General features: G+C 66.8%; 145 protein-coding genes, 4 tRNA genes and 1 pseudogene (1 of these 150 only partly in view). 94 read left to right on the top strand and 56 right to left on the bottom strand.

The annotated features are described in order from the left end of the window. The 4 genes in view from prfA to IWX75_RS05540 are tightly spaced (at most 57 nt apart) and all read left to right on the top strand, a layout consistent with a single transcriptional unit that may run on beyond the window. Window positions 1–242, top strand: partial view of a peptide chain release factor 1 gene (gene prfA, locus IWX75_RS05525; RefSeq protein ID WP_196821221.1) — the end only. Its footprint begins 838 nt before the window's first position; the window shows 242 of its 1080 coding nt (coding positions 839–1080); its start codon lies off the left edge, out of view; its stop codon occupies window positions 240–242. Next, window positions 235–1128: a peptide chain release factor N(5)-glutamine methyltransferase gene (prmC, locus tag IWX75_RS05530; RefSeq protein ID WP_196821222.1), complete on the top strand. Its 894-nt coding sequence runs from the start codon at window positions 235–237 to the stop codon at window positions 1126–1128. The genes prfA and prmC overlap by 8 nt, the downstream gene beginning before the upstream one ends. Before the next feature lie 34 nt (window positions 1129–1162). Then, window positions 1163–2065, top strand: a complete 903-nt coding sequence (locus tag IWX75_RS05535) for a glycosyltransferase (protein ID WP_196821223.1) — start codon at window positions 1163–1165, stop codon at window positions 2063–2065. A 57-nt stretch (window positions 2066–2122) separates the two neighbouring features. Continuing rightward, the gene (locus IWX75_RS05540) at window positions 2123–2902 is read left to right on the top strand and encodes an L-threonylcarbamoyladenylate synthase (RefSeq protein WP_196821224.1); all 780 of its coding nucleotides are present in this window, start codon (window positions 2123–2125) and stop codon (window positions 2900–2902) included. Here IWX75_RS05540 and IWX75_RS05545 read toward each other — a convergent pair. Together IWX75_RS05545 and IWX75_RS05550 are read right to left on the bottom strand one after the other, a co-directional pair. Continuing rightward, complete coding sequence (locus IWX75_RS05545; protein ID WP_196821225.1) at window positions 2847–3821, bottom strand: NAD-dependent epimerase/dehydratase family protein; 975 nt, start codon at window positions 3819–3821, stop codon at window positions 2847–2849. The two genes, IWX75_RS05540 and IWX75_RS05545, sit on opposite strands and share 56 nt — an antisense overlap. After that, entirely contained in the window at window positions 3818–4855 is a 1038-nt protein-coding gene (locus IWX75_RS05550) for a glycosyltransferase (protein ID WP_196821226.1), read from the bottom strand. Before IWX75_RS05550 ends, IWX75_RS05545 begins: the two co-directional genes overlap by 4 nt. A 96-nt stretch (window positions 4856–4951) precedes the next feature. Here IWX75_RS05550 and IWX75_RS05555 point away from each other — a divergent pair, with 96 nt between their 5' ends. From IWX75_RS05555 to IWX75_RS05615, 13 genes are all read left to right on the top strand, one after another. After that, window positions 4952–6844 carry a polysaccharide biosynthesis protein gene (locus tag IWX75_RS05555; protein ID WP_196821227.1) on the top strand — a complete coding sequence of 631 codons (1893 nt, stop codon included), beginning with the start codon at window positions 4952–4954 and terminating at the stop codon, window positions 6842–6844. Continuing rightward, complete coding sequence (locus IWX75_RS05560; RefSeq protein ID WP_196821228.1) at window positions 6841–7872, top strand: MraY family glycosyltransferase; 1032 nt, start codon at window positions 6841–6843, stop codon at window positions 7870–7872. The genes IWX75_RS05555 and IWX75_RS05560 overlap by 4 nt, the downstream gene beginning before the upstream one ends. 87 nt (window positions 7873–7959) lie before the next feature. Beyond that, window positions 7960–8427 carry a hypothetical protein gene (locus tag IWX75_RS05565; RefSeq protein WP_196821229.1) on the top strand — a complete coding sequence of 156 codons (468 nt, stop codon included), beginning with the start codon at window positions 7960–7962 and terminating at the stop codon, window positions 8425–8427. Then, on the top strand, window positions 8427–8735 hold the full coding sequence (locus tag IWX75_RS05570; RefSeq protein ID WP_334684130.1) for a hypothetical protein: 309 nt from the start codon (window positions 8427–8429) through the stop codon (window positions 8733–8735). Before IWX75_RS05565 ends, IWX75_RS05570 begins: the two co-directional genes overlap by 1 nt. An 85-nt stretch (window positions 8736–8820) precedes the next feature. After that, the gene (gene atpB, locus IWX75_RS05575; RefSeq protein WP_196821230.1) at window positions 8821–9642 is read left to right on the top strand and encodes a F0F1 ATP synthase subunit A; all 822 of its coding nucleotides are present in this window, start codon (window positions 8821–8823) and stop codon (window positions 9640–9642) included. Window positions 9643–9726: 84 nt separating this feature from the next. Further along, entirely contained in the window at window positions 9727–9942 is a 216-nt protein-coding gene (locus tag IWX75_RS05580) for an ATP synthase F0 subunit C (RefSeq protein WP_019481292.1), read from the top strand. Window positions 9943–9994: 52 nt separating this feature from the next. After that, the gene (locus tag IWX75_RS05585; RefSeq protein ID WP_196821231.1) at window positions 9995–10549 is read left to right on the top strand and encodes a F0F1 ATP synthase subunit B; all 555 of its coding nucleotides are present in this window, start codon (window positions 9995–9997) and stop codon (window positions 10547–10549) included. After that, entirely contained in the window at window positions 10549–11364 is an 816-nt protein-coding gene (locus tag IWX75_RS05590; protein ID WP_196821232.1) for a F0F1 ATP synthase subunit delta, read from the top strand. The genes IWX75_RS05585 and IWX75_RS05590 overlap by 1 nt, the downstream gene beginning before the upstream one ends. A gap of 95 nt (window positions 11365–11459) precedes the next feature. Next, window positions 11460–13094, top strand: a complete 1635-nt coding sequence (atpA, locus tag IWX75_RS05595) for a F0F1 ATP synthase subunit alpha (RefSeq protein WP_196821233.1) — start codon at window positions 11460–11462, stop codon at window positions 13092–13094. Between the two features lie 92 nt (window positions 13095–13186). Continuing rightward, entirely contained in the window at window positions 13187–14080 is an 894-nt protein-coding gene (locus tag IWX75_RS05600) for a F0F1 ATP synthase subunit gamma (RefSeq protein WP_196821234.1), read from the top strand. An 82-nt stretch (window positions 14081–14162) separates the two neighbouring features. Further along, window positions 14163–15626 carry a F0F1 ATP synthase subunit beta gene (atpD, locus tag IWX75_RS05605; RefSeq protein WP_196821235.1) on the top strand — a complete coding sequence of 488 codons (1464 nt, stop codon included), beginning with the start codon at window positions 14163–14165 and terminating at the stop codon, window positions 15624–15626. A gap of 5 nt (window positions 15627–15631) precedes the next feature. Continuing rightward, window positions 15632–15925 (top strand): F0F1 ATP synthase subunit epsilon, encoded by a 294-nt coding sequence (locus IWX75_RS05610; protein WP_026532824.1) that lies wholly within the window; start codon window positions 15632–15634, stop codon window positions 15923–15925. Between the two features lie 11 nt (window positions 15926–15936). Then, the gene (locus IWX75_RS05615; protein ID WP_196821236.1) at window positions 15937–16368 is read left to right on the top strand and encodes a DUF2550 domain-containing protein; all 432 of its coding nucleotides are present in this window, start codon (window positions 15937–15939) and stop codon (window positions 16366–16368) included. A gap of 35 nt (window positions 16369–16403) precedes the next feature. Here the strand turns inward: IWX75_RS05615 and IWX75_RS05620 are convergent, their stop codons facing one another. After that, on the bottom strand, window positions 16404–17642 hold the full coding sequence (locus IWX75_RS05620) for an N-acetylglucosamine-6-phosphate deacetylase (RefSeq protein WP_196821237.1): 1239 nt from the start codon (window positions 17640–17642) through the stop codon (window positions 16404–16406). Window positions 17643–17686: 44 nt separating this feature from the next. After that, window positions 17687–18382, bottom strand: coding sequence for an endonuclease NucS (gene nucS / locus IWX75_RS05625; protein WP_196821238.1), 696 nt, complete (start codon window positions 18380–18382; stop codon window positions 17687–17689). Between the two features lie 54 nt (window positions 18383–18436). Here nucS and IWX75_RS05630 point away from each other — a divergent pair, with 54 nt between their 5' ends. Then, window positions 18437–18760 (top strand): hypothetical protein, encoded by a 324-nt coding sequence (locus IWX75_RS05630; RefSeq protein WP_196821239.1) that lies wholly within the window; start codon window positions 18437–18439, stop codon window positions 18758–18760. Between the two features lie 44 nt (window positions 18761–18804). After that, complete coding sequence (locus IWX75_RS05635; protein ID WP_196821240.1) at window positions 18805–19596, top strand: alpha/beta hydrolase; 792 nt, start codon at window positions 18805–18807, stop codon at window positions 19594–19596. Window positions 19597–19626: 30 nt separating this feature from the next. Here IWX75_RS05635 and IWX75_RS05640 read toward each other — a convergent pair whose 3' ends face one another. Then, on the bottom strand, window positions 19627–20964 hold the full coding sequence (locus tag IWX75_RS05640) for an AI-2E family transporter (protein ID WP_442858949.1): 1338 nt from the start codon (window positions 20962–20964) through the stop codon (window positions 19627–19629). Window positions 20965–21125: 161 nt separating this feature from the next. Here IWX75_RS05640 and IWX75_RS05645 point away from each other — a divergent pair, with 161 nt between their 5' ends. From IWX75_RS05645 to IWX75_RS05675, 7 genes are all read left to right on the top strand, one after another. After that, complete coding sequence (locus IWX75_RS05645; protein ID WP_334684131.1) at window positions 21126–22085, top strand: tetratricopeptide repeat protein; 960 nt, start codon at window positions 21126–21128, stop codon at window positions 22083–22085. A 100-nt stretch (window positions 22086–22185) separates the two neighbouring features. Next, entirely contained in the window at window positions 22186–22992 is an 807-nt protein-coding gene (locus IWX75_RS05650) for an ABC transporter ATP-binding protein (protein ID WP_196821241.1), read from the top strand. Further along, a complete protein-coding gene (locus IWX75_RS05655; protein ID WP_196821242.1) occupies window positions 22974–24545 on the top strand; it encodes a transporter in 1572 nt (523 codons plus the stop codon). The genes IWX75_RS05650 and IWX75_RS05655 overlap by 19 nt, the downstream gene beginning before the upstream one ends. An 88-nt stretch (window positions 24546–24633) precedes the next feature. Beyond that, on the top strand, window positions 24634–24936 hold the full coding sequence (locus tag IWX75_RS05660; RefSeq protein WP_026532815.1) for a DUF3039 domain-containing protein: 303 nt from the start codon (window positions 24634–24636) through the stop codon (window positions 24934–24936). 32 nt (window positions 24937–24968) lie between these two features. Continuing rightward, window positions 24969–26480 (top strand): MFS transporter, encoded by a 1512-nt coding sequence (locus IWX75_RS05665; RefSeq protein ID WP_196821243.1) that lies wholly within the window; start codon window positions 24969–24971, stop codon window positions 26478–26480. Continuing rightward, a complete protein-coding gene (locus IWX75_RS05670) occupies window positions 26477–28273 on the top strand; it encodes a DEAD/DEAH box helicase (protein ID WP_196821244.1) in 1797 nt (598 codons plus the stop codon). Before IWX75_RS05665 ends, IWX75_RS05670 begins: the two co-directional genes overlap by 4 nt. Before the next feature lie 101 nt (window positions 28274–28374). Then, window positions 28375–29145: a MerR family transcriptional regulator gene (locus IWX75_RS05675; protein WP_196821245.1), complete on the top strand. Its 771-nt coding sequence runs from the start codon at window positions 28375–28377 to the stop codon at window positions 29143–29145. Window positions 29146–29205: 60 nt separating this feature from the next. Here IWX75_RS05675 and IWX75_RS05680 read toward each other — a convergent pair whose 3' ends face one another. The 4 genes from IWX75_RS05680 to IWX75_RS05695 form a co-directional block, all read right to left on the bottom strand. Beyond that, window positions 29206–30015, bottom strand: coding sequence for a hydrolase (locus tag IWX75_RS05680; RefSeq protein WP_196821246.1), 810 nt, complete (start codon window positions 30013–30015; stop codon window positions 29206–29208). A 113-nt stretch (window positions 30016–30128) separates the two neighbouring features. Beyond that, a complete protein-coding gene (locus tag IWX75_RS05685) occupies window positions 30129–30947 on the bottom strand; it encodes an SDR family oxidoreductase (protein WP_196821247.1) in 819 nt (272 codons plus the stop codon). 44 nt (window positions 30948–30991) lie between these two features. Beyond that, on the bottom strand, window positions 30992–31615 hold the full coding sequence (locus IWX75_RS05690) for an isochorismatase family protein (RefSeq protein WP_196821248.1): 624 nt from the start codon (window positions 31613–31615) through the stop codon (window positions 30992–30994). Then, window positions 31612–32946 (bottom strand): nicotinate phosphoribosyltransferase, encoded by a 1335-nt coding sequence (locus tag IWX75_RS05695; RefSeq protein WP_196821249.1) that lies wholly within the window; start codon window positions 32944–32946, stop codon window positions 31612–31614. The genes IWX75_RS05690 and IWX75_RS05695 overlap by 4 nt, the downstream gene beginning before the upstream one ends. Before the next feature lie 60 nt (window positions 32947–33006). Here IWX75_RS05695 and clpS point away from each other — a divergent pair, with 60 nt between their 5' ends. The 8 genes from clpS (at window position 33007) to IWX75_RS05735 (ending at window position 38875) form a co-directional block, all read left to right on the top strand. Continuing rightward, window positions 33007–33315, top strand: a complete 309-nt coding sequence (gene clpS / locus IWX75_RS05700; protein WP_196821250.1) for an ATP-dependent Clp protease adapter ClpS — start codon at window positions 33007–33009, stop codon at window positions 33313–33315. A gap of 3 nt (window positions 33316–33318) precedes the next feature. Further along, window positions 33319–33885, top strand: a complete 567-nt coding sequence (locus IWX75_RS05705) for a DUF2017 domain-containing protein (RefSeq protein ID WP_196821251.1) — start codon at window positions 33319–33321, stop codon at window positions 33883–33885. 74 nt (window positions 33886–33959) lie between these two features. Further along, window positions 33960–34880 carry a glutamate racemase gene (murI, locus tag IWX75_RS05710; RefSeq protein ID WP_196821252.1) on the top strand — a complete coding sequence of 307 codons (921 nt, stop codon included), beginning with the start codon at window positions 33960–33962 and terminating at the stop codon, window positions 34878–34880. Continuing rightward, on the top strand, window positions 34877–35674 hold the full coding sequence (locus tag IWX75_RS05715) for an MBL fold metallo-hydrolase (protein WP_196821253.1): 798 nt from the start codon (window positions 34877–34879) through the stop codon (window positions 35672–35674). Before murI ends, IWX75_RS05715 begins: the two co-directional genes overlap by 4 nt. 25 nt (window positions 35675–35699) lie before the next feature. After that, entirely contained in the window at window positions 35700–36497 is a 798-nt protein-coding gene (gene rph, locus IWX75_RS05720) for a ribonuclease PH (protein ID WP_334684133.1), read from the top strand. Then, on the top strand, window positions 36490–37131 hold the full coding sequence (gene rdgB / locus IWX75_RS05725; protein ID WP_196821254.1) for an RdgB/HAM1 family non-canonical purine NTP pyrophosphatase: 642 nt from the start codon (window positions 36490–36492) through the stop codon (window positions 37129–37131). The genes rph and rdgB overlap by 8 nt, the downstream gene beginning before the upstream one ends. A gap of 54 nt (window positions 37132–37185) precedes the next feature. Further along, on the top strand, window positions 37186–37857 hold the full coding sequence (locus tag IWX75_RS05730) for a DedA family protein (RefSeq protein WP_196821255.1): 672 nt from the start codon (window positions 37186–37188) through the stop codon (window positions 37855–37857). A gap of 28 nt (window positions 37858–37885) precedes the next feature. Then, on the top strand, window positions 37886–38875 hold the full coding sequence (locus IWX75_RS05735; RefSeq protein ID WP_196821256.1) for an exonuclease domain-containing protein: 990 nt from the start codon (window positions 37886–37888) through the stop codon (window positions 38873–38875). Window positions 38876–38924: 49 nt separating this feature from the next. On the opposite strand, the gene IWX75_RS05740 is transcribed toward IWX75_RS05735, so the two are convergent. Further along, window positions 38925–40001, bottom strand: coding sequence for an ADP-ribosylglycohydrolase family protein (locus tag IWX75_RS05740; protein WP_196821257.1), 1077 nt, complete (start codon window positions 39999–40001; stop codon window positions 38925–38927). Window positions 40002–40151: 150 nt separating this feature from the next. On the opposite strand from IWX75_RS05740, the gene IWX75_RS05745 reads away from it, so the two are divergent. The 5 genes from IWX75_RS05745 to IWX75_RS05765 all read left to right on the top strand — a co-directional run bounded on the left by IWX75_RS05745 (window position 40152) and on the right by IWX75_RS05765 (window position 48409). Next, window positions 40152–41222, top strand: coding sequence for an aquaporin (locus IWX75_RS05745; RefSeq protein WP_196821258.1), 1071 nt, complete (start codon window positions 40152–40154; stop codon window positions 41220–41222). A gap of 51 nt (window positions 41223–41273) precedes the next feature. Next, complete coding sequence (locus IWX75_RS05750) at window positions 41274–42437, top strand: exonuclease SbcCD subunit D (RefSeq protein ID WP_196821259.1); 1164 nt, start codon at window positions 41274–41276, stop codon at window positions 42435–42437. A 16-nt stretch (window positions 42438–42453) separates the two neighbouring features. Continuing rightward, window positions 42454–45603, top strand: coding sequence for an AAA family ATPase (locus IWX75_RS05755; protein WP_196821260.1), 3150 nt, complete (start codon window positions 42454–42456; stop codon window positions 45601–45603). A 73-nt stretch (window positions 45604–45676) separates the two neighbouring features. Next, a complete protein-coding gene (locus tag IWX75_RS05760) occupies window positions 45677–46993 on the top strand; it encodes an MFS transporter (RefSeq protein ID WP_196821261.1) in 1317 nt (438 codons plus the stop codon). An 87-nt stretch (window positions 46994–47080) separates the two neighbouring features. Then, a complete protein-coding gene (locus tag IWX75_RS05765; protein WP_196821262.1) occupies window positions 47081–48409 on the top strand; it encodes an MFS transporter in 1329 nt (442 codons plus the stop codon). 77 nt (window positions 48410–48486) lie between these two features. On the opposite strand, the gene IWX75_RS05770 is transcribed toward IWX75_RS05765, so the two are convergent. After that, the gene (locus tag IWX75_RS05770) at window positions 48487–49512 is read right to left on the bottom strand and encodes a serine/threonine-protein kinase (protein ID WP_196821263.1); all 1026 of its coding nucleotides are present in this window, start codon (window positions 49510–49512) and stop codon (window positions 48487–48489) included. 151 nt (window positions 49513–49663) lie between these two features. Beyond that, window positions 49664–50470 (bottom strand): alpha/beta fold hydrolase, encoded by an 807-nt coding sequence (locus IWX75_RS05775; protein WP_196821264.1) that lies wholly within the window; start codon window positions 50468–50470, stop codon window positions 49664–49666. Window positions 50471–50940: 470 nt separating this feature from the next. Between IWX75_RS05775 and IWX75_RS05780 the strand changes: the two genes are divergently transcribed. From IWX75_RS05780 to IWX75_RS05805, 6 genes are read left to right on the top strand one after another with little or no spacing between them, the layout of a single operon-like run. Continuing rightward, window positions 50941–51696: an NUDIX hydrolase gene (locus IWX75_RS05780; protein WP_196821265.1), complete on the top strand. Its 756-nt coding sequence runs from the start codon at window positions 50941–50943 to the stop codon at window positions 51694–51696. Continuing rightward, a complete protein-coding gene (gene nadA / locus IWX75_RS05785; protein WP_196821266.1) occupies window positions 51693–52982 on the top strand; it encodes a quinolinate synthase NadA in 1290 nt (429 codons plus the stop codon). Before IWX75_RS05780 ends, nadA begins: the two co-directional genes overlap by 4 nt. Further along, complete coding sequence (nadB, locus tag IWX75_RS05790) at window positions 52979–54589, top strand: L-aspartate oxidase (RefSeq protein WP_196821267.1); 1611 nt, start codon at window positions 52979–52981, stop codon at window positions 54587–54589. The genes nadA and nadB overlap by 4 nt, the downstream gene beginning before the upstream one ends. Beyond that, window positions 54586–55506 (top strand): carboxylating nicotinate-nucleotide diphosphorylase, encoded by a 921-nt coding sequence (gene nadC, locus IWX75_RS05795; protein WP_196821268.1) that lies wholly within the window; start codon window positions 54586–54588, stop codon window positions 55504–55506. The genes nadB and nadC overlap by 4 nt, the downstream gene beginning before the upstream one ends. Continuing rightward, window positions 55503–56681 carry a cysteine desulfurase family protein gene (locus tag IWX75_RS05800; RefSeq protein WP_196821269.1) on the top strand — a complete coding sequence of 393 codons (1179 nt, stop codon included), beginning with the start codon at window positions 55503–55505 and terminating at the stop codon, window positions 56679–56681. The genes nadC and IWX75_RS05800 overlap by 4 nt, the downstream gene beginning before the upstream one ends. Window positions 56682–56685: 4 nt before the next feature. Then, window positions 56686–57453 carry a hypothetical protein gene (locus tag IWX75_RS05805; RefSeq protein ID WP_196821270.1) on the top strand — a complete coding sequence of 256 codons (768 nt, stop codon included), beginning with the start codon at window positions 56686–56688 and terminating at the stop codon, window positions 57451–57453. Here IWX75_RS05805 and IWX75_RS05810 read toward each other — a convergent pair. From IWX75_RS05810 to bcp, 8 genes are all read right to left on the bottom strand, one after another. Continuing rightward, entirely contained in the window at window positions 57441–58361 is a 921-nt protein-coding gene (locus IWX75_RS05810) for an oxidoreductase (protein ID WP_196821271.1), read from the bottom strand. The genes IWX75_RS05805 and IWX75_RS05810 overlap by 13 nt on opposite strands. Before the next feature lie 64 nt (window positions 58362–58425). Then, on the bottom strand, window positions 58426–58884 hold the full coding sequence (locus tag IWX75_RS05815) for a MarR family winged helix-turn-helix transcriptional regulator (protein ID WP_196821272.1): 459 nt from the start codon (window positions 58882–58884) through the stop codon (window positions 58426–58428). Between the two features lie 147 nt (window positions 58885–59031). Then, window positions 59032–62220: an efflux RND transporter permease subunit gene (locus tag IWX75_RS05820; protein ID WP_196821273.1), complete on the bottom strand. Its 3189-nt coding sequence runs from the start codon at window positions 62218–62220 to the stop codon at window positions 59032–59034. A 51-nt stretch (window positions 62221–62271) separates the two neighbouring features. Beyond that, entirely contained in the window at window positions 62272–63768 is a 1497-nt protein-coding gene (locus IWX75_RS05825; RefSeq protein ID WP_196821274.1) for a malate:quinone oxidoreductase, read from the bottom strand. A 101-nt stretch (window positions 63769–63869) separates the two neighbouring features. After that, complete coding sequence (locus IWX75_RS05830; protein WP_334684134.1) at window positions 63870–65582, bottom strand: ABC transporter substrate-binding protein; 1713 nt, start codon at window positions 65580–65582, stop codon at window positions 63870–63872. Window positions 65583–65792: 210 nt separating this feature from the next. Further along, the gene (locus IWX75_RS05835) at window positions 65793–66521 is read right to left on the bottom strand and encodes a fasciclin domain-containing protein (protein WP_196821275.1); all 729 of its coding nucleotides are present in this window, start codon (window positions 66519–66521) and stop codon (window positions 65793–65795) included. A gap of 225 nt (window positions 66522–66746) precedes the next feature. Continuing rightward, window positions 66747–66828 (bottom strand) — tRNA-Leu (locus IWX75_RS05840). A gap of 65 nt (window positions 66829–66893) precedes the next feature. Beyond that, the gene (bcp, locus tag IWX75_RS05845; RefSeq protein ID WP_196821276.1) at window positions 66894–67364 is read right to left on the bottom strand and encodes a thioredoxin-dependent thiol peroxidase; all 471 of its coding nucleotides are present in this window, start codon (window positions 67362–67364) and stop codon (window positions 66894–66896) included. A gap of 141 nt (window positions 67365–67505) precedes the next feature. Here bcp and IWX75_RS05850 point away from each other — a divergent pair, with 141 nt between their 5' ends. Next, entirely contained in the window at window positions 67506–68021 is a 516-nt protein-coding gene (locus IWX75_RS05850; protein ID WP_196821277.1) for a MarR family winged helix-turn-helix transcriptional regulator, read from the top strand. A 172-nt stretch (window positions 68022–68193) separates the two neighbouring features. After that, window positions 68194–68985 carry a sigma-70 family RNA polymerase sigma factor gene (locus tag IWX75_RS05855; protein ID WP_196821278.1) on the top strand — a complete coding sequence of 264 codons (792 nt, stop codon included), beginning with the start codon at window positions 68194–68196 and terminating at the stop codon, window positions 68983–68985. 16 nt (window positions 68986–69001) lie between these two features. Here the strand turns inward: IWX75_RS05855 and IWX75_RS05860 are convergent, their stop codons facing one another. Both IWX75_RS05860 and IWX75_RS05865 read right to left on the bottom strand, forming a co-directional pair. Beyond that, window positions 69002–69967 (bottom strand): glycosyltransferase family 9 protein, encoded by a 966-nt coding sequence (locus IWX75_RS05860; protein ID WP_196821279.1) that lies wholly within the window; start codon window positions 69965–69967, stop codon window positions 69002–69004. Between the two features lie 49 nt (window positions 69968–70016). Then, window positions 70017–71522, bottom strand: a complete 1506-nt coding sequence (locus tag IWX75_RS05865; protein WP_196821280.1) for a protein adenylyltransferase SelO — start codon at window positions 71520–71522, stop codon at window positions 70017–70019. 172 nt (window positions 71523–71694) lie between these two features. On the opposite strand from IWX75_RS05865, the gene IWX75_RS05870 reads away from it, so the two are divergent. Genes IWX75_RS05870 through IWX75_RS05900 form a run of 7 tightly spaced genes read left to right on the top strand, consistent with a single transcriptional unit; the run spans window position 71695 to window position 78421 of the window. Continuing rightward, window positions 71695–72243: a D-glycero-alpha-D-manno-heptose-1,7-bisphosphate 7-phosphatase gene (locus IWX75_RS05870; RefSeq protein ID WP_196821281.1), complete on the top strand. Its 549-nt coding sequence runs from the start codon at window positions 71695–71697 to the stop codon at window positions 72241–72243. Beyond that, the gene (locus IWX75_RS05875; RefSeq protein ID WP_334684136.1) at window positions 72240–73340 is read left to right on the top strand and encodes a glycosyltransferase family 9 protein; all 1101 of its coding nucleotides are present in this window, start codon (window positions 72240–72242) and stop codon (window positions 73338–73340) included. Before IWX75_RS05870 ends, IWX75_RS05875 begins: the two co-directional genes overlap by 4 nt. Next, window positions 73337–74338 carry a glycosyltransferase gene (locus IWX75_RS05880; RefSeq protein WP_196821282.1) on the top strand — a complete coding sequence of 334 codons (1002 nt, stop codon included), beginning with the start codon at window positions 73337–73339 and terminating at the stop codon, window positions 74336–74338. The genes IWX75_RS05875 and IWX75_RS05880 overlap by 4 nt, the downstream gene beginning before the upstream one ends. Further along, complete coding sequence (locus IWX75_RS05885) at window positions 74335–75627, top strand: glycosyltransferase (RefSeq protein WP_196821283.1); 1293 nt, start codon at window positions 74335–74337, stop codon at window positions 75625–75627. Before IWX75_RS05880 ends, IWX75_RS05885 begins: the two co-directional genes overlap by 4 nt. Window positions 75628–75656: 29 nt before the next feature. After that, complete coding sequence (locus IWX75_RS05890) at window positions 75657–76283, top strand: D-sedoheptulose-7-phosphate isomerase (protein WP_442858951.1); 627 nt, start codon at window positions 75657–75659, stop codon at window positions 76281–76283. Beyond that, on the top strand, window positions 76280–77647 hold the full coding sequence (rfaE2, locus tag IWX75_RS05895; protein ID WP_196821284.1) for a D-glycero-beta-D-manno-heptose 1-phosphate adenylyltransferase: 1368 nt from the start codon (window positions 76280–76282) through the stop codon (window positions 77645–77647). The genes IWX75_RS05890 and rfaE2 (IWX75_RS05895) overlap by 4 nt, the downstream gene beginning before the upstream one ends. Before the next feature lie 48 nt (window positions 77648–77695). After that, on the top strand, window positions 77696–78421 hold the full coding sequence (locus IWX75_RS05900; RefSeq protein ID WP_196821285.1) for an SDR family oxidoreductase: 726 nt from the start codon (window positions 77696–77698) through the stop codon (window positions 78419–78421). Here IWX75_RS05900 and IWX75_RS05905 read toward each other — a convergent pair. After that, a complete protein-coding gene (locus IWX75_RS05905; RefSeq protein WP_196821286.1) occupies window positions 78387–79544 on the bottom strand; it encodes a glycosyltransferase family 9 protein in 1158 nt (385 codons plus the stop codon). The two genes, IWX75_RS05900 and IWX75_RS05905, sit on opposite strands and share 35 nt — an antisense overlap. Before the next feature lie 237 nt (window positions 79545–79781). Here IWX75_RS05905 and IWX75_RS05910 point away from each other — a divergent pair, with 237 nt between their 5' ends. From IWX75_RS05910 to IWX75_RS05925, 4 genes are read left to right on the top strand one after another with little or no spacing between them, the layout of a single operon-like run. Beyond that, entirely contained in the window at window positions 79782–81203 is a 1422-nt protein-coding gene (locus IWX75_RS05910) for an aldehyde dehydrogenase family protein (RefSeq protein WP_196821287.1), read from the top strand. Continuing rightward, window positions 81203–82702, top strand: a complete 1500-nt coding sequence (rfaE2, locus tag IWX75_RS05915; protein WP_196821288.1) for a D-glycero-beta-D-manno-heptose 1-phosphate adenylyltransferase — start codon at window positions 81203–81205, stop codon at window positions 82700–82702. Before IWX75_RS05910 ends, rfaE2 (IWX75_RS05915) begins: the two co-directional genes overlap by 1 nt. Next, a complete protein-coding gene (locus tag IWX75_RS05920; RefSeq protein ID WP_196821289.1) occupies window positions 82699–83565 on the top strand; it encodes a glycosyltransferase in 867 nt (288 codons plus the stop codon). Before rfaE2 (IWX75_RS05915) ends, IWX75_RS05920 begins: the two co-directional genes overlap by 4 nt. A 35-nt stretch (window positions 83566–83600) precedes the next feature. Further along, a complete protein-coding gene (locus tag IWX75_RS05925; RefSeq protein ID WP_196821290.1) occupies window positions 83601–83789 on the top strand; it encodes a DUF2795 domain-containing protein in 189 nt (62 codons plus the stop codon). A 68-nt stretch (window positions 83790–83857) separates the two neighbouring features. Here the strand turns inward: IWX75_RS05925 and IWX75_RS05930 are convergent, their stop codons facing one another. The 3 genes from IWX75_RS05930 to IWX75_RS05940 are packed head-to-tail and all read right to left on the bottom strand — an operon-like array spanning window position 83858 to window position 85402. Further along, complete coding sequence (locus IWX75_RS05930; protein WP_196821291.1) at window positions 83858–84274, bottom strand: VOC family protein; 417 nt, start codon at window positions 84272–84274, stop codon at window positions 83858–83860. A gap of 60 nt (window positions 84275–84334) precedes the next feature. Further along, a complete protein-coding gene (locus tag IWX75_RS05935; protein WP_196821292.1) occupies window positions 84335–84721 on the bottom strand; it encodes a cupin domain-containing protein in 387 nt (128 codons plus the stop codon). 6 nt (window positions 84722–84727) lie between these two features. Further along, window positions 84728–85402 carry a hypothetical protein gene (locus IWX75_RS05940; RefSeq protein ID WP_196821396.1) on the bottom strand — a complete coding sequence of 225 codons (675 nt, stop codon included), beginning with the start codon at window positions 85400–85402 and terminating at the stop codon, window positions 84728–84730. Window positions 85403–85545: 143 nt separating this feature from the next. Here IWX75_RS05940 and IWX75_RS05945 point away from each other — a divergent pair, with 143 nt between their 5' ends. Beyond that, window positions 85546–86514: a TIGR03885 family FMN-dependent LLM class oxidoreductase gene (locus tag IWX75_RS05945; protein WP_196821293.1), complete on the top strand. Its 969-nt coding sequence runs from the start codon at window positions 85546–85548 to the stop codon at window positions 86512–86514. 349 nt (window positions 86515–86863) lie between these two features. Next, window positions 86864–89035 carry a hypothetical protein gene (locus IWX75_RS05950; RefSeq protein WP_196821294.1) on the top strand — a complete coding sequence of 724 codons (2172 nt, stop codon included), beginning with the start codon at window positions 86864–86866 and terminating at the stop codon, window positions 89033–89035. A gap of 120 nt (window positions 89036–89155) precedes the next feature. On the opposite strand, the gene IWX75_RS05955 is transcribed toward IWX75_RS05950, so the two are convergent. From IWX75_RS05955 to IWX75_RS05995, 10 genes are all read right to left on the bottom strand, one after another. Then, on the bottom strand, window positions 89156–90334 hold the full coding sequence (locus IWX75_RS05955) for a glycosyl hydrolase family 18 protein (RefSeq protein WP_196821295.1): 1179 nt from the start codon (window positions 90332–90334) through the stop codon (window positions 89156–89158). Between the two features lie 45 nt (window positions 90335–90379). Then, window positions 90380–91210, bottom strand: a complete 831-nt coding sequence (locus IWX75_RS05960; RefSeq protein ID WP_196821296.1) for a polysaccharide deacetylase family protein — start codon at window positions 91208–91210, stop codon at window positions 90380–90382. After that, window positions 91207–91713, bottom strand: a complete 507-nt coding sequence (locus IWX75_RS05965) for a hypothetical protein (protein WP_196821297.1) — start codon at window positions 91711–91713, stop codon at window positions 91207–91209. The genes IWX75_RS05960 and IWX75_RS05965 overlap by 4 nt, the downstream gene beginning before the upstream one ends. Before the next feature lie 26 nt (window positions 91714–91739). Beyond that, window positions 91740–94511: a galactose oxidase-like domain-containing protein gene (locus tag IWX75_RS05970; protein WP_196821298.1), complete on the bottom strand. Its 2772-nt coding sequence runs from the start codon at window positions 94509–94511 to the stop codon at window positions 91740–91742. Then, a complete protein-coding gene (locus IWX75_RS05975) occupies window positions 94508–96007 on the bottom strand; it encodes an ArnT family glycosyltransferase (protein ID WP_196821299.1) in 1500 nt (499 codons plus the stop codon). Before IWX75_RS05975 ends, IWX75_RS05970 begins: the two co-directional genes overlap by 4 nt. Then, window positions 96004–96171, bottom strand: a complete 168-nt coding sequence (locus tag IWX75_RS05980; protein WP_196821300.1) for a hypothetical protein — start codon at window positions 96169–96171, stop codon at window positions 96004–96006. Before IWX75_RS05980 ends, IWX75_RS05975 begins: the two co-directional genes overlap by 4 nt. Beyond that, complete coding sequence (locus IWX75_RS05985) at window positions 96171–97289, bottom strand: glycosyltransferase (RefSeq protein ID WP_196821301.1); 1119 nt, start codon at window positions 97287–97289, stop codon at window positions 96171–96173. The genes IWX75_RS05980 and IWX75_RS05985 overlap by 1 nt, the downstream gene beginning before the upstream one ends. Continuing rightward, window positions 97280–97414, bottom strand: a complete 135-nt coding sequence (locus IWX75_RS17645; RefSeq protein ID WP_334684137.1) for a hypothetical protein — start codon at window positions 97412–97414, stop codon at window positions 97280–97282. Before IWX75_RS17645 ends, IWX75_RS05985 begins: the two co-directional genes overlap by 10 nt. Window positions 97415–98189: 775 nt before the next feature. Next, window positions 98190–98262 (bottom strand) — tRNA-Lys (locus tag IWX75_RS05990). A 93-nt stretch (window positions 98263–98355) separates the two neighbouring features. Continuing rightward, entirely contained in the window at window positions 98356–99549 is a 1194-nt protein-coding gene (locus IWX75_RS05995) for a PQQ-dependent sugar dehydrogenase (protein WP_196821302.1), read from the bottom strand. Window positions 99550–99665: 116 nt separating this feature from the next. On the opposite strand from IWX75_RS05995, the gene IWX75_RS06000 reads away from it, so the two are divergent. After that, window positions 99666–100640 carry a 2-hydroxyacid dehydrogenase gene (locus IWX75_RS06000; protein WP_196821303.1) on the top strand — a complete coding sequence of 325 codons (975 nt, stop codon included), beginning with the start codon at window positions 99666–99668 and terminating at the stop codon, window positions 100638–100640. A gap of 122 nt (window positions 100641–100762) precedes the next feature. Here IWX75_RS06000 and IWX75_RS06005 read toward each other — a convergent pair whose 3' ends face one another. Further along, on the bottom strand, window positions 100763–101236 hold the full coding sequence (locus IWX75_RS06005) for a hypothetical protein (protein ID WP_196821304.1): 474 nt from the start codon (window positions 101234–101236) through the stop codon (window positions 100763–100765). A gap of 186 nt (window positions 101237–101422) precedes the next feature. On the opposite strand from IWX75_RS06005, the gene ilvD reads away from it, so the two are divergent. From ilvD to metG, 7 genes are all read left to right on the top strand, one after another. Then, window positions 101423–103126 carry a dihydroxy-acid dehydratase gene (gene ilvD, locus IWX75_RS06010; RefSeq protein ID WP_196821305.1) on the top strand — a complete coding sequence of 568 codons (1704 nt, stop codon included), beginning with the start codon at window positions 101423–101425 and terminating at the stop codon, window positions 103124–103126. A 297-nt stretch (window positions 103127–103423) separates the two neighbouring features. Next, the gene (locus tag IWX75_RS06015) at window positions 103424–105319 is read left to right on the top strand and encodes an acetolactate synthase large subunit (protein WP_196821306.1); all 1896 of its coding nucleotides are present in this window, start codon (window positions 103424–103426) and stop codon (window positions 105317–105319) included. A gap of 2 nt (window positions 105320–105321) precedes the next feature. Continuing rightward, the gene (gene ilvN, locus IWX75_RS06020; RefSeq protein ID WP_196821307.1) at window positions 105322–105834 is read left to right on the top strand and encodes an acetolactate synthase small subunit; all 513 of its coding nucleotides are present in this window, start codon (window positions 105322–105324) and stop codon (window positions 105832–105834) included. A gap of 76 nt (window positions 105835–105910) precedes the next feature. Next, window positions 105911–106936 (top strand): ketol-acid reductoisomerase, encoded by a 1026-nt coding sequence (ilvC, locus tag IWX75_RS06025; RefSeq protein WP_196821308.1) that lies wholly within the window; start codon window positions 105911–105913, stop codon window positions 106934–106936. Window positions 106937–107032: 96 nt separating this feature from the next. Further along, window positions 107033–108625 carry a phosphoglycerate dehydrogenase gene (gene serA, locus IWX75_RS06030; RefSeq protein WP_196821309.1) on the top strand — a complete coding sequence of 531 codons (1593 nt, stop codon included), beginning with the start codon at window positions 107033–107035 and terminating at the stop codon, window positions 108623–108625. A 16-nt stretch (window positions 108626–108641) separates the two neighbouring features. After that, window positions 108642–109574 carry an acetamidase/formamidase family protein gene (locus tag IWX75_RS06035; RefSeq protein WP_196821310.1) on the top strand — a complete coding sequence of 311 codons (933 nt, stop codon included), beginning with the start codon at window positions 108642–108644 and terminating at the stop codon, window positions 109572–109574. Window positions 109575–109626: 52 nt separating this feature from the next. Further along, window positions 109627–111201 (top strand): methionine--tRNA ligase, encoded by a 1575-nt coding sequence (gene metG, locus IWX75_RS06040; RefSeq protein WP_196821311.1) that lies wholly within the window; start codon window positions 109627–109629, stop codon window positions 111199–111201. Window positions 111202–111242: 41 nt separating this feature from the next. Here metG and IWX75_RS06045 read toward each other — a convergent pair whose 3' ends face one another. Further along, complete coding sequence (locus IWX75_RS06045) at window positions 111243–111785, bottom strand: hypothetical protein (protein WP_196821312.1); 543 nt, start codon at window positions 111783–111785, stop codon at window positions 111243–111245. A gap of 142 nt (window positions 111786–111927) precedes the next feature. On the opposite strand from IWX75_RS06045, the gene IWX75_RS06050 reads away from it, so the two are divergent. Beyond that, window positions 111928–113001 (top strand): 3-isopropylmalate dehydrogenase, encoded by a 1074-nt coding sequence (locus IWX75_RS06050; RefSeq protein WP_196821313.1) that lies wholly within the window; start codon window positions 111928–111930, stop codon window positions 112999–113001. A gap of 42 nt (window positions 113002–113043) precedes the next feature. Then, window positions 113044–114150, top strand: a complete 1107-nt coding sequence (locus tag IWX75_RS06055) for a branched-chain amino acid aminotransferase (RefSeq protein WP_196821314.1) — start codon at window positions 113044–113046, stop codon at window positions 114148–114150. Between the two features lie 167 nt (window positions 114151–114317). Here IWX75_RS06055 and IWX75_RS06060 read toward each other — a convergent pair whose 3' ends face one another. The 3 genes from IWX75_RS06060 to IWX75_RS06070 are packed head-to-tail and all read right to left on the bottom strand — an operon-like array spanning window position 114318 to window position 118733. Beyond that, the gene (locus IWX75_RS06060) at window positions 114318–115868 is read right to left on the bottom strand and encodes a putative bifunctional diguanylate cyclase/phosphodiesterase (RefSeq protein WP_196821315.1); all 1551 of its coding nucleotides are present in this window, start codon (window positions 115866–115868) and stop codon (window positions 114318–114320) included. Then, window positions 115858–116394: a DUF7793 family protein gene (locus tag IWX75_RS06065; protein WP_196821316.1), complete on the bottom strand. Its 537-nt coding sequence runs from the start codon at window positions 116392–116394 to the stop codon at window positions 115858–115860. The genes IWX75_RS06060 and IWX75_RS06065 overlap by 11 nt, the downstream gene beginning before the upstream one ends. After that, window positions 116391–118733, bottom strand: a complete 2343-nt coding sequence (locus IWX75_RS06070; protein ID WP_196821317.1) for a glycosyltransferase family 2 protein — start codon at window positions 118731–118733, stop codon at window positions 116391–116393. The genes IWX75_RS06065 and IWX75_RS06070 overlap by 4 nt, the downstream gene beginning before the upstream one ends. A 369-nt stretch (window positions 118734–119102) precedes the next feature. On the opposite strand from IWX75_RS06070, the gene IWX75_RS06075 reads away from it, so the two are divergent. Next, a complete protein-coding gene (locus tag IWX75_RS06075) occupies window positions 119103–120581 on the top strand; it encodes a chitinase (RefSeq protein WP_334684138.1) in 1479 nt (492 codons plus the stop codon). 158 nt (window positions 120582–120739) lie between these two features. Here the strand turns inward: IWX75_RS06075 and IWX75_RS06080 are convergent, their stop codons facing one another. Then, on the bottom strand, window positions 120740–121468 hold the full coding sequence (locus IWX75_RS06080) for a hypothetical protein (protein WP_196821319.1): 729 nt from the start codon (window positions 121466–121468) through the stop codon (window positions 120740–120742). 539 nt (window positions 121469–122007) lie between these two features. Here IWX75_RS06080 and IWX75_RS06085 point away from each other — a divergent pair. The 8 genes from IWX75_RS06085 (at window position 122008) to IWX75_RS06120 (ending at window position 129616) form a co-directional block, all read left to right on the top strand. Then, a complete protein-coding gene (locus tag IWX75_RS06085) occupies window positions 122008–122172 on the top strand; it encodes a hypothetical protein (RefSeq protein ID WP_196821320.1) in 165 nt (54 codons plus the stop codon). 419 nt (window positions 122173–122591) lie between these two features. Continuing rightward, complete coding sequence (locus IWX75_RS06090) at window positions 122592–123365, top strand: fumarylacetoacetate hydrolase family protein (RefSeq protein WP_196821321.1); 774 nt, start codon at window positions 122592–122594, stop codon at window positions 123363–123365. A gap of 56 nt (window positions 123366–123421) precedes the next feature. Next, window positions 123422–124933, top strand: coding sequence for a glutamate--tRNA ligase (gene gltX, locus IWX75_RS06095; protein WP_196821322.1), 1512 nt, complete (start codon window positions 123422–123424; stop codon window positions 124931–124933). 17 nt (window positions 124934–124950) lie between these two features. Next, complete coding sequence (locus IWX75_RS06100; RefSeq protein WP_196821323.1) at window positions 124951–125676, top strand: HAD family hydrolase; 726 nt, start codon at window positions 124951–124953, stop codon at window positions 125674–125676. A 69-nt stretch (window positions 125677–125745) separates the two neighbouring features. Next, window positions 125746–125817, top strand: a tRNA-Gln gene (locus tag IWX75_RS06105). A 72-nt stretch (window positions 125818–125889) separates the two neighbouring features. Continuing rightward, window positions 125890–125965: transfer RNA gene (locus IWX75_RS06110), tRNA-Glu, on the top strand. A gap of 136 nt (window positions 125966–126101) precedes the next feature. Beyond that, on the top strand, window positions 126102–128000 hold the full coding sequence (locus IWX75_RS06115) for a dynamin family protein (protein WP_196821324.1): 1899 nt from the start codon (window positions 126102–126104) through the stop codon (window positions 127998–128000). Further along, complete coding sequence (locus IWX75_RS06120; RefSeq protein ID WP_196821325.1) at window positions 127997–129616, top strand: GTPase; 1620 nt, start codon at window positions 127997–127999, stop codon at window positions 129614–129616. The genes IWX75_RS06115 and IWX75_RS06120 overlap by 4 nt, the downstream gene beginning before the upstream one ends. 49 nt (window positions 129617–129665) lie before the next feature. Here IWX75_RS06120 and IWX75_RS06125 read toward each other — a convergent pair whose 3' ends face one another. Further along, a complete protein-coding gene (locus tag IWX75_RS06125) occupies window positions 129666–130313 on the bottom strand; it encodes an MBL fold metallo-hydrolase (protein WP_196821326.1) in 648 nt (215 codons plus the stop codon). A 72-nt stretch (window positions 130314–130385) separates the two neighbouring features. Then, a complete protein-coding gene (locus tag IWX75_RS06130) occupies window positions 130386–131000 on the bottom strand; it encodes a cation transporter (protein WP_196821327.1) in 615 nt (204 codons plus the stop codon). Between the two features lie 355 nt (window positions 131001–131355). Between IWX75_RS06130 and IWX75_RS06135 the strand changes: the two genes are divergently transcribed. Both IWX75_RS06135 and IWX75_RS06140 read left to right on the top strand, forming a co-directional pair. Next, window positions 131356–132054 (top strand): phosphoribosyltransferase, encoded by a 699-nt coding sequence (locus IWX75_RS06135; RefSeq protein WP_196821328.1) that lies wholly within the window; start codon window positions 131356–131358, stop codon window positions 132052–132054. Between the two features lie 250 nt (window positions 132055–132304). Next, window positions 132305–133993 (top strand): alpha-amylase family protein, encoded by a 1689-nt coding sequence (locus IWX75_RS06140; RefSeq protein WP_196821329.1) that lies wholly within the window; start codon window positions 132305–132307, stop codon window positions 133991–133993. A 203-nt stretch (window positions 133994–134196) separates the two neighbouring features. Here the strand turns inward: IWX75_RS06140 and IWX75_RS17650 are convergent, their stop codons facing one another. The 3 genes from IWX75_RS17650 to IWX75_RS06150 form a co-directional block, all read right to left on the bottom strand. Further along, complete coding sequence (locus IWX75_RS17650) at window positions 134197–134325, bottom strand: hypothetical protein (RefSeq protein WP_334684139.1); 129 nt, start codon at window positions 134323–134325, stop codon at window positions 134197–134199. A 329-nt stretch (window positions 134326–134654) separates the two neighbouring features. After that, on the bottom strand, window positions 134655–135203 hold the full coding sequence (locus IWX75_RS06145; RefSeq protein ID WP_334684140.1) for a DUF1697 domain-containing protein: 549 nt from the start codon (window positions 135201–135203) through the stop codon (window positions 134655–134657). Window position 135204: 1 nt separating this feature from the next. Beyond that, window positions 135205–135936 carry an IclR family transcriptional regulator gene (locus tag IWX75_RS06150; RefSeq protein ID WP_196821330.1) on the bottom strand — a complete coding sequence of 244 codons (732 nt, stop codon included), beginning with the start codon at window positions 135934–135936 and terminating at the stop codon, window positions 135205–135207. A gap of 120 nt (window positions 135937–136056) precedes the next feature. On the opposite strand from IWX75_RS06150, the gene leuC reads away from it, so the two are divergent. The 6 genes from leuC (at window position 136057) to IWX75_RS06180 (ending at window position 142739) form a co-directional block, all read left to right on the top strand. Then, entirely contained in the window at window positions 136057–137526 is a 1470-nt protein-coding gene (gene leuC, locus IWX75_RS06155) for a 3-isopropylmalate dehydratase large subunit (RefSeq protein ID WP_196821331.1), read from the top strand. 9 nt (window positions 137527–137535) lie between these two features. Continuing rightward, the gene (gene leuD / locus IWX75_RS06160; RefSeq protein ID WP_196821332.1) at window positions 137536–138141 is read left to right on the top strand and encodes a 3-isopropylmalate dehydratase small subunit; all 606 of its coding nucleotides are present in this window, start codon (window positions 137536–137538) and stop codon (window positions 138139–138141) included. Window positions 138142–138337: 196 nt separating this feature from the next. Beyond that, on the top strand, window positions 138338–139687 hold the full coding sequence (murA, locus tag IWX75_RS06165) for a UDP-N-acetylglucosamine 1-carboxyvinyltransferase (protein ID WP_196821333.1): 1350 nt from the start codon (window positions 138338–138340) through the stop codon (window positions 139685–139687). A gap of 15 nt (window positions 139688–139702) precedes the next feature. Further along, window positions 139703–140461, top strand: a complete 759-nt coding sequence (locus IWX75_RS06170; RefSeq protein WP_196821334.1) for a lysophospholipid acyltransferase family protein — start codon at window positions 139703–139705, stop codon at window positions 140459–140461. A gap of 80 nt (window positions 140462–140541) precedes the next feature. Further along, window positions 140542–141591 (top strand): NAD(P)H-dependent glycerol-3-phosphate dehydrogenase, encoded by a 1050-nt coding sequence (locus tag IWX75_RS06175; RefSeq protein WP_196821398.1) that lies wholly within the window; start codon window positions 140542–140544, stop codon window positions 141589–141591. Beyond that, window positions 141588–142739, top strand: coding sequence for a D-alanine--D-alanine ligase family protein (locus tag IWX75_RS06180; RefSeq protein WP_196821335.1), 1152 nt, complete (start codon window positions 141588–141590; stop codon window positions 142737–142739). The genes IWX75_RS06175 and IWX75_RS06180 overlap by 4 nt, the downstream gene beginning before the upstream one ends. Before the next feature lie 97 nt (window positions 142740–142836). Here IWX75_RS06180 and IWX75_RS06185 read toward each other — a convergent pair whose 3' ends face one another. The 3 genes from IWX75_RS06185 to IWX75_RS06195 form a co-directional block, all read right to left on the bottom strand. After that, entirely contained in the window at window positions 142837–143946 is a 1110-nt protein-coding gene (locus IWX75_RS06185) for a YeiH family protein (RefSeq protein WP_196821336.1), read from the bottom strand. Window positions 143947–144034: 88 nt separating this feature from the next. Further along, window positions 144035–145432 carry an 8-oxoguanine deaminase gene (locus IWX75_RS06190; RefSeq protein WP_196821337.1) on the bottom strand — a complete coding sequence of 466 codons (1398 nt, stop codon included), beginning with the start codon at window positions 145430–145432 and terminating at the stop codon, window positions 144035–144037. Window positions 145433–145764: 332 nt separating this feature from the next. Further along, entirely contained in the window at window positions 145765–149277 is a 3513-nt protein-coding gene (locus tag IWX75_RS06195; protein ID WP_196821338.1) for a bifunctional proline dehydrogenase/L-glutamate gamma-semialdehyde dehydrogenase, read from the bottom strand. A gap of 146 nt (window positions 149278–149423) precedes the next feature. Between IWX75_RS06195 and IWX75_RS06200 the strand changes: the two genes are divergently transcribed. Together IWX75_RS06200 and ribA are read left to right on the top strand one after the other, a co-directional pair. Next, window positions 149424–150326, top strand: a complete 903-nt coding sequence (locus IWX75_RS06200; protein ID WP_196821339.1) for a LysR family transcriptional regulator — start codon at window positions 149424–149426, stop codon at window positions 150324–150326. 111 nt (window positions 150327–150437) lie between these two features. Continuing rightward, the gene (gene ribA / locus IWX75_RS06205) at window positions 150438–151838 is read left to right on the top strand and encodes a GTP cyclohydrolase II (protein WP_196821340.1); all 1401 of its coding nucleotides are present in this window, start codon (window positions 150438–150440) and stop codon (window positions 151836–151838) included. Window positions 151839–151933: 95 nt separating this feature from the next. On the opposite strand, the gene IWX75_RS06210 is transcribed toward ribA, so the two are convergent. Both IWX75_RS06210 and IWX75_RS06215 read right to left on the bottom strand, forming a co-directional pair. Continuing rightward, entirely contained in the window at window positions 151934–152164 is a 231-nt protein-coding gene (locus IWX75_RS06210; protein WP_196821341.1) for a DUF3072 domain-containing protein, read from the bottom strand. Between the two features lie 133 nt (window positions 152165–152297). Next, window positions 152298–153341: a glycosyltransferase gene (locus tag IWX75_RS06215; protein WP_196821342.1), complete on the bottom strand. Its 1044-nt coding sequence runs from the start codon at window positions 153339–153341 to the stop codon at window positions 152298–152300. Window positions 153342–153497: 156 nt separating this feature from the next. Here IWX75_RS06215 and IWX75_RS17655 point away from each other — a divergent pair, with 156 nt between their 5' ends. After that, window positions 153498–154202 (top strand): DUF6318 family protein, encoded by a 705-nt coding sequence (locus IWX75_RS17655; RefSeq protein WP_334684141.1) that lies wholly within the window; start codon window positions 153498–153500, stop codon window positions 154200–154202. A gap of 2 nt (window positions 154203–154204) precedes the next feature. After that, window positions 154205–155185, top strand: coding sequence for a PKD domain-containing protein (locus IWX75_RS06225; RefSeq protein ID WP_196821344.1), 981 nt, complete (start codon window positions 154205–154207; stop codon window positions 155183–155185). 87 nt (window positions 155186–155272) lie between these two features. On the opposite strand, the gene IWX75_RS17660 is transcribed toward IWX75_RS06225, so the two are convergent. Then, the gene (locus tag IWX75_RS17660; RefSeq protein ID WP_334684142.1) at window positions 155273–156871 is read right to left on the bottom strand and encodes a DUF222 domain-containing protein; all 1599 of its coding nucleotides are present in this window, start codon (window positions 156869–156871) and stop codon (window positions 155273–155275) included. Window positions 156872–157074: 203 nt separating this feature from the next. Beyond that, entirely contained in the window at window positions 157075–157800 is a 726-nt protein-coding gene (locus IWX75_RS06235; protein ID WP_196821345.1) for a LysE family translocator, read from the bottom strand. 206 nt (window positions 157801–158006) lie between these two features. Between IWX75_RS06235 and IWX75_RS06240 the strand changes: the two genes are divergently transcribed. Then, the gene (locus tag IWX75_RS06240) at window positions 158007–158936 is read left to right on the top strand and encodes a LysR family transcriptional regulator (protein WP_196821346.1); all 930 of its coding nucleotides are present in this window, start codon (window positions 158007–158009) and stop codon (window positions 158934–158936) included. 15 nt (window positions 158937–158951) lie between these two features. Here the strand turns inward: IWX75_RS06240 and IWX75_RS06245 are convergent, their stop codons facing one another. Beyond that, window positions 158952–159800, bottom strand: coding sequence for an SMP-30/gluconolactonase/LRE family protein (locus tag IWX75_RS06245; RefSeq protein WP_196821347.1), 849 nt, complete (start codon window positions 159798–159800; stop codon window positions 158952–158954). Between the two features lie 18 nt (window positions 159801–159818). Further along, window positions 159819–160307 carry a DUF3515 family protein gene (locus IWX75_RS06250; RefSeq protein ID WP_196821348.1) on the bottom strand — a complete coding sequence of 163 codons (489 nt, stop codon included), beginning with the start codon at window positions 160305–160307 and terminating at the stop codon, window positions 159819–159821. A gap of 128 nt (window positions 160308–160435) precedes the next feature. Here IWX75_RS06250 and IWX75_RS06255 point away from each other — a divergent pair, with 128 nt between their 5' ends. Together IWX75_RS06255 and IWX75_RS06260 are read left to right on the top strand one after the other, a co-directional pair. Then, window positions 160436–161134: a hypothetical protein gene (locus tag IWX75_RS06255; protein ID WP_196821349.1), complete on the top strand. Its 699-nt coding sequence runs from the start codon at window positions 160436–160438 to the stop codon at window positions 161132–161134. 123 nt (window positions 161135–161257) lie between these two features. After that, a pseudogene (locus tag IWX75_RS06260) lies at window positions 161258–161809 on the top strand (IS1380 family transposase); the annotation flags it as partial.

A 161809-nucleotide genomic window follows, 5' to 3' on the forward strand; every position in this document is an offset into this window, starting at 1 on the left:
CGAAGCAGGAGGAAATCGACGCCGTCAACTCGGACATCCGGAAATCGCAGATCCGTACCATGGACCGCTCCGAGCGCATCCGCACCTACAACTTCCCCGAGAACCGCATCGCCGATCACCGCACCGGCTACAAGGCGTACAACCTGGACGCCGTCATGAACGGCGAGCTCGAACCGGTGGTGCAGGCCGCCATCGAGATGGACGAGCAGGCCCGGCTCGACGCCATCGGGGCGGATGAGTAGCCTGCCCGGGGCTCCCGACACCCTCGAACAGGCACTGCAGGACGCCGTCCGGTGCCTCACGGCGGCAGGGGTACCGAGCCCGCGCGTCGACGCCGAACTGCTCGCCGCCCACCTGCTGAAGGTCAGCCCCGGGCGTCTGAGGGCCCTGGTGCTCACCGGTTCCGCGGCGCCCGACGGTCTCGGGGACCTCGTGGAGGAGCGGGCGCGCCGCACCCCGCTGCAGCACCTCACCGGCATCGCGTACTTCCGACACGTCGAACTCGCCGTGGGACCGGGAGTCTTCATCCCCCGCCCCGAGACCGAATCCGTGGCGCAACTGGTGATCGACCATGCGCTGACACTCGACGCGCCGAAGATCGTGGACCTCGGCACCGGTTCCGGGGCCATTGCGGCGTCCGTCGCCGACGAGGTTCCCGGCGCTGATGTCTATGCCGTCGAACTGAGTGACCTCGCGGTGGCGTGGGCGGAGGGCAACCTCCGCCCACACGGGGTCACGCTGGTGCAGGGCGACCTCGCCGACGCCCTTGCGGAGCACGATGCGACCTTCGACGTCGTGGTGTCGAATCCGCCCTACATTCCCTCCGCTGCGGTGCCCAACGAGCCCGAGGTAGCCCTTCACGATCCCGAGATGGCCTTGTACGGCGGGGGAGGGGACGGCATGGAACTGCCCGCTGCCGCCGCAGCATCAGCCGGACGCCTCCTGAAGCCGGGCGGTTACTTCGTGATGGAGCACGCAGAGGTACAGGCCGGCGCGGTGGCGTCGCTCCTCGGGCGCGCCGGCTGTTGGCTCTCCATCACCACCCACCGCGACCTCACCGGGCGCGACCGGGCCACGAGTGCGGTCCTCACAAGCCCCGCACCGTCAGAAGCGAGAAGGACTCCATGACTTTCCACCCCACCTGCCCGAGCGGAATCCGGCGATGACGGGAGCGCAGGCGAAGGTCGCCGTTGCCGCCGTCACGTTCGACCGTCCCGGTGAGCTCGCCCTGCTGCTCGAGGGCCTTGCCGCGCAGACCGCGCCCATCCATTCGATCGCCCTCGTGGACTCCGGAACCGTACCGGCGACGGACGTCGTCGCCTCCGGCGGGAGCAATATCAACTACCTGCGGTCGGAGGCGAACCTCGGCGGAGCCGGCGGGTTCGCCTTCGCCATCCTCGCGGCCATCGCCAGCGGCGCCGAGTGGGTCTGGATGATGGACGACGACGGCCATCCCGAGGACGAGCATTGCCTCGCGGAGCTGCTGAAGGCCGCGGATGAGCACGAGCTGGACGTCGTCAGTCCCCTGGTGGCGGCCACGGGAGACCCTGGCCGGTTGTCCTTCAACTTCCGTCTCAAGGGGCTCATCACCAATGAGCGGGCACGGCTCGAGCCCCTGGGGTACCTGCCCAACATGGTGCACTTCTTCAACGGCGCCTTGATCCGTACCAGCGTCTTCTCCACGGTGGGCCTGCCGGACATGAAATTCTTCATCCGGGGCGACGAGGTCGATTTTCTCTCCCGGGTGAGAAAGGCCGGCATGAAGTACGGCACGGTCACAACGGTCGCCGTGCGGCATCCGGCGTCCTGGAGCGAAATGAAGCCGATCTTCAGGGGCTTCCTCACGCCGGTCGTTCCGGAGGGCGAGTACAAGCGGTTCTGCTACTTCCGCAACCGGGGCTACCTCACGCGGAAGTACCGCAACCTGAGGTGGTTCAGCGCGGACATCGTCGGATTCCCCTACCATTTCCTCACCACCGGCAACCTCCGCGGGCTGGCCGCGTGGTTCAGCGCATACTCGAAGGGCTTCCGGGGAACCGGCTTCGGCCCTCCGCCCGGCGCCTGAAGGACATAGGAAGCTCCCGATGTGCGCCAGTGTTCCAGCGGATGGAAGAATGATCCAGTGACCACCAGCTACGACTGCTCCGATCCCGACCAGCGCAGCGAAGGCATCGCTGCCGCGCAACGCGCGCTCGCAGCTCGACAGTGCGTTGTCATCCCCACCGACACGGTCTACGGGATCGCTGCCGACGCCTTCTCACCGCAGGCCGTGGCAACACTGCTCGCGTCGAAGGGGCGCGGCCGCAACATGCCGCCCCCCGTCCTCATTCCGAGGGTCCAGACCATGGACGGTCTCGCCATCGACGTCCATCCCGACGCACGGCGTCTGGCCGCGGCGTTCTGGCCGGGAGCACTGACCATCATCTGCCACGCCCAGCCGTCCCTCACCTGGGACCTCGGCGAAACCCTCGGCACCGTGGCGTTGCGCATGCCCGACGACCGCGTGGCCCTCGACCTGCTCGCCATGACCGGTCCGCTGGCGGTGTCTTCGGCGAACCGGACCGGTCAGCCGGCCGCGAGCACTGCCGCCGAGGCGATGGCCCAGCTGGCGGAGTCAGCAGCGGTCTACCTCGACGGCGGAACGCGCTCGGCCGGGTCGTCGGTCGGCTCGACCATCGTCGACGCGACGTCGGAGGTCCTCCGCGTGGTCCGGCAGGGATCGATCCCGCTGGACCGGCTGAGGCGGACCGTTCCCAACCTCCTGGGCATCGATGAAGCGCCGGCGGAGGATTCGCCTGAGGATGGATCGTCCGAAGGAAAGTTCCCCGACGGTGGGTCCACGGCAGTTACCGTCTCCGACCCCGAGGCACCTGTCCGGCTGCAGCCCCAAGAACGGCCCTGATCCGGGGTTCCGGCACCAGGGACTGCCGCTCCGCCCAGCCGGGCGCCTGGGCCTGGCCGAACCACATGAGTTCGGCTCGCCGCACCGCACCCGACAGGCGCCCGCCGGTAAGGGCCGACGCCGCGTAGCCGCAGCGCAGTGCCGCACGGCACAGCCAGCGCGGGAGCTCCCTGGGCCTGCCGCCGGCAGCCTCGAGGACCGTCCGCACGGTCAGTCCCTCCCAGGGTTGAAGGACGAGGAACGGCAGCCTCGACGGGAAATCACCGACCGCGACCACCAGGTCGGCCAGCGCGCCGACCGACACCACGGGCGTGGGAGCTTCGCCGGGAGCAGCAACCGAGGCCAGCGGGGAGCGTGCAAGACGCGCCAGTGCCACCGTTGTCGGGCGGGTGGGACCCTGCACCGAAGTGGCCCGCACGACGGTGATCTCCAGACCCCGGTCGCCGGTACCTGCTCGTGCGTCCGACCGCGACCGCAACCGCAGGACCTGTTCACCGAGTGCCTTGCTGCGGGAGTACGCGGAGAACGGGCTCGTGGCCCCGGTTTCATCGAGTACCGGCCTGCTGCCCTGCACTGCGGCACTGCTGAGATGGAGGAACCGGTGCACACCCACCCGCTCGGCGGCCTCCGCGAGGACCGCCGGCAGCAGCGAATTCGCTCCGCGCAGCTCCGGGGTGTCAGCAGCGCCCGGTGCTGCGAGCCCTGCCGCGTTGACCACGACGCGGCACGGCCGGAGGGCTGCCTCGAGGTCTGCGAGGCAGGGGTGGCTCCGGGCCTCCTCCGCCAGGTGATCGGCGTCGAGCAGGTCCGTGGCCAGCCGCGGTGCGGGAAGGGGAACGACGTCGATCCCGGCCCTCCGGAGGGCCGAAACCACCGCTGAACCGACGAAGCCGGAAGCCCCGACGACACCCCAGCTCACGGTGCGCCCGGAGCGTTGTCGATGCCGTTCGTCCCGGGAATCCTCTGCACCCCGGAACGGCCGAGGCCCGGGATGTCGCCGGCAGGGACCAGCGGCGGCATGGGCAGCCAGTCCTCGTCGGCGAGGATCTCCCGCGCCTCCCGCCAACCGCGCCACACAGCGCTCAACCCGGAGAAGGTGTGTTCTACCGCCAGGAGGCGGAACACTTCCTTGGCCGCGGTCAGGGCGGTGCCGAGGGCGAAGCCCGTCCGGTTCCAGCGGCCCTGGTGCTGCAGATACCTCGCCAGGTGCCCGCGGTTCCGCATCGCGCAGAACCTGCCGAGGTCGCTCGAGTCGTTGAGGTGCCTCAACCCGAGGTCGATCTGCTTCTGCGGGCGCGCCTTCCGCAGGACGAACTCGTCGACATAGGCAACGGCATACCGCTGCGAGATCAACCAGCCGTAGGTGGTGTCGTCGCCGTTGAGGAAGAACCGGGGATCCGGCAGGCCAACGTCGCGCACCACATCGGAATGCACCAGCATGCCCTCGAAGCATCCGACGTTCGTGTGGAACACGCGGGAGTCCGCGAAGACATTCCCGCGCACGGGAAGGTGGACGCCGAGGAACTCATTGAGGTGGTGCTGCCAGAAGAAGGGTTTGCCAGACGGGTCCCACCGGCGCCCGTGAAGGCACCGGTAGCGCTCCATCCAGGGCTTCAGTGCCGCCAGCGCGTCGGGAAGGGCCACGACGTCGTCGTCCATCAGCCACAACCAGTCGGCACCCTCGGACAGTGCACGCTGGATTCCTGCCGAGAAACCGCCTGCTCCACCGATGTTCACCGGCAGCCGATGGTGGAGGAGGGGGAACGGCAGCGAAAGCGCTGCACCGGCCACCACGTCGGCTGTCGAGTCGGTGCTGGCGTTGTCGATCACGACGACGCCGGCCGGCGCCGGGTCGAGCAGGGCCACCGAATCGAGGAGGCCGCGGAGATAGTCGGACCGGTTGAAGGTGGTGATGACGAGAAACAGGCGGCCGCCCGCTGCTGGGTCCTGCAACGTGATCCTTCCGCGCCGCGATGCCGCCCAAAACTGCCTGAGCCAAGCTACTGCGGTTAGTATTCTCGGGTAGGACGAGTCTAGTTGTTAGGAACCATGAGACAAACCGGCGGTCGACCCGATCCCCAGAAACCGGCAGCCGCGCCCGGAGCTTCTCAGGCGAGGAGCATTCCGGAGGAGACTCCCAAAGGGGAGAAACCGGCGCTCTGGCTCTGGTCCCAGTACCTGCTCGACGCCGTCGCCTGGGTGGTTGCGATCGTCCTGGCACTGATCCTGCGCTACGAACTCCTGGTGAACGCGATCAACATCGAGGGCGTGGCCGTCTTCTGCGGCATCGCGGTCCTTGCGCAGCTCGTCGTGGGCCTGAGCTTCGCCCTGTACCGGGGGAGATACAGCTTCGGCAGCTTCCACGAGGCGCGGCTCCTCGTCATTGTCACTGTGCTCGTCTCCGTGATCCTCGTGCTGGTGAGCGTGGCCTTCTTCACGGTGATCGAGGTGCCCCGAAGCATCGGCATCATCGCGTTCCCGTTCGCCTGCATGTTCCTCGCCGCCACGCGGTACCTGAAGCGGATGTACGTCGAGAGCAAGGCGCGGCCGGGTGAGGACGCACAGCGCACGCTGATCTACGGAGCGGGGTTCCTCGGCAATTCCCTGGTGGCCCGGATGATGCAGGATCCAGGGTCGCCCTACGTACCGGTGGGCCTGATCGACGACGATCCGGCCAAGAAGCACCTGCGGCTCTCCTCGGTTCCTGTACTCGGCCGGCTCGAGGAACTGCCGGCGATCGCCGCGCGGACGCGGGCGTCCATCCTCGTTCTCGCCTTCTCCGAGGTCGAGGCCTCCCAGGTGCGGAAAGTCTCCGACCTCGTGGCGGGCCTCGGCATCAAGGTCCTGGTGCTGCCGCCCCTGCGGGACATGCTGGGGACAGGGAAGGGACTGTCGGATTTCCGCGAGGTTGCCGTGGAGGACCTCATCGGCCGGCGGCCCGTCGACATCCACGCCGACGAGGTGGCCGGCTACATCACCGGGAAGCGGGTCCTCGTCACGGGGGCGGGAGGCTCCATCGGTTCCGAACTGTGCCGCCAGCTCGCCGCCTTCAACCCTGCGGAACTGATCATGCTGGACCGGGATGAGACCGGCCTCCAGTCGACGCAGATCTCCCTGACGGGCAGGGGCCTGCTGACCGGCCGCGACACCGTTCTTGCCGACATCCGTGATTCCGATGCGCTCCTGGACATCTTCGAGGACCGCCGTCCGGAAGTGGTCTTCCATGCTGCCGCTCTGAAGCACGTCTCGCTGCTCGAGCAGTATCCGGAAGAGGCATGGAAAACCAACGTGCAGGGCACGCTCAACGTCCTGCGGGCCTCCGCCGCTGCGGGCGTGACCAACTTCGTCAACATCTCGACCGACAAGGCAGCCGATCCCACCAGCGTGCTCGGCCATTCCAAGAGGGTCGCGGAGAAGTTGACCTCCTGGCACGCGCAGCAGTCGGGGCAGAAATACGTCTCGGTCCGGTTCGGCAACGTTATCGGGAGCCGCGGCTCCATGCTGCCGCTGTTCACCGAGCAGATCCGGAGCGGCGGGCCCATCACCGTGACGGATCCCGAGGTCACGCGTTTCTTCATGACCATCCCCGAAGCCTGCCAGCTCGTTGTCCAGGCCGGCGCCATCGGCCGTGGGGGAGAAGTGCTGATCCTCGATATGGGTGAGGCCGTGCGGATCCTCGACGTCGCCCAGCGGATGATCGCGATGTCGGGCAAGGACATCGACATCGTGTTCACCGGCCTGCGTCCCGGGGAGAAGATGCATGAGGACCTGATCGGGGTGGGCGAGGACGATTCGCGGCCGCTCCACCCCAAGATCTCCCATACCTCGGTCGCTGTTCTCGATCCTGGGCAGCTCGACCTCCAGGAGTGGAAGACCCGTGGAGGATTCGCGGCACGGCAGCGCAGCCTTCCTCCTGCCGGCAGGGACAAGGCCATCCAATGACCCTTCTGCTGATCTCCGTTGCCTCCGTCGCGTTCCTGGTGAGCGTGCTTCTGCCCTTCGCCGTCAAGCCGCTGCTCGCGCGTTGGGGAGTGCTCGACGTACCGAACGACCGATCCTCCCACTCCTCGGTGGTGATCCGGGGGATGGGCGTGAGCGTGGCCGGCGGGATCCTGGTGGCGCTTGCGCTGTCCCTGGCCACCGGCCTGGTCGCCGTGGACCGTTCCCTGGTGCTGATCGTCCTGCTCATGGTGGCGGCGGCATCGCTTTTGGGTTGGCTCGAGGATTTCCGGGGCCTGCCCATCCGCGTGCGGGCGGGTTGCCAGCTCGTCATCGGCGCCCTGGGCACAGCCGCACTGGCCTACACGATCGACCAGAGCTACTGGTGGGTGCCCTTCGGTGCCCTCGCTGTCGCCGCCTACATCAACGTGGCCAACTTCATGGACGGCATCAACGGCATCTCGGGGATGCACGGGGTGCTCGTCGGCGTTTTCTACGCGATCGGGGGGGCGCTCAGCGACCAGTCGTGGCTGATCGTCGCCGGGCTGGTCCTGGCTGCGGCCTTCGCCGGATTCCTGCCCTGGAACCTCGGTCGGGGGTTCGTGTTCCTCGGGGATGTCGGCAGCTACCTGCTGGGGGCCTCGGTTGCCGCGATTGCTGTCACGGGTCTCCTCGCCGGCGTCTACATCGAGTACCTGCTCTCACCTGTCCTCATCTATCTCGCCGACACCTTCACGACGTTCCTCCGGCGGGCCCAGCGCGGAGAGCGGCTGTATGTGTCGCACCGCCAGCACGTTTACCAGAGGCTCACCGATACCGGCCTGAACCATCTGCAGGTGGCTCTGCTGGTCACGGCGTTCTCGGCGGTCACCGGGGCTGCGGGCTTCATCGTGGCCACGGCCGACGCGCCGGTTGCGGTGTCCGGATCACTGCTCGCGGCCGGGGTCGTCGCCCTGTATCTGTACTCGCCGCGGATCCTCCGCGCGAGGGCCGCCCGTCGGCAGGCAGCGGCCACGACCGACCTGGATTGAGCGACTCGTTCCTCTACCTGCTGTAGAATCTAGATGCGCTCCGCAACGGGGCAGCATAGCCCGAGCGATATCGACAGAGCGGATGCAGTGAGCACACCCGATCCAGCCGCGGACTCCGGCATCCGGGGAACCGGTGTCACCGTCTCCGGGCCGACCGCGTCTCCCTGGCTCGGAATCCTCGCCCGCTGCACGCTGTCCACCACCGTCGTCATCGGCGTCCTCGCCGTCGTCGCCGGCGTCCTCGAGGGCCCGGAGGGAGCGCTGAGCGCACTGCTCGGCTTCGCCCTCGTGGTCCTTTTCTTCGGGATCAGCCTCTGCATCGGCCATTTTGCGGGAAAATCGAACCCGTCCGGGGCACTCGGCCTGTTCGCGGTGACCTACGCCATCAAGGTGGTGGGTTTCGCCGCCGTCCTGTTCTTCCTCGGGACACCGGACTGGCTCGCCCGCACGTGGTTCTTCACCGGTGCGGTGGTCACCGTGGTGGTCTGGCAGGTAGTCGAGGTCTTCGCTTTCTCCCGCACCCGGCACCAGCTGTACGAGGACGAGGCGCCCTGATGGCTGAGCAGAATCCACCCCGGGACACCCCGTCCGACGACGACGGCGGCAGGTACGCCAAGGGGGGCTACAACGAGGGCATCGCCGTCTTCAGCTACATCATTGGCGGGATCGTGGTCTGGAGTTTGATAGGCTGGGGACTGGATAATCTCCTGCAAACACGCTGGTTGGTGCTTGCAGGAGCGTTTCTGGGTGCGGCCGGAGGTTTCTATCTCTCCCACATGCACGATCTCACCAGGTCCCGCTCAACATCGTCCCGGAATCCTCCGCAGGATAACCCCGGCGGCCATGATGGAGAGCCCGAGTGAGTCCCCACAACTTGAAAAGTCGGACGCGTCACGCTGTGGCCGATCGAAAACTGCCCAACGATGGACACTGCAGAGAGGAAACGCGTTGATCGCGCTTGCGCTCCCGGCCGCAACAACTGATGAGGGCTTCGTGCCCCCGACTATTGACGACACCCACTACCGGGACATCTTCCCCTGGGGCGGTGAATACGGCATCTGGTTCGAGGGCGGTTTCGGCAAGCAGATGCTGATGATCATCTTCTCGGTGATCCTGATCGCCACCTTCTTCCTGATGGCCTCACGCCGCAACGCGCTGGTGCCGGGCAAGATGCAGTTCCTCGGGGAGTCGGCCTACGGATTCGTCCGCAACTCCATCGGCAAGGACATCATCGGCGGACGGGATTTCCTGAAGTACGTCCCGTGGCTGTTCACCGCGTTCTTCTTCGTCCTGGTGAACAACATCTTCGGTGCCATCCCGTTCCTGCAGCTGCCCAGTTTCTCGCATCCGGGCAGCGCCTATGCCATCGCCGCGATCTTCTACCTGCTCTGGGTGGGCATCGGCATCAAGAAGCACGGCCTGAAGTACTTCAAGCTCGCCGTCGTGCCGTCGGGCGTGCCCTGGTACATCCTGCCGATCGTCGTACCGATCGAAATCATCTCGAACTTCATCGTCCGGCCGGTCACCCACTCCCTCCGACTCTTCGCGACCATGCTCGCGGGTCACCTCATCGTCACTCTTGCCGGAACGGCAATCGAGTACATGGTCTCCACGGGCAACATCCTCCTGCAGGGAACCAGCGTCCTGGTGCTCGGCGGTGCCATCGCCATGTACATGCTCGAGGCATTGATCATGGTCCTCCAGGCCTACGTGTTCACACTGCTGGCCGCCATCTACATCGAAGGCGCACTCCACGCCGACGCGCATTAGTTCTCCAGATTCTCAACAGTCTTCCCCGTCGGGGATGATCCCAAACAACCTGCCGCATCAAGGCGGCATCTTGAAAGGAACACAATGGAAGTACAGGGTAGCCTCAACCTCGTTGGATACGGTCTCTCCGCAATCGGCGGTGGTATCGGTGTGGGTCTCGTATTCGCCGCGTACATCAACGGCGTAGCACGTCAGCCTGAGGCACAGCGCGTCCTCCAGCCCATCGCCTTCCTCGGCCTGGCTCTGACCGAAGCCCTCGCCATCCTCGGCCTCGTCTTCGCGTTCGTTATCGGCGCTTAGCTGCACGGTTGAAGTTTCGTCCGAAGACCAGTTGAAGAAAGACGGGTGAAAAATGCTTAACGCAGCGATTATGGCGGCGGAAGAGGGCTCAAGCCCTCTGATCCCGAACCTCTGGGAACTGCTCGTGACAGTGGCGGGCTTCGCAGTGCTGATGTTCATCGTCATCAAGTACGTCATGCCGGCGTTCGAGAAGACGTTTGCCGCGCGCACCGAGGCCATTGAAGGCGGGATCGCCAAAGCTGAAGCAGCACAGGTCGAAGCCAACGCGGCTCTTGAGGAATACAAGCAGCAGCTTGTGGAATCCCGCACCGAGGCCAACCGCATCCGTGAGGAAGCCCGCGCCGAAGGTGCACAGATCCTCGCCGAGCTGAAGGAAAAGGCTGCAGCGGAGTCCGCACGGATCACCGAGCAGGCACACGTCCAGATCGAAGCCGAGCGTCAGGCAGCAGTTGTCTCGCTCCGTGCAGAGGTCGGAACGCTCGCCACGGACCTTGCAAGCCGCATCGTCGGAGAGTCACTGGCCGACGACGCCCGCTCGGGACGCGTCATCGACCGCTTCCTTGCCGATCTCGAGACCTCCTCGCAGAGCGCAGGTGCAGCTAAGTAATGGCCGGTGTATCAAGCCACTCCCTGGCGAGTGTTCGTGAAGACCTGGAGTCCCGCCTGCCGGGGGCAAAGCTGTCCCTGGCGGAGGATCTCTTCGGAGTTCTCGCAATGCTCGACAGCAACGCCGGGCTTCGCCGGGCGTTGACGGATCCGTCACGCTCAGGCAAGGACAAAGCGGTGCTGGTCGACCAGCTCATCGCCAACCGGGTATCCCCGGACGCGGTGGGCGTCGTCAAGAGCCTCGTATCCGAGCGCTGGGCAAGTGCCCGCGACATCGGCGACGCCCTCGAGACGCTCGCCGCCACGGTAGTCATTTCCGTCGCTGAACGCGGCGGGACCGGTGTGGAGGGCTTGGAGCGGCTCGAAACCGAGCTGCACTCGTTCATGGCGGTCGTTGGATCCAACCATGAACTGCAGCGGGCACTGTCCGAAGCGCAGGCGAGCACCGAATCGAAGGTGAGTCTCGCGCTCAAGCTGGTGCCGCACGCTGGAGAAGCAGGCAGGCTGCTGATCTCCCAGGCGGTATCGGCGCCGCGAGGGCTGAAGCCAGCCGCGCTCGTCGGACGTTTCCTCGAACTGGTGGCAGCCCGCCAACAGCGGTGGATTGCCAATGTCAGCGTTTCCCGTCCGCTGACAGAGAGCCAGCACACGAAGCTTATTGCGGGATTGAACGCGATGTACGGCCGGGAACTCAAGGTCAACGTCGACGTCAATCCGTTACTGATCGGTGGTGTGAGGGTGAGCGTGGGCGACGAAATGGTCGACTCCACGGTCGTCACGCGTCTGTCCGAACTCCGCCGCAAGATGGCGGGATAGCGCTTCGCGCTTATCCAAGCTCGACCAAGATTGAATTACATCCAGGTCGCCACGAACCTCACGGCGATCGCAACACAGGAGAGCAGGGACTGCAGATGGCCGAATTGACCATCAACGCCGACGACGTCCGTAATGCGTTGAATGACTTCGCGGCGTCCTACGAGCCCGGAAATGCGGAGCGTGTCGAAGTTGGCCGCGTAACCACCGCCAGTGACGGCATTGCCAGGGTTGAGGGTCTGCCTTCGGTCATGGCGAACGAACTGCTTCGGTTCGAAGACGGAACGCTGGGCCTCGCCCAGAACCTCGACACACGCGAGATCGGTGTCGTCGTCCTCGGCGACTACACCGGAATCGAAGAAGGCCAGGAAGTCCACCGCACCGGAGAGATTCTTTCCGTGCCGGTCGGAGACGCCTTCCTCGGCCGTGTCGTCGATCCGCTCGGCCAGCCCATCGACGACCTCGGTCCGATCAAGGCCGAAGGACGTCGTGCCCTGGAGACCCAGGCGCCGGGCGTGACCGAGCGCAAATCGGTGCATGAGCCGATGCAGACCGGGCTCAAGGCGATCGACGCCATGATCCCGATCGGCCGCGGCCAGCGCCAGCTCCTGATCGGTGACCGCCAGACGGGCAAGACTGCCATCGCCGTCGACACGATCATCAACCAGAAGGACAACTGGGCTTCCGGGGACGTCAACAAGCAGGTCCGCTGCATCTATGTCGCGATCGGGCAGAAGGCGTCCACCATCGCTGCTGTCCGCCAGACCCTCGAGGACAAGGGCGCGCTGGAATACACCACGATCGTCGCCTCGCCGGCCTCGGACCCCGCAGGTTTCAAGTACCTTGCGCCCTATGCCGGTTCGGCCATCGGGCAGCACTGGATGTACGGCGGCAAGCACGTCCTGATCGTGTTCGACGACCTCTCCAAGCAGGCCGAGGCCTACCGTGCAGTGTCACTGCTGCTGCGACGCCCGCCGGGACGCGAAGCCTACCCTGGTGACGTCTTCTATTTGCACTCCCGTCTGCTGGAGCGTTGTGCGAAGCTGTCCGACGAACTCGGCGCCGGATCGATGACGGGTCTACCGCTCATCGAGACCAAGGCGAACGATGTCTCGGCATACATCCCCACCAACGTCATCTCGATCACCGACGGCCAGATCTTCCTGCAGTCGGACCTGTTCAATGCCAACCAGCGCCCAGCGGTGGATGTGGGCGTGTCGGTGTCCCGCGTGGGCGGTGCCGCGCAGGTCAAGTCGATGAAGAAGGTATCGGGCACGTTGAAGCTCGACCTCGCGCAGTACCGTGACATGCAGGCCTTCTCGATGTTCGCCTCCGACCTCGACGCAGCGTCACGGCAGCAGCTGACCCGCGGTGCACGGCTCATGGAACTGCTGAAGCAGGGCCAGTACTCGCCGATGCCGGTGGAGCAGCAGGTCGTCTCGATCTGGGCCGGTACCGGCGGTTACCTCGACGATATTCCGATCGAGGACATCCGCCGCTTCGAGACCGAATTCCTCGAGCACCTGGGCCACCGGTCCTCCGTGCTGACCACGCTCGCCCAGACGGGCAAGATGGAGGATTCCACGGCCGAAGAGCTGAAGTCGGAGATCACCAGCTTCAAGCAGGGGTTCTTCGGCAGGGGAGCGGACGGGCCTGGAGCAGGCCACGAAGAGCACGACGCCCTCCCCGCCGACTCGGTGGACCAGGAAAAGATCGTTCGGCACAAGCGCTAGGTAGCTGATCGTCGGACACGCGCCCAGCGTGTGTCCGGCATCCGCCCTCGCCGTAGCCGTTTCCCACGGGGGAAGCGGAGGAAAGGACAAGTATGGGAGCCCAGATTCGGGTCTACCGCCAGAAGATCGCTTCGACGACGTCAACGCGGAAGATCTTCAAGGCGATGGAGCTGATCGCGACTTCTCGCATCGGCAAGGCCCGTGCGCGGGTGGCGTCGTCGTTGCCCTATGCCAATGCGATCACCCGCGCGGTGTCGGCTGTGGCGTCACAGACGGAGTTCGACCACCCGCTCACCACCGAGCCGGCCGAGGTCCGCAGGGCGGCAGTGCTCGTTCTGACGTCGGACCGCGGCCTCGCCGGATCCTACTCGGCGAGTGCGCTCAAGCAGGCCGAGGGCCTGTTCGAGAAGCTGAAGAGCGAGGGCAAGGAAACCAAGGCCTACCTCGTCGGCCGGAAGGCCCAGGCATACTTCGACTTCCGCCGCCGCCCCTATGAGCAGGTGTGGACCGGGGACACCGATGCCCCCGAGTTCGAAACGGCTCGGGAAATCGGCAAGGCACTTCTCGACGACTTCGCCACGGACTATGAGGACGGCGGCGTGGAGGAAATCCACGTGGTCTACACCAAGTTCAAATCGATGGTCGTCCAGGAGCCGTCGGTGATCCGGCTGCTGCCCCTCGAGGTTGTCGACGAGCAGGATTCCGGCGATTCAGACCTCCTGCCGCTCTACGAGTACGAGCCGGAACCGGAGCGGGTTCTCGACGCCCTGTTGCCGCGGTACATCGAGTCCCGCCTGTTCGCTGCCCTGCTGCAGTCCTCGGCAAGTGAGCTCGCCGCTCGCCAGCGGGCGATGAAGTCGGCCGGCGACAATGCAACCGAACTCATCAAGAAGTACACGCGGTTGCGCAACACCGCACGGCAGGCGGAGATCACGCAGGAGCTTTCGGAGATCGTCGCCGGAGCCGATGCGCTCAACGCCTCCTGACCGGATTTCCTGCAAGGCCCTCGAGGGCTTCGCGCAAAGATAAACTTAGTTCCACGCCATCTACGTAAATGAAGTGAGAGAGATGACTGCCCAGACTGTTGAACACGGTACGGACTCAGTTGCCCCCGGCGCTACCGGCCGTATTGCACGCGTCATTGGCCCGGTTGTCGACGTCGAGTTTCCGGCTGACGCAATCCCCGCAATGTACAACGCGCTCACCACTGAGGTCACCCTCAACGGTGTAACGCGACTGATCACCTTCGAGACGTCCCAGCACCTCGGGGACAACCTCGTGCGCGCCATCTCGCTGCAGGCCACCGACGGGCTCGTCCGCGGAACTGTTGTCCAGGACACCGGATCGGCGATCTCCGTCCCCGTGGGCGACGTGGTCAAGGGCCACATCTTCAACGTTCTGGGCAAGCCGCTCGACGTCGAGGAATCAACGCTCGAGATCACCGAGCGCTGGCCCATCCACCGCAAGGCGCCGAGCTTCGCGTCCCTCGAGGGCTCCACCGAGATGCTCGAGACCGGCATCAAGGTCATCGACCTCCTCACCCCCTACATCAAGGGTGGAAAGATCGGCCTGTTCGGCGGCGCCGGTGTCGGCAAGACCGTTCTGATCCAGGAGATGATCACCCGTGTTGCCCGTAACTTCGGCGGCACCTCCGTGTTCGCCGGAGTAGGCGAGCGGACGCGTGAAGGAAACGACCTCTGGGTCGAGATGGAAGAGGCGGGCGTCCTGAAGGACACCGCCCTGGTGTTCGGCCAGATGGACGAGCCGCCGGGAACGCGCCTCCGCGTGGCGCTTTCGGCGCTGACCATGGCGGAGTACTTCCGCGATGTGCAGAACCAGGACGTGCTGCTCTTCATCGACAACATCTTCCGCTTCACCCAGGCCGGTTCGGAGGTGTCGACCCTGCTGGGCCGCATGCCTTCCGCCGTGGGCTACCAGCCCAACCTGGCCGACGAGATGGGCCTGCTGCAGGAGCGCATCACCTCGACGAAGGGTCACTCGATCACTTCGATGCAGGCTATCTATGTCCCGGCTGATGACTACACCGACCCGGCTCCGGCCACGACGTTCGCACACCTGGACGCCACGACCGAGCTTTCCCGCGAGATCGCTTCGCGTGGACTGTACCCGGCCGTTGACCCACTGACGTCGACGTCGCGCATCCTCGATCCCCAGTACATCGGTTTCGACCACTACAACACGGCCGTGCGCGTCAAGCAGATCCTGCAGAAGAACAAGGAACTGCAGGACATCATCGCCATTCTCGGCATCGATGAGCTGGGCGAGGAGGACAAGGTCGTGGTTGCCCGTGCGCGGCGCATCCAGCAGTTCCTCTCGCAGAACACCTACACCGCGAAGCAGTTCACGGGTGTCGAGGGTTCGACCGTGAGCATCAAGGACACCATCGAGGGCTTCTCGGCCATCTGCAACGGCGATCTGGACCACATCGCCGAGCAGGCGTTCTTCAACATCGGCGGGCTCGACGACGTCGAGCGTCAGTGGGCCGACATCCAGAAGCAGACCGGAAAGTAAGCACCATGGCTGCCAACGCAGAGCTAGAGGTAGAGATCGTCGCGGCGGACCACTTCGTGTGGTCCGGCGCGGCCACCATGGTCAAGGGGCGCACGAGCGACGGCGAGATCGGCATCCTGCCGGGCCACTCGCCCGTACTGGCGATCCTTGAGGAGGGTGAGCTCGTCATCCAGCCGGTGAGCGGGGACCGCCTGGTGGTCGGAGTCGACGGAGGATTCTTCTCCGTCGACAGCAATCGTGTGGTGATCGTTGCCGACAACGCCAGGATCGGCGGTTCGGTGACTGCGGAAGCACGCTGACGTCTCCTCCGATGGACGGTCCGGGCCTGATGTTCGTCATCCTCGCAGCCGTCTTCGGGTTGGTCGTGCTGGCCATCGGAGCCTTCCTTCTGCGCCGGTACCAGCTCGGCCGTCGGCTCGGAACCTTCGACGCCTCCATCCGCCTCCCTCCCAAGGGCTGGCGGATGGGGGTTTGTCGCTATACGGACCTGCACCTCGAGTGGCTGAGTCTGCTCTCGTTGAGCCCCCTGCCGCGTTACCGCTACCTCCGCAGCTCCATCGAGCTCCAGGGGTGGCGCCAGCCGACGGAGGCCGAAACGGTGCGCATCCAGCCGCGGGCCGTGATCGTCACCCTGAAGTACGAGGACCAGGAGTTCGAGCTGGCCATGAAATACGAATCCTATTCAGGCCTCTCCTCATGGATCGAGGCCGGGCCGGTCATCGGCATCGGCACGTGGCGCTGACCGTCCCCACTTCCTGACCGGTTCCGGCGGCCGGGTCAGTTCGTGTTGGGTGCGGCCAGCCAGACGCCGGCCCGCAGGACACCGAGCACCTCGAACTCCTCCGACACCACGAGGGCATCGGCGCGGAGACCGGGACGTAGCGAACCCACCTCGTCCGATAGCCCCAGCACAGCGGCCGGCACTGATGTCGCCGACCGTACCGCATCCACCAGCTCCACCCCGGCGTCCACCGCGCAGCGGACCACGTCGATCAGCGTTCCATTGCCTCCGGCCAGCGCACCGGTTTCCGAAAGCACAGCAGCGCCGTCCTCGATGTGGATCTCGGTGCGGCCGAGGCGGAAATTTCCCGACGTCCGGCCGGCTCCGGCGGTCGAATCGCTCACCAGGCACACGTTCTCCGGTCCGGCCATGCGGAAGGCCATCCGGACGGTGTCGGGGTGCAGGTGCACGTTGTCGGCAATGATCTCGACCGCCAACTCACCAGTGCGCGCCCGTTCAAGGAGGAGGGGCACCGGCCCGGGGGAGCGGTGGTGCATCGACGGCATGGCGTTGAACAGGTGGGTGGCCGTCGGCCGGCCCTGGAAGCCGTCGAAGCCCGTCGAGTCGAGTTCCTCGATGATCAGGTCGAGGGCCGCTGCGGTCTGCTCCGCGGTGGCGTTCGTGTGGCCGATCGAGGGAATCACACCGTGGGTCACCAGTTCATAGACCAGCAACTCGGAGCCCTCGAGCTCGGGTGCATAGGTCATCGAGAGCAGGTGGCCCCCGGCAGCATCGATCAGCCGGTCGACGTCTTCCTGGTCGGGTAGGCGGAGGTAGGAAGTGTCGTGCGCCCCGCACCGCTGGGGTGAAAGGAACGGGCCCTCGGAGTGGATACCGGCGATCAGGCCCTCCTCGGCAAGCCGGGACAGGAGGGTGAAGGCCTGCACGAGGTCGGAGAGCGGAACCGTGCACGTACTCGCGAGCGTCGTCGTCGTGCCTCTTCGATGGAGGAAATCCACTGCAGCCCGGGTCTGGTCCTCATTGCCGGAGGTGAAGTCTCCGCCGCCTCCGCCGTGGCAGTGGAGGTCCACCAACCCCGGAAGAATCAGGGCGCCGGGCGGCAGTGAGGAGATCCTCGGCCCTGCCGGGAGTCCTGCGTTCTGGTCCGTCCGGTCCGCGGCGCCTGCGCTGGTGATGCGTTCACCTTCCCACGCGAGAACGGCGTCCTCGATGACTTCGGTCTCGGTGACCATCCGGCCCGTGATGAAACTGCCTGTGCCCTGGTGGTTGGCCATTTCCCGATTGTATGCGGGAAGGCGCTTCGATGTCGGGTGGCCGCTCAGAAAAGCCGGGAATCGACGTCGTCCACGCCGCGCATCGCATCGTAGTCCAGGGTGAGGCAGTCGATGCCGCGGTCGGCGGCGAGGACGCGCGCCTGGGGCTTGATCTGCTGTGCGGCAAAGACGCCCCGCACGGGGGAGAGGAGCGGGTCCCGATTGAGGAGTTCGAGGTACCGGGTCAGCTGCTCGACTCCGTCGATATCTCCGCGGCGCTTGAGCTCGACGGCGACGGTGGCACCCGCGGCGTCGCGGGCCAGGATGTCCACCGGGCCGATCGCCGTTCCATACTCGCGGCGGATCAGCGAGTACCCCGGACCCAGCAGGGTGATCTGTTCGGCAAGCAGGCGCTGCAGGTCGGCCTCGACGCCGTCCTTGACCAGCCCGGGGTCCACGCCGAGGTCATGGGAGGACTCGTGCAGCTGTTCACGGATGGAGATGACCAGTCGATCGTCGCTCTTGCCGTGCTGAACCGTCCACACTTCGGTGATGCCTTCGGCGGCGTCGGCCTCGTCTGGGGCCGTGACGCGCAGCGTGGCCGGTGGGCTCATCCAGTTCAGCGGCTTGTAGGAGCCGCCATCGGAGTGCACGAGGACCGAGCCGTCGGCCTTCACCAGGAGGAGCCGCGTGGCGAGGGGCAGGTGGGCGCGGAGGCGCCCGATGTAGTCAACGGAGCATCGGGCTATTACTAAACGCACACCTCGAACCTTACCCGTTTCTGTGCACCGGCTTTGTTCGGGCAGACTTGAACCGTGCCCCGTTCCAACCGACCCAGCCGTCCCGGTGGCGGCGCGCGGAGCAAGTGGGCTCCGCCGCCCGAACTGGACCTCGAACGTGCGCGGTCGGGCTTCCCGACGCACGAAAGCGCTCCCGACGGAGAGTGGTCGGTGCGGCGGATCACGGAGCGCAGCGCGGCGAAGGAGTACAAATGCCCCGGCTGCCACTCAGTGATCCCCTCCGGTCTGGCGCACCTCGTGGTGTGGCGCGAGGACTCGCTGCTGGGTGCCGAGACGGCGCTGGCAGACAGGCGCCATTGGCATGTCCAGTGCTGGCGGACGCGCAGCTACCGGTACTGAGCCAACGGGCGCTGGGCATACCCCGCCGCCTTTAGACTGGGGAAATGGTCAGCATCTCACCCGAATACACTTTCACCACCAGCAGCGAACCGGTGGAGATCCGGGCCGCGACGGTGCTTCCCGCGGATCGGCGCAACATCGAGCTCACCACCGCCGACGGCCTGACACTGGTGGGCGAGTTCGCCTCACCCGAAGGCCGGGCGCCGGCTGCCACCCTGGTCACGCTCCACCCGCTGCCCACCCACGGCGGTTTCATGGATTCCCACGTCTACCGCAAGGCGTCCTTCCGGCTGCCCGCGCTGGCCGGGATCGCAGTGCTCCGCTTCAACACGCGCGGAACCTCCTCGCCCCGGGGCTCCAGCGGGGGAACGTTCGACGGCGGCGAGGCGGAGCGCCACGACCTCGAGGCCGCGGTGCGGTGGGCCGTCGACGAGGGCCTCACGAACATCTGGCTGGTCGGCTGGTCCTTCGGAACCGAGCTGTGCCTGAAGTACGGAGCGCTGGACCCGGTAGCCGAGCTCATCGAGGGAGCCATCCTGCTCTCGCCGCCGCTGCACCGCGCGGACGACGACGACCTCGCCGCCTGGGCTGCGGCGGGCCTGCCGCTGAAGGTCCTCGTTCCCGAGCACGACGACTACCTGAAGCCGCCGGAAGCCCTCGAGCGCTTCGCGGGGGTTCCGCAGGCGGACGTCGTTCCCGTGGAGGGCGCGAAGCACCTCTGGGTGGGGGAGAAGTACGCGGCGCGCGCGCTCAACGAGATCGCCGACGTCGTGCTGCCCACTCCGGTGTCACCCCTGCCCACGGTGTGGGAGGGCCCAGCGGCCACAGCGCCGTAGGCGGGAACGCCGCGGGTCAGGGGCAGTGTCCTACTGGCTGTCCTGACGGGCGATGAAGACTTCCTTGAGCAGCAGCATGACAGCCGCCGCGGTGGGAATGGCGATCAGCGCACCGAGGACCCCGAGCAGGCTTCCGCCGGCAATGACGGCGATCACGGCGACCGAGCCCGGTACCGCCACGGCGCGCTGCATGATGCGCGGCGAGATGAAGTACGCCTCGAACTGCAGGTACGCGAGGTACGGAATCGCGAAGAGGAGCGCCGTGTTCCAACCCACGGTGAGCGCAACGAGCGTCACCACCGCGGCCGCGATCAGCGCGCCGACCAGGGGGATGAAGGCGAGCAGCACGACGACGAAGGCGAGCAGCACCGTGAACGGGACGCCCGCGATGCTCATGAAGATGAAGGCGAACATGCCGTTCAGCAGGGCAACGCAGGCCTGGCCGATCACGTAGAGGCCCACGCTGCGCGTGATCTCCTCGGCCAGGATCTCCACGCGCGCCCGCCGGGAACGGGGTGCCAGCCGGTAGGCCCACTTCTTCATGGAGGGAAGCGATGAGAGGAAGTACAGGGTCAGGACCAGCACCACGAGCGTGCCGAACAGGCTGTTGACGATCACTGTTCCCACGCCCAGCACTCCACCGAAGATCCCGCCCACGGCTTCACTGTTGGCGAAGAACCTGTTGATCTCTGCAGAGACGCGGTCGCGTACCTGGAACTGCGCGTCGATGGTGGTGAAGAACTCCGAGTTGAGGAAGTCATTGGCGTACCCTGGTGCCCGATCACCGATCTGCGATGTCTGCGAGACGATGGTGGGAATCAGGGTGGCGAAGAAGCCGCCCACAATTCCGGCGAGCACCAGCAGTGCCATTGCAATGCCTGCCGGGCGGGGCACGCCCTTGGTATTGAGCCAGCGCACGATCGGTTCGAGCCCCAGCGCGATGAACAGCGCGGCGCCGATCCACAGGAGCAATTGGGTCACGTTGGTGATGATGAAGAAGGCGAGCAGTGCGAGGCCCACACCGACACTCATCATGAACCCGAAATGGATGGGGTGCTGGCGCATCGACCTCGGGTAGGCTCCGCCGAACTTCAGGCGTTCATCACCCAGCTGCACCGACGGATCGACAGCCACGGGATCGGGCTCGCGCTCCGGCGGGAACTCGAAGCGCGGACGCGGCTGCGCTCCCGGCAGCGGTCTCCGGAGACGGGCCCCCCAGATGCGGAGGAACGGGGTCCCGGTCTGCGCCGGCGTCGGAGCCGGATCGGCGGCAGGTACGGCAGGGTCGGACGTGCGGGCGTCAGGTACCGGGTCGCCCGACGGCCTCGGCAGCGGCTCGCTGACCGGGACGTCCTGATGATCTGTCACGCTGGGCTCTGCTTTCGCTGTGGCGGCGGCTCTACCGCAGGGGGGACAACAGACGAAACACTAACAGCCGGAGGTGCCCGGCAGGCCACACTTCGTTACCATGGGGTGTGCGTTTCAAAGTTGCGGCGCCGATCGTTACAGGGGTAAAGGAAGGCAGATCAGTGTCCACACCAGCACAGCGGGGCGGCATGCCGCCGTCGTCGATGAACCTGCGGGGAGCCGTTGATCTCTCGGCCCTCAAGGCACGGGCCGACGCCGCAGCGCGGCCCGCCCCGACCACCCCCGCCCCGGCAACGGCAAGCCCCTACATCGTGGCGGTGACGGAGCAGACCTTCCCGCAGCTGATCCAGCTCTCGGCGCAGGTTCCCGTGATCGTGGACCTCCGCGCCTCCTGGAGCGAGCAGTCGGTGCAGGTGAGCGCCGTGCTGGAGGCAGTGGTACTGGAACTCGATGGCCGGGTGCTCCTGGCCCACGCCGACATCGAGGCGCAGCCGCAGATCGCCCAGGCTTTCCAGGCCACGGCTGCGCCCACCGTGGTGGCAGTGGTGAAGGGCCAGCCCGTTCCGCTGTTCGAGGGAACGATGCCCGAACCACAGGTCCGCGCGCTGCTGGACGAGCTCCTGAGGGTAGCGGAAGCGAACGGGGTCACCGGAACACTCAACGACGCCGCCGAGCCCCCGGCGGGGACGGAGCCGGCGGAACCGGCACTGCCTCCCCTCCACCAGGAAGCTTTCGACGCCATCGAGGCGGGCGACTATGCCGCCGCCGCCGACGCCTATCGGAAGGCCCTGGCCGAGCAGCCCGCCGACGTCGAGGCCAAAGCCGGCCTCGCGCAGGTCGAGCTGATGCAGCGGCTGGAGAACGCGGATGCCGCAGCACTCCGGCAGGCCGGTGCGGACCAGCCCGACGACGTCGCGGCGCAACTCGCCGTCGCTGACCTGGACATCACGGGCGGCCACGTGGAGGACGCCTTCAACCGCGTCGTGGCGATCATCGCCCGCAGCGGTGGCGAGGACAGGGAAACCGCCCGGAAACGCCTCCTGGAGCTGTTCGACGTCGTCGGTAGTTCTGACCCGCGCGTGACCAAAGCGCGCAGCGCCCTTGCGCGCGCCCTGTTCTAGGCGCGGCCCGTCCTTTCGAAGGCCTTCAGTCCTTTAGTCCTCCAACCCGTTAGTCCTTTGGGATGACGAAGGCGCGGGTCCCGGTTGTTAGCGTTGAGGCATGAGTTTCCAGCTGCCCCAGCCCTCAGCGCCGCCTCCGGCACGTCAGCCGGAAGCCGTGGCACTTTCCATCCGCGGGCTGGCCAAACGGTTCGGGTCGAAGATCGCCGTCAATGGAATCAACCTCGACGTTCCGACCGGCTCCTTCTACGGTCTGGTCGGGCCGAACGGCGCAGGAAAAACGACCACCCTCTCCATGGCGACCGGGCTCCTGCGGCCCGACTTCGGGCAGGCACTGGTGCACGGCGTCGATGTGTGGAAACAACCGCTCCAGGCAAAGAAGCTTCTGGGGATCCTGCCGGATGGTGTGCGGCTGTTCGACCAGCTCACCGGCGAGCAACTCGTCACCTATGCAGGGCTCCTGAGGGGCATGGACAGGGACGTGGTCAGCGGCCGGGTGCAGGACCTCCTGCGCGCGCTCGATCTCGCCGGCGACGCCGGAACCCTGGTGGTCGACTATTCAGCCGGGATGACCAAGAAAATCGCCCTGGCCTCAGCGCTGATCCACGCACCGAGGCTGCTGGTGCTGGACGAGCCCTTCGAGTCCGTGGATCCGGTTTCGGCGGCCAATATCCGTGACATCCTCAAGAGTTACGTGGATTCCGGCGGATCGGTGATCGTCTCGAGCCACGTCATGGATCTTGTCCAGCGCATGTGTGATCACGTGGCGGTGATCGCCGCGGGAACCGTGCTCGCAGCAGGAACAGTGGATGAGGTCCGGGGGAACGGAAGCCTAGAGGACCGCTTCGTCGAGCTGGTCGGGGGACGCAGCACCGCGGAAGGTCTTTCATGGTTGCGGAACTCGTAAGGCTGAAACTCACCCTCCTCCGCAACTCACTCAGGCGCAGCACCGGCCAGTTGATCGGCCTGATCCTCGGCGGTCTGTACGGCCTGGGAATCCTGGGATTCCTCGTCGTCGGCCTTGTCCTGCTGGGTGCGGCCGACCCCGAGTTCATCCGCTCGGTGCTCGTGATCGGCGGGTCGGCAGCAGTGTTGGGTTGGGTCGTCATCCCTGTCGCTGCGGCAGGCATCGACATGACCCTGGATCCGGCCCGCTTCGTGACGTACGCGGTGCCCATGAGGCAACTCCTGGCCGGCCTCACGCTCGGCGGCCTGATCGGGGTTCCCGGCGCCGTCACCCTGGTGGCGGCCCTTGCCCAGGCCCTCAGCTGGATCCGGTATCCCGCTGCGGCGATAGCGGCGCTCGGATGCGGGCTTCTCGCTGTGGTCCTGTGCGTCGTTGCCTCCCGGCTTGTCACGACGGCGATCTCCTCGCTTGCGGGCACCCGGAAATTCCGGGATGTCAGCGGGATAGTGACGATCATCCCGCTGGTTCTCCTCGGACCCATCATCGGAGGCATCACCGCGGGATTCCAGGGATCGCCGGGATTTGCCGCGGTCCTCGCCGACATCCTCGCCTGGACGCCCCTGGGCGCACTGTGGGCGGTTCCGGCCGACGTCGCCCTCGGCCACCCGGTGCAGGCACTGCTTCATCTCGGAATAGGAGTGGCAAGCATCGGAGTGTTCGCGTGGCTTTGGTCAGTCACGCTGGCACGGGCACTGGTCACCCCGGCCTACCACGCCGTGACGAAGAAAGGTGCCGGCCACCTCGGATGGTTCGGCCGGCTGCCCGGTACGCCGGCCGGCGCGGTAGCGGCGCGTGCCCTGACCTACTGGATGCGGGACCCGCGCTACTCGGCTTCGCTGCTGACCGTTCCCCTGATAGCGGTGGTCCTCTATTTCGCCGGTTCCCAGGCGGACAGTTTCACGGCATTCAGCTTCGTCGGACCCATCACCGCTTTCCTGCTGGCGTGGTCCATCTCGGCGGATGTCGCCTATGACAACACGGCGTTCTGGCTGCACCTTTCGACCGGCGTCAGCGGGCGGGCGGACCGTGCCGGCCGGGCCGCGGGGCTCCTGATCTTCAGCATTCCACTTGCCCTGGCCTTCACCGTCGTGCCGGTTCTGCTGACGGGGAACCCGCAGGACCTTCCCGCAATGCTGGGCCTGTCCGCCGGTCTGTTACTGACGGGTACCGGGCTTTCCTGCGTGGTGTCAGCGCGCTACACCTACAACGTGCCGCTTCCCGGGGAAAGCCCCTTCAAGACTCCTCCCGGCACCAGCTTCGCGATGTTCGGCATCCAGTTCGTCGGATGGCTCGTGCTGCTCGTTCTCGCGCTGCCGGAGATCATCCTGACGGTCCTCTATTTCGTCACAGGTGATCCGCTGTTCGGTTGGCTGACGCTACTGGTCGGAATGATCCTTGGTGCCGGAGCACTCGTTGTCGGGGTCCGCACCGGGGGCCGCTGGTATGACTCGAGGGGCCCGGAACTCTTGTCGGCGGTATCCGTCAACAAGTAGGGAGCAGCCGGAACGTGCGATGGCAACGAGGCGAAGTCCCGCGATCCGCTGAGGCCCTGCGGCGAACGGCGGACGATAGACTGGCGACATGAGTATGCCCTCAGATCCCTTTGACAATGATCCGCTGGACAACCCTGGAACGGGAGGTTCAACGGCCACGATCGAGCGCGAAGAAGTGCGTGAAGAGGTTGAGCCCGGTGACCGCGAGCGGTTTGCGCACTACGTGCGCAAGGAAAAAATCATGGAGTCTGCCTTCACCGGAGAGCCTGTCATCGCCCTGTGCGGAAAAGTGTGGACCCCCGGGCGCGATCCCGAGAAGTTCCCTGTCTGTCCCGAGTGCAAGGATATCTACAACGGATTGCGTCCCGGCAAGGACGACCCGAAGAAGTAGGGCCGGTTCCGACACATGTCCTCCCAGCCGCAATGAGTAAGACTTCCAGATCCACCCAGTCCGCCGGGGCCATGTCTCCGGAGCTGCGGCCGCTGACTGTCGGTATTCTTGCCATCATCACCTGTGCCGCCTTCGAGGCGATGGCCGTGGTCACCGCCATGCCGTCCGTCGCGAGCGAGCTCCAGGGCGAAGCGAGTTACGGGCTCGCCTTCTCGATGTACCTGACGGCGTCCTTGCTCGGAACGGTCCTGGCGGGGTCCTGGTGCGACCGGCGGGGTCCGCGCCCGGCGCTCGGTGTGGGAATGTTCCTCATGATTCTCGGCCTCCTCGCGGCCGGCGCCGCACCGGCTTTCTGGCTCGTGACGGTGGGGCGGGCGATCTCCGGTCTGGGCGGCGGCTTCATGATCGTTTCGCTCTATGTGGTGATCGCCCGCGCGTATCCCCAGCACGTCCAGCCCGTCGTGTTCGGCTGGCTGTCCGCCGCCTGGGTGGTGCCCGCACTGGTCGGCCCCCTTGTTGCCGGCGTCGTTGCCGAGAACCTCGGCTGGCGCTGGGTGTTCCTCGGCGTCGCGCCCATCGTGTTGGCGGCGGTGCTAATCGTCTGGCCGAAAACGGCGGAGCTCGACCCGACCGGAGGAGACGGCGCCGGAACGGGTGAGCCGGGCACCAGGAACTCCGGCACCGATAACGCCGGCTCGAGCGCCGGAGGCTCCGGACGGCAGCGCGCCCTCCGGGGCATCGGTCTCGCCGGGGGAGTCTTCGCCGCACAGTGGGCCCTCAGCCGGCTCGCCGCAGACGGCATCGGCAGCGCCTTCACGGTGACTGCATACCTCCTGCTCGCCGGAGCCGGCCTACTCACCGTTTTCCTGACCCTGCCCGGGCTACTGCCTCCGGGGACCCTGAAACTCGCGAAGGGCCTCCCGAGCATCATCGCCACGCGCGGGTTCGTGAACGTGGCATTCTTCGGTGCCGAAGCCTTCATTCCGCTCATGCTCGTCTCCGCGCGCGGCTTCGATGCGGCCACGGCAGGCCTTGCCCTCAGCGCCGGAGCCCTGGGCTGGACCGGCGGGTCCTTCCTGCAGGTCCGGGTCCGTTTCCGGCGCGAGTGGCTGCTCGTGGCCGGATCGACGGTCCTGTCACTTTCGCTCGGAGGGTTCGCGCTGGCGTCGTCGGTGGAGGCGCCTCTCTGGCTTCTGGCAATGGTCTGGGCCTTCTCCGGATTCGCGATGGGAATGACGCTCTCGAGCACCTCGGTGCTGGTGTTGAAACTCTCCTCCGCCCGTGAGCAGGGCCGGAACTCGGCATCCCTCCAGATCTCGGATCAGCTCGGGGGAGTGGTGGGAACAGCCGGAGCGGGCGCCCTCTTCGCACTCCTGCGGGACCCTGCCGAGCCGGGGCAGGTCTCGGTCTTTGTTGCGATCTGGCTGGCTCTGTGTGTGTTCGCCGCAGCAGGTATAGTTTCGGGTCTGAGAGGGGCACAGGCCAATGACGCCGACGCTTCCCAGGATCCTCGAAAAGCAATGGAAGGTACTGTCCCGGCGTGAGTAGTGACACCCTGTTCGGTGCCGGCGCAGCCCTGCCCCCCGCCTATCCGGAGCGGGCCGCCTGGGGCACCGCACCCAAGCTGCGGCAGTGGCAGAGCGAAGCACTCGAAAAATACTTCGCCGGATCATCCCGTGATTTCCTGGCCGTAGCCACCCCCGGCGCCGGAAAGACGACTTTCGCCCTTCGCGTGGCCACCGAGTTGGTGGAGCGGGGAATCGTGAACCGGATCACCGTCGTGGCGCCCACGGACCACCTCAAGCGGCAGTGGGCCGACGCCGCGGCGAGGGTGGGGCTCGCGATCGACCCGAACTTCAAGAATGCCGACGGGCGGCACGGCGGCAGCTTCATCGGGGTCGCGGTGACGTATGCGCAGGTTGCGAGCAAACCGATGCTCCACCGCGCCAAGACCGAGGGCGCGAAGACGCTCGTCATTCTCGACGAGATCCACCACGGCGGTGACGCGCTGTCCTGGGGTGACGGCATCCGCGAGGCCTTCGAACCCGCCGTCCGGCGTCTTGCCCTGACGGGAACCCCCTTCCGTTCCGACACCGCAGCGATCCCCTTCGTCGACTACGTGGAGGACGGCGACGGCATTCGCCGGTCACGGTCCGACTACACCTACGGCTATGGCGAAGCGCTGCGCGACCACGTGGTGCGTCCCGTGATGTTCATGGCCTATTCGGGTCAGATGCGCTGGCGCACCAGTGCGGGCGAGGAAATGGCGGCGTCGCTCGGTGAGGCTGCAGTCACCAAGGACATCACCGCTCAGGCCTGGCGGACCGCGCTCAACCCGTCCGGCGAATGGATTCCCGCGGTCCTCGCCGCAGCGGACAGGCGCCTCACCGAGGTGCGGCGCACTGTGCACGACGCCGGTGGGCTGGTGATCGCGACAGACCACGACGACGCCCGCGCCTATGCAGGGCAGCTCAAGAAGATCACCGGCGAGTCCGCCACGGTGATCCTCTCCGACGATGCCAAAGCCTCCTCGAAGATCGAGGAATTCTCCGCCGGCGATCAGCGGTGGATGGTGGCGGTCCGGATGGTGTCCGAGGGTGTGGACGTCCCCCGACTGGCCGTGGGCGTGTACGCGACGTCCACCGCCACCCCGCTGTTCTTCGCGCAGGCGGTCGGGCGTTACGTGCGGGCCCGGCGCCGGGGCGAGACGGCGTCGATCTTCCTGCCTTCGGTGCCCAACCTCATGGCGCTGGCGAACCAGCTCGAACTCGAGCGCGACCACGCCCTGGACCGCCCTGAGACGGGAGAAGAGGACGCCTTCGCGCTGGAGGACAGCCTGATGGAGGCGGCGAACCGCGAGGAGAAGGCGTCGGATTCACTGACCAAGCAGAAGTTCGAGGCACTTGAATCCCAGGCGTCCTTCGACCGCGTGCTGTTCGACGGCGGCGAGTTCGGAACCGGCGGCGAGATGGGGAGCGAGGATGAGCAGGACTTCCTCGGCATCCCCGGACTGCTCGACGCCGACCAGGTGGGACACCTGCTGCGTCAGCGCCAGCAGGAGCAGCAATCCCGACGTCGTGGGCGCGCGGACGAACCTGCGGCGCCGGCCGGGCTGCCCGCGGAGGGGCAGGTGGTGGATCACCGGCAGTTGACCGAGCTCCGCGGACAGCTGGCCAAGAACGTGTCGGCGTGGTCGGCCCGGACCGGCACACCGCACGGCATGGTGCACACCGAACTGCGTAAGGCCTGCGGCGGGCCGGCCGTGGCGCAGGCCAACGAGGAGCAACTCCAGCGCCGCCTGAAGAAACTGCAGGACTGGTTCATCGGGCGCAAGTAGGGCCCTCCCGGCCGGCCTGCCCAGGGGCTTGACCTTGCCGTTCCGTCAACCTTTAGAGTCGACTCCGGAAGCAGGATCCAGTCGGCTCAGGAGGGTAATCGGTGACTACGGATTGGTCCATCCAGGAGATCGCGAGGATGGTCGGCACCACGAGCCGCACTCTCCGCCACTATGACGAGCTCGGCCTGTTGAATCCCACGCGGATGGGCACCAATGGCTACCGCTACTACGACCAGGGGTCGCTGGTGCGGCTGCAGCGCATCCTGCTCCTGCGAGAGCTCGGGCTCGGTCTGCAGGTCATCGGAACCGTCCTCGATCAGGAGGCGGATCCGGGGACGGCGCTCGAAACCCACCTGGAGTGGGTACGGCAGGAGCAGCAGCGGTTGGCGCGCCAGGCGGCGTCGATCGAGAGAACCCTGAAGGCGGTGAAGGACGGCGAGGAAATCATGGCGGAGCACATGTTCGACGGGTTCGATTCCACACAGTACAGGGACGAAGTCGAGGAGCGATGGGGAAAGGCCGCGTACGCGGCCGGCGATGCCTGGTGGCGGGGAAAGAGCGGTGAGCAGAAGCGCGCCTTCCAGAAGCACGCGAGGGACCTGTCCGAGGCATGGACGACGGCGGCAGAACAGGGTATTGCCCCGGGAAGCGAGCATGCGCAGGCTCTGGCGCAGCGTCACGTCGAGTGGCTCGCCGTTGTTCCCGGGACGCCGATCGGGAAGGGCAAGGGCGACAGCTACCTTCTGGGTCTGGGCGACCTGTATGTGGCCGACCCAAGGTTCGGCGCCAACTACGGCGGACGGTCAGGAGCAATACTTGTTCGCGACGCCCTCAGGATCTACGTCGGGAACAATCCCTCAGCCGGGCGGTAGCAGCGTCGACCGCGGATGATCCTCCCGGTCCGCCATGGCATCCCGCACAGAAGCTTCATCCTAGGTGAGGTGATCGAAGTCGCCGCGAATCCAGGAGATGTAGCGGTCGGCGGAGTAGCGCACCACATTCCGGGCATCGGTGACGATGGCGCCGCCGAAGTTGTCGTACAGCCGGTCGAAGGTGAACACTTCGGTTGCTTGGGTGATTCGTTCCACCACTGCTGCCGACAGCGGAATCCGGTTGGGGTAGCTGCGCAGGAACGTCACCGACGCTCGATCCGGATTCGTCTGGATCGTGTCCCCTGCGAGCAATACTCCCTTCCCGTCGGCACCGGACGCCCAATGTGCGATCGCGCTGCCGGGGAAGTGGCCGCCGGGTTGGAAGAGCGTGAGCCCGGGCAGGATCTCGAGCGTCCCTGACCATGGACGGATCGCCGGGTCCGGTCGCGAGACCCAGTGCAGGTCCGGCGCGGCGACGAGCACGGGGACACCGCCGAGTTGCCTGCTCCATTCCACCTGCACCCCGAACATGTGGGGATGGCTCGCCACGATCCCGACTACCTCGCCGAGCTCGCGGACCCGCTGCACGGCGTGGTCGTCGAGGTAACCGGTCGGGTCCCAGAGGAGGTTCCCGGCATCGGTGCGCACCAGGTGGGCCTGCTGGCCGATACCGACTTTCGGCTCGACGGTGATCCCGAAGAGATCCGGTTCCAGCGCCGTCACACGGGTGCGGTGGCCAGCCTCGGTCAATTCGGAGAGGGTGGTCCACTGTTGTCCGGCGGCGGGCACGTATTGCCGCTCGTCGGCGCAGATGACGCAACCGTCGGCGTTCTCCTCGTGCTCGACAGCACAGGCTCGACAGATCCACATGGCGGTCGCCTTTCCTGCGGTGCTTTGGTGCGGGCCGTTACCGATCGCGTCTTCTCGATGGCTCAATGGCTCAATGGTAGGTGTCATCAGCCGCCCTCGTCCCGCTGGGCAGGCTACCAGCGGCGGAATCCGCCCTCGGTGTCCAGTACCTGACCGACCATCCACCTGCCCTCGTCGCTGACCAGCCAGGCGATGAGGCGGGCCGGATCATCGGGCTCTCCGAAACGGCCCGTGGGGAAATGGGCGAGCACTGATTCGAGCACCTCGGAGGTCCGGTCGGCCGTTCCCGTGTCGAGGTAGCCGGTGTTGACCGGACCCGGGTTCACCGTATTGAGGATGATGCCTCGGTTGATCAGGTCATCGGCGACGGAGGACGTGATACCTGCCAGGGCCGCCTTCGATGTTGCGTAGGCGATCTCTCCGCTCATCGGGCCCCGCGTCTGGCCGGAAGTGAGCCACACGACGCGCCCACCGCGGCGTCCGTCATGCTGGTGGGCGAACTGCCGGGTGGCCAGCAACGTCGAGCGGGTATTGACCTGCCAGTGAGCATCGAGTTTCTCGGCAGTCATCTCGGCCAGTGGTCCGTCACCGCCGCTGCGGGCATGATTGCAGACCAGTACATCCAGATGCCCCAGGGCGGACCTCGCCGAATCGATGAGCTGACGCGGGGCTTCCTCCTCGGTGAAATCGAACTCCGCGTGCTCGAGCCGGGCGCCTGCCGGAAGTCTGGTAGCCAGGGAGTCCATCACCTCGCCAATGGAATCCGCACCCCAGGGCTGCTCGGCGTCGGAGGGTGCGTGGTGTTGCAGGAACAGACTCGCACCCATGATGGCGAGCCTTTCGGCGATGGCGAAGCCTATTCCTTTCCGGCGGCTCACCCCGGTGATGACGGCAACACGGCCGGCCAGCGGCGGATTCGACTCCAAGGACATGAGCTCATCCTAGGAGACGACCGGAACGAGAAGGAGTTTGCTGCCTAACGCAACAGCTCCACGCCCGCAGCCTCCAGTTCGTCGAGGGTGTCGGCGGTGCGCTCGCCGTCCACGCCGCGCGTGAGCGCAGTGAGCAGCGAGACCGAATATCCGGCCTGCAGTGCGTCCAGCGCGGTGGCACGTATGCAGTGGTCCGTGGCCAGGCCGGCGAGCACCACTTCCTCCACTTCGTGCTCGCGGAGCCAGTCATCGAGAGTCAGGAGGGGCTCGTCCGTTTCAGGAAGGGCGCCCGCGAGCTTCCGCTCACCGCTCGGCACTTCGTCGTCGGGCGCCTTGACGCCCTCGAAACCGGAGTAGGCGGCCTCGTACTGCCCCTTCCGGAAGACGGCGTCGATGCCCTCGGTGTCCAGGTCCGGGTGGAACTCCGCGCCCTTGGTGCCCGCGACGCAGTGCACCGGCCAGGAGTCGATGTAATCCGGGGTGTCGGAGAAGTGCGGTCCCGGGTCGATGTGCCAGTCCTGGGTCGCGACCACATAGTCATAGGTGCCGGCGTGCGCGTCCATGTGGTCGCTGAGGTCGGCGGCCACTGCGGCTCCGCCGTCGACGGCGAGCGAACCGCCCTCGCAGAAGTCATTCTGGACATCGACAAGAATCAGGGCGCGTGTCATGGGATGTTCTCCTCGTACTCGGTGGGGATCACAGGTTCGCCGCGCTGCAGGCGCCGGATGGCTCCCGGCAGCTCAGCGAGTGATCGCTGGTGGCATTCGGCGGCGCGCCGGACGGCTTCAGGACCTGTCCAGCCGGGAAGGACCTCGCCGTTGCGGACGAGCTGGTGCAGGAGCGTGCGGTCGTCGCCGTCGTCGACGGGCGGCGTGCCGACGCCCAGCACCTCGGCGGTGGCCCTGCCGTTGCCGTCCAACCGGCGGAGCGCGTATTTCCGTCCGCCCACGGAGGCCTTGTTCTTTGCTGCCTTCGCCACTGAGACGAACCGGCCGTCGTCGTCCTGGCGGCTCACGAGCTTGTAGACCAGGCCGGCGGTCGGGGCGCCGGACCCGGTGACCAGCGACGTTCCCACCCCGTAGGAGTCGACCGGCGCCGAGGCCAGCAGGCCGATCGCGAACTCGTCGAGGTCGGAGGTCACCACGATCTTCGTGCTGGTGTTGCCGAGGTCGTCGAGCAGCTCCCGCACCCAACGGGCCTGCGCCACGAGGTCGCCGGAATCCAGGCGCACGGCTCCGAGCTCCGGACCAGCGACGTCGACGGCGGTGCGGACGCCCTGCTCGACGTCGTACGTGTCGACGAGCAGGGAGGTTCCCTTGCCCAGTGAGGCGACCTGCGCCTCGAAGGCCTCCCGCTCACTGTCATGGAGGAGGGTGAAGGAGTGGGCGGCGGTGCCCACCGTCGGAACGCCGTACCGGCGGCCCGCCTCGAGGTTGGACGTACTCGCGAAACCGCCGATCACGGCGGATCGCGCGGCGGCAACGGCCGCCTCCTCGTGCGTGCGGCGCGACCCCATCTCGATGCAGGGTCGTCCGGCGGCCGCCCCCGTCATCCTCGACGCCGCTGCCGCAATGGCGCTGTCGTGGTTCAGGATGGACAGCACGAGGGTTTCGAGGATGCAGGCTTCGGCAAAGGTCGATTCGACGATCAGGATGGGCGAGTGCGGAAAGTAGGCTTCCCCTTCCGCGTACCCGAAGATGTCGCCGCGGAAGGAGAAATCCGCGAGCCACTCGAGTGTCGGATCGTCCACGACGAAGTTCGACGAGAGGAAGTCGAGTTGCTCCGATCCGAACCGGAAGGCCGCCAGGGATTCGAGCAGCCGGCCGGTGCCTGCCACGACGCCGTACCGGCGGCCGTCCGGCAGGCGCCGCGCGAAGGCTTCGAAGACGGATTCGCGGTGTGCCGCTCCGGAATGGAGGGCAGCCTGCAGCATGGTGAGCTCGTACTGGTCGGTGAACAGGGCGGAATTCGTCGGGGCAATGGTCACCCTCAAAACCATAGCGGGCTCCGGTGAGAGTACTGGAACCGGTGGGCTTCCCGGCGTCCTAGACTGGAAACTATGACAGTTGGCTTTGCGACGGACACCGGCACGCGGGAAGAGGTGCAGTCGGAAGTAGGAACAGCCCTCGACCAGCCGTGGATCGTAGTGGTATGGAACGACCCGGTGAACCTCATGAGCTATGTGAGCTACGTCTTCCAGGACTACTTCGGGTACAGCGAAGCCAAGGCCCGCCGCCTGATGCTCGAAGTGCATGAGAAGGGCAGGTCCGCCGTCGCCTCGGGGAACCGTGAGACGGCCGAGCAGGACACCGTGGCGATGCATTCCTACGGACTGTGGGCCACCTTCGAAAAAGCCGGAAGCGAGTAGCGCGTGGCCAAGGCGTTCAAATCGACGCGACGCGGCATCTCCGGCTCCCTCGAGCCCGGCGAGGTGCGGCTGCTCGGGAACCTCTTCCAGGACATCATCTCCATGCTCGAACCGGAAACCGCGGCCAGTTCCGACCCGCTCGCGGCGATGGTGGGAATGGACACCGAGGCGGTGGCGCCGTCGGACTCCGCCGTGCGCCGCCTGCTGCCCGACGGCGTCCGCGCCAACGACGACGAAGCCCTGGAGTTCCGCCGGCTCACCGAGCGCTCCCTCCGGGAGCAGAAGATCAGTGCGCTCCGCAGCAGTGCGCTGCTCCTCGAAGGCAATCCCGTGCTGCTGAACCCCGGACAGGCCCGGTTCATGGCGCAGGCACTCAACGACGTCCGGCTGGTGCTCGCCGACCGCCTGGGCATCGAGACGGAGGACGACGCCGAGAAACTCCACGACGTGGGGGATTCCTCCGACGTCGAGGACGTGGAGTCCTACCTGGCCCTGGTCTACAATTTCGTGACCTGGCTCCAGGAATCGCTCGTCCAGGCGCTGCTGGTGACGGGCCGGCAGGAGCGCTGACGGTCCGGCTGTGACAAGAACCACTCCCGTCGGGTTCGTTCTTTGGGAGCGGCAGGTCCTATTGTCAATAGACTATGAGCCCAGACACTGCCGTCGGTGCACGATGGAAAAAAACCGGAGCGCCGATCGGCATCTTCGACTCCGGCGTCGGAGGACTCACCGTTGCACGGGCGGTCATCGACCAGCTCCCGCACGAGTCCATCATGTACGTCGGTGACACCGCGAACGGCCCCTACGGACCCCTCCCGATCGCTGCGGTGAGAGCGCATGCGCTGGCAGTCATGGACGACCTCGTCGATTCCGGTGTCAAGCTCCTCGTGATCGCCTGCAACTCCGCTTCCGCTGCCGTGCTGCGGGACGCCCGCGAACGCTACACGGCGCGCTACGGAATCCCAGTGATCGAAGTGATCCAGCCAGCGGTCCGCCGGGCGGTCGCGTCGACACGGAGTGGGCGGATCGGCGTCATCGGCACCTCGGCGACCGTCGGGTCGCGCGCCTACGACGACACGTTCGCCGCCGCACCGCACCTCACCGTCACCTCGGCTGCCTGCCCGGCGTTCGTCGACTTCGTCGAAGCCGGCGTCACGGCAGGGCCGGACCTGCTCCGCACCGCCGAGAAGTACCTCGCGCCGCTCCAGGCGGCCGACGTCGACACCCTCGTGCTCGGATGCACCCACTACCCGCTGCTCACGGCGGTCATCTCCTACGTGATGGGCGACGGCGTAACCCTCGTCTCGAGTGCCGAGGAGACGGCGAAGGACGTCTACCGTGCGCTGGTGTCCAACAGCCTCCTGGCCGATGACACCTCGGCCGCGGTCCACCGTTTCATCGCCACGGGGAATGCAGCTTCCTTCGAGGTGCTTGCCCGGCGGTTCCTCGGCCCCGAAGTCCTCAGCGTCCAGCACGTGGACCACCTGGCAGAGCAATACCCCACGGGCAGCATGGCCATCCTCACACCGGACATGATCGCTGCCGCCGGGAACGCGGACCGATGAAGCTCACCATCGTGGGTTGCAGCGGCTCGTTTCCCGGTCCGCAGTCGCCGGCGTCGTGCTACCTGCTCTCCGCGGAAGCCGACGGGCGTACCTGGCGGATACTGCTGGATCTCGGCAACGGTTCCCTCGGCGCGCTGCAGCGCTACATGGACCTGCGCGAGATCGACGCCGTGTTCCTCTCCCACCTGCATCCCGACCACTGCATGGATCTGTGCGGGCTGCACGTGGCGGTGCACTGGGACCCGTCCGGGTGGAACCGGCCGCGGATCCCGGTATGGGGTCCGGCCGCCACCGCCGACCGGATGGCCACCGCCTACGGCCTCGAACTGGACCCCGGCATGCACGAGGACTTCCAGTTCAGCTCCTGGGCCGCTCGTGCGCCCGTGCAGGTGGGACCGTTCACGATCACGCCGTTCCCGGTGCTGCACCCGGTCGAGGAGGCCTACGCCCTCCGGGTGGAGGTGACCGAAGCCAACGGGGACGGCACCGAGGAGCGAAGGGTGCTCACCTATTCCGGAGATACCGACGCCTGCGACGGGCTGATCGAGGCGGCGTCGGCGTCGGACATCTTCCTCTGCGAGGCCGCTTTCCACGAGGGGCGCGACGATGCCATCAGCGGCGTCCACCTGACCGGGCGGCGTGCAGGCCAGGTCGCGACGGCGGCGTCGGTCAAGCGGCTCCTGCTCACGCACCTGCCCGTGTGGAACGACGCGAACGTGACCGTGGGTGAGGCCCGGTCGAGCTACACGGGAAGCCTCGCCGTCGCCGTGGCCGGCGTCTCCTACACGGTGTGATCTGCCGCCGGTTTAGACTGGCACCATGAGCCCAGCCACCAGCCCCTCCTCCTCCGTGCCCTCGGCAGCCCTGCCCGCTGCACCGGAACTCCGCGCCGACGGCCGTACGCCGGACCAACTGAGGAACATCAGCATCACGCGCGGATGGTCGAAGCAGGCCGAGGGATCCGCGCTCATCGAATTCGGCAACACCCGGGTCCTGTGCACCGCCTCCCTGACCAGCGGCGTGCCCCGCTGGCTCAAGGGCGAGGGCCGGGGATGGGTCACCGCCGAGTACGCGATGCTTCCCCGCGCCACCAACACGCGGTCGGACCGGGAATCCGTGAAGGGGAAGATCGGCGGACGCACCCACGAGATCTCGCGGCTGATCGGCCGCTCGCTGCGCTCCATCATCGACACGAAGGCGCTCGGCGAGAACACCATCGTCCTCGACTGCGACGTGCTCCAGGCCGACGGCGGCACGCGCACCGCGGCGATCACCGGGGCCTACGTGGCGCTCGCCGATGCAATCCGGTACGCCAAGGACAAGAAGCTCATCCCCGCCTCGGCGTCACCCCTCACCGACACCGTCGCAGCCGTCAGCGTCGGCATCATCGACGGCGTCCCCATGCTCGATCTTCCCTACGTGGAGGACGTGCGCGCCGAGACGGACATGAATGTGGTGGTCACCGGCTCCGGCAAGTTCGTGGAGGTACAGGGCACCGCGGAGGGTGCCCCGTTCGACCGCGACGAACTCGACGCGCTCCTCGACCTCGCACTGCTGGGCACAGCCCAGTTGGCCGAGATCCAGCTCGACACCCTGAAGGACTCCGCGCTTGCCTGAGCCGGCTGCGCCCCGCCTGGTCCTCGCCACACGCAACCCGGGCAAGCTGCGCGAACTGCGCGAACTGCTGAGGGGACAGGTGGCCGGACTCGACGTCGACACCCAGGTAATCGACGCCGAAACGGCCGGCGCCCCCGACGTCGTCGAGAGCGGGGCGACGTTCGCGGCCAACGCTGCCCTGAAAGCCGAGCAGACGGCCCGGGCAACAGGCCTGATCGCCGTGGCCGATGATTCGGGGCTCGCCGTCGACGTCCTGAACGGAGCGCCCGGTATCTTCTCTGCGCGGTGGGCCGGGCGCCACGGTGACGACGCCGCGAACCTCTCGCTGCTGCTTGCCCAGCTGTCCGACATCCCCGCAGGCCAGCGCGGTGCGGCCTTCCGGTGCGCCGCAGCGCTCGCCGTGCCGGACGGCGTCCTGTCCGTCGAGGAAGGCGAACTCCGCGGGACGCTGCTCACCGCACCGCGGGGCTCCGGGGGTTTCGGCTACGATCCGGTGCTGGTGCCGTCCGGCATGGACCGTACCTGCGCCGAATTGAGCAGTGTCGAGAAGAACGCGATCAGCCACCGCGGCCTTGCTTTCCGTGCACTGATGCCCTCCCTGGTCCGGGCCCTGCAGGAGCAGGAACCCACCTGAGGGGAGCTCCCGGTTTGGGGGATGTCGGTGGGCATGAGGCAGACTTGAGAGGTTATGACTACACTTCTGCGCCCGGTACTGATGTCCTCCTCCGACGGATCCGCGTTGGGCGGTATCGCCGACTGGGCGGTCAACCTGATGGAGACCATCGGCGCACCCGGTGCCGGCCTGGCGATCGCCCTGGAGAACCTTTTTCCGCCGCTTCCCAGCGAAGTCATCCTCCCGCTGGCCGGTTTCACGGCGAGCCGGGGAAACTTCTCCCTCTTCGAAGCGATCTTCTGGACCACCCTCGGTTCGGTGGTGGGCGCCCTCGCGCTGTACGGGCTGGGAGCGGCGCTCGGACGACGACGGATGCGCGCGATCGTAGCCAAGGTACCCCTGATCGACGTCGAGGACATCGACAAGGTCGAGGCATGGTTCAACCGCCATGGCTACAGTGCCGTGTTCTTCGGACGCATGATCCCGCTCTTCCGAAGCCTGATCTCCATTCCGGCCGGCATCGAGCGGATGCCCCTGACCGTGTTCCTGGTCCTCACCACGGCGGGCAGCCTGATCTGGAATTCGATCTTCGTGCTCGCAGGGTTCTACCTTGGGGAGAACTGGCACATCGTCGAGGAGTATGCGAGCGTCTTCCAGCGGATCGTCATCATCGCCGTGGTGCTGGTAGCCGTCTACTTCGTGGTGACCAAGGTGCGCAAGTACCGCCGGAGCCCGAAGGCGAAGTAGGAGCCCCTGCAGCGGCTAAACTTGACGGGTGGGAATTGAGTTCACGGCCATCGACTTCGAGACGGCCAACGGGTTTCGGGGATCACCCTGCGCCGTCGGATTGACCAAGGTGCGGGCGGGCCGTGTGGTCGAGGAAGCCTCCTGGCTGATGAGGCCGCCCGCCGGCCACGACCACTTCGACCCGAGGAACATGGCCATCCACGGCATCACCGCCGATCAGGTGGCCCGGGAGCCGAGGTTCGGTGACCTTTTCGCCGAGATCGGCGGGTTCATCGGCAGTGACATCCTGGTGGCCCACAACGCAGCATTCGACCTCGGCGTCCTGCGCTCGGCCCTCGAGGTCTCCGAACTGGCAGGACCGGGATGGGACTACGCGTGCACGGTCCTACTGTCCCGCCGCAACTATTCCCTGGCGTCGTACTCCCTTCCGTTCGTCGCCGAAGCGGCGGGCGTTCCGCTTCTCAACCACCACGACGCAGTGGAGGACGCGCGGGCCTGCGCCGGAATCCTGATCGACATGGCGCGGCTGAACTCCGTGGACACGGTGGAGGCGCTCGTGGCATCCCACCAGTTGCCGATGTCCCGTGCCGAAGCCTATGAGCCGGGCGTCCACGAGATCTCGAAGGCCACCCGGACGGCGCTCGGGAAGGGGCCGTCGACGCCGTGGGCAGGCTGGCCCGAGGAGGGACCCAACCCAACCGCCAACGCCCAGGCGGACCCCACCCATCCGCTGTACGGGGAGACCGTCGTCTTCACGGGAACCCTCGGCCTTCCGCGGCCGCAGGCGAAGGAGAGGGCTGCCCGGCTCGGCGCGCAGCCTGCAAGTGCCGTCACGCGGAAAACCACCGTCCTGGTGGTCGGGGACGGTTTCGTTGCTGCCGACCTCCGGAACGGCCGCATCACCGGCAAGGCGCGTCGCGTGCTCGACCTGCACGAGCGCGGGCAGCGCATCGAGGTGCTCTCCGAAGCGGAGTTCCTCCAGATGACCGGCGGATCATGGCCGGCGACCAGCCCCTAGGGTAGCCGGTGCCACCCGACTGTTGCTGACGATGTGCCTTGCCGCAGGATCAGAGCCGGGACTTTTCTCCGGCAATGGCCCCGATCAGGGCGGACGCCGTTTCCCGAACCGCGCCGGCTCCCTCGACCCGGTCCAGTGCTTCGCTGGAGAACGCCTCGATACCGTAGAGTGCGCCGATCAGGTTCCCGGCCAGCGACCCCGTGGTGGCGGGGCTGCCTCCGTTGTCCACAGCGAGCTGCAGCGCAGCAAGGGCGTGCTGACGCGCGTCGGTGGGACCGGGAATGCTACCGGGGCCTTTCCCTGCAGCATTCCCGGGCACAGCGGCGAGCACCGCGTAGACAGCCAGGGCCAGCGCCCCGGTCGCCGTTCCGCTGGAACCGAGCTCGGCCGCGATGTCCGGGGGAGCCGGTGAATCTGCGGTAGCCAGGGCCACTGCACGCGTGAGTGCTGCGGCGAGGTCGCCGTTCCCGGCCTCGATCGCCTGCTCTGCTGCCCGGTCGACCGCGTCGGCAAGCGGGCTGGATTCGACAACGATCCGGTGGATCAGGGTGGCGAACACCACGGCGCCGGTCTTCGCCGCACTGTGGCCATGGGTGAGGGCCGCGGCGTCCCTCGTGAGCTTGTCCACCATGCCGAGGGGAATGCGGGGCACCAGCCCGAAAGGGGCGGAGCGGGACAATGCTCCGGCATCCTGCGCGGACGGGTTGACCGGGCGGTACCCGGTCCCCATCTCACCGGTTCGCAGGCCGGTGATCGAGGTGCTCCCCGGATTGCGGCGCGTGTGCAGCACGGTGTGGCGGTCGATCGGACGGGGAGGCGGCGACGGCGCGATCGGTGCGGGAACTTCGCCCTGGGTGGCGAGCCAACGGAGGTAGGCCAGCCAGAGGCACGCGGTCTCGTCGGCGGCGACCCCATCGTTGGCCCACTCCAGTGCGTCCACGAGGCCGTCCACCGTGTACAGCGTGAGCTGGGTGTCCTCAGCGAACGGAAGTCCAGCGGTCGACCCGGGGGAGAGGGGGCTCTCCGGCGTCGTCGGCGGTTGCTGTGCGTAGCCGAGGGCGTTGCCGAGGGCTCCCCCGAGGAGGCAGCCCAGAACCCGGTCTGGATATGTCGGTTGAATTGCCACCGGACCAGTCTAGGCGGACGGTTGCTGTGGGACCCGCCGCCGAGCCGGTGCACTGCGGTTTCAGGAACCGCCCGGTCTAGGATGGAACGCTGAACCGGTTCGGACCGTTGGTCTCCGAACCCAGCCCGCCAATCAAGGGAACTCTCCTTCATGTCGCACGAACTGCCGCACGCCCTGTCCGCCGAACCGCGCCGGGAAGGCGACGCCCCGGTTTCGTCCCGCACCTACGGGCTGGGAGCGAGGTCGGCGGCCGAGGGAGCCGGGTCCTTCCTCGTCGTCCTGGCGGGAATCGGCGTCACGACCCTGAACACCGACGCCGGCATTGCCCCCGTCCTTGCTTTCGGGTTCGGCCTGCTGGCGGCGATGATCGCGTTCGGACATGTGTCCGGCGGACATTTCATTCCGGCCGTCACCCTTGGTTCAGCCGTTGCCGGCAGGACGCCATGGCGCTCGGTGGTTCCCTACATCGTGGCTCAGGTCCTCGGAGCGGTGGCGGCAGCCGGCCTCCTGTGGCTGATCCTCAGCGCCAACGACCAGCTGCCCGCCTCGACGACGCTGTTCTCTGTCGGCGCGAACGGCTTCGACGACCATTCGGCCGTACAGTTCCCCCTTGCGAGTTCGTTCCTCGCTGAAGTGGTGGCCACGGCACTTCTCGTTGCGGTGTTCCTTGGCGCGACGGCGCGCCTCGCTAACAGGGCGGTGGCACCTTTCGCCGTCGGCCTGACCTATGCCGCCCTGCTGACGGTGCTGCTGCCGATCACCAACGGCTCGATGAACCCCGCTCGTTCGACGGCGGTAGCCATCTTCTCCGAGGGTTGGGCCCTCGAGCAGTTGTGGCTCTTCTGGGCGGCGCCGGTGGTCGGAGCGGTCCTCGCCGGCCTGATCTACCGGAGCGCGGACATGTCGTCCGAGGAGACCGCACCTCCCGCTGACGCCACTGTGGTGACCGCATCCGCGTCCCCGGCCGCCCCCAACGCCATGTCCTCGGCCGAGACCTCCACCGCGTCCCCGGCCGACACCTCGTCGTCGGGGTCGCGGTCGTTCTTCGACCAGGACGACGACGCCGCCGACAACGACACCGCACACGACACCGCCGGCACTGACACCGCACACAACGACGCCGCACGCAACGACAACGTCAACGTCGCCGGAGCTACCGTCAACGCGGCTGCCGCCCGGCGCGACGGCGATGACCCCTCGTTCGAGAAGGCCGGCAGGTAGGCCCGCGACGCGCCGTCCCTGATTGTCCGACCAGCGAGGTAGGTTCTGACCATGCGGTTACTCCACACTTCCGACTGGCACCTCGGCCGGTCGTTCCACGGCACCGGGACCCTCGCCGCGCAGCGCATCTTTCTCGACAACCTCGAGAAGACGGTGAGGGAATCGGACGTCGACGTCGTCCTCATTGCTGGCGACGTCTACGACCGCGCCCTCCCGGGGGTGGATGTCGTCGAACTCTTCGACGACGCGCTGGAGCGCCTGACCGCCGCCGGAGCGCAGGTCATCATCTCCAGTGGCAACCATGATTCCGCCACCCGGTTGGGGTTCGGAGGCAGGATCCTCGAACGCGGCGGCGTGCATCTGCGCACCCGTCTCGAGGATCTTGCCCGCCCGGTGCTGCTGCCCCTCGGTCCGGGAGCGGAGCTTGCTATCTATGGGGTGCCGTACCTGGAGCCACGGATCGTCGCAACCGCACTCGACGCCGAGCGGCCCACCCACGCAGCAGTCACGGAGGCGGCGCTTGACCTGATTGACGCCGATCTTCGACGGCGGCGGCGTTCGGGGACCGTCCACTCGCTGGTGATGGCGCACACCTTCGCGAGCGGCGGCACCAGTTCGGACAGTGAACGGGAACTGGCCCTCGGCGGACTGGGGGCGGTGCCGCTCAGCCTCTTCGAACGGTTCGACTACACGGCCCTGGGGCACCTCCACGGCCAGCAGCAACTGACCCCCACGGTGAGATACTCGGGCTCGCCTTTGCCCTATTCCTTCTCCGAAGCGAGGCAGACGAAGGGGGCCTGGCTCGTGGAATTCTCCGCAGCCGGCCTCGGAGGAATCACCCCCGTCCACTGGCCGGCACCCAAGCAGCTCGCCGTGCTGGAAGGACGCCTCGACCACCTCCTGAGTGATGAAAGCCTGGTCTGGGCCGAGGCCGCCTACTGCCAGGTGACGCTGACCGATCCCGAGCGCCCACCGCGGGCCATGGACCGGTTGCGCGAACGCTTTCCCGAGACTCTCGTCCTCGTCTTCGCCCCCGAGGGGAAGCCGGCCGAGGACACCCGGACGTACAGCCAGCGAATCGCGGACGCCAAGGATGACACCGGCATCTGTTGCGGTTTCCTCGAACACGTTCGGGGCCGGCAGGCGTCACCGGAAGAACGGGCACTCATCGACACCACCATCGACGCGGCCCTCAGCTCCGCGGCGGAACGCTGAGAGGCGGACACCTTCCATGAGGCTCCATTCCCTCTCCATCCAGGCCTTCGGGCCGTTCGCCGAGAAGCAGAGCGTCGATTTCGACGCGCTCGCCGCCCAGGGGCTGTTCCTGCTCAACGGACCTACGGGTGCGGGAAAATCGAGCGTGCTCGATGCCATCTGTTTCGCGCTGTACGGTTCACTCCCTGGTACCCGGAATGCGGCCAAGCGGTTGCGGAGTGATCATGCCCCGGTGGGCCTTTCCCCGGAGGTGGAGCTCGAATTCACGGTGGCCAACCGCCGGTTCCGGGTGGAACGTTCGCCGCAGTGGGACCGGCCCTCGAAACGGGGCGATGGGACAACCACCGAGCAGGCGCGAACCCTGCTGAGTGAACTGGTGGGGGAGGTCTGGGTCCAGAAGTCGAGCCGCAACGACGAGGCCGCCGGTGAGCTCCAGGCACTGCTCGGCATGGACAAGGAGCAGTTCACCCGGGTGGTGATGCTGCCGCAGGGGGAGTTCGCCGCATTCCTGCACTCCGATGCGAAATCGCGCGGGGCACTCCTGCAGCGGCTCTTCTCGACGGACCGGTTCGAGAACCTCGAGGTGCTGTTGACGGAGAAGGCACGGGCCGCTGCGTCGGCCCTCGCCGCCGCGGAAGCCGAGCAGCATCACACGCTGAGGCGGGCTGTCGACGAGGCAGCCCGCCACGGCGTCTCCCTCGAGCTGCCCGACGCTGTTTCTCCCGATTCTGTTTCTCGCGACTCTCCCGAATCCGCGGCTGAGGGGTCTGTCCGCCAGCCGGAGGTTGCTGCAGGAGAACGACCGGATGTCGCCGATGAGCCGGCCCTGCTGCAGGTGCAGCGGCTCCTCGAGCTGCTCGAGGTCCGGTGCCGGGAGGCCCACAGCGAGAAGCAGGCGCTGTCGCAGGCACTCGATGACGGCGCTGCCTGCCTTGCCCGTCTCCAGACGCGCCGGGCCGGCGCTGTCGCCCTTGACCGACTGCGGGAAGCGCAACGAAAGCACGACGGCGAGCGGAGCGAGGTTCTGGCACTCCGCCTGGCGCTGGAGCGGCACCAGGCTGTCCGGCTGCTCGAGGGTGAGCTACGGGCCGTGGAGGAAGCCGCCGAGGAACACGGCGCAGCGCAGGAAGCGAAAGCCGCGGCTCTGGCTGCACTGGAGGACAACGGGCCGGTGTGGGCATATCTCCGCAAGGGAGAACCAGAGAAGGTGCCCACGGATCTGCTGACCCCCGCTCGACTGGCAGCAGCGGGCATGGAAGCGTCCGCCGAAGCCGGCGTGCTGCGGGCAGCGCTGCCCGACGAGGACCGGCTCACGGCGATGCGCCGCGACCGCGAAAACGCTGCCGCCGACGTGGAGCGCCTCCGCGACAGGGAACGGGAAGCCGTCCGCCGGGCCGAGGAGCTGCAAAGCTCGAGGAAGCTCTCGGAGGAACGGGCACAGGCACTGGGGGAGGTTGCCCGCGGCACGGAGAACCGGAACAGGGAACTCGAGGCGGCCGCAGCCGTCGAGGAGGTCATTCGCGACCACGAAGCCGCCGAACAGCGGCGGGTTGCTGCGGAGGCGGCCTATGAGGCCGCGCTCCGGGAACACCTGGAGCTCAAGGAGTCCTGGCTCTCGAAGCTGCAGTTGCGCCTCGAGCAGTCGGCAGTCGAACTCGCCTCCCAACTGATCGACGGCGAAGGATGTGCGGTGTGCGGCAGCACCGAACATCCCCGGCCGGCCGAGTCCCACGGCACCGTGCGGGTGACCCACAGTGAGGAGCAGTTGGCGCGCGAGGCGCAGTCAGCAGCCGAGCAGCGGTTGGGCGAGGTACGGGTCGAGCGCGACGCCGCCGGCACGGAGACGACGCGCCTGGCGGCACAGGGAGGGACGGGCTCCATCGACGAGGCCCGCAGCGGGACGGAGCGTGCCCGAGACCGGCTCAGGGAGGCGCAGGAGGCTGCCCGGCAGTACGCACAGGTCTGCGCCGACGTCGTTCAGTTGCAGGACAAGGAGCAGCAGGTCGCCGCAGAGCTCGAGCTGGACCGTCAGGGTGCGGCTGATGCGGCGGCGCGCGTCTCCAGCCTGCAGGCACAGGGAACCGAGCTGTCCCAACGGCTCGAGGGCTTCCGGGGTGATTTCCCAAGCCTTCGGGACCGGGTAGACGCCGTCGCGGAAAGCTCCGCCCTGCTGGCCGGCGCGCAGGAATCCCTCGAATCAGCAGCGCGGACCGGACTGCGTCTGGAGAAGGTCGACCGGACGCTCGAGGGTGTTCTCGAAGCGTCGATCTTTTCCGGGAGGGACGAAGCGCGCGCCGCGCTTCTCCCGTTGCGGACAGTCGAAACCCACGGCGAAGCCATCCGTCGGTACGACGGCGCCGGACACCGCCTGGCGATCGAGGAGGAGGACGCCGCAGTCCGCTCCGCCCTGGCGGACGAGGAGAAAGGGCTCCCCGCACCCGTGCCGGACGAGCTGGACGCCGCGACCACGGCGCACGGGCTCCTCGTCGGGCAGGCCGGGGACGCTGCCGTAGCAGCCCAGCTGCTCGATCAGTCGGTCCTCCAGATCAGGACCTACCGCACGCTACTTCACCGGCAGGAAGAGGTGGCGGTGCCGCTGCGCGAAGAGCACCTCCTGATCTCTTCGGTGGCGGACTGCGCCCGGGGAGGAGGCGAGAACGCCTACAAGATGTCCCTGAGTACGTATGTCCTGGCGTCCCGGCTGGAACAGGTTGCGGAGGCCGCCACCGAGCGGCTGCTCGCCATGTCCGACGGCCGGTATGCGCTCGTCCACAGCGACGCTCGTGCGGGGAACAAGCGTTCGGGCCTCGGGCTGAACGTCATCGACGGGTGGACGGGCAATCGGAGGGACACCTCCACGCTTTCGGGCGGAGAGTCCTTCATGGCGTCGCTGGCCATGGCACTCGGCCTCGCCGACGTCGTCCAGCAGGAGGCGGGAGGTCTCGACATCGAGACCCTCTTCGTCGATGAGGGCTTCGGTTCGCTCGATGACCAGGCACTCGAGCAGGTCATGGATGCGCTCGAGGGGCTGCGCAGTGGAGGTCGGGTGGTGGGGCTGGTCAGCCACGTCGCCGAGCTGAAGCAGCGGGTTCCCGCGCAGTTGCAGGTCGTCAAGGGCCGTCAGGGCTCCACCCTGAAGTACGTGGAGCAACACCAGGGCGTGTAAAATCGGAAGCGTTACCGGGTTGGGCGCATCGGGAGGAGGGACGATGCGCGCCTGAACAGTACCCGGAAGAAGAATGTACAAGACTCCAGATACGCCGGAAACGGCACCCGTCACCTCAGCCAGGAAAAGCAGGCTCGGCCGCTTCGAAGTGCTGCCGAAGCTCGCGGGACGGTCTTTCCTCCCCATCGGCCTTTTCGCCCGGCTCCCGCTGGCGATGCTCACTGTCGGAGCCCTGACCCTTGCGACCTCCGCCAGCGGCTCCTATGCCGTGGGGGGCTTCGCCGCCGGGGCAGTAGGCATCGGGTCGGCCCTCGGGGCCCCGGTCCTCGGATTCCTTGCGGACCGTCTCGGACAGCGTCCGGTCCTGATCACTGCCGCGCTCCTCAACACCCTCGCGATCGCCCTTGTCGTCGCCTCAACCTATTCGGTGCCCGGGTTCTCCGGTGGCGCCCTGGTCCTGGTGCTGGTTTCCGCGTTCTCCATGGGATTCACCTGCCCGCAGATCGGACCGCTGGCCCGTGTCCGCTGGATGGCGTTGACCAGGGACAGGCCTGCATCCGATCTCGATACGGCGTTGTCCTACGAGAGCACGGCGGACGAACTCACCTTCGTGATGGGTCCGGCGCTCGTGGGCCTGTTGGCGAGCCTTATCGCTCCGTGGCTGCCGCTCACCCTGGCTGCGGTGCTGACCGTCGTTCTGGTGATCGCTTTCGCCGTCCATCCGACGTCCGCGCTCCTCGAGCCCGGTCGGCGTTCAGTCGGAGGAAGCAACGGAACCGGCCAGGTTCCTGCCGTGCGATGGAAACTCGTCGCGCTGCCGGTCGCGGGAATGGTGGCGATGGGGACGTTCTTCGGTTCCACCCAGGCCGCCCTCATCGCCTTTGCAGGCCAATTCGGGGCTTCCACCTCAGCCGGACTGCTGTACGCGGTGATGGGACTGAGTTCCGCAGCCGCCGCACTGTCGGTAGCGTACTGGCGGCAGTCCTTCTCCCACCACCGGAGATGGATCGCCTCTGCCGGCGGGATGGTCGCCCTGGCGGCTCTGCTGTTCCTTCCGCAGACCATCGCATCCATGCTGCTGGTCCTGTTCCTGCTCGGCATTCCGGTGGGTCCCACCATGGTGACCATCTTCAGCATCGGCTCCGTCGTTGCCCCGAAACACCTCATGGGCACGGTCATGACACTCCTCGCCAGCGGGATCGTCGCGGGCACGGCCCTCGGATCGTCCTTGGCCGGGCTTCTCGCCGACGGCGCGGACCCCACGCAGGCATTACTGGTGCCGCTGTGCGCAGCCTTCGCGCTCCTCGTTCTCGGGTTGGGAAGCACGAGAATCCTCCGTGCGGAGGAACGGCCAAGTGGCGGGCTGCCGTCCGCGGAGGCTGACGGATAGCGCAGGAAGGCCCGCCAGGGGGTATGATTTCGCTCACAGTAACCGAACGTTCTGTCGGTAAATCAGTTCCGTCCATCTGGAGTGACAATGACGTCTTCAACCGTCGCGCAGGGTACCGCGCACCGTACATCGCCGGAGGAGCGCCGCGTCCTCGCGGGCACCCTCGTGGGCACGACCATCGAATGGTATGACTTTTTCATCTTCGCGCAGCTGACCGCCACCGTGCTGTCGGCGCTGTTCCTGACGCCGCTGAGGGACTCGGACCCCGGACTTGCCCAGGTGCTCGCCTTCTCGCTGATCGGCATCAGTTTCCTGTTCCGGCCCCTCGGAGCCATCGTTGCAGGTCACCTCGGTGACCGCTTCGGCAGGAAGTCCGTCCTCGTCGCCACGCTGGTCCTGATGGGTGCAGCCACGGCGTTGATCGGCCTGCTGCCGACGTACGCGCAGATCGGAGCCTGGGCCCCGGTCCTGCTGATCCTCCTGCGGATCGTCCAGGGCTTCTCAGCCGGAGGCGAGTGGGGCGGAGCGGCCCTCATGTCGGTGGAGCACGCTCCACTGAGCAAGAGGGGCATCTTCGGTGCCTACCCGCAGATCGGCGTGCCGATCGGCATGATCCTTGCGACCGGAACCCTTCTCGCGCTCCGGACCGCTATCCCTGAGGACCAGTTCCTCGAGTGGGGATGGCGGGTGCCCTTCCTGCTGTCCGTGGTCCTGATCGTCGTGGGCTACCTGATCCGCCGAGCCGTCAGCGAAAGCCCTGTCTTCAAGGAACTCGCCGCACGCAAGGCTGAGAGCAAGGCGCCGTTGCGGGAGCTGTTCCGGAAGAACACGCGCGAAGTGCTTCTCGCTGCCGTCATCTTCATCGGTAACAACGCAGCAGGCTACCTGGTGATCGCGTTCTTCATCTCCTACGCGACGGGAACCCTGGAAATGCCGCTGGTTCCGGTCCTGCTGGCCACGACTCTCGCGTCCTTCGGCTGGCTGATCTTCACCATGGTGGGCGGATGGCTCTCTGATCGCATCGGACGGGTCCGAACGTTCCAGCTGGGCTACGCGCTGATCTTCGTCTGGATGCTGCCGCTCTTCATGCTCGTCGATACGGGTGACATCGTGCTGTACGGCGTCGGCCTGTTCGTCCTGACGATCGGCCTCGGACTGTCCTACGGGCCGATGTCGGCCATGTACGCCGAGATGTTCCCGGCAGCGGTCCGGTACTCCGGCATCTCCATCGGCTACGCACTCGGGGCGATCCTCGGCGGAGCGTTCGCCGCCACGGTGGCGCAGCTCCTGCTCAAGACCTACGAGTGGTCGGGCGCAGTCGCCATCTACATCATGGTTCTCTGCGCTATCTCATTCATCGGCGTGTCGATGGTCCGCGAGACCAAGGGCGCCCCGTTGGGTGTCTCGGAGCACTAGGACCGCCTTCGCCGGTTCCCGACGGTCGTTGCAGCACCCGGAGTCCTCGGGATGCTGCAACGGCCGTTCGGTTCCAGCTAGCCCAGGCTCGGCGCCTGGGAAGGCGGGGCCGGGATATGGACGTTTCCGGTAGTGACGCCTCCGGTGATCATGCCGCCCGTCGGGATTCCTCCGGTGGTTCCGGCATCGCCCGGCAGTCCCGACAATGGTGAATGGCGGACGATGGGAGCCGCTGCCGGCGCCGACTCCGCGGGCAGGCCGACGATCGAGAACCCGGAGCCGTCGTCGGAATGGGTCCGAAGCAGGAGCGCGACGTCGTGCGCGCTTGGCCGCTCGAGCGGATTCCGTGCCGTCATGAGCGTCAACAGCTCCACCCAGTCGGGCCCCAGCCACAGCGGAACCCCGGGATCGCGGAGCAGGCGTGCGAGGGCAGCCTCGACGATGGGGCCGGGAAAGGCCTTCTCACCCGTGAGGCACTCCAGGAGCACGAGTCCCAGCGAATAGATGTCACTGCTTCCGTCGACCGCGCCGCCCTGGGCCTGCTCCGGGCTCAGGTAGTTGGCGGTTCCGATCGTGGCCCCGGTGGCCGTCGCCATGGTGGCATCGACCATCCTTGCGATTCCGAAGTCGGTGAGCTTCGGGTACATGCGGGTGTCGTTGTCGCCGGAGTGGAACATCAGGATGTTCGCGGGCTTGACGTCCCGGTGCACTACTCCCTGTGCATGGATATAGGCGAGAGCATCGGCAAGATCGGCTCCCACCTGTGCCACTTCGGCCGCCTGTAGAGGCCCCTTCTTCAGTAGTTTGCGGAGATCCTCGCCGTCGATGAGCTCCATGACCAGAAAGCCGGAGGCGCGTCCGTCGGCGTCCTCGTACATGCCGGCGTCATGGAGGGTGACGAGCCCCGGATGGTTCAGCGTGGAGAGGAGCATGGTCTCGGTGTGCTGACGCCGGTAGTCGTCGTCGTCGGAGGTTGTGGGATTGAAGATCTTGATGGCGACGTCGCGGCACAGGTTCCGATCCACCGCCCGGTATACAGAGGCGGCGCCACCGACGCCCAGAAGGGTCGTGGTCTGGTACCGCTCGGCGAGGAGCACATCCATGGGTGTTCTCCTGGAAGCAGAATGTGGAAAGAGTGAGACCGCTGGATCAAAGGTAAGCCTACTGATCAGTTCCGATTATAGCGCGCTTCCGCCCGGCGCCTGCCCCTCGGCAGATCGACTTTACCAAAACTTAATGCCGCTTCGTGTCCTGTCAAGCCTCTTCTGCGAGGAATCGAACGGCGGCTGCCTTGAAACCGCGGGAAGTGATGGCGTTGGAATGGGTACGCCCCGGCAGCCATTCGAGCGTTGCGCGGGGAGCCAGTGCGGCAAGCTCCGGCGCTGACCGGGCGAATTCGTCCTGGTCCCCGGCCACCAGGAGGAGCGGGACCTTCGGCACGGCCTCGGTAGGCACGAATGGCTCACCCTTGACGGCTTCCACCATGGTGAGCAGTGCAAAGACGTTGTTGGAGGGGACGAGCCGGGCCATCCGCAGCAGATTGGCTGTCGAGGTGTCCGCGATCGGTGCCCCGTCGGCGATGAACTGCTGGGCGGCTTCCAGGTCGAACTCGGCCAGGGGATCCTCGACGCCGGGCCCACCCAGCACCATGCGGTGGACGAGCTCGGGCTGGGTGGCCCCGAACTCCCAGGCGAGACGGGCGCCGAGCGAGTACCCGATGATGTCCACCCCTGATGCCGACTTCCCGTCCGTCAGCGGCAGGACTCCCTGGTCCTGGAGAATCTGGAGCAGGTCCGCGCGCATCCGGCTGGGGGAGTACGCGTCGCGTTCCTCCGGCGCCGCACTTCCGCCGTGACCCGGCAGGTCGACGGTGATGACGCTCCTGCCGGCGTCGTTGAGGTACCGCACCCAGCCCGTGTCCTCCCAGTTGAGGCGCGAGGACGAGGCGAAGCCGTGCAGAAGGAGGACAGGGCGCAATTCGCTGCCGGCCGGAGCGGGGTGCAGTTCCACCGACAGCTGCGGGTCGGTGCCCTCCACCAGATGATCGCTGTGCCGTCCCATGGCCTGCCCCTCCCGTGCATCGTCCAACGGCCCGGCGGCCGCGGACTACTACACTACCCATTGCACGCGATCCGTCCATCGAGGGCTCGGGAATTCCCGGTTCTGGAGTCGCTCCGGACTCAGCAATGCGCTCAGGGATGGTCGATGGGGCGGAGGAGGAAAGAGACCGGCTCTCCAGAAGCCCTACCTCGGGTGGAGACGGCAGGAACGTGTGCTCCGTTGAACACATCCCCGCCGCCGGGCCAGCTTCGAACCGGCACCTGTGATCCTAGTCACCACTCCGAGGCGACGCAACCCCGCGGCGTACTACCGGATGACGAGTCCAGGATAGCTGCGTCGGCGACTCCGCGCCCGACGCCATCGAGCGGATCGCCGGCGGCATGTGCCACGGCATGGGCTATAGTCGAGGATGAGTAATAGTCACTCCGACCATAACTCACCGACGATGCTGATGCCGGGAGGGATCTGCCATGGCTTTCTCCTCGGCGAATGTCTCCGAACGGGAACTCCAGCCGCCGTCGCTCGCGATCTCCACCGTGATCTTCGCCCTGCGGCACGACCCGGACTCGGGCCGCCCCGAGCTCTGGCTGCCACTGGTCCGGCGCATCCGCCAGCCGCACCGCGGGAAATGGGCGCTTCCGGGCGGGCCCCTGGCCAGCCATGAGTCGCTCCAGGACGCCGCCGGGCGGAACCTCTCCGACACCACCGGGCTCGCTCCGCGCTACCTCGAGCAGCTGTATGCCTTCGGCGGCGTGGACCGGGCGGCGACGCAGCGCCTGGTGTCGATCGTGTACTGGGCCCTCGTGCAGCCCGACGAGGCCCACCATGCCCGTGAGTCCGAGAACGTCCGGTGGTTCCGTGCAGACTCCCTCGAGCCGTTGGCTTTCGACCACAACGAGATCGTCGACTACGCGCTGTGGCGGCTTCGGAACAAGATGGCCTACGGGTCCATCGCCTACCACTTCCTGGGTGACAGATTCACGCTCGCTCAGGTACGCGAGGTCTACGAGGCGGTGCTGGGCCTCGAGCTGGATCCGGCGAATTTCCGGCGCCATCTGCGCGCCGCTCCGGATATCGCACCAACCGAAGAATTCCAGCAGGGTGGCCGCCACCGGCCGCCGCGCCTCTACCGCTACCTCGGCCCGCAATCACCGGCCACCGCTGGAACAGCAGCGAACACCCCAGTCGGCACACCCGCTCCGGTCAATACAGGGAGAAACCCATGACCTCGGTCAACACCGCAATCCAGCTCGTCACACGCCGCGATGCCGAGCGTTCCGCAGGAACCGCACGCACCTGCTCCCCGGCGCTTGCATCAGCCCCCTGGGCGTTCGACGCCGCGCCGCTTCCCGAATACGGTCCCGGCGCATCGATGGCGGACAGCGCTCCCGCCGCGACCCCCCGCCAGGGCGAATTGCCCGCGGAATACCGTACGGCGTCGGAGGAGGAACTCGACGCGCGGATCCTCGCCGCCAAGGAGGACCTGGGCGACAGGGCGGTGATCCTCGGGCACTTCTACCAGCGCGACGAGGTGGTGAAGTACGCCGACTTCGTCGGGGACAGCTACCAACTCGCCCGCGCGGCAACCGAGCGCACGGCGGCTGAAGCCATCATCTTCTGCGGCGTCCATTTCATGGCCGAGACTGCGGATCTGCTGTCGCTGCCGGCGCAGTCCGTGATCCTTCCCAACCTCGCGGCGGGCTGCTCCATGGCCGACATGGCGGACATCGACTCCGTCACCGAGTGCTGGGAACAGCTTGCGGAACTGTTCGGAACGGAGCCCGACGCCGCCGGCCGCGTTCCGGTGATTCCCGTCACCTACATGAACTCGTCGGCGGCGCTGAAGGGTTTCTGCGGCAGGAACGGCGGCATCGTCTGCACCTCGTCCAACGCCGCGGCCGTCCTCGGCTGGGCCTTCGAGCGCGGGCAGCGCGTCCTGTTCTTCCCGGATCAGCACCTCGGGCGCAACACGGCCAAGGCCATGGGCGTGGCCCTCGAGCACATGCCGATGTGGAATCCGCGCAAGCCTCTGGGTGGTAGTGACGAGCAGACCCTGTTGGAATCGCAGGTGATCCTCTGGCATGGATTCTGTTCCGTCCACAAGCGCTTCACCGTCGAACAGATCGAACAGGCGCGGAACGAACACCCGGGAGTCCGCGTCATCGTGCACCCCGAATGCCCCATGGCCGTCGTCGATGCCGCCGACGAGGCAGGGTCGACCGACTACATCCGGAAAGCCATCGCTGCGGCCGCCCCTGGAAGCGTCTTCGCCGTCGGGACCGAGATCAACATGGTCAACCGGCTCGCGGCACAGCACCCCGAGCACACCATCTTCTGCCTTGATCCGGTGATCTGCCCCTGCTCGACGATGTACCGGATCCATCCCGGGTACCTTGCCTGGGTGCTCGAGGCGCTGGTGCGCGGCGAGGTGCTGAACCGCATCACCGTCCCCGACGACGTCGCGGGTCCGTCCCGGATCGCCCTGACACGCATGCTTGCGGTGCAGCCGTGAGACAGGCTGCGCAGGCGCAGCGCGTCGTGGTGGTGGGCGGTGGCGCCGCAGGACTGTACACGGCGCTCACCCTCCGCGCGCTGAACCCCCGCGTGCGCGTGACGCTGCTGACGAAAAGGAAGATCGAGGAGAGCAATACCTGGTACGCGCAGGGCGGTATCGCAGCCGTCCTCCCGGGCACTGCCGGCCCTGACAGCATCGGCGCGCACATTGCAGACACTCTTGCCGCCGGCGCGGGGCTCTGCGCCGAGGATGCCGTCACGCTGATGTGCGAGGAGGCTCCACGGCACATCACCCGGTTGGAGGAACTCGGAGTGCCGTTCGACGTCGACGGCGGGCGGCCCGCCGTCGGGCGCGAGGCCGCCCATTCCGCACCACGGATCCTGCGGATCGGCGGCGACGCCTCCGGCGCGGGACTCGCCTCCGGGCTCATTCCTGCCGTCCGGGCCGACGACGCTATCGACGTGACCGAACATGCGTTCGTCACCCGCATCCTGCGCACCTGGGACGGTTCCGGATGCCGCGCCGCCGGCGTCGAGTTCATCCCCGGCACCGGCACCGGTCCCGCGTCGGTCATCCAGGCCGACGCCGTCGTGTTGGCTACGGGCGGGGCCGGCCAGCTGTTCGAACACACGACGAACCCTTCAGTGGCCACGGCCGACGGCGTCGCACTCGCCTGGCGTGCGGGAGCGGTGGTGGCCGACGCCGAGTTCTTCCAGTTCCATCCCACGGCGTTGGATGTCCCGGGTCATCCGCTCATCTCCGAGGCTGTCCGCGGGGAAGGGGCCAGGCTCGTCGACGCGTCGGGGAAACGGTTTCTTCAGTACTTCTCCGACGCCGGCGACCTGGCGCCCCGCGACATCGTGTCCCGGAGCATCGCCCGCCATCTGGCAGCCACGGGGGAGGCGCGGGTGTTCCTCGACGCGACCGGGCTGGGCCGTGCCTTCCTCGAGCGCCGCTTCCCCACCCTGACTGCGCTCACCCGGGGACACGGGCTGGACTGGTCGGCGGAGCCGATTCCCGTGGTGCCGGCAGCTCATTACTGGATGGGCGGCGTGCAGACCGACACGTCGGGCCGCACTTCGTTGCCAGGGTTGTATGCGGTGGGGGAGGTTGCCTGCACCGGCGTCCACGGAGCCAACCGGCTCGCGTCGAACTCGCTGCTCGAAGGTCTGGTCTTCGGTGCGAGGGCCGCGGCGGACCTTTCGGCTCCGGCCTCCTGGCCGGTCTTCGCCTCGACGCCCCTCGATCTCGGCGGCTCCGGCGTGGAGCAGGTGTTCACCCGCTCGGAGCTGCAACGCCTGATGTCCGACCACGCCGGCGTGGTCCGGGACGGAGGCGGCCTGCGGATCGCTGCCAAGCAGCTCGCGCAGTTCGGGATTGCCGGCTCCTCCGTGGCGGACCGTGAGCAGGGTAACCTCCTCCTCGCCGCACGCCTGGTGGTGCACGCCGCGGCAGCGAGGACCGCATCAAGGGGCGCCCATTACCGCTCCGATGAACCGGACTCCGCTTCGAACCGACGTTCAGTGCCCGAAGGATCCGGGAAGCCGGTAGGGTCCGGCAACTCCATGGCCTTCTCGGACCCAGCAGCAGGAGTGGCCCCATGACCGAAGCCCGGTATCGTTTCGGACATCCCGTCGGTGGTGCGCCCGGACCCCTGCTGCAACCTCCTCCAGCCGCCGTGGTGGACCGCATCGTGGCCTCGGCCCTCGACGAGGATGCGCCGTGGGGTGACATCACCTGCCAGGTACTCGTGCCGGACGGGTTGTGTGCCAGCGGTTCGATCACCGCGCGTGAGGCGGGGATCTTCTGCGGTGCCTCGATTCTCGAGGCGGCGTTTCGCCTCACCGATCCATCGATCGAGGTGCGGATGGCAGTGCGCGACGGCGAATCCTTCGGCCCCGGAACCGTCCTCGCCACTCTCGACGGCCCGGCTGCGGCCATCCTTACCGCGGAGCGCTCCGCCCTGAACCTCATCCAGCGGCTCTGCGGCATCGCCACTTTGACCCGGGATTTCGTCGAGGCTGTGCAGGGCACCGACGCCCGGGTGGCCGATACCCGGAAGACCACCCCTGGACTCCGCGTCCTGGAGCGCTTCGCCGTTCGCTGCGGCGGCGGCTTCAACCACCGGTTCAGCCTCTCCGATGCCGTGATGGCCAAGGACAACCACCTTGCGTTGCTGTCGGCGGACGGACCCGCTGCCCTCACGGAGCGTCTACGCGAAGCACGTGCACGCCTGCCTCACACAGTGCATTTCGAGGTGGAGGTGGACCGCCTCGACCAGATCGCTCCCGTCCTCGCCGCAGGCGTGGACACCATCCTGCTCGACAACTTCTCCCTCCAGGACCTCATGGCGGGAGTGGCGCAGATCAACGGCCGTGCACTGGTGGAGGCCAGCGGCAACGTCCGCCTCGAGACGATCGCCGCCATCGCGCGAACGGGCGTGGACGTGATTTCCTCGGGCGCCCTGACCCACAGTGCGCGGGCCCTCGACCTCGGCCTCGACTTCACCCCGAACAGATGATCTACCTCGACGCCGCCGCGACCGCCCCTCCCCAGCGCGCAGCACTCGAGGCACTGTGGCCGCTGCTGACCTCGAACTTCGGGAACCCCTCGAGTCACCATGCACCGGGGGAAGCGGCAGCCATCGCGCTGGACGAAGCACGCCGCACCGTCGCACGGCTCCTTTCCTGCCGGCCGTCGGAAATCACCTTCACCTCGGGCGGCACCGAGTCGAACAACCTCGCCCTCAAGGGGATCGCGCTCGCGGCCCCCCGCGGCCGGCACATCGTCACGAGCCCCATCGAGCACGCAGCAGTGTCCGGCCCGCTCGAGTACCTCGCGCGCGTCCACGGCTTCCGGGTCTCCGTCGTCCCTGTCACGGCCGAGGGAATCGTGCCGCCCGCTGCGCTGAAGGAGGTGCTCACCCCGGACACCACGCTGTGCAGCATCATGTACGCGAACAACGAGGTGGGCACGGTCCAGCCCCTCGCCGAGCTGGCGGCGGTGTGCGCCGCCGCGGGTGTGTACTTCCATAGCGACGCCGTGCAGGCGGCTGGCTGGTTGCCGCTCGACGTCGGAGCCCTCGGAGTGGACGCCCTCAGCATTTCGGGGCATAAGCTGGGCGCGCCGAAAGGGATCGGAGCGCTCTTCTGCAGGGGAAGGATTCCCCTCGAACCCGTGCTGCACGGCGGCGGCCAGGAGCGCGGGCGCCGCTCTGGCACCGAGAACGTGGGCGGCGCCGCAGCACTGGCAGCCGCACTCGACCTGGCGCAGGCAGCCTTGCCCGACGCGGCCCGTGCGGCGACGGTCCACCGGGACGTGCTCATCTCCCACGTACTCGAGCACGCGCCGGACGCCCGGCTGACAGGGCACCATACCCAGCGCCTCCCGGGTCTCGCCTCGTTCTGCTTCCCGGGCGTCAGCGGTGAAGCGGTCCTCCTGGAGCTCGAGCGTCTCGGCGTCGTCGCATCGAGCGGTTCCGCGTGTGCCGCGGGGTCGGATGAGCCGTCCGCCGTGCTGCTGGCGCTGGGCATCGATCCAGGGACAGCCCAGAGCGCCCTCCGGTTGTCCTGGACCCGCGACACGCCCGGGGAGGACCTGAAGACGGCGGCGCGCGCCGTCGTCGCCGCCGTGCGCAAAATCCGGAACCTGCGGAGCGTTCCGCCCGCCGCCCCGGCGCCGGCCCATCTACACTGACGGCATGACTTCCGCGAAACCGCTCCGGTGCAGGGCTCTGGCAGTGTTCAGCGCCGCGGCCCTGCTGCTCACCGGCTGTTCGAACGGCGATGAAGGGTCCCCGGACGCCGGTCCGACCGCCGGGGCGCCATCCGCCGTCGCGACCTCCACCGCCCCGGAAGTGACAGTACCTCCCCGCGAGGCACGCGAGGGCTGGAAGGTCTTCACCGATCCGCTCAGGCTCCTCAGCTTCGAACTGCCGGCCGACTGGGTGGTCCAGCCGATCGAACCCGGTCCCGGCGTGTATGCGGCGGATTCGGTGCATTACGCGGTGCGTACGCCGGCCGGAACCACGGCGGCCGAACTCCATACGGGAATCCAGACCGAGGAGCCGCCCTGCCCCGCCTCCGACCTCACCCCCTACTACGTCCTCGGCAGCGAGCCGTTGAGTATCTCCGCGCCCCCCGACGCCGCAGACATCATCGAACCGCGTCTCGTGATGCGGATCATCCAGGGGTTCCGGTTCTTCAGCTCCTACGGCATCACTGATCAGGTGGGGGGCGCCGACGGCGTGGCCTGCGCGCTCACCAACACCGTGCTGGCGGACAATTCCCTCGGGCGCGTCAGCTTCGGGGACCTCGAGGTGCTCGTGCCGAAGGCTCCGGCGAACACCGGCCCGCAGAACGTCACCTTCGGCACCATCAGCGAGGCCCAAACCTACTTCGACTCACCGGAATTCGCGGTGACGCGGCAGGTCATCGCCTCGCTGCAGTTTGCGCCTCAGGCGGGCTGAGGCAGGTTCGCGTAGCTGACACCCGTGAGCTCGGCGCTCCGATTCCACAGCCGGGTGGCGGTGTCCCGATCCAGGACCCGGGACGACGGCGCCACGAGCGTCGCGTTACCACGGGTCTCACCCGGGCCGTCCGGTCCGTAGTAGTCGCCGCCCTGGACATCAGGTGCGGTGGCAGCGTAGAGCACGGGAATGGCGCCCGCGGCATCGGACTGGCTCAGAAGTTTGAAGAAGACGCCGAAGGCGTCGAGCGCCGTCGGCAGGTTCATCCCGGCTGTGAGGTTGGTGTTGGCAAGTCCTGGATGCGCGGCAACCGAGGCGAGGGGCCAGCCGGCCGCACGGGCGCGGCGGTCGAGTTCGATCATGAAGTACAGGTTCGCGACCTTGCTCTGCTGGTAGGCGGACCAGCGACGGTAGCGTTTCGTCGACTGGAGGTCTGCGAAGTTGATCCGGCCCCGCTTGTGCGCAAGGCTCGACACCGACACCACCCGCGGCGCCTCCGCCTCCTGAAGGTGCTCCAGCAGCAGGCCGGTCAGCGCGAAGTGCCCCAGGTGGTTGATCCCGAACTGCTGCTCGAACCCGTCCTCGGTGACTTTCCGCGGAGTGGCCATGACACCGGCGTTGTTGATGAGCACATCCAGCGGTTTCGTCCATTCGTCAGCGAACCGCCGTACGGAAGCCAGGCTCGAGAGATCGAGGAGCCGCAGTTCCACCGTGCTGCTGCCGCTGAGGGAGCGGATCCGCTTCTCGGCGTCGCGCCCCCGTCCCTCGTCCCGGCAAGCGAGTACCACGTGCGCTCCCTTGCGGGCCAGGGCCGTGGCCGCCTGGTGGCCGATGCCGCTGTTCGCTCCGGTGATGACGATCGTCCGGCCGGTCTGGTCGGGAATGGAATTTGCGGTGAAGGGGCTCATGCGGGAAGTGCCTTTCGGTTTCGGGGCGGATCTTCGGTGCGGTTCTTCGGGGTGAAACGAAGGATCAGTGCTGCTGCTCCACTGCCTGGGTGATTTTTCCCGTCAGTAAGCGCAACTGTTCGAGTTCCTCACTGCTGAGGACGGGGCCGAGCACCTCCTGGATGCGCTGCACGTGTGCGCTGCCGATGCTGTGCTGCAGGTCCCTGCCCTCGTCGGTCAGCGCTACCTCCACGCCCCGCTGGTCCGCTTCGGCAGCGCGCCGCGCCACCAGGCCCTTGGCCTCCAGGCGATCGATCATCCGGCTCAGGCTCGGCTGGCTGATGAGCAGGTGCCCGTTCAGTTCGTTGAGCCGCGTCCACCCGGAGGGGCACCGGGTGAGGTTGAACAGGACGTCGTACTCGCCGATCGCCAACTGCCGGAAGGCAGGGTCCTGCCTCAGTCGCCTCATCACGGTGACCTGCGCCCGGAACAGCGACTCCCAGGCTTCGGAGGTCAGCCGGACGGGTGGCGGGTCGGTAAGCATGGTCGGTCTCCTGCCGGGATGGGTCACTGCAGCGCAGTAGATGCAATTGCATCCACTCTACTTTCCAACTCCGGCGGCGCCGGCATTGTTCCGCCCTGCCTCCGGACATCGGAAAGCCCATTCATTCCAGGGAGTGCCGACCGAAGACTATTCCTCCCGGAGCTTCCGGAGCGCACGGTCCTCCCGGCGCCCCTCCACCAGCCGGTACAGCACGGGCACCAGGATCAGCGTGAGCGCGGTGGAGGAGACCAGGCCGCCGATCACGACGACGGCGAGTGGCTGGGAGATGAAGCCACCCTCACCCGTGAGCCCGAGCGCCAGGGGAGTCAGGGCGAACACGGTGGCCAGCGCGGTCATCAGGATGGGCCTCAGGCGCTGGCGGGCCCCCTGGATGATCGCCTCGCGCACCGGCATGCCCGGCTCACCATCGTGCGGCAGACGGTACTGGTTGATGAGGTCGATCAGGACGATCGCATTCGTGACCACGATCCCCACGAGCATGAGCATGCCGATCAGCGAGGGCAACCCGAGCGGAATGCCCGTGACCAGCAGGAGTGCGATGGCACCGGTGGCTGCGAAGGGGATGGAGACGAGCAGGATCAACGGTTGGACGAGGCTCTTGAACGTCGCCACCATGATCACGTACACGATCGCCACCGCGGCCCACAGGGCAAGGAACAGCTGGTCGAAGGACTCGGTCTGCTGCTCTGCGGCACCGCCGAGCGTGGCGGTGGCACCCGGGGGAAGCCCGATTCCCTCGAGCCGTTCGGTCACCGCTGCGGTGAGGGAGCCAAGGTCATCGCCCGACGGTGTGATGGAGATACGCGCGGTGCGCTCGCCGTTGGAACTCGTGACAGAGAGCGGCACCTGCACCTCCGCCACGCTCGCCACGTCGGTCAGCGGTACCGGACCTGCAGGCGTCGGGAGGGTGAGCCCCTGGAGCTGCGCCAGGCTGGTGATGGCCGTCCCCTCGCCGATCAGCACCGGGTAGTCGGTGGCATCGAGCCGGAGCGAACCCGCAGGGACGGGGCTGATGCTGCTGCCCAGCAGCCCGGCGATCTGCCCCTCACTCAGTCCGGCGTCCACAGCGGCCGCGCGGTCGACATCGATCTGCACCTGAGGCTGCGCGGCGGAGAGGTTGCTCGAGACCTCCCCTGCGCCGTCGATCCCCTGCATACCGGCCACCACGGCGTCGCTCGCTGCCTGGAGATCCTCCCCGGCCGGTGCCGTGATGTCGATGTCGATGGTGCTCGAGGTGCCGAAGCCGCCCTGCTGGCTCGATAGGGAGAACGTCCCGGCGTCGTCGAGTTCCCCGAGTTGCGCCCTCACGCTGTCCTGCAGCGCCTCCTGGTCCGCGTCCTCCTCGGTGATCACGGTGAAGGTGGCCACCGAGGCTCCCTGGGAGAACTGGGCGAAGGCACCCTGGGCGTTGCCCACCGTGAGCTGCACGTCCCGCACCTCGGGCGTACCGGCCAGGACCTCCTCGGTCCGGGCGGCGGCCGTCGTCGTCGTGTCGAGGCTCGATCCCGCCTCGAGGGTCTGCGTCACGCTGAAACTGTTCTGGCCGGTGCCGCCCAGCAGGTTGGTCGGGAGGAACGGGACCATCGCGGCTGTGGCCCCGAGGACGGCGAGGCCGGCCGTCAGCGTCCAGACCGGGTGCCGCTGCGTGCCGTGCAGCAGGGGGAGGTAGCCCCGCTGCAGCCAGGAGCGCTGCTCGCGGCGGTGGGCCTCCGCCACAGGGTCGACGGCGGCCTGCTGGCTTCCCGCCTCCGCTGCTGCCGTTCCGCCTGCCCTTCCAGCCCTGGCATGGCGTGCCCGGCCCCGACCGGGCGCCGATTGCTTCCTCGGCAGGAACCAGTAGGCAAGCACCGGAATGATCGTGAGTGACACGGCGAGGGAGGCCAGCAGCGCGATGCCGGTGGTCACGGCGAACGGCCGGAACAGCTCACCGGCCAGCCCTCCGACGAATGCGATGGGCGCGAACACCGCGACGGTGGTGAGGGTCGAGGCGGTGATGGCTCCCGCCACTTCGCGCACCGCCGTCAGGATCGCGGAGCGCTTCTCCTCGCCGTAGCCCAGGTGCCGCTTGATGTTCTCGATGACCACGATGGAGTCGTCCACCACGCGGCCGATGGCGATCGTGAGTGCACCCAGCGTCAGGATGTTGAGTGAGTACCCGGCCGCATACAGGCCGATGAAGGTGATGAGCAGGGACAGCGGAATGGAGATGGCCGTCACGAGCGTGGAGCGGACGGAGAGCAGGAAGACCAGGATGATCAGCACCGCGAAACCCAGCCCCAGGAGGCCCTCGGTGGTGAGGTCGTCGATGGAGCGTTCGATGAACGGAGCCTGGTCGAACACCACGGTGATGTCCGCGGCGTCGCCGAGCTCGGTCTCGAGGCTCGGGATCAGTTCGGTGACCTGCTGCGAGATTTCCACCGTGTCGCCGTCGGGCACCTTGGTGACGGTGAGGGCCAGGGTCTCGACGCCGTTGGTGCGCGTGACCGAGGTCGCTTCGTCGTCGGCGAGGGAAACGTCGGCAACGCCGCCGATGGTGACAGGCGTTCCCTGCGCCGTGCCCGAGGCCCCGGCATCGCCGGGAAGCACCGGAAGGGCGCGGAGGTCATCGAGTGAACCCACCGGGCTGCCCGCCTGGATGGTCAGCGACCGCTCGTCCTCCTCGAGGGTTCCGACGGGGAACAGGGCACCGTTGTTCTCGAGGGTGTCGGCGAGGTCCGCCACCGTGAGCCCGGCTGCCGCGAGCTGCCCGGCGCGGGGCAGGATCGATACGTGCTGGCTCGTACCGCCCGTGATCTCCGCCGTCCGCACCCCCTCGATCTTCTGCAGCCTCGGCACCGTCAACCGGGCGAGCTCACCGTTCAGCTCACTGAGCGTACGGTCCGAGGAGACGGCCATGAAGACGATCGGAAGGTCGCTGATGCTCCCGGCGAGGGCCTGGGGTTCGACGTCGTCGGGCAGCAGCGGCCGGACGGTGGAAATGGCGCGGTCCACCTGGGCCCGGGCCCGGTCGAGGTTGGTGCCGTAGACGAAGACGAGGCTCACGCTGGACACGCCGGTGCGCGAAGTGGCCGATGACGACTCGAGTCCCTCGACGCCGCTCAGGGCGCTCTCCAGGGGGCTGCTGACCTGCTTGTCGAGGTACTCGGGGGAGGCGCCGGGCACCGAGGAGATCACGGTGATCTGCGGGAACTCGAGCGAGGGGATGAGCTCCTGCTTGAGCGAGCCCAGGGTGATGACACCGAAGACCGACGCGAGGACGGTGATGAGGGCGATCAGCGCCCGGTTGCCCAGGGAGAGGTGCGCCAAGCGGAACATGGACCTGCCTTCGGTGCTGACGGGTGCCTGGCGAGCCGGGACAGCCGGAGGTTACGTGAGGTTCAGCACCGAGTCGGTCATAGTCTGGATTTCCGCGGCGAGGGGCTCGTTCTCGTTGAGCCGAATGCCGTAGCCGGGAATCATCTCCTTCAGCTTCGGTTCCCAGTCGGCGAGCTTCGCGGGGAAGCAGCGCCTGAGGAGTTCGACCATGATTGGTGCCGCGGTCGACGCGCCGGGGGAGGCGCCGAGGAGCGCCCCCACCGAGCCGTCGGCGGAGGTGATGACTTCGGTCCCGAACTGAAGAATTCCGCCCTTTTTCGGTGCTTTCTTGATGACCTGTACACGTTGGCCGGCCGAGATGAGTTCCCAGTTGCCGCCGTCGGCCGAGGGGACGAACTCCTTCAGCGCATCGTTCTTCGCGCCCCGGTTCTTCAGCACCTCGGAGATGAGGTACTTGGTCAGCGGCACGTTGTCCTTCGCCACAGCGAGCATCGGCACCAGGTTGGAGGACCGGATGGAGCCCGGCAGGTCGAAGAATGAGCCGCGCTTGAGGAATTTCGTCGAGAAGCCCGCATAGGGGCCGAACAGGAGTGAACGTTCGCCGTTGACGTAGCGGGTGTCGAGGTGCGGCACCGACATGGGCGGCGCGCCGACCGACGCTTGGCCGTACACCTTCGCATTGTGCTGGCCGACGAGTTCAGGGTCGGTGCAGCGCAGGAACTGGCCGGAGACGGGGAAGCCGGCGAAGCCCTTCCCTTCGGGAATGCCGGTCTTCTGCAGGAGGTGCAGCGCGCCGCCGCCTGCGCCGATGAACACGAATTTCGCGTTGACGGTGTGCGACTGCCCGGTGGCCCGGTTCTTGACCTTGACGTCCCACCGACCGTTGGTGGCCCGGGCCACGTCACCGACGTCGTGGTTGTAGTTGAGCGATACCCCGGTGCCTTCGAGGTAGGTGGTGAGGCCGCGGGTCAGCGATCCGAAGTCGACGTCCGTGCCGCCGAGGACACGGGATCCGGCCACCGGCTGGGAGGAGGGGCGGCCCTTCATGATCAGGGGCGTCCACTCGGCGAGGGTTGCGGGGTCCTCGCTGTGCTCCATGGTCCTGAACAGCGGCTGCTGGCTCAGCGCATCGTAGCGCTTGCGCAGGTAGGCGGCATTGGCGGAGCCCCAGACGAAGCTCATGTGGGGTACCGGGTTGATGAAGTCGCGGGGGCTGCCGAGGTGCCCATCCGACACCATGTGGGCCCAGAACTGGCGTGATACCTGGAACTGCTCGTTGATGGCGACGGCCTTCGCCGGATCCACCGAGCCGTCCTTGCCCGCGGGGGAGTAATTGAGTTCACAGAGCGCGGAGTGGCCGGTTCCGGCGTTGTTCCAGGGATCCGAACTCTCGAGACCCGCCCTGTCCAGGCGCTCGAAGAGAGAGATGTCCCAGTCCGGCTGCAACTGCTTCAGGAAAGCGCCCAGCGTGGCGCTCATGATGCCGCCGCCAATGAGTACGACGTCGGTGGTCTTTGCGGGGAATGCCGCCGGGCTGTTTGCGGTCAACGTAATCTCCAGTCGCTGTTGTCCTAGCGATAGAAGCGTAGCGTCTCGCAGCGGGCTTACTTAAATCCCGCCGTCGGGTTGCTTTCGGGAGCCCGACCGGTTCAGGGCGTGGTATCCGGCTGGACGTCAGCGAGATCGATGCGGTTGAAGACCTCGTTCATGACCGGGCTCACCGGGTAGCTGACCACGCGGGGCGCCATGGCCAGGGCGGAGATCGGGAATGCCAGCGGCACTGCGGGAACCCTCGCGGCAACCTGGCTGCTGATGTCCGCGTATGATTCGCGACGCTCGTCACCGTTGGGAAGGGTACGCGCACGGTTGATCTTGCTGAACAGCTGATTGTCCTCGAAGGCGAGTTCGTTCGAATAGCTTCCGAAGATCGCCCCCACGAAGTTGTCGGGATCCTGGTAGGTGCCGCTCCAGCCGAGGAGATGGAAGGCCCTTGCGTCCTCGTTCATGACCACGTCGACGTAGCCTTCGTTCCACTGAGTGGGCATCGGCTTGAGGTTCAGGCCCGCGGCGGTGAGCTGGCGGCTCAGTTCGGCGTAGGTCTTCTCGGGCGCAGGGAGGTAGGGGCGCGAAATGTCCAGCGGATAGTAGAAGGGCAATTCCGAGCCGTCGTACCCGGATTCCGCCAGCAGCTCCTTGGCCCTGTCCAGATTGTGGCCGTACGACTCGACGGTCTCCCCACTGATGCCGAGCTTCTCCGGGATGAAGAGGCGTGCCGGCTTGGTCCCCTCCAGGAAACGGCCGGAGATCAGCTCCGGCTTGTCGACGGCATAGGCAACGGCCTGTCGGAACTTGATGTCGTCGATTCCCGGGAAATTCTGGTTCATACCGAGGTAGAGAACCGAATACGGGTCCCTCTGCAGGAACTGCAGGCCGGCGCGGGCAACCTCTCCGGCGTTCTCCACGGTGACGAAGTCGTAGCCGTCGATCCTTCCGGCGATAAGCGCGCGCAGGCGCGCATCGGGGTGGGCGATCGTGGTGAAGATCACGTCCCTCACCTCACCCCGTTCTCCCCAGTACTCCTCGAAGAATGACAGCTCGACGCGGTCGTCCTCCCAGGAGGTGAACCGGAAGGGGCCGGTGCCCACCGGGTTCCGGCCGTACTCCGAGATCCGTGTTCCCTCGCGGGTGCCGGTGAGCTCATCGGCTGCGAGCTCCGTCAGTGCCTTCGGAGAGGACATGGCGAAACCAGGCGAGGCGAGGGCCGGGATGAACCCTGTCATCCGGCTCTTCAGGCTGATGAGGACCTCGAACTGGCCGAGCGGCTGGCACGCCGAGTAGAGCGATACCTCCGGCTCATCGGAGTAGGCCTTGAACACATCCTCGAACGGCAGGGCGGTACTGGCGGCGCGCGCCGAGCGGGGAGTGGTGTACCAGCGGTCGAAATTCGCGCAGACCGCCTCGGCATTGAACGGCTCGCCGTCATGGAAGATGACGTCGTCGCGCAGTTCGAAGGCATATGCCCGTCCTTCGTCCCGTTCCTCCCAGGAGGACGCGAGCAGGGGTGCCGGCTCCGAGGTCAGGGGGTCCACTCCCACGAGCCCCTGGAGCATCTGCTGCGTCACCCGGTAGGATTCCGTGTCGCTGACCATGGCCGGGTCCAGGCTTTCCGGATCGGCGGCCGTACCGAGCACGAACGTGGTATTTCCTGCCGTGGGGGTCGCGGCGGATGTCGGCGGAGCCGACGACGAGGTCGGGGCGGGGCTGGCGGAGGTGCAGGCGGCCATCCCGAGAACAGAGGCCATCGCAGTGAGTGTGAGGCAGGCGCGCTTCAGGGGCTTCAGCCCTGGGGCGTTGTTTTTCACAGGCAGGTTCTCCGCAAGGGCCGTCGGGCCGGGGTAGGCGATCGAAAGGCAAGTCTAGGGGATCGACCTGTACGGGGGCTGGGTCCGGAATGGCATCGAGTTGCCTGCAAGTGCGCGCGCAATAGAAAAGCGGGCCCTCGCACCGTCGGTGCGAAGGCCCGCTTCCAATCCCTGGACAACGTTAGAGGAGTCGGACCAGGGAGACCGTTACTACTGTGCTGCTGGGGGGGTGAGGACGGTGTCGATCAGGTAGACGGTGGCGTTGGCGGTCATGACGCCGCCGCAGATCACGCTTGCACCGTTGACCATGAGCTCGTCGCCGGAGCCGGTCACTTCGACGTCGCCGCCCTGGACGGTCGTCTGGGTGGTGCCCTCGAGGTCTGCGGGCAGGACCTGGCCGGGCACGACGTGGTAGGTCAGGATGCTGGAGAGCAGATCGGCATCGGTCTTCAGCGTTTCGAGGGTCTCGGCGGGCAGTGCGGCGAAGGCCTCGTCGACGGGTGCGAAGACGGTGAACTCGTCGCTGTTGAGCGTGTCGACGAGGTCGACGTCGGGGTTGAGCTGGCCCGAGACGGCCGCGGTGAGCTGCGTGAGGATGGGGTTGTTCGACGCAGCGGTTGCCACGGGGTCGAGGGCCATTCCTGCTACCGAGCCGGCGCCGTCGGGGACGGTCTCGGCGTAGCCGGCGCAGCCGGGGCCCACGAGGTTCGCTGCCGGGTCCATCGCGCCGTCGGTGGCCATGTCGGTGGATTCCTCGGTGGCCATTTCGGTGGCTTCGGGGGTCATCGACTCGGTGGCCTCGGCCGAGGCCTCCGTGGTCATGGCCTCCGTCTCGGTCCCGGTTGCTGCTTCCTCGCCGCCGCCACAGGCCGCAAGGCCGAACATTGACACTGCTGCGAGTGAGAGGATCGAAAGATTCCTGCGCTTGGTGAGTTCCATGAGATTTCTCCTCCATAGACGTGACCCGGCGGGAGCCTGGAGTCAGCTGACTGATTTGTGAAACACATCGTGTTGATGTCTCAGGAGGTACTTCGGACGTGCCGGAAAGGAGGATGGGTGGATGGGCGAAAAGTTTTTCTACACGCCGCAGAACTTCCTCGATGGGGTGTGGCACCGGTTAACGCCGAAGGCCCCGTCGGAAGTTTCCGACCGGGGCCTTTACCGTGCGCAAGAGGGGACTTGAACCCCTACGTCCGAAGACACTGGATCCTAAATCCAGCGCGTCTGCCAATTCCGCCACTCGCGCCGACGTCGTTCCGGGAGGAGGAATCCGTCCCCGCCGAAAACGTCAGGATCCAGTGTACGTGGAAATCAGTCCACACCGAGGTCGCGGCGGAGCTTCGCGACATGCCCGGTGGCCTTGACGTTGTACTGGGCCAGCGAGACGACGCCGTCTTCGTCGAGGACCACTGTCGAGCGGATCAATCCTTCGGAGGTCTTGCCGTAGTTGTTCTTCTCACCCCAGGCGCCCCAGGCGTCGGCCACGGCGTGATCCTCGTCGGAGAGCAGTGGAAACGTCAGGTGTTCCTGATCCACGAAGGCCTTGAGCTTGTCCTGCGGGTCCGGTGACACACCGAGAACCTTGTATCCCGCAGCGGCGAGACCGGCGAGGTTGTCCCGGAAGTCGCAGGCCTGGGTAGTGCAACCGGGAGTTGCCGCGGCAGGGTAGAAGTAGACGACGACCTTGCTGCCCCGTTCCTTCGCCAGCTCGACCAGATTGCCGTCGGCGTCGGCCAGTGCGAACTCGGGAGCACGATCCCCGGGTGACAATCGTTGTGTCATTAGCACTCCTTGGTATGTCGGTTGATGGGTCCGCTGATTCGGCAGGCTCAAAAATATCAGCCAGCTTAGCTATCATAGGGGGTGGAGGATCGGCGTCGCTGGGGAGCGCAGGTTCAAAAGCGAGAGGAAGTGCACGGTTATATGCCCGATCTGGAGCAATGGCCAACCGGCAGGCTGCTGACGACGGCGGCGCGCCTGGTCGAGCATGCCTGGAACGAGCGGCTGGTGGACATCGGAGTCACGCACGCCGGAGTGATTGCTCTCGGAGTGCTGGCCGCCCAGGGCGCCATGACCCAGGCGGCCCTCGCCCAGATCGTGCGGGTCCAGGCCCAGACCATGGGAAAGACCCTCTCGAGGCTTGAGGCCCGCGGTCACGTGACGCGCGTCCGCAATGACCTCGACCGTCGCTCCCATCTCGTCTCGGTCACGGCCGACGGGCTGCTGGTCCTGACAAAGGCCGATGATATCGAGCGCACCCTCGTCGCCGGCGGCGGCCTTGTGTCCGAGGAGTTGCGGCGACACCTGCAGAGCGTGATCCAGGAACTGGGAGCGCCCCGCTGGAACTGGACGGCGGCAGCCGCGCCCGGCGTCGTCGCGCTCGCGCAGGTTCCGCCTCCGCCCGGCGAGCCCGCGGAACCACTTCCGATTCTCGAGTAGCCTGCCCGGAGCTTTCGCTGGGAGAACCGCGCATTCCCGGCCGCTATACGGCATCCCTTGACGGAATAGAAGATTTGAAGCGGTGTTGAAGTAGAAAAACCATTGCGTAGTAAGTCGGCTTATGGTCTCGTGGGAAGCGTTAGTGAGTTGACGCCGACCCGGAGTGGACAGCATGCCAAAACCTCCAGCAGCCAGACCATTTCCGGATTCCACCGCCGGAGGAGGCCGCGCACCCACTCCCCTGAAGAATGCACTGCAGGATGACATCGCCGTGCGGCATATGGACCTCGCCGAATCCGTTGCTCGCTCCTTCTCGTCCTTCGGCCCCGATGCCTCGGATATCCGTCAGGTCGCCTATCTCGGTCTGATCAAGGCCGTCCAGCGGTTCAACCCCGCACGGGGTGTGCCCTTTGCCTCTTTCGCCATCCCGACCATCACCGGCGAAGTCAAGCGGTACCTTCGGGACTGCTGCTGGGTGGTCCGCCCGCCGCGCCACCTCCAGGACCTGCGGACCGAGATCGCCCGCACCTCTCCGGCCATGGCGCAGCGGCTCGGCCGCGAGCCGTCACCGAAAGAGCTTGCCGGAGAGCTGGGCTGGGATGAGGACGTCGTCCGGGAAGCGCTGGCCTGCCAGAGCAGCCTTCGGCCGGATTCCCTCGACGCGCCGTTCGACGGCCGAAGCTGGGCGGATACGCTCGAGACCCCGGAGAGCAGCACCGACCGCACCGACGAAATGCTGTCCCTGCGCTCGGCGGTCAACGAGCTGTCCAGCACCGAGAAGGAACTGCTCTACCGGCGCTACTTCAACGAAGAAACGCAGCAGCAGATCGGTGAGCAGCTCGGAATGTCACAGATGCAGGTTTCGCGGAAGCTGGCGCGCGTCCTGGTCACCCTGCAGAAGCGCCTCCTTGGTGAGCCCGCCGAACAGCGCGGGAGTTCTCCCGCGTCCGCGCGCATCGCCTGACCCCGCAGGAGGCGCATCAGTCGATACCGAGCCGGGCCGCGGCGGCCAGCACATCCTCTGCCGTCACAGCGAGGATCGCAGGGTCGGGGTCCTCCGAGAAGGTCTCACCGCGCCGCACTGATTCGTCGGTCAGGACAAGATGCGGTCCCGGGGGCGGGCCCCACTCCGCGGCGGGGGCCGGGCCGAACAGGACAACCGAAGGACGTGCGTACGCGGACGCGAGGTGGGCCGCCCCGGTGTCCGCCGAGATCACGAGGGAAGCGCCGGAGATCAATCCCGCGAAGGCATCCAGTGCGAGTTCCCCCGCCGCGACGGACTCCGCGGGAAGTCCTGCCGCATCCGCCACCGCCAGGGCGCGGGGGCGCTCCTTCGTGCTTCCCGTGAAGACCACTTCATGCCCGGCGCCGGCTAGCGCCCGTGCCACTTCTGCGAACCGCTCCACCGGCCACAGACGGCTTCCGTAGGCGGCTCCGACATGCAGGACGACGGCGCCCGGCGTGCGGCTGCCGCCGTCGGGAATGCGCAGGCGGCAGTCGAGGGGATCGGCGGGGATGCCGTGCCAGGAGACGAGGTCGGCCCACCGCTGGCGCTCGTGGATGCCGTGCCGCCACTCGGGGCCGTCCCAGCCGGGCGAGCGGTGCCCGATCCGCCTGGCCGGCCGGATTTCCTCGAGGCGCTGCCGGCTCTCGCCGCCGCTGCCGTGGAGATTCACGGCGACGTCCACGCGGTCTGCCTCGATGGGCAGCGGATCGTCGAGCCCGTGGGTGGGCAACAGGTCGTCGACACTGTCGGTCAGGGCGACGATCGGAGCGAGCCAGGACTGCGCCGCATAGTAGATCCGGTGTTCGGGGAAGGACCGTCGAAGGCCCCGCAGTGCCGGGAGCGCCACCAGGAGATCTCCCAGCTTCAAGGCACGCAGCGCGAGCAGCTCAGGGCGTCCATCGGGCCGAGGTGGTGCTGCGGGCAGGGCAAGCGGATCCATCCCTTCATCCTGCCAGAACTGCGGCCGACGACGGCGGGGGAGGGTTGCCTCAGGTTCCGCAGTAGGTTCGGTAGGTGCCGAAGTCCTCAGGTGCGGGAGCGGCGTAGCGCTGCAGGCCCGGGCGCTCGTCGTACGGCCTGGTCACTGCGTCCAGCAGCCTTTCGAGCGGATCGAGGTCGCCTTCGGTGCCCGCGGCGAGGGACTCCTCCACCAGATGGTTGCGCGGGATGTAGACGGGATTGACCCGATCCATCGCGTCGGCGTCCGGACCCAGGGCACGCCAGTGCTCCGCCCAGGCGTCGAACGCCGACGCCTCGGGGAAGAGGGTACGCACCGGGCCGGCATCGCCGCGGGCGGCGCCGCCGAGACCGCGGAAGAACGATGTGTAGTCGACGCCTTCCGCCTGAAGCAGGGTGAGCAGTTCGTCCACGAGAGGCGGGGCGACATCGTCGTCGAGGGTATCAGCCCGAGTGCGCAGACGAGGCAGGCCCAACTTCCCCCTCATACCGGCCGACCATGCGGCGCTGTACTGCCGGGGGAACGAGTCGAGCGGTTCCATGGCCAGCGGGATCGCCTGGTCCTGGTCCTCGTGGAAGAGGGGCAGGAGGGCCTCGGCGAGGCGGGCGAGGTTCCACTGGGCCACCACCGGCTGGTTCCCGTAGGCGTAGCGCCCGCCGGAGTCGATCGAGCTGTAGACAGTGGCCGGGTCGAAGGCCTCCAGGAAAGCGCACGGCCCGTAGTCGATGGTCTCCCCCGAGATCGTCATGTTGTCGGTGTTCATGACCCCGTGGATGAATCCGACGAGCATCCACTGGGCCACCAGCGACGCCTGGGCGGCGACCACCGATCCGAACAGTGCGAGGTACGGGTTCTCGGCCTGCGCGGCGTCGGGGTAGTGACGCGCGAGGGCATGGTCCGCGAGGCGGCGGAGGAGGGCGGTGTCGCCGGTGGCCCGGGCGTATTGGAAGCTGCCCACGCGCAGGTGGCTGCCCGCGACCCTGGTGAGCACCGCTCCCGGCAGCAGGGTATCCCGGCGCACCGACCGCCCGGTCGCCACCACCGCGAGGGAGCGCGTCGTGGGTATTCCAAGGGCCTGCATCGCCTCGCTGATGACATACTCCCGCAGCATGGGTCCCACCGCGGCCAGGCCATCGCCGGCGCGCGCGAACGGTGTGCGCCCGGAGCCCTTGAGATGGATATCGCGAAGGTGGCCGTCGGCGTCGGCGACTTCGCCCAGCAGGAGTGCCCGCCCGTCACCGAGGCGTGGGGAGAACCCGCCGAACTGATGACCCGCGTAGGCCTGGGCCACCGGAGTAGCCCCGCTGGGGACGAGGTTGCCGACCAGGAGGCGCTGGCCGTCCGGGCTCCGCAGCCATGCGGGGTCCAGACCCAACTCCACGGCGAGTGGCTCGTTGAGTACGAGCAGCCGGGGGTCGGGAGCTTCCTCGGCCTCCCACGGAAGGGCCAGCTCCGGAAGGTCCCGGGCGAAATGGCTGGAAAGGGGAACTGTCGGTGCCGATGCAACGCTCACGTTCTCCACGTTACCGCGGGACATCCCGACCGGCCACGGTCCGCCGCAGCCCTCCGGAACATCCACCGGTACTTGACATCCCGCCCGCCGGAGAAGGAAGGGAGCCGCGGGTTGAGGGAGGACGGAGAAGCAGAAGGGGGAGAAGAAGTTCGTTCCCAAGTGTTTAGCACTGCTTCTTCTCGGGAACAGAGCTTGTATGACGTTTCTCCTCATCGGATCCGCTGCGGCGCCCCAGGCGGTCCTCTTCGACCGCGACGGCACCATCGTGGTCGATGTGCCCTACAACGGCGATCCGGAGCTCGTGCGGGAAGTGGAGGGAGCGCGGCAGGTGCTCGACGCACTGCGGGAGGCCGGCGTTTCCGTCGGTGTGGTAACCAATCAGTCGGGCATCGCCCGCGGCCTTCTTACCCGTAGCCAGGTGGACGCCGTCAATGCCCGGGTGGAGGAGCTCCTCGGTCCGTTCGAGGTCTGGGAGGTGTGTCCGCACGGCGCCGGCGACGGGTGTGCCTGCCGGAAGCCGGAGCCGGGCATGGTCCTGAGTGCCTCCCGCAGGCTCGGCATCGACCCCTCGAACGTGGCGCTGATCGGTGATATCGGAGCCGACGTCGATGCCGCCGAGGCTGCCGGCGCCCGGGGGGTGCTCGTCCCCACCGGAGTGACCCGTCCTGAAGAAATCGAGGCAGCAGAGCTGGTCGCCCCTGACCTCGCGGGCGCCCTCGAGCTCCTGTGGGGGACAGCCCGGTGAGCGCGAAGGTGCTCGTGGCCCGGCTGGACAGCGCCGGAGACGTGCTGCTGGCAGGGCCCGCCGTGCGTGCCGTCGCGGCGGGCCGGAACGGTGCGCCGAACGACGTCGTGATGGTGTGCGGGCCGCAGGGTGCGCCGGCGGCGCGACTGCTTCCGGGAGTGACTGATGTCCTCACCTGGGAGGCCCCATGGATCGTCGACCCCGCACCGGCGGTGACTCCGGCACTGACCGGCACGCTGATGGACGCCGTGGTCGGGGCGGGGATCGAGGAAGCGGTGATCCTGACCTCGTTCCATCAGTCGCCGCTTCCGCTGGCACTGCTGCTGCGGCTTGCCGGGGTGGACCGCATCACCGGCGCGTCGGTCGACTACGCGGGAAGCCTCCTCGACGTGCGCCTCAAGCCCGGCGAGGATTTCCCCGAGGACCAGCCCGAGGCGGAGCGTGCGCTCGGTATCGCTGCTGCGGCGGGCTTTCCCCTGCCCGACGACGACGACGGCCGCCTCCGGGTGACGGAGCTTCCCGACGTTCGCCACCTGGTGGGGGAGGGACCCTATATCGCGGTCCATCCGGGAGCGGCCGTCCCCTCACGGGCGTGGCCGCCGCTCCACCATGCTGCCGCAGTGGAGCTTCTCACCGCAGCGGGTTTCCGCGTAGTGGTCACGGGTGGCCCGCGCGAGCGCGAGCTGACGGCCACAGTTGCAGGACCCGAAGGCATCGACCTGGGCGGCCGCACCGATCTTCCCTTTCTCGGAGCCGTGCTGCAGGGCGCAACCGTGGTGATCACCGGGAACACGGGGCCGGCGCACCTCGCCGCCGCCGTCGGAACGCCGGTGGTCTGCCTGTTCGCGCCCGTGGTGCCCGCGGTGCGCTGGGCGCCGTACCGGATTCCGGTCGAACTGCTCGGCGACCAGCACGCGGCCTGCGCCGGAAGCAGGGCGCGGATCTGCCCTGTGCAGGGGCATCCCTGCCTGTCCGGGGTGTCCCCCGAGGACGTGGTGGAAGCCGTCCTGAGGCTCAGCTCGGGTGTGCCGTCGCTGGGCTCACGCCGCAGTATCGGGCGCACCGACGGCAGGCGCCAGAGGAGGGGAACCCGATGAGGATACTGCTGTGGCACGTGCATGGCGGGTGGACCGACGCCTTCGTGCGGGGGGACCATACCTACGTCCTGCCCACCGGCGCCGAGGGCGGTCCCTGGGGACTCGGGCGGGCAGGCCGCGACTGGCCGCCCTCCGTCCTCGAGGTGGCGCACGAGGACCTGCGGGACCAGGAATTCGACGTCGTCGTCCTCCAGCGTGTCGAGGAGATCGCCGAGTGCACGCGGCTGCTCGGGCGGACGCCGGGCCGGGAACTCCCGGCAGTCTTCCTCGAGCACAACACCCCCAAGGGCGGCGTACCCGGCACGCAGCATCCGCTGCGGAGCCAGGCCGAGATCCCGATCGTGCACGTCACGCATTTCAACGACCTGTTCTGGGACAACGGGATAGCGCCGACCACGGTGATCGAGCACGGAATCGTGGACCCGGGCCACCGGTACACCGGGGAGCTGGAACAACTCGCGGTGGTCATCAACGAGCCCGTCCGCAGGGGCCGCGTCACCGGAACCGATCTCCTGGGACGCTTCACCGACCTTGCCCCGCTCGAGGTGTTCGGCATGGGCACCGCCGGCCTGGCCGAAGCCACAGGACTCGACCCGGTACGCGTCCGGATCGGCGGGGACCTTCCGACGGCGCAGCTCCATGCCCGGCTGGCCCGTTCCCGCGCCTATCTCCACCCGCTCCGGTGGACCTCCCTGGGGCTGGCGCTGCTCGAGGCGATGCATCTCGGCATGCCGGTCCTCGCGCTGGCCACCACCGAGGCGGCACGCGCCGTCCCTCCTGGTGCCGGCGCTGTGTCGACGGACGTCGAGGACCTCCGCCGCGCGGCGAGGGTGCTCATCGAGGATCCCGACGAGGCCCGGGCGCGGGGAGCAGTGGCGCGCGCAGCGGCCCTCGGACGCTACGGACTGAACCGATTCCTTGCCGACTGGGACAGCGTCCTTGAGCGGACAGCAGGGCGCTCCCGCGTCCTGGCAGTAACCGAGAGGAGAGCCCAGTGAAGATATCGATGGTGTCGGAGCATGCCAGTCCATTGGCAGCGCTCGGAGGAGTGGACGCCGGCGGCCAGAACGTGCACGTGGCGGAGCTCTCACTCGCGCTGTCGCGGCGCGGGCACGAGGTCACGGTGTACACCCGGCGTGATGATCCCTTCCTCCCCGACCGGGTGCGCACCGGGTCCCGGCTCGAGGTGGTCCATGTGACGGCCGGGCCGGCGTGCGCAGTTCCCAAGGACGGACTCCTGCCCTACATGGGTGCACTCGCCGAGGGCATCTTCGCCGACTGGGGCAACCAGCCGCCGGACATCGTGCACGGGCACTTCTGGATGTCCGGCCTGGCCGCGCTCGATGCCGCAGGCCGCTCGCGCGCCGCCGGCAGGCCTGTCGAGGTGGTCCAGACCTTCCACGCGCTGGGCACGGTCAAGCAACGGCACCAGGGAACCGACGACACCAGCCCCGCCGACCGCATCCTGCTCGAGGCGATGGTGGCGCGGAGTGCGCGCCGGGTGGTGGCCACCTGTTCCGACGAGGTCTTCGAACTCAAATCGATGGGGGTCGCCGGGAACCGGGTATCCATCGCACCCTGCGGCGTCGACCTGGAGCTCTTCACACCCACCGGTCCCGTCGAATCCAGGGGCAGGGCCCACCGCATCGTCAGCGTGGGGCGCCTGGTGCCGCGCAAGGGCATGGACCTGGTGATCCGTGCGCTGCGCGAGCTGAAGGACGCCGGGCACGACGACGTCGAACTCGTGATCGTGGGCGGTCCCGGCAGTTCCACGGGGCTGGAGGGTGATCCGGAAGCGCAGCGGCTGCGGTCCCTTGCCCGGACGCTGGGCGTCGAGGACCGGGTGGAGCTGCGCGGGCAGGTCCAGCGGGGCGAGATGCCTGCCCTCCTGCGCAGCGCCGACGCCGTGGTCTGCGCCCCCTGGTATGAACCGTTCGGCATCGTGCCGTTGGAGGCGATGGGCTGCGGAGTGCCGGTGGTCGCCGCTGCCGTGGGCGGGCTCGTGGACACGGTGGTGGACGGCCGCACCGGACTGCACGTTCCGCCGCAGGACCCCGCAGCCATCGCCGGTGCCGTCGCCGAGATCCTTACCGACCCCGAGTGGTCCGCAGGCCTGGGCCGGAACGGGTACCGCAGGGTGCGCGCACGGTATTCGTGGAGCAGGATCGCAGCCGACACCGAAAAGGCCTACCAGTCGGCCCTGCGCAGCGGCAGCGCAGCGTCGGCGGATTTCGATTCGCCGGGCGCCGCCCGGCACCTGGAGAGCACGGGAGGGAGGGCACTGTGAGCGCCGAAACGAGCAGCCTACTGACGCCCCTGCACGCTGGTGAGCCGCAGGCGGCCCCCTCGCAGGAGCCGGAGCCAGGGGAACTGGTCCGGAACCACCTCCGGGGGGTGATGCCTGCCCTTCAATCGCTGTTCGCCCAGTCCGACCACCTCGCGCAGTGGGGAGTTGAACTCGCCGACCGCCTGATGGCCGGCCAGCGCGTGCTCGCCGCCGGCAACGGTGGTTCGGCTGCCGAGGCGCAGCATCTGACGGCGGAGCTCGTGGGGCGCTTCGACGGTGAACGGGAACCCTTCTCAGCCATCTCGCTTCACGCGGAAACCTCTGCCGTCACCGCCATCGCGAACGACTACGGCTTCGACCAGATGTTCGCACGGCAGGTCCGGGCGCACGGGAGGCGCGGCGACATCCTGGTGCTGCTGAGCACGAGCGGCAAGAGCCCGAACCTCCTGCACGCGGCGGCGGCGGCGCGGGACGCCGGGATCACCACCTGGGCCCTGACGGGAACCGGTCCCAACCCGCTGACCGACTGCGTGGACGAGTATGTCGCCATCGAGGCGGGGTCGGCGAACGCCCAGGAGGGCCACCTGATGGCGCTGCACGGGATCTGCCGGGCGTTCGACGCCGAGGTGCTGGGCCGGCGGAGGGCGGGACGATGAAGATCCTCGTGGTGGGTGATGTCCTGCTGGACACCGACCTCTCGGGAGATGCAGGCAGGCTGTCGCCCGATGCGCCGGTTCCCGTGGTCGACGTCGACGTCGTGCAGCGCCGGGCCGGAGGAGCAGGGCTGGTGGCCCGGATGCTGCAGATCGACGGGCACGAGAGCGGGCTGGTCACGGTCTTCGGAAGCGACGACGCCGCCGGGCTGCTCCGCGCCGAACTCGACGGGATCACGGTGACGTCCGGGCCGTCGGGAGCTCCCACACCGGTCAAGACACGCGTCCGGGCGGCAGGCCACCCGGTGGTGCGCTTCGACGAGGGGTGCGCGAAACCTCCCGTACCGGAATGCACCGCCGACATGCTGGCAGCCCTCGAATCCGCCGAGGCGATCGTCGTGGCCGACTACGGCCGCGGGCTCACGGCGAATCCGGACCTACGGGCGGCGTTGGCGCGGCAGCTCGGACGGATCCCCGTGGTCTGGGATCCGCACCCGGCCGGGGCCGACCCCATTCCCGGAGTCACCGCCATCACCCCCAACCTCGGAGAGGCCCTGCGCTTCACCGGAGTGGAGGGGACCGGCACGCAGGCGGCCGCCACGGCCGCCGAGGTGCTGCTCGCGTGCTGGAAGAGCCGCGCCGTCGTGGTCACCCTGGGTGAGCAGGGCGCCCTTGTTGCGGCACGCGGCACCCTTCCCCAGGTCGTCCCGGCTCCGCGGGTCTCGGGAGCGGACCCCTGCGGCGCGGGGGACCGTTTCGCGTCGTCGCTCGCCGTGAACCTCGCTGCCGGCCTCGCCGTGGATGTGGCGGCACAGGCGGCAGCGGAGGCAGCGGCGTCGTTCCTTGCGGCAGGAGGTGTGTCCGCCCTGTTCGCACCGCCGGCGGATGAGCCCCGCGAACTGAACGTGCCGGGCCTTGACGCACTGAACGTCGCCCGGCGCACCCGGGAGTCCGGTGGCACCGTGGTGGCGACCGGCGGGTGCTTCGACCTGATCCACGCCGGTCACGCACGCACCCTCGCCGCGGCCCGGAGGCTCGGCGACTGCCTGATCGTGTGCCTCAACTCGGACTCCTCGGTCCGGCGGCTCAAGGGTGACTCCAGGCCCATCATGGGGGAGGAGGACCGCGCCGAACTGCTGGCGGCCCTCGAATGCGTTGACGCAGTGCTGGTCTTCGACGAGTCGACGCCCGAAGACGCGATTGCCCGGCTCCGACCCGATATCTGGGTCAAGGGCGGCGACTACGCGGCCGAGGACCTTCCGGAGGCGAAGCTCGTCAGCAGCTGGGGCGGGCGCACCGTCACCGTCCCCTATATCCCCGCCCGGTCGACCACCAAACTCGCCGCCGCGCTCGCCAAGGTGGGCTGAGCAGCTCCAACCGCCAGAGAATCCCAGCAACGCAATCGAAAGGAAGACATGACGCTCGAAACAGCAGGCCCCGCGTCCGGCAGTCCCTACAACCCTGGACGCGTCCTCGTGACCGGCGGAGGCTCCGGGCTCGGAGCCGCCGTCGTCCAGGCCGTGCTCGCGGCAGGGGGAACCCCCGTAGTGCTCGACCTCGACATCAGCCGGGTCACCGGCGTCAAGGCGTTCGCGGTGGACGTCGCGGACCGCGCCGCGGTCGAGGCCGCCGTCACCGAGGCCGCCGAGACGATGGACGGGCTCGACGCCGTGGTGACCGCCGCCGGGATCGACCGCTGCGGTGCGCTCGCCGACGTGCCTGCGGACCAGTGGGAGAAGGTGGTGGGCGTCAACCTGTTCGGCACCGTCTCGACTGCCCGTGCGGCGCTTCCTCACCTGGTGCGGACCCACGGGAGGGTTGTCACCATCGCGTCGACACTCGGCATCAAGGCGGTGGCCGACGCCACTGCCTACTGTGCGTCGAAGTTCGGGGTGATCGGGTTCTCGCATGCGCTGGCGGCGGAAACCACCGGCCGGATCGGCGTCACCACCATCATTCCCGGCGGCATGAAGACGCGGTTCTTCGACGACCGCGACGAGCAGTACAAGCCGCAGGACGACTCCCGGCTCAATGATCCCGAGCGTGTTGCCGAAGCCATCCTGTTTGCGCTCTCACAGCCCAAGGGGTGCGAGATCCGCCAGATGCTCATCGCCCACGAAGAAGAAGGCTCGTGGCCGTGAGTTCGCGGACGTCCTCGTAGACCTCCGCGGGGCGGACCGCGTGCACGAAGGAGTCATCGTGCACGCAGCGCTCGGCGGTCCAGCCCACCTGGGTGACGTTCACGCCGCAGACGGGGCAGGCCGTCACCCAGGAGAGATGCACCCGGTGCAGGGTGCGTCCCAGGGCGCCTGCGTTGATGACGTTCCCGATCCAGTAGATGCCCACGGTCGGGGTGCCGACCGCCTGCGCCAGGTGCCGCGGGCCGCTGTCGTTGCCGACCAGGACGGCGCACGCCTTCAGCACGCCGCCGAGTTCCCCCAGGGACAGCTTTCCGGCCAGTGAGGAGATGTCGGTGCCCGGCGCGCTCGCGAGGGCGAGCCGCACGATCTCGTCGGCGGCCGCGGCGTCGCCCTCGTCGCCCACCACCACGACGCGGCTTCCGTCCCCTGCGGCGAGCGCGGCGACAGCGGCGAAGGACGACGCCGGCCAGCGCCGTCGCGGGTCCGTTGCGCCCGGGTGGATGCCGACCAGGGGAGCGGTGGCGCCAAGGCGCTCCGCCGCTGCGGCCGTCTCCTCGGGGGTGACCTCGAGCCGGGGCTCGAGCGACTGCGGTACGGCGCCGGCCAGGCCCACCACCTCCAGGGCACGGAACACCTCGTGCTGGTAGTAGACGTAGGGAATGGTGCGCTCGAGGGCAGCGGCGTCGGCCGTGCGGCTCCCCACGGTGTGGCGCGCCTTCAACCCCAGAAGGAACGGATTGGAGTTCCTGCCCCCGCCGTGTAGCTGGACGGCGAGGTCGAACTCCTCCCGCACCATCCCCGTGAAGAACTCCTCCACGGCGGCGGCATCGGAAACACCCGGACGTACGCCTTCCGCATACGGGAGGATCTCGACCCGGCTGACGGGACCGGGACGGTCCTTCAGCAGCGCGGCGGCGAGCGGAGTGCCGAGGAGCGTGATGGCGGCCTCGGGGTAGGCGGCCTTGAGCGCCTCGACCGCGGGCAGGGCGAACATCAGGTCCCCCAGCCCGCCGCCCCGCAGAACGGCGATGCGGTGCACGTTCCGAAACCGCTCGAGGACGGGGCCCACCAGCCTCGACCGCTCGGCCGACCCCCCGAATTCCGCCCGGGTTTCCGAACCCATCGATACCTCCTGAAACTTGTTGCGAACCTGCTTCCTTCCTGACATCCTAAGCCTGCTGATGAAAATGATCAGCCATCGCCAAGGAGGTGCCCGCACAGGGACAGAAGTGGAAAAAAGGCACCGGCCGGTGTGTAAACGGGAGGAGTGCTGGGTACTTGAGGAACAGCCGGGCCTACCGTTGCCGCGGCGCCGGACCGATCGGCACGGAAGCAGCCGGCACGGAAGTTGAGGAGCATCATGTCTACCCACCCGGGTCTCACGCAGCAGGACCTTGTTGACGAGAACGTCGACGAGGAAACCATCACCATCCTCGATCCGCGCGACGGCAACGAGGTGGGGACGGTGCAATGCTCCGATCGGGAACAGGTGCTCAGCGCACTCTCCCAGGCCCGGACGGCCCAGCCCGGTTGGGCCGGAACCGATCCTGCGGTGCGGGGGAGCATGTTGCGGGAGGCGGCGAATGCCCTCCGCGGCGGTGCCCGCGCCCTGGCCGAGCTGAACAGCCGTGAGACCGGGCGCCCGATCGACGAGGCGCTCGCCGGCGTCGAGGCGGGCGTGTCGACACTCGAGCAGTACGCGGAGCTTGGTCCGCTCCACCGCGGCCTCAGCCTGCGCGGCTCGCTGCTCGCCTCGAATTTCACGGTGACCGAGCCCCGCGGGGTTGCCGCCCTGCTCACGCCCTGGAACGATCCTGTCGCCGTTGCAGCTGGGCTCCTCGGAGCCGCGCTGGTGACGGGGAACACGGTCGTCCACAAGCCGAGCGAGCGCTGCCCGCACCTCGGCATCCACCTGGGGGAACTCCTTGCCCCCTGTTTTCCGGAGGGCGTCTTCTCGACCCTCACCGGGGGAGCCGATGTGGGGCGGCTGATCACGTCGGAGACGGACGTCGACGTCCTCGCGCACGTTGGTTCGAGTGCCACCGGTGCCCGCATCGCCGAGGCCGCCGCGCTCACCGGGAGCCATGTGATCCGGGAGAACGGCGGCAACGATCCTCTGCTGGTCGACGCCGACGTGGACCCGGTCTGGGCCGCCGGACAGGCCGCGATCGGTGCCTTCAGCAACAGTGGACAGATCTGCACGGCGGTGGAGCGGATCTATGTGCACCGCGCCGTCGCCGAGCCGTTCCTCGACGCCCTGGCAGCCGAGGCCCGACGACGGAACACCAGTGGATCGGTTGCACCCCTCGTGGACCGCCGGCTCCGCGACGCAGTGCACGCACAGGTCACCGAGGCCGTTTCCTTAGGTGCGCGCTGCCTGGCGGGTGGTGTCGTTCCCGAGGGCGCGGGCGCCTCCTATCCCGCTACGGTGCTGTCCGGCTGCAGCGACGTCATGACCGTGATGACCGAGGAGACCTTCGGCCCCGTAGCGCCGGTGACGGTGGTGGACAGCTTCGAGGAGGGCCTTGTCCTTGCGGCATCGGGGCCCTACGGCCTGGCCGCCTCGGTGCTGACGGGCAGCATCGCCTCCGCGCAGCGGGCCATTGCGGCCCTCCCCGTCGGAACGGTCAAGGTCAACGCCGTCTTCGGTGGAGCACCGGGCGGCTCGGCGCAGCCGCGCGGCATCAGCGGGGCGGGCTTCGGGTACGGGCCGGAACTGCTCGACGAGTTCACCCTCGTCAAGGTCGTGCACATCGGCATTCCTGGAGCCGGGGGCGCCTGATGGAGGGGCTGAAGGACGTCCGCGGACTCGCCGGCTGGGTGCCGCAGCGGATCGCCGAGGCTGCCCCGGCGGTGACGGTGGTGGGCGACGTCATTCTGGACGGTTGGTGGACCGGGAGCATCGAACGCTTCTGTCGTGAGGCTCCCGCGCCCGTCGTGGACGTCCAGCGCCGCGAGTACGCTGCCGGCGGAGCAGCGAACACCGCAGTGAATCTCGCAGCGCTCGGTGCACGGGTACGGATCTGCGGGCTGACGGGGAACGACGACGCCGGCCGCCGGTTGCGCTCGATCCTCACCGACGCCGGCGTGGACGTGACCGGGCTCGTTGCGGATGACGGCGTACGTACCACCACCAAGTACCGCATCGTCGGCGGAGACCAGGTGATGCTGCGGCTCGACGACACCCCCGAGAGCATCCCGGAAGCAGCGGCACTCCGGGTTGCAGGCCGGGTGGCAGCGGCAATCGCCGGCAGCGACGCCGTCGTGGTGTGCGACTACGGCACCGGGGCGGTGCGCGGTCCGGTTCGCAAAGCTTTGCTGGAGGCCGACCCGCCGCCGCTGACCGTGGTCGATTCGCATGATCCCGCTGCCTGGTCCGAGCTTCGCCCCGATATCGTGACGCCGAACGCGGAGGAGGCCTCCCGCATACTCGACTGCCGGCTCGACGCGCGCAGCAACCGCGCCGAAGCAGTGCAGGCCCGGCGCGCCGAACTGCTCGCCGCCACCGGGGCATCCGCCGTGGTGGTCACCCTCGACCGTGACGGCACCGTCCTGTTCACCAAGGACTCCGAAGAACATCGGACGTGGGCGCGGCCGGCCGTGGAACGGCAGGCTTCCGGTGCCGGCGATACTTTCGTGGCCTGCCTCACCGCGGCACGGGCCGCCGGGCTGCCCCTGACGACCAGCCTCGATCTCGCCCAGGCGGCGGCCGACGTCGTCGTGCACCGGCCCGGGACCTCGGTGTGCTCGACAGAGGACCTCGCCGTGCACCTTGGCAGCTTCGCCGACACGGCCCTCGGCGCGGAGGACCTCGCCCGGCGCATCGCCCGTGATCGGGAGGCAGGCCTCCGCATCGTGCTGACGAACGGGTGTTTCGACGTCCTGCACCGCGGTCACACCCGTTACCTTAACCAGGCCAAACAGCTGGGTGACGTTCTGGTGGTGGCACTGAACGATGACGACAGCGTCCGCCGGCTGAAGGGCCCGGACCGGCCGATCAATGCGCTCGCCGACCGCGCCGGGGTGATCGCCGCCTTGAGCTGCGTGGACTACGTGACTGTCTTCGCGACCGACACTCCCATCCCGCTGATCGAAGCGCTGCGCCCGGACATCTATGCGAAGGGTGGCGATTACTCGGCGCAGATGCTCGAGGAGACCCCGGTGGTGGAGGCCTTCGGGGGATCCGTTCGCATTCTGGACTACGTCCCGGAGCGCTCGACGACGGCGGTGGTGCGGAAGATCAGGACCACAGCGGAACCGGCGGCCGAGGGCGCGCCATGACCCGCTGGTCCGGAGGGTGGGGGCGGGCTGCCGCGGAGGTGGATCCGGAGATCGACGTGCTCATTCCCTCGTTCGCCCGTCCCGCGGAACTCGCAGTGACGTTGGCGGGGCTCGCTGCGCAGGACGGCATCGATTTCCGGGTGGTCGTGAGCGACCAGACGGAGAACGAACCGGCCTACGACCATCCCGCGGTGCAGGCGATGGTCCGCGTGCTGCGGGCGCAGGGCGCTCCGGTGCTCCTTGAACGGCATTTTCCACGCCGCGGCCTGGCGGAGCACCGGAGCTTCCTGCTCGGGCTCTCGACCGCCCCCTTCGTCCTGTTCCTCGACAACGACGTATGGCTCGAGCCGGGTACCCTCCTGCGCCTTTGTTCGGCGCTGCGGACCGCGGGATGCGGCTTTGTCGGTTCCGCGGTGCAGGGGTTGTCCTACCTCGACGATGAACGCCCGAGTGAGCGGGTGCAGCTCGAGTTCTGGGAGGGCGGGGAAGTACTTCCCGAACGCATCCGGCCGGATGCCGAGGGCTTCCCGCGGTGGAAGCTCCACAATGCCGCTAACCTCGTGCACGCCGCGCAGGACTTTGACCTCGACCCCGGGTCCTGGGTGCTCTATAAGGTCGCGTGGATCGGCGGCTGCGTCCTGTTCGACCGCGAGGCACTGGTGAACTGCGGGGGATTCGACTTCTGGGAGGACCTGCCGGAAGCCCACGCCGGAGAAGATGTCGCGGCGCAGTGGCGTGTGATGGAGCGGTACGGCGGAGCAGGAATTCTTCCCTCCGGCGCCGTGCACCTCGAATCGCCCACCACGGTCACCGACCGTGCCATAGACGCCGCTTCAGTTGTCCACGGGCAACCGGAGCAGTGAATGCAAGGCAAACCCTCAAGTAAAGGACGGAACCCATGGCAAATCCGAGCCCCATCGATATCCAGAAGGCACTGGGCGGCATCGACTACCCGGTATCCAAGGAGAACCTCGTCAAGCACGCCGAAGGATCCGGAGCCGACGACTCCGTGATGGAAACCCTGAACAACCTTCCGGACCGCGAGTACGCTTCGCCCACCGACGTCAACAAGGAAGCCGCGAAGTAGACGGCAGTTGCCGAGGACGACGACGGGGAAGCCGGCCGCCGGCCGGTTTCCCCGGAGCGTGAGCGGGGTCAGGCTTTCGGCCCTGAGATGTTCACCATCCAGTGCACACCGAACCCATCCACGCACATGCCGAAGCTGTCCCCCCATGGCGCCTGCGCGAGCGGTTCCACCACAGTGCCGCTGTCGGACAGTTTTTCCCAGTAGCCCCGCAGCTCCTGTTCGTCCTCGCCACTGAGCGACAGTGAGTGGTTGGTGCCCACGGTCAGGTCCATGCTGTTGGGAGTGTCTGCTCCCATCAGCACCATCCCGTTGGGTGTGGTGAGCTCGGCGTGCATGAGCTTGTCCTGCTCCGCGGGGTCCTCGCTCGCGTGGAACTCACCGAAGGTGTTCGACACGAGGTTGCCGCCGAACACTGATTGGTAGAACGCCATTGCGGGAGCCGCGGTGTCCCGGAAGCTGAGGTAGGAATTGAGTCGGGTGGTCATGGGAACACTCCTTTTCTCTCGGATGCTCCGATTATGGGTCAGCAGGCTCCGCGCGGGAAGCTATCCGGCGTCGGTCTCCACGAACTGATAGTCGATCTCGTCGAATGAGTCGGCGGCCAGCACGTAGAAGAACCGCAGGATCCCGCTCCCGGCATTGCGGATCCCATGAACTGCATTTTCCGGAATGTGGACGCTGGACTTAGCAGCGACGTCGTGGTCGATCCCGTTCAGGACTACGACGCCCTGTCCCTCCAGGACGGAATAGGTTTCAGGGGGAGCATGTCGGTGAGGCGCCAGATGGCCGCCCACCGGAAGCCGGGCAATGCCTGTCACGAAGGACGAGGTGTCCGGCGTGTCGCCAAGGAGAGTCCGAAAGCTGATGCTCCCGCGCTGATCATGCCAATGCGCCTCCTCGACCTCTTTCTCGGTCCTGATGAAAGAGTCCACCCGGACTCAGGCCTGGGCCTTCGAGGGTCCCGCGCCCAGCATGCGTGCCACCTTCTCCTCGAGGGAAGCGATGGTGGCATCGGGAAGGACGATCAGCCCGTCGAGCTCGCGGCGTGCCCTCTTGTAGGCGGTCTGGCGTTCGGCCGGGGTCGCTGCTTCGTCGACGGCGACGGTCACGAGCTTCCTCGCGGTCGTCAGCCGCTGGCGTTCAGGCCCGCTGAAGGCGGTGTCCTTCAAACGGTGCGCTTCGGACTCCGCGACGCGGAATGCGACGTCGAAGTTGTTGACGGCGTTCCGGTACTCAGCGAGCCGGTCCCGTGACAGCTCGTTCTCGTCCATGGGCCGCAGCGCGTCGGCTTCACGCTTCGAGCGGAGGAAGGCGACGGTCAGGGGCTCCCGCACGTCGGTCATCATGGGGTAGTCGATGAGCTTGGCGGCGTCGAGTTCGTACTCCAGCCAGCGCTTGTTCACGGCGTCGTGCGCGGTCAGTAGGGCCTGGATCTCGCCGCTGTGAGCCTGCTCGACGGCGAGGCCCTGGTGCTGGAGCCGGTAGAGCTCGAGCTTGCGCTGGTGCCGCCGCTCGCTCGCCTTCGACCAGGAACTTCCCCAGGCTGCGAAGACACCGCTCAAGGGGAAGGCAAGCCACCAGTAACTGCCGAGGAAATCGAAGAGCGGTTCCACGAATCCATGGTAGTGCCGCCGGTGTGCCTTGCACCACAGCTGGCACCACCGGCGAGTAGCTCCGTGCTCCTGCTGACGGTCCGGGAGCCGATCCCGGAAAACGGTCCTCGACAGGCTTTTCACCGCAGTGTTAGACATTGACCATGCCTGTAATCGGTTTCCATGCCTCGCATGAACAAATCTCTCCCGTACAGCTCCTTCTGGACGTCCAGCATGCTGAATCGGCCGGCTTCCAGGCTGCCATGTGCTCGGACCACTTCGAGCCGTGGTCGCCCTCTCAGGGACATGCCGGGTATGCCTGGACCTGGCTCGGCGCGGCGCTTGCGACGACGGAGCTCCGGTTCGGCGTCGTCACTGCCCCGGGGCAGCGCTATCACCCGGCCATCACCGCTCAGGCGACAGCCACGCTGTCCGCCATGTTCCCGGAGCGGTTCTGGGCTGCTCTGGGCAGTGGCCAGAACATGAACGAGCGCATCACCGGCGACCCCTGGCCGGAGAAAGCGGTCCGCCAGCAACGCCTTGAAGAGTGTGTGGACGTCATCCGGCGCCTCCACGCGGGGGAGGAGGTGACCCACCGCGGGCTGGTGACCGTTGAGCGGGCCAGGCTATGGGACCTGCCGGAGGTTCCGCCTTCCCTGATCGCACCGGTGATGTCGGTGGAGACCGCGCGCCGCGCGGCAACCTGGGCGGACGGGCTGATCACCACCAACCAGGACGCCGACACGCTCCGGAAGCTTCTGGGTGCCTATCGCGATGAAGGGGGCCGCGGCAAGGCGGCGCTCCAGGTCCACCTCAGCTGGGCGGATTCCGACGACGACGCCGACGACATCGCCTACGGACAGTGGCGCACGAATTCCGTGGGGCCTCCGCTGACCTGGGACACAGCGACCGCGCAGGACTTCGTCGACCTGGCGGAGCGCAAGGAGATTTCCCGGGCGCAGGTGCGGAAGGCGGTCAATGTCTCGAGCGACCCTGCCCGGCATGCCCAGTGGCTGCACGAATACGGGGAGCTCGGTTTCGACGAGCTGTACCTTCACCATGTCGGCCAGGACCAGCGCGCTTTCATCGACACCTTCGGCAGGGAGGTTCTTCCTCAACTGCGCGGCGTGTGAGCTGCGGGCGACGTCGCTGGTCCTGTTCCGCTGGTCGTGAACAGCCGTGGACGGGCATCATTCCGGCTCGGCAAGGGAATCTCCTGGCGCATCCGGTAGCAGGGCGTGCTGCCGCGCCGTCACACCGTCCCCACCGTCGACGGCAGATAACTTCCGACGGCAGCATGGACGGCTGCGGTGCGGGAAGCAGCAGCGAAGGTTCCTATGGCCAGGGGCCGACACAAGACACGCGCCTTTCACATTTGCACCTTTGGTATCAGGCGTTCCTCGGTTATGCTTCCCGCGGGGACAGCATCGGCCTCCCCACTGATCACCCGTTGTTTTGCGGGAATGAGTCTCCAGGATGCGCATGCCAATCCAGCCCCGCCGCTCGACCCGAGGAGCTGTGGCCGCCGCGGTTGTGGCGCTCCTTGCCGGCTCCCTGACTACCGTGCCGGCCGCGGCCATGGAAGCCGCGGACGCGACGGCTCCACTGCTCGTTTCCGCCTCGCCAGATTCAACGGCTCCACCCCTGGTTTCCGTCTCGCCGGACGCAACGGCTCCACCGGAAGTTTCTGGTTCGCCGGAGGTGGGTTCGCCACCGGTCACAATTCCGCCGCCGGGTTCGGGTTCGCCGGAAGTAGGAGCTTCACCGGAGGTCACGGCTCCACCCCTCGTCAGCGATGCCGGCCAGGCCCAGTCCGCCGCTGCAGTTGCCGGAAGCCTTACCTCGTCGGTTCCCACCATTTCGGGAAGTCCGACAATGGATGCCACCCTCACGGCCAATGCCGGGTCCTGGGGGCCCGCGCCTCTCACCCTGACCTACCAGTGGATGCGCGGTGATTTTGTGATAGCCGGGGCCATCGGCAAGACCTACAGACTGACGGCCGACGACGTGACGGAGTTCGTTTGGGTGAAGGTCACCGGCTCCAAGAGCGGCTACCTGACGGCGGTGAGGGATTCCGACGGAAAGCGCGTCGTACCGGGCACGATCGGTTCGATGACGCCGTCGATCTCCGGGTCTGCAGCGACGGGGTCGGTCCTTACTGCCGTTCCTGGAGCGTGGACACCGGCACCCATTCCACTGGAGTACCAGTGGTACCGGTCAGGCGAGGCCGTTGCCGGGGCAACCGGCTCCACCTACACGCTGACCAGTGCTGACGCGGGTGGAACCATGACACTGAACGTGACCGGCACCAGGGCCGGATACGCCCCGGCGAATCGGTTCTCGTCAGCAACGCCGGCCGTATCCGGCGTCCCGGTCCGCACCGCAATCGAGGCGAAGTACGGGCAGTCGGGAGTTGCAGGCCTGCTCGGCGCGCCGGTGGGCGGTGAGACCGCCCTTCCGTGCGGTGCCCGCCAGGATTATGAGCGCGGCTCGATCTTCTGGTCCGCGGCCGGTGCGGTCGCCGTGAGGGGCGCCATGCACGCCACCTATGTTGGCGCACGGGCTACTGCCGGGCCGCTGGGCTACCCGACGGCCGACGAGGTAGGCGTTGCCGGCGGCTCGTACCAGCAGTTCCAGCACGGCGGGATCTTCTGGTCGCCGGCCACCGGCGGGCAGGTCAGTCCGCACGGGCCCCTCCGCGACACCTATTTCGCCTACGGGTTCCAGTCCGGTTTGATGGGCTTCCCTACTTCGGGTGAATTGGGCGGCCTGAAGGACGGCGGGAAGTACCAGACCTTCCAGAACGGCACGATCCTGTGGTCGCCGGACGGCGGGGCGCACCTGGTATTCGGTGGGATGCGCGAGACCTATGTCCGCAGCGGCTCCGAAAACGGCAGCCTGGGCTACCCCACCGCCAGGGAAACGGGCATCAACGGCGGCGCGTACCAGCAGTTCCAGCACGGCGGGATTTTCTGGTCGGCCGCCACCGGCGGTCAGGTCACCCTCAAGGGATCCATCCTGGATTCCTACAATTCCTACGGAGCGCAGACCGGGTTCCTGGGCTTCCCGACCTCCAACGAACTCAGCGGGCTGAAGGACGGCGGGAAGTACCAGACGTTCCAGAACGGCACCCTGATGTGGTCGCCTTCCAGCGGAGCGCACCTGGTCTTCGGCGGGATGCGAGCCACCTATGTCGGCAGCGGCTCCGAGAACGGGAGCCTCGGCTACCCCACAGCTCGGGAAACCGCGGTGAAGGGCGGTGCCTACCAGCAGTTCCAGCACGGCGGGATCTTCTGGTCAGCTGCGACCGGCGGGCAGGTCACCCTGAACGGGCCCATCCTGGACACCTACAGGGCCTATGGTTCCCAAGCCGGTTTCCTCGGGTATCCCATTTCAGGGGTGATCAGCGGCCTGAAGGACGGCGGCAAGTACCAGGCGTTCCAGAACGGCGCGATCCTCTGGTCACCGGCCAGCGGCGCCCGTCTGTCCTTCGGTGGGATCCGCGAAGCCTACGCCCGCGTCGGCCTCGAGAACGGGCGGCTGGGGTACCCGACATCCAACGAATACAGCATCGCCGGCGGGGTGCGGCAGGACTACCAGGGCGGCTACATCACCTGGACCGCATCGGAGGGCGGGGTAGCGACCTTCCGCTGATCCCCGTGCGAGAAAACCCGCCGCGCGGTGCGGCCGGGCTCTTCCAGCGGGCCCCCGAGGGTCCTTACGGCCGCCGCGCTGATCGAGCCGCGCTCGAGCGTAGGTGGGCTCAGTCCGGTATCAGGAGGGGGCAGGGGTCACCGTGATGCCCTCGACCGCCGCACCGGCCTCGGCATTGGCCAGGAGCCATGTGCGCGCCTCACCATGTCCCGAGAGTACGAAGCCGCCTTCGGGGACGGGTGTTCCGGTCGCAGACTCACCGACCTGGCGGTCGTTGATCTGGATCACCTTGCCGCCCGCCACGGTCACCTCGCAGCCGTACGGGTTGGTGGACGTGGTTGGTGCCTCGTCCGTGTAGGCCACCAGGGCATTGAGTTCGCGAGCGATGTCGATGCCCGCGAGCGGGAAGAAGGCCGAGCCGATCTTCACCACGGGGCGGGGAGGCTGAGTTGGCGAAGGCGGCGGGGTCGAGCGCATCGGCTGCTCGGGGATACCGTTGTCCAGGACGAGCCGGGCCACCTGCTTGGCAAAGGCCCATCCCCGGTCGGAGTCGGTCTTGTGCTGCCACAGGAACGTCCCTCGGATCGTCGGAAACTCCTTCTCGATCGCCCGCCAGGCGGTGAGGATCTGATCGATGGAGGAGTAGTTCTCCAGGTCCTCCATGCCAAAGCCCACGACGATCTTGCTCGCGTCCCCGCCGGCCACGTTCTGCACCCAGTCGCGCGTGGTCGCAATGATGTATTCCGGGTCGGCGAGCCCTGCGCCGTCGTAGAACTGCGGCCCTGCGTAGGCCATGAGGTCCCTCGACAGGGCCTCGCGGATCATCGCCTTGTCCTGGGCCTTCCAGGGGGCAGGCGGGGACGTGATACCGAAGTCCTGGCCGAACCGGCGCTTCAGTTCGGCGAACATCCACAGGTACTCGGCGGTGTTCGGCGTGGCCTCGGCCTCGAAGGTGTTGAAGTCGACCCCATCGATGACGGGGCTGGCCAGGGTGCCACCGAGCTCGGCGTTGATGCGCACGACGCTGTCCACGAAGCGTCGGCTCACGGACCGTGAGGAGAAGTCGATCCCCTGGCCCGCGCCCCCCGTGGAGAGCATGACACGCTGACCCCGGGCGCGGACGGTCCTGATGTCGGCGGCGATGTCGTTCGTGCCCCACCCGATGCCCCCGGCGCCACCGGACCGGCCGGCGGCAAACAGGTAGAGCACGTTGTACGACTGCGGGACCTGCGTGAGCCGGATGCCGGAGTTCCAGCGGGTCCAGTAGACGGCGACGACCTTGCTAGGCAGCTTGGCCACCAGAGCTTCCTCCTCGTCCCGGGTCGGACGGGCGCCGGGATCTCTTCAGCCGTACATCTCCAGCACGCCGCCCGTAGTATCCTCGCGCATCTCCGTGGTGGCGCACAGTCCTCTCTCGTTCATCACGTCAACGATGGGCTGGAGTGCGTCGACGGAGTTGAGCGTCGCCTGTCCCTGGCCGTCGTGCATCGTGATGATCGAGTCGGCCCGCATCCCTCGGACCGTGGCATCGATGATCTCCTGGGTGGTCGCGCCCTCGTAGTCGTGGGTGTCCACGATGTTGTCCTCCTCCTCGTGGTACCCCCAGGGCATCACGAGACGGAGGCCGAGCTCTTGTGCGACCTCGTCCACCTGCCTGTTGATCGCACCGTAGGGCGGGCGGTAGAGCGTCGGGCGAGGGGCGCCAGCAGCGATCAGGGCCCTGTTCGTCCGCTCCAGCTCACTACGCACCCACTCGGGGGTCCAGGTCTCCTTGGTGCCGTCGGGCAGTTCCCCCGTCGTCATATCGGGGTGGTCCCAGGAGTGGTTGCCGACGACATGGCCTTCGGCAAGAGCGCGGGTGACGGTGCGCTCGCGCCCCTTGATCCTCTGGCCGTTCCAGAAGAAGACGGCGTCGATGCCAAGTCCATCGAGCGCGTCGAGCACCCTCTCGGTGTTCTCGCGCGGGCCGTCATCGAAGGTGAAGGTGACGTGGCCACCCGAGCAGTCGTTGTCCAGCGGGCGCTCCGTAGTCGGAGCGCTCCGGGTTGTGGCCGTTGTGGCGGCAAATGCCGAGCCTGAGTGATCCCGGATGACCACCTGGATCGTCCCGGCGACGGCGACGGCGGCAGCCACCGAAACGGCTACAGCCGTCACCATGCGACGGGGCCGGGTCATGCTGCGTCGCCCTCCCCACAGGCCACGCCATCCTTGTTGCTGTCCAACTTCAGCGAGTCCTTGCTCCGCTCGACAGTGATGCCCTCCACGAAGATCGTGCGCATCTCCCCGCAGGTCCAGGTGACGTCCATACCGTGGGCAGCGTGGACGGCGTGGCTCGGCGGGACGACCGGCAGGCACTGGCCGGGGTCGCCATAGCCGACGACGCAGCCACCATTCCCCGTGCCTTTCAGCTTCTTGACGTCGACCTGCGGTGCCTTGCGCATCTTCACGCCGGCGGCCTGGCCGCGCTGACCGTCGTTCACGGCCTGAGCCTCGGGCTCGACCATGGCATGCGGCTCGGCGACGGGCTCGCTGATGACCCCTTCACTGCGGATGGGGGGCGCAGCTGTTGCCAGTGTGCCGCCGGTGGTGGTGGCCCATGCGGCGAAGAGGGCCACGACACCGACCATGGTTCCGGCCGCAGTCCTGCGTCTCGCAGTCATGTGGTGCTGCTTGGTCATCGTCCTCTTCCTCATCGTCTTCTTCCTCATCGGATGTTGATCCAGCGAGCCACCGAGGGGACCCCCTTGTCGTCCAGGACTGTGAGCATGTACGGCCCGGGCGGCAGGAGTGCCCGGTTGGCGGGGATAGTGGCGGTCTTGGCGGCCCCGCCCGATAGTGGCAGGTCCACCAGGCGGGCGTTGGTGTCCGTCTGGTGCGTGGCCGACCCCGGACTCGTGAGTGAGGCACTCATGACGTTGCCCGTGGTGCCCAGTGCGAACGCCTGCCCGTATGTCGTGTCGGTCGGGGCTGTCTCGATGGTCGGGCGGTCGCCCTTGAACAGATACGGCGGCTCGTAGACGCTCAGCCGGCTCTCGAAGGATCCGTCGAGCGGGTTGGACCCGATGGCGACGACGCGCCCGTCGGGCAGCAGCAGTGTCGCGGAGTGGTAGTTCCTCCCGATCGGATCGGCGGCCACCTCGGCCCAGGTGTTTCTGACCGGCGAGTAGATCGCCGCGCGCTTGACATCACCGGTCCGGTTGCCCGTGGCCCCGTGACTTGCCAGGACGCTGCGGTCGGGCAGGTTGGTGAGGTTGAGGTACATGCGGCCCTCGGTCCCGGGCAGATTGGGACCAGGTGTCCAGACCGGGTTGGCCTGGTTCATGTCCACGATGTCGACCGTGTTGGTCGCGCCGCCGAAGTCCGTGCTGCCACCACCGGCGATCATGAACTTCTGGTTCTGTGCCGGGGGCAGGAGCACCGAACCTGCCTGGTCACGCAGCTGCGGCACGCGCAGGCCGGGGATGTCGCCGATCTGCGCCTTGCGCCAGTCGTAGATGAAGGACCCGGTCCCGGGCTGCGCGTCACCGAAGGTGTGGCCCCCGGTGTAGAGCATCCGGCTGTCCGCCATGAGGAACATGTGCGGGTAGGTGCCCAGGTAGCGGTTGGTCTGAGGAACCTCGGTGCGCGCGAGCCAGCGGCTCTGGGAGAAGTTGAACAGCTCGGTTGCGGTCGAGCCGCCCCCGTTCTCGTCGTAGCCACCAGCCATCCAGACGTCGCCGGTTTCCAGTTTGGTGAGGGTGGGATACCAGTGGCCCTCGATCGCGTCGTTCGTCCTGATGTAGGTATTTGTGGCCGGGTTGAAAAGGTAGGACGACTTCAGACCCTTGTACGACGCGCTCTCCGGGGTTCCCGCATAGGCATCCGTGCCGCCCTGGACGAGGATCTTCCCGTCCGGGAGCGTCACATGCCCGGAGCAGAACATGTCCTCCGGTGTGGGGACACTGGTGTAGGTGTTGGTGGTCGGATTCCAGATGTGCGTCTCGAAGGTGCCTGGGAGGAACTGGCCCTCCCAGTCATTGCCCGAGCCCGAGATCAGCAGGATGCGACCGTCGCGCAGCAGGGTGGCGTGCATCGCGCGCCCTGGCATGCTGGACGGAGTCGTCCAGCGCCCCGTGGCCGCGAGGCCGGTGGTCGGGGGCGGCGTCGCTACCCCGCCTGCCATGACAAACCGCGCGGCGGCATCACCGTAGCGCTCGTAGTGCTCCACGACAACGGTGTGAGCCCCGGCAGCCACGCTACGGGTGGCCATGTAAGTCGACGGACCCTGGTCTTTCCAGGCGTCGATGATGGTTACCCCATCCAATTTCACGCGCAGGCCGTCGTCACTGGTGATGGTGAAGGTCTGGTCGCCGGCGGGGAGGTCGACCGTCCGGGTCCACCGGGTCGAGTCGTTCGTCCCATCCAGCCCCGCTCCGGCCCCGGTTGCACCGGGCCAGGAGAAGTTGATCTCGGCGTCGCATCGAGTCAGGGCGGGAGCGCCACTCAGGTCGATGTTGTTGAAGTATTCGCCGGTGAAGCCGGTGCACGCATCGGGCGCGGGCGTCGGTGGCGGTGACGGGACGGTGCTGCCTGACGCGGGAGACGCCACCGTGGCACCGACCTTGGCGTTGGCGATGAGCCAGGTGCGCGACTCGCCGTGGCCGGATAGCACGAAGCCGCCCTCAGGGATTGCCAGACCCGGCGCGCCGGTCGCCTGACGATCGTTGAAGACCGTGACCTTGCCTCCAACGACGGCCGCCTCGGCACCCCACTGATTGGCAGGAGAGGCGGTCTGGTTCGCGGTCCTGGTGTAGCGGACCAGGGAGCCCGCCGCGCGGTAGCTGTTGGTGCCGTTGATCGGTCGGGACTGGCCGTTGACGGTGGCCGTCGAATCGTTGACCGTCGTCGGCGGGGGTAGCGGTGGCGCAGTACTCCCGCCCGGGACCGTCACCGTGATCGGTGGCGTGCGACCGGCAGGCCCTCCGGATGTGCGAGTCCACTCCTCGTCCAGGACATGGGACTCGATCTTGTACGTGCCGGTGGTCGGCAGGGTGTAGGTCCTGGTGCCGGGGTGCTCGTAATCACCGTCGCGGGTAGTCACCGTGCGGTTCTCGGGCACGGTCCAGGTGCCTCGCCAGGTGCCGTTGAGCCGAGTTCCGCTCGATGGCGCGAGGGTCTCGGTCATGAGGACCTTGCCCTCGTGGTTGTTCGGGTTCTGCTGCATGAAGCTCGGGTGGTACAGCCACCACTCGACCTTGACGATGTTGCCCCGTGGGGCCTGAAGCTGACGGGCCGTGGACTCCAGGGCGACGGCTCCGGTGAGCACAGCGCCGTTCTTGGGGGAGATCAGCTGAACGTCCACGCAGGCTGTCGGGCCGACGTCGACCCAGGGGCACGGGGCCGCGTTGGCCGGCGTGGGCAACGCCGACGGCACGACCAGAACCCCCAGGCTCAGTGCGGCAGCGAACGCGACTGCTCGCTTTTGACGGGTGTTCATTCTGTCTCTTTCTTGGTGAAGACGAGCCACATGTCGGTCTCCGTGTGTTCGCGAGCGGGCATGGTTGCGGTGACCTCGTAGTACGCGCTGTTCCGGAGGGCCTGAAGCAGTACGGCCTGTCCTGCGTCCTGGTCGGGCGCCCCAGTGCTGGCAGAGCGGAGGATGACGGACTGGAACCGTTGATCCTCCACGGCCACCCTGATGGCTTCCTCCCCCTGGGGATAGAGGGAGAAGGTCGTTTCCCAGGTGATCTCGGGGCGGTCGCGCAGGTGGTACTTCAGGGGATCCGTCGCCGAGGAGATGTAGATCCCCGGCGCGGAGTCCTCCTCGATTGCCTTAAGGACGGGCTGGACGCTGACCCAGGAGTTGTACATGGCGTCGGAGCGGGAAACCCCGAGCAGCAGGGCCGTCAATAGCAGCACGGTCACCGGGAGTAGCTTCCATGTGCGCCTAGACAGCTGCGCCAGGGCGTAGCCGGCCAGGGGAGCCAGGAAGAGCGCGGAGTACGCCATGTGCTTGTCGAAGGAGACGCCCTCGCCAAGGATCAGTTGCGCGGCGGGCAGCGCCATGCCCCCGCCGAGTAGCCCCAGTCCCAGCACGGCGTGACCCCGCCCCCGCCGGGCCAGCAGCAGTACTCCGACCAGTGCGAGGAGAAGGAGGATGCCGATGTCGAGCACCAGCCACGCCACCAATTCGCCCGTGGAGTGCGGGCTGAGCGCAATTCGATCGGCCGTGGTGAACGCGATGCCTGCGGCGATCTGATCTGACCAGGCCAGCCAGGCGGCACCAGGGATCGCCGCCGCGATGACGCCGGCCAGCACTGCGCGCCAGCGCGGCGAGGTCAGGAACACCACGCCGAGCACGACCGGGATGAAGATCGCGCCGGTGTACTTCATGACGGGAACGAGGCCGAGGATCGCGCCGGTGGTCACTGCTGATGCCCACCCCTTCTGAACGCCCGTCCAGAACGCGGCTGCGAGCATGGCGATGACCAGAGCGTCGAACGTGGCCAGGGCGCCCGTGAACACGACGGGGCCGGTCAGCGCGAAGGCAGTAGCGGCGAACATGCCCTCATTCCGGTACCCCAGGTCTGCCAGCGCCCGGTAGACGAAGATGGTCGCCGTCAGCACGCAGAGCAGGCTGAACCCCCTGACCAGCAGGAGCCCTCCGAGGGTATCCAGGACGGCAGCGAGCACGGGGTAGACGAACGGAACGCCGGAGAAGGAGTCGCCGTACCCCTCGACGCCGTCGCCCGTCAGCCAGTGCGTGAGGTAGTCGTGCCCTGCGTTGATGTAGAGCGCCTCATCGATGAAGGCGGTGTTGGACAGCCGCAGGCTGAGTAAGGACAGCAGGGCCAGCAGCGCGATCAGCGGGGCGCGGCCCACCCAGCGCGGCGTGCTCTCGACCTGGAGCTTGGGCGGCAGGGCCTGGGTGACGGCCTCGTTCCAGGCCGGGCGACGGTACGCGTCGACCGGGTGGGTAAGGGTGTCGGTCATGTGAGCTCCCTCCTCGGCGGCAGTGTGGTGTCGCGCTCGTGCTTGGGCAGGATGCGGCGGATGGCGATCCCGAGGATCACCAGCGTGAGAGCCGTCAGCCCGGCGACCCCGGCCATGAAGCCGTCGTGCGTGACCTCCTCCAGGAGGCCCAGAAATGTATCCATCAGGTCAGCCACTCCTTTTCTCCGCCGCGCAGGGCAAGGCGAAGCGCCTTCCAGTACGCGACCGACTGGTACGTCTCGTAGACCCACAGCGGGATGATGAGAGTGGCGTAGATCCGCGCTTTCCATCCTGCGTTCCAGGTGGCGACCAGCTGGTCGAGCATGAACACCGGGATGATGAGCAGCCAGAACGGGTGGAACGCCACCGTCTCGAACGTCAGGGCGTAGGCCCAGGTCACCAGCATCAGCAGCGGGATGATGGTGCGGAAGTAGGTCCACGTCTGTATGGCCCAGGCCTTGCGGGTGTGTTCAACGAATCCATACGTGAACAGGGTCTCCAGCGTCCCCCGCTGCCAACGCAGTCGCTGGACCATCCAGTCGTGCCATGTCGGCATCACGTCGGTGTCAACGATGCAGTCGATAGCGCACCGTGGGTCGTAGCCCACCCGCTTCAGAGCCACGGTGAGCTCGTAGTCCTCCGTGAGTGAGGACTCGTCGTAGACCATCCCCTTCGCTCCTGGGATGACACTGCTGCCTCGCATCTCGGCCACTCTGCGTAGCGCTTCGACGGTGAAGATGGTGGCTGCGCCCGACAGCACATGGATGCGTCCGGCACGGCGGTGGACCGAGCGCAGGCCCTGGGTGTACTCGATCTTCTGCAGCAGGGCCACGCGTGACGGGTGGTCAGCGGCGACGTAGGAGCCACTGATCCCACCCCGCAGCGGCCAGTGCTCGAAGTAGGCCATGCCGGCAGCCACGAAGTCGTGGTTCAGACGGCTGTCAGCATCCATCATCAGCACGACGTCGTGAGGCCGGAGAGCGGGGAGGATCCTGGCGAGTCCCTGATTGAGCGCTCCAGCCTTCTTGGCGGTGTTGTCCCAGGTTTCCAGGACCTCCACACCCATCGCTCTGGCGATGTCCACCGTGCCATCGGTGCAGTTGTCCGCCGCCACGAGGATGTGGTCGGGAGCCTGGGTCTGGCGACGCAGGCTGTCGATCGTCTGTGCGATCCCGATCTCTTCGTTGTGCGCAGGGATGAGTGCGATCACTCGCGCAGGCGACCGGGGCTCCTCGACCGCTTGCGCGAGCGGCCTCTGGCGGAGGTCGTTGCTCAGTTGCACGACGGACCTCCGTGCTGGAGGCCGGCGTAGCAGCACACCTTGGGCCGCTCCTGCGGCTCGGGCTGAGACTGCTCCTGCGGCTCGGGAACCGGCAGCGCAGCGGGCGCATCTCTGGTGGAAGTCATGACTGCTGCTCCTCCTGGAGTGGATTACAAGCACGTGGCTGGTGGAGCGGCGGATGCGGTGAATGGTCAGCAGCGTTGGAATCGCCGTCACTTTTGGCTCGTGCTCCTGCCGTGACGGCCCGTCGGTCGGTTCTGAAGCGTTGACGAAGTTTGATTGAGACCTCCTTGAAGCTGGTGGATCTGGGTGCCCTGCCAAGCCCGTTTAACCATGGGAGTAAGCCACGGCATCAGGAGGGACGTGACTACGGCCACTCGGATGTGTGGGTTGCCAGTGCTCAGATTTGGACTGCGTCTGTCCACATGCGAAGGCGCTTCAGGGCCGCCCGATCGGTGATCAGAAAGGGGGTGACTGCGCCTCGAATTTGCGTACAGTACAAAGCATGGTTCGGCTGTCAGCCATGGGCACGAGTAACCGGTACTGGAATCTTCGGCGGAACCTACTGGGACTGCCCTCGGGCGGCTTGACTTCTGACTTGTGAGCATGTACAAGCGATGCAGTGCCCGAGGGGCTGGGAGGCGGACGCGATTGCTGGAGCAGGAGGGCGAGATCCTGCGTCGTGCAGCGGCCATTTCCACCCGAGAGCTACTCCCCGTCGAGGATCCGGCCAGAGGCGATCCCGCAACGGCAGAGGTGACGAGCAGGGCGGTCGCAACACACAGCTCCAACCTCTTGGGCCTTCGGACCTCAGAGGGCTCCGGCACCTGAAGGGTGTCAAGAGGGCAAAACAAAACCCCGCACTGCCAGCGGCGAGACTGGAAGTACGGGGTTTCGCAGTGCACCCCTCGGGACTTGAACCCGAAACCCATTGATTAAGAGTCAATTGCTCTGCCAATTGAGCTAGAGGTGCTTGGCATTTTTCCTGCGATTCGCGGCTGACTTGGTCATCCGCAACAGCAAGAAACTCTACCAGCATCGCGCCGGAAAGCCGAAATCGCACCGCTCAGTCGAGCGCTGCCCGAAGAATCCGCGCACCGCCGTCGTTTTCGTTCGTGGCGACGAGCAAGCCGCCGTCGGGCCCTTCCGCGACATCCCTCAGGCGTCCGAACTCGCCGTCGAAATGGCTGACGGGCCTGCCGGCCTCCCCGCCGGCGAGCGGCACCTGCCACAACCGCTGCCCGCGCAAGCCGCCGATGTAGGCCATGTCATCGATGATCGTCATGCCGCTCGGGGACGAGGTCGCGGTGGAAGGCCACACCACCTGGGCATCAACGACCCCGTCCCTGCCCGGCGCGCCCGTCACCTCCGGCCAGCCGTAGTTGCTGCCCGGAACCACCAGGTTGAGTTCGTCGTCGACGTCGGGCCCGAATTCCGTGGCCCACAACCGTTCCTCGGAGTCCCAGGCGAGCCCCTGCACGTTGCGGTGGCCCAGACTGTAGATCGGGGACCCGGGGGTGGGATTGTCGGTGGGCACGCTTCCGTCCGGCGCCAGTCGAAGCACCTTCCCGCCCAGGCTGTCCGGGTCCTGGGCGTTGCGGCCGTTGCCGGCGTCTCCCGTGCCGATGTACAGCCGGCCGTCGGGGCCGAAAGCGATCCTGCCGCCGTTGTGGATGTTTCCCTTCGGAATGCCGGTCAGGACGTCCTCGGGCTCACCCAGCGCATCGTCCTCGTACGCCATCCGCACCACGCGGTTATCATCGGCGGAGGTGTAGTACGCGTACACCACCGGGTTGTCGCTGAAATCGCCGGCGACGGCGAGCCCGAGCAGGCCGCCCTCGCCGGAGGCATCAGCGGCGTCGGGCAGTGCGCCGACGACGGTGGTCTCACCGGCCGCCGCCCGCGTGACTTCACCGGTCTCCCGGTCGGAGAACAGGAGCGCCCCGTCCGGAAGGACGGCGATGGACCAGGGCACGCCGAGCCCTGTCACTTCATCGCCGTCGTAGGCCACCGCGGGCAGGACGGCGGGATCCGCGGACGACGGGACATCTTCGCCCGAGGCGGTTCCGGGAGCTTGCGCCGACGCAGAAGCGGCAGGTCCGGCCGAAGCGGCTGGTGCCGTCGACACGCCCGATTCGGGTGCAGCCGATCCCTGGAAGATCGGTTCAGCGCTGGATCCACCGGAGCAGCCGGCGAGGAGGCCGAGGAGCACGAAGAGCCCACCCACGCGGACGCCGGGAGGAACGCTTTCGCCAAGCATGGTTCCGACCCTACGGGCAGCCTTCCGGAGAGTCCAGAAGTCCGTTACCCGGGGAGAACGTTCCCGATCGGGGAGAGCGGCACGCCGTCCCGGCTTCCTCCAACTAGGCTTGGCGCATGCAGCACCGCCTCCGGCCATCGAGCCGCCCCGTCGCCACGCTCACCGTTCCTACCATCGAATTGCGGGACGCGCTCGTCGACTCCAGTCCGAACATCGACGTCGTCCATTGGGATCTGGGCTCCGAACCCGAGGGTACGGCGCGCGGCACCATCGACGCCGTCGTCCTTCCCTACGGGGGCGGCGCTGATCCGGGACCGGCGCTGGCCAGCGTGCCGCACCTGAAACTGGTGCAGACCCAGTCCACCGGTTACGACGGCGTGCCGGCGCTCGTGTCCTCCGATACTGCGATCGCCACTGCGGCAGGCGTGCATGCCGCAGCCACTGCCGAGCTTGCCGTCGGGCTTGCCATCGCCTCGCTGCGGGGCATCGACGTCGCCGTCCGCAACCAGCAGCGGGGCGTCTGGGAGTCCCGCCGGTATGCCGGACTCGCGGACCGCCGCGTTCTGCTCGTCGGGGTCGGTGGCATCGGCGTCGAGATCCAGCGGCGCCTCGAGCCGTTCGAGGTGGTCCTGACGAGGGTGGGAAGTACGGCGCGCGACGACGCCTCCGGGCATGTCCACGCCTCATCGGAACTCGCTGCCCTGGCGCCGCACCACGACGTCATCATCGTGATCACCCCGCTCAGCGACGCCACGCGCGGCCTGATCAGCCGGAAGGTCCTCGCCGCCATGCCGGACGGCGCACTGCTCGTCAACGTGGCTCGGGGAGCCGTGGTCGATACCGACGCACTGACCCGGGAGGTGGCAGCAGGGCGGCTGCGGGCCGCGGTCGACGTCGTCGACCCCGAACCGCTGCCGGCGGACCATCCCCTGTGGAAGCAGGAGGGGGCGATCATCACCCCGCACGTCGGGGGCAACACCGGCGCTTTCTGGCCACGGATCGTTCGGCTGCTCGACCGGCAGATACGGCTGCTGGGGGAGGGCGGGGCGCCCGTCAACCTGGTGCAGGCCGGTCCGTGGGCCGAAAACTGATCACAGCCGCCGGGCGGATCACAGCCGAAGACTGATCGCGGCCGCCGGCTGATCGGCGCCGCTGGCTGATCACAGCTGGCTGAACGGCTCCATCCGGGGCCGATGAACCTGGGCCGATGCACCTAGGCCATCGCGATGAACGCCTCCATGAAGGCGTCGAAGTCGATCACGTCCTCATCCTGTTCGAGCACGAGTGCGTTACCCGGCCCGACGTCGAGCGTGGGTTGCGGACGGACCCGGAACCGGAAGATGCGGCCGGTGCTCGTGCCCACCTCGTAGCTGCCGTCATTCCACTGCAGCGCGTGCGCAAGGTTGGTCATATTGACCTCGACCGGGATTCCGGCTCCGGAGACGCTTGCCACGTCGACGGGCGCCATCATGATCTCGGCCGGCTGCCAGCGGTAGCCGAGCACATAGGAACCCACAGCGTTGAGGGGAGGCCGAAGCTCGCCTTCCTCCCGCTCATGCGATGCGAACACCAGGTTGTAGTCACCGTAATTGGGGATCTGCGTGTCGAAGACGCGCCGCAGGGCGTTCTTCAGGCCACGTTCTCCGTGCAGTTGTTCGAATCGGCCGCCGGCCTCGTCGGAAGTCATATCACGCCATCAAGGTAGGGATACCAGCAGGTTCGCATGAAGTGCTGGGCGCACAGCCGGTGGCCACCTCAAGTGCCGGCCCCCGGATTTCCACTGTACCGCCCGGGCTCTTTCGACCCTTTCCAACGAGTAACAGCGGGGTCATAGAGCACGGCGGGGAGCGCCTGTGGGCCTAGACTTTGACCCATGAGCGTGGAAACAACTCCTGACATCAAACCGAGAAGCCGCATCGTCACGGACGGCATCCATGCGGCGCCCGCACGCGGCATGCTTCGTGCTGTGGGAATGGGCGACGACGACTTCGCCAAGCCGCAGGTCGGCGTCGCGAGCTCCTGGAACGAGATCACGCCCTGCAACCTGTCCCTCAACCGCCTGGCGGAGGGCGCGAAGGAAGGTGTCCGTGCGGCCGGTGGTTTCCCCATGCAGTTCGGCACCATCTCCGTCTCCGACGGCATCTCGATGGGTCACGAGGGCATGCACTTCTCGCTCGTCTCACGGGAGGTCATCGCCGACTCCGTGGAGACGGTCATGCAGGCCGAGCGCATCGACGGGTCCGTGCTCCTCGCCGGCTGTGACAAGTCGCTGCCCGGCATGCTGATGGCTGCCGCACGCCTCGACCTCTCCTCCGTCTTCCTGTACGCGGGCACCATCATGCCGGGCTTCGCAAAGCTCGAGGACGGCACGGAGAAGGAAGTCACCCTCATCGACGCCTTCGAGGCGGTGGGTGCCTGCGCCGCCGGCACGATGAGCCTCAAGGACCTCGACAGCATCGAACGCGCCGTCTGTCCCGGGGAGGGTGCATGCGGCGGTATGTACACCGCCAACACCATGGCCTGCATCGGCGAGGCCCTCGGGATGTCACTGCCCGGGTCCGCCGCACCTCCCTCGGTCGATCGCCGACGCGACGCGTTCGCGCAGAAGTCCGGCGAGGCCGTCGTGAACCTGCTTCGCCTCGGCATCACGGCACGCGACATCATGACGAAGAAGGCCTTCGAGAACGCCATCGCGGTCACCATGGCCTTCGGCGGTTCGACGAACGCCGTGCTGCACCTGCTGGCGATCGCCCGCGAGGCCGAGGTGGAACTCACGCTCGACGACTTCAGCCGCATCGGTGACACGATCCCGCACCTGGGCGACCTCAAGCCGTTCGGGCGCTATGTGATGTTCGACGTCGACAAGGTGGGTGGGGTGCCGGTGATCATGAAGGCACTGCTCGACGCCGGGCTGCTGCACGGCGACTGCCTGACCGTCACCGGCAAGACGCTCGCGGAGAACCTCGCGGACATCAACCCGCCGGACCTCGACGGCAAGATCCTCCGCGCACTCGACAACCCGCTGCACAAGACCGGCGGCATCACGATCCTGCATGGCTCGTTGGCGCCCGAGGGTGCCGTGGTCAAGAGCGCCGGTTTCGATGCCGACGTCTTCGAAGGCACCGCGCGCGTCTTCGAGCGTGAGAACGGTGCCCTCGAGGCGCTCGACGCCGGGCGCATCCACGCCGGCGACGTCGTCGTGATCCGCTACGAGGGACCGAAGGGCGGGCCGGGCATGCGCGAGATGCTCGCGATCACCGGCGCCATCAAGGGTGCGGGCCTCGGCAAGGATGTACTCCTGCTGACCGACGGACGCTTCTCGGGCGGCACCACGGGCCTGTGCATCGGACACGTCGCGCCCGAGGCGGTCGACGGTGGTCCCATCGCGTTCGTGCGCGACGGCGACCGCATCCGGGTCGACATCGCGGCCAAGAGCTTCGACCTGCTCGTCGACGAGGCCGAGCTGGAGGAGCGCAGGGTGGGCTGGGAGCCGCTCCCCGCCCGGTACACCAAGGGCGTGCTCGCGAAGTACGCCAAGCTCGTCCACTCGGCGTCGACCGGTGCCTACTGCGGGTAGCGGCCGGAACGTCGGATGCTCGGGTTAATGTCCACTAACTGGACTCCCTGTCCAGTATGTGAGATGGGCAGGGAGGCAGTTGACACCCTTTCCCGGGTGCGTGGAAACTACAGGTATGCAGCTTGTATCCGTAGTCGTCGTCCTTACCCAGCGCGTGGCCTAAAGCCCGACCGGTCGACTTTACGTCACGCGCAACCCCTCACAGAGCCTCACCGGGCTGAGGGGTTTTTTTGTTGGAACCGGCAGAAGCGCAGTGTCCAGGAAGTTCGTGCAGTACCGTTCCAAAGGAAGTTACCGATGTCCAAGGGATCGCCCATCAGCCCTGCGCTGATGGCAGCAAGACCAGCCGCACCAGCCGCACCGTCGGCACCCTCCGGCAGGGATGCAGCGCAGCCTGCAGTCCCGGCGAGCGCGGTCCGCGGACCGAACAAGGTCGTGGGCCCCATCCAGATGCTCGGATCGGCGGCGATCGTCCGCTCCCTCGAAGAGCTCGGCGTCGACGACATCTTCGGGCTTCCGGGCGGAGCCATCCTGCCGACCTACGATCCGCTGATGGCGTCCACCAAGCTGCGCCACATCCTCGTCCGGCATGAACAGGGTGCCGGCCACGCAGCCCAGGGCTACGCAATGGTGACCGGTAAACCCGGCGTTTGCATCGTGACCTCGGGCCCGGGGGCCACGAACCTCGTGACGGCGATCGCCGACGCGCACATGGACTCGGTTCCCATGGTCGTCATCACCGGACAGGTGTCCAGCGCCTTCATCGGTTCGGATGCGTTCCAGGAAGCCGACATCGTGGGCATCACCATGCCCATCACCAAGCACTCCTACCTGGTCACCAACCCCGTCGACATCCCCCGGGTCCTTGCAGAGGCCTTCCATATCGCTTCCACCGGTCGCCCCGGCCCAGTGCTGGTCGATATCGCCAAGGACGCCCAGCAGGGTTCGATGACCTTCTCCTGGCCGCCGAAAGTGGAACTCCAGGGGTACCGGCCGGTGCTGCGCGGACACTCCAAGCAGGTCCGCGAGGCGGCACGGCTGATCGCCGAATCGACCCGGCCCGTCTTCTATGTGGGTGGCGGCGTCATGAAGGCCCATGCCGCAGCGGAACTGAAGGAACTCGCCGAGCTCGTCGGCGCCCCAGTGGTCACCACACTGATGGCCCGCGGCGTCTTCCCTGATTCGCACCACCAGCACGTGGGCATGCCGGGTATGCACGGAGCGGTCTCCGCCGTGACCGCGCTCCAGCAGGCCGACCTCCTCATCACGCTCGGGGCCCGGTTCGATGACCGCGTCACCGGCGTCCTCTCAAGCTTCGCGCCGGGGGCGAAGGTCATCCACGCGGACATCGATCCCGCGGAAATCTCGAAGAACCGCACCGCGGACGTCCCGATCGTCGGCTCCGTCAAGGAGATCATCCCGGAACTGACCCAGGCGGTGCGGGACCAGCATGCTGCCGGGGATGCTCCGGACATCACCGCGTGGTGGAACACCCTGAATCACCTTCGGAAAACCTATCCCATGGGCTTCGTCCAGCCCGACGACGGCCTTTCAGCACCCCAGCAGGTCATCAAGCGGATCGGTGAGATCACCGGACCCGAAGGTGTCTACGTCGCTGGAGTCGGACAGCACCAGATGTGGGCTGCCCAGTTCATCCAGTACGAGCGCCCCGACTCCTGGCTCAACTCGGGAGGGCTCGGCACCATGGGCTACTCGGTGCCCGCGGCCATGGGCGCGAAGGTCGGAAACCCGGACCGAGTGGTCTGGGCCATCGACGGCGACGGCTGCTTCCAGATGACCAACCAGGAACTCGCCACCTGCGTCATCAACAACATTCCCATCAAGGTGGCGGTCATCAACAATTCCTCGCTCGGAATGGTTCGGCAGTGGCAGACCCTGTTCTACGAGGGCCGCTACTCCAACACCGACCTCAACACCGGCCACGACACCGCGCGGGTCCCCGACTTCGTCAAGCTCGCGGATGCCTACGGCTGTGCGGGTCTGCGCTGTGAGCGCGACGAGGACATCGACGCCACCATCCGGCAGGCCCTCGAGATCAACGACCGCCCCGTCGTCGTCGACTTCGTGGTGAGCCGCGACTCGATGGTCTGGCCGATGGTGCCCTCCGGCGTCAGCAACGACCTCATCCAGATTGCCCGGAACATGACCCCGCAGTGGGAGCAGGAGGACTAACCATGGCCCGTCATACGCTTTCCGTCCTTGTCGAAGACGTTCCGGGCGTCCTGACGCGCGTCGCGAGCCTCTTCGCCCGCCGTGCGTTCAACATCAACTCCCTCGCCGTCGGCCCCACGGAGATTGCGGGCATGTCCCGGATCACCGTGGTGGTCGAGGCCGAGGGCGACCTCCTCGAGCAGGTCACCAAGCAGCTCAACAAGCTCATCAACGTTCTCAAGATCGTTGAGCTGACTCCCGAGACATCGGTGCAGCGTGACCACATCCTGGTCAAGGTCCGTGCTGATGCCGCAACCCGGCTGCAGGTGACCCAGGCGGCCGACCTGTTCCGAGCGTCGGTGGTCGACGTCTCCACCGACTCGCTCATCATCGAGGCCACCGGAACGCCGGAGAAGCTCAGCGCCCTGCTGTCCGTCCTCGAGCCGTTCGGCGTCCGCGAGATCGTCCAATCGGGCACCCTCGCGATCGGCCGTGGCGCGAAGTCGATGAGCGACCGCGCCCTGCGCACCGCCTGAGCCCGCCCGAGCCCGCCGCGCGAGCTGTTCGAACCGTAACCATTTCCAGCACCATCCACCTAGAGGAGAAACACCCGTGACCGAGATGTTCTATGACGACGATGCAGACCTTTCCATCATCCAGGCACGCACCGTCGCCGTCATCGGCTATGGCAGCCAGGGCCACGCCCACGCGCTCAGCCTCCGCGATTCCGGCGTCGACGTGCGCGTGGGCCTGAAGGAGGGCTCGGCGTCGCGCGCCAAGGCCGAAGCGGAGGGGCTTCGCGTCCTTTCGGTCGCCGAGGCAACCGCGGAAGCCGACCTCATCATGGTGCTCACCCCGGACCAGGTCCAGCGCCACGTCTACAAGGAGGACATCGCGCCGAACCTGCAGGCCGGTGACGCCCTGTTCTTCGGGCACGGCTTCAACGTCCGCTACGGCTACATCCAGGCACCGGCCGACGTCGACGTCGCCCTGGTCGCACCCAAGGGTCCGGGCCACATCGTCCGCCGCGAATTCGAGGCCGGGCGCGGCGTCCCCGACCTGATCGCGGTCGAGCAGAACCCGTCCGGAAAGGCGAGGGAGCTCGCGCTCTCCTACGCGAAGGCCATCGGTGGAACCCGCGCCGGCGTGATCGAGACCACCTTCACCGAAGAGACCGAAACCGACCTCTTCGGCGAGCAGGCAGTGCTGTGCGGCGGCGCCTCGCAGCTCATCCAGTACGGCTTCGAGACGCTCACCGAGGCAGGCTACAAGCCCGAGGTCGCCTACTTCGAGGTACTCCACGAGCTCAAGCTGATCGTCGACCTGATGGTCGAGGGCGGCATCGCCAAGCAGCGCTGGAGCGTCTCCGACACCGCCGAGTACGGCGACTACGTGTCGGGTCCCCGCGTCATCGACCCGTCGGTGAAGGAGAACATGAAAGCCGTCCTCGCCGACATCCAGAACGGCGCCTTCGCCAAGCGCTTCATCGACGACCAGGATGCCGGTGCTCCCGAGTTCACAGCCCTGCGCAAGAAGGGTGAGGACCACCCGATCGAGAGCACCGGGCGCGAACTGCGCAAGCTGTTCTCCTGGATCAAGACGAATGACGACTACACCGAAGGCTCGGTAGCCCGCTAGCACCACCAGCCATCACCGACAGGGCGCGCCGGACGGTGCGCCCTGTCAGGGTGTATCACCCGTTTTCATCCCACCAGCTGCAAGGATCTTTCTTTCGTGAACCCAAAACCTGTTGTCCTGCTCGCCGAGGAACTTTCACCTGCCACCGTCGAGGCGCTCGGACCGGACTTCGATATCCGCAGCACGGACGGGGCGGACCGCTCCAGCCTGCTCGCAGCCCTCGCCGACGTCGACGCCGTGCTGGTGCGCTCAGCCACGCGGATGGACGCCGAGGCCATCGCAGCGGCGCCGAAGCTGAAGGTCATCGCGCGTGCCGGAGTCGGCCTCGACAACGTCGATATCAAGGCCGCCACGAGCGCCGGCGTCATGGTGGTCAACGCGCCGACGTCGAACATCATCTCGGCAGCTGAGCTGACGGTGGGTCACATTCTCAGCCTTGCGCGGAACATCCCGCAGGCCAGCGGTGCGTTGAAGGCGGGGGAGTGGAAGCGGTCGAAGTACTCGGGAATCGAGCTGTACGAGAAGAAGATCGGCATCATCGGCCTCGGCCGCATCGGCGCACTTGTCGCCGAGCGCATGCAGGGCTTCGGTACCGAAATCCTCGCGTACGACCCGTACATCACCTCCGCCCGGGCGCAGCAGCTGAACGTGCGGCTCGTGAGCCTCGATGAACTCCTGAGGGAATCCGACTTCGTCACCATCCACATGCCGAAAACCCCGGAAACCCTGGGCATGCTCGGAAGCGCGGCCTTCGAGAAGATGAAGACGACGGCGTACGTGGTCAACGTGGCGCGCGGCGGTCTCGTGGATGAAGCAGCCCTGCACACCGCGTTGGCCGAAGGACGGATTGCAGGGGCCGGCATCGACGTGTTCGTCTCCGAGCCGAGCACCGACCTCCCGTTCTTCGCCCTCGACAATGTGGTGGTGACACCCCATCTCGGGGCGTCCACCGACGAGGCACAGGAAAAGGCCGGCATCTCAGTGGCGAAATCGGTGCGGCTCGCCCTGGCGGGTGAACTGGTGCCCGACGCCGTCAACGTGGCGGGCGGGGTGATCGATCCGAAGGTGCGTCCCGGCATCCCGCTGATGGAGAAGCTGGGTCGTATCTTCACCGCCCTGACCCACGACTCGCTCACCTCGGTCGAGATCGAGGTGGCAGGTGAGATCGCCTCGCTCGACGTGAAGGCGCTCGAGCTGGCGGCACTCAAGGGGGTCTTCACCGACGTCGTCTCGGAGCAGGTGTCCTATGTCAACGCGCCGCTGCTGGCGGAGCAGCGTGGCATCAGCACGCGGCTCATCACCACCTCCGAGTCGGAGGAGTACCGGAACGTGCTCCGGCTGCGGGGGGCGCTGTCCGACGGCACGCAGATCTCGGTGGCCGGCACCCTCACGGGCCCGAAGCAGATCGAAAAGCTCGTGGGCGTCAACGGTTACGACCTCGAAATCCCTATCAGCGAGCACCTCCTGGTGATCCTGTACGCCGACCGCCCCGGCGTGATCGGGACGCTCGGCCGCCTCCTCGGTGAACGGAACATCAACATCGCCGGAATGCAGGTGGCCCGGAACAACGAGGGCGGGCAGGCGCTGTCCCTCCTCACCGTCGACAGTTCGGTGCCGCAGGATGTGCTCGACGCCATCCGGACCGAAATCGGCGCGAGCGTGGCCCGCGAAGTAGATCTGCACGACTAGGTCCGAAAGGACGGCGATGGCAATTCACCAGCTCGAGGTGCGCCCCGGCACCGTCACCCAAATCTTCTCCCGCGATACGCCGGCAGTGCTGGCAGTGGATCCCGGCGACACGGTGGTGGTGCAGTCCCTCGATGCCTCCGGTCACCTGGAGCCTCAGTCCTTCCCCGGTGAGGTGCGTCCGCTGATGTTCACCGACCGGCGGGGCCACTGCCTCACCGGTCCCATCGAGGTGCGGGGGGCGCAGCCGGGGGACATGCTCTCCGTCTCCTTCGAGGCGCTCACACCCGGTGATTGGGGCTTCACCGTGGCAGGGCGGCGCGACGACGCCTTCACGCGGTCGCTGGGAGTCGCAGGCGGTGAGCCCGGATGGCTCCTGTGGGAGCTGGACCGGGAGCGGAGAACCGGGACGAACCAGTTCGGCCACACCGTTCAACTGAGGCCCTTCCTCGGCGTCGTCGGCATGCCGCAGCCCGAAGCCGGGGAGTTCTCCACCACTCCTCCCCGCGCCGCGGGCGGCGGAAACATCGACTGCCGGGAGCTGGTGGCCGGCTCTACGCTGTTCCTCCCCGTGACGGTTCCCGGAGCCCTCCTCAGCGTGGGCGACGGCCACGCGGCACAGGGCGACGGCGAGGTGGGCGGCACCGCCATCGAATGTCCGATGACCTCCCGGCTCGTCCTCGGCCTCGAGCCGGACCCGCCCCTCCAGGCGATCCACGCCGTGACGCCCGGGGCCCGCATCACCTTCGGCTTCAATGCCGATCTCAACGCGGCAACCGCCGAGGCGCTCGGTGCGATGCTCACCTGGCTGCAGGCACTGCTGGGCCTGTCGCGGACGCACGCCCTGGCCCTCGCAAGTTCAGTGGTGGACCTCCGCATCACCCAGATCGCCAACGAGACCTGGGGAGTGCACGCGGTCCTCGCCGATGACGCCGTCGTTCGGAACAGCTGACGCCGGCGGGCAACAATCGGCGATGCCCGCCTGGACAGGGTAATTTCGTAGGGTGACTTCCTCAGGCGCCAAGCCCCCCTTCTACATCACGACCGCCATCTCCTACCCCAACGGCGTGCCGCACATCGGCCATGCCTACGAGGCGATCGCCACTGACACCATGGCCCGCTTCAAGCGCCTCGACGGGTATGACGTCCTGTTCCTCACCGGCACCGACGAGCACGGCCTGAAGATGCAGCAGACGGCTGACCGGGAGGGCGTCCCCGTGCGCGAGCTCGCCACCCGCAACGCGCGGTCCTTCCAGACCATGAACGACGTCGTCGGTTCCTCCTACAGCCGGTTCATCCGCACCACCGACGCGGACCACTATGCTGCCGCAACGGAGATCTGGCGCCGGATGGAAGCCTCCGGCGACATCTACCTCGACAAGTACTCCGGCTGGTACTCGGTACGCGACGAAGCGTTCTGGGTCGAGGACGATACCGAGGTCCGCGCCGACGGCCTCCGGTACGCCACGGAGACCGACACCGAAGTCACCTGGACGGAGGAGGAGAGCTACTTCTTCCGGTTGTCCGCCTACCAGGACAAGCTCCTCGCCCTGTACGAGGAGCAGCCGGAGTTCGGTGCGCCGCAGTCCCGTTTCAACGAGGTCATCAGCTTCGTGAAGCGCGGGCTCGAGGACCTTTCCATCAGCCGCACCACCTTCGACTGGGGTGTGCCGGTACCGGGCAACGAGCGCCACGTCATGTACGTCTGGGTCGATGCCCTCACCAACTACCTGACCGGGGCCGGGTTTCCGGACACCGAGTCCGAGGCGTTTCGGAAGTACTGGCCCGCCGACGTCCACGTGATCGGCAAGGACATCTCACGCTTCCATGCCATCTACTGGCCGGCCTTCCTGATGTCCGCGCGGCTCGAACTGCCCAGGCGCATCATGATCCACGGGCACCTGCACAACAAGGGCGTCAAGATGTCCAAGTCGCTCGGCAACACCGTAGCGCCCCAGGACTGGGTAGACCAGTACGGTCTCGACCAGGTCCGGTTCTTCCTCCTGCGCGAGGTGCCATTCGGCGCGGACGGCTCCTACAACCACGACGCCGTCGTGGGCCGGATGGATGCGGACCTCGCGAACAATTACGGCAACCTCGCCCAGCGATCCCTCTCCATGGTTGCGAAGAATTGCGGGGCCAAGGCTCCCCGACCGGGCGCGCTGGACGCCGCCGACACCGCGATCCTTGCCCAGGCGGCCGCCCTGCTGGAAATCTGCAGGGCGGCGTTCGAGAAGCAGGAATTCTCCAGGGCTTTGGAGGCCGTGTGGAAGGTGCTCGGAGACACCAATGCCTATTTCGCCGACCAGCAGCCCTGGGTCCTGCGCAAAACCGATCCGGCACGGATGGAGACGGTGCTGTACGTCACCCTTGAAATCCTCCGCATCGTCTCGATCCTGGCCCAGCCGGTGATGCCCGGCAGTGCAGCACAGCTCCTGACCGCGTTGGGCCAGGGAACGGCGGACGACGACGCCCTGCGCACCTTCGCGGCGATCGGAACTCCGCTGGTGCCCGGAACCGAACTGCCCGCGCCTGTTCCGGTCTTCCCCAAGTACGCGGGGGAGCCCGAGGCCGGCTGAGGATACTTCCGCCGGCGTGGATCACGGGCCCGAGGGGCGCTTCAGCCTTTGAGGAACCGGTCCGCAGCGGTGCTGCTGATCACCTCGGCGATTCGCGACTGCTGTTCGCGGGCTTCTTCAAGGAGCTCCTGCAGCTTCTCGTCGCTGAATTCAAGTCCGTCCGCCGCGGGATCGATGGAACGGAGGGCGATCAGCGTCTCCCAGAGGGACTCCTTGCCGCGGAGCAGTGACAGCAGCGACTCCAACTCCAGCTGTGCGCCGGTGCTGGTCTTCCGGCGCCAGGGATTGACGGGATTCACCTCGGCGAGCCTCGCCATGCCGTGGGCAACGAGCATCTTGACCCGTCCCGGCCGGTGCCCGGACCGCTCGATCACGCGCCGAAGCTGTCGGCGCTCCTCGGCGATGTCTTTCTCGAGACCCGCGATGACTCGGCCGTGCTGCGTGTCGGCCCACGAGCGTGAAGCCGCCTCGAACAGCCGGACACCGTTCGTCGCGCCGAAAAGGTGCATGTCGAGGTAGGAGTTCAACGTCTCCCGATCAGTGCGCCCTGCAGTACCGTCAGCAGGTTCGGATCCCTGTTTCATTCCTGGTTCTCCCTCGATGATGCGTCGATGTTCTGCTGCGCTACGCTAGCCGACTGCACGGACACGGTGCCACCGCCACAAAGAGTTATCCACTAGCTGAGACGGTTTGTCCAGCAAGCGGACGTTTCCCTAATCTTGGGGAATGAGGAAATCAACGTTCCAGGGCTCCGGCACCGCCATCGACCTCGCAGTCATTCCGGGGGACGGCATCGGCCCGGAAGTAACAGCGGAGGCGCTCAAGGTACTCCGGGCGGTCACGGCCGGGGACGTGGAGGTGGCGCTGACGCACTACGACCTCGGTGCCGAACATTGGCTCGCCACGGGGGAGACGCTCCCCGATGAGACCCTGGCGAAGCTTCGGCAGCACGACGCCATCCTCTTCGGTGCCGTCGGTGCTGCTCCAGGAGATACCCGCATCCCCTCCGGCCTCATCGAGCGGGAAATGCTGCTGAAACTGCGCTTCTCGCTTGATCACTATGTGAACCTGCGGCCTTCCCGGCTCTATCCCGGCGTAGCCAGCACGCTCGCCGATCCCGGCGAGATCGACTTCCTCGTGGTGCGCGAGGGCACCGAGGGGCCCTATGTTGGCAATGGTGGAACGCTGCGCGGCGGCACCGTCCACGAGATCGCCACCGAGGTTTCCCTCAACACCGCGCACGGTGTGGAGCGAGTGGTCCGGGATGCGTTCCGGAGGGCCAGCGGACGGCCCCGCAAAAAGCTCACCCTGGTGCACAAGCACAACGTCCTCGTTTACGCGGGCCACCTGTGGAAGCGGACCGTCGAAGCGGTTGCCGAGGAGTTTCCCGACGTCGCCCATGACTACCTGCACGTCGATGCCGCCATGATCTTCCTCGTGAGCGAACCGGCCCGGTTCGACGTCATCGTCACGGACAATCTCTTCGGTGACATCATCACGGACCTGGCAGCGGCGGTGACCGGGGGCATCGGGCTGGCTGCTTCCGGCAACCTCAACATGGACCGCACAGCGCCGTCCATGTTCGAGCCCGTTCACGGGTCCGCGCCGGACATCGCCGGGCAGCAGAAAGCAGACCCCACTGCCGCTATCCTTTCTGCCGCACTGCTGCTGCGGCACCTCGGACACGGGGACGCCGCTGCGCGGGTGGAAGAGGCTGTCGAGAAGGACATTGCCGGTCGCGACGGACGCACCCGGAGCACAGCCGCGGTAGGCGATGCTATTGCCGCCGCTGTGTCCTAAGCTGGTGAGTGATCACTAACCGAAAGTTTGCCCGGAGGAATCATGACAGCCACGGAGCTGGAGTTTGCCCAGAATCTTTCCACAAGCGCCGCAACGCCTGAACAGCGCAGTGCCATCCTTGCCAACCCGGGCTTCGGTAACTATTTCACCGACCACACCACGGTGGTCGACTTCGCGGTCAACGAGGCGGGGGAGGGCGGCTGGCACAGCCCGCGGCTGGAGCCTTACGGACCCATCGCGCTCGACCCTGCAGCCGCCGTGCTCCACTACGGCCAGGAGATCTTCGAGGGCATGAAGGCCTACCGCCACGCCGACGGGTCGGTGTGGACCTTCCGTGCCGAGTCGAATGCCGCAAGGCTCAACCGGTCTGCTGTCCGGCTGGCGCTGCCGCAGCTTCCCGAGGAATTGTTCCTCGAGTCCCTGCGACAGCTCGTGAACGCGGACCAGGCCTGGATTCCTTCCGGTGACGGCGAGAGCCTCTACCTCCGGCCCTTCATGATCGCCACCGAGGCGTTCCTCGGAGTGCGGCCGGCCCGCGAAGTGACCTTCCGGGTGATCGCCTCACCTGCCGGGAACTACTTCGGCGGCGAGGTCAGGCCCGTTGCCATCTGGGTGTCCCGGAACTATGCGCGCGCAGGGCGTGGCGGGACCGGTGCTGCCAAGGCCGGCGGAAACTACGCCTCCTCGCTCGCAGCCCAGCTCGAGGCCGAGGCGCACGACTGCAAGCAGGTATTGTTCCTCGACCAGTTCAATGACAACGCCATCGAGGAACTCGGCGGAATGAACGTCTTCTTCGTTTTCAAGGACGGATCACTGGTGACGCCCGCCCTGTCCGGAACCATCCTCGAGGGAGTAACGCGCTCCTCGGTGATCCAGCTCGGCCGTGACCGCGGCATGAACGTGACCGAACGCAAGATCACCCTCGACGAATGGCGCGACGGCGTGGCGTCGGGCGACATCACGGAGGTGTTCGCCTGCGGCACGGCCGCCGTCATCACCCCGATTGGTTCGCTGCGGGACGGCGACGAGGTGATCGGTGCGCCCGACTCGGCCGCCGGTGAAGTCACCATGTCGATCCGCAGCCAGCTTCTCGGCATCCAGACGGGCACCAGTGAGGATACGCACGGCTGGCTGACCCGGCTCGTCTAGCGGCTGGACCAGAAGGAAGGCGTCGGCGTCATTGCCGGCGCCTTCTGTCGTCGAAGCCTCCATACGTCGTCGTGCGCCCATGCGGAGCGGTGCAGGAAAGGGGGAGTGCGACGGCGGCAGCTGCCGAATCTGCGCCAGTTCCGTGCGGGGGACTCCGCGACCCGGTCCTAGGGGGCGTCGACGGTCACCTTGAGGAACTTGCTGGCCGTCAGCAGTTCAGTAGCTGCCGGAGCCGGAAGCGGCCTGCTGAAGTAGTAGCCCTGGCCGCTGGTGCACCCCAGCTCACGCAGCTGATCGGCCTGTTCCTTGGTCTCGATACCCTCGAAGACCGCTTCGAGGCCGGCTGCGCGGATGAGCTGGAGGATTGCTGCGACGAATTCGAGTTGCCCGGGCCGGTGGTCCAGGTCGACCAGCAGCGAGCGGTCCACCTTCACCATGCTGACCGGAAGCTCGCGCAGGTAGCTGATGGAGGAGTACCCGGTACCGAAGTCGTCGATCTCGATGCCGACGCCCAGCTTCTGCAGGCTGAGCAGCGAATACATCTCCACTTCACCGCGCGTGACGATGGCAGTCTCGGTGATCTCGATGACCAGGCAGTGCGCCGGAACCCCGAGGTCGCGCAGGAGCGAGCGGACATGGTCCACCAGGTCGAGCTGCTTCAGCTCGACGGCGGAAAGGTTCACCCTCAGCTGGAAGTCGTCATCGAGGGGCAGCGTCCGCCTCCACTCCGCAAGCTGCCGCAGGGACGTCAGCATCACCCAGCGATCGAGATCGTGGATCGCCCCGATCTCCTCTGCAAGCGGGATGAAGGTATCCGGGGGAATCAGTCCGCGGACGGGATGCTGCCACCGGACCAGTACCTCGACGCCGAGGACGCGGTTCGTCGCAAGCTCGACCACCGGCTGATAGTGGAGCACCAGTTCGTTCGAGGTGATGGCACCACGCAGTTCGGTGGCCATCTGGCTCCGCAGCTGGCGCGTGTACAGCATCAGCGGCTCGAAGACCTTGATGATGCTCCGGCCCTCGCGCTTCGCTGCATACATGGCGGTGTCCGCATCCAGCAGGAGCGCGTCCGCGGTCTGCCCCGGATCACCGAGGCGGACGCCGATGCTGGCCCGGGAGTGGACGTACAGATGATCGAGCTGGATCTGCTCCCCGAGCACCTGCAGTGCACGGCGCGCCACCTGCATCGCGACGTCCATGGTGACCTCCGGCAGGAGGATGGCGAACTCGTCGCCACCGAGGCGAGCCACCATATCGCTCTCGCGGACCACGCCATTGAGGCGCACGGCCACCTCCTGGAGCACGCGGTCGCCGGCGTCGTGCCCGAAGCGGTCATTCACGTTCTTGAAGGAATCGAGGTCGAGGAGGATCAGCGCGGGTGGCAGCGCGCCTGCCTGGGCTCCCGCGAGGGCGGTCTCGATTCCGTCCATCAGGGCCACCCTGTTCGCGAGTCCGGTCAGGGCATCCGACATCGCCATCTTCATGAGGTCGAGGTGCGCCTGCCGAAGCATCGCGGTGCGGCTCTCCACCCTTTTCTCGAACTGGTCGTACACCTGCTCGAGCTCCTCGGCGAGAAGGTTGACCCCGGTGATGACGGCGTCCACCTCGTCACGCGCCGACGAGGGTTCAATACGGCTGCTGAGTTCCCCTCGCGAGAGCCGCACAATGCTGTCCACGAGTACGGCCAGCCGCGGGTCCTTGTTGTCAGCGCTCATCAGACTCAGGGTACCTTCGAAATCCCGAGAGCCACGCAAGCGCCTCGCTCTCCGAGGAGAAGAATTCGACGGGGCACGACGGCGGCCGGCCGCCCAGCAGGAAGTTGCCGATCACCCGGTCCACCGGGCTGGATCCCAGCAGGGCGATCGCGGTGGAAATGCTGGCATTTCCCATCACGGACCGGGCTGCACGGTCGATCGACAGCACGCCGCTGATGTCGATGAGCAGCGGCCGCGCCACGCCGCCGGCCAGTTCGCGGGCCTCCGTGGCCTTTCGCTCAGCTACGGCCTGAGTGATGTGCTCCCCGGCGGGCAGCGTCAGAACGGTGATGCCATCGGCGTCGGCGGTCGCCCCCGGAGCCGGACGTTTTCCGGCAGGCGCATCGCAGCCCTCCGCCGTGCGGGCCTCCCCGGATGGTTCGTTCCGCATACGCGTACGCGTCCTGTCATTCGAGGATGTCCTGCTGGTGGGACCGGGCCGGGAAAGCTGCTCGCGCGGAACGGCCGAGGCGCCGAGGGGGATCACCGGACCATTATCCGGCGGCGGCGGTCCTTGGCTCCGCGGAGGTCCCGGTTGAGGCGCCGGTCGCCGTGGTACAGGATCGACTCCCAGTCGGCTTCCTCGGGCGTCTTGTCGATAACGGGCGATACAACCGTCTTCTTCTTGCGAGGTGCCACGTAGAGCCAGTTCATGACACCGAGCCCGACGTCGACAACCGAGTTCTTGATGCCGATGTAGGCCCGAATGGCACCCGCTGCGAGCACCGCATTGAGGGCTGCGAAAACAGCGTTCCCCCAGTTCTGTTCAACAGCGTCCCGGGCGAGGGTGAGCAGTGAGAACAGGACGATCGCATAGGGAACGATCACGTAGAGAGCAGGGGCCGCAGTGCGGTCCTTCACCTTGGGCGTCCGAACGAACGGAATCTTCTCGCCGGTGAAGGCCTGCTGAATGGACTTCAGGACACCGGCCAGGTTCACCGGCAACAGGACCAGGTTGAAGCCGTAGATCCGGAAGATGTCGGAAAACCGGTGTCCGCAGTCCCTCAGGTCGCTGCCCATGGCAATGAAGTAGGGCGCGGCCGCGAGGAAGACGACAGGGCTGAGGAGCCGGCTGTCGTAGGGATAGGCCAGGAGGAACAGGAGACCGAAGCTGGCCCACGCGATCGAGGCCATGTAGTTGACGCGGAGGAGCACTTCCCGGAAGAGGATTTGTTCGCGCTGGTGACGCCGCCGTCGGAGCTGGTTCCAGAGTTTCGGGAGAATCAGCAGCCCGCCGTTGGCCCAGCGACGGCGCTGGACAACCAGTGACCCGAAGTCGGGAGGCGTCGCGCTGTAGCTGAGGCGCTCCGGATAGTTGATCAGCGTCCAGCCATGGGTGCCGAGGTCGACGCTCGATTCGGTGTCCTCGATGACCGTGCGGTCCTGGATGTACGTCTTGATCTCGAACCCGCCGACATTCTCCACCTCGACGATGTCCTCGATGGCTTCCTTCCGGATCACGGCGTTCGCGCCGACCCAGAAGGTGGCTCCGAAATAGGACATGCCCTGGTGCAGAATGTGCTGGATGTCGGTGGATGCGCCGGCCACGCGTTCAATACGCGTGGGTGCCCCGCGGAAGGACGAGTAGGGCGTCTGTGTGACCGCCACCCGCTCGTTGCCCGGCGACTCCAGCAGGTATACCAGGCGCAGGCAGTAGTCCCGAAGGAGCAGGGAGTCGGCGTCGAGGGTCAGCAGGTAGGTGGAATCGGGTACCACGACGTCGTCAGGGTGCTCATGCCCCGGCTCGACGGCGCGCAGCACTACGCCGTCGCCGGCGGCTTCACGGCGCCAGCGGCTGCCCATCAGGGAAATGTAGGCGTTGAGGTTCATGGCCTTGTTCGCCTCGTGGGAGAGGGAGGCGAAGCGCTTCCGCTCGAACGTTTCGAGGCGGGTGTTGAAGATCCGGACGAGCCGGACGTAGAGCTCCCGCATGCGGGGCGCGTTCGGTGCGTCGCGCTGCGCCAGGGCTGCGGTGAGTGCGAGGACGGTCAGCCGGAGTTCGCGGGCAAGGCCCATGATCACCAGATCGACGAAGAACTCGTCAACGTGGTCCTCGACGCGCTCCGATCCGGCCATGGCCTCGAGCCATCCCGAAGCTTCCTCGTAGGCGTGGATGAGGTGCTGCAGTTCAGCGAGCATGTCCGGACTGTTGCTGCCTGTGCTGCCCGTGCGCTCCTCGAAACCCTGCAGGGCCGAGATTGCCGCACCAGCGGGCTCGAGCAGGCTTGCCTCGATCTCGACGGTGAGCGCGCGTGTGGCGTCGAGTCGCATGCGAACGGCGGGGTCGCTGGGCTCCGGCGGATCATCCAGCAGCAGCACCACCCGCAGCTCGGGGAATTCCTGGAGCGCGGCCGACCACAGGGTCGCCCGAACCACCTGGGGCTCCTCGGCATAGGAGGGAACCAGGACAGTGATGCCGTCCTGGTGTTCCGCGAAATGCCGATCGAGTTCACCGCGTGGAATTCTGCGGTGGTCGCGGAACCGGTACAGCGCACCCTGACGGGCAACGAGATACATCAGGGCGGAAAAGGTGAGGAATGTGACGACAACGAGGTAGGAGACGGCCTCGAATTCGAACCGGAAACCCGCGTTGGGGTTTTCCGCGAACTGCCGCAGGATTGTCGTCACCACATAGGTCAGCCAGGCCCCGATCGTCACGGTTATTCCGAGCCGTCCAAGAGCAATCTTCCGGCTGGACGGAATAGGGTGCACGATCGAAAGTGGTTCCGATCGTTTCTCGGCACCCCACTGGCGTCGTCGTCCGCTTGATTCCCCCGGCGCGCCCTGCGTAGTAGAGGTGGAGGGCAGGGCTATTCGATTCGACATATTCATCCCCAGCAGTTCGGCAGCGGCAATACCGCTGCCTTGTCAGCAATTGACCTGAAACCACGGATCCGAAACCTGAAAAGCGTCCCGATGTGAGACCGGAAGGGACGGTTTCGAAACAATCGGCTGAGATGGCCGATCTGTGATCGGAGTAACAGTATCATTGATCCATCAAGCATCATTGTTTACTTCGACTGCTTGGGGTCTCATTACTGAAGTGCTCCCTTCCGGGCACTGTTCATCTGCCGGTCTCACTACTTTTTCCGCCCTTTCCGGGCATCAACTGGGGGCATTGTGTCCAAACGTTTTCCAGGCCGAAAGCTTTCCGTACTACGGCTTCTGGTCCTTTTCAGCGCAGTGTCCGCACTGGTGGCCGGCTCTTTCCTGGGGCTGAACCGCTTCGAGGATGCCCGCGCCGCCGATGCCGGGGGAGCTTTCTTCGCCGGCTACGTGGATGCCACCGCTACGCCCTTCTATCCCTTCGAGAAGCCGGTGACCGACGAGGGGAAGAACGTGCTGCTCTCGTTCATCGTCGCGGACCCCGACGACGGCTGTGAGCCTTCCTGGGGCGCCGCCTACAGTCTGGATGAGGCCGAGTCGGCGCTCGACCTCGACCGCAGGACCGCCCGGCTGGCCCAGAACGGGGGAGAGGTGTCCATTTCCTTCGGCGGGCTGCTGAACGATGAGCTGGCGACATCCTGCTCGGACCCGGTCAAGCTGAAGGACGCCTACGAGCGCGTCATCGACCGCTACGAGGTCTCGATGATCGACCTGGACATCGAGGGGGAGAACCTGCTGGATATCGCAGCAGGGAAGCGGAGGGCTGAGGCGATCGCAGCCCTTTCGCAGGAGCGGGCGGCCGCGGAGAAACCCCTCAAGGTCTGGCTGACACTTCCGGTGGCCCCGTCGGGCCTCACCGAGGCGGGGACCGACGCCGTCGCGCAGTTCCTCAGCGCCGACGTCGACCTCGCCGGGGTCAATGCGATGACCATGGATTACGGCCAGGGCAGGGAGGAAGGCGTCAGTATGCTCGACGCTTCGATCAGTGCGGCGAAGGCGACGCACAGCCAGTTGTCGATCCTCTACCAGCGGGCGGGCATTGAACTCGGTCCGCAGGCTGCATGGCGCAAGATCGGCCTGACCCCCATGGTGGGCCAGAACGATGTCAAGGGGGAGATCTTCGACCTCGATGCAGCGGACGCTTTCAATAAGTTCGCCGTCACCACGGGCGTGGGCCGCATGTCGATGTGGTCACTCAACAGGGATGCCACCTGCAGTGACAACTACCCTGATCTCACCGTGGTCTCGGACGGCTGCAGCGGCATCGACCAGGACGGGCTGCAGTTCGCCCAGGTTCTGGGGGAAGGCTTCGAAGGCCGTGCCGCCACGCTGAGTGATGCGCCGGCGCCCTCCGAAGCTCCGGCCGGCCCTGTCGAGGACAACGCCGCTACGAGTCCTTATCCGATCTGGAGCGAAACCGGCACCTACACCGAGGACGATCGCGTGGTCTGGCACCGCAATGTCTACGTTGCCAAGTACTGGACCCAGGGAGACCTTCCGGACAACCCCGTCCTTCAGGCCGCCGAGACACCGTGGACCCTGCTGGGACCGGTACTGCCTGGGGAGAAGCCACTGCCGAAGGTAACGGCTCCTGCGGGAACCTACCCCGCCTGGGAGGCCGAGAAGACCTACCTGAAGGGTGAGCGGGTGCTCCTCGGCGGCGATGTGTTCGAAGCCAAATGGTGGTCCAGGAGTGACAGCCCCGAGGCCGCCCAGCAAGGGTCGGATGCCTCTCCATGGAACAAGCTCAGCAGTGCGGAAGTCGAGGAGCTCCTGGGGCAGAAGTAGCACGCCGGAAAAGGAAGAACCCTGGTCGGGGTGGGAGGAATAGGAGAACACCCGGCCCCGACCAGGGCCTACGACGATATTTCGTAAGCGGCTGCGTGCTGGATGGCAGTTGGATGTGCCGGCAGGGAATACCTGGTTCCTCGCCCGATTGCGGGAGATCAGGAGCGGGTGGGCTCGATGTCCTCGATCAGTTCCCGCGCGGATCCCGCCCTGCTCGGGGCGCCGGCCTGACTGAACAGGTGTTCGCTCGTCTCGAGGTTCTGCACAGCCGCTTCGGGATCATCCCTCTTCGCCTTCAGCGCCCGCCCGAGGAGCAGGTGCGCTTCGGCAGCAGTGTGGGTGGCGAGCAGCTTGTCCTTGCTGATGACGAACTTGAGGCGTTCGGCCGCCGCATCGAACTGGCCGGTGAGCACGAGCCAGTGAGCCCTGGTCAGCGCCAGTTCGATCCTGTCGCGCTCGCTGCCCCCCACTATCGAGACGGCCAGTTCGGCGCGGTCGATGCATTCGAGGGTTTCGGGCTGGACGACGCCGGCGGCGAGGCGGATCTCGGCGGACGCCCGGTTGAATTTGGCCCACAGTTCAAGATCGTTCGTGGGGGACAGGTTTTCAGCAGCAAGGCGGTGGTACTTGGTGCCCTCCTCGGGCTGGTTCATGAGGAAGGCGACATTGCCGATGGCCCAGTAGCTCATGCCTGCGCTTTGTGAGCTCGGGTTTCCTTGCAGGAGCGCAGCCAGCGTGAGGCATTCCACCCATGCATCGTCGAGCTGGTCGCTGTCGGCGAGCGCAGCGATTAAAGTGTCCTGTGCCTTGATTTGATAATCCTGCTGGTCTAGAGCCAGGGCCGCATTAGCGGCCGCTTTTCTTGCCGCCAGTATGGCTTCGGGCAAGTCACCGCAACCCTGGAGCGCCAAAGACAGAATGGTGAAGACCCGTGCCGCATGCGCGGTTGACTGGACCGTGAGGGGATGGTTCTCAAGCTCTTGTGAGACCTCCGCGGACTCCCTCATAAGACCTAGCTTGCGTAGGCACTCAGCTTGAAGGAACTTCATGTTCCACCAAGCGGAAGCGTCACCGAGATCAAGGGCAAGTACTGCTGCCTCGTGGGCCGTGCGGCGAGCTTTGTCGTAATCCCGCTGGTTCCAGGAATCTCGGGCGCTTAACTCGAGAAGCACGCGCTCACCTGGTTCATTATGCGGAGCCATTGCCACCTCCCTATCGCAGTGCACCGTGTTGCTACAGGTGCTGTTGGGGCTAATTCCCTGCTTGCCGGGCCCAAGTCTAAGGCAATTCAAAGTAAATGTATTGGAAAGTTGAGAGAGTTGCTGGAGTTACTGGTGTGAACGCGGGGGTTTCGTATACTGTCAAGCTAATCGCATCCGCGAGAAGGAAAAACTAAGGTCTCCCGTCAAGCCCAAGGATCAATGCCATGAAGAAAATTGCCGCAACAGTAATGTTGACTGCCCTGCTCGTAGCCGGTGGAGGATCCGCGGCATTTGCCGGCGAAAAATCCTCGACCAAGACCACGACGTCCACTACCAAGACCACGTCGCCCACGGTTTCGAGCACCGACGTCAACCGCTGGCCTCACTAGGTTTCATACACTGTGGCCGCAACGCCGCCGTCTGATCCTAGTACATCCAGCAGTACAGCCAGCACCACCTAGGCCGCGGACCTACACCTTCTGGGGAGGAAGGTCCGCGGCTTTTGTGTGCCTTGAATTCCCAGCGCGGCCCGGCGCAGCCCGGCGCGGCCCGGCGGCGCGGAGTCCGGTAGATGCCGAGTCTGCTCTGCCCGCGCTGCAGTGAGCTCCGACGTGCCAGCAGGTGCGTGCCTGCCGACGAAGCGGTGAACTGCGTAGCAGTGAGCAGGTGCGTGCTAGCCGCAGCGGTGAACTCCGTAGCAGTCAGTGAGCCGCTGCGCGCCAACCGGACTGCGTGCCTGCAGCCGCAGCAGTGAGCCGCCACTGCGGTGAACCCATGCCCGGGGTGCTGTGACCTGTAGCCTTGGCCCATGCGAATTGCACGTTTTGTAGTGGATGACGATCCCATGTTCGGCGTGGTCGAGGGACCCAGCGGAAGCGAAGAAGTGGCGGTGATCAACGGTGATCCGTTCTACGCCGGCGTCCAGCTGACCGGCGCGCGCCATGCGCTGGAGGACGTGAGGCTCCTCGCACCAGTGATTCCGCGCAGCAAGGTGGTGGGTATCGGACTCAATTACGCCGATCACGCCAGTGAAATGGGCTCGGCGACCCCGGCGGCTCCGCTGATGTTCCTCAAACCGAACACCTCCGTCGTCGGCCCGGGCGACCCGGTGATGCTTCCGTCCTTCTCTGACCAGATCTCGTACGAGGCCGAACTGGCAGTGGTCATCGGCCGCATCTGCAAGGACGTTCCGCTCGAGCGCGTTGACGATGTCGTCTTCGGGTATACCTGCGCCAATGACCTCACGGCGCGTGACGTCCAGAAAACCGACAACCAGTGGGCACGCGCCAAGGGGTTCGACACGTCTTGCCCCCTCGGGCCGTGGATCGAGACCGACCTCGATCCCGAGAACCTCAGCATCCGGGGAAGCCTCGACGGTGAGCTTCGCCAGGACGGCTCGACGAGTGACATGATCTGGGGCGCGCGTGAACTCGTGACCTACGTATCCCAGGCATTCACGCTGCTGCCGGGCGACATCATCCTCACCGGGACGCCGGCGGGTGTCGGCCTGATCACCGACGGCCAGCGTTTCGACGTCGACATCGAGGGAATCGGCAGGCTTTCCAACCCTGTCCGGCGCTGAACGTAGGGTCCGTCCCTGCAATCCGCCCAGCGGCCGGCTACTAGACTTGCGTCATCATGACTACTGCAGCTGAGCTCCCCACTGTCACCGCTTCCACTCCCGTTCGCGTGCGTTTTTGCCCGTCGCCGACGGGAACTCCCCATGTGGGCCTGATCCGCACCGCCCTTTTCAACTGGGCCTACGCGCGGCATACGGGCGGGAAGCTGATCTTCCGGATCGAGGACACGGACGCACTGCGTGACAGCGAGGAGAGCTACGGGCAGCTGCTCGAAGCGATGCGGTGGCTCGGCATCGACTGGGACGAGGGAGTGGAGGTCGGCGGACCCCACGCGCCGTACCGCCAGTCGCAGCGCGGCGAGCTGTACTCGGACGTCATCGCCCGATTGGTCGAGGCGGGCCACCTGTACGAGTCGTTCTCTACTCCAGAAGAGGTCGAGGAGCGCCACCGTGCTGCCGACCGTGACGTGAAGCTCGGCTACGACAACTTCGACCGGGACGTCACCCCTGAGCAACGCTCGGCGCTGCGCAGTGCGGGACGCGAGCCCGTCCTTCGGCTGCGCATGCCGGACGAGGACATCACCTTCACCGACCTGGTTCGCGGCGAGATCACCTTCCGTGCCGGAAGCGTGCCCGATTTCGCCGTCGTCCGCGCCAACGGCGCACCCCTCTATACGCTGGTCAACCCCGTGGACGATGCCCTCATGGGCATCACCCACATCCTGCGGGGGGAGGATCTGCTGTCCTCCACCCCACGGCAGGTGGCTCTCTACCGCGCGCTGATCGACATCGGCGTGGCCCGTTACATGCCGCTCTTCGGGCACCTCCCCTATGTTCTGGGTCAGGGGAGCAAGAAGCTTTCGAAGCGGGACCCCGAGTCGAATCTCTTCCTCCACCGTGAGCGCGGGTTCATTCGGGAAGGCCTGCTCAATTACCTCTCCCTCCTCGGCTGGAGCCTGTCCGCCGACGAGGACATCTTCACGGTGGACGAGCTGGTGGAGAAGTTCGACATCGCTGACGTCCTCGGGAACCCGGCCCGCTTCGACCTGAAGAAGGCCGAAGCCATCAATGGCACCCACGTGCGGCTCCTCGACCCGGCGGACTTCCGTACTCGCCTCGTTCCTTACCTCGTGGCCGCCGGACTCGTGGGGGATCCGCTGGACCCCCGCGAGGCCGCGATCATCGCGGAGGCCGCACCCCTGATCCAGGAGCGCATCACCCTGCTCGGTGAGGCGCCTGAGATGCTCGGCTTCCTCTTCAAGCACGACGATGCCATCGACATCGCCGATGACGCCCGGAAGGGCCTGCCCGCCAATCTCGGCGAGGTGCTTGACCGTGCTCTGGAAGCGCTCGAAAGCCTCGCCGGCTGGGATGCCGAGTCCATCCAGACTGCACTCCGAGAGGCGCTCGTCGACGGGCTCGGCCTCAAGCCGCGGCTCGCCTTCGGCCCCGTCCGCACAGCAATCTCGGGACGGCGGATCTCGCCGCCGCTCTTCGAGTCGATGGTGATCCTCGGGAGGGAGTCCTCCCTCGCGCGCATCCGGGCCTTCCGCGCCGCGTCCGGCGAGTAGGAGCGGTGGTGGAACCTATGGAGCCGATCACGAACGATTATCCGCTGGGCGTCCTCTTCGACATCGATGACACCCTCGTGGACCTCGAAGGCGCGATGGGAGTCACGCTTCACGAGATCGCCGATGAAGGGTTGAGCCACCTCAGCGATGACGACTGGATCGAATACAAGCGGCTGTATGCGCGTGACCCGGAACGTCACTACGACAGCTTCCTGCAGGGGAGTGCTACCTTCATCGAGCAGCGGATTCGGCGCGCGGCCCACGCGCGGGCAGGGTTCACCTCGGTGCCCTTCGATGCCGAGGCCGCGGCAGGTTGGAATCGGGCGTACGAGTCCACCCTGCCGCGCCACTTCAAGGCCTACGACGACGTCGTCCCCCTGCTGGATGCGCTCGACGAGCGGGGCATCCCGTACGGCGTGATCAGCAACAACGTTCATGACTACCAGCGGGCGAAGCTGGACCGGGCGGGACTTTCCCGCATTCGGATACTGGTCGGCATCGACGCTCTGGACGTGGCCAAACCGGACCCGGCGATCTTCCTGGAGGGCGTCCGGCTGCTGGGTACTCCGCCCGCACGCACCCTCTATGTCGGGGACAACCCGGTTGTCGACGCGCATGGGGCTGACGCCGCAGGGCTGGTCGGTGTGTGGCTCGACCGGGCCGGCCTCGAGATGGAGAATGCCCCGCAGCGTCGGATCAGCACCCTGAGTGCCGTTTTGCAGTTCCTGCCACCTGTCCGGTAAAGTTGTTTCTCGGCGCGCAGCGGTTACGCGGTCGGAATCCTGCAGGTCGAGGGCTTCGAAAAGTGCTATTGGGGTATGGTGTAATTGGCAACACACTGGTTTCTGGTACCAACATTCTAGGTTCGAGTCCTGGTACCCCAGCGCAGGGAACTGCACAGCATGGCCGAGTAAAAACAGGAAAAAACAGTAGTAAAAACAGCAGGAAACAGTACTGGCCCCATCGTATAGCGGCCTAGTACGCTGCCCTCTCACGGCGGTAACGCGGGTTCGAATCCCGCTGGGGTCACCAACGTCCTGATGCAGGACACGAAGAAGGCGCTCAGGACAATCGTCCGGGGCGCCTTTCGTCGTTTCGGCGGACATCAACTTGGGTAGCCATCAGTTGCAGTCACGGGAGGCGCCGCCTCTGCTGGCACAATGGAAAAATGAGCGCCGCCCTTTCTCCCGCCGAACTGCCCGGGCCGCCCGGGCTGCCCGGGCTGCCGGCGTTCCTCGAAGAGGTACGGAACGCACTTGCGCACACCACCTTCCCCCTGGCGCTGAGCGGATCCTCCGAGGCGCGGGCTGCCGTCGCCGCCGCTGCCGCACAGCTGGACGACTACATCCTGCCGCGCCTCGCCGACGTCGACGCCCCGCTGCTCGCTGTGGTCGGGGGATCGACCGGAGCGGGGAAGTCGACGCTCGTCAACGCGCTCGTGGGCAGGCCCGTGACCCGCTCGGGCGCTGTCCGCCCCACCACGCGCCAGCCGATCCTGCTGCACCACCCGCTTGATGCCGGATGGTTCTCCACCCAGCGGGTGCTGCCTTCCCTGACCCGCGTCCACGCAACCGGGCAGACACGACCCGCGCCCCGACCCGCCCCGCCGGCTGGGCGCCCACCCGGCGGGAAACGTCAGTACCTGCCGGGTGAAAAGCCGGGACGCCCGCCCGGGCAGGGCGCTCTACCGGGATCCACGGCAACCCTCCTGTTGCAGGCGGATGCGTCGGTTCCACCAGGGCTGGCGATCCTCGATGCCCCGGATGTGGATTCGATCGCCGATGAGAACCGGCGGCTCGCAGGCCAGTTGCTCGCTGCCGCAGACCTGTGGCTGTTCGTCACCACGGCGAACCGCTACGCGGACGCCGTGCCGTGGAAGCTCCTTGCCGAAGCGGCGCAGCGGGACATTCTGCTCGCCGTCGTCCTGGACCGTGTCCCGAGCGGCGTGGAGGAAGAAGTCCGGGAAGACCTGCTGGCGCTGCTTGCCGCGAAGGAACTGGGGCACGCGCCCATCTTCGTGATACCGGAGGTACCGCTCGATTCCGCGGGCATGCTGCCTCCCGAACCCGTCGAGCCCGTGCGACGATGGCTCCAGGATCTGGCCGCCGACGCCGAGGGCCGCAGGGACATCGGACGGCGTACCCTCACCGGAGCTGTCCGGGCTCTCGGAACCCGGATCGGCGAGGTGGCCGATGCTGCCGGTGCCGAGCAGGCCGCGGGAGCGGACCTGCGGAACGCCGCCACGGCAGCTTTCGACACCGCGCTCTCCGCGATCCTCAAGTCGACCGAGGACGGAACGCTGCTGCGCGGCGAAGTGCTCGCGCGCTGGCAGGACTTCGTCGGCACCGGCGAATTCATGCGCGGGGTCGAGACGAGGATCGGCCGCCTGCGGGACAAAGCGGGATCGTTCTTCACCGGCAAACCCGCCCCGGCGCAGACGGTCGCCGCAGCCATCGAAAGCGGACTCCATTCGGTCATCGTCGAGGAGACGGCGAAGGCAACGGAGGCCATCGAGGCACGATGGCGGGCCGACGACGCCGGCCGGACGCTCCTCGCCGGACATGCGCCGCACAGCAGCAGCGAATTCTCGGCCCGCGCCGCCGCAGAGGTGAGGGAGTGGCAGCAGGACCTGCTCGAACTGGTGCGGTCCGAGGGCAGCAGCAAGAGGTTCGCAGCGCGCATGCTTTCCTTCGGCGTCAATGGAGTGGCCGTTGCCCTCATGGTTGTGGTCTTCGCCTCCACTGGCGGACTTACCGGGGGCGAGGTCGGAATCGCCGGAGGATCAGCAGTGGTGGGCCAGAAGCTCCTCGAGGCGGTTTTCGGCGACGACGCGGTCCGGCGGCTCGCGCGCACCGCCAAGGACAACCTGCGACGCCGGTGTGAGAAACTTCTGCACGCCGAGCAGGCGAAATTCGAAGCGCTGCTCCTGCCGCTCGCCGGGCAGACCCCGCCCGACGTGCTGCGCGGCTACGCCCGGACGCTGGGAACGCTGCAGCTGGCCAAGGGCTCCGATGCCGACGACGGCAAAGGACATGCCGCCGGTACGGAAGCGGTCAAGCCCCAGTGAACCGTTCCCGGAATGCCGAGCATCGCAGCACCCTCCAGCTACAGCTCGAAGCCCTCGACTCAGCCCGGAAGCTGGCTGCAGCACGCCTTGACGATGCCCGGCTCGAGAAACTCCAGGGCGTCCTCGACCGCGCAGGAAGCCGGCGCTCGCTGTCAGCCGATCACACCGTCGTCGGCGTGTTCGGCCCGACCGGGAGCGGGAAGTCCTCCCTGATCAACGCGCTCAGCGGAACCAGCCTCGCCCGGGTGGCGGCACGGCGTCCCACGACGTCCTCGCCGCTGGCGCTTGTCTGGGGTCCGGCCGGGAGCGCGGAGCTGCTGGACTGGCTCTCGGTGGAGGAGCGCCACGACATGCCGGTGGCCTCCGCCCTGTCCGGCGGAGCCGGATTGATCCTGCTCGATCTGCCCGATTTCGATTCGACGGCGAGCGCGCACCGCCTGGTCGTGGAGCGCATGGCAGGTCAGGTGGACGTGCTCCTGTGGGTGGTCGATCCCCAGAAGTACGCCGATGCGGCGCTGCACCAGGGGTTCCTCGCGCCCCTGGCTTCCCATGAGGCAGTTACCCTGGTGGCTCTCAACCAGTCGGACCGTCTCGATCAGACCGGCCTGGCCGAGGTGACGGCGTCGTTGTCCGGCATTCTCGCCGCCGAAGGACTCGGTAGGGTCTCCGTCTTCCCGGTCTCGGCGCGAACCGGTGCGGGTCTCGGTGCCCTCACTGCTGCCGTCCGGACCATCGTCACCCGTAAAGGTGTGTTCAATGAGCGCCTCGCCGCCGACGTCGCGGCTGCGGCGGCCGAACTCGTGGAGTTCACGGGCCTGGGTGACCTGGCTCTTCCAGGAGCGTCAGCACGAGCCGGTCTCGCTGAGGGCCTGACCGATGCGGCAGGGGTGGGGGCGGTGGTCGACGCCGTCGTCGCTTCCCACCGGCGCGATGCCCACGCCGCCACAGGCTGGCCGGTGACCCGGTGGCTGGGTGCCCTGCGTCCCGACCCGCTGCGACGGTTGAACCTCCGCCGCAGGGACCTTGACCCGATACTGCTCCGTACCTCGCTGCCCACCGGAGAACCGGCCCAGCGCGCCAAGGTGGACCGCGCACTCCGCACCTATGCCGACACTGCCGCGGGTTCCGCCGTCGAGCCCTGGCGCAGTTCCATCCGGAATGCCGCGAGGAGCTCGGTGCCGGGCCTGATGGATGGCCTCGACCAGGCTGTTGCGGGCACCGACCTCGCTACCGGCCGGCGATCCTGGTGGTGGCCGGTCGCGGGGGCCCTGCAGTGGATCGCTTTCGCCGCGCTGGTTGCCGGCGCCGCCTGGCTCGGCCTTCTTGCCCTCGGCGGGTTCCTTCAACTGCAGTTGCCCCAGACACCCCGCGTGGAAGGTTTCCCGGTACCCACACTGTTGATTGTCGCCGGTGCCGGGGCAGGCATCCTGCTCGCGGTACTTTCCGCTGTTCTCGCCCGGTTCGGGGCAATGCTGCGGGGACGAAGGGCACGACGTCGGCTCAGCGCGTCAGTCACGCAGGTGGCAGTGGACACGGTGGTGGAACCCGTCGCCGTCGAGATCTCCCGGTACAACGCCTTCCGGGCGGCAGTTGCGGCAGCCACGCGCCAATCCTAGGAGGGCAGCACCGCTCGGGTCGTGGCGTCGGATCATCGCTTAGCGATCGCTAGGCCGCCTGATTGGTACGCGTAGGACGGTTGTGTCCGGCGCAGACCCACTCGATGCCCTGGCTGGAGATCCGCTCGCGGAGAAGCTGCTCGGTCCTCCCGGCAACAGCCCTGTCACTGATGACCGGCCGGAGAACGAACTGGCGCAGCGTGCCGTCCTTGCGGACGGTGACGGAATCACCGGTGAAGAGGACGGTGTTCCACTGGAAGGCGAAGTGCCCCGGAGTGTGGCCGGGAGTGGGGAAGTAGTCGAGCCCCTCGAAGATCGTGCCCGTACCGTCGAGTTCCTCCAGCTGGTCCGGATAGGGGATCGAAGTGAACCGCTGCATCAGGCGCCGCACGGCGGTCGGCGGCGCCTGGTCCCCCCGGAGGATCGCGGCGTCGGCTCCGCCCAGCCATACCCGTGCACCGAGTTCCTGCTGCAGGCGGGCGACGGCCTGGGCATGGTCGAAGTCGTAGTGGGTGAGCGCGATGTCGGTGACCCGGCCGACGCGGGCTTCGGAATCGCGCAACTCCTTCAGGACGGCGTCGTAGCCGGAGGAGATCCCGGGGTCGATGACGGCAGCTCCGGCGCGTCCGGAGACGACATAGCCGTTGGCGCCCTTCGAGTGCTCGAGCTGGTAGCAATTGTTGGCGATCAGGCGCATGGCGGGTGTCCTTCAAAAGTGGTTTGTCTCGACGAGGGCCGATTCCTCAGCGCGAACTTCCTTGTTCCGAATTTAGCCGATCTCCTCACCGGCAAGGACCTTGGCCGCGAGCTGCTCTTCTCCAGCGGTATCCCACACCTCCTTGGCGGCACTGACGTTCAGGACGACGATGATGAGCCCCAGGAGGAGATCCGGCCACCCTGAGACCGTCCAGGCCGTGAGGATGCCCATGGCGATGATCGCGACATTGACGAGGACGTCGTTACGGGCGGAGAGGAACGCCGCCCTCGCCATTGAGCTGTTGGAGTGGCGGAAGCGCGCCAGCAGGAAGGAACACGTGAGATTCACGACGACGGCTCCCCCGGCCGTGATGATCAACGCAGCCGGATCCGGTGGTTCCGGATCGGCGAACTTGATGAACGCCTGCCATGCCGCGGCCGCTGCGGGAACCAGGATCACGAGAGCCATCGCCTTACCTGCCAGTGCCTGTCGACGAAGGGACCACCCCAGGGCTACGAAGATCAGCAGGTTGATGGCCGTATCCTCGAGGAAGTCGACGCTGTCGGCGAACAGGGCGACGGAGCCGATCGATAGGGCAACCGAAACCTCGACGAAGAAGTAGGCGAGGTTGAGTGCGGCCACCACCAGGACCGCGGTGCGGAGCCGCCGTTCGAGGGAGGCGGTCATCCTCTCAACGCCGACGCACCGAGCACCCCGGTGTTCTCCCGGCCCAGCTGGTGAGGTTGACGTGCAGGACCAACGCTGCGTGGCTGAGTTTCAGCACTTTCGGCCCCACGATGTTCGTGCCCAGAAATCCGTAGTCGATGGCTCCGTGCAAACGGGGGTACCGGCCGGTTCATGATCCAAGGGTATGGCCTCCGCGGGCGGGTCGACAGGGGTTGACAAGCCCCGGAACGACCCGCGGCCGGTATCGCCAGGGAAGCAGGGCCCAGGTCCAGAGGGAGGCCCGGGGGTTACTTTTCGAGCTGCTTCGGACGATGATAGGCAACCAGGCTTACATTTCCTCTCCGGGGTGGCAGGCATGGGATACCGATTTTTCGACCGGCGGGACGCAGGAAGGGAACTGGCAGGTTTCCTCGACGCGTGGAAGTCCGAAAGCACCCTTGTCCTCGGTCTTCCCCGCGGCGGTGTTCCGGTGGCAGCGGAGGTGTCGCACGCGCTTGAAGCTCCGCTGGATGTAGTGGTGGTGCGCAAGCTCGGATTTCCGGGCCACCCGGAAACCGCCATGGCGGCACTGGCTTCGGCCGCCGGAACCACGAAGCTGGTGCAGAACCAGGACCTCATGATGGAACTCGATCGACTGAAGGACGGGCACCGATTGTTCGACGAAACGCTGTCCCGGGAAACCACCGAACTGGCTCGGCGTGAACGGGAGTACCGCGGCCTTCGCCCGCCCCTGGTGGTCCGGGACCACACCGTGATCGTGGTCGATGACGGGCTCGCGACAGGGGCCACGATGCGCGCGGCAGTAGCCGCCCTGCATGACCTCGCCCCCCAGCGGATCATCGCCGCGGCGCCCGTCGGAGCACCGGCTGCCGTGGCGCAGCTGGGGAGCCTGACCGACGACGTCGTCTGCCCCTGGCAGCCGGAGAACTTCCGTGCGGTGGGCGCCGCGTATGAGCACTTCGGGCAGACGGGCGATGAGGAGGTCCGCTCTCTCCTCACCGGTGCGCTCACGTTCGGCAGTACCAAGCCCGGGAAAGGAGGGAGGAAAGCATGAAGGATCCGACCGGCGTCCGGAGTGCCGCCTTACCGCTGAGGGGTGCAGCGGATCACTGTTCGTCTTCAACGGCGGCGAGACCGGCTGGGCCGGCCGCAGCCGTGGGCAGCGCGCCATCGGCGTCGTGTACCACCCCGACGCCCGGACGGCGCGGGAACTACGTGCCCACAGTGCTCAACCGCCGCTACGACGCCTTCCTCTGGATCGACAGGACCACCCCGCTGGAACCGCTGCATGAAGGGAGAACTTCGTGAGAATCACCGACACCTCTGATCTGTGGTGGAAGAATGCTGTGGTGTACTGCCTCGACGTGGAGACCTTCTTCGACTCCGACGGCGATGGCGTGGGCGACTTCGCAGGTCTTGCCCAGCGTGTGGACTACCTGGCCGAGCTCGGTGTCACCTGCATCTGGCTGATGCCCTTCTACCCGACGCCGGACCGGGACGACGGCTACGACATCACCGATTTCTACGGCGTGGACGAGCGGCTCGGAACCCACGGTGACGTGGTGGAATTCCTCCGGACGGCCAAGGACAGGGGTATCCGGATCATCGCCGACCTCGTGGTCAACCACACCTCCGATTCCCACCCGTGGTTCGAATCGGCGCGCAAATCCACGGACAGTCCCTACCGCGACTTCTATGTCTGGCGCTCGGACACGCCGCCCGATACCTCGAAGGAAGTCGCCTTCCCGGATCAGGAGGATGCAATCTGGACCCTGGAGGAAACCACCGGTGAGTGGTATCAGCACCGTTTCTACAAGCATCAGCCCGACCTCAACGTCGCCAACCCGAAGGTCCGGGATGAAATCGCGAAGGCGATGGGCTTCTGGCTGCAGGTGGGTGTCGACGGCTTCAGGGTGGACGCCGTCCCCTACTTCCTCGAAACAACCGGGACCCAGGCTGACGAGCTGCCGGACCCGCACGAATTCCTCAAGGACGTGCGGCGGTTCCTCAACCGCCGTAACGGGCAGGCGATCCTCCTCGGCGAGGTGAACCTGCCGTACGAGGAGCAGTACAAATTCCTCGGCGGGGAGAACGCCGACGAGCTGACCATGATGTTCGACTTCATCGTCATGCAGGCGATGTACCTGTCGCTCGCCAGGCAGGATGCATCACCCCTGGCGGAAGCATTGGACAGCAGGCCGGCGATCAACCCGGACAACCAGTGGGCGATGTTCGTCCGGAACCATGACGAACTGACGCTGGACAAGCTCTCAGCCGAAGAACGGCAGGAGGTTTTCGCAGCTTTCGGCCCGGAGGAACGGATGCAGGTCTTCGGCAGGGGACTCAAGCGGCGGCTGCCGCCGATGCTCGACGGCGATGCGCAGCGCGTGCGGATGGTTTATTCGCTGCTGTTTTCCTTGCCCGGGACGCCGGTGCTGTTCTATGGCGAAGAGATCGGGATGGGCGAGGACCTGGATGCCGACGGGCGCATGGCGGTCCGGACGCCCATGCAGTGGACCGGCGGGCGGAACGGGGGCTTCTCCACAGCTGATGAGGCTGAGCTGGTGTCACCGGTAATCACCGGCGAATACGGGGCGGAACGTGTGAACGCCGCTCGGTCCCGGCGCGACCCGGAATCGCTCCTGAATTTCATGGCCAAGCTGATCCGCCGCTACCGCGAGTGCCCGGAGCTCGGCTGGGGTCGGTTCGACATCCTGGAGCAGTCGGTTCCCTCGGTGTTGGCCCACCGCTGCACCTGGGAAGCCGCCACGATCATTCTCGTGCATAACCTGGGGTCGGAACCGGTGACGGTATCTCTCGATCTGACATCCTCCGAGCGCCTCCTTGCCGACATCGGCGGCCTGTCCCTTCTTGACCTGCTGGGCGATACCACACCTCGTGTCTCCGACGAGGGTGTGCTTGAACTCGAGCTTCAGGGTTATGACTACCGCTGGCTGCGGATCCCACACCCCGACGACCGCCGGCTTCCCTAGCCATAGTTTGAAGGCAGTCGCGTCTGGAAGGCAGTCGCACCTGGAAGGCAGCGGCAGCTGGGAAGCTCGGGCACGGGACGCTCGCGCACGGAAAAGCTGGGCACGGAAAAGCTGGGCACGGAAAAGCTGGGCACGGAAAAGCTGGGCACGGAAGAGCCGGGCCGCCCCGGAGGGTAGCCCGGCTTCGCGATGCCGGAATCGTCCTACTTCTGGTCGCTGTCTTTTTGCCCGTCGAGGGCATCTTTCGCCTTATCCTTGCCCTGGTCAACCTTCTCCGGGTTGTCCTTTGCATAGTCCTTGGCTTTGTCTGCCATGCCACCAATGTCCGCCATAAGTCAATCTCCTCCTCTATCCGGCCCGTGGCCCCTGTCGGCAGCCACGGTCTGACACGTCCATCCTCTACCCGGGCGCAGACCGAGTCCACCCCTGCGCCCTCAGCACCGATAGGTTGTGCAGCCTTGCTTTTTCGCCACCGGTCCACCGCTGGCGACGGGCGATCAGCCCTGTTCCGATCCTGCTGCCGGTTCCTCCGCCGGTCAGTGCCACAACGCGCCTGCAGCGCATCGAGTGCTCCGGCCATCGCGGCAACCAATCGCCTGCACCGACGCGCCGGGGACGGTCCCGTCATACCTCTTCCGGAGCGTGCATCCTCGCCGGGATGTCAGAACCACCGGACTCTCTGCAGCGTCCGCAGGTTCCGCGTGGTGCAGTCCGGTTTGTACTTGCGTCCCAGCGCAAGCCTGCCCGCCGGGCTGTCGAGGGTTCCGCCCACGGGTGCCTGCCAGGCCACCGCCTCAGTACCGAGGACGACGGCGTCGGCACCCGCCGCTTCTGCCTCGGCCGTCCAGGCCAGCAGCGCTTCCGCGTCGGAGAACAGGGTGGCATATGACTGCATTTCTGCATCGTCGGCGGGATACGGGCACGCGTCGATAAGTCGCCCGAGGCGCTCGCGGTCGATCACCACCACCCAGGCGTCGTAGCCGAACGCGGCTGCGAGGCGTTCCTCCACCTGGAACTTCAGCTCCGCGGCCTTCAGGGTGCTCTGCAGCACCACATTTCCCGAAGCCAGCAGCGTTCTTACATTGCTGACCGGAAGCACGGCGAGCTCACGTCTCACCTCCGCCATTCTCATCGGGATTCCGGCAACGTTGACGCCTCGCAGGAAGACGGCGTAGTCGCAGGCATCGCCGTCGCCGTCGGGCCTGTTCACGCTACGGTGCCGTGCTCTCAGTACCTTTGCCGACGGCCATGGTGAGCTGCCGGGCCGCGTCAGCCACCACTTCTGCGTGGATGCGGCCGGGCTGGCGCGTGAGGCGCTCCATGGGTCCGGAAATCGACACCGCGGCGATGACCCGGCCGGACGGACCGCGGACCGGCGCCGATACCGAGGCGACGCCGGCTTCGCGTTCACCCAGGCTCTGAGCCCACCCCCGGCGTCGTACTCCGGCAAGGACCGTCGGGGTGAAACGCGCGTTCTGGAGTCCCATGAGCAGGCGGTCGTGATCCTCCCAGGCGAGCAGACACTGGGCGGCGGAACCGGCTTTCATGGACAGCTGCGTACCGACGGGGATGGTGTCGCGGAGCCCAACGGGCCGTTCGGCGGAGGCGACACAGACCCGCCAGTCGCCCTGCCGTCGAAATAGTTGGGCGCTTTCGCCGGTCGCATCCCGAAGGTTGAGCAGCACCGGGCCGGCGGAGGCGATGAGCCGGTCCTCCCCGGCGGCGGAGGCGAGTTCCACGAGGCGGCTCCCCAGGACGAAGCGGCCCTGCATGTCCCGCCCCACCAGCCGGTGATGGACCAGGGCCAGGGCCAACCGGTGCACCGTGGGACGGGCCAGACCTGTCGAGGAGACGAGTTGGGCCAGCGTGGTGGGGCCGGCCTCAAGTGCGTCGAGCACCATTGCCGCTTTATCAATGACCCCGACACCGCTAGAATTGTCCATAAGATGATATTGCCGTCTCATTATCTGAGACGCAAGTCCTCGGATTGGCGGACCTGGGGTCGCGCTGGTTCAGTTATGGAGAAGCCTTGGCGAGCCAGGGAGAGCGGCGGAGGAAAGCACATGGGAAAAACACTTGCTGAGAAGGTCTGGGACTCGCACGTCGTCCGAAAGGGCGAAGTAGTCGGTTCCGAGGCGCAGCCCGACCTCCTCTACATCGACCTGCACCTCGTCCACGAGGTCACGTCCCCCCAGGCGTTCGAGGGATTGCGGCTTGCCGGCCGCCCACTGCGCAGGCCGGACCTCACCATTGCGACGGAGGACCACAACACCCCCACGCTGGACATCGACAAGCCCATCGCGGACCTCACGAGCCGCACGCAGATCGAGACCCTGCGTACCAACTGCCGCGAGTTCGGCGTGAGGCTGCACTCGCTGGGAGACGCAGAGCAGGGCATCGTGCACATCATCGGCCCGCAGCTCGGCCTCACGCAGCCCGGACTCACCGTGGTCTGCGGCGACTCGCACACGTCCACCCATGGCGCCTTCGGAGCGCTCGCCATCGGCATCGGTACCTCCGAGGTGGAGCATGTAATGGCCACCCAGACGCTGTCCCTCAGGCGCTTTCGGACCATGGGCATCACCGTGGAGGGCACCCTGAAGCCGGGCGTCACCTCCAAGGACATCATCCTCGCGATCATCGCGAAGATCGGGACGGGCGGCGGCCAGGGGTACGTGCTCGAATTCCGCGGTTCCGCCATCCGCTCGCTGTCGATGGAAGCCCGCATGACCATCTGCAACATGTCGATCGAGGCCGGTGCCCGGGCCGGCATGGTGGCCCCCGACGACATCACGTTCGACTACCTCAAGGACCGCCCGCACGCGCCGCAGGGTGCTGACTGGGATGCCGCAGTCGCCGACTGGCGGGAACTGCGGACCGACGACGACGCCGTCTTCGACGCCGAGGTGTTCCTCGATGCCGACGACCTCGAGCCCTTCGTGACCTGGGGTACCAACCCCGGTCAGGGCGTGTCGCTCTCGCAGTCGGTTCCCGCCCCGGAGGATTTCGCCGACGAGAACGACCGCGCAGCCTGCGAGCGTGCGCTCGAGTACATGGCGCTGGTGCCCCGTACTCCCATGAAGGACATCCGCGTCGACACGGTGTTCCTCGGCTCCTGCACCAACAGTCGCATCGAGGACCTGAGGATCGCCGCGGACATCATCCGTGGCCGGGAGAAGGACCCCGCGATCCGGATGATGGTGGTCCCCGGCTCCGCACGCGTGCGCCTCGAGGCCGAAGCCGAGGGCCTCGACCAGGTGTTCAAGGACTTCGGCGCGGAATGGCGCTTTGCCGGCTGCTCCATGTGCCTCGGCATGAATCCGGACCAGCTCGCGCCAGGGGAGCGGTGTGCCTCGACGTCCAACCGCAACTTCGAGGGACGCCAGGGCAAGGGCGGTCGCACCCACCTCGTCTCACCCGTCGTGGCTGCCGCCACGGCGGTCCGCGGCACCCTGAGTTCGCCGTCGGACCTTGACCCGGTACCCCCACTCGGGGCACTCCAGCCCTCCACCACTGCAACCACCGCTGTATAGGGGATCGACATGGAAAAGATCACCACCCACACCGGAATCGGCGTTCCGCTGCGTCAGAGCAACGTGGACACGGACCAGATCATTCCGGCCGTCTACCTCAAGCGGATCACGCGCACCGGCTTCGAGGATGCGCTCTTCGCGGCCTGGCGCAAGGACGAGAACTTCATCCTGAACCGCGAACCGTACACCCGCGGCTCCGTGCTGGTTGCGGGCCCCGATTTCGGCACCGGCTCCTCCCGTGAGCACGCCGTCTGGGCGCTCAAGGACTTCGGCTTCAAGGCTGTGCTGTCCTCCCGGTTCGCGGACATCTTCCGCGGCAATTCAGGCAAGCAGGGACTCGTCGCCGCCCAGCTCGCGCAGGACGACATCGAGCTGATCTGGAAGGTCCTCGACAACGAACCGGGTGCCGAGGTGACCGTCGACCTCCAGGCACGGACCGCGGTGTGCGGAAGCGTCACGGCTCCCTTCCAGATCGATGACTACACGCGCTGGCGACTGCTTGAGGGCCTCGACGACATCGGCCTGACGCTGCGCCACGAGGAGGACGTCACCGCATTCGAGGCGAAGCGGCCCTCCTACAAGCCGACCACCCTGCCCGCACTCCTGCAGAGCTGACGTCTCCGCGGAAACCGGGCGTCCAGGCGTGTGATCCTCATTGCATCGGGAATTCCTGCCCGCACAGGGCGGTTCTTGAAGGTATGCGAGGACCGGGACCGGTGCCCGCGTATTTCTGTTGTTGCCTGTATGCTCCTATGCTTGGATGAGCATCCGTGCGCTCTGGGGACTTCTAAAGCATGAGGAATAGGTATTGATGGGTAGCGTTCTGACAATCCGCGGTGGAGTGCCACTGACAGGAAAGGTCTCCGTTCGGGGTGCCAAGAACCTGGTGCCGAAAGCGATGGTCGCCTCACTGCTCGGCAATACGCCGTCGGTGCTCCGCAACGTGCCGGAGATCAAGGACGTCGACGTCGTCACGAGCCTGCTGAAGCTGCACGGCGTGGAGGTGACGAAGGATCCGGTGACGGGAGACCTCACCATGGATCCACGCGACGCCAAGATGGCGCAGTCGAAGGACATCGACGCCCATGCCGGGGACTCCCGCATCCCCATCCTGCTGTGCGGCCCCCTGATGCACAGTATCGGTGAAGCCTTCATCCCGGATCTGGGCGGCTGCAAGATCGGCGACCGGCCCATCGACTACCACCTCGAGGTGCTGCGCAACTTCGGTGCGGTGGTGGACAAGCGTCCCGGCGGAATCTCGATTTCCGCCCCCAAGGGCCTCCACGGCGCCAAGGTCCACCTTCCCTACCCCAGCGTCGGAGCTACCGAGCAGGTCCTCCTGACGGCAATCCGCGCGGAGGGCATCACCGAACTCTCGGGTGCCGCCGTCGAGCCCGAGATCATGGACCTCATCGCGGTACTCCAGAAGATGGGGGCCATCATCACGGTCCAGACGGACCGCGTGATCCGCATCGAGGGCGTTCGCGAACTGACCGGCTACAACCACAAGGCCATCTCGGACCGCAACGAGACAGCGTCATGGGCGTCGGCGGCCCTGGTCACCAAGGGTGACATCTATGTGGAGGGTGCGCGCCAGCTCGACCTCACCGCGTTCCTCAACACGTATCGGAAAATCGGTGGAGCTTTCGACGTCGACGACGACGGCATCCGCTTCTATCACCCGGGCGGGCCGCTGAAGCCGCTGGTCCTCGAGACCGATGTGCACCCCGGGTTCATGACGGACTGGCAGCAGCCCCTCGTCGTCGCACTCACCCAGGCGGCGGGCGTGTCGATCGTGCATGAAACCGTGTACGAGAACCGCTTCGGATTCACGGAAGCGCTCATCCGTATGGGTGCGAACATCCAAGTGCACCGCGAGTGCCTCGGCAGCGTCCCCTGCCGGTTCGGACAGCGCAATTTCCTCCACTCCGCCGTCATCTCGGGGCCGGTGCAATTGCATGGCGCCGACATCGACATCCCCGACCTCCGCGGCGGCTTCAGCCACCTCATCGCCGCACTTGCGGCGAGGGGAACGTCCCGGGTCACCGGGATCGAACTGATCAACCGGGGCTACGAGCGCTTCCAGGACAAGCTGGAGGGTCTCGGAGCCGACTTCGACCTGACGGAGGATGCCCCGGCTGTGGCCGCGGCAATGTCCTAGGGTACGTTTGCAGTCATGACCGATTCAGCTGCTTCGCGGGTTACTTTCAGCATTCTTGGCATCACTGTCCGGCCACTGCTCAACCTGATGATGCGCAAGGAGTGGCGGGGAACCGAGAAGCTTCCGCGGGACTCCGGTTTCATCGTGTGTCCGAACCACGTCACGGAGATCGACCCGCTGATCGTTTCGCATTTCCTCTTCAACCAGCGCGTCATGCCGCACTTCCTCGCCAAGGCGTCGCTCTTCAAGGTGCCGGTGATGGGCTCCCTGCTGCGCATCATCGGGCAGGTGCCGGTAGAGCGGACGACGGCGGGCGCCAACAGGTCGCTCGAGGCGGCCCGCGCCGCCATTGCGAGCGGAGGCGGCATCATCATCTACCCCGAGGGGACGCTGACCCGTGATCCCGCCCTGTGGCCCATGAAGGGGCACACGGGAGCAGCGCGGCTTGCCCTGCAGACGAAGGCGCCGGTGGTGCCCATGGCCCACTGGGGTGCGCAGGAAGTCTTCCCGCCCTACGCGAAGCGCTTCTACCTGTTCCCGCGGAAGACTTCCCGGGTGCTGGTCGGAGAGCCGGTGGATCTCAGCGAGTTCGACGGCAAGCCCATCACGCGTGCCACCCTCGACGCCGCCACCGACCGGATTCTCGACGCCATCACTGCTCTGCTGGCCGAGTTGCGCCAGGAGGATCCACCGGCGCAGCGGTGGGATGCCACCGCGCGGCAGCAGAAACGAACGGGCCGGGACTCCCCTGCCAACGGTGAGGGTGCTGCGTGACGAACGATACTCACGGCAGCCGAGCTGAGCCCGACCACCAGCCCGGGCGATCAGACCGGCCGGAGCTGGCTGATCAGTCAGTGCAATCGAATTCGCCGGTTCGCTCGGGTCAGCCGGTGCGCGTCGCCGTCCTGGGGGCCGGAAGCTGGGGGACCACCTTCGCGAAGGTCGTCGCCGACGCCTCGAGCGACTGCCGGGTCCGCCTATGGGCCCGCCGTCCCGCGGTCGCCGACGAGATCAACAGCTCCCATCGGAACAGCAGGTATCTCGGCGATACAGCACTTCCAGCGAACCTGACGTCCTCAGCCGATGTCGCCCTGGTGCTCGAGGACGCGGAGCTCGTGATCCTCGCGGTGCCGGCGCAGTCGCTTCGGGCGCAGCTGGCCGGCTGGAAGCCGCTCCTGCCGGAGGGTGTCGTCGTCGTATCCCTGATGAAGGGTCTTGAAGTCGGGACCGACGCTCGGATGAGTGAGGTGATCGCGCAGGAACTCGGTTTGCCGGAGGACCGCATCGCCGTGGTGTCCGGGCCCAACCTCGCCCTCGAGATTGCACGGCGCGAGCCGACGGCCTCGGTCGTGGCGTGCCCGGATCACGAGGTCGCTTCCTGGATTGCCGCAGCGTGCACCGCAACCTACTTCCGCCCGTACACCTCCACCGACGTGGTGGGTGTGGAGATCGGCGGCATCGTCAAGAATGTCATCGCGCTTGCCGTCGGGATCTGCGAAGGGCGACGGATGGGTGACAACACCAAGGCGTCGGTCATCACCCGCGGCCTCGCCGAGACCACGCGCCTCGCGGTTGCCCTCGGCGGCAGGGCGGAGACGCTTGCGGGACTGGCCGGCATGGGCGACCTGATCGCCACGTGCTCCTCGGCGTTGTCACGCAACCACACAGCAGGACACCTGCTGGGCCAGGGACTCACCCTCGAACAGGTGACCGTCCGCATGAACCAGACGGCGGAAGGCATCAAGTCGGCCCAGGCCGTGCTCGACCTCGCCACCCACCTCGGAGTCGACATGCCCATCACCGACAACGTGGTGGCGGTTCTCCAGGGTGCGATCTCCGTTGACGACCTTGGTCCCCGCCTGCTGGCCCGCGACCTCAAGCCGGAAGGCGAACACTCCCTGTGACTACCCCTGCCGTTGCCGCTCCGCCGCGGAAGCCGCGTGTCCTTGTTCTCTTCGGTGGCCGATCGAGTGAACACGCTGTCAGCTGCGTGACTGCCGCCGGTGTCCTCCAGGCGATCGACCGGCAGAAGTACGACGTCGTTCCCGTGGGTATCGCAAGGAACGGCCAGTGGTCGCTGGTTGCGACCGACCCCGCGCTCTGGTCGCTCCGCTCCGACACCCTTCCCGAGGTCCCTGCATCCCCGGAATCAGTGGTGATGGGCACTGCGTCCGGCCCGGATGCCGCCGCGGGACAGGAACTTCTGGTGACCGCGCCGAACTCGGTGCCGCGCAGCCTCGGCGGCGTGGACGTGGTGCTTCCGCTGCTGCATGGGCCGTTCGGTGAGGACGGTACGCTGCAGGGCATGCTCGAGATGGCGGACATCCGCTACGTGGGTGCCGGAGTGCTGGCCTCGGCCGTGGGCATGGACAAGCATTTCATGAAGGTGGTCTTCGCCGGGGCCGGGCTCGACGTCGGACCGTACGAGGTTTTCACTGACCGGCAATGGAGTGGGGACGCCGCCGCGTGCCTCGAGCGCGCGGCAGCACTTGAATTCCCTGTCTTCGTCAAGCCTGCCCGGGCCGGGTCCTCGATGGGGATCAGCAGGGTGGAGCGGATCGAGGAGCTTGCGGCAGCGGTGGAACTCGCCCGGACCTTCGACCCCAAGGTGATTGTCGAGGCCGGCATCGTGGGCCGTGAGATCGAGGTGGCGGTGCTCCAGGGGCGCGGCAACGCTGACCCCCGCACGTCGCTGCCCGGCGAGGTGGCAGTGCAGCCCGGCGACCACGAATGGTACGACTTCGAGGCGAAGTACGTGGACGGCGGCGCCGCCGAGCTCAGCTGCCCGGCGGACCTGCCCGACGACGTAACTGCTCGAGTGCGCACCCTGGCGGCCCAGGCGTTCGACGCCGTGGGCGCCGAGGGACTGTCCCGGGTGGACTTCTTCTACACCCCGTCCGGGGAGCTCCTGATCAACGAGATCAACACGATGCCCGGGTTCACACCGATCAGCATGTACCCGCAGATGTGGGCGAAATCCGGCCTCGGGTACACGGACCTCATCGATGAACTGATCGGTCTCGCGCTGGGCCGGAACACCGGCCTTCGGTAGCGTCGGGCCCTGGTCGCATCAGACGCCGGTAGCTCCAGGCTCTGGTCGGATTTGGCTCCGCCAACGCAGTCACCGGTAGCTTCAGGAGCCGGGCTGCTCAGGCCTGGATCAGGAGCACGCCCGCGAGCGAGATGGCCCCCAGGAACCCCGTGGACAGGGCACCGACCACGACGGCGCGGCGACCGGTCCGAAGGAGCTGGCGGATATCGATGCCGGCTCCGAGCCCGAACATGCCGGCCGCAAGAAGAAGTGTCGCGGCAACGGATGCTGCCTGCAGGGCGGGTTCGGGGACCAGCCCGGTTGACCGCAGGGCCACCATCGCGAGGAATCCGAGCACGAAGAACGGCACCATCGGAGTGCTGGTAGCCCCGGAGGTGGTGCCTGTCGTGCGCCCGTCGGCTGTGCTCTCCGCGCTTGAGGCGTTGGTTCCGGTACCTTCAGCTGTCGTTCGTCGGCTGTCCGCAATGGCAGCCCGACGTCGTTCGCCGAGTGATGTCACCGCCGCAACCGGTGCGAGCATCAGGACCCGCCCCAGCTTGACCACGGTGGCGACAGCGAGTGCCGTCGCGCCGGCGGTGCCGGCGACGGCCACCACCTGCGCCACTTCGTGGACGGCGAGGCCGGACCACATCCCGAAGCTCTCCCCGCTCAGCCCGAGCAGCCCGTTGAGAAGGGGCAGGGCAAGAATCATCAGCGACCCGTACAGCGTGACCATGGCGACCGCGCTGGCGGTCTCGTCGTCGTCCGCGTTCACGATGCCCTGCAGGCCGGCAACGGCCGAGGCCCCACAAATGGAGAATCCGGCCGCCATCAGGGTGGCACCCGCCCGCGTGAGCCCCAGCCGCATCCCTACGGAGAGGGTGAAGGCGAAGCTCAGCGCCACGCACACCACGATCAGGACGAGAACCTGGAAGCCCAGCGCCAGGATGTCAGGCAGGGCGAGCTGGAGGCCCAGCAGCACGACGCCGGCGCGCAGCAGCTTCTTCGTCCCCGCCTTCACCCCCGGCCGGAGGGCCGGCCTGTACAGGCCGGAGTTGCCGAGCAGCACTCCGAGTACCAGTGCGATGACCAGGGAACCGATGACGGTTTGGACGGATCCCAGCCAGACGGCGACGGCGACCCCTGCTGCCACGACAACCAGTCCCGGCACCAGCGGTCCGGAGCGCGTCCGCAGATCGGCTACGCGACTGGACAGTGCTGGGGGCATGGAGGGCTGCCTTCCGGGATCGATGGATGAGCGCACATGCTCCCCGCGATTCTTTCACGGGAAGCTTGCCGCGGCCCGGTGTTTACACCTAGCCGGCGATGAGCTTCCGCGCTGCAGCCGAGTGATCCGCGATCAGACCGGCGATGTCAAGACCCGGGATCTGCCCGTCCACCACGCGCCAGGTCCCGCCGACCATCACGCGGTCGGCCCTGTCTGCGGCGCAGAGAAGAAGTGCCGCGATGGGGTCGTGACTCCCCGAGAACCGCAGGTCATCCAGTTTGAACAGTGCCAGGTCTGCTTGCATGCCCGGAGCCAGCTGGCCCAGCACTGCGGCCGAGCCCTTCGTCGCCCAATTCAGCGCTCGCTCCACCGGAACCTGCGCGCCGTAGCGCAGCCGTTGCAGGTATAGAGCCTGGCGTGCCTCAAGGATCATGTTCGAGGCATCGTTCGACGCCGAACCGTCAACGCCCAGCCCCACGGGGACGCCCGCGTCCTCCAGCTCCAGAACCCGGGCCGTGCCGGATGCGAGCCGCATGTTCGATGTCGGGCAGTGGGCGACGCCTGTGCCTGCAGCTCCCAGCCTGGCGATCTCGTCGTCGGTGAAGTGGATGCCATGGCCCAGCCAGGTCCTGTTACCCAGCCAGCCCACGCTTTCCAGGTAGTCCACGGTCCGCAGGCCGAACATCTTCCGGCAGAAGTCCTCCTCGTCGAGTGTTTCAGCGAGGTGCGTGTGGAGCCGCACGTCGAGCCGTTCGGCCAGCAACGCGCTTTCGACCATGATCTCCTTCGTGACGGAGAACGGCGAGCACGGGGCCAGCGCAATCTGGATGACGGCGCCGTCGCCGCGCTCGTGGTACTGACCGATCAGCCGCTCGCTGTCGGCCAGAATCACCTCCGGTGCCTGCACTGTCGACTGCGGCGGCAGGCCGCCGTCGTCCTGTCCCAGTGTCATGGACCCACGGGTCAGGGTGGCGCGCATGCCGAGTCGGCGGACCGCCTCGACCTCGATGTCGATAGCGTGCTCCATCCCGTCCGGAAACAGGTAGTGGTGATCGGCCGCAGTGGTGCAGCCCGAGAGCAGCAGTTCGGCCAGCGCGGCAGTTGCGGCCAGTTCGAGGTCCCTCGGCGTGAGCCGTGCCCACACCGGGTAGAGGTGCTGAAGCCACGGGAACAGCGGGGCGTTCGCCACCGGGCCCCAGGCGCGAGTGAGGGTTTGGTAGAAATGGTGGTGGGTGTTGATCAGCCCCGGCAGCAGAACATGGTTGCCGGCATCGAACGTCTCGTCGCAGGGCGACGACGGCTGCTCGCCCGCCGCCAGCACCTCCGCGATTTTTCCCCCACTGACGACGACACCACCCGAGGCATCGAGGGAGTTGGCGGTGAAGGCCGCCTGGGGATTCCGGATCCACAGTCGGGATCCGACTGGAAGGTGGCCTGCTGGAGCGTGGGTGGCGGGAAGTTGCGCGCCGGAGGGGGAGTGGGTCATGGTGATCCTTGCCTGGTAGCGACCAAATGGTTGTTCAGCTCAGTTAGGCCCTGTCTGCTGATCCAGGCGTACCGCGGCCGGTGGCCGGTGCAGTACGGAACAAGGCTAGGGGCTGGGGTCCAACCCGTCAACGCCGACCCGATTGCCGACCCGACTGCCGAGCCGAAGGACGACATGCGGTCCGGAGAACGACAGGCCGACCCGAGAACTGCGGGCCCAACTGAACACGACAGGCACCCTAATGAACGACAGGCGCACCGGTAATCCCGGTGCGCCTGTCCATTTCAGGTGCGGTGACCGCCCAGCCTACTGATAGCGGTTCCGGCAACCTCCTAGATCACACCGTCCGCCAGTTCGCTGGGCGTCCCGAAGCGGTGCGCGGTGATGCTGACCGCCTGCTCGTGAAGGAAGGGCAGCAGCTCGACGCGTCCGGCCTCCGTGACCGGCTGGGAATAGACCGCGATGTCCGGCCGCCCCCCGGTCGCAGCCGCCAGGGCTGCAGCATTTCCCCCGATGAGGCGGATACGGCCGGCGTCGTGCTGGGCCGCGGAGGCAAGCCAGGCGGCGTCGTCCTCCACGGTGACCAGGGCCGCCATCAGGCGCGCCGTGGTGCCGACGGCGCTGGTCAACTCGACGGCGCTCGAAACGCGCACCTCCGAGCCTGCTGCGGCTGCAGCAAGGAGCACCCGGAGGAGTGCTGCCACGGGCTCACCCTCGGAAAGCCTCACCGTGACCGGCAGGGGCAGGTACCGCAGCACATTCCGTTCGGCGGACAGAGCCGACACATCCTTCACCGTTCCGAATTCGGATGCCCAGGCCGTGGCGTCGGACGCGGCGGAGCGCTGCAGGAACGCAAGGTCGCCGTCGTCGAGCCCCGACTCCTCCGCTGCAGCCGCTGCCGCCTCGAGGAGCGGCTGCGCGGCCGGAACCGGCTCTGCCGATACAGTGGACGCGCGACTTTCCCAGCCGCCCAGTCCCATGAGGTAGTTGGGCCCACCGGCCTTGGTGCCCGCGCCCACGGCTGATTTCTTCCAGCCGCCGAACGGCTGGCGCTGCACGATCGCTCCCGTGATACTCCGGTTCACATAGAGGTTTCCGGCCTGGACGCTGCCGATCCATGCCTCGATCTCGGAACGGTTCAGCGAGTGGAGCCCTGCGGTCAGGCCGTAATCCACCTCGTTCTGGATGGCGATGGCCTCCTCAAGAGTTTCAGCGGTCATCACGCCGAGGATCGGGCCGAAGTACTCGGTGAGGTGGTACGTCGAACCACGCTTGACGCCGGTGCGGACGCCCGGGCTCCACAGGCGGCCCGACTCATCGAGCCGGCGCGGCTCCACCAGCCACATCTCGCCTTCGCCGAGCGTCGTGAGGCCATCGAGGAGCTTTCCTGCGGCCGGTTCGATGATTGGGCCCATTTGCGTGGCCGGATCGGAGGGGTAGCCCACCTTCAGGGAGGTGACGGCGTCCACGAGCTGGTTCCGGAACCGGCGCGACTCGCGCACGCTTCCTACAAGGATCACGAGCGAGGCCGCGGAGCACTTCTGGCCGGCGTGGCCGAAGGCCGAGTAGGCAACGTCCTTGGCCGCGAGGTCGAAGTCCGCGCTCGGCGTCACGATGACCGAGTTCTTTCCCGACGTTTCGGCGAGCAGGGGCAGGTCCTCGCGGAAGGACCGGAAGAGCTCCGCGGTCTCGTAACCGCCGGTCAGGATGACGCGGTCCACGCGGGCGTCCGAGATGAGCTGGGTGCCGAGCGATTTCTCGTCGAGCTGGACCAGGTGCAGGACACCGCGGGGAACACCCGCTTCCCACAGCGCCTCGACCATCACCGATCCGCTGCGCTGGGCCTGGGTGGCCGGCTTGATGATCACAGCGGATCCGGCAGCCAGCGCGGCGAGGGTGGATCCCGCGGGAATGGCCACGGGGAAGTTCCACGGAGGTGTGACGACGGTGAGCTTCGACGGGACGTAGGTGGCGCCGTCGACGTCGTCGAGCCCGCGCGCAAGCTCCGCATAGAAGTGCGCGAAGTCTATTGCCTCTGAGATCTCCGGGTCCGACTGATCGAGCGTCTTGCCCGTCTCCGACGCCATGACCTCCATGAGGTCGGCCCTGCGGGCCGCGAGGGCGTTCCCGGCGCGGTGCAGGACGGCGGCGCGGTCGGCGCCCGTGAGGCCGCCCCAGGCCTCGGCTTCAGCAACGGCCGTTCCGATGACGGCACCCAGCGCGGCCGGGTCGGTAACGGTGGTCGACTCGACGAGCGCCTTGCCCAGCTCCGAGGCTTCCACGCGCTCCAGCACGGCGCGACCCCAGGCGCGGTTCGCGGGGAGGGAGGGGTCGGTGTCCGGTGTGTTCGCGAAGCTGTCGGCAGGTGCAGGGAGTTCCTTCTGGTTCCGGTCCTGCGTCCGGTTCGGCCCCGGGACGGTGTTGTCCAATGCGTCGAGAGACCGCAGGAAGCGCTGCTCCTCACGGGCGAAGAGCGCCTCATTCTCCGACAGTTCGAAGACCGCCGACATGAAGTTCTCCTGGCTCGCGCCCTCCTCGAGCCGCCGGATCAGGTAGGCGATGGCGACGTCGAACTCTTTCGGGTGCACCACCGGGGTGTAGAGCAGCAGTGAACCGACATCTTTCTTGACTGCTTCGGCCTGCCCCTGCGCCATGCCGAGCAGCATCTCGAACTCGATGCCGTGGCGCACGCCGCGCTCCCCGGCCAGCAGCCACGCGAAGGCGAGGTCGAAGAGGTTGTGCCCGGCGACGCCGACGCGGACGTTGGCGATGCGGTCCGGCTGCAGCGCATAGTTCAGCACGCGCTTGTAGTGGGTGTCCGATTCCTGCTTCGAGCCCCACGTCGCGAGCGGCCAGTCGTGGAGGGACGCTTCCACCTGCTCCATCGGCAGGTTGGCGCCCTTGACCACTCGGACCTTGATCCCGGCGCCGCCGTCGGCACGCCGCTGCGCTGCCCATTCCTGGAGCCGGATCATGGCGGCGAGCGAATCGGGCAGGTAGGCCTGCAGCACGATGCCGGCCTCGAGGTCCCTGAAAGCGGGCTTGTCGAGGATGGCGGTGAAGACCGCGATGGTCAGGTCGAGGTCCTTGTACTCCTCCATGTCGAGGTTGATGAACTTCGGTTTCGGAGCGGCGGCTGCGCGCTCGTACAGGGGGGTGAGTTTCTCCACCACATGCTGCACGGCCTCCTCGAAAGCCCAGGCCGAATGTGGCGACACGGTGGAGGACACCTTGATCGACACGTAGTCGACGTCGGGCCGTGCCAGTAGTTTCATCGTGCCGTCGAGGCGCCGTTCGGCCTCGTTCTCCCCGAGCACCGCCTCGCCGAGCAGGTTGACGTTGAGCCGGACATCGTCCCGGCGGATCCTGCCGATCGACCGGCCGAGCTTCCTGTCCGACGCGTCGATGATGAGGTGCCCCACCATTTCCCGCAGCACCTTCCGGGCAATCGGGATGACCACCTGCGGCAGCGCGGGCGCGACGGCGGCTCCCACCTTCACGGCGGAGCGCATGTACCAGGGGAGGAAGGAGGGAACCTTCGGTGCGATGGCTGCCAGATTGCGGGCTGCGACGGACAGGTCCTCCGGGCGGATGACGCCGTCAACGAATCCCACCGTGAACTCGAGGCCGTGAGGGTCCTTGAGGACGCCGGCGAGCTGTTCAGCCGAGGCGTCCACGGGCACCTGGGAGGCCTCGGTGAGCCAGCGGCGCACCAGGGCGACGGTCTCTCCTGCGAGGCGGTCGGGGATGTCGCGCCGGTCTGCAGGGGTGCCCGCAGCTCCGGAGTCGACGGGGCCGGCGGGGGGAAGGATGGTTTCCTGCCGGCTGGGAAGCTGGGTGGTCATAGTGCGGGTCCGTTCTCTTACCCGGAAACATCCCTTGTTTCCTCAGTTTTCGACGCTTTCCTCCAGTATGAACGCGGCGTACGATTAGCAAAAGTGGCCTTTATTCACCATTCATCTTCACTTCTGCTAACGAATTGGACAGCCGCATGCTCGATGTCCGGAAGCTGCGATTGCTGCGGGAACTGAAAATCCGCGGAACCCTTGCCGAGGTGGCCGCGGCCCTGAGCTACAGCCCCTCCTCGGTCTCCCAGCAGCTGGCCCTGCTTGAGAAGGAAGTGGGGGTGGAACTGCTGCGCAAAAGCGGCCGACGGGTGATGCTGACGCCGCAGGCCGAGGTGCTGGTGGCCCACACCGCAGCTCTCCTCGAGACCCTCGACCGGGCGGAGGCGGATCTCGCAGCCTCCCAAACCACCGTGGCGGGGACGGTGAGGATCGCTGTCTTCCAATCGGCGGCGCTGGCCCTCATGCCGGATGCCCTGACCATGATGACGCGCGAGTTCCCGGAAGTGCGGGTGGAAATGGTGCAGCGTGAGCCGGAGACGGCGCTGTACGAGACGTTCGCACGCGACTTCGACCTGGTGATTGCCGAACAGTACCCGGGGCATGCGGCGCCCCGGCATGCCGAACTGGACCACCTCCCGCTCACCACCGACGCCATCCGGCTTGCCGTTCCGCCTGCCGGGCTGGACGGCGGGGAGATCCGGAGCGTGGTCGACGCCGCAGGGTCGGCCTGGGTGATGGAGCCGCGTGGTGCTGCCTCGCGGCACTGGGCTGAGCAGGCCTGCCGGCTCGCAGGATTCGAGCCTGACGTGCGCTATGAAACGGCCGACCTCCAGGCGCAGATCCGCCTGATCGAGTCCGGCAACGCCGTTGGCCTCATGCCGGACCTCATGTGGACCGGCCGGGAGACCACGGTGCAGCTGTTCGACCTCCCGGAGAACCCGCGACGGTCCATCTTCACCTCGGCGAGGAAGGCCAGTGCGGAGCGGCCGGCGCTGCGAACCTGCCGCGAGGTGCTCGCCCGGGCAGCCGCCGTCGTCGCCGTCTGACGTCCCCGCCCGCCGGAATTGAGCAATAAAGCGGCAGGTCCCGACGTTGCACAAGTAGCTGCGGTGTCATGCTTTTCGGCGTCCGTGGTGATCCCCGATTAAGGTAGACAGATGCCCACTCAGTTAGATCCGGTCTCAGTCCCCGCCACTGTGGAGCGTGTGGCCGAGACCCTCCTGCCCACCAAGTACGGACTGTTCCGGCTGGTGGGCTACCGCGACGCCGAAAACATCGAGCATGTTGCGCTGATGCGGGGCATCGATGAGGAACCGGCGTCCCGTGAGATTCTCTCCGGTGGTGCCCGCTCCAGTGCGCCCCTGGTGCGCGTCCACTCCGAATGCCTCACGGGCGATGCGCTCGGCTCCTACCGGTGCGATTGCGGCGAGCAGCTCGACGCCGCGCTGCATGCCATCAGCGAAGAGGGTCATGGCGTGCTGGTGTACGTGCGGGGCCATGAGGGCCGCGGTATCGGTCTGCTCGCCAAACTGAAGGCCTATGCGCTGCAGGACGCCGGCGTCGACACAGTGGATGCGAATACCTCGCTGGGGCTGCCGGTCGATTCACGCAACTACAACCAGGCTGCTGACATCCTGCAGGATCTTGGTGTCTCAAGGATCCGTCTCCTGTCCGCCAATCCCGCCAAGCAGGAGGCACTCGAAGAGCTCGGCATCACCGTTGTGGAGCGGCGCGGCCTCGCCGTTCCCGAGCGTGCGGAGAACGCCGCGTACCTTGCCACCAAGCGCGCCCGCATGCGTCATGACAGGCCGGCGGGCGACGACGTCTGGCAGCAGTTGCTCTCAGGCTTCGCCCACCCTGTGGCCGGCGGGGTGGACGACGAGGACCTCGTTCACCGTTACGGTTTCATCGCGGCGACGCAGGGACCGTTGGTGCTTGCCCACCTGCGTCAGAGCCTCGACGGTTTCATCGCCTCGAGGTCCGGGGATGACAGCTTCCCCGGAGCGGGGGAGGACCACGGACACCTCGACCGGCTGCGGGCGCTGGTGGACGCCGTCGTCGTGGGGGTGGGCACCGTCCTCGCCGACGACTGCTCGCTCACGGTCCAATCCGTCCGCGGGCCCAACCCGGCGCGCGTGGTACTAGACCCGAGCGGTTCGACGCCCGTTACGGCCCGCGTGTTGACCGACGACGCAGCTGCAACGGTGTGGATGGTCGGGGTGGACGCCGTGGTGCCGGACGATCTCGCCCGTTCCGTGAGCGTCGTGCGCGTGGGCGACGGAGGGTTCGAACCGGCAGCAGTCCTCAGTACCTTGCGGGAGATGGGTTTCGCGAAGGTTCTTCTGGAGGGCGGCGGCAAGACCGTTTCGCGCTTCCTCTCCGGGGGTTGCCTGGACCGGTTGTACCTGACGACGGCCCCGGTGCTTGTGGGCGACGGTGTGCCGGGCATCCGCTTCACCGGGTCCGAAGCGCTCGCTGATGCGCGGACAGCGCCGGTCCGCCGTTTCCTGCTCGGCCAGGATGTGTGCACCGAGTTCAATTTCGGGGCGTCGGTCTAGCTTCCTCGGGGGATAGGTTCAACGCGTCCGCTGCCGCACTGGCCCCTACTTCGGGCCGCCCCTGTTCGATTCGGTTCGACCGCCGCCCGCAGGCTCTACTCGGAGTCGGAAACCCGCGAGCTCTTCTTCTGGAGTCGGTCGATGTGCTCCGAGGCCTGGGCTTTGTTGATATCAGCTGGAATCTCCTCGCCTGCTTCACGCGCGAGGGTGTCGAGATAGCTGCGTTGAGCCGCGGTCATGGGCTCGTCGCCGGTGACCCAGTCCTCGGGATCGCGGTTGATGCCGCTGTTGGGCTCAGGGTTGGGGCTGCCTAGTGTGTCCGCCATGTCGGTTCCTATCGGTTGTCGTGCAGTTGAACCATCAGTCTACTTACTTTCTGTTTCTGTGGTTTCTGTGAGCCGGCTCGAGTGCTGCAAGCCTCCGTGCGGCTCGGCAGCTGCACGTTCCCGGCGTTCGTCGCTAGTGCGTCAGGTTTCTTCGGAGCCACCTTGTCGAATGGGCAGCAAGCTTCAGCCTTCCCCCGGAGTAGCGCACGCCTCCGCGGCAGCGGCTGGCAACGGCCGCCCAGCTGCAGATGCCGCGTTCAAGCACCCACACGGGCGCCCACAGGGCACAACTGGGCGGGAACACGGCGCCGCCGTCGTTCCTCCGTCTACCTGTCTCGGCCATTACGACGACGGCGAGAGCTCCCGCGAGCAGCCGCCCGGGCTTCGATGCCGAGGCCAGGATGAACGGGAGGATCGAGAGCTCGACGGCGAGACGGCCCGGTTGGGCCAAGCTGTCGTAGGCCTGCCGGATCCGCTGGCCGAGGAAGTGCCTTGCGCTCGGTGGGAGCCTGACGACGAAGAGGTCATCGGCCCGAATTTCCCTTCCGCCCAGTGCCTGAATGGTGCGGATGAGCTCGAGATTCTCGAACAGGGCGTCGGGGCTGTATCCGTTGGTGCCGGCAAGCACTGATCCTCGAAGGGCTAGGGTGCCCGGGTAGTCGGAACCGAAGGCGCGGTTGAGCAGGGTTCTCGAGGTGTCCCAGCGGGCGTGCCACGGCAGTTTCGCGAAATAGTTCTGGGGACGGATGAGGTCTGCGTCATCGAGCAGCGCGACAATGCATTCGAGTTCGTCGGATCCGTAGCGGACGTCGTCGTCGGCGAGGATAAGGCGTTCATGCCGCGCTAGGGCGATGCCCGTGAGGACGCCGAAGGTCTTGCCGTTGCCCGTGGTGGTGTTAGTGCCGGTGCCGGTGCCGTTACCGGTGCTGGTGCCTCTGTTAGTGCCGGTGCCATTGCCGGTGCCATTGCTGGTGCTGAACGTTGGGGCGCCGGGCCGGAGAAGGCGCACCCGCTGCGGCAGGTGGCGCCGATGCTGCTCGAAATAGGGCTGTTCCGAGCCGTCGACCACGGTGATGTCCAACCACTCCGGCAGCGACTCCAGGTAGGCCGCGAGTTCATGGATGGGCCCGGTGTCCGCCCATTTCACGGGAAGGATGTATTCCGCTGATAGCACCACTTCGGTGTGCCTCCTGATTGCGTGAACGCAGTGCATTGCGATCGATCTGGGTCACACGCGTACCGCAGTTCTCGGGCGGCACATATGTCCTTCGAAGCCTGCGTTTGCCTTGTGGATAACACTGCCCCTTTCCGTGTTCTGCGCCTAGTGTAAGGAATGCGTTGCAGGCATTCGCCGCACCACCTACGGGGGACACCAGTGCTTCGAGCGAATTTTGTTGCAGGAATCCGACTACCGGTCGCAGCCTTCGCGGTGGCTGGCACCCTGTTCCTCACCGGGTGTCAGGGTACCGATCCTGGGGCGGATCCTGTGACAAGTCCGACGACGACACAGCCGGGGACGCCCACGCCATCCCCTTCAACCTCCAATGCCCCTGCTGTGCCCGAGCCAACTCCGGCTTCGTCGGACGGGCCTGCTGCGAACCTGCCGGTGCCTGTGAAGCCTCCCTTGGCCGATGAAAATACCAAGGAGGGCCTGGAGGCCTTCACGCGGTACTGGTTTGAACTCTTCAACTACGGATATGCAACTAACGACTGGACCACCTTTGACGCAGTCACGGATCCCGGTTGTGGAACCTGCGCAAATATCAAAGAAGAGGTAGCAGTTCGATACGGTTCTGAGGGTTGGATAGTAGGCGGAGCCGTGAAGGTGAATTCAATCGCGTCAGATTTCGTGCAGAACATCTACGGCTCATACAACTCATTCGTAGAGATAGAGCAGTCTTCTCTTAGCTACTTCGGCAGCAATGGAATTCTGGAATCCACATCCGATGCGCTTCCTCAGACCGTAAATACCTCAATAGCGGTATTTGATGCCGGCCGTTGGGTGATGCTCGACTTCGGTGCTCCGGAGGGAACATAACAGTGTTTGAAGCGAATTTAAGGGTGGGATTGCTCTGCTCTACCGCACTGATTGCGCTTACAGTGACCATCGTTCCGCCTGTTCACGCGGCGGAGAAAGGTTCGAATGCCGGATTCGCAGGAAGCACAGCCGAAGTCGACACTTTCGTCAAAACCCTGTTGGGCGATGACCAAGGGGTAGCGCCTAACGGCGCTGACGCTCCGATCCCGTCTGCCCTACCTGCTGCCCTCCCTGCCCTCGATGACGGTTTTTCGCTCATCTATGAACGCGCATGCACAAGCGATATCGGTGAAAGTCTTGATTCGGCGACCTGTGTCCGGCTCAACGCCAGGTGCACAGCGGAGGAAGACGGGGTGCTGGTGAACTGGATCGAAGTCAACAATAACGTTGCTCCACCGACACAGACTCCCACCGGCCGCTCTTCGTGCATCTATCCCGGGCAGGAGCCGGAACCGCCGGTTGAGGGAGAGCCCGCCGAGGCTCCAATCATCATCAGTATTGACGAATTCCAGAGTCAGCCAATAATCCAGTCGGTGGTCATTTCCCAGCCGCAGAATTTCGGTTTGAAAAATGCTCATTCCAATGTATATGCGCAGGCACAGGAGCAGGAGTTCGCCTTCGAGTTCCGAGACGCGCAAATCAACCTTCGCGCATGGCCCGTGTCCTATGAATGGAACTACGGCGACGGTTCCAGTGTTGTGACGACGGATTCTGGAGGGCCTGTTGCAGGCAACGGCTTCGACACCCAGACCCGGACGAGCCACCAGTACCTCGATACCGGGGACTACACGGTCACACTAACTACGTACTTCGCCGGCGACTACTCCGTGAACGGAGGTCCGTTCCAACCCGTAGCTGGCCAGGCCAGTGTTGCTTCCGCCCCGCATGTCATGAGTATCTGGCGTACCGAGGGCCACAACGTGTCCCAGAACTGCTTCGAGAATCCAGCCGGTGTCGGCTGTCAACCACCGGTTGGCAGGTAGCGTCGCGCTTTCCAGGACTCACGAGCAATGAGCAGGAGTCTGCAGACTTCCGCGGGCCGGTGGGGCTGGTGAGACTGGTGGGCCACGTTAGGCGGGGATCGCCTCGGGGTAGGTGGTGTAGGTTCTGCCGGCTGGCGAGGTGGCGACAATGGTTCCCGGTATGGGCTGGGTGTAGTGCCAGTGGCCGGCGGTTTTCAGGGCGTGGTGATACCGGCAGAGGTGTCCGAGGTTGGTGTGGCTGGTTTCGCCGCCGTGAGCCCAGGGCGTGGTGTGGTCGATCTCGGAGTTGATCGCCCCTCGGTTGCAGCCGGGGTGCCGGCAGGTTTTGTCGCGAATACGCAACCAATTCCGAAGGTCGGCCGGGACCACATAGCTGGTACGTCCCAGGCTGAGGATCGCCCCTGTCTCGGGGTGGGTGAGGATCCGTGTGAAGGACGGGGCGTGGGCTGCCAGACGCCGGGCGATATGCGCCGGAATGGGCCCGTAGCCCTCGAGATTTGCCGGTGCGTCGTCGACGCCGAGCAGGGTCAACACGGGTACGGTGACGTTCACGTGCGCAGTAATACCCCGGTACCCCAGGGAGCTGCCCCAGCCCTCGGAAACGTCTGCAGGCACTCCAAGTTCACCGGCGGGTGCCCCCGACCCCACAAAGCCGCCTGCACCAAAGGAACTACCTGAAGCACCGGTGCTGCTGAAGCCGCCTGCATCAAAGGAACTACCTGAAGCACCGGTGTTGCTGAAGCCGCCTGCACCAAAGGAACTACCTGAAGCATCGGCGCCGCCCAAGCCTGCACCGAAGGAGCTACCTGAAGCACCGGCACCACCCAAACCTGATGCGGCGGATTGCTGTCGGGGCGGGCCTGCAGAGCAGGTGTGGGTGAGTAGGTCGGTGAGGACATCCACCCGGAGCTGGGCGAGGTTCCGTTTTTCATCGGGGGTCTGAAGGGCACGAGCAAGTGTGGTGATTCTGTTGTCGATGCCGGTAGCGTGTTCGGCCGGAAGGTAGATGCTGAGCCACGCCATGCCGTCATGGTCCGGAGTGACATCCAGCCGACGGTGGGCTACGGCGGCGGTGGCCCGGTCGGCGTGGTGGTCCGGGTGCAGGGTGGCGCGCAGGATCCTGGCACGGTGCGCGGTCTTGGCGACAGTGGTGTCTGCAGCGGTGGGCAGCAGGGCGTGTTCGAGGGTCTTTGCCACGTGCGGGGGAAGTCCCACGCACTGCTCCACAATGGTCACCGCGTGGCGCCAGGTAATGTCGCCCCGGCTGAGGGAGGTAAGAGTGGGGGTGTAATGGCGGGTCAGCAGGTGGGCCTGGTCGACCAGCAGCCGGGACGTGCGCTCCGGTAACCGCAGGGCGCAGGCGATTTCGGAAGCAGCGAGGTGATCGGCGAGGTTGTCGGAGACAGGGCGAAATCCCGGAACCGTGGTGTCGTGGTTCGTCGTGCTACCAGGGGTGCGGGCATGAAGACGGTCGGTGGTGAGATTTCGGATCCGCTCGATCAGCTGTACGGTCCGGGCGTCGGCCTGGCTTTTCACTACCTGCATCCGCTGCAGGGCGTCCACTGCCTCATCCAGGTCCAAATCCTGAGCGGGCGGGCCGAGCAGCGGATCCAGTAGCGGATCCGTCGGCGGATCGAACAGCGAACCAGCCACCCCGCCGTCGTCGCCGAGCCCTCCCGCTTCCATAAACCCAGCATTCCACCTGCCTCTGACATTTCTGGCGGCCCCGGGTCAGGACGAAAACCTAGTCTGGTCTCGACCGGTCAACGCGCCGCCTATTTCGAATGCGCTGAAGGTAGACCTGGACGAACTGAGGGCGCCGACACGGATCAGCAGCAGGGTAGGAGGAGTACCGGAACCAGCATGCGTGGGCCATACTCTCCTCCATTTCAGATCAGCGCAGTGAGAACAGGAATGGTGGTCATGAGTCCCAGCGCGATGAAGACCATTCCCGAAATGCGTTCGATCCATCGGGTGACTGAGGGCTTATTGAGCCAGGCGCCGGCAGTGTGAGCCCCAAGGGCCACGATGACCAGGTAACCACCGATCACTGCTGCGACGGTGCCACCCACGACGGCGATGACATACAGGGGATTCGTATTGGCGGGGGTGAACTGGGGTATGAGGGCGAGGAAGAACAGGCCCGTTTTCGGGTTGGTGAGGCAGCACACCACTCCGGCACCGAATGCTGACCAGCCGGTTCGTGCGGCACTCACGGGTTGGATGACGGCGGAAGGTGCTTCCGCCGTCCCTTCAACCCCCAGGGCCCTCGGTGGTGATGCGCCGGCTCCGACGAGCACCTCTGCCGCGACGGGCGTTCTCATTGCTGAGCGGGCATGGGCTGTGAGAGCGCGGTAGCCGAGGTAGAACAGGTAGGCGCCTCCCAGGAGACGCAGGGTGTGGAAGGCCTCGGGCGAGTCCTGCAGGAAGGCGGCAACGCCGGCGGCCACAAGGGCCGCCCATACGAAAATTCCTGATGCTGATCCGAGAGCAGCGAAGAGGCCGGACCGCCGCTGACGCAGCGCGTATTGCAGTGTCAGCAGCGTGTCCGGGCCAGGTGTGATGGCCAGGATGAAGGCCACTCCCAGGAGGGCAAGATAGTTCGATGTGTTCACGGGAACGGCCTTTCGATGGAGCGTCGGGACGTCAAGAACGGGCAACGCGCACACGCGCGTTGAGGCCGGCATGAGTATCAAGAAAAAGGGACACGTTACGTCGTGAGGACTTACGAGCGCGTGTAGATCTATCGTGTCACCGTCGCCATGTATGGCACCAGCAGTTATATATGCACGATTGGCAGTCAACGCCATACAGTGAGCTGATGTTGGATCCTCATCGGCTCGTCATTCTGCGCGCAGTGATCTCCGCGGGTTCTGTTCATGGTGCCGCTGCCGGCTTGCACCTAACCCCCGCGACGGTCAGCCAGCACCTGCGGGTCCTGGCCAGGCAGACCGGACTGGTCCTTTTCGAGAAGAGCGGCCGCGGTATTGAGGCCACGCCCGCTGCGCTTCACCTGGCGGAGGAAAGCACTCGGGCCCTCGCTGATCTTGAACGCCTCGACCGCACTGTGGCAGACCTCCGGGTGGGTCGGGCGGAACGGATCACTTTCTCCTGTTTCGCCTCGGTGGCTCAGGCATGGATGCCGCACGTCGTGGGCGTCCTACGGACTGCCTCCCCGACAACCGTGGTCGAGATCAGCATCAACGAACTCCACCCAAGCGGCGGACGGCGACAACCAGACATCGAGATACGCAACGAGGCCCTCGAATCAGATCCTGTGAACCTCAACGGCTACCAGCGCCACGTCCTGATCGAGGAAGAACTGCACCTGGTGCTACCGGCGAACCACCCCTTGTGCGTCCAGGAGGTGGTGGAAATGGTTCAGTTGCGCGACGAGCCATGGATCGATCACGACATCAACGACGGCCCTACGGGACAAATCATCGCCCGTGCGTGCACGACAGCCGGTTTCACTCCGCGATACGTTGCGCGCCTGGACGACCACCATTCAGCACTCAGCCTCGCCGCTGCCGCCCTGGGGGTGACCGTGATCCCGTCCATTGCCCTCACCGGCATGCCTGACAATCTCAGCGTCCGCTCCCTCGCCGGACCTACGGTCGGTCGTCGGATCGTCGCTTTCACCCGCGCCCACCGAGTCCGTGCCCGCCTCATCCATACCGCGCTCACCGCGCTGCGCGAGATAGCTGACCAACCCAGAGCTCCGCATACCCGGCGCGTTGACCAGTTGTGACCACCAGAGGAAGGCCTACCCCGCGAACAGGGGCAGTGCCGCTCCCGCAACACCCGCAGCTGCCGAGAAAAGTGCCCCCGCCAAGGGCTCAGCCCCGTCGTCGAGCTCTTGCCGAGACGTCGTGATGAAGAGGGTGCGCAGGTCGTCGCCGCCGAAAGCGCAGGCCGTCACCTGGCTGGCCGGCACGTCGATGCGCTCACTCAACCGGCCCTGCTGGTCGTACCGGACAACAGCGGAGCCACCGTACAACGCTGTCCAGATGCCGCCCTCGGAATCGATCGCCATGCCGTCGGGGGCCCCGAGCGAGGGGTCGACCAGTGCAAAGGTGCGCCGGCCGCCGAACCGGCCGGTTTCGACGTCGTAATCCAGTGCATCGATCCGCTGCGTGGGGGTGTCGGTGTAGAAGGCAGTATCGCCGGCCGCGTTCCAGTGCAGCCCGTTGGAGGTCGAGACACTGGTCAGCACTGTCGACACCGAATGGTCGGGAGCCAGCGAGTACAGGGCGCCCGTACCGAATGAACCCATGGATCCGCAGAGGAAGCGGCCACGGGGATCGCACCCGCCGTCGTTCATGCGCACCGAGGGGTCGGTGAAGGCGACAGGCCCTGCCTCGACCGTGGAAAACGACGCATCGGCGAAGGCGAAACCCCTCTCCACGCCGATGACATAGCCTCCGGACGACCGCCCGCGCACAGCAGCGGCCACCGCTGGATCAACGGGGTGGCGCGCCAGCGTGCCGTCGCCGCTCCGCACCAGAACGTCGCCCTCCAGCATGTCCACGAAGAGCAGCGAGCCGATCCGCGCGTCCCAGTAGGGCCCTTCGCCGTGATAAGTGCATACGTCGGTGAGCTGTTCTGCCTTCATCCTGCGCTCCTTTTATCGTCAGCCACTTGCGGGAAGGTCCAGCTGATCGGAGAGGCTGATGCACTCGCGGTCCTGCTCGATCGCCGACACCGGTCCACCCAGCTCCACCAGCACGGTGCTCGAGGCCACCTCGTCCGGGTTGAAGAGAACCTCCACCGCAGGATCGCGACCGTACGTAGTGGCGGTCCAGGCGGTGTCGCCCTCCTGCAGCACCCAGTCGACGTCGTTGACCGAGACACAGGGATCAGTGGTGGGACCGGGAACTTCCACGCCACAGCGCAGGACCACCTTCGACGGATCACCCCACGCGGACGTCGCCTGGCTGTTCGTCTCGCGCTGTTCGTTCTCCGCGACCTGGGGAGGCAGGGCAACCATGACTTCCGCGCAGGCGGCATTGGCGGCGTCGACGGCGGGTTCGACGTTGACCACGGGCGCGCAGGCTGTGGTCGCCAGGAGCAGCGCCGCGAAAGGCACCCACAGGCGCTGGACTCGGGTATGGGTGGGCATGAACCCAGCCTAGTTGGTAGCCCGGGCGACACGTTCCGCGGCTGGCACTGTTACGAGAGGGACAGAAGTAAACTTCTGGGGGACGTGCTTTCTGCGCGCCACAATTGATAGTCCATAAGAGAGCGAACATGCAGCGAAAGTCAGTAGTCAGGCGTACGACATCGGTAGTCCTTGCGGGAATCCTGTTGGCCACGGCCGGAGCAACTTCCGCCGGAGCCGCCGAGCACGGGGATGAGCCGCACACACAGACGACCTTCGGCGTTCCCGCTCCGCCGGCGCCGGCCCCCGACCCTTCGCCGGAGGTCGACCCGGCCACGGGCTTCGACATCGAGGGCAGCACGGGCTACCTCATCCATCCGCCGACCGGTCACCTCATCGAGGCAAGCACTGGATACCTCCTGCTGCCGGTCAGCCTCATCTACACGGGCTTCAAATACGATGCGGCCACCGGTGAAGTGATCGATCTGGCGAACAGCCCCGCCCTGCCTGTCGAGCCGACCGTGGAGGCGTCTGCGGAACCGACGGCACCAGCACCAGCACCCGTTGCGACTGTCACAGCTCCAGCCACCGACCGGCCGTCGACGCCGACCGCGGTTGCAACGCCGGCACCGAGCCTGACTGGCGCCACCCCCGCGTCGGCCGGTACAGCAGCGGGAACGCCGTCGGAATCAACGTCGAGAGCAGCATCCGCCACCCCCGAAGCCCTGGAGGCCGAGCGGTCCACCGCAGTGTCGCCGCTGGTCTGGGTGATCGGTGCAGTCCTCCTGATCGGCGCGGCAGCCGTGGCCGCTGTGGCAGCACGACGTCGACGGGCTGGGAAGCACTAAGCCTCGATCCACCGATGGGGTGTGAGGTGCGGGCGGCGCGTTAAACGGAGAATGCCTGTCTAGTCAGGGAAAATAGAGCTTGTCGAAGGTCCTATTCAGCCCGAGAAGAGAGGCATCTCGCAGGTGCAAGTTTCTCACGCCTCCAGGTCTGCTGTCGCATTGTTCGATGACCCGAATCTCGTGTCGACCGCCGGGCTTTTGCCCGTGATGCGTCTGGCCGAGAACGCCGGCCTTCGCAGCCTCGCCGATGAGTGGTTGACCGTTCCGACGGACAAGGGCGCGAACGCCGGCCTGAAGGTCTCCTCCCTCGTCGCGGGGATGATCGCCGGTGCGGACTCGATCGACGACATGGCCCTGTTGCGGCACGGTGGAATGAGGAAGCTCTTCAGCTCCTGTTATGCGCCGTCGACATTGGGATCGTTCCTGCGCTCCTTCACCTTCGGACACGTTCGCCAGCTCGACGCCGTCGCATCCCGCCTGCTGGTGAACCTCGCCCAGGAAGCCCCTATCGTCCCGGCGTCTGCCGACGACGAGTACACCTTCGTAGATGTGGACGACACGATCATCGAGGTCCACGGGTACCAGAAGCAGGGTGCAGGTTTCGGGTACTCCGGAGTCCGCGGCATCAACGCCCTCCTCGCAACCGCCTCCACGACGACGACCGCACCGGTGATC

Source organism: Arthrobacter sp. CAN_A6 (assembly GCF_015751715.1).
Taxonomy (GTDB): domain Bacteria; phylum Actinomycetota; class Actinomycetes; order Actinomycetales; family Micrococcaceae; genus Arthrobacter_D.

What these genes read in the sequence shown, in the direction of transcription:
- prmC (WP_196821222.1), top strand. Translation starts at nt 235, where the DNA reads ATGAGTAGCCTGCCCGGGGCTCCCGACACCCTCGAACAGGCACTGCAG.
- IWX75_RS05535 (WP_196821223.1), top strand. Translation starts at nt 1,163, where the DNA reads ATGACGGGAGCGCAGGCGAAGGTCGCCGTTGCCGCCGTCACGTTCGAC.
- IWX75_RS05555 (WP_196821227.1), top strand. Translation starts at nt 4,952, where the DNA reads ATGAGACAAACCGGCGGTCGACCCGATCCCCAGAAACCGGCAGCCGCG.
- IWX75_RS05560 (WP_196821228.1), top strand. Translation starts at nt 6,841, where the DNA reads ATGACCCTTCTGCTGATCTCCGTTGCCTCCGTCGCGTTCCTGGTGAGC.
- IWX75_RS05570 (WP_334684130.1), top strand. Translation starts at nt 8,427, where the DNA reads ATGGCTGAGCAGAATCCACCCCGGGACACCCCGTCCGACGACGACGGC.
- IWX75_RS05580 (WP_019481292.1), top strand. Translation starts at nt 9,727, where the DNA reads ATGGAAGTACAGGGTAGCCTCAACCTCGTTGGATACGGTCTCTCCGCA.
- IWX75_RS05585 (WP_196821231.1), top strand. Translation starts at nt 9,995, where the DNA reads ATGCTTAACGCAGCGATTATGGCGGCGGAAGAGGGCTCAAGCCCTCTG.
- IWX75_RS05590 (WP_196821232.1), top strand. Translation starts at nt 10,549, where the DNA reads ATGGCCGGTGTATCAAGCCACTCCCTGGCGAGTGTTCGTGAAGACCTG.
- atpA (WP_196821233.1), top strand. Translation starts at nt 11,460, where the DNA reads ATGGCCGAATTGACCATCAACGCCGACGACGTCCGTAATGCGTTGAAT.
- IWX75_RS05600 (WP_196821234.1), top strand. Translation starts at nt 13,187, where the DNA reads ATGGGAGCCCAGATTCGGGTCTACCGCCAGAAGATCGCTTCGACGACG.
- atpD (WP_196821235.1), top strand. Translation starts at nt 14,163, where the DNA reads ATGACTGCCCAGACTGTTGAACACGGTACGGACTCAGTTGCCCCCGGC.
- IWX75_RS05610 (WP_026532824.1), top strand. Translation starts at nt 15,632, where the DNA reads ATGGCTGCCAACGCAGAGCTAGAGGTAGAGATCGTCGCGGCGGACCAC.
- IWX75_RS05615 (WP_196821236.1), top strand. Translation starts at nt 15,937, where the DNA reads ATGGACGGTCCGGGCCTGATGTTCGTCATCCTCGCAGCCGTCTTCGGG.
- IWX75_RS05620 (WP_196821237.1), bottom strand. Translation starts at nt 17,642, where the DNA reads ATGGCCAACCACCAGGGCACAGGCAGTTTCATCACGGGCCGGATGGTC.
- IWX75_RS05635 (WP_196821240.1), top strand. Translation starts at nt 18,805, where the DNA reads ATGGTCAGCATCTCACCCGAATACACTTTCACCACCAGCAGCGAACCG.
- IWX75_RS05650 (WP_196821241.1), top strand. Translation starts at nt 22,186, where the DNA reads ATGAGTTTCCAGCTGCCCCAGCCCTCAGCGCCGCCTCCGGCACGTCAG.
- IWX75_RS05655 (WP_196821242.1), top strand. Translation starts at nt 22,974, where the DNA reads ATGGTTGCGGAACTCGTAAGGCTGAAACTCACCCTCCTCCGCAACTCA.
- IWX75_RS05660 (WP_026532815.1), top strand. Translation starts at nt 24,634, where the DNA reads ATGAGTATGCCCTCAGATCCCTTTGACAATGATCCGCTGGACAACCCT.
- IWX75_RS05665 (WP_196821243.1), top strand. Translation starts at nt 24,969, where the DNA reads ATGAGTAAGACTTCCAGATCCACCCAGTCCGCCGGGGCCATGTCTCCG.
- IWX75_RS05680 (WP_196821246.1), bottom strand. Translation starts at nt 30,015, where the DNA reads ATGTGGATCTGTCGAGCCTGTGCTGTCGAGCACGAGGAGAACGCCGAC.
- IWX75_RS05685 (WP_196821247.1), bottom strand. Translation starts at nt 30,947, where the DNA reads ATGTCCTTGGAGTCGAATCCGCCGCTGGCCGGCCGTGTTGCCGTCATC.
- IWX75_RS05690 (WP_196821248.1), bottom strand. Translation starts at nt 31,615, where the DNA reads ATGACACGCGCCCTGATTCTTGTCGATGTCCAGAATGACTTCTGCGAG.
- IWX75_RS05695 (WP_196821249.1), bottom strand. Translation starts at nt 32,946, where the DNA reads ATGGTTTTGAGGGTGACCATTGCCCCGACGAATTCCGCCCTGTTCACC.
- clpS (WP_196821250.1), top strand. Translation starts at nt 33,007, where the DNA reads ATGACAGTTGGCTTTGCGACGGACACCGGCACGCGGGAAGAGGTGCAG.
- murI (WP_196821252.1), top strand. Translation starts at nt 33,960, where the DNA reads ATGAGCCCAGACACTGCCGTCGGTGCACGATGGAAAAAAACCGGAGCG.
- IWX75_RS05715 (WP_196821253.1), top strand. Translation starts at nt 34,877, where the DNA reads ATGAAGCTCACCATCGTGGGTTGCAGCGGCTCGTTTCCCGGTCCGCAG.
- rph (WP_334684133.1), top strand. Translation starts at nt 35,700, where the DNA reads ATGAGCCCAGCCACCAGCCCCTCCTCCTCCGTGCCCTCGGCAGCCCTG.
- IWX75_RS05730 (WP_196821255.1), top strand. Translation starts at nt 37,186, where the DNA reads ATGACTACACTTCTGCGCCCGGTACTGATGTCCTCCTCCGACGGATCC.
- IWX75_RS05745 (WP_196821258.1), top strand. Translation starts at nt 40,152, where the DNA reads ATGTCGCACGAACTGCCGCACGCCCTGTCCGCCGAACCGCGCCGGGAA.
- IWX75_RS05750 (WP_196821259.1), top strand. Translation starts at nt 41,274, where the DNA reads ATGCGGTTACTCCACACTTCCGACTGGCACCTCGGCCGGTCGTTCCAC.
- IWX75_RS05755 (WP_196821260.1), top strand. Translation starts at nt 42,454, where the DNA reads ATGAGGCTCCATTCCCTCTCCATCCAGGCCTTCGGGCCGTTCGCCGAG.
- IWX75_RS05760 (WP_196821261.1), top strand. Translation starts at nt 45,677, where the DNA reads ATGTACAAGACTCCAGATACGCCGGAAACGGCACCCGTCACCTCAGCC.
- IWX75_RS05765 (WP_196821262.1), top strand. Translation starts at nt 47,081, where the DNA reads ATGACGTCTTCAACCGTCGCGCAGGGTACCGCGCACCGTACATCGCCG.
- IWX75_RS05770 (WP_196821263.1), bottom strand. Translation starts at nt 49,512, where the DNA reads ATGGATGTGCTCCTCGCCGAGCGGTACCAGACCACGACCCTTCTGGGC.
- IWX75_RS05775 (WP_196821264.1), bottom strand. Translation starts at nt 50,470, where the DNA reads ATGGGACGGCACAGCGATCATCTGGTGGAGGGCACCGACCCGCAGCTG.
- IWX75_RS05780 (WP_196821265.1), top strand. Translation starts at nt 50,941, where the DNA reads ATGGCTTTCTCCTCGGCGAATGTCTCCGAACGGGAACTCCAGCCGCCG.
- nadA (WP_196821266.1), top strand. Translation starts at nt 51,693, where the DNA reads ATGACCTCGGTCAACACCGCAATCCAGCTCGTCACACGCCGCGATGCC.
- nadC (WP_196821268.1), top strand. Translation starts at nt 54,586, where the DNA reads ATGACCGAAGCCCGGTATCGTTTCGGACATCCCGTCGGTGGTGCGCCC.
- IWX75_RS05800 (WP_196821269.1), top strand. Translation starts at nt 55,503, where the DNA reads ATGATCTACCTCGACGCCGCCGCGACCGCCCCTCCCCAGCGCGCAGCA.
- IWX75_RS05805 (WP_196821270.1), top strand. Translation starts at nt 56,686, where the DNA reads ATGACTTCCGCGAAACCGCTCCGGTGCAGGGCTCTGGCAGTGTTCAGC.
- IWX75_RS05810 (WP_196821271.1), bottom strand. Translation starts at nt 58,361, where the DNA reads ATGAGCCCCTTCACCGCAAATTCCATTCCCGACCAGACCGGCCGGACG.
- IWX75_RS05815 (WP_196821272.1), bottom strand. Translation starts at nt 58,884, where the DNA reads ATGCTTACCGACCCGCCACCCGTCCGGCTGACCTCCGAAGCCTGGGAG.
- IWX75_RS05820 (WP_196821273.1), bottom strand. Translation starts at nt 62,220, where the DNA reads ATGTTCCGCTTGGCGCACCTCTCCCTGGGCAACCGGGCGCTGATCGCC.
- IWX75_RS05835 (WP_196821275.1), bottom strand. Translation starts at nt 66,521, where the DNA reads ATGGAACTCACCAAGCGCAGGAATCTTTCGATCCTCTCACTCGCAGCA.
- bcp (WP_196821276.1), bottom strand. Translation starts at nt 67,364, where the DNA reads ATGACACAACGATTGTCACCCGGGGATCGTGCTCCCGAGTTCGCACTG.
- IWX75_RS05850 (WP_196821277.1), top strand. Translation starts at nt 67,506, where the DNA reads ATGCCCGATCTGGAGCAATGGCCAACCGGCAGGCTGCTGACGACGGCG.
- IWX75_RS05855 (WP_196821278.1), top strand. Translation starts at nt 68,194, where the DNA reads ATGCCAAAACCTCCAGCAGCCAGACCATTTCCGGATTCCACCGCCGGA.
- IWX75_RS05860 (WP_196821279.1), bottom strand. Translation starts at nt 69,967, where the DNA reads ATGGATCCGCTTGCCCTGCCCGCAGCACCACCTCGGCCCGATGGACGC.
- IWX75_RS05865 (WP_196821280.1), bottom strand. Translation starts at nt 71,522, where the DNA reads ATGTCCCGCGGTAACGTGGAGAACGTGAGCGTTGCATCGGCACCGACA.
- IWX75_RS05870 (WP_196821281.1), top strand. Translation starts at nt 71,695, where the DNA reads ATGACGTTTCTCCTCATCGGATCCGCTGCGGCGCCCCAGGCGGTCCTC.
- IWX75_RS05880 (WP_196821282.1), top strand. Translation starts at nt 73,337, where the DNA reads ATGAGGATACTGCTGTGGCACGTGCATGGCGGGTGGACCGACGCCTTC.
- rfaE2 (WP_196821284.1), top strand. Translation starts at nt 76,280, where the DNA reads ATGAAGATCCTCGTGGTGGGTGATGTCCTGCTGGACACCGACCTCTCG.
- IWX75_RS05900 (WP_196821285.1), top strand. Translation starts at nt 77,696, where the DNA reads ATGACGCTCGAAACAGCAGGCCCCGCGTCCGGCAGTCCCTACAACCCT.
- IWX75_RS05905 (WP_196821286.1), bottom strand. Translation starts at nt 79,544, where the DNA reads ATGGGTTCGGAAACCCGGGCGGAATTCGGGGGGTCGGCCGAGCGGTCG.
- IWX75_RS05910 (WP_196821287.1), top strand. Translation starts at nt 79,782, where the DNA reads ATGTCTACCCACCCGGGTCTCACGCAGCAGGACCTTGTTGACGAGAAC.
- rfaE2 (WP_196821288.1), top strand. Translation starts at nt 81,203, where the DNA reads ATGGAGGGGCTGAAGGACGTCCGCGGACTCGCCGGCTGGGTGCCGCAG.
- IWX75_RS05920 (WP_196821289.1), top strand. Translation starts at nt 82,699, where the DNA reads ATGACCCGCTGGTCCGGAGGGTGGGGGCGGGCTGCCGCGGAGGTGGAT.
- IWX75_RS05925 (WP_196821290.1), top strand. Translation starts at nt 83,601, where the DNA reads ATGGCAAATCCGAGCCCCATCGATATCCAGAAGGCACTGGGCGGCATC.
- IWX75_RS05930 (WP_196821291.1), bottom strand. Translation starts at nt 84,274, where the DNA reads ATGACCACCCGACTCAATTCCTACCTCAGCTTCCGGGACACCGCGGCT.
- IWX75_RS05945 (WP_196821293.1), top strand. Translation starts at nt 85,546, where the DNA reads ATGCCTGTAATCGGTTTCCATGCCTCGCATGAACAAATCTCTCCCGTA.
- IWX75_RS05950 (WP_196821294.1), top strand. Translation starts at nt 86,864, where the DNA reads ATGCCAATCCAGCCCCGCCGCTCGACCCGAGGAGCTGTGGCCGCCGCG.
- IWX75_RS05960 (WP_196821296.1), bottom strand. Translation starts at nt 91,210, where the DNA reads ATGACCCGGCCCCGTCGCATGGTGACGGCTGTAGCCGTTTCGGTGGCT.
- IWX75_RS05965 (WP_196821297.1), bottom strand. Translation starts at nt 91,713, where the DNA reads ATGACCAAGCAGCACCACATGACTGCGAGACGCAGGACTGCGGCCGGA.
- IWX75_RS05970 (WP_196821298.1), bottom strand. Translation starts at nt 94,511, where the DNA reads ATGAACACCCGTCAAAAGCGAGCAGTCGCGTTCGCTGCCGCACTGAGC.
- IWX75_RS05975 (WP_196821299.1), bottom strand. Translation starts at nt 96,007, where the DNA reads ATGACCGACACCCTTACCCACCCGGTCGACGCGTACCGTCGCCCGGCC.
- IWX75_RS05980 (WP_196821300.1), bottom strand. Translation starts at nt 96,171, where the DNA reads ATGGATACATTTCTGGGCCTCCTGGAGGAGGTCACGCACGACGGCTTC.
- IWX75_RS17645 (WP_334684137.1), bottom strand. Translation starts at nt 97,414, where the DNA reads ATGACTTCCACCAGAGATGCGCCCGCTGCGCTGCCGGTTCCCGAGCCG.
- IWX75_RS05995 (WP_196821302.1), bottom strand. Translation starts at nt 99,549, where the DNA reads ATGCTTGGCGAAAGCGTTCCTCCCGGCGTCCGCGTGGGTGGGCTCTTC.
- IWX75_RS06000 (WP_196821303.1), top strand. Translation starts at nt 99,666, where the DNA reads ATGCAGCACCGCCTCCGGCCATCGAGCCGCCCCGTCGCCACGCTCACC.
- IWX75_RS06005 (WP_196821304.1), bottom strand. Translation starts at nt 101,236, where the DNA reads ATGACTTCCGACGAGGCCGGCGGCCGATTCGAACAACTGCACGGAGAA.
- ilvD (WP_196821305.1), top strand. Translation starts at nt 101,423, where the DNA reads ATGAGCGTGGAAACAACTCCTGACATCAAACCGAGAAGCCGCATCGTC.
- IWX75_RS06015 (WP_196821306.1), top strand. Translation starts at nt 103,424, where the DNA reads ATGTCCAAGGGATCGCCCATCAGCCCTGCGCTGATGGCAGCAAGACCA.
- ilvN (WP_196821307.1), top strand. Translation starts at nt 105,322, where the DNA reads ATGGCCCGTCATACGCTTTCCGTCCTTGTCGAAGACGTTCCGGGCGTC.
- IWX75_RS06035 (WP_196821310.1), top strand. Translation starts at nt 108,642, where the DNA reads ATGGCAATTCACCAGCTCGAGGTGCGCCCCGGCACCGTCACCCAAATC.
- IWX75_RS06045 (WP_196821312.1), bottom strand. Translation starts at nt 111,785, where the DNA reads ATGAAACAGGGATCCGAACCTGCTGACGGTACTGCAGGGCGCACTGAT.
- IWX75_RS06050 (WP_196821313.1), top strand. Translation starts at nt 111,928, where the DNA reads ATGAGGAAATCAACGTTCCAGGGCTCCGGCACCGCCATCGACCTCGCA.
- IWX75_RS06055 (WP_196821314.1), top strand. Translation starts at nt 113,044, where the DNA reads ATGACAGCCACGGAGCTGGAGTTTGCCCAGAATCTTTCCACAAGCGCC.
- IWX75_RS06060 (WP_196821315.1), bottom strand. Translation starts at nt 115,868, where the DNA reads ATGAGCGCTGACAACAAGGACCCGCGGCTGGCCGTACTCGTGGACAGC.
- IWX75_RS06070 (WP_196821317.1), bottom strand. Translation starts at nt 118,733, where the DNA reads ATGTCGAATCGAATAGCCCTGCCCTCCACCTCTACTACGCAGGGCGCG.
- IWX75_RS06085 (WP_196821320.1), top strand. Translation starts at nt 122,008, where the DNA reads ATGAAGAAAATTGCCGCAACAGTAATGTTGACTGCCCTGCTCGTAGCC.
- IWX75_RS06090 (WP_196821321.1), top strand. Translation starts at nt 122,592, where the DNA reads ATGCGAATTGCACGTTTTGTAGTGGATGACGATCCCATGTTCGGCGTG.
- gltX (WP_196821322.1), top strand. Translation starts at nt 123,422, where the DNA reads ATGACTACTGCAGCTGAGCTCCCCACTGTCACCGCTTCCACTCCCGTT.
- IWX75_RS06100 (WP_196821323.1), top strand. Translation starts at nt 124,951, where the DNA reads ATGGAGCCGATCACGAACGATTATCCGCTGGGCGTCCTCTTCGACATC.
- IWX75_RS06115 (WP_196821324.1), top strand. Translation starts at nt 126,102, where the DNA reads ATGAGCGCCGCCCTTTCTCCCGCCGAACTGCCCGGGCCGCCCGGGCTG.
- IWX75_RS06125 (WP_196821326.1), bottom strand. Translation starts at nt 130,313, where the DNA reads ATGCGCCTGATCGCCAACAATTGCTACCAGCTCGAGCACTCGAAGGGC.
- IWX75_RS06130 (WP_196821327.1), bottom strand. Translation starts at nt 131,000, where the DNA reads ATGACCGCCTCCCTCGAACGGCGGCTCCGCACCGCGGTCCTGGTGGTG.
- IWX75_RS06135 (WP_196821328.1), top strand. Translation starts at nt 131,356, where the DNA reads ATGGGATACCGATTTTTCGACCGGCGGGACGCAGGAAGGGAACTGGCA.
- IWX75_RS17650 (WP_334684139.1), bottom strand. Translation starts at nt 134,325, where the DNA reads ATGGCGGACATTGGTGGCATGGCAGACAAAGCCAAGGACTATGCAAAG.
- IWX75_RS06150 (WP_196821330.1), bottom strand. Translation starts at nt 135,936, where the DNA reads ATGGACAATTCTAGCGGTGTCGGGGTCATTGATAAAGCGGCAATGGTG.
- leuC (WP_196821331.1), top strand. Translation starts at nt 136,057, where the DNA reads ATGGGAAAAACACTTGCTGAGAAGGTCTGGGACTCGCACGTCGTCCGA.
- leuD (WP_196821332.1), top strand. Translation starts at nt 137,536, where the DNA reads ATGGAAAAGATCACCACCCACACCGGAATCGGCGTTCCGCTGCGTCAG.
- murA (WP_196821333.1), top strand. Translation starts at nt 138,338, where the DNA reads ATGGGTAGCGTTCTGACAATCCGCGGTGGAGTGCCACTGACAGGAAAG.
- IWX75_RS06170 (WP_196821334.1), top strand. Translation starts at nt 139,703, where the DNA reads ATGACCGATTCAGCTGCTTCGCGGGTTACTTTCAGCATTCTTGGCATC.
- IWX75_RS06185 (WP_196821336.1), bottom strand. Translation starts at nt 143,946, where the DNA reads ATGCCCCCAGCACTGTCCAGTCGCGTAGCCGATCTGCGGACGCGCTCC.
- IWX75_RS06190 (WP_196821337.1), bottom strand. Translation starts at nt 145,432, where the DNA reads ATGACCCACTCCCCCTCCGGCGCGCAACTTCCCGCCACCCACGCTCCA.
- IWX75_RS06195 (WP_196821338.1), bottom strand. Translation starts at nt 149,277, where the DNA reads ATGACCACCCAGCTTCCCAGCCGGCAGGAAACCATCCTTCCCCCCGCC.
- IWX75_RS06200 (WP_196821339.1), top strand. Translation starts at nt 149,424, where the DNA reads ATGCTCGATGTCCGGAAGCTGCGATTGCTGCGGGAACTGAAAATCCGC.
- ribA (WP_196821340.1), top strand. Translation starts at nt 150,438, where the DNA reads ATGCCCACTCAGTTAGATCCGGTCTCAGTCCCCGCCACTGTGGAGCGT.
- IWX75_RS06210 (WP_196821341.1), bottom strand. Translation starts at nt 152,164, where the DNA reads ATGGCGGACACACTAGGCAGCCCCAACCCTGAGCCCAACAGCGGCATC.
- IWX75_RS17655 (WP_334684141.1), top strand. Translation starts at nt 153,498, where the DNA reads ATGCGTTGCAGGCATTCGCCGCACCACCTACGGGGGACACCAGTGCTT.
- IWX75_RS17660 (WP_334684142.1), bottom strand. Translation starts at nt 156,871, where the DNA reads ATGGAAGCGGGAGGGCTCGGCGACGACGGCGGGGTGGCTGGTTCGCTG.
- IWX75_RS06240 (WP_196821346.1), top strand. Translation starts at nt 158,007, where the DNA reads ATGTTGGATCCTCATCGGCTCGTCATTCTGCGCGCAGTGATCTCCGCG.
- IWX75_RS06245 (WP_196821347.1), bottom strand. Translation starts at nt 159,800, where the DNA reads ATGAAGGCAGAACAGCTCACCGACGTATGCACTTATCACGGCGAAGGG.
- IWX75_RS06250 (WP_196821348.1), bottom strand. Translation starts at nt 160,307, where the DNA reads ATGCCCACCCATACCCGAGTCCAGCGCCTGTGGGTGCCTTTCGCGGCG.
- IWX75_RS06255 (WP_196821349.1), top strand. Translation starts at nt 160,436, where the DNA reads ATGCAGCGAAAGTCAGTAGTCAGGCGTACGACATCGGTAGTCCTTGCG.